The organism is Schaalia sp. HMT-172 (assembly GCF_030644365.1).
GTDB lineage: Bacteria > Actinomycetota > Actinomycetes > Actinomycetales > Actinomycetaceae > Pauljensenia.
On the sequence record NZ_CP130058.1, the window covers coordinates 2,246,796 to 2,477,481 of the forward strand.

Annotated in this window: 184 protein-coding genes, 4 tRNA genes, 5 pseudogenes, 1 CRISPR repeat array and 1 riboswitch (2 of these 195 only partly in view); of the genes and pseudogenes, 73 read left to right on the forward strand and 120 right to left on the reverse strand. The window is 66.5% G+C overall.

Annotation, left to right across the window (positions count from 1 at the left end; genetic code table 11):
- Positions 1-8,394: a CRISPR direct-repeat array (repeat unit 28 nt; unit sequence GGCTCATCCCCGCTCACGCGGGGAAAAC); it begins 173 nt to the left of the window's first position.
- Positions 8,395-8,415: 21 nt separating this feature from the next.
- Genes cas2e through QU663_RS09465 form a run of 8 tightly spaced genes read right to left on the reverse strand, consistent with a single transcriptional unit; the run spans position 8,416 to position 17,553 of the window.
- Positions 8,416-8,817 (reverse strand): type I-E CRISPR-associated endoribonuclease Cas2e, encoded by a 402-nt coding sequence (gene cas2e, locus QU663_RS09430; RefSeq protein ID WP_021610636.1) that lies wholly within the window; start codon positions 8,815-8,817, stop codon positions 8,416-8,418.
- Entirely contained in the window at positions 8,814-9,776 is a 963-nt protein-coding gene (gene cas1e, locus QU663_RS09435) for a type I-E CRISPR-associated endonuclease Cas1e (RefSeq protein ID WP_021610635.1), read from the reverse strand. The genes cas2e and cas1e overlap by 4 nt, the downstream gene beginning before the upstream one ends.
- Positions 9,773-10,522, reverse strand: coding sequence for a type I-E CRISPR-associated protein Cas6/Cse3/CasE (gene cas6e, locus QU663_RS09440; RefSeq protein ID WP_021610634.1), 750 nt, complete (start codon positions 10,520-10,522; stop codon positions 9,773-9,775). The genes cas1e and cas6e overlap by 4 nt, the downstream gene beginning before the upstream one ends.
- Entirely contained in the window at positions 10,522-11,250 is a 729-nt protein-coding gene (gene cas5e / locus QU663_RS09445; protein WP_021610633.1) for a type I-E CRISPR-associated protein Cas5/CasD, read from the reverse strand. Before cas5e ends, cas6e begins: the two co-directional genes overlap by 1 nt.
- Positions 11,247-12,371 (reverse strand): type I-E CRISPR-associated protein Cas7/Cse4/CasC, encoded by a 1,125-nt coding sequence (cas7e, locus tag QU663_RS09450; protein ID WP_021610632.1) that lies wholly within the window; start codon positions 12,369-12,371, stop codon positions 11,247-11,249. The genes cas5e and cas7e overlap by 4 nt, the downstream gene beginning before the upstream one ends.
- Before the next feature lie 48 nt (positions 12,372-12,419).
- Positions 12,420-13,070: a type I-E CRISPR-associated protein Cse2/CasB gene (gene casB, locus QU663_RS09455; protein WP_232210892.1), complete on the reverse strand. Its 651-nt coding sequence runs from the start codon at positions 13,068-13,070 to the stop codon at positions 12,420-12,422.
- Positions 13,067-14,737 (reverse strand): type I-E CRISPR-associated protein Cse1/CasA, encoded by a 1,671-nt coding sequence (casA, locus tag QU663_RS09460; protein ID WP_021610630.1) that lies wholly within the window; start codon positions 14,735-14,737, stop codon positions 13,067-13,069. Before casA ends, casB begins: the two co-directional genes overlap by 4 nt.
- Entirely contained in the window at positions 14,734-17,553 is a 2,820-nt protein-coding gene (locus QU663_RS09465) for a CRISPR-associated helicase/endonuclease Cas3 (protein WP_021610629.1), read from the reverse strand. Before QU663_RS09465 ends, casA begins: the two co-directional genes overlap by 4 nt.
- Before the next feature lie 570 nt (positions 17,554-18,123).
- Between QU663_RS09465 and QU663_RS09470 the strand changes: the two genes are divergently transcribed.
- From QU663_RS09470 to QU663_RS09485, 4 genes are all read left to right on the forward strand, one after another.
- A complete protein-coding gene (locus tag QU663_RS09470; RefSeq protein WP_021610628.1) occupies positions 18,124-19,485 on the forward strand; it encodes a hypothetical protein in 1,362 nt (453 codons plus the stop codon).
- Between the two features lie 106 nt (positions 19,486-19,591).
- Positions 19,592-20,080, forward strand: coding sequence for a phage holin family protein (locus QU663_RS09475; RefSeq protein WP_021610627.1), 489 nt, complete (start codon positions 19,592-19,594; stop codon positions 20,078-20,080).
- Positions 20,077-20,517 carry a DUF3618 domain-containing protein gene (locus tag QU663_RS09480; RefSeq protein WP_021610626.1) on the forward strand — a complete coding sequence of 147 codons (441 nt, stop codon included), beginning with the start codon at positions 20,077-20,079 and terminating at the stop codon, positions 20,515-20,517. Before QU663_RS09475 ends, QU663_RS09480 begins: the two co-directional genes overlap by 4 nt.
- 293 nt (positions 20,518-20,810) lie before the next feature.
- Positions 20,811-21,089, forward strand: coding sequence for a DUF3073 domain-containing protein (locus tag QU663_RS09485; protein ID WP_021610625.1), 279 nt, complete (start codon positions 20,811-20,813; stop codon positions 21,087-21,089).
- A gap of 160 nt (positions 21,090-21,249) precedes the next feature.
- Here the strand turns inward: QU663_RS09485 and purM are convergent, their stop codons facing one another.
- A complete protein-coding gene (purM, locus tag QU663_RS09490; protein WP_021610624.1) occupies positions 21,250-22,410 on the reverse strand; it encodes a phosphoribosylformylglycinamidine cyclo-ligase in 1,161 nt (386 codons plus the stop codon).
- Between the two features lie 100 nt (positions 22,411-22,510).
- A complete protein-coding gene (gene purF, locus QU663_RS09495) occupies positions 22,511-24,079 on the reverse strand; it encodes an amidophosphoribosyltransferase (protein ID WP_034479989.1) in 1,569 nt (522 codons plus the stop codon).
- A 175-nt stretch (positions 24,080-24,254) separates the two neighbouring features.
- On the opposite strand from purF, the gene QU663_RS09500 reads away from it, so the two are divergent.
- Positions 24,255-26,771 carry a (Fe-S)-binding protein gene (locus QU663_RS09500; RefSeq protein WP_304990563.1) on the forward strand — a complete coding sequence of 839 codons (2,517 nt, stop codon included), beginning with the start codon at positions 24,255-24,257 and terminating at the stop codon, positions 26,769-26,771.
- Between the two features lie 109 nt (positions 26,772-26,880).
- On the opposite strand, the gene QU663_RS09505 is transcribed toward QU663_RS09500, so the two are convergent.
- The 5 genes from QU663_RS09505 to QU663_RS09525 form a co-directional block, all read right to left on the reverse strand.
- The gene (locus QU663_RS09505; RefSeq protein ID WP_021611900.1) at positions 26,881-27,093 is read right to left on the reverse strand and encodes a molybdopterin-binding protein; all 213 of its coding nucleotides are present in this window, start codon (positions 27,091-27,093) and stop codon (positions 26,881-26,883) included.
- 76 nt (positions 27,094-27,169) lie between these two features.
- Positions 27,170-28,822, reverse strand: a complete 1,653-nt coding sequence (locus QU663_RS09510; protein ID WP_296494227.1) for a hypothetical protein — start codon at positions 28,820-28,822, stop codon at positions 27,170-27,172.
- A gap of 46 nt (positions 28,823-28,868) precedes the next feature.
- Positions 28,869-29,450 carry a dCTP deaminase gene (gene dcd, locus QU663_RS09515; protein WP_021611349.1) on the reverse strand — a complete coding sequence of 194 codons (582 nt, stop codon included), beginning with the start codon at positions 29,448-29,450 and terminating at the stop codon, positions 28,869-28,871.
- Positions 29,451-29,494: 44 nt separating this feature from the next.
- On the reverse strand, positions 29,495-30,094 hold the full coding sequence (locus tag QU663_RS09520) for a TM2 domain-containing protein (protein ID WP_021611348.1): 600 nt from the start codon (positions 30,092-30,094) through the stop codon (positions 29,495-29,497).
- Positions 30,095-31,020: 926 nt separating this feature from the next.
- A complete protein-coding gene (locus QU663_RS09525; protein ID WP_021610727.1) occupies positions 31,021-31,392 on the reverse strand; it encodes an NINE protein in 372 nt (123 codons plus the stop codon).
- 164 nt (positions 31,393-31,556) lie between these two features.
- Here QU663_RS09525 and QU663_RS09530 point away from each other — a divergent pair, with 164 nt between their 5' ends.
- On the forward strand, positions 31,557-32,480 hold the full coding sequence (locus tag QU663_RS09530; protein WP_034480116.1) for a base excision DNA repair protein: 924 nt from the start codon (positions 31,557-31,559) through the stop codon (positions 32,478-32,480).
- Between the two features lie 119 nt (positions 32,481-32,599).
- Here QU663_RS09530 and QU663_RS09535 read toward each other — a convergent pair whose 3' ends face one another.
- From QU663_RS09535 to QU663_RS09545, 3 genes are read right to left on the reverse strand one after another with little or no spacing between them, the layout of a single operon-like run.
- A complete protein-coding gene (locus tag QU663_RS09535; protein ID WP_021610729.1) occupies positions 32,600-33,928 on the reverse strand; it encodes an ABC transporter permease in 1,329 nt (442 codons plus the stop codon).
- Positions 33,925-34,809, reverse strand: coding sequence for an ABC transporter ATP-binding protein (locus tag QU663_RS09540; RefSeq protein ID WP_021610730.1), 885 nt, complete (start codon positions 34,807-34,809; stop codon positions 33,925-33,927). The genes QU663_RS09535 and QU663_RS09540 overlap by 4 nt, the downstream gene beginning before the upstream one ends.
- Positions 34,806-35,882, reverse strand: coding sequence for an efflux RND transporter periplasmic adaptor subunit (locus QU663_RS09545; protein WP_021610731.1), 1,077 nt, complete (start codon positions 35,880-35,882; stop codon positions 34,806-34,808). The genes QU663_RS09540 and QU663_RS09545 overlap by 4 nt, the downstream gene beginning before the upstream one ends.
- A gap of 164 nt (positions 35,883-36,046) precedes the next feature.
- On the opposite strand from QU663_RS09545, the gene QU663_RS09550 reads away from it, so the two are divergent.
- Entirely contained in the window at positions 36,047-36,655 is a 609-nt protein-coding gene (locus QU663_RS09550; protein ID WP_021610732.1) for a GNAT family N-acetyltransferase, read from the forward strand.
- A 582-nt stretch (positions 36,656-37,237) separates the two neighbouring features.
- Here the strand turns inward: QU663_RS09550 and trxA are convergent.
- The 3 genes from trxA to QU663_RS09565 all read right to left on the reverse strand — a co-directional run bounded on the left by trxA (position 37,238) and on the right by QU663_RS09565 (position 38,968).
- On the reverse strand, positions 37,238-37,606 hold the full coding sequence (gene trxA / locus QU663_RS09555; RefSeq protein WP_021610734.1) for a thioredoxin: 369 nt from the start codon (positions 37,604-37,606) through the stop codon (positions 37,238-37,240).
- Between the two features lie 94 nt (positions 37,607-37,700).
- A complete protein-coding gene (locus QU663_RS09560; RefSeq protein ID WP_021610735.1) occupies positions 37,701-38,339 on the reverse strand; it encodes a TetR/AcrR family transcriptional regulator in 639 nt (212 codons plus the stop codon).
- Between the two features lie 209 nt (positions 38,340-38,548).
- On the reverse strand, positions 38,549-38,968 hold the full coding sequence (locus QU663_RS09565) for a (deoxy)nucleoside triphosphate pyrophosphohydrolase (protein ID WP_021610736.1): 420 nt from the start codon (positions 38,966-38,968) through the stop codon (positions 38,549-38,551).
- A gap of 263 nt (positions 38,969-39,231) precedes the next feature.
- Here QU663_RS09565 and QU663_RS09570 point away from each other — a divergent pair.
- A tRNA-Gly gene (locus QU663_RS09570) sits at positions 39,232-39,305 on the forward strand.
- A gap of 517 nt (positions 39,306-39,822) precedes the next feature.
- Here QU663_RS09570 and QU663_RS09575 read toward each other — a convergent pair.
- From QU663_RS09575 to QU663_RS09630, 12 genes and pseudogenes are all read right to left on the reverse strand, one after another.
- Positions 39,823-40,869 (reverse strand): aspartate-semialdehyde dehydrogenase, encoded by a 1,047-nt coding sequence (locus QU663_RS09575; protein ID WP_021611712.1) that lies wholly within the window; start codon positions 40,867-40,869, stop codon positions 39,823-39,825.
- Positions 40,870-41,013: 144 nt separating this feature from the next.
- The gene (locus tag QU663_RS09580) at positions 41,014-42,330 is read right to left on the reverse strand and encodes an aspartate kinase (protein ID WP_021611711.1); all 1,317 of its coding nucleotides are present in this window, start codon (positions 42,328-42,330) and stop codon (positions 41,014-41,016) included.
- 269 nt (positions 42,331-42,599) lie between these two features.
- Positions 42,600-44,197 (reverse strand): annotated as a pseudogene (locus tag QU663_RS09585) (sensor histidine kinase).
- Positions 44,194-44,904 (reverse strand): response regulator transcription factor, encoded by a 711-nt coding sequence (locus QU663_RS09590; RefSeq protein WP_021611708.1) that lies wholly within the window; start codon positions 44,902-44,904, stop codon positions 44,194-44,196. The pseudogene QU663_RS09585 and the gene QU663_RS09590 overlap by 4 nt, the downstream one beginning before the upstream one ends.
- A gap of 213 nt (positions 44,905-45,117) precedes the next feature.
- Positions 45,118-45,711: a recombination mediator RecR gene (gene recR / locus QU663_RS09595; protein ID WP_021611706.1), complete on the reverse strand. Its 594-nt coding sequence runs from the start codon at positions 45,709-45,711 to the stop codon at positions 45,118-45,120.
- A 1-nt stretch (position 45,712) separates the two neighbouring features.
- Positions 45,713-48,814, reverse strand: a complete 3,102-nt coding sequence (locus QU663_RS09600; RefSeq protein ID WP_304990564.1) for a DNA polymerase III subunit gamma and tau — start codon at positions 48,812-48,814, stop codon at positions 45,713-45,715.
- Positions 48,815-49,005: 191 nt separating this feature from the next.
- On the reverse strand, positions 49,006-56,442 hold the full coding sequence (locus tag QU663_RS09605; RefSeq protein WP_034481258.1) for an SdrD B-like domain-containing protein: 7,437 nt from the start codon (positions 56,440-56,442) through the stop codon (positions 49,006-49,008).
- A gap of 437 nt (positions 56,443-56,879) precedes the next feature.
- Complete coding sequence (locus QU663_RS09610) at positions 56,880-57,563, reverse strand: ABC transporter ATP-binding protein (protein ID WP_021611836.1); 684 nt, start codon at positions 57,561-57,563, stop codon at positions 56,880-56,882.
- A 1-nt stretch (position 57,564) separates the two neighbouring features.
- Entirely contained in the window at positions 57,565-58,770 is a 1,206-nt protein-coding gene (locus QU663_RS09615) for an ABC transporter permease (RefSeq protein WP_021611835.1), read from the reverse strand.
- A gap of 22 nt (positions 58,771-58,792) precedes the next feature.
- Complete coding sequence (locus QU663_RS09620; RefSeq protein WP_021611834.1) at positions 58,793-59,983, reverse strand: FtsX-like permease family protein; 1,191 nt, start codon at positions 59,981-59,983, stop codon at positions 58,793-58,795.
- The gene (locus QU663_RS09625; protein ID WP_021611833.1) at positions 59,980-60,828 is read right to left on the reverse strand and encodes a DUF6273 domain-containing protein; all 849 of its coding nucleotides are present in this window, start codon (positions 60,826-60,828) and stop codon (positions 59,980-59,982) included. Before QU663_RS09625 ends, QU663_RS09620 begins: the two co-directional genes overlap by 4 nt.
- A gap of 40 nt (positions 60,829-60,868) precedes the next feature.
- The gene (locus QU663_RS09630) at positions 60,869-61,285 is read right to left on the reverse strand and encodes a DUF4418 family protein (protein ID WP_009059432.1); all 417 of its coding nucleotides are present in this window, start codon (positions 61,283-61,285) and stop codon (positions 60,869-60,871) included.
- A gap of 230 nt (positions 61,286-61,515) precedes the next feature.
- On the opposite strand from QU663_RS09630, the gene QU663_RS09635 reads away from it, so the two are divergent.
- Complete coding sequence (locus tag QU663_RS09635) at positions 61,516-62,955, forward strand: L,D-transpeptidase (protein ID WP_304990565.1); 1,440 nt, start codon at positions 61,516-61,518, stop codon at positions 62,953-62,955.
- 1,626 nt (positions 62,956-64,581) lie between these two features.
- On the opposite strand, the gene QU663_RS09640 is transcribed toward QU663_RS09635, so the two are convergent.
- From QU663_RS09640 to QU663_RS09650, 3 genes are all read right to left on the reverse strand, one after another.
- Positions 64,582-64,671, reverse strand: a tRNA-Ser gene (locus tag QU663_RS09640).
- Positions 64,672-64,750: 79 nt separating this feature from the next.
- Positions 64,751-64,837: transfer RNA gene (locus QU663_RS09645), tRNA-Ser, on the reverse strand.
- A 422-nt stretch (positions 64,838-65,259) separates the two neighbouring features.
- Positions 65,260-66,600 carry an AGE family epimerase/isomerase gene (locus QU663_RS09650; RefSeq protein WP_009057309.1) on the reverse strand — a complete coding sequence of 447 codons (1,341 nt, stop codon included), beginning with the start codon at positions 66,598-66,600 and terminating at the stop codon, positions 65,260-65,262.
- A 249-nt stretch (positions 66,601-66,849) separates the two neighbouring features.
- Here QU663_RS09650 and pgm point away from each other — a divergent pair, with 249 nt between their 5' ends.
- Positions 66,850-68,526 carry a phosphoglucomutase (alpha-D-glucose-1,6-bisphosphate-dependent) gene (pgm, locus tag QU663_RS09655; protein ID WP_021612531.1) on the forward strand — a complete coding sequence of 559 codons (1,677 nt, stop codon included), beginning with the start codon at positions 66,850-66,852 and terminating at the stop codon, positions 68,524-68,526.
- A 422-nt stretch (positions 68,527-68,948) separates the two neighbouring features.
- Here the strand turns inward: pgm and QU663_RS09660 are convergent, their stop codons facing one another.
- The 12 genes from QU663_RS09660 to QU663_RS09715 form a co-directional block, all read right to left on the reverse strand.
- Positions 68,949-69,467 (reverse strand): DUF6301 family protein, encoded by a 519-nt coding sequence (locus QU663_RS09660; RefSeq protein ID WP_304990566.1) that lies wholly within the window; start codon positions 69,465-69,467, stop codon positions 68,949-68,951.
- A gap of 335 nt (positions 69,468-69,802) precedes the next feature.
- Positions 69,803-70,321, reverse strand: a complete 519-nt coding sequence (locus tag QU663_RS09665; RefSeq protein ID WP_304990567.1) for a DUF6301 family protein — start codon at positions 70,319-70,321, stop codon at positions 69,803-69,805.
- 285 nt (positions 70,322-70,606) lie between these two features.
- Complete coding sequence (locus QU663_RS09670) at positions 70,607-71,125, reverse strand: DUF6301 family protein (protein WP_304990568.1); 519 nt, start codon at positions 71,123-71,125, stop codon at positions 70,607-70,609.
- 307 nt (positions 71,126-71,432) lie between these two features.
- Positions 71,433-71,951 (reverse strand): DUF6301 family protein, encoded by a 519-nt coding sequence (locus tag QU663_RS09675; protein WP_304990569.1) that lies wholly within the window; start codon positions 71,949-71,951, stop codon positions 71,433-71,435.
- 217 nt (positions 71,952-72,168) lie between these two features.
- A complete protein-coding gene (locus tag QU663_RS09680) occupies positions 72,169-72,687 on the reverse strand; it encodes a DUF6301 family protein (protein ID WP_304990570.1) in 519 nt (172 codons plus the stop codon).
- A gap of 224 nt (positions 72,688-72,911) precedes the next feature.
- Entirely contained in the window at positions 72,912-73,430 is a 519-nt protein-coding gene (locus QU663_RS09685) for a DUF6301 family protein (protein WP_304990571.1), read from the reverse strand.
- 285 nt (positions 73,431-73,715) lie between these two features.
- Positions 73,716-74,234, reverse strand: coding sequence for a DUF6301 family protein (locus QU663_RS09690; RefSeq protein WP_304990572.1), 519 nt, complete (start codon positions 74,232-74,234; stop codon positions 73,716-73,718).
- Positions 74,235-74,541: 307 nt separating this feature from the next.
- Positions 74,542-75,060: a DUF6301 family protein gene (locus tag QU663_RS09695; RefSeq protein WP_304990573.1), complete on the reverse strand. Its 519-nt coding sequence runs from the start codon at positions 75,058-75,060 to the stop codon at positions 74,542-74,544.
- A gap of 224 nt (positions 75,061-75,284) precedes the next feature.
- On the reverse strand, positions 75,285-75,803 hold the full coding sequence (locus QU663_RS09700; protein ID WP_304990574.1) for a DUF6301 family protein: 519 nt from the start codon (positions 75,801-75,803) through the stop codon (positions 75,285-75,287).
- A 9-nt stretch (positions 75,804-75,812) separates the two neighbouring features.
- Entirely contained in the window at positions 75,813-77,372 is a 1,560-nt protein-coding gene (locus tag QU663_RS09705) for a hypothetical protein (protein ID WP_156912146.1), read from the reverse strand.
- Positions 77,373-77,443: 71 nt separating this feature from the next.
- Complete coding sequence (locus QU663_RS09710) at positions 77,444-77,755, reverse strand: hypothetical protein (RefSeq protein ID WP_034482004.1); 312 nt, start codon at positions 77,753-77,755, stop codon at positions 77,444-77,446.
- A complete protein-coding gene (locus tag QU663_RS09715) occupies positions 77,752-78,195 on the reverse strand; it encodes a hypothetical protein (RefSeq protein WP_034482001.1) in 444 nt (147 codons plus the stop codon). The genes QU663_RS09710 and QU663_RS09715 overlap by 4 nt, the downstream gene beginning before the upstream one ends.
- A 240-nt stretch (positions 78,196-78,435) precedes the next feature.
- Here QU663_RS09715 and QU663_RS09720 point away from each other — a divergent pair, with 240 nt between their 5' ends.
- From QU663_RS09720 to QU663_RS09735, 4 genes are all read left to right on the forward strand, one after another.
- Positions 78,436-79,773, forward strand: a complete 1,338-nt coding sequence (locus QU663_RS09720; protein WP_021612526.1) for a hypothetical protein — start codon at positions 78,436-78,438, stop codon at positions 79,771-79,773.
- Positions 79,770-81,068: a hypothetical protein gene (locus tag QU663_RS09725; RefSeq protein WP_021612525.1), complete on the forward strand. Its 1,299-nt coding sequence runs from the start codon at positions 79,770-79,772 to the stop codon at positions 81,066-81,068. The genes QU663_RS09720 and QU663_RS09725 overlap by 4 nt, the downstream gene beginning before the upstream one ends.
- The gene (locus QU663_RS09730; RefSeq protein ID WP_021612524.1) at positions 81,061-82,593 is read left to right on the forward strand and encodes a multicopper oxidase domain-containing protein; all 1,533 of its coding nucleotides are present in this window, start codon (positions 81,061-81,063) and stop codon (positions 82,591-82,593) included. Before QU663_RS09725 ends, QU663_RS09730 begins: the two co-directional genes overlap by 8 nt.
- A gap of 142 nt (positions 82,594-82,735) precedes the next feature.
- The gene (locus tag QU663_RS09735; protein WP_021612523.1) at positions 82,736-83,953 is read left to right on the forward strand and encodes an MFS transporter; all 1,218 of its coding nucleotides are present in this window, start codon (positions 82,736-82,738) and stop codon (positions 83,951-83,953) included.
- Between the two features lie 148 nt (positions 83,954-84,101).
- Here the strand turns inward: QU663_RS09735 and QU663_RS09740 are convergent, their stop codons facing one another.
- On the reverse strand, positions 84,102-85,142 hold the full coding sequence (locus QU663_RS09740) for a hypothetical protein (protein ID WP_021612522.1): 1,041 nt from the start codon (positions 85,140-85,142) through the stop codon (positions 84,102-84,104).
- 158 nt (positions 85,143-85,300) lie between these two features.
- Between QU663_RS09740 and QU663_RS09745 the strand changes: the two genes are divergently transcribed.
- A complete protein-coding gene (locus tag QU663_RS09745) occupies positions 85,301-86,548 on the forward strand; it encodes an App1 family protein (protein ID WP_021612521.1) in 1,248 nt (415 codons plus the stop codon).
- An 837-nt stretch (positions 86,549-87,385) separates the two neighbouring features.
- On the opposite strand, the gene QU663_RS09750 is transcribed toward QU663_RS09745, so the two are convergent.
- Entirely contained in the window at positions 87,386-87,619 is a 234-nt protein-coding gene (locus tag QU663_RS09750; protein WP_370465116.1) for an integrase core domain-containing protein, read from the reverse strand.
- 87 nt (positions 87,620-87,706) lie between these two features.
- On the opposite strand from QU663_RS09750, the gene QU663_RS09755 reads away from it, so the two are divergent.
- The gene (locus QU663_RS09755; protein ID WP_304990554.1) at positions 87,707-89,056 is read left to right on the forward strand and encodes an IS256 family transposase; all 1,350 of its coding nucleotides are present in this window, start codon (positions 87,707-87,709) and stop codon (positions 89,054-89,056) included.
- On the opposite strand, the gene QU663_RS09760 is transcribed toward QU663_RS09755, so the two are convergent.
- The 9 genes from QU663_RS09760 to QU663_RS09790 all read right to left on the reverse strand — a co-directional run bounded on the left by QU663_RS09760 (position 89,040) and on the right by QU663_RS09790 (position 98,225).
- Positions 89,040-89,420, reverse strand: coding sequence for a DDE-type integrase/transposase/recombinase (locus QU663_RS09760; protein ID WP_304990575.1), 381 nt, complete (start codon positions 89,418-89,420; stop codon positions 89,040-89,042). The genes QU663_RS09755 and QU663_RS09760 overlap by 17 nt on opposite strands.
- Entirely contained in the window at positions 89,386-89,625 is a 240-nt protein-coding gene (locus QU663_RS10630; protein WP_370465164.1) for a transposase, read from the reverse strand. The genes QU663_RS09760 and QU663_RS10630 overlap by 35 nt, the downstream gene beginning before the upstream one ends.
- A gap of 152 nt (positions 89,626-89,777) precedes the next feature.
- A complete protein-coding gene (locus tag QU663_RS10635) occupies positions 89,778-90,167 on the reverse strand; it encodes a transposase (RefSeq protein ID WP_370465117.1) in 390 nt (129 codons plus the stop codon).
- A gap of 707 nt (positions 90,168-90,874) precedes the next feature.
- The gene (locus QU663_RS09765) at positions 90,875-91,480 is read right to left on the reverse strand and encodes a LytR C-terminal domain-containing protein (protein ID WP_198010227.1); all 606 of its coding nucleotides are present in this window, start codon (positions 91,478-91,480) and stop codon (positions 90,875-90,877) included.
- Between the two features lie 219 nt (positions 91,481-91,699).
- Complete coding sequence (locus QU663_RS09770) at positions 91,700-92,923, reverse strand: hypothetical protein (protein WP_021612246.1); 1,224 nt, start codon at positions 92,921-92,923, stop codon at positions 91,700-91,702.
- Between the two features lie 117 nt (positions 92,924-93,040).
- On the reverse strand, positions 93,041-93,904 hold the full coding sequence (locus tag QU663_RS09775) for an anaerobic ribonucleoside-triphosphate reductase activating protein (RefSeq protein ID WP_084437433.1): 864 nt from the start codon (positions 93,902-93,904) through the stop codon (positions 93,041-93,043).
- The gene (locus QU663_RS09780; protein ID WP_021612244.1) at positions 93,855-95,720 is read right to left on the reverse strand and encodes a ribonucleoside triphosphate reductase; all 1,866 of its coding nucleotides are present in this window, start codon (positions 95,718-95,720) and stop codon (positions 93,855-93,857) included. The genes QU663_RS09775 and QU663_RS09780 overlap by 50 nt, the downstream gene beginning before the upstream one ends.
- Positions 95,721-96,427: 707 nt before the next feature.
- Positions 96,428-96,940 (reverse strand): DoxX family membrane protein, encoded by a 513-nt coding sequence (locus QU663_RS09785; RefSeq protein ID WP_021612241.1) that lies wholly within the window; start codon positions 96,938-96,940, stop codon positions 96,428-96,430.
- Between the two features lie 193 nt (positions 96,941-97,133).
- The gene (locus tag QU663_RS09790) at positions 97,134-98,225 is read right to left on the reverse strand and encodes a phosphatase PAP2 family protein (protein ID WP_021612240.1); all 1,092 of its coding nucleotides are present in this window, start codon (positions 98,223-98,225) and stop codon (positions 97,134-97,136) included.
- Positions 98,226-98,514: 289 nt separating this feature from the next.
- Between QU663_RS09790 and QU663_RS09795 the strand changes: the two genes are divergently transcribed.
- The 3 genes from QU663_RS09795 (at position 98,515) to QU663_RS09805 (ending at position 102,231) form a co-directional block, all read left to right on the forward strand.
- Positions 98,515-98,973: a YbjN domain-containing protein gene (locus QU663_RS09795; RefSeq protein ID WP_009056464.1), complete on the forward strand. Its 459-nt coding sequence runs from the start codon at positions 98,515-98,517 to the stop codon at positions 98,971-98,973.
- Positions 98,970-99,458: a YbjN domain-containing protein gene (locus tag QU663_RS09800; protein ID WP_021612238.1), complete on the forward strand. Its 489-nt coding sequence runs from the start codon at positions 98,970-98,972 to the stop codon at positions 99,456-99,458. Before QU663_RS09795 ends, QU663_RS09800 begins: the two co-directional genes overlap by 4 nt.
- Before the next feature lie 190 nt (positions 99,459-99,648).
- Complete coding sequence (locus QU663_RS09805; protein ID WP_304990707.1) at positions 99,649-102,231, forward strand: DEAD/DEAH box helicase; 2,583 nt, start codon at positions 99,649-99,651, stop codon at positions 102,229-102,231.
- Positions 102,232-103,837: 1,606 nt separating this feature from the next.
- Here QU663_RS09805 and QU663_RS09810 read toward each other — a convergent pair.
- The 3 genes from QU663_RS09810 to QU663_RS09820 are packed head-to-tail and all read right to left on the reverse strand — an operon-like array spanning position 103,838 to position 104,834.
- On the reverse strand, positions 103,838-104,227 hold the full coding sequence (locus tag QU663_RS09810; RefSeq protein ID WP_021611505.1) for an Rv3654c family TadE-like protein: 390 nt from the start codon (positions 104,225-104,227) through the stop codon (positions 103,838-103,840).
- On the reverse strand, positions 104,224-104,562 hold the full coding sequence (locus QU663_RS09815; RefSeq protein WP_009058359.1) for a TadE/TadG family type IV pilus assembly protein: 339 nt from the start codon (positions 104,560-104,562) through the stop codon (positions 104,224-104,226). The genes QU663_RS09810 and QU663_RS09815 overlap by 4 nt, the downstream gene beginning before the upstream one ends.
- A complete protein-coding gene (locus QU663_RS09820) occupies positions 104,559-104,834 on the reverse strand; it encodes a DUF4244 domain-containing protein (protein WP_021611506.1) in 276 nt (91 codons plus the stop codon). Before QU663_RS09820 ends, QU663_RS09815 begins: the two co-directional genes overlap by 4 nt.
- Positions 104,835-105,165: 331 nt before the next feature.
- On the opposite strand from QU663_RS09820, the gene QU663_RS09825 reads away from it, so the two are divergent.
- Positions 105,166-105,537 carry a YbaB/EbfC family nucleoid-associated protein gene (locus QU663_RS09825; protein ID WP_009058367.1) on the forward strand — a complete coding sequence of 124 codons (372 nt, stop codon included), beginning with the start codon at positions 105,166-105,168 and terminating at the stop codon, positions 105,535-105,537.
- A 16-nt stretch (positions 105,538-105,553) separates the two neighbouring features.
- Here QU663_RS09825 and QU663_RS09830 read toward each other — a convergent pair whose 3' ends face one another.
- The 3 genes from QU663_RS09830 to QU663_RS09840 are packed head-to-tail and all read right to left on the reverse strand — an operon-like array spanning position 105,554 to position 109,030.
- Positions 105,554-106,849: a type II secretion system F family protein gene (locus QU663_RS09830; RefSeq protein WP_021611507.1), complete on the reverse strand. Its 1,296-nt coding sequence runs from the start codon at positions 106,847-106,849 to the stop codon at positions 105,554-105,556.
- On the reverse strand, positions 106,846-107,958 hold the full coding sequence (locus QU663_RS09835) for a TadA family conjugal transfer-associated ATPase (RefSeq protein ID WP_296494754.1): 1,113 nt from the start codon (positions 107,956-107,958) through the stop codon (positions 106,846-106,848). The genes QU663_RS09830 and QU663_RS09835 overlap by 4 nt, the downstream gene beginning before the upstream one ends.
- Positions 107,951-109,030 carry a hypothetical protein gene (locus QU663_RS09840; RefSeq protein ID WP_296494753.1) on the reverse strand — a complete coding sequence of 360 codons (1,080 nt, stop codon included), beginning with the start codon at positions 109,028-109,030 and terminating at the stop codon, positions 107,951-107,953. Before QU663_RS09840 ends, QU663_RS09835 begins: the two co-directional genes overlap by 8 nt.
- Before the next feature lie 142 nt (positions 109,031-109,172).
- Between QU663_RS09840 and QU663_RS09845 the strand changes: the two genes are divergently transcribed.
- Complete coding sequence (locus QU663_RS09845) at positions 109,173-109,943, forward strand: HAD family phosphatase (RefSeq protein ID WP_021611995.1); 771 nt, start codon at positions 109,173-109,175, stop codon at positions 109,941-109,943.
- A 4-nt stretch (positions 109,944-109,947) separates the two neighbouring features.
- Here the strand turns inward: QU663_RS09845 and QU663_RS09850 are convergent, their stop codons facing one another.
- Positions 109,948-110,784 carry a hypothetical protein gene (locus QU663_RS09850; protein ID WP_021611996.1) on the reverse strand — a complete coding sequence of 279 codons (837 nt, stop codon included), beginning with the start codon at positions 110,782-110,784 and terminating at the stop codon, positions 109,948-109,950.
- A 17-nt stretch (positions 110,785-110,801) separates the two neighbouring features.
- On the opposite strand from QU663_RS09850, the gene QU663_RS09855 reads away from it, so the two are divergent.
- The 4 genes from QU663_RS09855 (at position 110,802) to QU663_RS09870 (ending at position 115,573) form a co-directional block, all read left to right on the forward strand.
- Positions 110,802-111,731, forward strand: a complete 930-nt coding sequence (locus QU663_RS09855; protein WP_021611997.1) for a hypothetical protein — start codon at positions 110,802-110,804, stop codon at positions 111,729-111,731.
- Between the two features lie 54 nt (positions 111,732-111,785).
- The gene (locus QU663_RS09860; RefSeq protein WP_021611998.1) at positions 111,786-113,807 is read left to right on the forward strand and encodes a hypothetical protein; all 2,022 of its coding nucleotides are present in this window, start codon (positions 111,786-111,788) and stop codon (positions 113,805-113,807) included.
- Positions 113,804-114,709: an alpha/beta fold hydrolase gene (locus QU663_RS09865; RefSeq protein ID WP_021611999.1), complete on the forward strand. Its 906-nt coding sequence runs from the start codon at positions 113,804-113,806 to the stop codon at positions 114,707-114,709. The genes QU663_RS09860 and QU663_RS09865 overlap by 4 nt, the downstream gene beginning before the upstream one ends.
- A gap of 180 nt (positions 114,710-114,889) precedes the next feature.
- Positions 114,890-115,573 (forward strand): Crp/Fnr family transcriptional regulator, encoded by a 684-nt coding sequence (locus tag QU663_RS09870; protein ID WP_003791132.1) that lies wholly within the window; start codon positions 114,890-114,892, stop codon positions 115,571-115,573.
- Between the two features lie 149 nt (positions 115,574-115,722).
- Here the strand turns inward: QU663_RS09870 and QU663_RS09875 are convergent, their stop codons facing one another.
- On the reverse strand, positions 115,723-115,902 hold the full coding sequence (locus tag QU663_RS09875) for a DUF4177 domain-containing protein (RefSeq protein WP_009057918.1): 180 nt from the start codon (positions 115,900-115,902) through the stop codon (positions 115,723-115,725).
- Positions 115,899-116,258, reverse strand: coding sequence for a WhiB family transcriptional regulator (locus tag QU663_RS09880; protein WP_009057922.1), 360 nt, complete (start codon positions 116,256-116,258; stop codon positions 115,899-115,901). Before QU663_RS09880 ends, QU663_RS09875 begins: the two co-directional genes overlap by 4 nt.
- A gap of 169 nt (positions 116,259-116,427) precedes the next feature.
- Here QU663_RS09880 and QU663_RS09885 point away from each other — a divergent pair, with 169 nt between their 5' ends.
- The 4 genes from QU663_RS09885 (at position 116,428) to QU663_RS09900 (ending at position 121,605) form a co-directional block, all read left to right on the forward strand.
- Positions 116,428-118,533, forward strand: a complete 2,106-nt coding sequence (locus QU663_RS09885; protein WP_021612001.1) for a transglycosylase domain-containing protein — start codon at positions 116,428-116,430, stop codon at positions 118,531-118,533.
- A gap of 1 nt (position 118,534) precedes the next feature.
- The gene (locus QU663_RS09890; protein WP_021612002.1) at positions 118,535-119,503 is read left to right on the forward strand and encodes a metallophosphoesterase; all 969 of its coding nucleotides are present in this window, start codon (positions 118,535-118,537) and stop codon (positions 119,501-119,503) included.
- A gap of 105 nt (positions 119,504-119,608) precedes the next feature.
- Positions 119,609-119,682 (forward strand) — tRNA-Pro (locus QU663_RS09895).
- Positions 119,683-121,191: 1,509 nt separating this feature from the next.
- Complete coding sequence (locus tag QU663_RS09900; RefSeq protein ID WP_021612007.1) at positions 121,192-121,605, forward strand: hypothetical protein; 414 nt, start codon at positions 121,192-121,194, stop codon at positions 121,603-121,605.
- 130 nt (positions 121,606-121,735) lie between these two features.
- On the opposite strand, the gene QU663_RS09905 is transcribed toward QU663_RS09900, so the two are convergent.
- The gene (locus QU663_RS09905; protein ID WP_021612008.1) at positions 121,736-122,719 is read right to left on the reverse strand and encodes a bile acid:sodium symporter family protein; all 984 of its coding nucleotides are present in this window, start codon (positions 122,717-122,719) and stop codon (positions 121,736-121,738) included.
- Positions 122,720-122,940: 221 nt separating this feature from the next.
- Here QU663_RS09905 and QU663_RS09910 point away from each other — a divergent pair, with 221 nt between their 5' ends.
- Positions 122,941-123,723, forward strand: a complete 783-nt coding sequence (locus QU663_RS09910) for a YwiC-like family protein (protein ID WP_021612009.1) — start codon at positions 122,941-122,943, stop codon at positions 123,721-123,723.
- Between the two features lie 118 nt (positions 123,724-123,841).
- Here the strand turns inward: QU663_RS09910 and hisC are convergent, their stop codons facing one another.
- A complete protein-coding gene (gene hisC, locus QU663_RS09915) occupies positions 123,842-124,906 on the reverse strand; it encodes a histidinol-phosphate transaminase (RefSeq protein ID WP_021612010.1) in 1,065 nt (354 codons plus the stop codon).
- A gap of 65 nt (positions 124,907-124,971) precedes the next feature.
- On the opposite strand from hisC, the gene QU663_RS09920 reads away from it, so the two are divergent.
- Positions 124,972-125,358, forward strand: a complete 387-nt coding sequence (locus QU663_RS09920) for a phage holin family protein (RefSeq protein WP_021612011.1) — start codon at positions 124,972-124,974, stop codon at positions 125,356-125,358.
- A gap of 28 nt (positions 125,359-125,386) precedes the next feature.
- Here QU663_RS09920 and QU663_RS09925 read toward each other — a convergent pair whose 3' ends face one another.
- Both QU663_RS09925 and QU663_RS09930 read right to left on the reverse strand, forming a co-directional pair.
- Positions 125,387-127,069 (reverse strand): alpha/beta hydrolase, encoded by a 1,683-nt coding sequence (locus tag QU663_RS09925; protein ID WP_021612012.1) that lies wholly within the window; start codon positions 127,067-127,069, stop codon positions 125,387-125,389.
- Positions 127,063-127,368 (reverse strand): hypothetical protein, encoded by a 306-nt coding sequence (locus QU663_RS09930; RefSeq protein WP_021612013.1) that lies wholly within the window; start codon positions 127,366-127,368, stop codon positions 127,063-127,065. Before QU663_RS09930 ends, QU663_RS09925 begins: the two co-directional genes overlap by 7 nt.
- A gap of 260 nt (positions 127,369-127,628) precedes the next feature.
- Between QU663_RS09930 and QU663_RS09935 the strand changes: the two genes are divergently transcribed.
- Entirely contained in the window at positions 127,629-128,918 is a 1,290-nt protein-coding gene (locus tag QU663_RS09935; protein ID WP_009056964.1) for a DNA cytosine methyltransferase, read from the forward strand.
- A gap of 157 nt (positions 128,919-129,075) precedes the next feature.
- Here QU663_RS09935 and QU663_RS09940 read toward each other — a convergent pair whose 3' ends face one another.
- Positions 129,076-130,404 carry an ISL3 family transposase gene (locus QU663_RS09940; protein WP_304990531.1) on the reverse strand — a complete coding sequence of 443 codons (1,329 nt, stop codon included), beginning with the start codon at positions 130,402-130,404 and terminating at the stop codon, positions 129,076-129,078.
- 197 nt (positions 130,405-130,601) lie between these two features.
- On the opposite strand from QU663_RS09940, the gene QU663_RS09945 reads away from it, so the two are divergent.
- Positions 130,602-131,180 carry a hypothetical protein gene (locus QU663_RS09945; RefSeq protein ID WP_021610711.1) on the forward strand — a complete coding sequence of 193 codons (579 nt, stop codon included), beginning with the start codon at positions 130,602-130,604 and terminating at the stop codon, positions 131,178-131,180.
- Positions 131,181-131,270: 90 nt separating this feature from the next.
- Entirely contained in the window at positions 131,271-132,728 is a 1,458-nt protein-coding gene (purB, locus tag QU663_RS09950; RefSeq protein WP_021610710.1) for an adenylosuccinate lyase, read from the forward strand.
- An 88-nt stretch (positions 132,729-132,816) separates the two neighbouring features.
- On the opposite strand, the gene QU663_RS09955 is transcribed toward purB, so the two are convergent.
- The 6 genes from QU663_RS09955 to QU663_RS09980 all read right to left on the reverse strand — a co-directional run bounded on the left by QU663_RS09955 (position 132,817) and on the right by QU663_RS09980 (position 138,464).
- The gene (locus QU663_RS09955; RefSeq protein ID WP_021610709.1) at positions 132,817-133,497 is read right to left on the reverse strand and encodes a DUF4853 domain-containing protein; all 681 of its coding nucleotides are present in this window, start codon (positions 133,495-133,497) and stop codon (positions 132,817-132,819) included.
- Positions 133,494-134,168 carry a DUF4853 domain-containing protein gene (locus QU663_RS09960; protein ID WP_021610708.1) on the reverse strand — a complete coding sequence of 225 codons (675 nt, stop codon included), beginning with the start codon at positions 134,166-134,168 and terminating at the stop codon, positions 133,494-133,496. Before QU663_RS09960 ends, QU663_RS09955 begins: the two co-directional genes overlap by 4 nt.
- Entirely contained in the window at positions 134,165-135,847 is a 1,683-nt protein-coding gene (locus QU663_RS09965; protein ID WP_021610707.1) for an alpha/beta hydrolase, read from the reverse strand. Before QU663_RS09965 ends, QU663_RS09960 begins: the two co-directional genes overlap by 4 nt.
- Positions 135,847-136,197: a hypothetical protein gene (locus QU663_RS09970; protein WP_021610706.1), complete on the reverse strand. Its 351-nt coding sequence runs from the start codon at positions 136,195-136,197 to the stop codon at positions 135,847-135,849. The genes QU663_RS09965 and QU663_RS09970 overlap by 1 nt, the downstream gene beginning before the upstream one ends.
- Before the next feature lie 132 nt (positions 136,198-136,329).
- The gene (locus QU663_RS09975) at positions 136,330-136,986 is read right to left on the reverse strand and encodes a hypothetical protein (RefSeq protein WP_021610705.1); all 657 of its coding nucleotides are present in this window, start codon (positions 136,984-136,986) and stop codon (positions 136,330-136,332) included.
- On the reverse strand, positions 136,983-138,464 hold the full coding sequence (locus QU663_RS09980) for a hypothetical protein (RefSeq protein WP_021610704.1): 1,482 nt from the start codon (positions 138,462-138,464) through the stop codon (positions 136,983-136,985). The genes QU663_RS09975 and QU663_RS09980 overlap by 4 nt, the downstream gene beginning before the upstream one ends.
- Before the next feature lie 419 nt (positions 138,465-138,883).
- On the opposite strand from QU663_RS09980, the gene QU663_RS09985 reads away from it, so the two are divergent.
- From QU663_RS09985 to QU663_RS10005, 5 genes are all read left to right on the forward strand, one after another.
- Entirely contained in the window at positions 138,884-140,908 is a 2,025-nt protein-coding gene (locus QU663_RS09985; protein ID WP_365977994.1) for a copper-translocating P-type ATPase, read from the forward strand.
- Between the two features lie 81 nt (positions 140,909-140,989).
- Positions 140,990-141,217, forward strand: coding sequence for a hypothetical protein (locus tag QU663_RS09990; RefSeq protein ID WP_021611991.1), 228 nt, complete (start codon positions 140,990-140,992; stop codon positions 141,215-141,217).
- A 178-nt stretch (positions 141,218-141,395) separates the two neighbouring features.
- Positions 141,396-141,686, forward strand: coding sequence for a metal-sensitive transcriptional regulator (locus QU663_RS09995; protein WP_009054594.1), 291 nt, complete (start codon positions 141,396-141,398; stop codon positions 141,684-141,686).
- A 15-nt stretch (positions 141,687-141,701) separates the two neighbouring features.
- A complete protein-coding gene (locus QU663_RS10000) occupies positions 141,702-141,947 on the forward strand; it encodes a heavy-metal-associated domain-containing protein (RefSeq protein WP_009058929.1) in 246 nt (81 codons plus the stop codon).
- A gap of 85 nt (positions 141,948-142,032) precedes the next feature.
- Entirely contained in the window at positions 142,033-144,609 is a 2,577-nt protein-coding gene (locus QU663_RS10005; RefSeq protein ID WP_304990578.1) for a heavy metal translocating P-type ATPase, read from the forward strand.
- Between the two features lie 708 nt (positions 144,610-145,317).
- Here QU663_RS10005 and QU663_RS10010 read toward each other — a convergent pair.
- The 4 genes from QU663_RS10010 to QU663_RS10025 form a co-directional block, all read right to left on the reverse strand.
- Positions 145,318-146,865 (reverse strand): DUF2079 domain-containing protein, encoded by a 1,548-nt coding sequence (locus QU663_RS10010; protein ID WP_021611850.1) that lies wholly within the window; start codon positions 146,863-146,865, stop codon positions 145,318-145,320.
- Positions 146,862-147,710 carry a glycosyltransferase gene (locus QU663_RS10015; protein WP_034481273.1) on the reverse strand — a complete coding sequence of 283 codons (849 nt, stop codon included), beginning with the start codon at positions 147,708-147,710 and terminating at the stop codon, positions 146,862-146,864. The genes QU663_RS10010 and QU663_RS10015 overlap by 4 nt, the downstream gene beginning before the upstream one ends.
- 91 nt (positions 147,711-147,801) lie before the next feature.
- Complete coding sequence (locus QU663_RS10020) at positions 147,802-148,683, reverse strand: DUF5926 family protein (protein ID WP_021611852.1); 882 nt, start codon at positions 148,681-148,683, stop codon at positions 147,802-147,804.
- Positions 148,684-148,966: 283 nt separating this feature from the next.
- On the reverse strand, positions 148,967-150,565 hold the full coding sequence (locus QU663_RS10025; protein ID WP_021611327.1) for a xylulokinase: 1,599 nt from the start codon (positions 150,563-150,565) through the stop codon (positions 148,967-148,969).
- Positions 150,566-150,820: 255 nt separating this feature from the next.
- Here QU663_RS10025 and QU663_RS10030 point away from each other — a divergent pair, with 255 nt between their 5' ends.
- Complete coding sequence (locus QU663_RS10030) at positions 150,821-151,063, forward strand: ribbon-helix-helix protein, CopG family (protein ID WP_021611326.1); 243 nt, start codon at positions 150,821-150,823, stop codon at positions 151,061-151,063.
- Positions 151,047-151,310: a type II toxin-antitoxin system RelE/ParE family toxin gene (locus tag QU663_RS10035; RefSeq protein ID WP_021611325.1), complete on the forward strand. Its 264-nt coding sequence runs from the start codon at positions 151,047-151,049 to the stop codon at positions 151,308-151,310. The genes QU663_RS10030 and QU663_RS10035 overlap by 17 nt, the downstream gene beginning before the upstream one ends.
- Here the strand turns inward: QU663_RS10035 and QU663_RS10040 are convergent.
- Complete coding sequence (locus QU663_RS10040) at positions 151,276-151,455, reverse strand: hypothetical protein (RefSeq protein ID WP_021611324.1); 180 nt, start codon at positions 151,453-151,455, stop codon at positions 151,276-151,278. The genes QU663_RS10035 and QU663_RS10040 overlap by 35 nt on opposite strands.
- A gap of 173 nt (positions 151,456-151,628) precedes the next feature.
- Here QU663_RS10040 and QU663_RS10045 point away from each other — a divergent pair, with 173 nt between their 5' ends.
- The 3 genes from QU663_RS10045 to QU663_RS10055 all read left to right on the forward strand — a co-directional run bounded on the left by QU663_RS10045 (position 151,629) and on the right by QU663_RS10055 (position 153,805).
- A complete protein-coding gene (locus tag QU663_RS10045) occupies positions 151,629-151,931 on the forward strand; it encodes a hypothetical protein (protein ID WP_021611323.1) in 303 nt (100 codons plus the stop codon).
- Between the two features lie 15 nt (positions 151,932-151,946).
- Entirely contained in the window at positions 151,947-153,299 is a 1,353-nt protein-coding gene (locus QU663_RS10050) for a C2 family cysteine protease (RefSeq protein WP_021611322.1), read from the forward strand.
- A gap of 173 nt (positions 153,300-153,472) precedes the next feature.
- Positions 153,473-153,805: a hypothetical protein gene (locus tag QU663_RS10055; protein ID WP_021611320.1), complete on the forward strand. Its 333-nt coding sequence runs from the start codon at positions 153,473-153,475 to the stop codon at positions 153,803-153,805.
- Positions 153,806-153,859: 54 nt separating this feature from the next.
- Here QU663_RS10055 and QU663_RS10060 read toward each other — a convergent pair whose 3' ends face one another.
- Complete coding sequence (locus QU663_RS10060; protein WP_021611319.1) at positions 153,860-154,471, reverse strand: TetR/AcrR family transcriptional regulator; 612 nt, start codon at positions 154,469-154,471, stop codon at positions 153,860-153,862.
- Positions 154,472-154,598: 127 nt separating this feature from the next.
- On the opposite strand from QU663_RS10060, the gene QU663_RS10065 reads away from it, so the two are divergent.
- Positions 154,599-155,783, forward strand: coding sequence for an alpha/beta fold hydrolase (locus tag QU663_RS10065; protein WP_021611318.1), 1,185 nt, complete (start codon positions 154,599-154,601; stop codon positions 155,781-155,783).
- On the opposite strand, the gene QU663_RS10070 is transcribed toward QU663_RS10065, so the two are convergent.
- Positions 155,740-156,657 carry an HAD family hydrolase gene (locus QU663_RS10070; protein WP_021611317.1) on the reverse strand — a complete coding sequence of 306 codons (918 nt, stop codon included), beginning with the start codon at positions 156,655-156,657 and terminating at the stop codon, positions 155,740-155,742. The two genes, QU663_RS10065 and QU663_RS10070, sit on opposite strands and share 44 nt — an antisense overlap.
- Complete coding sequence (serS, locus tag QU663_RS10075) at positions 156,654-157,931, reverse strand: serine--tRNA ligase (RefSeq protein ID WP_021611316.1); 1,278 nt, start codon at positions 157,929-157,931, stop codon at positions 156,654-156,656. Before serS ends, QU663_RS10070 begins: the two co-directional genes overlap by 4 nt.
- A gap of 256 nt (positions 157,932-158,187) precedes the next feature.
- Between serS and QU663_RS10080 the strand changes: the two genes are divergently transcribed.
- A complete protein-coding gene (locus tag QU663_RS10080) occupies positions 158,188-159,507 on the forward strand; it encodes a diacylglycerol kinase family protein (protein WP_034480710.1) in 1,320 nt (439 codons plus the stop codon).
- A 69-nt stretch (positions 159,508-159,576) separates the two neighbouring features.
- On the opposite strand, the gene pheA is transcribed toward QU663_RS10080, so the two are convergent.
- From pheA to QU663_RS10095, 3 genes are all read right to left on the reverse strand, one after another.
- On the reverse strand, positions 159,577-160,584 hold the full coding sequence (gene pheA / locus QU663_RS10085) for a prephenate dehydratase (protein ID WP_021611523.1): 1,008 nt from the start codon (positions 160,582-160,584) through the stop codon (positions 159,577-159,579).
- A gap of 138 nt (positions 160,585-160,722) precedes the next feature.
- Entirely contained in the window at positions 160,723-163,014 is a 2,292-nt protein-coding gene (locus QU663_RS10090) for a DUF6541 family protein (RefSeq protein ID WP_021611522.1), read from the reverse strand.
- Between the two features lie 3 nt (positions 163,015-163,017).
- Positions 163,018-163,644, reverse strand: a complete 627-nt coding sequence (locus tag QU663_RS10095) for a DedA family protein (RefSeq protein ID WP_021611521.1) — start codon at positions 163,642-163,644, stop codon at positions 163,018-163,020.
- 113 nt (positions 163,645-163,757) lie between these two features.
- Here QU663_RS10095 and QU663_RS10100 point away from each other — a divergent pair, with 113 nt between their 5' ends.
- Positions 163,758-167,081, forward strand: a complete 3,324-nt coding sequence (locus tag QU663_RS10100) for a lysylphosphatidylglycerol synthase transmembrane domain-containing protein (RefSeq protein WP_304990579.1) — start codon at positions 163,758-163,760, stop codon at positions 167,079-167,081.
- A gap of 275 nt (positions 167,082-167,356) precedes the next feature.
- On the opposite strand, the gene QU663_RS10105 is transcribed toward QU663_RS10100, so the two are convergent.
- From QU663_RS10105 to QU663_RS10135, 7 genes are all read right to left on the reverse strand, one after another.
- Complete coding sequence (locus QU663_RS10105; RefSeq protein ID WP_304990580.1) at positions 167,357-168,727, reverse strand: Fic family protein; 1,371 nt, start codon at positions 168,725-168,727, stop codon at positions 167,357-167,359.
- Positions 168,728-168,866: 139 nt separating this feature from the next.
- The gene (locus QU663_RS10110) at positions 168,867-169,352 is read right to left on the reverse strand and encodes a hypothetical protein (RefSeq protein WP_304990581.1); all 486 of its coding nucleotides are present in this window, start codon (positions 169,350-169,352) and stop codon (positions 168,867-168,869) included.
- 182 nt (positions 169,353-169,534) lie between these two features.
- Positions 169,535-173,353, reverse strand: coding sequence for a S8 family serine peptidase (locus QU663_RS10115; RefSeq protein ID WP_304990582.1), 3,819 nt, complete (start codon positions 173,351-173,353; stop codon positions 169,535-169,537).
- A gap of 230 nt (positions 173,354-173,583) precedes the next feature.
- Positions 173,584-177,429 (reverse strand): S8 family serine peptidase, encoded by a 3,846-nt coding sequence (locus QU663_RS10120; RefSeq protein WP_304990583.1) that lies wholly within the window; start codon positions 177,427-177,429, stop codon positions 173,584-173,586.
- Positions 177,430-177,639: 210 nt separating this feature from the next.
- A complete protein-coding gene (locus QU663_RS10125) occupies positions 177,640-181,449 on the reverse strand; it encodes a S8 family serine peptidase (protein ID WP_304990584.1) in 3,810 nt (1,269 codons plus the stop codon).
- Positions 181,450-181,665: 216 nt separating this feature from the next.
- Positions 181,666-183,558 (reverse strand): N-acetylmuramoyl-L-alanine amidase family protein, encoded by a 1,893-nt coding sequence (locus QU663_RS10130; protein WP_304990585.1) that lies wholly within the window; start codon positions 183,556-183,558, stop codon positions 181,666-181,668.
- Between the two features lie 699 nt (positions 183,559-184,257).
- Positions 184,258-185,988, reverse strand: a complete 1,731-nt coding sequence (locus QU663_RS10135) for an alpha/beta-hydrolase family protein (RefSeq protein ID WP_021611385.1) — start codon at positions 185,986-185,988, stop codon at positions 184,258-184,260.
- A gap of 116 nt (positions 185,989-186,104) precedes the next feature.
- Between QU663_RS10135 and QU663_RS10140 the strand changes: the two genes are divergently transcribed.
- From QU663_RS10140 to QU663_RS10165, 6 genes are all read left to right on the forward strand, one after another.
- A complete protein-coding gene (locus tag QU663_RS10140; protein ID WP_021611386.1) occupies positions 186,105-187,022 on the forward strand; it encodes a hypothetical protein in 918 nt (305 codons plus the stop codon).
- Positions 187,023-187,155: 133 nt separating this feature from the next.
- Positions 187,156-187,560: a hypothetical protein gene (locus QU663_RS10145; RefSeq protein WP_021611387.1), complete on the forward strand. Its 405-nt coding sequence runs from the start codon at positions 187,156-187,158 to the stop codon at positions 187,558-187,560.
- Entirely contained in the window at positions 187,561-187,899 is a 339-nt protein-coding gene (locus QU663_RS10150) for a type VII secretion target (RefSeq protein WP_021611388.1), read from the forward strand. It abuts the gene before it with no gap.
- Positions 187,889-189,115: an HNH/ENDO VII family nuclease gene (locus QU663_RS10155; RefSeq protein WP_021611389.1), complete on the forward strand. Its 1,227-nt coding sequence runs from the start codon at positions 187,889-187,891 to the stop codon at positions 189,113-189,115. The genes QU663_RS10150 and QU663_RS10155 overlap by 11 nt, the downstream gene beginning before the upstream one ends.
- 15 nt (positions 189,116-189,130) lie before the next feature.
- Positions 189,131-189,685 (forward strand): hypothetical protein, encoded by a 555-nt coding sequence (locus tag QU663_RS10160; RefSeq protein ID WP_021611390.1) that lies wholly within the window; start codon positions 189,131-189,133, stop codon positions 189,683-189,685.
- The gene (locus QU663_RS10165; RefSeq protein ID WP_009056381.1) at positions 189,682-190,011 is read left to right on the forward strand and encodes a DUF2185 domain-containing protein; all 330 of its coding nucleotides are present in this window, start codon (positions 189,682-189,684) and stop codon (positions 190,009-190,011) included. The genes QU663_RS10160 and QU663_RS10165 overlap by 4 nt, the downstream gene beginning before the upstream one ends.
- Before the next feature lie 13 nt (positions 190,012-190,024).
- Here the strand turns inward: QU663_RS10165 and QU663_RS10170 are convergent, their stop codons facing one another.
- The 4 genes from QU663_RS10170 to QU663_RS10185 form a co-directional block, all read right to left on the reverse strand.
- Positions 190,025-190,798: a class I SAM-dependent methyltransferase gene (locus QU663_RS10170; protein ID WP_021611391.1), complete on the reverse strand. Its 774-nt coding sequence runs from the start codon at positions 190,796-190,798 to the stop codon at positions 190,025-190,027.
- Between the two features lie 78 nt (positions 190,799-190,876).
- Positions 190,877-192,379, reverse strand: a complete 1,503-nt coding sequence (locus QU663_RS10175; RefSeq protein ID WP_034480769.1) for a phosphatidylserine/phosphatidylglycerophosphate/cardiolipin synthase family protein — start codon at positions 192,377-192,379, stop codon at positions 190,877-190,879.
- Between the two features lie 4 nt (positions 192,380-192,383).
- Positions 192,384-193,007 (reverse strand): hypothetical protein, encoded by a 624-nt coding sequence (locus QU663_RS10180; protein WP_021611393.1) that lies wholly within the window; start codon positions 193,005-193,007, stop codon positions 192,384-192,386.
- Between the two features lie 7 nt (positions 193,008-193,014).
- The gene (locus tag QU663_RS10185) at positions 193,015-193,785 is read right to left on the reverse strand and encodes a BglII/BstYI family type II restriction endonuclease (RefSeq protein ID WP_021611394.1); all 771 of its coding nucleotides are present in this window, start codon (positions 193,783-193,785) and stop codon (positions 193,015-193,017) included.
- Positions 193,786-193,893: 108 nt separating this feature from the next.
- On the opposite strand from QU663_RS10185, the gene QU663_RS10190 reads away from it, so the two are divergent.
- Positions 193,894-194,745: an MT-A70 family methyltransferase gene (locus QU663_RS10190; RefSeq protein ID WP_021611395.1), complete on the forward strand. Its 852-nt coding sequence runs from the start codon at positions 193,894-193,896 to the stop codon at positions 194,743-194,745.
- A gap of 22 nt (positions 194,746-194,767) precedes the next feature.
- Here QU663_RS10190 and QU663_RS10195 read toward each other — a convergent pair whose 3' ends face one another.
- From QU663_RS10195 to QU663_RS10205, 3 genes are all read right to left on the reverse strand, one after another.
- Positions 194,768-197,305 carry an ATP-binding cassette domain-containing protein gene (locus QU663_RS10195; RefSeq protein WP_304990708.1) on the reverse strand — a complete coding sequence of 846 codons (2,538 nt, stop codon included), beginning with the start codon at positions 197,303-197,305 and terminating at the stop codon, positions 194,768-194,770.
- Positions 197,306-197,315: 10 nt separating this feature from the next.
- Positions 197,316-197,915 carry an ECF transporter S component gene (locus QU663_RS10200; RefSeq protein ID WP_021611378.1) on the reverse strand — a complete coding sequence of 200 codons (600 nt, stop codon included), beginning with the start codon at positions 197,913-197,915 and terminating at the stop codon, positions 197,316-197,318.
- Positions 197,916-197,945: 30 nt separating this feature from the next.
- Positions 197,946-198,047, reverse strand: a riboswitch (TPP riboswitch).
- 28 nt (positions 198,048-198,075) lie between these two features.
- Positions 198,076-199,548, reverse strand: a complete 1,473-nt coding sequence (locus QU663_RS10205) for an amino acid permease (protein ID WP_021611377.1) — start codon at positions 199,546-199,548, stop codon at positions 198,076-198,078.
- A 195-nt stretch (positions 199,549-199,743) separates the two neighbouring features.
- On the opposite strand from QU663_RS10205, the gene QU663_RS10210 reads away from it, so the two are divergent.
- Positions 199,744-200,439, forward strand: a complete 696-nt coding sequence (locus QU663_RS10210; protein ID WP_269500593.1) for a DUF2218 domain-containing protein — start codon at positions 199,744-199,746, stop codon at positions 200,437-200,439.
- A gap of 834 nt (positions 200,440-201,273) precedes the next feature.
- On the opposite strand, the gene QU663_RS10215 is transcribed toward QU663_RS10210, so the two are convergent.
- The 3 genes from QU663_RS10215 to QU663_RS10225 form a co-directional block, all read right to left on the reverse strand.
- Positions 201,274-201,753, reverse strand: coding sequence for a hypothetical protein (locus QU663_RS10215; protein ID WP_021611372.1), 480 nt, complete (start codon positions 201,751-201,753; stop codon positions 201,274-201,276).
- A 235-nt stretch (positions 201,754-201,988) separates the two neighbouring features.
- Positions 201,989-202,579, reverse strand: coding sequence for a DUF2249 domain-containing protein (locus QU663_RS10220; protein ID WP_304990586.1), 591 nt, complete (start codon positions 202,577-202,579; stop codon positions 201,989-201,991).
- A gap of 82 nt (positions 202,580-202,661) precedes the next feature.
- Positions 202,662-203,117: a RidA family protein gene (locus QU663_RS10225; protein ID WP_003791248.1), complete on the reverse strand. Its 456-nt coding sequence runs from the start codon at positions 203,115-203,117 to the stop codon at positions 202,662-202,664.
- 175 nt (positions 203,118-203,292) lie between these two features.
- Here QU663_RS10225 and QU663_RS10230 point away from each other — a divergent pair, with 175 nt between their 5' ends.
- The 7 genes from QU663_RS10230 (at position 203,293) to QU663_RS10260 (ending at position 207,971) form a co-directional block, all read left to right on the forward strand.
- The gene (locus QU663_RS10230) at positions 203,293-203,598 is read left to right on the forward strand and encodes a hypothetical protein (RefSeq protein ID WP_021611428.1); all 306 of its coding nucleotides are present in this window, start codon (positions 203,293-203,295) and stop codon (positions 203,596-203,598) included.
- A gap of 10 nt (positions 203,599-203,608) precedes the next feature.
- The gene (locus tag QU663_RS10235) at positions 203,609-204,943 is read left to right on the forward strand and encodes a hypothetical protein (protein ID WP_021611429.1); all 1,335 of its coding nucleotides are present in this window, start codon (positions 203,609-203,611) and stop codon (positions 204,941-204,943) included.
- 171 nt (positions 204,944-205,114) lie between these two features.
- Complete coding sequence (locus QU663_RS10240; protein WP_021611430.1) at positions 205,115-205,438, forward strand: hypothetical protein; 324 nt, start codon at positions 205,115-205,117, stop codon at positions 205,436-205,438.
- 3 nt (positions 205,439-205,441) lie between these two features.
- A complete protein-coding gene (locus QU663_RS10245) occupies positions 205,442-205,927 on the forward strand; it encodes a hypothetical protein (RefSeq protein ID WP_198010212.1) in 486 nt (161 codons plus the stop codon).
- A 5-nt stretch (positions 205,928-205,932) separates the two neighbouring features.
- Positions 205,933-206,418: a hypothetical protein gene (locus tag QU663_RS10250; RefSeq protein ID WP_021611432.1), complete on the forward strand. Its 486-nt coding sequence runs from the start codon at positions 205,933-205,935 to the stop codon at positions 206,416-206,418.
- A 180-nt stretch (positions 206,419-206,598) separates the two neighbouring features.
- Entirely contained in the window at positions 206,599-207,111 is a 513-nt protein-coding gene (locus QU663_RS10255; protein WP_021610620.1) for a helix-turn-helix domain-containing protein, read from the forward strand.
- 32 nt (positions 207,112-207,143) lie between these two features.
- The gene (locus QU663_RS10260) at positions 207,144-207,971 is read left to right on the forward strand and encodes an IS3 family transposase (protein WP_021610621.1); all 828 of its coding nucleotides are present in this window, start codon (positions 207,144-207,146) and stop codon (positions 207,969-207,971) included.
- A 190-nt stretch (positions 207,972-208,161) separates the two neighbouring features.
- Here QU663_RS10260 and QU663_RS10265 read toward each other — a convergent pair whose 3' ends face one another.
- From QU663_RS10265 to QU663_RS10275, 3 genes are all read right to left on the reverse strand, one after another.
- Positions 208,162-210,015, reverse strand: a complete 1,854-nt coding sequence (locus QU663_RS10265) for a carbohydrate-binding domain-containing protein (RefSeq protein ID WP_021612405.1) — start codon at positions 210,013-210,015, stop codon at positions 208,162-208,164.
- A gap of 94 nt (positions 210,016-210,109) precedes the next feature.
- Positions 210,110-210,931, reverse strand: a complete 822-nt coding sequence (locus tag QU663_RS10270; protein ID WP_021612406.1) for a polyphosphate polymerase domain-containing protein — start codon at positions 210,929-210,931, stop codon at positions 210,110-210,112.
- Positions 210,932-211,027: 96 nt separating this feature from the next.
- Complete coding sequence (locus QU663_RS10275) at positions 211,028-211,570, reverse strand: DUF4956 domain-containing protein (RefSeq protein ID WP_021612407.1); 543 nt, start codon at positions 211,568-211,570, stop codon at positions 211,028-211,030.
- Positions 211,571-211,720: 150 nt separating this feature from the next.
- On the opposite strand from QU663_RS10275, the gene QU663_RS10280 reads away from it, so the two are divergent.
- From QU663_RS10280 to QU663_RS10315, 8 genes and pseudogenes are all read left to right on the forward strand, one after another.
- The gene (locus QU663_RS10280) at positions 211,721-213,325 is read left to right on the forward strand and encodes an MFS transporter (RefSeq protein WP_034481865.1); all 1,605 of its coding nucleotides are present in this window, start codon (positions 211,721-211,723) and stop codon (positions 213,323-213,325) included.
- Between the two features lie 681 nt (positions 213,326-214,006).
- Positions 214,007-214,912 carry an SDR family oxidoreductase gene (locus tag QU663_RS10285; protein ID WP_021612410.1) on the forward strand — a complete coding sequence of 302 codons (906 nt, stop codon included), beginning with the start codon at positions 214,007-214,009 and terminating at the stop codon, positions 214,910-214,912.
- Positions 214,913-215,179: 267 nt separating this feature from the next.
- Positions 215,180-215,431, forward strand: a complete 252-nt coding sequence (locus QU663_RS10290; protein WP_232210945.1) for a hypothetical protein — start codon at positions 215,180-215,182, stop codon at positions 215,429-215,431.
- Between the two features lie 42 nt (positions 215,432-215,473).
- Positions 215,474-215,806: pseudogene (locus QU663_RS10295) on the forward strand (transposase); the annotation flags it as partial.
- 72 nt (positions 215,807-215,878) lie between these two features.
- Positions 215,879-216,190, forward strand: coding sequence for a transposase (locus QU663_RS10300; RefSeq protein ID WP_304990588.1), 312 nt, complete (start codon positions 215,879-215,881; stop codon positions 216,188-216,190).
- Positions 216,190-217,056 carry an IS3 family transposase gene (locus QU663_RS10305; RefSeq protein WP_304990589.1) on the forward strand — a complete coding sequence of 289 codons (867 nt, stop codon included), beginning with the start codon at positions 216,190-216,192 and terminating at the stop codon, positions 217,054-217,056. The genes QU663_RS10300 and QU663_RS10305 overlap by 1 nt, the downstream gene beginning before the upstream one ends.
- A 30-nt stretch (positions 217,057-217,086) precedes the next feature.
- A pseudogene (locus tag QU663_RS10310) lies at positions 217,087-218,103 on the forward strand (IS256 family transposase); the annotation flags it as partial.
- A 145-nt stretch (positions 218,104-218,248) separates the two neighbouring features.
- Complete coding sequence (locus QU663_RS10315) at positions 218,249-218,635, forward strand: hypothetical protein (RefSeq protein ID WP_232210919.1); 387 nt, start codon at positions 218,249-218,251, stop codon at positions 218,633-218,635.
- 334 nt (positions 218,636-218,969) lie between these two features.
- On the opposite strand, the pseudogene QU663_RS10320 reads toward QU663_RS10315, so the two are convergent.
- A pseudogene (locus QU663_RS10320) lies at positions 218,970-219,888 on the reverse strand (methionine adenosyltransferase domain-containing protein); the annotation flags it as partial.
- Positions 219,889-219,972: 84 nt separating this feature from the next.
- The gene (locus QU663_RS10325) at positions 219,973-220,545 is read right to left on the reverse strand and encodes a hypothetical protein (RefSeq protein WP_021611481.1); all 573 of its coding nucleotides are present in this window, start codon (positions 220,543-220,545) and stop codon (positions 219,973-219,975) included.
- Between the two features lie 61 nt (positions 220,546-220,606).
- On the opposite strand from QU663_RS10325, the gene QU663_RS10330 reads away from it, so the two are divergent.
- Both QU663_RS10330 and QU663_RS10335 read left to right on the forward strand, forming a co-directional pair.
- A complete protein-coding gene (locus tag QU663_RS10330) occupies positions 220,607-221,398 on the forward strand; it encodes a hypothetical protein (protein ID WP_084437398.1) in 792 nt (263 codons plus the stop codon).
- Positions 221,399-221,493: 95 nt separating this feature from the next.
- Positions 221,494-222,016 (forward strand): annotated as a pseudogene (locus QU663_RS10335) (ISL3 family transposase); the annotation flags it as partial.
- 509 nt (positions 222,017-222,525) lie between these two features.
- On the opposite strand, the gene QU663_RS10340 reads toward QU663_RS10335, so the two are convergent.
- The 8 genes from QU663_RS10340 to QU663_RS10375 form a co-directional block, all read right to left on the reverse strand.
- Positions 222,526-223,089 carry an RpiB/LacA/LacB family sugar-phosphate isomerase gene (locus QU663_RS10340; RefSeq protein ID WP_021611486.1) on the reverse strand — a complete coding sequence of 188 codons (564 nt, stop codon included), beginning with the start codon at positions 223,087-223,089 and terminating at the stop codon, positions 222,526-222,528.
- Entirely contained in the window at positions 223,076-224,122 is a 1,047-nt protein-coding gene (locus QU663_RS10345; RefSeq protein ID WP_021611487.1) for an ABC transporter permease, read from the reverse strand. The genes QU663_RS10340 and QU663_RS10345 overlap by 14 nt, the downstream gene beginning before the upstream one ends.
- Before the next feature lie 9 nt (positions 224,123-224,131).
- Positions 224,132-225,133, reverse strand: a complete 1,002-nt coding sequence (locus tag QU663_RS10350; RefSeq protein WP_021611488.1) for an ABC transporter permease — start codon at positions 225,131-225,133, stop codon at positions 224,132-224,134.
- The gene (locus tag QU663_RS10355) at positions 225,133-226,659 is read right to left on the reverse strand and encodes a sugar ABC transporter ATP-binding protein (protein WP_021611489.1); all 1,527 of its coding nucleotides are present in this window, start codon (positions 226,657-226,659) and stop codon (positions 225,133-225,135) included. Before QU663_RS10355 ends, QU663_RS10350 begins: the two co-directional genes overlap by 1 nt.
- 172 nt (positions 226,660-226,831) lie before the next feature.
- Positions 226,832-227,878 carry an autoinducer 2 ABC transporter substrate-binding protein gene (locus QU663_RS10360; protein WP_021611491.1) on the reverse strand — a complete coding sequence of 349 codons (1,047 nt, stop codon included), beginning with the start codon at positions 227,876-227,878 and terminating at the stop codon, positions 226,832-226,834.
- 485 nt (positions 227,879-228,363) lie between these two features.
- The gene (locus QU663_RS10365) at positions 228,364-228,876 is read right to left on the reverse strand and encodes a hypothetical protein (protein ID WP_021611493.1); all 513 of its coding nucleotides are present in this window, start codon (positions 228,874-228,876) and stop codon (positions 228,364-228,366) included.
- Between the two features lie 408 nt (positions 228,877-229,284).
- Positions 229,285-230,013: an IS3 family transposase gene (locus QU663_RS10370; protein WP_304990590.1), complete on the reverse strand. Its 729-nt coding sequence runs from the start codon at positions 230,011-230,013 to the stop codon at positions 229,285-229,287.
- Positions 230,014-230,036: 23 nt separating this feature from the next.
- Positions 230,037-230,318, reverse strand: a complete 282-nt coding sequence (locus QU663_RS10375; RefSeq protein ID WP_034480883.1) for a transposase — start codon at positions 230,316-230,318, stop codon at positions 230,037-230,039.
- On the opposite strand from QU663_RS10375, the gene QU663_RS10380 reads away from it, so the two are divergent.
- On the forward strand, positions 230,317-230,686 hold the 5' portion of the coding sequence (locus QU663_RS10380; protein ID WP_021611496.1) for a hypothetical protein. It continues 41 nt past the right edge of the window; only the first 370 of its 411 coding nucleotides appear in the window; it begins with the start codon at positions 230,317-230,319; its stop codon lies off the right edge, out of view. The two genes, QU663_RS10375 and QU663_RS10380, sit on opposite strands and share 2 nt — an antisense overlap.

The window sequence follows — 230,686 nt, forward strand, 5'->3', positions numbered from 1 at the left end:
GCCGCCGACAGGCTCATCCCCGCGCGGGCGGGGAAAACTCTCCTTCACACAATACACGCGCCACAACGGCGCACTCATCCCCGCGCGGGCGGGGAAAACAACGCCGCGTAGACGAGTCCGCGGACTGGGAAGGGCTCATCCCCGCGCGGGCGGGGAAAACACTTTGGCATGAGCATCACCGGATATGCCCGCGGGCTCATCCCCGCGCGAGCGGGGAAAACGCGTAAGCATCCCAGAACGTAGGCTCTTTCGACGGCTCATCCCCGCGCGGGCGGGGAAAACGTGATGTCCCATGCGGCGACGTTTAGGCGCTGAGGCTCATCCCCGCGTAGGCGGGGAAAACAACGGTCGGTGAACACGTACCAGGCGTACACGGGGCTCATCCCCGCGCGGGCGGGGAAAACGCCACCTCGCGCGCGGCGCGCGCCGTGACTTTCGGCTCATCCCCCGCGGGCGGGGAAAACTATTGGCCGACGGGAGGGCAGGACCATGCGACCGGCTCATCCCCGCGCGGGCGGGGAAAACGCGTAGACGGTGTCGATGATGAAATTCACCGGCGGCTCATCCCCGCGCGGGCGGGGAAAACACACCCTCCCCGACGGCGTCCTGCGCTGTCACCGGCTCATCCCCGCGTAGGCGGGGAAAACGACGCAGAGCGGCAAATCATGAACCTCCAGGACGGCTCATCCCCGCGTAGGCGGGGAAAACGTTTTTAAACGCCCGAGGCTATTTTACTATTTCGGCTCATCCCCGCGTAGGCGGGGAAAACCACTATCGACCCCGGCCCGAAGATTCAGCACGAGGCTCATCCCCACGGGGACGGGGAAAACCTTATGGCCATGCCACCCAACCGCGCGTGGCTGGGCTCATCCCCGCACGGGCGGGGAAAACTTCGGGATTGGTGGGGTACTAGTGCCCGGCTGGGGCTCATCCCCGCGCGGGCGGGGAAAACAGCCTCGACGGCCTGGTCGTTGACCTCGCCACCGGCTCATCCCCGCGTAGGCGGGGAAAACGGACAGGCGATCGAGTACACCGTCGCGCACCAGGGCTCATCCCCGCGTAGGCGGGGAAAACCCGGGACCGAAGTCGCCCGCCCCGTCCTCGACCGGCTCATCCCCGCATAGGCGGGGAAAACTTGATGAATCCCTGGATGAGGTTCTTACCGGCGGGCTCATCCCCGCGTAGGCGGGGAAAACGGTCGGCATGAGGGGGTCACCTTCCTGCGCCGGGCTCATCCCCGCGTAGGCGGGGAAAACTCGAGCGTCTGCCCGTTCTTCTCCACGGCGGCGGGCTCATCCCCGCGTAGGCGGGGAAAACCAGGCTCACGCCGTAACGCTCGATCGGGTCACGGGCTCATCCCCGCGTAGGCGGGGAAAACCAAAGGCCGACTACCCTACGCGGCGGTCAGACAGGCTCATCCCCGCGTAGGCGGGGAAAACCCCTGACCCCTCGCGCGTCTGCGTCGGCGTTGAGGCTCATCCCCGCTCACGCGGGGAAAACCCTCGCCGTCATCGCGTCCGGCCCCGGCACAGAGGCTCATCCCCGCGTAGGCGGGGAAAACTCGCCCGAAACGAGCGACAAGGAAGTGGTCACCGGCTCATCCCCGCGTAGGCGGGGAAAACGAAGGGGTTAGTGCGCGCGATGTTGCCGACTACGGCTCATCCCCGCGTAGGCGGGGAAAACTCGCCTGGAAGACGGTCACGGGCACTATGAGCCGGCTCATCCCCGCTCACGCGGGGAAAACTGGTGGGGGCCTTCTTCACTTTTCGGCGCGATCGGCTCATCCCCGCTCACGCGGGGAAAACTCTCCACGTGCGTGATCTCTCCCCGGTTAACAGGGCTCATCCCCGCTCACGCGGGGAAAACTCCGACTGGGAGACAATCGACGGGCGAGCCGGGGGCTCATCCCCGCTCACGCGGGGAAAACGGCGAGGCACTCGAGGCAGCAGCGGGGGAGTTCGGCTCATCCCCGCTCACGCGGGGAAAACCCTCACGCTCGGGAAGGTCACCACGAAGAAGCGGGCTCATCCCCGCTCACGCGGGGAAAACGGCGAGGCACTCGAGGCAGCAGCGGGGGAGTTCGGCTCATCCCCGCTCACGCGGGGAAAACCCTCACGCTCGGGAAGGTCACCACGAAGAAGCGGGCTCATCCCCGCTCACGCGGGGAAAACGCGGCGCCCGTGACCATCGCCGGGTTCAGGCCGGGCTCATCCCCGCTCACGCGGGGAAAACAGCTCGCGGATCTCCAGGAGCGCGTTCTTCCCGGGCTCATCCCCGCTCACGCGGGGAAAACACGGTCACGTCGGTGAGGTCAACCTTACCGTCGGGCTCATCCCCGCTCACGCGGGGAAAACGAGGCGTTCGGGGACGTTGGCGATGACGGGGAGGGCTCATCCCCGCTCACGCGGGGAAAACTGACCGGAGTCCCACCCATTGTACGAGTATTGGGGCTCATCCCCGCTCACGCGGGGAAAACCTGCACCCGATTTCTGGCGACCTTCGGTTCACGGGCTCATCCCCGCTCACGCGGGGAAAACCTCAGCGGTGGGCGTGTCTGGCCGTTCGGGCGCGGCTCATCCCCGCTCACGCGGGGAAAACCTAGCGGGCCGTTTCTACCGCTGGAACCAAGGGGGCTCATCCCCGCTCACGCGGGGAAAACTCACTGTAGAAGTCCTCGTAGCGCAGCCTGTCCGGCTCATCCCCGCTCACGCGGGGAAAACTACTGCCACATCTCGCGCCCACGTGGTGAGCCGGGCTCATCCCCGCTCACGCGGGGAAAACGGCGGCGCGCAGGAGGGCGCGCATCCGGGTCAGGGCTCATCCCCGCTCACGCGGGGAAAACTCCTCGATGGCGGCCTGTGCGCCCTGCAGGGCGGGCTCATCCCCGCTCACGCGGGGAAAACGGCGACTCGGATTATGCTCCCTTGCGACGGGTAGGCTCATCCCCGCTCACGCGGGGAAAACGCGGGGATGCGCCAGCCTGCGCGGCCTTTTTCGGGCTCATCCCCGCTCACGCGGGGAAAACTTCGTATTTCGCAGATGTCCGAAAAGCTGGGCAGGCTCATCCCCGCTCACGCGGGGAAAACACCTTCTACCGGGGGACTAGGTTGGCCCCCCCGGGGCTCATCCCCGCTCACGCGGGGAAAACGCTGGACGGTTTCTCACACTCGCCGCAAAGCGGGCTCATCCCCGCTCACGCGGGGAAAACGCGGGGATGCGCCAGCCTGCGCGGCCTTTTTCGGGCTCATCCCCGCTCACGCGGGGAAAACTTCGTATTTCGCAGATGTCCGAAAAGCTGGGCAGGCTCATCCCCGCTCACGCGGGGAAAACGCCGCCCTGGATGAGGAGGGCGCGGGCGTCGAGGGCTCATCCCCGCTCACGCGGGGAAAACCGGGAGATACAGTCCCCCGCTCGCCGAACACTGGGCTCATCCCCGCTCACGCGGGGAAAACAAGGCGGGCGAGCAGTTGTGGATTGACTACAGCGGCTCATCCCCGCTCACGCGGGGAAAACGGATTGGGCCGAGGCCGAGCGGGTCGCCAACGGGGCTCATCCCCGCTCACGCGGGGAAAACGGGATGCTTTCGCGCCAGGCGTCGGTGATCCAGGGCTCATCCCCGCTCACGCGGGGAAAACGGGTTAGATGTATTCGACGTATGGTGCTTGTCCGGCTCATCCCCGCTCACGCGGGGAAAACTCCTTCCATGCTCCGATGTGCACGGGTCCATGCGGCTCATCCCCGCTCACGCGGGGAAAACTTCGGCAGTGACCGAGGCAACAAAACCCACGTGGGCTCATCCCCGCTCACGCGGGGAAAACTGCTCACACTTATTTTACTGACCGAACGTAAAGGGCTCATCCCCGCTCACGCGGGGAAAACTCTAAAACTCTCTCTATACCCCTTCTAGACCCCGGCTCATCCCCGCTCACGCGGGGAAAACTCGCCCGAAACCTCTGACAAGGACGTCGTCACCGGCTCATCCCCGCTCACGCGGGGAAAACCGCGTCTTGCGAGGCGTGGTGTTGTCCGTCGGGGGCTCATCCCCGCTCACGCGGGGAAAACTAGAGGAAACCGGCGCTGATCTGGCTCAGGCGGGGCTCATCCCCGCTCACGCGGGGAAAACCAGGATGCGGTTTTGGCGATCAGGCGCGCGGCCGGCTCATCCCCGCTCACGCGGGGAAAACTCGGGCATGGTCGTGGTGCCAATGGTCACCAGCGGCTCATCCCCGCTCACGCGGGGAAAACCGCGTCTTGCGAGGCGTGGTGTTGTCCGCCGGGGGCTCATCCCCGCTCACGCGGGGAAAACACGGCGTATATGCGGGACGGCCACCCCGAAATGGGCTCATCCCCGCTCACGCGGGGAAAACTTACGCAGCTCGATCTCCAGATTGAGCAGATCGGGCTCATCCCCGCTCACGCGGGGAAAACTGATCGCTGTCCACTCGCACGACGCGTGCGACCGGCTCATCCCCGCTCACGCGGGGAAAACATAAATGATGCGTTGCAGGCTTTGCTTGATGAGGGCTCATCCCCGCTCACGCGGGGAAAACCGCGACGGCGTAATTGACCGCCTGTCCATCGGAGGCTCATCCCCGCTCACGCGGGGAAAACTTGGTGATCTGGAGGATGTCCACACGCGAGTGCGGCTCATCCCCGCTCACGCGGGGAAAACTCGCGCGCGCCCTGCACCTGGAGGCGGATCGCGGGCTCATCCCCGCTCACGCGGGGAAAACACGGCGTATATGCGGGACGGCCACCCCGAAATGGGCTCATCCCCGCTCACGCGGGGAAAACATCGTCTGGGTATCGGGTGCCATACTCTTTTCCGGCTCATCCCCGCTCACGCGGGGAAAACCATCCTGGCGGGTATAATGCGAGCAACGACCCCGGCTCATCCCCGCTCACGCGGGGAAAACCGGAAGTCAGGCTTGCCGACGGCGTTCCAGTACGGCTCATCCCCGCTCACGCGGGGAAAACGTCACAGCCTTAGACGGGTCGCCCTTCACCCTCGGCTCATCCCCGCTCACGCGGGGAAAACCCCGCCAGGCCTGGACTGCTCAGGCCTGGTGTAGGCTCATCCCCGCTCACGCGGGGAAAACCAGGCCGCCCCATGAGCGGACCACCGGCTCCGAGGCTCATCCCCGCTCACGCGGGGAAAACGTGTTCGGCTGCGGCAGATCGACGATCATGCCCGGCTCATCCCCGCTCACGCGGGGAAAACTTACGGCGCAGCTCCGACAGCGCCCAGGAGAACGGCTCATCCCCGCTCACGCGGGGAAAACCCCGTCAATGCAGGCGTGGCTTACGCTGCCTGCGGCTCATCCCCGCTCACGCGGGGAAAACGTTATCGAACGCGGTGAGCGCGTGACGTGACAGGGCTCATCCCCGCTCACGCGGGGAAAACCTATCCGAGCAGTCGGCGCGCGTATCTGCCGCGGGCTCATCCCCGCTCACGCGGGGAAAACGTTCAGGGCTACCTTGCGTCTCATTTCTTGATCGGCTCATCCCCGCTCACGCGGGGAAAACAGCGAGCGCGCTAGGTAGGAAGCGAGCTTAGAGGGCTCATCCCCGCTCACGCGGGGAAAACGCGTTCGACAGCGGTCAGGTCGGCCTCCCATGCGGCTCATCCCCGCTCACGCGGGGAAAACGCGTTCGACAGCGGTCAGGTCGGCCTCCCATGCGGCTCATCCCCGCTCACGCGGGGAAAACCGTCACAACTCCAAGATTCTGCCCCGACGCGTGGGCTCATCCCCGCTCACGCGGGGAAAACCCAGGGCGGAGATCCAGCGGTCGGGAGGACAGGGGCTCATCCCCGCTCACGCGGGGAAAACAACGTCGTCGTTCGGTTCGCCCACAACGCCCAGGGCTCATCCCCGCTCACGCGGGGAAAACAACGCACGCCGCGGCATGAGATACCGCGGCTCGGGCTCATCCCCGCTCACGCGGGGAAAACATCGCGGAAGTTGCCCGTGAACGCCGCGTTTTGGGCTCATCCCCGCTCACGCGGGGAAAACCCTTCGGTGGCCTGCTCATTCACGGCAAGCGTGGGCTCATCCCCGCTCACGCGGGGAAAACCGCCGCCAAGCTCGCCGTCGCCAAGGCCGCGACGGCTCATCCCCGCTCACGCGGGGAAAACACGGGGGAGATCGAAGACGCCGTGCGCGAAGCCGGCTCATCCCCGCTCACGCGGGGAAAACCTGTAGAACGCCTCCGTGATCGCCGCCCACGCCGGCTCATCCCCGCTCACGCGGGGAAAACTGCACGCCAGGGACGAGCGTCCCGGTCACCCAGGGCTCATCCCCGCTCACGCGGGGAAAACATCGTCGTGTCAGCGCCGATCATTATCAGGCAGGGCTCATCCCCGCTCACGCGGGGAAAACGCCTGACGGAGAGCCTGCTCCCCCTGGTGCACCGGCTCATCCCCGCTCACGCGGGGAAAACCGTCCTCGGAATGGACTACATTTCGCAGCCATGGGCTCATCCCCGCTCACGCGGGGAAAACGTTCATTCCCGCGTCACCCCACACGCTCACGCCGGCTCATCCCCGCTCACGCGGGGAAAACCCGGTGTCGAAAGCAAAGCCCGTGACCTGCTTCGGCTCATCCCCGCTCACGCGGGGAAAACGTCCTGTTCGCGCTGCGTCATCCTAGCGGGCCGGGCTCATCCCCGCTCACGCGGGGAAAACTTCAGCTTGCCGTGGTGCTGCTCAGCACCGTACGGCTCATCCCCGCTCACGCGGGGAAAACGGGCGCGGCGCTCCCCTGGTCCAGGCCTGGCGGGGCTCATCCCCGCTCACGCGGGGAAAACGGCGGCCTAGGGTGGTCGCCACGTCGGTCACAGGGCTCATCCCCGCTCACGCGGGGAAAACTCACCCCACACGAGGGTACGGACAGCCTGTCCGGGCTCATCCCCGCTCACGCGGGGAAAACGCTCATGCTGAGCTCATCATTGGCTGCCATGCCGGCTCATCCCCGCTCACGCGGGGAAAACGGCGGCCTGTCGCCGTGGAACAGCAGCTGCGAGGGCTCATCCCCGCTCACGCGGGGAAAACGAGGTCCCCACACACCCCGAGGATGAGTCGATGGGCTCATCCCCGCTCACGCGGGGAAAACCGCTATCAATGTCATCCAGAATACCCATTGTCGGGCTCATCCCCGCTCACGCGGGGAAAACGACTTCCCGGCCTGTCGGTGGTATACACGCGCGGGCTCATCCCCGCTCACGCGGGGAAAACGCGTTCGACAGTGGCCAGATCGGACTCCCATCCGGCTCATCCCCGCTCACGCGGGGAAAACCCGTTTGTGGGGTCGCGTGGAGCGCGCGTTCTAGGCTCATCCCCGCTCACGCGGGGAAAACCGCGATGAAGGAAGGCGTGGGAGCGTCCGCGCGGGCTCATCCCCGCTCACGCGGGGAAAACTCGGCAATCATGCCAGTGAGCGTGCCGAGGCTGGGCTCATCCCCGCTCACGCGGGGAAAACCAGAACGGGGACGACACAACGCCGCCCAGGAAGGGCTCATCCCCGCTCACGCGGGGAAAACAGCCGTATGAGTGAGGCCGAGCAGGACAGGGTGGGCTCATCCCCGCTCACGCGGGGAAAACCTAACAACTTCAATCTAACTCAGGGCACCTGCAGGCTCATCCCCGCTCACGCGGGGAAAACCTGCGAGCGCAGCCGGCGCGCAAATTCGCGCTGGGCTCATCCCCGCTCACGCGGGGAAAACATGCTACGCAGGAAGTCGCCCGCGTACATGGCCGGCTCATCCCCGCTCACGCGGGGAAAACCTTCAGCGGAACGCTGAAGCTCCACTGCGACAGGGCTCATCCCCGCTCACGCGGGGAAAACACTACCTGACGCTGCCTGCACGTCCGGTCAATGGGCTCATCCCCGCTCACGCGGGGAAAACGGCCCTGCTCAAAAACGGCGCATATACCGGGAAGGCTCATCCCCGCTCACGCGGGGAAAACTGGACAAGGTGCGCGGCCATCAGGGCCACGGCGGGCTCATCCCCGCTCACGCGGGGAAAACGGTGTCGGCGACGCCGAGGGCGACTACCCGATCAGGCTCATCCCCGCTCACGCGGGGAAAACGAAGGCTGGGAGGCCGGCGGCGGCGCTATCACCGGCTCATCCCCGCTCACGCGGGGAAAACATGGGCGTGGTTGCTGAGGGCGCGTCCGCCGCGGGCTCATCCCCGCTCACGCGGGGAAAACATGGGTGTGGTCGCTGAGGGCGCGTCCGCTGCCGGCTCATCCCCGCTCACGCGGGGAAAACACGAAGAAGGCGGACCGGTCGAAGATTCACCGCGGCTCATCCCCGCTCACGCGGGGAAAACCTCGTCCGTCCAAGCCGCTGCCCCGCCCATGCGGGCTCATCCCCGCTCACGCGGGGAAAACACTCTCTGACCTGCGCTTTTATCAAGCGGATCGGTCAGATCTTGGAAAGCCTTGAGCTTTGCGCCTCTTCTGGAAGTTACTCATTGATGGACGCTTACGCAACTGACGCGCCGCAGGATCAGGCTCGGAATACTGGCCTCGCCCTTCCGAGTAGTAGGGCCGCATCATGAGGGTCAGTCCGTCAAAATCGACGGGCTTCCATGGATCGCCCCAGGTCAAAAAGGCAAGACCCTGCTCGTTGCGCGCCCGATAGACCAGGACCGCCCGCCCTGTCTTCATGTTCTCTGTGACAATCTCCCACAGACGCTCGCGCACACGGGCACTGAGAGTCCCAACGAAAACACCGGGAGAAATCTCCATGAGCCACCGCGTCACGTGACCCCGCAGGCCCTCGGGAACCGCAGATAAGACGAGAACGATCACGAGAAGTCGCCCTCTTCGTAGGACACACCCGCCGCGACTGTCCCTTCATGGTCATCCCACAGGCGTAGGTCGTCCACGATGAGGTCCTCGTCGTCTTCAACGTCCAAGGCCCCGGACACCGACAGAAGATTCTTTATGTCGGCAACGCACCGCTCCAGGAGCCGAAACTCCCGAACTGCGTCACGGACAGCCTTTCGCGCAGCACTACCCACAGCCTCGTCTGTGGGCGATGCTGCCACATCGAAGGCGATGGGAATAGTGAGATCAGCCTTGTACAGGTCAGCAATGTCGTACACGAACGAACGGTAGGTCCCGTTGTGTATGAACCCCAGCCCCGGGCTACACCCCAGCGCAACAATCACAGCATGAACAACCCCGTATATCGCATAGTTTGCCGCAGACAACGCCTGGTTCACGACCGACCCGTCCTCGAAGTTGTCCGGGTCGTACTCGCGTCTATCCCAGGGCACACCCGTGCGCTGGGAGTGTTCACGGTACAGGCGGCGCACGCGGGCACCCTCGCGTCCGCGCAACTGCTGAAGACTCAGCTTCGACACGTCCTCGCCCGCAAAACGCATCAAGTACATATTGCGAGCAACGGTCAGCCGCATCGACGGATCGCTCACTGCGCGAGCCTGCGCCTCCAGCAACCGTGAGGAGCGCGAGGGCGGGGTGCCGTGCGCGTAGTACCGCACCCCGTTCTCACCCACCCACACGATGGTCGATCCACTCTCTGACAGCACCGATACCGCCGAGTGCGTGATCCGCACCCCGGGTCCCAGCAACAGCACCGACAACGCCGCTGCTGGGACGTGGGCGATTCCGTGCCCGTCGGCCACGGTGATCGCGTTCGAGTCCCGGTTAATCGTGCACCGCTCGACATACAGGAATGTCAAACGGTCCCGAACGCGCACCAAGTCCTTCGGGTCAGGGGGCCTCGCCCCGGGGATCGGTCTCATGACCGGGCGAGTGTCAGCAGTCCGCAGCCGTACGCTTTCCCTCGTCCTATCCCATGGACGAGGCCGTGGCGCAGTGCATCCGGATCCGTTACCTCGAGCACGCCCTCGAAAGTCGCGACAGCGAGCGTCACTCGCGCGCCCTGCCGCTTGAACTCGGCAATGCTACGTTCAACCCCATTAATCAAGAGGTTCGCCCCGTCGACGCGGCGACCATCCCGATCCTCTAGGACGGGCAGATCCCCACCGTACTCGGCAGAAGTCAACACACGGAATCCGAGTCGCTCAGAGCGATCCAGCACCCACTGCGTCTGCTGATCCTGGGTCACGTGAGCGAGGACCCTCTTGCGTCCCCGCGCATTGACCTGACTCGCCTCACGGAACGTCGGATTCACACAGAGACGGAACCCCCACCTCTGGCCGGCCTCAAGCCGATCGAGGAAATCACCCATGTCGCGGACGAGCACTCCACCATCGGTTGAGTATCCGGCTTCCTCGACGATGTGCGAGGGATCCGGGGGAACCGGGCTCGAGATGAAGAGCGCACACGAGGGGCTCCCCTGCCGAGAAGGACCACTTCTCGCGAATGGAGGACGATCCAGGCGCCACAGCACGCGAGGCATCCCAGCACCCTCCAAGGCGCCCGGCGGGAAACAATTCATGACGGCCGCATGCAGAACCTGACGGCTCCGCATGAGCTGCCGAGCACCCCTGCGGTGCGGGTTGAGGTAGATGCGTGTCAGATACATCAGAGCACCTCCATCGGGTCATGGACGAGGCCGGGGCCGGCGTTCGGCCGCGCCTCCACGTACTGCGGGTTTTCCAGATCGACGCGCGCCTCCTCGACAGTTCGCAGAGTGTAGGTACGGCGTTCGGAGTCAAAGCTGATCGGCACGTCCTGGATGGTGTGCTCGAACGAGACACCCACGTCGGAAGGGATAATCCCCTGATCGGCAACGACGCGGACGGACACGTACTGCTCGTAGCGCTGCTTCTTTTGGTAGTACGCCGAGGCCATCCACGGTGTTTCCCGCACGGCTTCCCATGCCTCCCCTCGACGCACGGCGAGGCGCAAGGGCATGGTTGGCGGACACGAGCGACGACCGAGGTACAGAGGGAACACCGGTCGGAGGATCGCCTGCGACAACCCCTCGATCACGTCATCCGGTCCCTCAACGAAGGCGCCGAACGTCGCATCCGCCCAATAGAAGCGGTCGGAAAGAGGCATCGATGTATCACCCCGATGCGCCGTATGAAAGTCGCGGAGCAACTGCCCCGGCTGGTCGACCCGCACGGCGAAACGAAGCTCGGCCAGGTCCTCGATCGGATCGCTGCGCCTGCGTCCCTGCGCCGCCGCGAGCAGACCAACCAGCGCGCTTTTCGTGGGAAAAGCCTCCGTCGACCTGCGCGTGAATCGACTGGATGAGCCCCACGACTGCATGGGGCCAGCCAGTCGCAAGACGAGTACCGAACTCATCGCTCGCCTCGCACAGCGTCCACCGTCGCGCTGCCCAGATCGACCAGGCGAACCTGGGCACCCAGTGCGGAGAAGGCCTCGCCCCGAGGCGTGGTCCACGTGGCGAGAGAGGCGACGGGCTCAAGACCGGTGAGGTCGCGCAGCTTGGACTCGAACTCGACGAAACGCTTGACGGCAGGCTCGGCGAAACCGCGCTGCCCCGCGACGATCGGGTCTTCGAAGGCGCCCGCCATGTTGATCGGCTGATCGTTGCGCACCTGAACCAGGACAGCGTCCGGCAAAGTACGGTTCGCGAACGTCGTAATCTTTCCTGTCGGCATCGACCGAACAAAACTATCCACGAAGAGCTCAATGGCACGATCCGCAACCGCATCGTCTCCCAGATTTTCGCGAAGCATACCAACGTTGATCGTCGCGTAGCGGTACACCGTCGCAGACGCGAACTCGATCGTGCCGATCATTCCCGCACCCTCGTCGGCCTCATCGTTGCGCTTTTTCTCGTCGTCGACGGCCGTGTAGTAGTCGTACTCGTGCTCAACCGCGCCGACACCAATCGCGTGGGCAACCTGGCACGCGGCATCCACGTTCAGAGCATTCGGTTCGGCGACCATACGGCCGAACAGAGCAATATCGATAGAGTGATCCGTATTCACGAGGCTACGCGGCTTCAGCTCCTTGAACGCTGCCGCAGGATCATCCTCGTGAGCAACCGAAATCAACGCATCTGCGACGTGCTCGATCTGCTTGGCCGACAGGAACACGAGGAATCCGGCTTCCTCCAGCTCCTTGTCGCTCTTATTCTTGTTCGGCTTAGCAAGCTTGAAACCGATGGCCTTCAGCCCCATCTCGGCGAGGTCGACAGACTGCGAGTCGAGGTCCGGACGCTTATCGACGATTGAACGCGCAACTAGCTCGACAATCTTCTTCGTGCGCACACCGTAATTTCCATCGGCGATCTTTCCCTCGAAGTCCTCACGCGTCGCACGCTTGATGGCCTGCGAGGACATGCGCATACGCTGGACTCCGCCGAAGGTGGCGGTCTTCGGAGCACCCGTATCATCACGGTTCGGGTTCGAGGGAGGGAGGGTCTGCAGAACGTGGATATCAACGAAGACGGACATTGTTATTCCTTTCACAAATGAAGCTTGTTTGATTGCGGCGCCTCGACGTCACTCGTCAGAGGCAGAGTCGGTCTGGATAGTTTCAGCGGGACGAGCAAACTGACGCCCCCAGTTGCGCATGACGGACGTGCGATGACGCGGGTCCTGCCACGTGTAAAGATCGGCTGCCAGCTGCGCGTAATCACAGGGGATCTCGGCAGCCTCGAGCTGAGAGACGAGCGAACGCAGATGCACGAGAAGCCCCTCGAAGGTAGGGGCCTGAACAGCCGCGGAAAAACGCCGATAGATTGGGGTCTCCTCGGCCCGCTTATCGCCGCTTTGTCCCTCAGCCACGACTCGGATCGCGGAAGCGAAGCTGCGCGGACGATCCGACGTGTCGTGCATCGGCCTCGTATTCGATCCCTGGTGAAGCGCCCAGAGAGTAAGAGCACCATGGACAGCCTTCTCGCCTCTGGTCGGCTCGTCGCCCAGATAGCCGGGGCGGCCATCGAGCGTGAGGTCCCACAGCTCGGGCACCGTTCCAGCTTCTCGTGAAAGCGCTCCCCTCAGCTGCGCGCGAAGTGCGCGTGCCGACGGAGTCTCCTTCCAGAGTCGATTCACGATCAACCCACCGACGCGGCCATACACCGCGCTGCGCGTCGACAGACCTTTCACACCGCCATCCGGAGGGGTCTCCGGAGCAGCATCATTGCTGGTCATTTCGTTCCTTCCTGATTGGTTTTCTGTAACGGGAGATGCTTGTTGAGCGCCGCCCGGAAGTAGTTTTCGGCGATTCCAACGTTCATGTAACCTCTGCCGGTATCCCGGCCGATGATTGCCGACGACGACGCGCCCCTCACGAGCACCGCCTGAACGTCCGTAGCGTGCTGACGCAGCGTGCACTCCCACCGACGCCCGGCGTCCCGCGCGCTTTCGCGGCCATCAACCTGGGTCAGCCACGTCCTGAAATCGGTGTCGACTGCGCTGAAGAAGAGTTCCTTGGCACGGTCTCGGGCCCCGTCACCGGCACCCTCTCCGCTCTCGCCCGCCGCACGCGCGAGATTCGCCGCAAGATTCCCCACGTCTCTGGCAATCTCTTCGGTCAGGCGCACCTGTCGGTCGATTTCGGCTGACAGATCCTCGTGTTCAACTCGCATGACAGCGACCGACAGCGTCAGCTCATCCGAGTAGATATCTTCGAATGTCGCTTCCTGCGGCCCGTAGGTGACGCCAACAGCCTGAATCCGCATCACCTTGGGATAGGCGGTCTCGATCGAGGCGTTGTCGAGCTGGTAGTGGAAGGAAAGCGTCGCCGAGGGGAGGAACTCTTGTTTCGGCTGCTTGTCCACGCCCTGCACGGTCGTCACGGTGGGAAGGGTTCCGGGCAGATTGCGCCAGAGCGCGCGGCCCGCCTCGTATTTACGAGGCATGTAGACGTCCTGCTTGAACTTCTTGGACTGCGGTGTCGAGTAACGCCACAAACTCTGCGGCTCATAACGATGCATCTGCTGCGGCGCTAGTTTGTCTCCCTGAGCAAGGACGACTCCCGTGACACCCTCGCGGTTCCCCACGAGCCTGACGCGGCGCGAATGCCACGTGAGCAGGCGCGGAATGCTGATGTCTCGGGGGGTGCCTGACGGATCGAGCAGCGAGTAGTCTCCGCGCACCGCGCTCTCCGCTTCGGAGACCTCCCAGCTGCATGCTCCCCACTCGGTTGAGCTTTCAACGCCACGCAATTGTGCGGCATCGGTGGGAACCAAATTCAGGACCAGCGTCTCGTCCAGATCCTTGCCCTTGAGCCACACGAGTCCAAGGTGACCGCACCACGATGGGCCGATCGGATAGCCTTTCCCTCCCTTGACTTGAGAATCACCGACTGCACCTGAACGGATGCCCGACGGATCATACGCCTGCGCGTGAACCAGCCAGCGAGCAGCTTCCGACGGGGGAATACACGCGAGAGCACACCCATGTCGAGTGGTGAAAAACTGCTCGCCGTTGGGAACGTCCGCAATCAGTTTTTCAAGCCCGGACACCGCTTCCTTCGCGGTCCGCAAATCCGCAACCTGCATGAAGGGGAAACGACCGCCGAACAGGAAGAAGCGGTCTCTCCACCGTTCGAGATACTCGATCATCTGTTCCGTCGGAGCGCCTTCGTCCCACTGCCTGACCCAGTCGCGTGCATCGCGCGGTGGCGCCACACGATACGCGATGGCCAAAACGAGTCGCTGGATCGCGATGCTCTGCGTCGGTAGCTCACACGCGAGATCGGCAATCTCTGTCGTGCGCCGAAGAAGCTCCAGCAGCCCGACGTCGGCGATGGTCCCGTCGAGGAGCCGGACGGGTATCCACGGCTCGTCGAGCAGGTTGTACTCAGGGTTCTTCATTGACCCTGCACCTCCATTCCTTTTTCTGTGGAGTATGTGAATGTGTGTCCGCACAGGTCGCGCGTGAGGCGCTCCCCGCCGGGGGTTTTGTACATCGCGAGGATCAGTTCTCCCGCCAGGAACGGGTGCTCGCGACACGCCCATTCCGCCGTAATGGGATCATCCCAGATGGCACCTGCAACTGCGTCCACCGCCTGGTCGACGCTCTGCCCGCGAGCGCGCAACGCCCACGGCGGCAGGGAGATACTCCACGAGCAGATGTCGGCGATGCGCCCTCGAGCGTTGTATTCGCCGACCTCAAGTTCTTCATCGTCGGTGGCCCCTCCGGTGAGGGGTGGCGGCACCGGGACGTTGCCCAGCTCGGGATCAATCGCGACGACGAGGACGGGTATCTGGTCTTCGCCGTCTCGCACCGCGGCGCGAGCTGCGGCAACTCCCGGTCCCTTGGTCTCCTCCCCCGTGGCGGCGTTTCCTTGGAGCTTCTCTTCGAGCTCGGGTGCCTGCCATCGTGGAAGATTCGCGCCGTCGAGGCACCACGTGCTCGCCCGCATCCGCGATTGCGCGGTGTTGCGTTCTCGTTCGTCGAGCGCGGTGTCGAAAGCATCGGCCCATTGAGCGAGTCCAACGGCTTCTGCGTCGGAGTAGGCCAGCGCGGTGAGCTGCGCGTAGTCGATGGGTTCACGGACCGTGATCTCGCCACGATCCGAGAGGATTCCGAGGGTTCGCAGGACCGCATGTCGCGAGTAGACATGATCTGTCCCGGTGGAGTAGGCCCACGGCACAGCAAAAAGGTCCTCCACCAGCACCAGGCATCGGGCTTCGTGCAACCCCGCGGGACGATCCGCCCGCTCGTGACGGTGCAGGCGCCCAATGCGTTGCAGGATCAGGTCCATGGGAGCGGGGTCGGTGAGCATGAGGTCGAAATCGACGTCGAGGCTCTGCTCAATCACCTGTGTTGCAACGACGACGTGACGCTGGGGACGCTGTGTGGCCCCCTTTCCAAAGAGTTCGAGCATCCGGCGGTCACGCGCCGCACGCTCAGCTGCCAGGAAGCGCGAGTGCAGCAGGGTCGTCTGCTCGCGCCCAAACACGGCCTTCACCGCGTCATAGGTCTCCTGCGCCTCGCGTACGGTATTGCGAATAACGACAGCGCATCCGCCATCAGCTAGCTCGCGGTCCAGCATCTGCGCGATCTCCCGGGCAGAGCCCATCGATATCGGCACGATCCGCTTGGGGACCTCTGCCTCGCCGTCAATCTCGTGGACGTGCACGCCCGTAGCTGACACCGTCGAGATGACCGGATATCCGATCATGCCCTCGACCAACTGAGCGCCTTCGCCCGATGAGCCACGGCCTCGTCGATAGGCGTCCAGAAGCGCGCGGCGACGCGCGGGCGGCAGGGTCGCGGACAGCAGGACGACGGGGATCTCGTACATGCCGAGCCACGTGAGGGCGGCTTCCAGGTAGGTCTCCATGTACTCGTCGGCGGCGTGCACCTCGTCGATGACGACCACCTTGCCCATGAGTCCGAGATGGCGCACCAGCACGTGGCGCGACTTGAGAGCCGCGAGTAATACCTGGTCGATCGTGCCGACCACGACGGGCGACAGCGTCGAGCGCCAGCGTTGGCCCATCCACCGGCTCGCGTGAAGGCCCTGGTCCTCCTCGTCGTCGTGCACTTCGAGGGGGCTCTGACCACTCTCGAGCAGACGCATGAAAGACTCGTTCAAGCTGTTCTTCCCATGCGCCAGCTGGATGCCCAGCCGCTGCGGCTCATCGCCCAGGATGCTCGTGAGCCAGCTCGTCACGCGCTCGAACATGGCGTTGGTCGTGGCCTGCGTGGGCAGAGCGACGAACACGCCTTGCAATCCCCGGGCGCGCATCAGCACCTCTGCGGCGGCAAAGGCCAGCTCGGTCTTTCCTGAGCCGGGCGGTGCCTCAACGATCATGAGATCCGGGTCTTCGGTAGAGGCGATCTCCACGGCGTTGCGCTGGGCACAGGTCGGCCGGTACGAGGTCGGCCACCCGAAGCGGTGACGGTAGAAGTCTGCGATTGGCTCCTCGAGAGTGGCGGGTAGACGCATGGGGGCAGGAAACGCTGCTCGCTTCCATCCGCGCTCTGCCCGTTTACACTGTTGCCCGGCATCCAGCTCCGGGTAAAACCGAATCGCGCATTCCTCATCTCCCTTGTCGGGGCGGGGGCGCAGCGGAAAGTAGTCCTCATTTGAGGCGAGCCAGTCCGCGATGACGAGCGCCGAGGCATAGGCGGAGGCGACGGCAATGGGGAGCTCGGGCAGCGCAGTTCCTGGCACCTCGAGCGGAAAGCCGCTGCGCCTCGCCATCCACCGAAGAATCTCCGCGCGAGCCTGCCCCCATCGAGGGTCGTCCTGCTCCGACCCCTCTTGTGTCCTGTATTGCTGGCGCGCGACGTTGACCGCACCCGCATCCGGGTAACGCCCGTGGTGAATTCCTACGAGGACCGCCCAATGAACGGCGCGCGCAGCGTCGCCTCCGCCGCGTACAATTGCCTCCTGAAACGCGAACTGACTGACGAGGCCGTGGGGCAAAAATTTGCGTTCCGGATAATCTGCCTTTCGCATAATGCCGAACCCCTGGGCGCGAATGAAAGGTGCGAGCTCCGCTGACTGACACGCAAATTGGGGGCTCACCTTACCGACGTCATGGCTCCCCGCCAGGAACACGAAGGTCGCCCGCGCCTTCGCCTGGTCCCCTTCCCACACGGAGGCCATGAGTCTGCGGTGGTGTTCACTCACATACTCATCGAAGAGGTATCCGGCGACGTCTGCGGCGTCCATGAGGTGCTGAACAACAGACAACCAGGCGGACGCGCCGCTCCCTGTCTTGGCCCAAAAGCACCGGGCAAGGTCGGACAGATCCGAAGCCGTGAGGGCAGGCTGCGCGGCAGGAAAAACAGGCGGCGTCACAACAGGGCGAGGGATACTCGCCTTGCCATCTACTTTCTTTCGGGCCATCACTCCACCTCGAGTTGATTTCGCTTCCTACGCAACCAAAACACGCTACGATGAGTGAGTCTGGTTACTCTGAAATTGTTGAGCCCGGCAGCCCCGACGGGGCAGCCATCACCCCGAGGGGTTGATAGGTACACGATAACATTAAAATTTGACTTATGCAACGCATGTTCAGCATAACGTCTCCACTGCGCGAAGGAAAGAGCCCAAACATAGAAAAATCCCCGCTTTCGCGGGGAAAACGTCCTCCTGATGCATCGCATAGGTTCATCCCTATACAGGGAACACGGCAGCCACAGCCACCACACACACTCGCAGGACCTCACAAACGTATCACCCACCCAACCCCCGCGCGCCTTGACGGCACAATCGGCATGATCCTGAAAGAATGGGGGTATGTCGAACGAGTCGCGTGAAAACCTGCAGGGTACGGATGGCCAGGACGTGGCCGACCTGACGGCCACCACCGGGCAGACCGTCAAGGAGCCGGCCACCACCGGGCAGGCCATCTCGGAACCGGCCGCCGCCGCGGTCGACGCTGCCGTCGAGGGGGCCACGGCCTCGTCTGTGGGCGACGCCCCGGCGCAACAGGCGCAACAGCTGCAGCAACAGCAACAGCAGGCGCCCCAGCCCACGCAGGGCGAGGTCGTCATCGCGCCGCTGCCCGCGCACCTGCCCACCACCGAGCCCCGCCCCTGGTACCGGTCGCGCCGCTCCTTCGCCGCGAAGGGCCACGGCGGCAAGGTCCTGGTCGCCGGCCTGGGCCTGACCTACACGGACAGTGTCACGGGCGCGGTCCTCCTGGCCGACGTCGACATGGGCTTCCGTGCGCGCACGCTCAGCGCGATCCTGGACGCGACGGGCCGCCGCGCGCGCGCCCTCTTCCTCATCCTCGCGGGCCTCGAAGAGCCTCACGCCGGCCGCATCGTCGCCGCACCCTCGCGCTCGTGGGCGGCGCGCCTCGCCGGCCGCATCGGCTCGGTCGCCCTGATCCGCACGGATACACCCCTCGACAACGCGCTGACGATCCGCCAGAACATCCTCGCTCCCCTGTCGGCCACGGGCTCCGTCGCCGACTGGGACAACCTCGTGGGCGCCCTCCAGGTGACGGGCCTCGCCCAGCGCGTGGACCTGCACCCCTCCGAGCTGACGGAATGGGAACGCTTCAAGGCCCTCATCGCCCGCTCCATCGTCTCCGGCGCCGACGTCTTCCTCATCGAGGATCCCGTCTCGCTGCCCGCTGACGCGCGCGCCGAGCTCGAACCCCTCCTGCGCTCCCTGGCCAACGCGGGCTGCGCGGTCGTCGTCTCGACCCCCTCCGTCGAGCTCGCCGCCTCCACGGACCGTGCGATTCTCCTCACGAACGGCCGCGTCGCCCTCGACGCTCCCGGCCCCTCGCAGGCGATCATCACCGCCTCCCTGGAGGCCAACCCCGAGGACCCCAAGGCCCTCCTCGGCCCGATCCCCGCGGCCACCCCCTCCCCCTTCGACGAGGTCGTGGCTGGCTCCTCCGCGCCCACCCCCACCCCGGGCCCGACCTTCGCTGACCCCGCGGCCGACGAGACCGCCCTCATGGCGCCGATCTCCACGGACACAGCCCAGGCCTCGGACCAGGAACGCGCCGACGCCGCCGCGCGCGACATCCCCACGGTCGACGCCGACGACCCGGCGCTCGCCGAGCCGGAGGTCTCCGACCTGGTCGTGCGCGCCCGCAAGATCCTCTCCGACCTGCCCGGCTCGATCGCCCCCAAGGAGTAACGCGACGAGTAGCGCACGGGTCACTGCGAGCCGCCTTTCTTCGTGAGAGACTAGGTTTATCAGGCGAGGCGACGCCTCGTTACCCCCCGCACGCGCAGGAGCCCCTATGACCCAGTCGATCCCCCAGCCCGGGCAGTACCCTCCGCCCGCCGCACCCGAGCAGGCCGCGCCCGGCGCGCGCCACACTCCGCAGCACGCGGCGCCCGCCCCCGAGGCGCGCCCCACCATCGGCACCCTTATCGCGTCCGTCACCGGCCAGCTGTCGGGCATCCTGCGCGACGAGATCGAGCTCAACAAGTCGAAGGCCCGCTCCTTCGCGAAGAAGAGCGGTAAGGGCGCGGGCCTCCTCGCGACGGCCGCCGTGTTCGCCCTGTTCCTCCTGGGCTGGTCGCTCCACACGGTCGAGGTCCTCCTCGCCCTGGTGCTCCCCGCGTGGGCCGCGTCGCTGATCGTCGTTGGCATCCTCCTCGTGATCGTGCTTGTGCTGGCGCTCGCCGGCAAGAGCTCCCTCCAGAGCGCGCAGAAGCACCGCCCGGACCCGGCCGCCTCCGTCGCCGCCACCAAGGAAGCCATCGAGAAGGGACTGGGCAAGTGAGCAACTCTGTCGACCCGCGCAACGTGACCGTCGGCGATTCCGCCGCCGCCAAGCCCTCCGGCCCGCGCACCGAAGAGCAGATCGCCGCTGACCTCGAGCGTCAGCGCGCCGAGCTGGCCGCCACCATCGACGAGCTCTACAAGCGCGTGCAGCCCGCGGCACTCGCCCAGGAAGCGAAGGACGAGGCCACCGCCCGCTTCGCGGCCATCAAGGAGTCCGCGTCGCTGGCCCTGCAGGACGCGGCCGGCGGCAACACGGACGCCCTGAAGAAGGTCGGCATCGTGGCCCTGTCCACGGTCGGCGCCCTCACCGTCATCGTCCTTCTCGCCACGCGCAAGTCCCGCCGCGCGCGCCGCCAGGCCCGCCGCATCGGCCGTGAAGCGGCCGCTCAGACGCTCGCCGCCCTGGCCGCCGCCGACCAGGCCACGGAGGCCTGACGCCAGCGCCTTACCTTCCGTTCCCCTCGCCCGGGCGTCGCGCCCGCGCGGGGGGAACGCGCGTATCCGCCCTCGCCCGCAATCCGTAACGGCGTTCACATCATCGCCCGCTGCGAGCGCAATTCCGCGCCCCTGCACGCCTGAGCGGCGTTCCCCTTTCTCCGCTGTGCGCGCAAAACACGGTCCAAGGTGAGGTCAAGGCCCGTCTTTAGCTATGATGGTCCCACGAAACATTTTGAACACCCAGGGAACCGCTTCACGCGGACCCGAACGACGCGGAGGGGGTCGACGCCATGGGGCGCGGCCGTCAAAAGGCTAAGCAGATGAAAGTCGCTCGGAAGCTGAAGTACTTCAGCCCCGACACCGACCTACACGCACTCCAGCGAGAGCTGGCGGATGAGGACTCGTACACGGCGAATGACGCGGTGGACGAGCCCGAAGAGGACGATGCAATCGACGACGACCTCTACTCGAAATACGCCGACTTCGCCGAGATGCCCGCAGAAGACGACGACATCGATCCGAAGCAGCTCGATGAGTCCTTCTGGACGGGCAGTTCCTCCACCAAGTAACGGCTCAGCCACACGGCGGACCGGCCACCGGTCCGCCGCTTTGGCGCGCCCGCAACGCGTTTTCTGATCCCCACTCGCGCACCCGCGCACGCGAGAAGGGGTCGGGGCCCGCAGGCCGCGACCCCTTCTCGTACAGTCAGTAGACGCCAGGCGCGCCCGCTCAGCCCACGCGGTACTCGCCGTGCAGCAGCACGGCGCCCGCCTGAACGCCCTTCGTGCCGGAGATGAGTCGCACGCCGGAGGAGTCAGCGCCCAGGTCAGTGACCGACCCGAAGCCGGCCACGGTACCGTCGGCGCCGACCGACGTGACGGAGCCCAGGACCCACGCGGCCACCCCGGCCTCGTTGATCGCGGACAGGACCTCGGAGGCGACGGACTCGGAGACGACGGCGACCATGCCGACGCCCAGGTTCAGGGAGTCCTCCATGCCCACCCAGGTGACGTCGCCGCCGCGGCGCACCCAGTCGAACACGGCGGGAACGGTCCACGTCGAGCGATCGACGGTCGCCACCGCGCCGACGGGCAGGACGCGCGACAGGTTCGCGGCCAGGCCGCCGCCGGTCACGTGCGAGTAGGCGTGAATCCCCTCGACGCCGAAGCGCTCGACCAGGTCCAGGCACAGGCGCGTGTACAGGCGCGTGGGCTCCAGGAGCTCCTCGCCGAGGGTGCGGCCGAACTCGGCCACGTGAGACTCCAGCGAGGCGCCCACGCGGGCCACGACCGAGCGCACCAGCGAGTAGCCGTTGGAATGCAGGCCCGATGACGCCATGGCGATGACGACGTCGCCGCCCGTCACGCGCTCGGGCCCCAGCAGCTTGGAGGCGTCCACGACGCCGGTCGCCGCACCCGCAATGTCGTAGTCGTCGGGCTCCATGACGCCCGGATGCTCGGCGGTCTCGCCGCCGATCAGGGGCGTGCCCGTGGCCTCGCAGGCCCGCGCGATGCCGGTGACGATCGCGGCGATGCGCTCGGGGACGACGTGCCCGCAGGCGATGTAGTCGGTCATGAGGACCGGGCGCGCGCCGATCACGACGATGTCGTCGACGACCATGCCCACCAGGTCCTGGCCGATCGTGTCGTGCACGTCCATGGCCTGCGCGATCGCGATCTTCGTGCCCACGCCGTCCGTGGAGGTCGCGAGCAGCGGCCTCTCCATGCCCAGCAGCGCGGAGGCGTCGACCATGCCGGCGAATCCGCCGGTCGCGCCCAGGACGGTCGAGTCGTGGGTGGCGGCCACGGCGCTCTTCATCAGCTCGACGGCGCGGTCGCCCGCCGCCGTGTCGACGCCAGCGGTCGCGTAGTCCAGGGGGGTATCGGTCATGGGTGGTGCCTTTCGCAGGTGGCGCTCGACGAGGCCGGGTCTGGGTGATCGGAGAAGGGGAAACGCCCGCGGCGCAGGGGGTGCGTCGCGGGCGTGGGGGTTAGCAGGGGGTGGCGTCGGGGGTGCCGGGCACGGGAGTCCCGGCGGGGATCGTCTCGGGGTACTCGCCGGTGAAGCAGCCCAGGCACAGGGAATTGCCCTGTCCGGTGGCCGCGACCATCCCGTCGATCGACAGGTAGGCCAGCGAGTCCGCCCCGAGGTGCGCTCGCACCTGCTCAACGTCCATGGAGGACGCGATGAGCTCCGCGCGCGTCGGGAAATCGATGCCGAAGAAACACGGCCACAGCACCGGCGGGGACGAGATGCGGATGTGCACCTCGGCGGCCCCGGCCTCGCGCAGCATCTTGACGAGCGCGCGCTGCGTGTTGCCGCGCACGATGGAGTCGTCGATGACGATGAGGCGCTTTCCTTCGATGACCTCGCGCAGGGGGTTGAGCTTGAGGCGGATACCGAGCTGGCGCAGGGACTGCGTGGGTTCGATGAAGGTGCGCCCAACGTAGGCGTTCTTCACGAGGCCCTGCGCGAAGGGGATGCCGGCCTCCTGTGCGTAGCCGATGGCGGCGGGCGTGCCCGAGTCGGGGGTCGGCATCACCAGGTCCGCGTTGATGGGGTTTTCCCGCGCGAGAGCGGCCCCCATCTCGTGGCGCGCGGCCACGATGCGGCGCCCGCCGATCGTCGTGTCGGGGCGCGCCAGGTACACGTACTCGAAAACGCAGGTGTTGGCGCGGCGCACCGCGAAGCGGCGCGAGTGCACGCCCGAGGCGTCGATCGAGATGAGCTCGCCGGGTTCGACCTCGCGCACGACGGTCGCGCCGCACAGGTCGAGGGCGGCGGTCTCGGAGGCGATAACCCAGCCAGAAGCCAGGCGCCCCAGCACGAGCGGACGGTAGCCGTGCGGGTCGCGCGCCGCGTACAGCGTGTTCTCGTCCATGAAGACCAGGGAGAACGCGCCCTTGATGCGCGGAAGCACCTTCAGGGCGGCGCCGACGAGGGGAGCGGGCTCGGGATCGGTGACCGACGAGGCCGGGGCGGCCTCGTGCCGGTCCGCGTCACCGGGCGTGACGGCGGGGCTCGCGATGAAGGGGGCGGGCCCGGGGATCCGGTCGGCCATGCCGAGGAGGGCGGTCACGAGGGAGGTGTCAGTGGAGGCTCCGCGCTCAAAATCCTCGCCGTCGTCGGCGATGTCTGAGGCCAGCTCGCGCAGCTCCGTGGTGTTCGTCAGGTTGCCGTTGTGGGCCAGGGCGAGCGTGCCCGTGGGGGTGGGGCCCAGCGTCGGCTGGGCGTTGCGCCACACGTCCGCGCCGGTTGTCGCGTAGCGCACGTGCCCCAGGGCGATGTGACCACGCAGGCCCTGGAGGGACTGCTCAGAGAACACCTTGGAGACCAGCCCCTGGTCCTTATAGACGAGGATCTGCTTGCCATTCGAAGTGGCGATACCAGCGCTCTGCTGGCCTCGGTGTTGCAAGGCATAGAGGGAGAAGTAGGTCAGGCGGGAAACGTCCTCGCCCGGGGCCCATACCCCGAAGACGCCGCAGTGATCGTGCGGGTGATCGTCTCCGAAGAGTTCCTGATCGGACAGTGTCATGTCTGGCTGCGAGACGGGAAGCACTCTCTCACTCTGGCATACTTTTCCGCCGTTGGTGGCGCGTATCCACGTTGTAATGAGCACATCTGCACCGCTGAGCAGGTGAATCGGCGCGCAATTGCGCACGCTTTGCCTGCGGATTCGGTCGCCTCGTGGCCGGGATGACACAATGGAGTACAGCAAAACCAGAGGAGGAAACGTGGCCAATCCGACGCTGAGCGCCATCATGTGGGGCTTCGCCCTGCTGATCAGCGCCCTGGCCCTCGTCTCGTTCGGGCGAGGCCTGACGCACATGTGGCGTACCGTCGCAGCGGGAACACCGGATCCGGGGCGCCTGACGCCCGTCGGCAAACGAGCGTGGGGCGTCATCTCCGCGGCCCTCACCCACCGCGAATTCAAGGGGCGCCCGTGGATCAAGGCGGCCCACTGGCTCGTCATGGTCTCCTTCCCGATTCTGTTCCTCACGCTGGTCACGGGTTACGCCCAGCTGCGCGTCCAGACCTTCACGCTCCCCCTCCTCGGCCACTTCGCGCCGTGGGAGTGGCTGACCGAGGTCTTCGCGTGGGGCGGCCTGGCCGGCATCATCGGCCTCATGGTCGTGCGCCAGCGCGCGGGGCGCGGCACGGCCGCTGAGGCAGCCCTCTCCAACGACGACCCCGACGGCGCGGCCGCCGCGGCCGACCCGGAAGGCACCCCGCCCTCGTCCCTGACCCGCCCCCACCCGCGCGACTCTTCCCCGCGCGGCCTCGCTTCCCGGTTCCTGGGCTCAACCCGCTGGCAGGCGCTCTTCGTCGAGTGGGTCATCTTCATCGTGTGCGCGTGCGTCGTGGCCCTGCGCGGCCTCGAATACGCGCTCTTCAGCGTCACTCCCGGCCTCGAGGCCCACGCCTCCGCCCTGCATTTCCCCCTCACCGCCTGGCTCGGCGCGCTCTTCGCGGCGGCCACCTCCTCCTCGGCCACCGCGCTGGCCAACGCGATCGTCCTAGTCAGCGCCCTCAAGGTCATCACCTCCATGACCTGGCTGACGGTCATCGGCATCCAGACCGGCATGGGCGTCGCCTGGCACCGCTTCGTCGCAATCCTCAACCTGTACACGCGCCGAAACGCCGACGGCACCAAGTCCCTGGGCCCAGCCGACCACATGCTCATCGACGGAAAGCCCGTCACCAGCGAGGACGACTTCGATGACCTGCCCGAGGACACGGTCCTCGGCGTGGGCACAATCGACGACTTCTCGTGGAAGGCCCGCCTGGACCTGTACGCCTGCACCGAATGCGGCCGCTGCCAGGAGCTGTGCCCCGCGTGGAACACCCAGAAGCCCCTCTCCCCTAAGCTCCTCATCATGGGCCTGCGCGACCACATGGAGTCCGCCTCCAACGTGCAGATCGTCGAGCAGGAGGAGGGCCACCAGAAGCTGGAAGACGGCGAGGTCCTCCTCGACAAGGGCGTGCCTGCCTCGCCGCACTCCTTCGACCTGGTCTCCGCCCTGTCCCTGTCGGGCGCGACCGGCCCCGAAGGCGTCTCCGCGGTCACCGCCCCCCTGGTCCCCGAGGTCGTCTCCGAAGAGGTCCTGTGGGACTGCACGAACTGCGGCGCCTGCGTCGAACAGTGCCCCGTCGACATCGAGCACATCGACCACATCCTCGACCTGCGCCGCCACCAGGTCCTCATGGAGGGCGCGTTCCCCCGCGAGCTGGGCCGCGCCTTCCGCGGCATGGAATCCAAGGCGAACCCCTACAACCAGCCGGCCCGCAAGCGCATGGACTGGGCGAAGAAGCTGGACTTCGACATCCCCGTCGTCGGCGAGGACATCGAGGACGCCTCGCAGGTCGACTACCTGTTCTGGGTGGGCTGCGCGGGCGCCTACGACGACACCGCGAAGAAGACCAGTGCCGCCGTCGCCGAGCTGCTGCACACGGCGGGCGTGTCCTTCGCGGTCCTCGGCTCGGGCGAGTCCTGCGCGGGCGACCCTGCCCGCCGCGCCGGCAACGAGGCGCTCTTCCAGATGCTGGCCGCCCAGGTGATCGACACGCTCAAGGAAGCCAAGCCCCAGAAGATCGTCGTCTCCTGCGCTCACTGCTTCAACACGATCGCAGGTGAGTACCCCGAGCTGGGCGGCTCCTTCGACGTCGTCCACCACACGCAGCTCCTCAACCGCCTGGTGCGCGACGGCCTGCTCACGCCGATGGCCCCCGCGTCCACGGACTCCACTGCCCCCACGGGCGAGGACACCACGGACGAGGCCGGGGCCGGGTCCACGGACGGCGTGCCCCAGGCCGGTGCACCCCTGAAGGTCACCTACCACGACGCGTGCTTCCTGGGCCGCCACAACCGCGTCTACGAGCCGCCACGCGAGCTCGTCGGCTCCCTGCCGAACGTGGAGCTCGTCGAAATGCCGCGCAACCGCGACCGCGCGATGTGCTGCGGCGCGGGCGGCGCGCACGCCTGGTTCGAGGAGACCCGCGGGACCCGCATCGCGGACGCCCGTATCGTCGAGGCCGCGTCCACGGGCGCGGACGTCGTCGCGACTGCCTGCCCCTTCTGCTCCCAGATGCTCGGCTCCGCCTCGGGCACGTCCGCCGGCTTCGTCTCGGCCGACGCCACCGACCCAGGCTCCGCAAGCACCGACGCCACCATGGCCTCGCCCGGCGGCAAGCTCCCGGAGGTCCGAGACGTGGCCGTCATGCTGCTGGAGGCCGTCAAGCGCGGGCAGTAACGCACGCGCACGGCACGCACCCCTACAGTGTGCACCGCACGCACACACAGCAGACAAGAGGGCGGCCCCGCGGGAGAACCTGCGGGGCCGCCCCTTCGTCTAAAGAAAATCAGTCCTCGACGCCGACGATAACGTTGGAGGCCTTGATGACGGCGACGGCCTTGGAGCCGACGGTCAGGCCGAGCTCCTCGATGGCGGCGTTCGTGATCGACGAGGAGATGACCAGGCCGGGGGCGACCTCGATCTTGACAATGCCGTTCACGGCGCCCTCGGAGACCTCAACGACGGTGCCGGGGAGCTGGTTGCGTGCGGAGAGCTTCATGGTGTGCCCTTTCCTTCGTATGGATGTGAGAACACAGCCACACTAGCGGGTAACACGCGCTTCGTCTACGGCTGGCCTATTCCCCGTCTCCAGGGGAGATTTCCTCCAGGCCGACGAGGAAGCCGTCCTCGTCGATGACGTTGCCGCCTACGAGGGTCGCGATCATGCCGGCCGCCTTCTCCACATCCTGCGTGGAACGCAGGCGCTCGAGGCGCGCGGTGCGGCTCATCGTGCCCGCTCCGGGCGTCGGCGCCGTCCCAGGCAGCCAGCGCACCTGGTACTCGATGATGGCCCCGGCCGTCCACGGCTCCCAGCGCAGCACACGCGGGGGCGTGGGAACCGCGTGGACCTCGATCATCATGTCCGAACGGTTGCCGATTGGGCTCATCAGCGCGTAACCGTCAACGACCTGCGGCTTATCGCGCTGGGCTTCGAGCTCCTCGCGAGCCTTGGCGATCTTCGAGGCGATATCCTTGCGGACCGGCCCCAGCTCAGCCTTCAGCTTCTCGATGTGGGCGGCCTGCGCGGGGCTCAGCGCCGGGGCCTTCGGGGCCTCGGGAACGATGTCGCGCGCGTCCTTCATCTGCTCGAAACCGGCTCGTTCACGCATGGCCTGCAGCAGGTCCTCGGGGTTGATCCAGCGCGGCGAATACACCGTCAGGTTGACCGCCGAGTCCGCGTCGGGGACCATCACGTAGCCGCTACCCGCGATGCGCATGCCGCCCGCCAGTCGGCGCGCCATGCGGTGGAGGGCCTCGAGCACGCGGTACTCCAACCCGATGGGCATACCCTCGGGGAAGGCCTTCGCCCACTCCCCCATCACCGCGTTGGCCTGCTGCTTGGCGCGAGCCACCGGGCACCGCAGGATCCATGCGTTGGTCAGCGTCGACGGGGTTCCGAGGTCGGCGCGGGTCGGCTGATCCAGCGACCACGGGCCCACGAGTTCAGCCTCTGAGGACAGGCGCAGACGCCCCGGGGCGATCCAGCCGGCCTCGTCCCACATGGAGATCGCGAGGGCCTCCAGCTCGGCCGGGTCCACCGCCTCCGACACGAGGAACAGGTGGTGTTCCCTGGCCTCGTTCAGGTCGATGACGCCAGCCGGCTCACTCACCTCGATCGCGGCCGCAATCGGGACGGCGGCCTCGGCGCTGGTGATCTCGCCGTCGGCCGCGACCTGGAAGGCGGGGTCTGTCGTCGTCATCCCACCCAGCGACACATTCGTCTGCGTGAGCGGATTCCCGGTCGTCGCGGCGGTGAGCATCGGGTCCGCGAAGCTGTGGTGCGCGCTCGCCATGCGTTCCTTGAGGGAGCGCCTCACCGGCGAGGCCTGGGGAGCCTCGTCCCTGTTGGTGACCTGGTCTGCGCGCGGGGTCATGCCCGGCAGCGCGACGCCCGTGATGACTCCGGTACGCACCGCCGAGGAGGACTGGTCCCCCGTGCTCTCCTGCGCGGGGCGCTCCGACCGTGCCGGCGCGGGCACGCCAAAAGCGGGCGTCGGCGCGGGGGGCTCGGCGAGCGGCGGCGCGGCGGACACGGGAGCCTGAGTGGGCTCGGGCGCGGGGGGCTCGGCGAGCGGCAATCGGTCGGCGGACACGGGAGCCTGAGTGGGCTCCGGCGCGGGCGGCTGGGCGAGCGGCGGCGCGGCGGACACTGGAGTCTGAGTGGGCTCGGGCGCGGGCGGGAAACTCGGGTCGGCTGACGCGGCGCGGGCGGCGCGCTCGGCGCGCATGCGTTCGAGCCTGGAGGGAGGCGGAGGAGGATAGAGCGCCATCATGTCACCGTTCGATGCGCGTGCGCGTGAAGCGCTCGTGGGTGCGCGACGGCGTCGGACCGCGCTGCCCCTGATAGTGAGAGCCGAGTCCCTGCGAACCGTAGGGATGCTCGGCCGGGGAAGACAAGTCGAAGAAGCACAGCTGCCCGATCTTCATCCCCGGGTAGAGCAAGATCGGCATCGTCGCCGTGTTCGACAGCTCGAGGGTCACGTGCCCGGAGAAGCCGGGGTCGATAAAGCCCGCGGTGGAGTGGGTGAGCAGGCCGAGGCGCCCGAGCGATGACTTGCCCTCCAGACGTGCCGCAATGTCGTCTCCGAGGGTGACGAGCTCGTAGGTGGCGCCCAGGACGAATTCGCCGGGGTGCAGAACGAAGGGCTGGTCCGGGCCGACGTCGACCTGGTGCGTCAGGTCCGACTGATCCGCCGCCGGGTCGATCACCGGGTAGCGGTGGTTATCGAAGAGGCGAAACAGGCGATCCAGCCTCACGTCGATACTGGCCGGCTGGACCAGATCACGGTCCAGCGGATCGAGGCGGATTCGCCCGGAGTCCAGGGAGGCGTTGATGTCGCGGTCACTGAGCAGCATGACACGATTGTCGCATACTCAGCGCCGCGACAACAGCCTCAGAGTCAGACGAGGGGCTGGCCCGATGCGTCGCAGCCGTAGGAGCCGGAACGCATGAGGATCATGATGAACTCGATGAGTGCCCAGATGGCGGTGATGGGCAGGCCGATGATGATAACGGACAGAATCAGCTGGATCAGGCCGCGGCTGTTGTAGCCCAGGTAGAAGTTGTGGATACCCAGCGGGCCCACGAAGAACGCCAGAAGCAGGGCAAAGATCCACTGCTTGGGCGGGTTCGCGTAGGCCTGCTGACCGTAGGCGGGCTGGCCGTAGGCGGGCTGGCCGAAGCCTGCCGACCCGTAGGCGGACTGCTCGGAGGAGGGCTGAGCGCCCGGCGCGCCGCCGAAGGGGGCCTGATTCGCGGCCGGCTGCTCAGGGCCAGGGAAGGACTGGGCACCTGCGGCGTCGTAGGCGGTGCCGTAGGTGGTGGAGCCCGGGGTGGCGGTGGCCTCGTCGAAGTCGGGGGCCGAGGACTGGGGGAAGCTGGGCGCCTCAGGCGCGGGAACCTCGGGGGCAGGAATCTGTTCCGCGGGGGCGGAGAAGTCCGAGGCCGGGGCCGACTCCTTCGGATCAAAGGGGGTGGCCTGGGGATCGGGCATCGTCATGACTGAGCCTTTCAATTGTCGTGGGGGCCTGGCGGCCGTACCGCTACAGCCTACCGCTACCAAGCGTCCGATCGTTATCCGCGACCACCCCGAGGCACCCCTGATTGGTCCCGGAGGTGAATTCTCGGCACACCGAGCGTCGGCGCCTGGGACCGAAGGCCGGGTATGGGACATGTCGCGGCGCTGGGGCCCCGCGACGCCTACGCAGCCGTCATCGATGGGGTGTGGGCGCCGCCGCCGAGAACGAATGGGCCCCGTCATGGATGGGGGGTTTTGCACCATTAGAAGCCCCCTGCCGGCGTGTCGCGGCCCTAATGCTGCAATTCCCCCCATGCAGCGTCGCAGGGAGCCACTGGCGCGCGCTGGGGCGGCATGCTCCAAACAATTTCGCATGCAATTCGCTTACCTGAATATTCAACGAAGCCCACAAACGTTGCAATTCCAACGATGTGAATTCAAGGCGCACCCAAGCCTCGGGGGAATTGCATGCGAAATTAAGGGAGCACACCAGGCAGAGAGCCACGCGGCACCGCTGGCGACGATGCTGGCACTGCCGACCGGCAGTTACCCACCCGCGACAACCTGAACACACGACGACTCACGCCCACCCCGAAACACCCGGCCCGGAAGCTACCACCAACGACAACGAAGCCCACGACGGCATAACGCCCGCACCGGGACCTGCCGTCAGCTACCCCCAACAACAACCTGAGCAAACGATGGTAACCACCGGCCGGGCACTGTCGGCCGACGGTCACCCGCGACGCCCCCAGACAACGCGACACCCCCAGACCCCGCAACGCCCGGGACACTGCGACGCGGACACGCAACACCGGACACCGCGACACCAAAAAGGTGCGGGGCCCGGCAACAAGCCGGGCCCCGCACCGCGAGACTATGCGTCAGGACAGACGCTCGTGCTCACCTCAGACGGTGGGAACGCCGTTGGCGTCCGCCGCATAGATCCACTTGCCCATGAAGGACATGATCATGCAGGCAATGAGGAACGCCGAGTAGCCGAGCATGACCAGCAGCACAACGCCGAAGAGGACGGCGGAATCAGAGGCGGCGGCGGCCATGTAAATGATGTTGAGGACGATGGAGGCGACGACCTTGATGATGCCCATCTGCTTGTGGCCAAGGTAGAAGTCGCCGGCGCCGAAGCCGCCGAGGAAGAAGTTGAGAAGACCCACGGTCGTGCGGGACTTGCCCTGGACGGGGGCGTTGAAGCCGGGCTGGCCATAACCGGGCTGCTGGCCGTAGGGCTGCTGGCCGTAGGGCTGCTGAGGAGCGGACATGATGTCTCCTGTTGTCGATGGAATCCCAGAAAGGGTTTTCTGAAAACACGGTCAGACTAGCGGACCTTCGGCTTTTGTACAACATACGTGCGCTTTTATGCCGCACATCACATATTTCACCGCTGAGAACACACATTGTATGTAACCTTCCCTACACTGACAGGGTGTTCACAAATCCAACGGCCGAGGCCTCGAAGGTACTCCTCCACGACCTTCCCCGCTGGTTCGCATCCAATAAGCGCGACCTGCCGATGCGACACGACGACGTGTCCGATTGGGGAACCCTCGTCTTCGAGATCATGAGTCAGCAGACGCCAGTCACCCGCGTCCAGCCGATCTGGCTCGAATGGATGCGCAGATGGCCCACGCCCGCCGACCTGGCCGCCGCCTCCTCCGCAGACATCCTTGTGGCCTGGGCAAACCTGGGCTATCCGTCGCGAGCGCTGCGCCTCAAAAACTGTGCGGGCACCATCGTCGAGAAACACGACGGCCAGGTGCCCCTTACTATGAAGGAACTCACCCTCCTCCCGGGCGTCGGCACCTACACCGCCAGCGCGCTCCTCGCGTTCCGGCACGGAATCCGAGTCCCCGTCCTCGACACGAACGTTCGCCGCGTGCTGGTCAGATTTCTGGACGGACGCGAGTTCCCACCCCACTCGACCCCCTCAAAGGCGGAGACGGCGCGCGCCGACGCGCTCCTGCCCGAAGACGGAGCGCACGCGGCAGAGGTGAGCATGGCGCTCATGGAATTCGGCGCCCTCGTGTGTACCCAGCTCTCTCCCCACTGCGAGGAATGCCTCATGCGCGCGCAATGCGCGTGGGCGGCGGCCGGCTTCCCGAAGGACGAGAAGCGCCCCACGCCTCAGCCCTACACCGGAACCGACCGCCAGGCTCGCGGCCGCATCATGAAGGCCCTGCGCGCGGCACACTTTGAAGGCGGCGAGGGCCTGACCAAGCGGCGCGTCCTCGACGCCGCGCGCCTGGACGGTGGCGACCGCTACCAGCCGACCCGCGTCTACCGTGCCCTCCTCAAAGAGGGAATGATCGCCTACGACGAGGACACGAGGCGCGTGACGCTGCCCCGCTGACCCGGGGACGAGGCCGGGGCCCCACAGAGGCGCCCTGGCCCGTGAGCGCACCCGGGGACGAGGCCGGGGCCCCACAGAGGCCCACTGACCCGTGAGCGCGCCCGGGCCTCGGCGCTGAGCTAGTACCTGATCGCGTCGATGGGTTTGATGCGCACGGCGGCGAGCGCGGGGATGATGCCACATAGCGCGCCGATGCTGGAGGAGATGGCGACGCCGGCGATGGCGGCTCCGGCTGGGAAGGCAGGTGTGTCGCTCAGCGCGATCCCCATGGTTTCAAGCGGCAGGAAGCGCACGACGACGACCGCGATGCCCACGCCGATGACGCCGGCGGCGAAGGTGGCGACCACGGATTCCATGAAGACAGCGAAGAAGACGCGCTTAGCGGATGCGCCGACGGCCCGGCGGATACCGATTTCACGCACGCGCTGACGCACGGTGACGATCGCGACGTTGAGCAGGCCCAGGGCGCCCAGGAACACGATGATGCCGCCGATGATCATGATGACGCGGGAGATGGTACCCAGCTGTTCCTCGCCGATGTCCTCGTGCTCGCCGCCCGTGACGGTGACGCGCCAGCCGTCGCCGAGGATGGAGGCCAGGGCTCGAGGGAGGACGCTGCGCGCCTGGTCGGCGTCGTCGGGGCCCACCCACGCGATCATGGAGGGCGTTCCCATCTGGGGCAGCGTGGCGCGCGCGGCGTCGTAGTGCACGTACATGGTGGGCATATCGAAGCGGCTGGAACTCTTGGTGACGCCGACGACGCGCACGGCGGTCCCATCGGTGGTGTGCAGGACGATGGGGACCTGGTCGATGGGGGCGCGTCCGAGCTGGTTCCACAGGACTTCGGAGATGACGACGGGGGTCAGACGTTGCTCGGCGTCGCTGGGCGCGACCCACCGGCCAGCGAGCATGTGGGTGCGGAAGATGACCTGGTAGGCGGGGTCGACGGCCTGGATGGTGACGTCGTTAAACATGTCGTCGGTGCGCACGACCGGGTAGCCGCGGAATTGACCGCTGCTCCGCGCCTGGCTGACCTCGGTGATTTCGCCGCCGCTGCTGGACAGACGCGACCAGTAGCGGATGTCGTGACGGTTGGCCAGCGTCGCCATGGCCTCGCCGACGGGGTCGGTGTCGTCGGGGCGCGCCACGCTCGACGAGGCCGGGGCGCCCCCGGCGCCCGAGGCCTGGGTTGGCCCGGCCCCGGCGGGCGTCCCCTGGCTTGCGGCGGAGTTTTCGGGGGCGAGGCGCAGCGTGACGGAGCGCCCCTCGTAGAGCTCGGCCATTTCGCGGGAGGACTGAAGGATCAGGTCGCCCAGGGCGATGACGACCGTCATGGCGGCCACGGCGGCGACGACGCCGACGAGGGAGAGGACGACGCGGGCCTTCTGCACCTTGACCTCGCCCCACGCCTCGATGAGGGCGCCCAGGATCTGGCTGATGGCGTTCACTGGTCCCCCTCCTCGTGCGGGGTCGGCGGCGCCGGGACCGGCACGCTTTCCGGATCGTCTTGGGCGGGCGGTGCCGGGGGCTCCGTCACGACCGGTTCCCCACCCACGTGCTCGGCCACGGCCTCGTGACCCGCCTGCTCAGCCCCGGCCTCGTCGCCCGAGCGCCCGGACTCCGCGCGCTGCGCGAGAGCGGAAGGTTCGTCGACCTCGTGCAGGACGCCGTCGTAGAGTTCGTAGGCGCGCGAGGCGCGGGCGGCGACAGCCATATCGTGGGTGATGACGATGAGCGCCGAGTTGGATTCGCGGGCGACCTCCTCCAGGAGCGCCATGACGACGCGCCCCGTGTCCGGGTCGAGGGCGCCCGTCGGCTCGTCGGCGAGGATGACGCGCGGGCGGCGCACGAGCGCACGCGCGATCGCGATGCGCTGCTGCTCGCCGCCGCTCATTTCGCCCGGATAGGAGTCCGCGCGATCCGCCAGTCCCACACGCTCGAGCATGTCGAGGGCGATGGAGCGCCTGCGCAGCAACTGCGTGCCGGCGGCGTACAGGAGGGGGACCTCAACGTTTTCGGCGGCCGTCCGGGCGGCGAAAATGTTGAATTGCTGGAAGACGAAGCCGAAGTCTTCTCCGCGCATGCGAGCGCGGCGCCCTTCGCCCAGGCGCGTCGTGTCGACGCCGTCCAGCTCATAGCTGCCCGATGTGGGCGTATCCAGCAGGCCGATGATGTTGAGCATCGTGGATTTGCCCGTGCCCGATCGGCCCACGATCGACACGTGCTCGCCCGCCGCGACGTCCAGGTTGACGCCGCGCAGAATGTGCAAGTCCTCCCCGTCAGGCAGGGTGACCGTGCGGGTCACGTCCCGCAGGCACACGAGACTCATCGCGTCGACCCGTCGCCAGAGTCGCCGGTGTCCATCGCGCCGCCGGGGCCCACGCCGTAGGGGCCGGTGGGATCCTGATTGTCCTTTGTCGAGGCCGGGGTGAACTCGAGGATCTCCTCGCCCTCTGTCAGACCTTCCTTGATCTCGACCATCTTTCCGTCGGTGAGGCCAAGAGTGACCGAGCGTTTCTCCGGGTTAGCAGGGTCGGAGGTGGGCAGGTAGACGGTGCCCGACTGGTAGCGGCCTTCGACTGCGGAGACCGGCACGGCGAGGACGCCCGTGGCCGAGCCCGTCGTCATCTCCAGAGTCACCTGCAGGCCGGTGAACACCGTCTGATCAGACGGGATCGCGCAGCGTGCCTTCAGGTCGGTGGAAGCGGACGTGGAGGAGTCGGCGTTCCCCGCGTTCTTCGGGTCCTGCGTCTTGCCGCTCGGGGTCACGAGCTTGACGCCCGTACATTCGAAGGGCGCCGGACCGTTCTTAATGGTGACGGTCGCCGTCGACGGGGCCTCCTGGAGGCGGTACATCTGGTCTGCACTCAGGGGCGCGATGGCCGAGAAGGTCGAAGGGGACACCGAGGCGACCGTGTCTCCGATCGCGAACTGTTGGCCCACAAGAACACCCGTCGACAGGGTGCCATCCCCGGGGGCCACGACCGTCTCGAACTTGTAGGTCGGCTCCGCGGTCTCCACGCTCACGTTGCCTTCCTCGTCGGTCACCTGCCGCGTTTCGCCCGGAATCTCCTTGCGGATCTGGAGGAGGGCGTCACCCTTGGAAACCTTGTCGCCGTCGTTGGCGAAGGTGCGCACGACGATTCCGTCGAGCGTCGCGCGAGCATTCACCGGCTCGTCGGCCTGGATGGTGCCCGTCAGGGTCACCGTGTTGGTGATGTCCGCACGCCCGACGGGGATTGTCATCTGCCCGAAGGAGCCGCCCGGCTCCATGCCATCGTTAGTCTGCTCCTCCTGCGTGGCAGGGAAGAATGCGAACTTCACGAGGGAAACCGCGATAACGACCCACGCGAGGACTTTCACGATGTCGAGCACCTGCGCGGTGCGGGTCTTGTGTGCCACGTGCGTCTCCTTCGATGAGCGTTGATCGCCCCATCATATGGTGCGCCTCGTTTATGCAGCAACGCTATCCCCGTCTTTTCAGGGATTTCTCAGGGTCTGTCCCGCCGGCTGGGCGTCACACGCCCTCGCCCCTACGATGGAAGACGACCCGACGAAAGGCTGCCATGATCCGCCGCGCCACACCCGCAGACGCCGAGGCTCTCTCCGCCCTCTCGCGCACCTGCTTCACGCAGACCTTCGGTCATCTCTACGACCCTGCAGACCTTGCGGCCTTCCTCGACGAGGCCTACGCACCCGATGTCCTACGCGCCGAGCTCACAGACCCGGACCGGGCGACGTGGCTGCTTGTCGAGGGCTCACCCGACGAGGCCGTGGCAGCGTCCGGGACACCCTCCCCCGCCGACCATCCGCGCGCGCCACAACCGGGCGACGAGACCACGGCCTCGTCCGCCTGTCGCGAGCCGATCGGCTACGTCACCGCCTGCCCCGCACTCCTGCCCCACCCCGACGTGGCGCCCGGCGACGGGGAGATTCAGCGTCTTTACATTCTGCGCGGCCACCAGGGCGGCGGACGCGGAACGGTGCTGCTGCGCACCGCGCTGGAGTGGCTCGAGCGCGACGGACCACGCACGCTGTGGATCGGCGTGTGGAGCGAAAACTACGGGGCGCAGCGCTTCTATGCGCGGCACGGATTCGAGGTCGTCGGCGAGTATTCCTTCATGGTCGGCGACCACGCGGACCGCGAGTTCATTACCCGCCGCCCGAGTCGCTAGAAAACCCGGCCACGGCCAAGCACGCCCCGCCCGAAAGTCGACCAAGCACCGGCCACGGCCAAGCACGCCCCGCCCGAAAGTCGACCAAGCACCGGCCACGGCCAAGCACGCCCTCAGCTCAGAACGGCGCCGCGGGGCGCACAAGCCCGTGTCCACTCACGCGATAACACCAGTTACACAGAAATGTCGCATGCAATTCCCATGTAAACCTTTTGAAATTTGAAATGTGATCGTTGAAATTCCGCGGTTTTCTCAATACCTAACAAAAGTGAGGATATCCAAATTACCTGCGACTTTTGGAAAAATACAGCATGGGGATCGGCACGGGCGCGGGCGCTCCCCCGGGACGCGCACCAGAGACTCACATCGGCGCGCCAACTACATTGGGAGCCCGACACCCCCGCTGTTGCCCGCTGCGATCGGAGCCGTGCCCAAAGTGCAGACCACCTCGGCGAATAATGCCAAAAAAGGGGCGATTTGGGCGAAGTGGACTGCACTTTGAGCACACACAAGGGTTATAGGACATAACAATGGGCCCCGAGGCTCGCGCCTCGGGGCCCACCAGCGATTGCGCTGACGCGATCACTCCGCCTTATCGGCCTCGGCGATCTTCGCGCGCACGTCATCCATGTCGAGGTTCTGAATCTGAGAGATCAGATCCTCCAAGGCAGACAGCGGCAGGGCGCCGGACTGGCGGAACACCGCGATGCCATCGCGGAAGGCCATCAGCGTCGGGATCGACGTGATCTGCGCGGCCATCGCGAGCTGCTGCTGATCATCCGTGTCGATCTTGCCGAAAACGACGTCCGGGTACTTCTCGGAAGCCTCTTCGAAGACGGGGCCGAACTGACGGCACGGACCACACCAGGTCGCCCAGAAGTCGACCAGGACGATGTCATTGCCGGACACAGTCTGCTCGAAGTTCTCCTGCGTCAGAGTAACGGTAGCCATGTTTCTCCTTATGTCGCCGACGCGCGCGTCGGCCGGTCAGTCGGGGCCGGACTGCCCCTGCGTTCTGTCTGATTCAACGGGCAAGGCCCCCGCCCTATTCCCCGGAAGGAAGCGCGGAAGCGGTGACGTGTCGCACGTTCTCCTCGGAGGCGCCCAGGCCTCGCAAGATGAAGGTCTCCACCAGGGCCAACGCCGACTCGCGGTGCGCCTCATCGTTCGGGAGGCGCTGGCCCGCCAACGTCGCGTGGATCAGATGCACCGCGCCGAGCGTATTCTGCTGCGCGATCAGCGAACGGTCCATGGCCTCGTCGAGAATACCGATGAGGACCTCACCCACCATGCCCGCATGATCGGTGAGATGCGAGGCACCAGCGCCCGACATCTGCCGGCGCAGCCCCATACCCGCCTTCACGTGGTAGCGGCTCGTCATCTGCAGGTGCGAGCGGATGTAGAGGCGCAGGCGCATGAGCGGGTCAGGCTCGGCGGCCAGGCGCTCAGTCAGGACCCGCGTGAACTCCTCCGTCACCTGACGCATGTAGGCCAGGAGCAGCACCTCCTTGTCCCCGAAGTGGTTGTAGACCGCTGTGCGGCCCACTCCGGCGCGCTCAGCGATCTGACTCATCGTGATGGATTCGAAGGATTGCTCGGCCATGAGGGAGCCAAGCGCCTCAAACAGGCGCGAGCGGGTGATCTCGCGGTGAGAGGCGAGGGACTCGCCAATAATCTTCGGCATGCGCTTATTCTGACATTACGCCCCCATGTGTCGTCAAATGGTGGCGGGCGTCGTTCTCGCGGTGAGGAAGCAACGCGGGCTGTGCCAGACACCCCCTCAGCGCGCCCGACACAGCTCACGCGCGCCGGTTCGGCCACCAGCTCCGAGCGCTCGTTCCCACCTACTGCGGCCACCTGCTTCGGCCGCCAGCTCCACCGCCTCGCAACACGTCACCGGCCGCAGCGGGCGACCACGGCCTCGACGATGGGCAGGTCCGCGCCAATCCACGGCAGCGTCGCCAACTCGGCGATGGGCACCCAGCGGGCCTCCACGTGCGAGGCACCCGCGCGCGGGGACAGCGAGCCGGGCGCCACCTCGGCGAGCCACACGCCCATGACGCGCCCTCCCAGGATCGGCCACCACTGACCATTCTCGGGGCACACGCGTTCGCCGATGATGAGGCGGGCGCCGAGCTCTTCGGCGATCTCACGTTTAAGTGCAGCGACCGCGTCCTCACCCTCTTCGATCTTGCCGCCGGGCAGCTCGAACTGGCCGCGCAGCTCCTGCGGGTACGCGCGCGAGCAGGCGAGCAGCTCGGTGGGGCGCTCCAGGGAGTCGACGATGGCTGCGGCCACCACGGGACGAGGCATGGGTCCTCCAATCGGTCGGGCTCCCTTCAGTGTATCCGCGGCCGGGGCGTCGGGACGGCGGCTGGAGCGGCGGAGGGCGGCGGAGGGCGGCGGAGGGCGGCGGCGGGAGCGGCGGTAGCGGCGGAAGCAGTGGGGGCGGCGGTAGTGGCGGAAGTTTGGAGGGGCACTGCGGATACGTCGGCGCGCGGGTCGGGCGCGCCGGTTGCGCGCCCATCGGCCATGAGGCTATGATCGACGGGTCGATTCCTTCGGGACGATGAATTGCGGGCGTAGTTCATCGGTAGAATGGAAGCTTCCCAAGCTTCAGAGGCGGGTTCGATTCCCGTCGCCCGCTCCACCGCCTGGCCGCGTGCCGGGCGGTTTTGTTATGCCTCCGCGGCGAGCGCACATGCGGATGCGGATGCGGATAGGCTATCGCCACGCGGATAGGTTATGGCGATGTGGATAGGTTATGGCGATGTGGATAGGTTAATAAGCTATCCGGATGCTCATCAACTATCCGTGAAGCAACAACCTATCCGCGCACACAGGCAAGGGCGAACGCACACAAGGGCACAACGGAGCCACCGGCTTCACCCCCGCACAAGTCGCACGTAATTCGATTGCCTGAACTTTCAATAAAGTCTCAAAACGTTGCAATTCCAACGATCACACGTCAGCTCTTGAAATGCTCGCAGGGGAATTACGTGCGACATTTCAGGGGAACTACAGCGTCAGGCCACGCAAACGCGCGGCAGCCCAACGGGCCGCCGCGCGTTCACGCAACTAGTTCACACACTCAACACAGTCGAGAGCTGGGGGCACTCAACACGGTCGAGAGTGCAAGCACTCAGCACAGTCGAGAGGTCGAGCACTCAGCGCAGTCGAGCGGCCACGACCTCGGCGACCTGGACAGCATTCAGGGCGGCGCCCTTGCGCAGGTTGTCGCCGGAGACGACGAGCACAAGCCCGCGGTTGCCCTCGACCGCCTGGTCCTGGCGAATGCGGCCCACGAGGACCTCGTCGCGGCCGGCGGCCTCGAGCGGGGTCGGAACGTCGACGACGCGCACGCCGGGGGCGTTCGCCAGGAGGGCGCGCGCCTGGTCGGGCGTGATGTCGCCGGCGAACTCGGCGTGGATGGTCAGGGTGTGGCCCGTGTAGACGGGGACGCGCACGCACGTGCCGGACACGGCCAGGTCGGGGATGTGCAGGATACGGCGCGACTCGTTGCGCAGCTTCTGCTCCTCGTCGGTCTCCTCGCTTCCGTCATCGACGATCGAGCCGGCGAGCGGCACGACGTCGAAGGCGATGGGCGCGACGTACACGCCGGGCTCGGGCAGGGTGACGGCGCGGCCGTCCAGGGCCAGCGCTGCCAGGTCTTGAGCGGCGCCGGCCTCGATCTGGCCGGTCAGTTCGGCGACGCCCGCGCGACCCGACCCGGAGACGGCCTGGTAGGAGGAGACGAAGAGACGCGTCAGACCACCCGCAGCGTCCACGAGGGGCTTGAGGACGGGCATAGCCGCCATGGTCGTGCAGTTGGGGTTCGCGATGATGCCCTTGGGGCGGTTGTCGACGTCGTCGGGGTTGACCTCGGACACGACAAGCGGCACCTCGGGGTCCTTGCGCCACGCGGAGGAGTTGTCGACAACGACCGCGCCGGCGGCCGCGAACTTGGGGGCGTACTCGCGCGAGGCGGTGGCACCCGCGGAGAACACGGCAATGTCGATGCCGGAGTAGTCGGCCGTCGCCACGTCCTCGACGACGATGTCCTGCCCCTTCCACGGCAGGGTGGTGCCGGCCGAGCGCGCGGACGAGAAGAAACGAATCGTCTCAACCGGGAAACCCCGCTCCTCCAGCAGGGTGCGCATGACTCGGCCGACCTGGCCGGTGGCGCCGACGACGGCGACATTGAATCCACTCATGGTGTTCTCCTTGTGTTGGTGCGTGCGCCCATACGACGGGGCGGACGCTGGGTAAAATCTATGGGGACGAGGCCGGGGCGCCCTCTCGGGACCACCGGACCCGCGCGGACAAACGGAGCCGACCCGGGCCTCGTCGATGAACGATCAGCGGCCGGTGCCGCCGTAGACGACGGCCTCGGTTTCGGAGGCGTCGAGGCCGAACGCGGTGTGGACGGCCTTCACGGCGCGGTCGAGGTCCTCGAGGCGGGTGACGACGGAGATGCGGATTTCGGAGGTGGAGATCAGGTCGATGTTGATGCCCGCATCGGACAGGGCGGAGAAGAGGCGCGCGGAGACGCCGGGGTTGGTGCGCATGCCGACGCCGACGAGGCTGAGCTTGCCGATGTTCGGGTTGTAGCGCAGCTCGTTGAATCCGATTTCGTCGCGGTGGGCCTCGAGGGCGTCGAGGGCCTTCTGGGCGTCGCCTTCGGGCAGGGTGAAGGTGATGTTGGCCTTCGTGGGGTCGGAGATCGGCAGGTTCTGGACGATCATGTCAATGTTGGCGCCGACCTCGGCGACGACGGCGAAGACGCGGGCGGCGACGCCGGGGCTGTTGGGGACGTCGGTGACGGTAATCTTGTCCTGCGAGCGGTCGTGAGCGATGCCGGAGATGACGGGCTTTTCCATGGCGTTTTCCTCTGGGGACTTGAGGGCGGCGTCGGGCACGAGGCCCTTGAGTTCGGGGTTTGCGGGGGCGTCGGAGATCCAGGTGCCGTTCTTCTCGGAGAACGAGGAGCGCACGTGCAGGGGCACCCCGTAGCGGCGCGCGAATTCAACGGCGCGCAGGTGGAGGATTTTGGCGCCGTGCGCAGCCATTTCCAGGGTTTCTTCCTGGGTGAGGGTACGCAGGCGGTGGGCCTTGGGGACGATGCGCGGGTCGGCGGAGAAGAGGCCGTCGACGTCCGTGTAGATTTCGCACACGTCGGCGTGGAGGGCGGCGGCGAGGGCGACGGCGGTCGTGTCGGAGCCGCCTCGGCCGAGGGTGGTCACGTCGTCGTCTTTGGAGATGCCCTGGAAGCCGGCGACGATGGCGACCTGTCCGTCCTTGACGGCGCGGGCGACGCGCTCGGGGACCATGCCGATGATTTGGGCGGCGCCGAAGTGGCTGTCGGTCTTGATGCCCGCCTGGGCGCCCGTGTAGGCGCGTGCTTCGACGCCGAGTTCGTTGACGGCCATCGCCAGCAGGGCCATGGAGATGCGTTCGCCGGCGGACAGGAGGATGTCCATCTCGCGCTCGGGCGGGTTGTCGGTGAGTGCTGCGGCCGAGTCGAGGAGGTCGTCGGTCGTGTCGCCCATCGCCGATACGACGACGACGACGCGGTGTCCGGCGTTGTGCGTGTCCACGATGCGCTGGGCGACGCGCTTCATGGCCTCGGTGTCGGCGACGGAAGAACCGCCGTACTTTTGCACGATCAGTGCCACTGGACCCTCATTTCTGTCTGTACGTGCTGGTCTGCACGCATTCGGGCAGCATACGCCACCGTGTCAATCCTACGGCGCTCCCGCGATCACGCTGGGAACTTCCGCTATATGAACGGGTGATCTGGGGTGACATTGAACGCGCAGCTGCGAGCAGGCCCACACAACGCGCGAGGCCGGGGATGGCCAAGGGGGCCGCTCACGCCCCGCCGCGCGCTCGTCGGGCGTCCGAGGCCGAGGCGCGTCCGGCACCGTCGGCCTGCCCGCCCTCATCACGCCGCCGGCAGCATCACCTCGATGACGGTCCCCTTCTCGCTGTCGGCCAGGCGCACCGCCCCGCCCATCGCGCGAGCCAGCGACTCGACGATCGACATGCCCAAGCCCGAGGAGCCGCGCCCGTCTCGCGTGCGCGAGGAGTCGCCGCGCACGAAACGGTCAACACGCGGTCGCGAATCGCCGGCGGGATACCGGGCCCGTCGTCCGCGACGCGGATCGTCACCATCGACGAGGCCGGGGCGCCCTCCGCTTTCCCCTGCCCCTTCGCGCGGCCGCGGGCGCGCACGCAAGCGGCCACGGCCTCGTCGTCGCTCCGGGTCAGCGAGACGACGACGCGGGTTCCCGCGGGCGTGTGTACGCGGGCGTTGGCGAGGAGGTTCGTGAGGATCTGGCGCAGCGCGGCCTCGTCGCCGAGGACGAGAATGTCCGCGGCGTTGCCGAGCTCCCACGCGTGGTCGGGGGCGACCACGTGCGCGTCGGACAGGGCGTCCAGTATCAGCGGGATAACGTCGATTGTGTCCCGTTTGAGCGTTCTGTTTCCGTCCAGGCGCGCCAGGGTCAGCATCTCCTCCACGAGGGACGCCATGCGCGCCCCCTCCGAGGAGATGCGCTCGAGGGCCTGGGTGCGGGAGGCCTCGTCAATGTCGCGGCGCGCGAGCTGCGCGTACCCCTGCACGGAGGCGAGCGGCGTGCGCAGCTCGTGCGAGGCGTCTGCGACGAATTGACGCAGCTTCGCTTCGCTGCGGGCGCGGCGCTCCATGCCGTCTTCGACCGCGTCGATCATCGAGTTGAGGGCGCCCGCGACGTCGGCGACCTCCACGGGGCCCGAGGTCGCCTCCTCGCCGACGCGCGTCAGATTCGCCGACTCATCGGCGAGGTCGCGGCTCGCGATGTCCGCGGCCGCCGCGCGCACCACGCCGAGGGGACGCAGCTCGCGACGCACCCACACGCGACCGACCACCCCCGCGGCGAGCGCGACGACCAGGGATGCCCCCACCTCGACGGCGACAAGCATGATGACGACGTCGTCGACGCTGTCCGTCTGCACGCCGACCAGGACGGTCTTGTCCTCGACCACGCGGGCGGTGACGCGGAACGAGCCCATCCCTTGAAGGCGCACGGTGTGCGGCACACCATCGGTGGGCACATGCGCCAGGATCTCCAACGCGCGCTCATCCAGGTACTTCACAGAGAAGTTGGAGACGACCGCACCGGCCGACTCACCGTCCTCACTCACGTACTGGAGGGTGCCCTCCGCGATTCCGGAACCTCCGAACCCGGGCCCCGTGGGACCGCCGGGGACGACCGGCCCGCCGGGGCGCGGCGCCCCAGAGGGCTGTGCGGGCGGGCGGGCGGCGGCGTCGTCGGCGCTCTCCCCGTACTCCTCGTCCTCGCCATCCTCCGGCGCGTCATCGACATCGAGGTGCTTGCTTGCCTGATCGGCGAGGCGGTGCAGCTCGGAGTCCACGTTGGCCAGCATCCAGGAGCGCATGACCAGGGTGGAGGCCGCCACCATGACGACGAGGGCCAGGGCGACGCACGCGGCGAGCGCGCGGGACAGGCGCCCGGCCAGGGAGGGGCGGCGGCGCGTCACTGGGGTTCCCGCATGATGTAGCCGGCGCCGCGCACGGTGCGGATGAGGGCGGGGCGGTCGGCGTCGATCTTCTTGCGCAGGTAGGAGATGTAGAGTTCCACGACGTTGACTTGGCCGCCGAAGTCGTAGCTCCACACGGCGTCGAGGATCTTCTGCTTGGAGAGTACGATCCCGGCGTTTTCCATGAGATACCGGAGCAATTCGAACTCCGTGTTCGTTAACGTGATGTTTTCCCCGCCACGACTGACATCGTGCGACTCGACGTCGAGGGTGAGGGCGGCGACCGTCAGCACGGTCGAGGCCGCCTGCTGGGTGCGTCCCGCTCGGCGCAGGAGTGCCTCGACGCGGGCCGCGACCTCGTCCAGGTCGAAGGGCTTGGTCACGTAGTCGTCCGCTCCAGCTCGCAGGCCCTGCACGCGATCGGCGACCGCGTCGCGGGCGGTGAGGAAGAGGACGGGCAGCTCGGGGTCGCGGGCGCGCAGGCGCTCCAGCGTCTCGAGGCCGTCCATGCGCGGCATCTGCACGTCGAGGATGACGACGTCCGGCTGGAAGCTCGCCGCCTTGGCGAGCGCGTCAAGCCCGTCCTTCGCGGTGTCCGTCTCCCAGCCCTCGTGGCGCAGGGCCTGCGAGAGCAGGTCCGCCAGCATCGCCTCGTCGTCGACGACGAGCACTCGGGGCGCGCCGCCGCTCGTGTGGGTCGCCATCATGGCCTCCTCGTGTGTCGGAGTGTTTCCCCTCGATTGTGTCACACGTGCGTCACCGCGCGAGGAACGCGCGCCCCATGAGGCGACAAACAGCGCAGGTCGCTTGCACTGGTGCGACAACAACACCTCAGGTCCCCGGTCCCAGGGAAGACAACGCACGCACCCGGAAAACGGGCAGTACGAACGCGGCGCAACCACGGCCTCGTCGATGAAGGCTCAGAGGCGGCGGCGCCCTTCGAGCGCGCGACCCAGCGTCACCGAGTCCGCGTACTCCAGGTCACCGCCCATGGGCAGGCCCATGGCCAGGCGCGAGGTTTCCACCCCCATCGTGGAGAGCATGCGCGCCAGGTACGCGGCCGTCGCCTCGCCCTCGACGTTCGGGTTGGTCGCCAGGATGACCTCGGTGACCGTGCCATCCGCGAGGCGGCTCATGAGCGAGGCGATGTTCAGCTGGTCCGGCCCCACCCCGTGGATCGGGTCGATGACGCCGCCGAGCACGTGGTAACGCCCCCGGAAGACGCGCGCGGCCTCGATCGCCTGAATGTCCTTGGGCTCCTGGACCACGCAAATCGCGCTGGGGTCGCGGCGCACGTCGCGGCAGATCGAGCATTCGTCCTCTTCCGTGAGGTTGCCGCAGATGTCGCAGTGGCGCACGCGCCCACGCACGGCGTTGATCGCGTCGACGAGGCGCGCGACCTCGTCGGGCTCCGCATCCAGGACGTGCATCGCCATGCGCTGCGCGGACTTCGGACCGATACCCGGCAGCTGTCCGAACTGGTCGATAAGGTCGGCCAGAGCGCCGTCGTACATGTCAGTATCCTCCCTCGGTCATTTTCTCTTCAATGACGCGTCCACCGAGGATCTCCAGGACCGCTGCCAAGCCGATCGTCTGCGAGTTTTCGATGTTGTCGTCGTCGATGCTGGCGCTGTCGTCGTCGGCCGCGTGCGTGCGGGTCGATGCGACGGCAGCCTGGTGCTGGGCCTTCTCGCGCAGGGCGGCCTCGGCGGCGGCGCGGCCTGTGAGCGGCTCGTCGGGCGCGGGGCCGGCGGCGCACGGGGGTTGCGGGTCGCCGAATCCGGGCGCGGAGGCCTGCGCGGGCTCAGGGGCTGCCGCCAGCCAGGCCGGCGCCTGCGCGGGGGTGCTCGGAGCCGCGCTGATCGGGGTCACGTCGGCGGAGGCGGCGGACTCGCGCGGGGTCCACGAGTCGGCACCGTCATCAAAGTTCACGGACGCGCCCCCAGAAATGACGACCGGGTCGCCCCAGCCCGTCGGTGTCGACGGCGTGTACGAGGCGGGCTCGATGGGCGCATCGTCAAAGACGGGGGACGAGGCCTGGGTGGCTTCCTCGTCTGTCGTCCCCTCGGGCGCGTCGGCGGGCTCCGGGTCGCCCGGGTAGGTGAAGACCGTGAAGGATCGCTTGCGCGGCGCCGCGTCGCCTCCCGGGGACGAGGCCTGGGCGGTCACGTCGGGGGCGGCCGCGAGCGCTCGGGCCGCCCTCTCGGGAAGGACGGGACCGTCTGGGTGGGCGGGTGCCTCCTGCCGGGCGGGAGCCTCCCACTGGCGCGGGGCTGCGGGCGCGTCGTCCTGCTCGCGGCGACGGGGTGTCACGGCCGCGGGCTCGGGCCAGGCGTTGTCTTCCTCCGGCTCGGCCTGCGGCGCGGGAGCGGAGTGTGCAACCGGCGCGGGCTCGGGCCAGGTGTTGTCTTCCACCGGCTCGGCCTGCGCCGCGCGAGCGGACTGCGCGACCTGCGCGGGCTCGGGCCAACCGTCCTCCTCCGAAGAGGGCGCGGGCGCCGTCACGGGCTGGGCCGGACGCGCGGGCTCGGGCCAGCCGTCCTGCTCGGGTGCCGGCTCGTGGTGGGGTGCCGCCTGCGCGGCGGCCTCGTCAAAAGGGGGCGGCTCCGAGACCCACCCACCGGGCTGGCGCGATTGTCCGCCGGCGCGAGAAGCCTGCGCGGAGGGGCCTGTCGTCGCGGGTCCGCCCGAGGCCTGCCCGACCTGCGCGAACACGGTGACAGTCAGGCCCGTGACCTCTCTGATGGCCTTTTCGACGTCCGCGGCGCGGGGCCCGCGCGTGAAGGCGTTGACCATCGCCTCGACGGGGAAGAGGAGGACCACCTGGGAGCCGTCGACGGCCCCCAACTGGGCGTTACCGCCAACCATCGACCACGTCACGCGGCTGATGGACGACAGGCGCTCGACGACCTCGTTCCAGCGGCCACGCAGCATGTCGGCGTCGCGGCCTGACGCTGGAGCTTCGGCGGGAGCGGAAGACTCAGTGCGAGCGGGGGCCTCGGTGCGCTGCGGCGCGGCGGCTTCGGGGCTCCGCTGAACGCGGGCGGCGGCACGGGAATCGGCCTGCGCGGGCGCGCTCTCGCGCGCAGGAGCCTCGGCGCGGCTCTGCTCGGCCTCACGACGAGGTTCGGGCTGCGTGTTCCCCTTCGTGGCCTCGACGCCAGGCTGCTGGGCGACCACGCGGCGCGGTGCCTCCTGGGGCTCGGCCTGCGCTGGAGCGGCATTCGACTCAGGGGCAGTGGGCTTGCGAGCGGACCAGTCGGGACCACTGCCCCACGCGGGCACGCCCTGCGCGGCGGGCGCGGGCGAGGACGACGCGGGGGCGGGCGCCTGCCCGGAGGGAGCCGAGGCCTGGGTGCGTTCCTGCTTCTTGCGGGCCAGGGCCTCGCGCGCCTCGCGGGCGCCGAAACGGCCCGAGGATGCCTCGGGCGTCGACGCGGGGGACGCCTGGCGCGGCGCTCCCCCACCGGCCATACCGACCGTGCCCTGCACGGGGCCGGGGGCGGGTGCGGCGGTGGGAGTCGGCACGAGGATGCGGCCGACGAGAAGCTCGAGCTGCAGGCGAGGCGAGGTCGCGCCCGTCATGGCGCGCAGGGCCTCGTCGGTCAGGTCCGCGGCGCGGGAGAGGCCGTGCGGACCCCAGTTCTGCGCCTGGCGCTGCATGCGCTCGAACTGGTCGTGCGGGGTGTCCGCCAGGACGTCGCGCGCGCCGTCACCGGCCACCGCGATGATGAGGAGGTCGCGCAGTCGCTGAAGCAGGTCCTCGACGAAGCGACGCGGGTCATGGCCGGATTCGACCATGCGTTCGACGACGCGGAAGGCCGCGGCGCCGTCGCCACCCGCGAGGGCGTCGACGGATTCATCCAGCAGGGCGGAGTCCGTGTACCCAAGCAGCGCTACCGCCGTCTGGTAGGTGACCTGCCCGTCGATCGCGCCAGCCATCAGCTGGTCGAGCACCGACAGGGTGTCGCGCACCGATCCGCCGCCCGCGCGCATGACGAGGGTCAGGACGCCCTCGCCAACGCCGACGTGTTCCTCAGCGCACAGACTCGTCAGGTAGGGGCCCAACACGTCCGGCGGCACCAGACGGAACGGATAGTGGTGGGTGCGCGAGCGGATCGTGCCGATGACGCGCTCGGGTTCCGTCGTCGCGAAGACGAACTTGACGTGCTCGGGCGGCTCCTCGACGAGCTTGAGCAGCGCGTTGAAGCCCTGGTTCGTGACCATGTGGGCCTCGTCGATGATGAAAATCTTGTAGCGGTCGCGCACCGGCGCGAAAGTGGCGCGCTCACGCAGGTCACGCGCATCGTCGACGCCGCCGTGCGAGGCCGCGTCGATCTCGACGACGTCAAGCGAGCCAGGCCCACCGGTGGCGAGCTCGCGGCACGATTCGCACTGGCCGCACGGCGTGTCCGTGGGGCCCTGCGCGCAGTTCAGGCAGCGCGCCAGGATGCGCGCCGAGGTGGTCTTACCACATCCGCGCGGCCCCGAGAACAGGTACGCGTGCGTCACGCGATTCGCGCGCAGCGCCGCCTTGAGCGGCTCCGTCACGTGTTCCTGGCCGATCACCTGGTCGAAGGTGTCGGGGCGATACCGGCGATACAGAGCTGTGGTCACCCTCCAAGCCTAGTTGCTCCCACCCTCATCTGCGTCCCACGCCGCGCGTTCCACAGCGTCGGGAGGCGGGCGTGTGGCCGTGATAGGAGTCGTCTCATCGACGAGGCCGGGGCCGGGTAGTGCGCAGGGGGCGCGGGACCTGTGTTGGTCTCGCGCCCCCTGCTGGATGGGGTAGCCCCCGTGTGCGGTGGTTAGGCGTCCTGACGGCGGCGCTTGGCGCCGATGGCCAGGGCTCCGGCGATAGCGGCCAAGGCCGCCATGCCACCGATGATGGTGGCGTCCGTGCCGGTGCGTGCCAGGCCTCGGTTGGTGAGCACCTGGTGCGCCTGGGAGGGGGTGGGGGCGGGGATGAGGGTGAGCGGGAAGTCCGCGTCCACATATTCCTCGCCTTCACTCACGCTCACGCTCATCGAGGTGGTCGCAGCCGCATAGCCGGACGGGGCCTCGATGGAGACGGTGTAGGTGCCCGGGATGAGGCCTGCGAAACGGTAGTTGCCATTGGCGTCGGTGGTGGTGCGAGCCACCTCCACGCCGTTGGCGTCGGTGAGGATCACGGTCACGTTCGCGATGCCGGGCTCGCCGTCGTCACTGCCGTTGGCGTTGACGTCGTCCCAGACGTGGTCCCCGATGCTGGCGGGGGCAACCAGACCGAAGTCCACGCCCTGCACCGACGCGTCAGAGATGGTGACCGATGCCTGGGTGGCGCCCCGACCGGTGTATGCCTGCGTGGGCAGCAGCCCCGCCAGATCACCCTTATCGGGATCCACAATCACGACGCGGTACGAGCCGCGACCCAGGCCCACGAACTGGTAGGCACCGTTCTCGTCGGTCACCGCGGTCATGGGCTGACCGTCGGCGCCCAGCACCGGGGTGCCGTCCTCGTTTAGCAGCGCGACCGTGACGCCCTTGAAGCGCTGCTCGTCATCGCCCTTGGAGTAGGACGCGTCCGAGTCACGGTAAATCGTGCCACCCAGGTTGTACCCGCCCTTGAACGAGGCCGAGGACTCGTTATTGGTCGGGTCATCGCCTGCCTGATCCTGGTGAGTAATACGAGCAACGTTGGTCACCAGCGTGCCCGCGCCCTCACCGGTGATATCCACCGTGATCGTGATCGTCTTGACATCACCCTTGGCCAGGGTCGCATCGGACAGATCCCACACGCCCGTCGCCGAGTCGTAGGAGCCATCACCCTGCGCGGACACGAACGCAACGCCAGCGGGAAGCTGATCGCTAGCCATCACACCCGTCGCCGCGCCCGGCCCGTTATTGGTCAGCGTCAGCGTGTAGGTCACGCGCTGACCCGGGGTGAACTCGAAGGACTCCTGAGCCTCCTCATCCGGATCGGTGATCGCCTTGAGGATCGCGGTGTCAGCCGAGACGCCGAAACCCCAATCCTGGTCGAGATTCTGGTTCTTCTCACCCGACAGCGTCACCGACACGTTCAGGTTGAAGGCCGCTGCCAGCTTGTCCTTGTCAGCCTTCGCCTCCGCGGATACGACCTTCTTGGCCGCCACGTCACCGGACGGGGCGTGGGTCAGCACATCGAGCAGGGGCTCGGCAGCCAGCAGCGACTCAGGGTCAACACTCACCTTGTAGTCGCCGGGCAGCAGGTTCTCGAACTTGTACTTGCCATCCGCATCGGTCGTGGTCTCGTAGGTGCGGGTGATTCCACCCGGGCCGGTCCAGGTCAAAGCAACCTTCACACCGGGCAGTACCTTGTCTCCAGCGTCGGGGGCATTGCCACCGTTCTGGTTGACATCGAGGAACAGCTGATCACCAATCACACCGGTGCCAACGGCACCGAAGTCAATCGTGTCATCCGTCTGTCCCTGAGCCAGGGTGACCGAGGCCGTAGCTCCGTTGGAGTCGAGAGCGCGGTCGGTTCCGGCATCCGAGGTTGTTGCCTCGTAGCCGGCGGGCGCCTGGAAGGACACCTTGTAGCCGCCGGGCAGCAGGTTCTCGAAGGAGTACTTGCCATTCGCGTCCGTGGTGACGGCGGCAACCGGGTTGCCCGAGGCATCGGTCACGGCGGAGCCGTCCTCGTAGGTCAGGGTAACCGTCACGCCGGGCAGAGCCGGTTCGTCGGCATCCTGAATGCCATCGCGGTTGACGTCCATCCAGGTGTAGTCACCCAGCGAAGCGGGCTTGACGAAGCCGAAGTTCACGTCGATGACCGAACCGGTCGCCTCAGCGATCCTCACGTCCGCACTCGTCTTGTAGCGGCCCGTGTAGGCCTCGGTGGGCTTGGTGCCCGCCAGCGGGCCGGAGGTCGGGTCGACGACGCTGACCGTGTACTCGCCCAGCGGCAGGCCACTGAAGGAGTACTTGCCCGCGGCGTCGGTCACGGCCGTGACCGGGTTGCCATCCTTGTCCAGGACGGGGGTGCCGTCCTTCTTCAGGAGCGCAACGGTCACGCCCGCGTACGGGCTCTCACCGTTATCGGAGCTAAACGAGGCATTGGCATCGTTGTAGAGCTTGCCGGCGATCGTGTAGCCGGCGGTCAGCGGCACGGACGAGGTGTTGTCCGGCGTCTTGTCGCCGATCTGATCCTGCTTCTCGATCGTGGCCGTGTTGGTGACGACCGAACCGGCGGCGGAAGCGTCGATGGTGACAGTGATGCGCAGCGTGCGCGTCGCGTCCTTCTCGATCACCTCTGAGCTCAGATCCCACCTGCCAGAAGCAGCATCGTAAGAACCATCGCCCTGTGCGGACACGAAGGTCACGCCGGAGGGGAGCTTATCCTGCGCGATGACGCCGGTGGCGGGGCTCGGGCCCTCGTTCGTGAGCGTCAGCGTGTAGGTGACGGACGTACCCGGAGTGAAGCCGCCCGCCGGAACCTCGGTCGGATCCGCGATTGCCTTCACGATCGCCGTATTGGCGACGCCGGTGAACGCCCAATCCTGGTCGTTGTTCGTCATCGCTCCGGGGTTCAGCGTCACCTTCGAAGTGAGCGACAGCTCCTGGCCCACCACAGCCGTCAGGTTGCCCGACGGGGCGTGGGTCTGAGCGGTGCACTCGGGGCAGACGGTAGCCAGGGAGGTCTTGTCGACCGTGACCACGTAATCGCCGGGAGCCAGGTCCTTGAACGAGTAGTGTCCGTCGGCGTCCGTCACCGTGGTCAGCGTCTTCTCCACGCCGGCAGGCGTCGTGTAGGTCAGCGTCACGGTCACGCCGGCCAGCGGCTTGTCCGGGCCCGAGGGCGCGGAGCCACCGTTGTTGTCGACGTCCCAGAACAGGGTGTCACCGATCGTGCCATCGGCGACGAGGCCGAAGTCGACGGTCTCGTCGTTCTGGCCCTGGGCGAGCGTCACGGAGCTGTCGGCACCGTTGGAGTCCTTCTCACCATCCGCAGCCGCGTAGCTCTTGGTCGCGGAGTAACCTGCGGGAGCCGTGAAGATAACCTTGTAGTTCTCCTCGCCCGCGTTCGCGACGATCCGATCAACGTTCGGCATCAGGTTCGTGAACTCGTACTTGCCGTTGGCATCCGTGGTCACAGGCTTGACGGGGTTGCCGTCCAGGTCGATGACTGGGTTGCCGGCACCGTCCGTCAGAGTGACGGTGACGCCGGCGACGCCGACCTCATCCGCATCCTGAATGCCATCCTTGTTGGCGTCGAACCACACGAAGTTACCCACCGAGGCAGGCTTCACGAACGCGAAGTCGACCTTCGTCGCATTGGGAGCGGCGGTCGTCAGCTCGATTGCGGTCGGCGTGACGAGCTTGCCCTTGCCGGCCTCGCTGCGCTTGGTCGACGAGCCGTAGCCGTAGGTCTGCTTGTAGTCGGCCAGGTTCACGTCGGTTCCGTCAACCTTCGCCTCACCCGCAACGACCTCGACCTTGTACGAGCCCAGCGGCAGACGGGTGAAGGTGTAGTTGCCATCGGCGTCGGTCTTCGTGGTGATGTCGGCGCCGGACGAGTCCTTCACCGGGTTCCCGTCGGCGTCGAGCAGACGGACCGTCACGCCTTCGAAGGGACTATCGAGGACGGGCGAATCGTTGAACCAGGTCGCGTCCTTATCGTTGTAGATGGTGCCCGAGATGGTGCCGCCCACCTTGAAGGTTGCGCTGTCCTTGTTGTTGTCCGGGTTGGAGTCGATCTGGTCGAACTTACCCAGCGTCGCCGTGTTCGTGATGGTCGAACCCTCGGTCGAGGGCTTGACCTTCACGAGGACGTACAGCGTCTCGGTACCACCAACGTTGAGGTTGGTGTCGAGAATGCCGGACTCCATCGCACTCCAGGTACCGGCGGCCGCGTCGTAGTTGGCGGTCGCGTACACCGGGCCGGTGCAGGGGTTCGTCGCACCGTCCTGGCAGACGCGCGTCTCGGAAGACACGTACTCCACACCAGAAGGCAGAGCGTCAGCAACATTCATGCCCGAGGCGACCGCCGGGCCCTTGGCCTTCAGATTCACCTTGTACAGCATGTAGTCACCCGGCATGATGACATCATCGGACTCAACCGTCTCGATGACGCCGTTTGCGTCACGAACCGGCTCATCACCGTTCATCTTCGCCCGAGCAACCGTCTTGGTGAGCTCCACATCGGAGGACACGTTAATGCCAACCTTGGGGGCCTCGTTCGGTAGCAGGTAGGACACCTTGCCGTTCTGCATGGAACCACCGGACATGGCCACGGAGTTCCAGGCGATCAGGTTGGCGTTGACCGGGGAGGTCATGGTCGCGATGAAGCGGATCTTCTCGCCCGGCTCGATGTCGCGGTTCATGACCAGACGGAAGCCGGTGATCTTGGTCAGGTCGGCAGGAGCGTCGCCCCACGCGTCGGGGGTACAGCCGGCGGGGGCGTCGTTCATGGCGCCACCGGCGGAGAGGACCTCACCGCGGCAGGGGTTGGGAACCGTCGAGTACTGGACCGTGATGTCCGAGGCCGGAACAGCCGTGACCTCGGGATCGCGACCCGGCTTCTCCTTCACCGACTCGAACGCCCACGTCGTGGAGTTCAGGTTCGGCTTCCAGTGTGAGCCACGAGCCTGCGAGGAGGCGGGGCCGACACCCACGTCACCCACGTAGGGCAGGATGTCGTAGGCGACAACCTTCGTCAGCGGGGTGTTACCCGAGTTGGAGATCGTGAAACGGTAGGCGCCGTCGGCACCCGGATCGATCTCAGCGATCTCGCCGGCCGGAACGAAGTCGGCGTTCTTGTTGCCCTTGACTTCCTTCTCGATATTCATCGACGGGGTCGTCGCAACGTTGAAGTCCGTCGCTGCGTTACAGATGTAGTCGGTGGTCGAGCCGTTCTTGTTCACGTCGAAGGTGTCGACCGCGCGGCTACCGATGCAGTAGTTGGTGTTGCGCAGGCTCTTATCCTCGGTGGTCGCCTTCGCGCCGTCGCCGGGCATGAACGCCATGGCCTCGTTCGTGTTTTTACCAGCCGGAGCGGTCGCGAGCACGTTGACATCGAAGGTCGAGTACAGGCTGCCCTCGACCGGGTCCGGAACGTTCCAGCGGATGAGGGTACGGCCGGAGCCGTTGAAGTTCTTCTCGACCTCGACCGTGACCTTGCTCAGGTCGTAGGGGGTGCCGTCGGGGTTCTTCAGCGTGGAGCGCTTCTCAGGAACAATCTTGGAGGCATCGTCCACGTCAAAGCCCTCGGGGAGGAGGTCCACGATCGTGAACGGAGTGGGCGTGCCGCCCTCGGACTTCGCCTTAGCGGTGCCGTTGATGAAGAACTGTGCGGGCTTACCCACGACCACGGGGTTGGTGCGAACGACCTTGTATGCCTGCACGGAGGGAAACTCGTCGCGCACGCGCATCCACGAGCAGAGCTCGTCGCTCGAGGTGACGACGGTGCCGGTGTCCTTGTCGGTCACAGTGCCGGTGGCACAGTTCTGGAAGCGCACGTAGTCCGGGGAGGCTACGTAGCTGTAGTACTTCTCCGGAGGCAGCACGGGGTTGTAGTGCGAGGCGAAGTCCGCGGGCTCCGTGGTCGGAAGGTCCGCGGGAGCCGTACCGTGCAGCCACGCCTGGGGGCTGGTCTGCGGGGCAGCGTCGGTGTCGATGGTGAAGCGGGTGATCCACTCGCCGTCGGGCAGGGTCAGGCCGGTCGTCTTCGTGTAGTTGACGGTCTCGTGGTTGCCCTTGTTGGTCCAGTACTCGAGGGTCCAACCGCCATTCTCCTCGTAGCCGGACTTGGAAAAGACAGTGAAGCGATAGGGGCTCACCATGGTGGGCTTATCGCACGAATCGCCGGCGGCCTTGGCGTCCTGGGTGGACCAGGTGCACGGCAGGGTGTCTTCCCAGCGGAAGTGAAGAGTGGTGTTACCCGAGTTGATACCGGCGAAACGCCACGGGTAGAGACCGCCGCGAACCTGGTACTGGTAGTCGTTGCCCGTCTTCATGATGCGGCCACCGACCTTACGCTCAGCAAAGCCGTGCGTAATCTCGGAGCTCTTGGAGAGCTTGGTCTTCGGGTCGTTCATGACATCGGCGGAGATGGTCGCCTTGTTGGTGACCGTGTCGTCGAGCGTGACCGTGCCCTCGGGGTACTTCACGGTGACGGTGGACTCGATCGGGTTCTGCCAGAACCACTTGTCGTAGGACCAGGTGACGGTGTGGGTCGCCGGATCGTACACGCCGCCGTCGGAGGCCGTGACGAAGACGGCCTTGGCGGGCAGCGGGTCCACGACCTTGATGTTCTCGACGCCCACGAAGCCGAGGCCGTTCAGACCGCCCTTCAGCGTGGAGCCGTTCCAGCGGATACCGACCTTGTTGGGGTTGTCCTGGTCGATCTGCTGATAGCCGTAGCGCAGCTTGTAGGTCGCCTCGCCGCCGACGGCGGGGAAGTTCGCCTTGTTGGTGGGACCACTCTTTTCGATCGCGATGTCGGTATCGGCGGTCCAGGTGGTGGTCAGCTCATTCTCGAGGGTTTCAGCATTCTGCGCGCTGAAGGTCACCTTCTGGGTGGTCGTCGAGTTGTTCGGCGCATCGAAGTAGTCGTAGTGCCAGGTGACCTGGATACGGTCGGACGTGCCGGCGGGCAGCGGATCCTTCAGCTTGAAGATGTAGCGCTGCACGCGCGTGCCGTCCGGGGTCTTCTCGGTCGAGCTCGTGGTCCTGGCGACGCTGTTACCGGTGACGGGGGTGACCGTGTAACCACGCTCGACGAGCTTGAGGCCGTCCGGCGTGATGGGGCCGGGCAGCGTCAGCTCGATTTCCGCGCCCTTACAGGGCGTGGTCACCGAGGAGCAGGAGAAGTTAATCGTCGTGTTCTGATCGTCGTGGCTGCGCAGGGTCGGTTCATCGTTGACGACGTTCAGAGCCAGGGTCGCCTGGTCATCCGCGACTGCGCGGGCGCGGCGCGTGCGGGGCTGATCCTCGGGCGCGGCCTCCGCGGCGGGATCCTCGCCGCTGGCCGCGGCGTCACCGGCCTCGGCATCAGTGGCGGTGGTGTCCGCCCCTGCTTCGGCGGCGGGCGCGGCGGCGGCCTCAGACTCGGACGAGGCCGTGGCAGCTTCCTGGGAGCTTGCTACGTCGGGCGATTGCGTGCTTTCGTCGGCGGCGCTGGCTCGCATGGCGAGGGGTGTCAGCGACGTGACGAGAAGCGAGAGAGCGGCCAGGCTGGCAGCACCCGCAACGCCCAAACGGGCGCGGAACGGACGCAGTCGAGACATCGACTTCTCCTTCTATCGTCAGAATGTGGACAGGACTTGTGTCCCAGCCTAGTGAAAGAGGAGATAGTTCCACTATGTCTGACAGTTATTGCCTCAACCACAACTACACCGTTGTATTTCGTTGAGATTCCGGGCATTACGGCAATATAACAACTTCTCTGAACTCTTGGTCAGTGCCGAAAAACGCCAGCCCTCATCCATTTATCGGATAATCATGGAGACGTCGACCACCGAGTGCGCAAATTATGACCACTAGTGCCGAAACCGGAGGGAGGATTTACCACGATTTGAGTGTCACAACTCACATGCGGGGATGTCGTCGGCTGAACACACGACGTCGCCCCTCTATCGATGCCCTTGACTGATCGTTGGGTTGATTATCTGCGGGCGCACCCAGACGGCGCAGGGGACTCGCCCCCGCCCCGGCCTCGTCCCCGCTAGGACTCATCCTCGCAGGTCAGGCGCCCCGCTTCCATCGCGAAGGTGCGGTCGGCGTAGCGGCGCGCCTCCGATTCGTGGGTGACGATGAGGACACCCGCTCCCCCTTCGGCCGCCTCGCGCAAGAGACGCAGGACGCCGGCCGCGTTCTGCGCATCCAACCCGGCCGTCGGCTCGTCCGCCAGGACGACGCTCGGGGTCATGAGGAGCGCTCGGGCCACGGCGACGCGACGCAGCTCGCCGCCGGAAAGCTCGTTGGGGTGCGCGTCCGCCAGATCGGACAGACCCACGGACGCCAGGAGCTCCTCGGCGCGCTTCGTCGAGTGCTCTCCCCCGGCGTACAGCACGGACGGCAGCAGGACATTCTCCAGGACGGTCAGGCTGCGCAGCGCCGTGTGCCCCTGCGGGATCAGGCCGATGCGCTCGTTGCGCAGTCGGGAGCGTTCCTCGTCGCGCATCGCATACAGATCCTGGCCACCCAGGCTGACGGTCCCCGCGGTGGGCGCAAGCATCCCGGCGAGCATGGTCAACAGCGTGCTCTTGCCGCTGCCGGAGTGCCCGGTGACAACGGTGAGCTGCCCCTCCTCCAGCGCAAGGTCAACCGGATGGACTGCCGTGAACAGGCGCGTCCCCTTGCGGGCGCGAGGAAATTCCTTGGTGAGGGAGGTCGCTTCGATGAGCATGTCACTCGCCTTCCTTGAGTAGGGCGCTGGCGTCCGCCGTATGCAGGGCGCGCAACGCTATCCACGTTGATACGAGGGCGACAACTCCCATCGACGCCAACGCCCCCACGGCCAGGCCCGCGATCACCGGGAGCGAGGGGACCAGGAAGCCGACGCCAATGGTCTGACGCACGAGGCCGGAGAAGGAGGCGATGAGGACCCCCGACACGACGACGCCCACGGCGGCCCCCGCGGCGTTCACGGTGACGGCCTCGAGGGCGACGACGCGCGAGATGAGCCCCCTGTGGGCGCCCAGGGCGATGAGCGTCCCGAATTCGCGCTTCCGCTCGACGATCATCATGACGAAGACGAGGGTAATCATCACCAGCCCGATGCCCCACACGGCCGCGATCAGGGCGCTCACCGTGCGGGAGGTGGCCTCGAGGGAGGCGGCGATGCCGCTGACCATCGTGGTCGAGGTCGTCACCGAGACCCCGGGCACGCGCGCCTGAATGTCGGCCGCGACGGCGTCCACGTCGCTCCCGGGTGCGACCCTCACCATGACCGAGGAGATGATGTGGTCGGTGTCGAGGCTCGTGTACTTGTTCAGCCCTTTTTCCAGCGAGGAATCGATGAGGACGCGCGCCGTGTCGAAGGTCGTGTACACGGCGTTGTCGAGGCTGGAGCCGGTGGCATCGAATTGGGCGACGACGCGCAGCTTGTTGCCGAAGAGCGAGAAGTTCTCGGGGTCGGCCACGCCGACGTTTGCTCCGACGATGACCTCCATGTCGCCGAGCTCGACGTTCCCCGCGGTGTCGGAAATCCACGGCTGAATGGTGACGTCGGTAGCCGGGTCGAAGGCGATGACCTGGTAGCGGCCCGAGCAGCACGAGGCGCGGGCGGTGGCGAGGAAGAGCTGGGCCGAGGCGGACTCGACGCCGTCGACGGCGGCGACCTCGTCGCGCACCCCCTCGTCCATGTAGAAGTAGGAGGGCTCGGCGCTGACCAGGAACGCCTGCGCATCGAAGTCGTCGGCGTCCGCCGGAGTGACCACGATGTCGGCTCCGAGGCGCGACTCGACGGTGTGCAGACCCCGGTCGATCCCGGTCACGAGCATGGTCCCGCCGAACACCACCATGGTCATGAGCGCGGAGAAGAGGACGAGGGTCCCCGATCGCACCGGGTACCCGCGCAGGTTCATCCACGGCAGTCGCGAAAGCGACAACATGCTATTCCTCCTGTCGCGGCGCCTAGATGGGCGCCAACTTCTGTCCCTGGACGGCGGCGGCGACCCGCGCGAGCGCGAGGCGGGTTCCGGCCACACCGAAGGCTACCAGCAGGGCGACCGTGAGCCCGGCGAGGGGCGCAGACCGAGCCGGCGTCGTCAACGCCGCGAGCGCGCTGGCGTCGCCGAGCAGGGGTACGGCGGCGGCTCCGACGACGACGCCGGCGAGGGCGCCCGCCGCGTGAAGAATCAGGGATTCGGCCGTCATGACTCGCGCAATCGTCTTCGCCGACGCCCCAATCGAGCGCCACACGTACAGCTCGTGTCGACGCTCGTTCATGAGCGTGGCCTGGGCGACCATCAGGGCGGCCAGCAGGACACCCCAGGTGATGCCGAGCACGCCGAGGAGCGCGCTGCGGTGGGCGCGCACGTCCGAGGCCGTGGCTGAGACGGCCGCCTCAGAGCGGACGGCGGTCACTTTGCGCACGTACAGGTTGATCCACTCCGTGACGCTATCGACCTGCCGGGAGTCGGCGACGTGCACGAGGGCGACCGTGTAGTCGCGGTCCGGCGCCAGGGAGGCGTAGGTGTCCACACCCGATTCGACCGACGCGGCGATGACCTGCGTGAGCGTGTCCATGCTGACGAAGACGGCGTGATCCCAGTCGGTGCCGGTGGCCTCCAGGTGTGCGCCCACGGGCCACTGCTTCCCGAAGAGTGTCACCTCGCCCGCCGGGGTCTGCGCGGCGGCGGCTCCGACCGTGACGGCGCCCTCGGGCGCATACTTTCCTTCTCCCTCGGCGATCCACGGCGACACGACGAAGTCGGTCGCGGGGTCGTAGCCGATGATCCACTGGGTCGTCCCGTCGGGCTGCGTCTGGGAGATGGCCAGCTGGTAGGTGACGGCGGCGATCTCCTCGTTGGCGTCCATGCGCGCCAGGGTCGCGCGCGGCTGGTCGCATTGGGCGGGGGTTCCGAGCATGCTCAGTGCCCGCTTGTCCACGATGTTCAGGCAGGAGGTCGGGTACACGACGAGGTCGGCGCCGAGTCGGCGCTCGGCGAGGCTGAGCTGGGCGCTCATGCCGTCGAGGGCGACGAGGCCGCCGAACACGCACGCCGCCTGGGCGAGCGCGAGGACCAGGATGATCGCGGCGCGCACGGGATGTGCCAGGACGTTCTTGAGGGGAACCCGGCGCAGCATGAGGGAGCCCGTCATCGCCCGTCCCCACCGACCTCGGACAGGTCGATCCACAGCGCGGGCCGAGCCCCGTACAGGACGTCGACATTCGCGCCGCTGGCGACCGGCGTGCCGGCCGCGTCAACGAATTGCGCGGCGAAGCCGTAGGTTCCTGGCGAGCGCAGCCACCAGTCGGCCGTCCCGTCCTCGGTGACGGTCAGGGCGCCCGAGGCCGCGTATTCGCTCGCGAGAGCCTCGCCGATGTCGGAGCGGTTGGCGCTGCCGGAGAGGTAGACGACGCTTTCCTGCTCGCTGAGCGCGAAGACGCGGTCCTGCGTGGGCGCGCCTCCCGGGGCGCCGGTGACGGACTGGTCGGCGTTGTCGTTGAGGACGGAGGGGATGATTCCCCGCTGGGCGGGCGTGAAGGCGGCGTCGAAGAAGTCGTCGTTCATCCACGCGCGCAGGTCGCTGTCCGCCCACGTCACGTCCTGGAACGGAACGTGGTTGTACTGGCGTCCTTCGAGGACGTCGGCGCTGAGCAGCAGGAGCCGGTCGTCGAAACGCTCCAACACGATCCACCGGATCGACTCCGGGCCGTTGGAGGCGTCTCCGTCCTGTTCGAAGGAGCCGAAAGAGACGACGTCCCCCTTGGTGGCCCCGCGGTAGGGGAGCGCCGGGTCCTCCTCGACGAGGCCCGCCGCGCGTTCTCGTGCGTCCGCGTAGTCCCCGAGGCCGACGAAAAGCCCGTATGCCCCCGAAGCGTCCCCGGACTCAGCCAGGCGCAGAGCCTGCGCGTAGCGCTGTGAACGCTGGTGGTAATGGAACAGGATGCCGAGGGTCACCGCGAGGAGAACCGCCGTGAGTACGACGGTTCCCTTCTTCATCGTTGCCCTGCTCAGGCGCACGCGTGTCACCTGCCGGGCGTCAGGCCTGGGAGGCCTTGTCCTTCTTGAGCGTGTTCACGACGGCGGCGACGCCGCCGCCCGCGACGAGGACGCTCATGATGCGCACGAAGGGCTGGAACACCGTGTGACAGCGCATCGTCTTCATCATGCACAGCGGGCAGATGACGCCGGGGATGAAAAAGACGACGACGGCGCCGACGAGGCAGAGGACCTGGAGGGCGAGGCGCACGCCCTTGTTCTTGATGAAAGCCGCCGTCCCGAAGAACACGGCGAGGCCGGCGGCGCTGGCCGCGACGGAGTTTTGGCACTGATGGCAGTGCATCCAGGTTCCGTCCGGCCTGGGTTCACACGCAGAAAAGACGGTGACGCCTCCCGCCAGGAGCGCGGCGCTCAGGGCAGCGGGCACGAGGGGGATGACGAGGTCCTTCTTGGACACGGTATTCATTCCTTACGGGCGGGCAAGTATTGACAAGCTTTATAAAAGTATCATAAGCCTAATTTACTGTGGAACACAAGGGTTTCCCCTCCCTCCAGGCTCCCGGACGCGACGCACGCACTCCCTCCTGCATGCGCGCGCGACGGCTCCCCACGCGCGGTCCAAAACAACCACTCTGCCTCCCCCACAGCGCCTAAGATTGAGGCATTCCCCACCAACGAGGTGTCACCATGAACAGGATCAGCATCCGCCTTCTCCACTGCCTCGGCGCGTCGATAACCGCGCTCGCGTGCGTCACCCTCTCCCCCCTCGCCGCCGCTGCAACAGACGCCACGGCCGCAGACAGCACCGTCGTCACGGCACCCTCCGGCGAGGCACCGACCACCCCGGCCTCGCCGGCCTCGCCCGAGGCATCCCTGGCCTCGTCGAGCACCACCCCGACCACCCCGGCCTCGCCCCAGGCGTCCCCGGCCTCGTCGAACGACGACCCTGCACCCGCCACGCCCTCCCCCACCCCGACCCCCGAGCCGAGCGCCACCCCAACCGAGCCTGCGCCGCCCGTCACCGGCCACTGGGTACGCCAGGCGGCCGGATGGCGCTACGAGTTCTCCGACGGCACCTGGCTCAAGGGCGGCGTCCACGCGGTGGGAGCCACGCGATACGCCTTCACCGACGACGGATACGTGCCGGTGGGCTGGTACCGCAGCCCAGAGGGCACCTGGTACGCCTCCACCGAGGACGGCGTGCGCACCGGCTGGTACCACGACGGCGCCGCCTGGTACTTCCTTGACGGCGACGGTTCCATGGCCACCGGATGGCGTCTGTCCGGGGGCGCCTGGTACTACCTCGACCCCACGCGAGGCGGCGCCATGGCCACCGGCTGGGCCAAAGACGCCAACACCTGGTACTACATGGACGCCTCCGGGGCGATGAAGTCCTCGACCTGGGTGCGTGAGGGAGCCTGGTACTACCTGACGGGCAGCGGAGCCATGGCCACCGGATGGTTTATCGCCGACGGATCCTGGTATTACGCGGACGGCAGCGGCGCCATGGCCACCGGGTGGCTCAACGACTCCGGCACCTGGTACTACCTGAACCCCTCGGGCGCGATGGGCACCGGGTGGATTCAGGAGGGATCGAGCTGGTACTACCTGAACCCGAACGCCGGCGGCGCCATGGCCACCGGCTGGGCCGCAGTCGGCGGCGCATGGAACTACTTCGACCGCTGGAAGGGCTTCTGGGTGTCCGGCCGCGCCGACTTCGAAGCCGACTGGAACTACGCGAAGACCCTCTACAGCCCCACCAACTACCTGGTCGTCGTCGACACCGGCGCCCCGCACTGCATGACCTTCTACTGGGCGGAAGGCACCTGGCAGCCGCTCACGGACATGCCGTGCTCCGTCGGCAAGGCATCGACCCCCACGGTCACCGGCACCTTCACCATCAAGAACCGCGGCTCCTCTTTCGGGCACGGATACACGGCGTACTGGTGGACCCAGTTCTACGGCGACTACCTCTTCCACTCCGTCCTCTACTACGAGGGAAGCTACACGGTGAAAGACGGGACACTCGGCGGCCACGTCTCCCACGGGTGCGTGCGCCTGCGCTACGAGGACGCCAAGTGGCTACACGACACGATCCCATCGGGGACCTACGTGACGCTCTACTGACGGCCTGGTGGCGGCCCGCTGGGGGACTGGCGCGCCGCCGAGGGACTGGCGCGATGCCGGGGAACTGGTGCACCGCCCGCCGATGGTCCGCGACGAGCTGCGTTGCCATGTCGGCGCGCTGCCGGGGAACTGGTGCGCCGCCGGGGAACTGGTGCGCCGCCGGGGAACTGGCGCGCCGCCGGGGAACTGGTGTGCCGCCGGGGTACTGGCGCGCTGCCCGCCGATGTCGTGCAGGCTTACCGATGCGGCCCGGCCTCGCACGGAAAGAGGGCACCGCAGGACGCAGGCAGGAACATCACCGGCTCTTCGCATGTGAGGGTGTAGGGGTGTTGGGTAGGGTTCGGCATATCGTGGCCGGGTAGGGGTCAAGGTCTTCCGATGATGGAGGTTCCGACACCGTCCATCTGAAAGACCTCGACATGCCCACTACTACCTCTGATCGCCCTGACCTGAGCGCGTTCACGCGCCTGGATGGCTTGGGGTTGGAGGTGACGGGCCATCGCATTGAGCCAGCACCTGACCGGGCAGTCCTGCACCAGTGAGGGAGCAGGACACCAGGGGTAATGGTGGGGGTTTTGCACCATTAGAAGCATCCCGCCGGCGTGTCGCCGGCGTGTCGCGGCTCTAATGCTGCAATTCCCCCCGTTTGGTGGCGGTGTCATTGGAAAGCAGGCCGCGCCCGGGCCCGCTCGCGCTCTCTGACCCTTCCGGAGAGCGTCACATCTTTGACGATGGGGGGTTTTGCACCATTAGAAGCCTCCCCTCGGCGTGTCGCCGGCGTGTCGCGGCTCTAATGCTGCAATTCCCCCCGTTTGGTGGCGCCCTCGACGTGGGCCGAGCTCGACCGTGCACCTCTCACAGCGCAATTCCTTCCGTTTGGTGGCGGTGTCATTGGAAAGCAGGCCGCGCCCGGGCCCGCTCGCGCTCACTGACCCTTCCGGAGAGCGTCGCATCTTTGACGATGGGGGGTTTTGCACCATTAGAAGCATCCCGCCGGCGTGTCGCCGGCGTGTCGCGGCTCTAATGCTGCAATTCCCCCCGTTTGGTGGCGGTGAGGTCGAGGTTCGGGGCGGTGAGGTCACGGTTCGGGGCGGCATGGCGCCCAAACCGCAGACCACCTCGGCGAAAAACGCCAACAATGGGGTGTCGTGGGCGAGGTGGTCTACGTTTTGGGCAAAACTGTCTCCGACACGGTGTGTTGTTCGCACGTAGGCCCCTGAACCTGCATGTCAGCCTCTTGGTGTGCACGTAAACCTCTGGACATGCGCGTGGGCGGCGCTGCCCACGTGCATCTCATCGGGCCCTCGCGCGAGGTGTCGGGCCCACGTGCGCGGTGAGGAGCGCGGGCAATTAGCGAGCCTTGGCGAACTGCGCCCCTGACACTGAGTGCCCTTACCCGGCCAATTGTTCGCCCGCCCATCAGGCACGTGAAGGCATTCACGCCCCTCGATGAACCATCCGCCTTCAACACCGACTTTCCCGTACCAAAAAGCCAAAAAGTCACCACATAGCCAACACGTTTTGTCCTATAACCGAAACGCGGACCGACCCGGGCGCCCGGACCCGCGCAGGCGGCACGGGCACGCACAAAGCCCCGGGATTCCAGTGGAATCCCGGGGCTGGGAGCGGAGACGGCGGGATTTGAACCCGCGAGGGGCTATGCACCCCTACCTCCTTAGCAGGGAGGCGCACTCGACCGGACTATGCGACGTCTCCAGTGCCGACTACTCTAGGCTATTTTCGCCGCGAGCGCGAACCGCACCCGCCGCAAGCGCCCAAGAGGCGGTCGGCTCGGCGGAGGGCGAGGGATTCGAACCCCCGGTGCCATTGCTGACACAACGGTTTTCAAGACCGTCTCTTTCGGCCACTCAGACAGCCCTCCAGACCCGCCTCATCCTACAGGAACGGGCGGCGCAATGCCGACAGCGCGGACACAGGCGCCGCGAAGCCTACGACAGAAAGTGAACACACAGACAAGCGGGCGGCGCCTCCGTGGGATCGAGCTAGGACATGCCGCGCGCACGCGAGGGGTGAACCCCAGGCACCCAAAACACGCCCACACCGCCCGCGCGAGGAGTGAACCCGACTGCGCAGGCCGTCGCAACGATGTGCTTCATGTGTCGCCCGCACGCGAGGGGTGAACCCCAGGCACCCAAAACACGCCCACACCGCCCGCGCGAGGCACCGGTACCCGGACACAGCAGTCTCAACCAACGACGCGCACACACCACGTGTGCGCAAGGGGGCGGGCCCGGGGCACTCGCCCCGGGCCTGCCCCCCCCTGTCACAGCGACGACAGCCCTGTCAGCCTCGCAGGCCGAAGAAGTTCCAGGACTTCTTGTCGGGCGCCGGCTCCTCGGGGTGGTCGAGGAGACCGCGCGAGAGAGCGGGGGCCGTCGGCGGCCACAGGGGCACGCGGATGGCGAGCATCGCCTGGATCGCGTGGTAGACGTCCCAGCGCGAGGACTTGGCGGGCTGGACGCTCTCGTTGTTGGGGCCGAGGCGGCGAATCCAGCGTCCGGGCTGGGTGATCAGGTAGTCGTGGATGTAGTCGACGAAGGAGCGGTAGCAGTGCTCGAAGTGCTCGACCTCGTCGAGGCGGTGCCCATCATCCAGCATGGCGCGGCGCACGGCGACGGCCGCGCACACGCCCTCACACACGACCCACTGCTGGTGCTCGTCCTCGCCGGGCACGGGATCGCCCTGGTCGTTGACGCCGGTCGAGAAGCCGGGGGCGCCGCCGGTGCGACGCCAGCCGTCGACGCGGGCGCGTTCGAACAGCTCGGTGCCCATCTCGAGCAGGTAGTCGGGCACGTCCCAGCCCATGGAGCGCAGGCCGGCGCGCACCTGCAGGGTGAAGCGCGCGAGCTGCATGGAGTGCCCGGTGACGTAGCCTTCGTGGTAGCGGCGCCCGTCGTTGCAGAGCTTTCCGGCCTCGAGGCTGGGCTGCCATTCTTCGTCGTAGTACTCGGGGATGCGCCAGTTGTTCTTGGAGGCGACCTTGTACGCGAAGGCCGTCATTTTTTCGGCGCGGTCGAGCCATTCGGGCTCGGTCGTGGCCTCGGCGGCGGCCATGTAGGCCTCGATCGTGTGGATGAGCGTGCCGAGCGCGTGCACGGGTGCGGGCTCGGTGAAGGCCTCATCGTACTGGTCCCACACGAGGCCGTAGTCGTCGATCCAGTAGTCCTTCTGCTCTTGGAGCATGGTTTCGAGGAGCTCGTGCGCGCCGGGCCGGTTCGCGACGGTCGCGGCGGCCACGCCGAGCAGCGCGTACACGGTGTGGTACTGGGACTTCACGCGCGACGCCTCGTCCCAGGGGACGCCGTGGCCCTCCTCGTCGGGTTCGGCCTTGATCTGGTACCACATGCCGCCGTTGACGGGGTCCGTGAAGTACGTGGTCAGCGACTTGACGGCGTGATCGGCGTAGCGGCGCGTGCCGGGCAGGCCCATGAGCGCACCGAGGGAGAAGATGTAGGCCATGCGTCCGGTGACGGCCAGGTCGATGGATCGGCTCAGGTCCGGTTTGCCGTCGGCGTCCAGGTGCGCGAAGCCGGTGGGCACGATTGCACCCTCGGCTTCCTCGATGAGCGCCTGCATGTTGGCGCTGAGCCAACGGTTATGTTCGATGGAATCAAACCATCCCACGATGTTCCTCCTGCCAAAACAGCCACGGTCTGCGGTGACCGACCTCTCATAGGATAGTCGCTTGTGTCCTCGTTTGGGAATACGTGCTGCCCTGTGAGTCATATTCGGGGACGAGGCCGGGGCGCAATATGCGCTGACCTGCGGTTTTGTGCCCGCTCGACCACGGCCTCGGACGGGAGGAAACGATGAGTTGTATCACGGCGTGGACGGCGCTTCACACGAGGGGACGTTACGTGCAACACTGTGTTCATGCATGATCGAGCTGGCACACGTGCCCTTCCAGAAGACCTCATCAACGTCGACGATGTCATCTCCGCCTACTACGACATCGTCCCTGACCCGACCGACGTGGGACAGCGCGTCGCGTTCGGAACGTCGGGCCACCGCGGCGCTTCGCTGGACGGTAAGTTCAACGAGGCGCACATCATCGCCATCACCGCGGCGATCATCGAGTACCGCGCGTCGCAGGGCATCAACGGTCCGCTGTTCATCGGCCGTGACACGCACGCCCTGAGCGAGCCCGCGTGGCGTACCGCCCTGGAGGTCCTCGCGGCCGCCGGCATCGACACGCGCATTGACTCGCGCGGCTCCTACACGCCGACCCCCGCCGTGTCTGTCGCGATCCTGGGCGCGAACGGCGCGCCGGCGAATCTGCGCACCGAGGGCAACGGCCTGGCCGACGGTATCGTCGTGACCCCCAGCCACAACCCGCCGCGCGACGGCGGCTTCAAGTACAACCCGCCTCACGGCGGCCCCGCGGACACGGACGCGACCGGTTGGATCGCGGCGCGCGCGAACGAGCTGCTGGATTCGGGCGAGTGGAAGAATGTTCCGCGCGTCACCGGCTCCGAGCTGCTGCACGACCCGAACATTAAGCCCTTCGATTACCTGGAGTTCTACGTCTCGCAGCTGGACCAGGTTGTCGACATTGAGGCGATCCGCAACGCGGGCGTGCGCATCGGCGCCGACCCGCTGGGCGGCGCGTCCATCGACTACTGGGCGGCCATCGGCGAGCGTTACGGCCTGGATCTGACGGTCGTCAACCCCGAGGTGGACCCGGCGTGGCCGTTCATGACGCTGGACTGGGATGGCAAGATCCGCATGGACTGCTCGTCACCCTACGCGATGGCATCTCTGCGTCAGGCCATGACCCCCGACGCCGAGGGCAACACCCCCTACGACATCGCGACCGGCAACGACGCGGATTCGGATCGCCACGGCATCGTCACCCCCGACGGCCTGATGAACCCGAACCACTTCCTGGCTGTGGCTATCGAGTACCTGTTCACGCACCGTCCCGGCTGGAGCGAGGATGCGGCCGTGGGTAAGACCCTCGTGTCTTCCGCGCTGATCGACCGCGTCGTGGCCGCCATGGGCCGCAAGCTGATCGAGGTGCCGGTGGGCTTCAAGTACTTCGTGCCCGGCCTGCTGTCCGGCACCGTGGGCTTTGGCGGCGAGGAGAGCGCGGGAGCGTCCTTCCTGCGTAAGGACGGCACCGTGTGGTCGACCGATAAGGATGGCATCATCCTGGCGCTGCTGGCCTCGGAGATCCTGGCCGTGACCGGTAAGACCCCGTCGCAGCTGCATAGGGAGCAGGTGGAGCGCTTCGGCGCCTCCGCCTACGCTCGTATCGACGCGGCCGCATCCCGCGAGGAGAAGGCGAAGCTCGCGGCCCTGTCCCCTGAGGACGTGACCGCGACCGAGCTGGCCGGCGACCCGATCGTCGCGAAGCTGGTGCGCGCGCCCGGTAACGACGCGCCGATCGGCGGCCTGAAGGTGACGACGGAGTCCGCGTGGTTCGCGGCTCGCCCGTCGGGCACCGAGGACGTGTACAAGATCTACGCGGAGTCCTTCAAGGGTGCCGAGCACTTGGCGCAGGTCCAGGAGGCCGCCAAGCAGGTCGTGTCCGACGCCCTGAACGGCTGATTCTTTGACAATGCCCGCTCACGCGGGTTGTTGGGGGCGGCGCTCGCATGAGCGCCGCCCCCGTTGTCATGTCACGCCGACGCCATCGCTAACGGTCACGCCTGGGCCCACGCGATCACAGCGGAAGCGCGACGAGGCGTGAGCATACACGGCCTGTTAAACTGACGGGTAGGACAAGGGCTGACATGGGCCTTCCACTTTCGGGTGGTTGGTGACCGCGAAACCCGGTGATCAAGTGCCCAAGGACTAATAGCCTTCGCGGCGGCAGACTGATACTGCGTCCTGCAAACCCCCTTCCCTGTGGGTTGGGGGTTTCGTACTGTCTGTTGACGCGGCCCTACGCTGCTAGTCGCTTAACAACCCGGTGCGCAGCGGTAACGCCGAGGCCAGGCGAGCCCGGGCGCCGAGACCACCCGCCGGTACTACTCGTCCTCCGAGATATACCCCTTGGCGACCAGACGCGCATACTCACTCTCAATAAACATCTCCTCAGGAGACTCAACAACACAACTCACGTGAGCGATCGTGCCCCCCACACTCACGCCAACCCCCTGAGACGTCACAAAACTCGAGCGGTAATAACCATTTCTATTCTTGCGCCGCTTGGGCTTCCCATACCGACTCTTCAGAATGTCGCAGAAGTGCCGATAAATCTCCAAGGCATCCTTCAGTGAATCCCCCCAAGCCTCCTCCGGCGCAATATCAGTGATCAGAAAGTCAAAAGAACCAATCAAACCCTGCCGACTGGTGAAGCTAGCGGAAAGCTCATCAGGCACGACATCAGAGGTGAAAACATTCGGCTTGTTCTCCGAGGGTGTCCATCCGAAGCGGTCGCGTAGGGCGTAGCCGTCTTCGGCGGTTTTGGGCCAGGGTGAGTCCACCCAGGCCTGGAGGATCTCGAGGAAACGATCATCGGACAACACGGTGAACTCAAAGGACATGATCCTCCTCTAGTGGCCCTTGATGGCCTGGTCGACACCAACAACACGCACGCCGCTCACGCACAGGATGGATCACAACCAGCCCCAACAGCAACCCCACAGAAACCCAAGCCCGCACCGTATGCCCGAGGACGGCAGAACTCAGCATCAAGCCAGCACGCCGCCACACCCCAGCAGTAAGACCGAGGGGCCCCAAGCCCGACAGCGAGACCAAGGACAGCAGGACTCCGTATCAAGCCAGCAGGCGGCCGCGCCCCCGCATCACCGAGGCCAGCCACACCCCGGCAGTAAGCCCGAGGCCAGGCGAGCCCGGGCGCCGAGACCACCCGCCGGTACTACTCGTCCTCCGAGATATACCCCTTGGCGACCAGACGCGCATACTCACTCGCAATAAACATCTCCTCAGGAGACTCAACAATGCAGCTGACCAGAGCATCATTGCCGCCCACCTTCACTCCCACTCCCTGCGGGGTAACAAAAGTAGAACGATAACGCTCCTTCTTACTGGTACGCTGCTTCGCCTTCCCATACCGGCGCGTCAAAATCTCACAGAAATGCCGATAAATCACCTTCGCCGGCTCCAACGAATACCCCCAAGCCTCCTCCGGCGCAATATCAGTGATCAGAAAGTCAAAAGAACCAATCAAACCCTGCCGACTGGTGAAGCTAGCGGAAAGCTCATCAGGCACGACATCAGAGGTGAAAACATTCGGCTTGTTCTCCGAGGGTGTCCATCCGAAGCGGTCGCGTAGGGCGTAGCCGTCTTCGACGGTCTTGGGCCAGGGCGAATCCACCCACGCCTCAAGAATCTCGAGGAAACGATCATCGGACAACACGGTAAACTCAAAGGACATGATCCTCCTCTAGTGACCCTTGATGACCTGGCCGACACCAACAACACGCACGCCGGACACGCACAGGATGGATCACAACCAGCCCCAACAGTAACCCCTCAGGAACCCAAGCCCCCGCAGCACAACCAAGGACGACAACACCCCGGCAGTAAGCCCAAGGGTCCCCAAGCCCGACAGCGAGACCAAGCCAGCAGGCGGCCGCGCCCCCGCACCACCGAGGCCAACCACAACCCCGCAGTAAGCCCGAGGCCAGGCGCGCCCGGGCGCCGCGACTACTCGCCGGTACTACTCGTCCTCCGAGATATACCCCTTGGCGACCAAACGCGCATACTCGCTCTCAATAAACATCTCCTCAGGAGACTTAATGACACAACTCACGTGAGCGATGGTGCCCCCCACACTCACGCCAACACCCTGAGACGTCACAAAGTTCGAACGGTAATGACCATTTCTATTCTTCCGACCCTTGGGCTTGCCGTACCGGCTCTTCAGAATGTCGCAGAAGTGCCGGTAAATCACCAGGGCATCCTCCAGCGAATCCCCCCGAGCCTCCTCAGGCGCAATATCAGTGAGGAGAAAACGAAACGTTCCGATTGAGCCACTCCCTTTTGTGAAGTAACAAGGAAACCCTATTGGGTGAACGTCAGAAGTAAAGACGTTGGGCTTCGCTTCCTTCTGTGTCCATCCGAAGCGGTCGCGCAGGGCGTAGCCGTCTTCGGCGGTTTTGGGCCAGGGTGAGTCCACCCAGGCCTCAAGAATCTCGATGAAACGATCATCGGACAACACGGTAAACTTAAAGGACATGATCCTCCTCTAGTGGCCCTTGATGGCCTGGACGACACCAACAACACGCACGCCGCTCACGCACAGGATGGATCACAACCAGCCCCAACAGCAACCCCACAGAAACCCAAGCCCCCGCACCACAACCAAGGACGACAACGCCCCGGCAGTAAGCCCAAGGGTCCCCAAGCCCGACAGCAGGGCCGAGGACGGTAGGACTCCGCATCAAGCCAGCAGGCGGCCGCGCCCCCGCACCACCGAGGCCAGCCACACCCCGGCAGTAAGCCCGAGGCCAGGCGCGCCCGGGCGCCGAGACCACCCGCCGCGACTACTCGTCCTCCGAGATATACCCCTTGGCGACCAAACGCGCATACTCGCTCTCAATAAACATCAACTCAGGAGACTTAATGTAGCAGTCAATGAGAGACCGATTACCACCAATACTGATACCAACACCGCGGGAAGTAACATACATCGAACGATAGTAACCTCCCCTGTTCCTGCGCTGCTTGGGCTTACCGTACCGGCTCTTCAGAATGTCGCAAAAATGCCGATAAATCACCAGGGCATCCTCCAGCGAATCCCCCCGAGCCTCCTCCGGTGCAATATCGGTGATCGGTACACGCATTGACCTGATGTTTCCACCGCTGACAGAGAAGCTCGAGGATAGTTCGTCGGGACGAACATCCGAAGTAAACAAACTCGGCTTATCCTCCGCAGGCACCCACCCGAAGCGGTCGCGTAGGGCGTAGCCGTCTTCGGCGGTTTTGGGCCAGGGTGAGTCCACCCACGCCTCAAGAATCTCGATGAAACGATCATCGGACAACACGGTGAACTCAAAGGACATGATCCTCCTTCACAGGGCCTTGATGGCCTGGTCGACACCAACAACACGCACGCCGCTCACGCACAGGATGGAACACAACCAGCCCCAACAGCAACCCCACAGAAACCCCACCGTATGCCCGAGGACAGCAGAACTCAGCATCGAGCCAGCGCGCCGCCACATCCCGACAGTAAGCCCAAGGACAGCCGCACCTGGATGCCGGTTCTACCCGCCGATACTACTCGTCCTCCGAGATATACCCCTTGGCGACCAGACGCGCATACTCACTCGCAATAAACATCTCCTCAGGAGACTCAACAACACAACTCACGTGAGCGATCGTGCCCCCCACACTCACACCAACACCCTGAGACGTCACAAAATTCGAACGGTAATAACCATTTCTATTCTTGCGCCGCTTGGGCTTGCCGTACCGGCTCTTCAGAATGTCACAAAAATGCCGATAAATCACCAGGGCATCCTCCAACGAATCCCCCCGAGCCTCCTCCGGAGCAATGTCAGTTATAGGAAAGGTCAATGAATTAATCGAGTCATTTGTCGCTGTAAAGTAAGCTGACGGCTCATCTGGCTCAACATCTGAGGTGAATAGCGCCGGATCTTGAGAATCTGCTGTCCATCCCAGGTGGTCTCGTAGGGCGTAGCCGTCTTCGGCGGTTTTGGGCCAGGGTGAGTCCACCCACGCCTCAAGAATCTCGATGAAACGATCATCGGACAACACGGTGAACTCAAAGGACATGATCCTCCTTCACAGGGCCTTGATGGCCTGGTCGACACCAACAACACGCACGCCGCTCACACACAGGATGGATCACAACCAGCCCCAGCAGCAACCCCACAGAAACCCAAGCCCCCACCGTATGCCCGAGGACGGCAGAACTCAGCATCAAGCCATCGCGCCGCCACACCCCGGCAGTAAGCCCGAGGCCAGCCGCACCCGGGCGTCAAGACCACCCGCCGGTACTACTCGTCCTCCGAGATGTACCCCTTGGCGACCAGACGCGCATACTCACTCTCAATAAACATCTCCTCAGGAGACTCAACAACACAACTCACGTGAGCGATCGTGCCCCCCACACTCACGCCAACCCCCTGAGACGTCACAAAACTCGAGCGGTAATAACCATTTCTATTCTTGCGCCGCTTGGGCTTCCCATACCGACTCTTCAGAATGTCGCAGAAATGCCGATAAATCTCCAAGGCATCCTTCAGTGAATCCCCCCGAGCCTCCTCAGGCGCAATATCAGTGATCGGAAAGTCAAAAGAACCAATCACACCCTGCCGACTGGTGAAGCTAGCGGAAAGCTCATCAGGCACGACATCAGAGGTGAAAACATTCAGCTTGTTCTCCGAGGGTGTCCATCCGAAGCGGTCGCGTAGGGCGTAGCCGTCTTCGACGGTCTTGGGCCAGGGCGAATCCACCCACGCCTCAAGAATCTCGAGGAAACGATCATCGGACAACACGGTGAACTCAAAGGACATGATCCTCCTCTAGTGACCCTTGATGACCTGGCCGACACCAACAACACGCACGCCGGACACGCACAGGATGGATCACAACCAGCCCCAACAGTAACCCCTCAGGAACCCAAGCCCCCGCAGCACAACCAAGGACGACAACACCCCGGCAGTAAGCCCAAGGGTCCCCAAGCCCGACAGCGAGACCAAGCCAGCAGGCGGCCGCGCCCCCGCACCACCGAGGCCAACCACAACCCCGCAGTAAGCCCGAGGCCAGGCGCGCCCGGGCGCCGCGACTACTCGCCGGTACTACTCGTCCTCCGAGATATACCCCTTGGCGACCAAACGCGCATACTCGCTCTCAATAAACATCTCCTCAGGAGACTTAATGACACAACTCACGTGAGCGATGGTGCCCCCCACACTCACGCCAACACCCTGAGACGTCACAAAGTTCGAACGGTAATGACCATTTCTATTCTTCCGACCCTTGGGCTTGCCGTACCGGCTCTTCAGAATGTCGCAGAAGTGCCGGTAAATCACCAGGGCATCCTCCAGCGAATCCCCCCGAACCTCCTCAGGCGCAATATCAGTAACAGGGATCCTGAGAGACTTGATCTTGCCATCGCGCGCAGTGAAATACGAGGAAGACTCATGAGGGCGCACGTCGGAGGTAAACAACGCTGGCTCTCTATAATCTGGCGTCCATCCGAAGCGGTCTCGTAGGGCGTATCCTTCTTCGGCGGTTTTGGGCCAGGGTGAGTCCACCCAGGCCTGGAGGATCTCGATGAAACGATCATCGGACAACACGGTAAACTTAAAGGACATGATCCTCCTCTAGTGGCCCTTGATGGCCTGGACGACACCAACAACACGCACGCCGCTCACGCACAGGATGGATCACAACCAGCCCCAACAGCAACCCCACAGAAACCCAAGCCCCCGCACCACAACCAAGGACGACAACGCCCCGGCAGTAAGCCCAAGGGTCCCCAAGCCCGACAGCAGGGCCGAGGACGGTAGGACTCCGCATCAAGCCAGCAGGCGGCCGCGCCCCCGCACCACCGAGGCCAGCCACACCCCGGCAGTAAGCCCGAGGCCAGGCGCGCCCGGGCGCCGAGACCACCCGCCGCGACTACTCGTCCTCCGAGATGTACCCCTTGGCGACCAGACGCGCATACTCGCTGGCAATAAACATCTCCTCAGGAGACTCAACAATGCAGCTGACCAGCGCATCATTACCGCCCACCTTCACGCCCACACCCTGCGGGGTAATAAAAGTAGAACGATAACGCTCCTTCTTACTGCTACGCTGCTTCGCCTTCCCATACCGGCGCGTCAAAATCTCACAGAAATGCCGATAAATCACCTTCGCCGGCTCCAACGAATACCCCCAAGCCTCCTCCGGCGCAATATCAGTGATCGGTACACGCATAGACCTGATGTTTCCACCGCTGACAGAGAAGCTCGAGGATAGTTCGTCGGGACGAACATCCGAAGTAAACAAACTCGGCTTATCCTCCGCAGGCACCCACCCGAAGCGGTCGCGTAGGGCGTAGCCATCTTCAGCAGTCTTAGGCCAAGGCGAATCCACCCACGCCTGGAGGATCTCGATGAAACGATCATCGGACAACACGGTGAACTCAAAGGACATGATCCTCCTTCACAGGGCCTTGATGGCCTGGTCGACACCAACAACACGCACACCGCTCACGCACAGGATGGATCACAACCAGCCCCAGCAGCAACCCCACAGGAACCCAAGCCCCCACCGTATGCCCAAGGACGGCAGGACTCCGCATCAAGCCAGCAGGCGGCCGCGCCCCGGTAGTAAGCCCGAGGCCAGGCGCGCCCGGGCGCCGCGACTACTCGCCGGTACTACTCGTCCTCCGAGATATACCCCTTGGCGACCAAACGCGCATACTCACTCTCAATAAACATCTCCTCAGGAGACTTAATGTAGCACTCAACGAAGGAACGACATCCCCCCGGATTAATACCCACCCCCTGCGGAGAAATATACAGAGCGTCATAAAACCCGTTCCTATTCTTGCGCTGCTTGGGCTTGCCGTATCGGCTCTTCAGAATGTCGCAGAAGTGCCGGTAAATCACCAGGGCATCCTTCAGTGAATCCCCCCGAGCCTCCTCAGGCGCAATATCAGTAATTAGAAAGTTAAATGAATTTACAACTCCCTGTCGACTGCTAAAGCTAGACGAAAGCTCGTGAGGTTGAATATCGGAAGTAAACAAACTTGGCTTATCTTCTTTGGGTACCCAGCCGAAGTGGTCGCGCAACTGGTAGCCGTCTTCGATGGTTTTGGGCCAGGGTGAGTCCACCCACGCCTCAAGAATCTCGATGAAACGATCATCGGACAACACGGTGAACTCAAAGGACATGATCCTCCTTCACAGGGCCTTGATGGCCTGGTCGATGCGGGCGATGTGGGCTGGGTCCAGCTCAATCGGGTTGGTCTTAAAGACTATTCTCCCAGCGTTCCCACTGCGGGCAATCGCGACGTCGGAAAACACCTGCACACGCCCATCCTTGATGGCCTCCCACAACGCCGGGTTCTCACGCATCTTCTGATGAAAATCCGTGTCCCGGGCCAGGCGATCCCCCACGTAGGCAGCCGAACCCTGCTCAACCTTGACCCCGTCAACCTCGTAGGTCCCGATCTTGGCGCTCGTGCCACCCTTGCACTCCCCCACATGCAACTCCCCAGGCCGATACCCGATCGTATCCACGTGACCGCGACCGGTGCCCGGACCACCGACGCCGCCGCCCTGAACGATCCCCATCTGATCCCACTTAGCCTCCAGGGCCGCGTGCCCCATCTCCTCCGCGGAACGAGCCTCAGCCACACGCGCAGCAGTCAAATCTGTTGCTGTGTTATTGAGATCATCCAAGGTCGCCTTATCCACGCCCTGCTCTCGCAGATGTCTAATGCTCTCATTGCGTCGTTTGACCGTCATGTGCGAGCGCGGGTTACGCGGCTTGTGCCGGTCAACGAAGTGCTCATCGAGAGCGCTCTTGTGCGGGGCGAGCTTATCGTCGAGCTCGTGCTCCAACGACACGCGGTTCGCGCGCGCCTGCACGCGACGGGCGTTCGCCTGGCGCAGGTGCGAAGCGGCCTCACCCCCGCGCGGCGTCGCGCGAGGGCTGCGACCACCCACCCAGGCCTCGTAATCCACCAGATCATCAAACTTGCGCCGACTCCTGCGAGTGATCCCCGCGACGGGGCTAAACATTGCCCTCATCGAATCGAGCTTGCCCGACAACTCGGAGGTCATATGCGTCAAATTGTGCGCCGAATTCGTCAACGACGTGATCTTCGGCATCACATTGGCGCTATACGCCGTCACCTTCGCCGAAATCTGCGCCACCACCACCGGGGTCGCCAACCCAATCGAACACACCTCCTCCAAGATCGCCTGGGTCAGCTGGCCAATAATGTCGCTCAACGTCGACACGACAATACCGTGCACCACCCCCACAACCTCAGCCAAAACCCCCAACGCAGTACTCATCGCCGAGGTCGCACTGGCCCCCGCACGCAACGCATCAATCGTCTGCGCGCAACGCACACGCGCAGCCTCAACCATCTGCCCCGAGCCGCCCACCAGCAACGACGCCACATCAGACTCCAACGAGTCAGCCTGAGCACTCATCGCCTCGGCCGTATTCGTCCACGTCTGCGCATGAGCCCGCACCTGATCCGCGCTGCCCGCCAGCTCATCCATCCACTGCTTGAAAGGCTCAAAATGCTCAATCAAATACCCCGCGCCCCACGACACCAACGTCGCAATCGGATTCATCAACCCCGAAGCAACATCAGCCACGGCACCAACCGTCGACAGCCCAGCACCCAACCACGAACCCTGCGCCAACGACGAATTCAACGACTCAATATCCTCCAACAACCCAGCACCCTGCCACGTCGTGGTCGTATCCACACGCGAGGCCACCAGATCACCAACACGCAACCCACCAGTAGGAGCAGGCGTCCCACCACGCCCGCCCTCCAACGTATCCTCACTCATAGCCCCACCGCCTCAATCAGACCCGCCGACTCCAACTCGGCGCGCTCAAACTCCGCCGCCGCATCACGCAACACCTGCGCAGTGCCACGCGCATGCACACCAGCCTCGCTCAACATCTCATGCGCCGACCGAGTAAACACATCCAACACGGGAGACACAATCGCCCCCACCAACAACCCCAGCCCATCCGCAGGCGGCGCAACATTCAACGCGCCAATACCCACCCCCACGGCATCGCTCACAGCATCCACACGGCCAGCCAAACGCACCACGTCCGGCACGACCACACTCAACACGTCACCACTCACAGCGACCCCCTCCCATAGGTGTTGCCCACCCGCCGACCCCGACGCAGCACCCCGCCACGCACAACCGGCCCACGCTCCTCCTCACGACTGCGAGCCGACCCATACTGCTCCACCAACGCGCGAGCCTCCCGAGACTCCTCCCCATACGCATCCGCCGCCACATCCGCCAGCTTCGCCCCACGATCAGCAACCGCCTCCTCGTAAGCACTCACAAACCGAGGATCAACCACGTCATCCACACGAACCTCGACCACGCGCCCAGCAGCATCCACGCTCACACACACGCTCCCCGACGAGTCACGCCCCCACCCGCGAACCTCCTGAGAACCCTCCAAAAAAGCCCGCGCCGCCGCACCCGCACGCTGGGCGGCAACACGCGCAACACCGAGGGCCTCCAACTGCGCTTCCACACGAGCATCCACGCCCGACATCTCAACCATGCACACCAGGCTAGCCCCCCCCAAAATCTGTCAAACGTTCAGACCAGCGAATTTGCAACAGAAACACCCCCACGTACCGACGATTTACAGCGGTCCACGGCCCAGCAAAGGGCCCAGTTGGCACGCGGGGAACATTTTCACGGCGATTACCCGTAGAAGTATGGGGCGCGGGCCGCTACCGTGGTGATAGTTCGACTCGTCGGCTCGCCGACACCGCCCGCCGACACCAGGAGCACCCACATGAGCGAGGCATCCCGCCGACCCGCACACGACGCGGAACCGGATGCGCCAGCCCAGGCCTCGTCGATAACGACAACGAGGCCTCCCATCCCCCGGCTGCCCGTCGGACGCCTCGTCTTCCTGCTCCTGGCCGGCGTCGCGCTCCTCTCGGGACTGGACGCCTCACTTGTGCGCCTGGGGGCCCTGGCACCCGTGGCCTCGACGAGCCTGGGGACCGTGCACGGACTCCTCATGATCTACGGGTTCCTGGGCACCGCGATCTGCCTGGAGCGCGCGGTTGCCCTCCAGTCCGACGGGCGACGCCCGTGGGCCTACGCCGCCCCCCTGCTCACCGGCGCGGGCGGCATCAGCGCGGTCGTCATCTCCCTGAACGAGGCCGCGCGCACCACCCTCGCGAGCCTTCCGATCCCCCGCTATCTGGCCGCCCACCTGAGCGGCTTCGCGCCCGAGCGCATGATGCCCGGCTTCCTCATCACCCTCGGCATGGCGCTGCTGACGGCCATCTACTGCTACGTGTGGGCGCGCCGGCAGGCCACCCACGCGGTCCTCATCCAGCTGATGGGCGCTCTCATTGGCCTGGGCGGCATCCTCCTGTGGTGGCGAGGTCTGGAGACGCCGCGCGCGGTGCCGTGGTGGCTGGCGTTCCTGATCGTCACGATCGTCGGCGAGCGCGTCGAGCTCGCGCGACTCGCCTTCGCGTCCGGCTCCACGGAGCGGCGCATCACCGCCGAAAGCGCCGCCCTCATGGTGGGCCTGACGGTCGCCCTCTACTCGCCCGCGATCGGATACCCGCTGATCGGCCTGAGCCTGGGTGTCCTCATGGCAGACACCGCGTGGCACGACGTCGCGCGCGGCACCGTGCGCATGAGCGGCCTGCCGCGCCTGGCGGCCGTGTGCATGCTGAGCGGCTACGCGTGGGCGCTCGTGCCCGCACTCATGTGGGTGATCGCCCCTCCCGCCTTCGACGGATACGGCTACGACGCCGGCGTCCACGCGATCACGATCGGTTTCGTCGTCTCCATGCTGCTGGCACACGCGCCCGTCATCATCCCGGCGGTCGCCCGGCGCGAGGTCCCCTACCACGTCGCCATGTGGGTCCCCTTCGCGTTCCTGCAGCTCTCCCTCCTCGTCCGTCTCCTCGCGGGCGCGCGCGAGGCCCCCTACCCGTGGCGCCTGGGCGGCACTCTGGGGGTCGTGGGCGTGCTCCTGTTCGTGGGCACGACGCTGACGGTGACGATTCGCCGGGCGCGCGCGGCCTCGCGCGAGATCGGGCCCGGGGACGAGGCCGGGGCCAGGCCTGCGGCTCCCGCGTCCCCGGGCGGACGGGAGGCCCGATGACCAAGCCCCGCGTTCCCCGCACCGACCGCGCGACCACGATCTGGATGTGCACGGCGGCCGGCGCCGCGGCGGTCATGATCGTCGCGCGCGGATTCATCCCGCAGAACCTGTGGACGATGATCCACCTCGTCACGCTGGGTGTCCTGTCCAACGGGATCTTCCAGTGGTCCTGGTACTTTACGCGGGCGCTCGCCCACCTGGCACCAGACGATCGGCGGGCCGGGCGCGACAATACCGTGCGCATCGCAGCCTTCAACGCCTCCCTGCTGCTGCTCATCGGCGGCATGTGGTCTGGAGTGTGGCACGCAACCGTCACGGGCGCGACCGTCGTCGGCGTGGTCGCCGCATGGCACGGGTGGGCGCTGCTCACCGCCTCCCGCGAGCGCCTGGCCTCCCGCTTCGCCGTCATCATCCGGTACTACATCGCGGCGGCGTTCTTCCTGGTGGTCGGTGCGGCGCTGGCCGGTTTCGTCACGGCGGCCATGTTCGACGCGGACGCTCCCGCATGGCTGGCCGAGGCCCGCGATCGGCTGACGGTCGCCCACGCGCTGGCGGGGGTCGCCGGATGGGTGGGCCTGACGATGGGTGGCACCCTGGTGACGCTCGGGCCGACCGCGATGCGCACGCGCATGGATCCGCGGGCCGTGTCCTTCGCGACGAGTGCGCTGCCCCTGTGGGTGGGGGCGCTCCTCGTCGCGGGCGCGGGAGTCCTGGCCGGGTCGATGCGCGTTGCCTCCGTGGGGTTGTTGGTCGTCGTGGGCGCGGCGGCGCTGGGCGTGGGGGTTCCGCTCCTTCGCGCGGCGCTGAAGAAGGGCCCGGCCGAGTACGGTGCGTGGTCCCTCACGCTGGGTGCCGCCTGGATTCTCGTCGCGGGCGCGGGGGCGTCCCTGCGCGCCTTCGAGGCCGTGGACGCGACCGGCCTGCGCGCCGCGTTCCTGCCGTGGCTGCCGATCCTCGGCGCGGCCGGCGTGGGTCAGCTCTTCGTTGGCGCTCTCACCTACCTGATGCCCGTCGTCATCGGCGGCGGCCCGTCCGCGGTGCGCGTCGGGGTCGGCGTGCTCGAGGCCGGGGCTCCGATCCGGGAGGCGGCTCGCAACGTGGCCGCAGTGTTCGCCCTTGCTGTCGCGTCCCTGGGAGGCATCCCCGCCGAACGCCTTACCACCGCCGCGTGGGTGGTCCTGCTGGCCACCTACGTCGTCGACATTGTCCTCATGGCCCGCTGCGGGCGCTCCCAGGCGCGCGCCAAGCGCGCCGCCGCTTCATCCCCCACCACACAAGGAGGCCGCCGTGGCTGACCTGAACCTGTCTGCGTCACCGTCGCCGGGAGGCAAGAACCCGAAGGCGTCCGCCCCGAAGGGCGCCGCGTCGAAGGAAACGCCGAAGCTGCGCATGAGCCCGGCGGGCGACCACTCGCCCGTGAGCCGCACGGCGGGCGCGATCATCGGCGTTGTCTCCGTCGTGGCGCTCGCGCTGGCGATCTTCCTGTCTAACCCCACCGCGCCAACGACGCAGGGCACGGGCGCGGGGACGGGAACCACGGCCTCGTCCGTGACGCCGACCGGGCACACGACCCGCGTGTCGGTGGGCGTCGAGGGCATGGCCTTCACACCCAACCACATTGAGGTCCCGGTCGGCGACCGCCTCATCATTGACTTCACGAACTCGGGGGACCAGCGCCACGACCTGGTGTTCGAGACGGGCGTGACCTCCGGGTCTCTGGCGACCGGCGAGACGAAGGAACTGGACCTCGGCGTCATCTCCGGGGACGTCGAGGGCTGGTGCTCCCTGCCCGGACACCGCGAGATGGGTATGACCCTGCACGTGCAGGCCACGGGCGTATCCTCGGGTACCTCGTCCTCCGGCGCCTCCTCCTCGGCGGGGGCCTCGGCCTCGGGCGGCCACGCGGGCCACGACCACGGCCAGGATGCCGCCGCGGGACCCGCTACCCCGACCGAGCTGACGGACTACGCGGCGACGATCACCCCGCGCGACCCGGTCCTGCCGCCCGCCACAAGCGAGACCGAGCGCCACTACACGTTCACGGTCACCGAGCAGACCGTCAACGTCACGAGCTCGCTGACCCGCCAGACGTGGACCTTCAACGGGGACGCGCCCGGCCCGATCCTGCGCGGACACATCGGCGACACCTTCCATATCACGCTGGTCAACAACGGGACGATGAGCCACTCGCTGGACTTCCACGCGGGCCTCGTCTCCCCCGACCAGGTCATGCGCTCGATCGAACCCGGGCAGACCCTCGAGTACACCTTCGTCGCGAAGAACGCGGGCATCTGGCTCTACCACTGCTCGACCGCGCCCATGTCCATGCACATCGCGAACGGCATGTTCGGCGCCGTCATCATCGACCCGACCGACCTGGGTACGGTCGACCGCGAGTACGTGATGGTCGCCTCCGAGCTCTACCTGGGCGCGGACGGGCAGAGCGCGGACGCCTCCCTCCTGTCGGCCCTGGCGCCCAACGCGATGGCCTTCAACGGCGTGCCCTTCCAGTACAAGGCGCACCCCATCCAGATCAAGACCAACGAGCGCGTGCGCGTGTGGGTCATGGACGCGGGCCCGAACCTGGCGACAACCTTCCACGTCGTGGGCACCCAGTTCGACACCGTGTGGCGCGAGGGCGCCTACGTCATCCGCGGCGGCGGGAGCGGCGGCGGTTGGGGACAGGTCCTGACCCTGGGCGCCGCCGAGGGCGGCTTCGTCGAGTTCACGCCGCTCGAGGCCGGCCACTACTCCTTCGTCAACCACGCGCTCTCCCTGGCGGAAAAAGGCCAGGTTGGCGTCTTCGAGGTGAGCGACTGAGCCTGTCCCCGTTTCCCGGCCACGGCCTCGTCCACGCTCGACGAGGCCGTGGCTGCGTCCCGCTCTCGCGCGCGGTCAGGGGGTTAGCTACACCCCATCACGACCGGCATTGGCGCCCTCCGACCGACGATAGAATAGGGGGATGCTGGGTACCTATCTCGACATTTTGCGTTACCGTCAGGCCTGGAAGTTTTCCGCTGCCGGGCTGATTCTGCGCCTCCCTATGTCGATGGTGGGTTTGTCCACGATCCTGTTGGTGCGCGCCGAGTACGGCAACTACACGCTGGCCGGTGCCGTTGCCGCGGTCAACATCATCGTCATGGCGCTCTGCGCGCCCATCCTCGCCCGCCGCGTCGACCGCTACGGGCAGCTGCGCGTCATGGGGCCCGCGTGGATCATCTCCACCGTGTCGATGTGCGCGCTGGTGGCCGCCACCCTCATGCATGCACCCGAGTGGCTGCTGTTCATCCCGGCGGCCCTCGCGGGCGCCACGTGGGGCGCTCCGGGCGCGCTCGTGCGCTCACGCTGGACCACGATCCTGAACAAGCCCGGCCAGTTGACGACCGCCTACGCCCTCGAGTCGGCGGTCGACGAGTTCGTCTACATCGTGGGGCCCGTGCTCTCCACGGTCCTGGGCACGGCCCTGCACCCGGCGACCGGCTTGGCGATCTCCATCGTGAGCCTGGCGGTGGGCGGCGCGCTCTTCCTGTCTCGCCGTTCCTCCGAGCCCGCGACGATCCCCTACGACCCGCACGCCCCGCGCGAGTCCGTCATCCGCAAGCCCGTCGTCCTCGTCATGGCTGCCACCTACATTGGCATGGGCATGACCTTCGGCGCGATGGAGGTCTCGATGGTCAGCTTCACCGAGGAGCTGGGCGCTCCCGCGCTCGGCGGCATCCTCCTGGCACTCTTTTCGATCGGTTCACTGACCGCGGCCCTGTTCTACGGGGCGCGCACGTGGAGGCGCCCCACCTGGCAGCTCTTCGCGATCGGCGTCATCGCGATGGCGATCGGCATGAGCCTGTTCCCCGTCGCCTTCAACATCTGGACGATGGCCGCCGTCATCCTTGTCACGGGCCTGACCTGCGCCCCGACGATGACGAACGTCAACGTCATCATTCAGCAGTCCGTGTCCGCTGCGAAGCTCACCGAGGGCCTGACCTGGATGTCAACCTCGATCAACCTGGGCACCTCGCTGGGCACGGCGATCGCCGGGCCCGCGATCGACGCGATCGGCGCACGCGGCGGCCTCTTCACCATGGCGGGTGCCGGGTGGGCGATGGTCGCCCTCATGCTCATCGGCCTGCCCGCCCTGCGTAAGAATACGGCCGCCCCGACGCCCGAGCTCCCCCTCGACTGAGCGGGCCCTGCGCGGCCGCGCGCGTGGCACCCGAGGCACCCCGGCCTCGTCGAGCTACTGTCCGTTAGGAGAACTCCACGCGCGTCTGCCCCTGGTTCGAGGCGCATATCGGCGACGTAGGTCATGCTGGAGTAGGTGGGGCGAACACTCAGCTCGTCACCTTGTATGTGATGGTGACAGGATCACGGTAATGGAGCACATACACCCATGTCACGGTGACATTCTCGTCAGTGCCATCTGGGAATGACACGGTTACGTTAACCCAGTTATTCTCGAGAGCGGCCCTGGTGAACTCGAAGCGCACATCATCCCTCATCGAGATCGTGACACCGTCCTCGCCCTTGCCGCGCAGCCTCGAGTCGCACACCCAGGAATCTTCGCCTCGCAAGCACTGCCGAATCATGCTCTCGATGTCCGCATGCACCTCGTCGTAGTCCTCGGGGGTTGCAACGACACGAATACCGAAATCGTCACCGAGCGCCACGGTCACATGGTCGAAGTCGCCGGAGTCGATCAGAGTATCATCGCTCCCCCACAGCTCCTGGTACCAGCGCTCCGACATCTTCGTCAGATGAATATCGTAGAGCCCGGGGTATCCACTGATCGTCACGGACGCGCACGGGTAGGGCCGTCCATTTCCCCCGGTAGGAGCGTCATAGACGGACTGTTCCCCGACCGTCAGCGAGGAGATGGCTTTATCAAGCGTCGCCCTCGTGCGCACCATGAGCGGAGTCTCAATGACCCACGCCCCCATCTGCCGCTTGTCAGAAGCGGAAACGTATCCTCTGGCTTGTGCCACTGAAAACACGCCTGTCTGTTCTGATCCCGCCACCGTGTAACGGACCGTCACCATGTAGTCACTGTTGTGCTCCTTCTCCAATGACAGGTCGATGAGCTGCGGGTATTCAATGGGCTGTGCCATCGACGCGTCTAACGTGCAGTGCAGATCCGAACAGCCCGGGAAGGCCGGACGCGCATACTCCTCAGCCTCCTCGTATTTCCCCTCAAAGACCAGCTGGACGTACCGCTGCGCCGCTTCCTCGGCCGAGGCCTTCTCCCACGCCGGCTTGCCAACGAACCAGCAAGCCATACCGGCGCCCACCACGAGCACGAGCACGAGTAACACCAGCCGGCGTATGACCCTCGGCCGCCGCGCGGCTGCCCCACCCCAGAGCTCTTCCTGCGTCATTGTTTCTCCTTCGTGCTCTCTCGACGACGAGGCCCACACCTCAGTGGACAGGCGCACAACCGACTCGCGGCACTCCTTTTGACTGTGCGGTCAGACTACCACAGGGCGCCTGCGGCTCCGTCGCTCCGGAGCTTGCGCTTCCCCGGTGGGTTGGCCCTATGATTACCCTGATGTTGCTTCGACCTCCTCTCATCGACGACGAGTCCCCCTCACTCGCCCTGGCACTGACCGCCGGCGCGGGTGAATTCGCGTCGACCCTGCTGGTCGCGGCCATGTCGAAAGGCTGGTTCTACCCCGGCGTCGTCGGCTTTGGCGGCATCGGCTCCCAGCGCAGCGCCCGCATCCTCGGCCGCGTCCTCATGGCCCGCGGTGACGAGTCGCGCACGTGGCTGCAAAACCGCCGCGGGTGGCGCCAGTTCTTTAACGCGCAGGTCCCCCGCCAGCCCGTCCTCGTCACCGTCGGCAACGCCCGCAGGCTCGCCTTCGCCGACCGCGGCGGCTTCGTCGACATGACAGTGCTCGGCCACGGCCTCGAACCCGGCTGGCACAACGCCACCATCCAGGTCCTGCACGCGGGCGACGTGCGAGCCCTCGGCCTCTCCGAAGAAACGGCCACCAAGCTCGCCACCACGCTGCGCACCGCGACCCCCTTGCCGGCCCCGGCCTCGGCGATGTACGAGCGCCCCCGCAAGGGCCGCATCCGCGCCGGGCGCCCTGCCCGCGTGCGCCTGCGCATCGTCTCCGACGACGAACACTTCGGCGTCGTCTCCGACATCGACGACACCGTCATGGTCTCCATGCTGCCGCGCCTCGTGTCGGCCGCGCGGCACGCCTTCCTCGATCGGGTCTCCTCGCGCGAGGCCGTCCCGGGCATGGCGGAACTGCTGACGACGCTCACGACCTCGTCGGCGACCTCAGAGGGGGTGCCAGAAGGCACACACGCCCCCATCATGTACCTGTCGACCGGCGCGTGGAACGTCGTACCCACGGTCCGCTCATTCCTGGAGCGCACCGGCTACCCGGCGGGCGGCTTCCTCATGACGGACTTTGGCCCGTCGAACACCGGGTGGTTCCGCTCGGGCCCCGAGCACAAGCGCCGCGAACTGCGCCGCCTGGCGCGCATGTTCCCGCACGTGCGGTGGCTCCTGGTCGGCGACGACGGCCAGCGTGACCCCGAGATTTACGCGGAGTTCGCGCGCGAATTCCCCCAGGCGGTCGCGGGTATCGCGATTCGTTCCCTCTCCGAGATCGAACAGTTCATGGCCCACGGCACCTTCGAGGCGATGGTCCCCGACGCGCTGTGGACGGTCCCCGAGTCCATCCCCGTCTGGTACGGCTCTAACGGCCACGCCCTCCTCGAGAACATTCGAGGCCGGGGCACCGCCGGGCCGCTCTCCTCTTTCTGAGGCTCCCTCAACGAGGCCGGGGCACCCTCCCCGACCCGCCGTCCTCCTACTGACGCCCCTCGACGAGGCCGGGGCACCCTCCCCGGGTCGGCGCAGCGGAAGCAGGCCACTTCGTGCGCAGACAGGACAGCGATTATGGACATAACGTGTCGGTCGCGACACGGTCCCAGGCGTCGTCGAGGGCGGTGTCGTCAGGCTAGCCTGCTCGCACCGCCGCTCCTCAGACAGGATGCGCCCCATCGGGAACATTGCAGCTGATCGGGGGCATTCAACCCGTGCGGGAGCATGACCCCAGGGGTAATGGTGGGGGTTTTGCACCATTAGAAGCATCCTGTCGGCGTGTCGCCGGCGTGTCGCGGCTCTAATGCTGCAATTCCCCCCACGCGACGGCCGGTGGCATGGGTGTGGTGGCCCGTACCATCGGTGCGACGGCGGGCGGCGGGTGCGTGGCGCCCACATCGCAGACCACCTCGGCGAAAAATGGCTGACATTGGCTTAATGGGTGAGATGTTCTGTGATGCGGGCAACTCCGGCACGCAGTTCACCCCTGCGGCCCCTCCGCGCCAGGGCGGATGGGGGGTTTTGCACCATTAGAAGCATCCTGTCGGCGTGTCGCCGGCGTGTCGCGGCTCTAATGGTGCAATTCCCCCCGTTTGGTGGCGCCCTCGACATGGGGCGAGCTCGACCGTGCGCCTCTTATGCCGCAATTCCCCCGTTTGGTGGCGGTGAGGCCGCGGTTCGGGGCAGTGTGGCGCCCAAAGTGCAGACCACCTCGGCGAAAAACGCCGAAATTAGGTTGTCGTAGGCGAGGCGGCCTGCGTTATGGACACAACGGTGTCAAGTCCTGGGTTTTGTGGAGGCTTGTTGAGGCCGCTTCCTTCGTGTTGTTGTGTGTTGGTTTTCTGCTTGTTGTGGTGTGATGCCGCCCAGGGCGAGGTGGGGGCGGCGGGTGTTGTACCAGTGGACCCAGGCAGCGGTTTCGCGTTCGACCTCGCGCCGATCGCGCCAGGGGCCGGCGTAGCCGGGGCGCGCCTCGCTGTAGATGAGTTCTGCTTTGTACAAGGAGTTCAAGGCTTCGGCCAGGGCGTTATCGTAGGAGTCACCGGTGGGCGTGTTTAATTGTCTGTGTATCCGTCTTTTGTTTGAAAGGATTGATGCATGATGAATGATGATGATGTTGTTGTGGCTCGCGCTAGTGGGCGTGAGACGGTGGAGGAGCTTCGTCGCTCGGGGGCGTTGGATGCGTTGTTTGAGCGTCTTGATGCTGGCGAGGTCGAGATGACGGGTAGCGAGGGCTTGTTGCCGGCGTTGCTTAAGGAGGCGTTGGAGCGCGGGTTGGCCGCGGAGCTGACCGAGCACTTGGGGTATGAGAAGGGCCAGGCCAGTGGGCAGGCGCGCTCGAACACGAGGAACGGCACGACGAAGAAGACCGTGATGTCGGAGGTGGGAGCCTTCGAGATCGAGGTTCCCCGGGACCGGGCGGGCTCGTTCACCCCGCGCCTGGTGCGTAAAGGACAGCGGCGCCTTGATGGTTTGGATTCGATGATTATCAGCTTGTATGCCGGGGGGATGACGGTACGCGATATCCGCCATCACCTGGCCTCCACCCTGGGCGTGGAGGTGGGCGCTGGGACGATTTCTACGATCACTGACGCGGTGTGCGAGGCCGTCTTGGAGTGGCAGCACCGCCCCTTAGAAGCGTTCTACCCGGTGATCTACCTGGATGCGATCCGCATCAAAGTCCGATGCGATCACAGGGTGGAGAACCGGGCCGCTCACCTGGCGGTCGGAGTGGACATGGAGGGGGTCAAGCACGTGCTGGGCATCTGGGTCCAAGCCGATGAAGGCGCCTCCTTTTGGGCCCACGTGTGCGCCGAGCTGGCCAACCGAGGCCTACGCGATGTCCTGATCGTGTGCTGCGACGGACTTACTGGCCTGCCTGAAGCCATCGAAGCGACCTGGCCCCAGTCCATGGTCCAAACCTGCGTCGTTCACTTAATCCGCGCCTCCATGCGTTTCGTGTCCTACAAGGACCGCAAGAGCGTCGCCGCGGCTCTCAAGGCCGTGTACAGCGCGCCCAACGAGGAAACCGCCCGAGGGGCGCTGGAGGACTTCGCGGCCAGCGACCTGGGAGCGCGCTACCCCCAAACGGTTGCCACCTGGCAGCGCGCCTGGCAGCGCTTCACGCCGTTCTTGGCGTTCCCGCCCATGCTGCGCCGCGTCGTGTACACCACCAACGCTATCGAGTCCTTGAACTACCAGCTACGCAAAATCACCAAGAACCGCGGGCATTTCCCCAGCGAAGAAGCCGCCGTCAAACTCTTGTGGCTCGCCATCTGCAACATCGAAGACAAAAGAGCCGCCCAGCGCCTCACAGACGCTGGCAAACCCCCCAACAAACGAACAGGACACACCCGCCTCATCGAAGGACACACCACCACCAACTGGAAACAAGCCCTCGCCCAACTCACCACCGCCTACCCCGACCGAATCACCCCCTACCTCTAACCCCCATACACAGAAAAATTGACAGGCTCTCACCGGTCGAACCCACCGACGCCACTGCCTGGCAACGGGCGAGAGCTTGCCCGTAGCGCACGTCGCGGTATTGGACGCCTCGGTCGGAGTGGTGCACGAGCCCACGAGTGTCTATTTCATCGCGGCGACGTTGGTAGATCGCCATGTTCAACGCGTCCAGGGCCACGTCGGTATGCAGCGAGGAGGCGACTTTCCAGCCCAAGGTTTTACGCGAGCACACGTCGGTGACGAAGGAGACGTAGACCCAGCCAGCCTGGGCTGGCACGTAGGTGATGTCCGAGACCCACAACTCGTTGAGATCATGGGCCCCTAAATGCCGATTGACCAGGTCCAAGGGGCATGCATGGCGCGGTGCTGAGGCTGACATGGCGGGTCCGACGCCGACTCACGCCACGAATGCCCATACGCCGCATCAGTCTCTCGACCGTGCACCGCGCCACATATCCCACGCCCAACTCGTGAGTGTTGAGGAAGGCATGCATTTTACACACCCCGAACACACAGCAGTTCTCCTTCCACACCTGCCTCATCACACGCATCAGCGCCTCGTCGCGCACGCTGCGCGCCGACAAGGCACGAGTCCGGGCAGCGTAATAGGCGCTGGGAGCAACCCGCACCCCTAACTGGGTTAAAGCAGCGCAGATCGGCCGGGCTCCCCACCGATGCCGGTTGGCCTCAATGAAATCGTAGACTAGCGTCCGAGGCGACCTGGCTCCGCCCCGAAAAAAGCCGACGCCGCCTTCAAAATTTCGTTGGCCCGCCGTAGCTCACGGTTCTCAGCTTCCAGCGCCCGGATATGGGCCTCTTGATCACTGATCTCGCCACGCTCATTGCGCCCGCCCTGCTCCACGGCGCGCACCCACGTAGGCAGCGCCTCAGGATTGATCCCCAACTGGCCGCTAATGCGCTTAATAGCACCCCTACACCGCCCGGGATCAGCACGAGCCTCCAACGCCATACGCGTCGCACGCTCACGCAACTCCATCGAATACTGACGCTGACCAGACATCCCAAACCTCCAATCCGGCCTAAGACACTCTCCACAATACCCGGGACAGCTCAACGGCGTCCGGCCTCGCATGGAGCTCGCACGCGAACCCGCTATTGCGTGCGCCAACCGGCTATATCGCACGTAAACCCGCTATTCCGTGTCTGGGCAGGGCTGCCCACGCTCGCACTAGCGGGTCAGCGTGCGAATTAGCGGGCCCACGTGCGCGCGGGTGCACTAGGGTAAGCCGCCCGGCGGTCAGGCGGCGGCGAAGCGGGCCCACGTGCGCGTTGCGAGCGCACATCCTCGGAGCAGTTTCGCATGCAATTCGATTGAGTGAACTTTCAACAGCATCCACAAACGTTGCAATTCCAACGATGCGAATGTGTAACTCGACACAGGGGCGGGGGAATTGCATGCGACATTCGCGGAAAGCACACCCAACGGGAGTCACGCAATGCCACCGGCAGCGCAGTCAGTGGCGCAGCCGATGACACAGCCGGTGGCGTATCAGAAGCTTGGCATGGTGGACACCGTCGGCGCTGGCGAACTGCCCCCTGACACCGAGTGTCCACATGACACCGAGTGTCCGCACCCGGCCAAGCATTCGCCCAGACGTTAACCCGCACATCAGGTACGTGAGGGTATTCACACCCCTCGATGACACAACCACCTCCAACGCCGACTTTCCCGCACCAACAAGCCAAAAAAGCGCAACAAAACCAACACGTTGCGTCCTTTAACCCTAGGAAGGCCGCCCCGAGGGGCGGCCTTCCTAGGGTGACGGCACGTCGGTCGGCTCACGACCCCGACATGGGGCGGCACTTGGCGGGCTGTTCGATCGGGTCGGTGGACTTCAGGACGCGTTGGACGTCCTCCGCACTCATCGTGTCGTCGTAGAAAGTGCCCAGCTCGACCTTCACGTCGGAACCCGTCGCGTCGGTGAGACGCACGTGGGCGCCGGGGAAGAAGCGGGCGACCGAGTAGGCGTTATCGACGCCGGCCGGACCGGCGGTGATGCGCACCTTGCCCGTGTACTCGACGTCCGCGGTCTCGGGCTCCTGCGTCTGGAAGCCTGCGGTCGTGAGCATGTCCGTGGCCTTCGAGGCCAGGCCCTGGTGCTGGGTGGTGTTGATGACCGCGACCGACACCGTCGAGGGGGTCACGGGCTTCGAGTTCGCTGTCGGGCAGGGAATGTCGCCGGTTTCGGCGTACTTGACCTTCACGGAGAAGTCGTTCCCGAAGGGAACCGGCACGATCCCGGTAAACACGAGGGCGGCGATCACCGCGACCACTAGCAGCGCGCCGCCAACCAAGGCGAACGTCAAGTTCTGACGCTGCTGGCGCTCGCGCAGGAAACGCTGACGCGGGGTGAGGGCAGGGCGGGGCGCGTTCGGAGTACTCACAGTGTCCAGCCTATCGAATGGGAGGGGCCCGCGGCCAGACAACGCCCCGTCAGGAGCGTTACATCTGCGCCACGACCGACCCGCGACACAGTGAGGCCATCGTTCGTGCGGGCCCTCGGCGGCCCGACGCGCCCACTCAGGCCCGCCCAAGCCTCGTCTGCACAGACGACACGGGCGGGCTCCAAGGATTCCCCTCGGAGCCCGCCCGCACGTCTCAGCCTACTGGTTCCACGCGAAGTCGGTGGGGCTGATCTCGCCGTTCGTACCGGTCATCCAACCCGCGCGGGACAGGGCGAAAGACTTGCCCGACTTCGTGTTCCAGCAGGTCACGCCGTCCTCGGTGGAGCGGCACGCGTAGTCGCCGTTCGTGGCGGCGGTCGTGTACTCCAGCTTGGGGCCACCCGAAGGCATCGACGCCGCACACGACTGGGTCGCCTCCGTCTTCGTGGCCGTCAGCGTGCCGACCTTGCTGCCGGAGCAGGAGGCGTAACCCTCCTCCTCCCAGTCCGAGTCGGCGATGCCGCAGGTAACGCCATCGGCACTGAAGGAACACTTGATGTTGCCCGACGGCGCCATGAAACTATCCATCTTCGTGGCGCCTGCGGGGGCCGGGAACTTCACGGGCTCATCCGTCGTGGCGCTCGGCGACGGCTTGGACGTCGCACTCGACGAGGAGGTGGCCGGATCCGACCCGCCCGCTGGCCCCTCGTACCCGCGCGTAAACACGAAGATCACGAAGCCAAGAAGGACCAACGCGACCACTGCGAGGATGCCCAGGACGATACCCATGATCGGGACGGGGCGACGTTCGCGCGTGACGGGCACGACCTGCTGCTGGGCCGTGGACTGCACCTGGTAGGAGGCGCCGGCACTGGGGTACGCCTGCGGCGTGGACTGGGCGCTGGCGGGCGTGCCCGACGCGCTGGGGTAGGCCTGCGGCGTGCTCGGGTACACGGCGGTCGCCTCGGGATCCTGAGCGGCATTTCCGCCCATGATCGAGTGGCGCTGCACCTGGGCGACCACCTGCTCGCGCGCACCCACCTTCGGGACCGGCGCGTTCGAGCCGACGACCGCGGAGTAGGGGGTCGTGCGCTCAACCTGCGAGTAGGAGTTCACGCCACCCTGGCCGAGCACATACATGCCGGACTCGGAGGTGCGAATCGAGGAACCGGCGACCGCGCCGGACACGTCACCGTGCATGACGAGGTAGCCGTTGGAGTCAATGTAGCCGTCGTAGTCGTCGCGGGCCTCGAGGGCCGCGTTGACCTGCGGGTCATTGAACTGGTGCAGCCAGTCGAGCAGCCCTCGATAGGCGTGCGGGTGCGCGGCGACAACCGGGCGCAGCTCGGGGTAGCGATACGCCAGTTGGCGCAGCGCTTCGGCGTCGGTCGACGGATCCTGTGCTGCCGCCGCAGGATCGTCGAAATGCAGCTCTTCTGCCATCGGTGCTCCAGACTTCATCGGTCACGCGGTTGTTACACAATACCGCGCTCACACGTCACAGGTGAAACCTTGCGCTATTTTCTTCCCACTATTCGGCGCTGTCACTTGACAAAGCCCCTAGGAGCCCCCACGAAACACGAAACTGTCAAAATTGAGGCTCTCAATGTCCGCCGCGAGCGCGCGCACCTGATCGTCCCATCCGGCGCGCGAGGCATCAAAACCTTCCGGGGTACCGAATTCTCGCGCCTGTTGGAGCGCGAAGGACCGCACCCCCATCTCGCGCGCCCGCGCCGCCACCTCGAAGCCGTCGCCAGGCCCATCCGGATAGACGGTCAGTCGCGCCTCGTGGTCCACCTCGAGATGAGACAGGACGATGCCCAGCGACTCCCACGCCCGCTCGCCGGAGCCCGCGCGCCCGGCCACCGCCTCGTAGTTGCCCCGGGTCGCCTTCACGTCGATGCCCACCCAATCGACGAGGCCCGCTCCCAGCAGCTCCGCCAGGCGGCGCGGGTAGGGGCCGGCGGTGTGCAGGCCGACGCCGAAGCCGAGCTCGCGCACTCGAGCCATCCCCGCCCCGAGCGCGACCTGACGGGTCGCCTCGCCGCCAGAGAACACGACCCCGTCCAGGAGGCCGCGCCTGCGCGCCAGCAGGTCCTCGAGCGCGCTCCACGCGACCACGCCCGGGATGCGCGGGTCGATGATCGCGCTGTTATGGCAGTACGGGCACGCCCACGGGCAGCCCTGCAGGAACAGGGATGCCGCGAACTTGCCGGGCCAGTCCACGCTCGACATGGGGACGAGGCCCGCGATCTGCAGGTCGTCCGGCGTCCACTCGCGGTCGGCCCGCCCCCGGGCGAGGCCGGGGACACCCAGGCTCAGCGTGCCCTCCCGGGTCGCCCCGGCCTCGTACTGCGGGGGACGAGCGCTCACGTCAGCGGCCCCCCGCGGGAGGGAAGGCGCTGACGAGCTCACCGTGCGCATCCGCGGCGCTCTCGGAGAACATCTGACGCTCGTGGTACTCGCCCTTCTTGCCGATGTTGAAGGACTGGACCGGGCGGAAGTAGCCCATGACGCGCGTCCACACCTCGCAGGCCTGCGGCTCCGCGTGAGGGTGGGCGGCCGCGCACTTCTCGCACGTGAAGTGCTCGCCAGCCAGGTAGCCGTGGACCGGGCAGATCGAGAAGGTCGGCGTGATCGTAATGTAGGGGACCTTGAAGGCCGTGAGCGAGCGGCGCACCATCTCTTTGCAGGCCTCGCCCGACGAGACGCGCTCGCCCATGTACAGGTGCAGGACCGTGCCGCCCGTGTACTTGCCCTGCAGGACCTCCTGATCCTCGAGGGCCTGGAACGGATCATCCGTGTAGCCCACGGGCAGCTGCGAGGAGTTCGTGTAGTAGGGCTCGTCGGGCGTGCCCGCCTGGATGATGTCGGCGAAGCGCTTGCGGTCCTCCTTCGCGAAGCGGTACGTCGTGCCCTCCGCGGGGGTCGCCTCCAGGTTGTACATGTGGCCGGTGGCCTCCTGGAGCTGGACCATGCGCTCGCGCACGCGATCCAGGATGCGCACGCACATGTCGAAGCCGCGCGGGTCCGTCAGGTCGTAGGCGTCGTCACTGAAGTTGCGCACCATCTCGTTCATACCGTTGACGCCGATCGTCGAGAAATGGTTATCGAGCGTACCCAGGTAGCGCTGCGAGTAGGGGAAGAGGCCGTGGTCCATGTGGTACTGGATGGTCTCGCGCTTGATTTCGAGGGACTTCGAGGCCAGGTCGATGAGCTCGTCCATGCGCGCGACGAGGCCCTCCTCATCCCCCTTGTACAGGTAGCCGAGGCGCGCCATGTTGAGCGTGACCACGCCGATCGAGCCGGTGAGCTCCGCCGAGCCGAAGAGGCCGTTGCCGCGCTTGAGGAGCTCGCGCAGGTCCAGTTGGAGGCGGCAGCACATCGAGCGGATCATGTGCGGGTCCAGGTCGGAGTTGATGAAGTTCTGGAAGTAGGGCAGGCCGTACTTCGCGGTCATATCGAAGAGCGCGTCGACATTCTCGCCCTCCCAATCGAAGTCGGGCGTGATGTTGTAGGTCGGGATCGGGAACGTGAAGACTCGCCCGTCCGCGTCGCCGCCCATCATGACCTCGATGAACGCGCGGTTGATGAGGTCCATTTCCCGCTGGAGCTCGCCGTAGGTGAAGTCGACGACCTCGTCGCCGATGAGGGGGTGCTCGTCGGCCAGGTCGTCCGGGCACGTCCAGTCGAAGGTGAGGTTCGTGAAGGGGCACTGGCTTCCCCAGCGCGAGGGCACGTTCAGGTTGTAGATAAGCTCCTGCATGCACTGAACGATATTCTCGTACTCCATGTCGTCCAGGCGCACGAAGGGCGCCATGTAGGTGTCGAAGGAGGAGAACGCCTGGGCGCCCGCCCACTCGTTTTGGAGGGTGCCGAGGAAGTTGACGATCTGGCCGCACGCCGAGGAGAAGTGGCGCGGCGGGGCCGAGGCGATCGCGCCGCCCACACCGTTGAAGCCCTCCTGGATGAGGCGCTTGAGGGACCAGCCCGCGCAGTATCCGGCGAACATGTCGAGGTCATGGATGTGGTAGTCGCCCTCGCGGTGCGGGGCGCCGATCTCGGGCGTGTAGACGTGTTCGAGCCAGTAGTTGGCGACGATCTTGCCCGCCGAGTTCAGGATCAGGCCGCCGAGCGAATACCCCTGGTTCGCGTTGGCATTGACTCGCCAGTCGGAGCGGTCGAGGTACTCCTGCACGGTAGCGATGGCGTCGACGTCGTAGCGGGGTGCGCTAGTCATGTTCCTGGTCCTGTCTTTTCTGCGTTTCCGCATGTTTGCTCTGGGCGCTTGTTGTTCATCTCGGTGCCGCGGACCCTGCACTCCTGTGGGCGCCGGTGCTGTTCGGACGCATGATCGACACGTCGTGAACATTCCACCCTCGTGAGGCGAGGCCGTGGCACTGTGGGTGGTGGTGGTGTCCTCCGCCCGGTGCGAGCCTCCACTAGATGTAGGGCATGGCCACCATGAAACACTAGATCTAGTATTTCCGACGAACAGTCACCACAATATCTAGTGTCATTCGAGTGACATATGCTCATCTCGCGAGTCGCCCTGTTTCCCTCGCCACGCGCGCACTTTTTCAGAAACTTTCGGGGACCAACGTCCCATTGCGCAGCCACACCCCAACCTCACCCCGACCACACCCCGAAAATTTCGCATGCAATTCAATTACTTTAACCTTCAACATCCCCTACAAACGTTGCAATTCCAACGATCGCAATTCAACATTTGAAATAGACCCAGGGGAATTGCATGCGAGATTGTTGGGAAACCACGGCACAACGACCGTCGATGCCACACCGTAGCCGCTACACTGTCGACGCCGCTACACTGTCGACACCGCAGCCGAACCGGTCCGAGTCCGGGGGGCTTGCCGGGTAGTAGCCACCACGAAGCGCGGAGGCCGCGACCGGAGAACCCGGCCACGGCCTCGTCGATCGTGCGGATCAGATAAGGAAAGGCAGCTTCTTCACCAGCCCAAGGCCCTTCCACCACGAACCCAGGCCGAGCGTATCGCCCGCGCTCGTCAGCGGAATCAAGATCAGCACGAGCGCGTACACCAGATGCTCGTTCACCACCGGATTGAGCGACCCCCACACCCACGGAGCCACGGCCGCGTACATGAAACCCAGCATGACGACGCCCGCGACCGCCGCGAGGCGCGTGCCGATACCGAGGACGAGGGCCACCCCGATACCGAGCAGGCCCACCATGAACAGCCAATCCATCGCGGGCACGGCGAGAGACTCGAAGAAGGAGGCCAGCGGCTTACCGGTCGTCGCGCCCGTCAGGTAGCTCTGCGCGGGCGTGCCGCCGTTGATCCACGCGCGAGAGGGGCCGGTCGAGTAGTGCAGGCCGAACGTCTTATCCAGGAACGACCAGAGGAACACGAAACCCACCGCGAGACGCAGCAGACCCAGGACAACACGCGCGGGCTTGGACGTGACGGGGGAGGCCATGGCACTGCTTTCGTCAGGGGAAGGCTGTCCCTCCCATTATCCCCTTATCCCAGCCGCAACCACAATGTCGCACGTAATTTCCGTCGAGTCAGTTTTCGACCGTCCCACAAACGTTGCAATACCAACGATGCAATTTCACAATTGAAAATAGTCGCGGGGGAATTACGTGCGACATTGCTGGGAAACCCCGCCCCTACTCACCCGCGAGGCGGTCGACCTCGTGGATGATGAGGCCGCAGATGCCGCTCACCCACGCGATGGCGGCGACACCCAGCACGCGCGAACGCCACGGCCGAATCAGGAGGAAATGCTCAAAGCCATAGCCGGACCCGGGGGACGCGGCGGACATGCTGAAGCCCCACATGGCGGCCAGCGTGGCGAGGACCGCGACGCCGAGAAGGCCCAGGCACACCCACACCATCGCGCGCTGGATCGACGCCCCATGCCTCGGCCGTCGCTCGATCGGCGACAGGGCGAGGGCCCACGCGCCCGCGATGAGCGCGGCAGTGATGACGTCGGAGGGCCGGTGCCATCCCTCCATCATGACGGACACACCCATGAGCGAGGTCCACGCCCACCCGATCCAGGCCGCCGGGCTGCGGAACCACTGGGGTGCGACCACGATGAGCGCCAACGACAGCGTCACCGCGACGGTCGTGTGGCCGGAGGGCAGGGAGTTCCCGGCGCCGGTCGTCACCCCCAGGTTGGGCCGGGTCAGAATGTAGTCCTTGAGGATCTGGGTCGCGATGTTGGCGCCGACGACGGCGCCGAGGGCGCGCCCGGCCAGCGTAGGCCGACGCCTCGCGGCCGCGACGAGGGCGACGATGACGCCGACGACTCCCATGACGGGGACGGACACGATACCGGTGATGAGCGTCGAAAAGCCCTCGAACTGGCTGGCCGATCGCATCATGCCTTCCATGAGGATCGTGTCGATCACCTGACCGTAGGGGGTGGTCAGCGCGACATGACTGATGAGCCCCGTCGCCAGCAGGCAGATCGCCACGCCGGCCAGGCGGCGGGCGAGCTTGAGCCGATACCACCCGTCGGAGCTCAGGCGACGAGGCGTGGGAGCGTCAGCGGCCTCGGCCTCGCGAGGCGCAGGGTCGGCTGTGCGCGCACGGGCGGGGCGACCCTTGACTGGAGCGCCGTCCTGCCCAGCATCACGCTCGTCGGAGTCTGCGCGCGCGCCTGAGCGAGCGCGGGGGCGAGCGGGACGCGAGCTCTTCGTGTAGGACTCGTCGACGCTCGGGTCGGAGGGCAGGGCGGAATTGGGGTCGTCCATGTGTTCCTCCGTTCGTGTCGATGCGTCTACTGCATACCCACTGTAGTGGAGTGTGGCGCGCCTTCGCGGATTGGGCGTGCATGCTGACGGGTTGGAGACGCGGATCTACAACTGGAAAGGCCGCTTCGGGGGCGCACAGGCCCCGATGCGAGCCTCGCCACCCACTCGGGGAGCGCTCGGAAGGCGCTCAGGGTGAGCTCAGGGTGGGCTCAGGGTGGGCGAGCGCGTGACGGAGGCCTCGATTAGAGTGGGGGTGTCCGATTGTGTACGTTTAACGCGGGAGTTGTCAGTGGCCTCTTCTTCACCTGTCAGCACCGACCGTATTCGTGATTTGCTGCGCTCCCGGGACGTGCGTTTCGGCGACTACAACGAGGGCGAACTGGCCTACCTGACGCCCAACGCCGCTTTTTTCTGGAACGCGACGAATCCTCAGATCCTGCAGCTGCGCGCCCAATGGCGAGGGATCGCGCGCACGCCGGAGCAGTTCGGTGAGCTCGCGCGCGAGGTCGCAGCCTGCAACGCGACCCGCACGGGCCCCAAGGCTTACCTGGCCCCGCTGGAGGACGGCGCGCAGTACGGACTGATCGCCGAATGCAACATCGTCGTACTGTCCGGCCTCACCCAGGCGCAGCTCGACCATTTCTTCGAAACGTCGATGGCAATGATCATGGGATTCTTCGCGGACCTTGAGGTGACGCTGCCCGGGTTCGTGGATTGGGATGGACAGAGCCAGGAGGCGGCGCAGTGAACGTTCCTTTTGTGGTGCCCGAGGACGATACGACGCCCTACCCCGCGAACTTCGAGCGCGTTACGGCCGCCATTCGCGCGATGGGCTACGCCCTCGACGTGATCGAGCCGGGACGCGCGGGCGGGGCGATCTTCGACCGCATACCCTTCCTGGTGTCCTTCGATACGGCGGGGCGCTTCCTGTCGATTCGGGCCCTGTGGGAGCCGGATGTTCCGGCCGCCAGCGCGGAGCACGCGATGTTCGCGACCGCCGACAACTGGAATCGCGAGAAGTACTTCCCGACGGTGTACACGGCGACCACCCCGGAAGGCACGCTCGGCGTCTACGCGGACTTCGTGGTCGACACGGAGGCGGGCCTGTCCAACGACCAGCTGCGCGACGCTATTTCGTCGGGCATTTCGACGGGTATCGCCGCGATGGAGTACGTGAAGGAGTCGGCGTCCGAGGCGCTGGGGTGGGTGAACCCGGACGCGGATGAGCGCTGAGTGCTCTGCCTCTCCCGACCCGGACGAGGCCGGGGCGGGCACACGCGGGCACGCGCGCTTCGCCCCTCGCACGGGGTCGTCCGCGTTGCCTCGGGATGAGGCACCCGATCACGCGCCGTCGGGCGACGTGAGCGCGCCCACGTCGCCTTCTTCTCCTTCCCCCACCGACCTGCTGGACGTCTTAGAGCGCCTGAGTTCCGGGGACGACCGCCTGGTCGGCCACGTGACGCTCCCGGGGCGCCCGGAAAGAATCGCGGATTGGCCGCAGTGGGTCTGCCCTGCGCTCATGGACGCGTGGGCGCGCCGGGGCGTGGAGCGCCCGTGGTTCCACCAGCGCGAGGCCATGGACGCCCTGCGCGAGGGCCGCGACGTCGTGCTCGCGACAGGGACCGGCTCGGGCAAGTCGCTGGCCGCGTGGACTCCGATCCTCTCCGACCTGGTCGAGGCCGAGGATTCGTCGCGCATTTCCGCGATCCACCGCCGCCCGTCTGCCCTGTACCTGGCCCCCACGAAGGCCCTGGCCGCGGATCAGCTGGCCTCGCTCATGTCGCTGCTGGGCCAGGACGTAACCCCCGAGGACGCACAGGGGGACGGGGACCCGGAAGGCGGCCCCGGCCTCGTCGATGAGCGGCTGCGCCGCGTGCGCGCGACGACCGTGGACGGGGACACGCCCCGCGAGGCCAAGGAGTGGGCGCGTGCGGGCGCCGACCTGATCCTGTCGAACCCGGATTTCCTGCACTACGTGATGCTTCCGTCGCACCAGCGCTGGTCGCGTTTCCTGGCGTCGCTGCGCCTCATCGTCATCGACGAGGCCCACCACTGGCGCGGCGTCACCGGCTCGCACATCGCGCTGGTCGTGCGCCGGCTGCTGCGCGTCGCCCACCACCTGGGCGCGGATCCGCGCGTCGTCATGCTCAGCGCGACGGTGCGCGACGCGGCATCCGTGGGGCGCGCGCTCACGGGGCGCGACGCGGTCGCCATCACCGAGGACGGCTCGCCGGCCGGCGCCCACGAGCTGGTCCTGTGGCAGGGCGCCATCATGGCCGACGAGTCCGAGGTCGACATTTCCTCGTTCCTGGCCGCTCTCGACGCGCCGCCGGGCACCGCCACCCTCAAGGTCCCGATCGTGCGGCGCAGCGCCGGTGTCGAGGCCGCGAACCTGGCCGCCGCCTTCGTCGAGGAGGGGGCGCGCCTCCTCGCCTTCGTGCGCTCGCGCGCGGGGGCCGAGGCCGTGGCCGCCCAGGTGCGCGACCGCCTGTCGTCGCGGGGTTCCGCGAATGCGGGCCGGGTGGGCGCATATCGCGGCGGATACCTGCCCGAGGAGCGGCGCGCCCTCGAGGAGGCGCTGCGCACCGGCGCGGTGCGGGCGCTCGCCACGACGTCGGCTCTCGAGATGGGCCTGGACATCTCGGGGCTGGACGCGACGATCACGGTTGGCTGGCCGGGCACGCGCGCGTCCCTGCGCCAGCAGATCGGCCGAGCCGGGCGCGCGGGCGCGCCCGGAACCTCCGTGCTCATCGCCTCCGACAACCCCCTCGACGCGTACCTCGTGCGCCACCCGGAACACATCCTCGGCGAGGTCGAAGCCAGCGTCATCGACCCCTCCAACCCGTGGGTGCTGGCACCGCACATCGCCGCCGCGGCAGCAGAAATACCGATCACGCCGTCCGACATCACCTACTTTGGCGCGGAACTGAGCGGCGTTGCCCTGCGGCTCGTCGCCGACGGGTACCTCAAACGCAGGCCCGCCGGATACTTCTGGGACGCCACCCGGCCCGAACGCCCCTCCGACCTCACCGACCTGCGCGGCGCCGCCGGCGATGTCCAGATCGTCGACGCGGCCACCGGCACCGTCGTCGGCACCATCGACCAGGCCTCCGCCGACGCCCACGTCTTCCCCGGCGCCATCTACATCCACCAGGGGCGCACCTTCCACGTCCTCGCCCTCAGCCCCCTCACCACGCCCACCGCACCCGCCGCCCAAGGGTGGCCGCGCACCCTCCTCCCCGATGCCGGGGGCGGCTCCCAGGGAGCGGACCACCTTGGGGGCGGGCGGCGGGAGGGGGCCCAGGCCTCGTCGATCGTCATTCCACCAGCACGGGCGGGCGACGCGCGCGTCGCCCTGGTCGAGGAGGTGCGCACTCCCCTGCGCACGCGCTCGGCGACCCACACGAGCGTCGAGGTGTGCGCCATCGAGCAGACCTACATGTGCGAGGATGGCACGGTCACGTGGTATCACGGGCCGACGAACGTGTCGACGCGGGTCACCGACTACGACCTGCTGCGCCTGCCCGGACTCGAGTTCATCCGCAACATCGAGCTGTTCCTGCCCACGCACACGCTGCCCACGAAGTCCACGTGGTTCACCCTCACCCCCGCGGCGCTGGCCGCGATGGGGATCAACGCCGCGGACCTAGCGGGCACCCTGCACGCGACCGAGCACGCGATGATCGGGATCCTGCCCCTCGTCGCGACCTGCGACCGCTGGGACCTGGGCGGCCTGTCCACCGAGCTGCACGACGACACGGGCGCTCCCACCGTCTTCATTCACGACGCGTTCCGGGGCGGCGCCGGGCACGTGCTCGCCGGCTTCAACAGCGCGCGGTCGTGGGTGGCCGCCACGCTCGAGGCCGTCTCCTCCTGCGACTGCGAGTCCGGGTGCCCGCGCTGCGTGCAGTCGCCCAAGTGCGGCAATGGGAACGAACCCCTGTCCAAGCAGGGGGCCATCACGCTGCTCGCCTACCTGCTGGACCGCGCGCCCGGGAACGGATGACTCGACCGACTGACGGAACGACTCGAAGCTGTCTACTGGACCGCGCGCCCGGGAACGGATGGGGTCGGCATCACAGCACGCAGGCCAGGCGGCACCGCAAGGAGAAAGAGCCCGGGCCAGATGGGGGTTTTGCACCATTAGGAGCCTTGCTTCGGCGTGTCGCCGGCGTGTCGCACCTCTAATGGTGCAATTCCCCCCGTTTGCTGGCTGTGAGGTCGCGGTTCGGGGTGACGTGGCGCCCACAGTGCATACCACCTCGATGAAAAATGGCTGACATGGGCTTGATGGGCCAGACGACATGTGATGCGGGCAACTCCAACACGGATTTTACCCCTGCGACCCCTCCGCGCCGGTGGGGTCTTCGCTGCTGATGTTGTTCGGTGCGTTGCCCTGATGCCCAGCTATGGCTATCAACCCGTAGTTTCGCACGTAATTCCCCTGCGATTAGTTCAAATGTTGAATCCACATCGCTGGAATTGCAACGTTTTCAGGTGATCTCGAAAAATGACCGAGGGGAAATTACGTGCGAAATTTGTCTGGAGGTTGTCGGGTCGCCGCCCGCGGGTGCCGTGGCTAGGCCCGTGTCTCGAAGCGCGCCCGTGGCCTCCGGCCCTCCGCCCTCTGCGCCTGGGTGTATGTCGGGCTGACGATGGGGGTTTTGCACCATTAGAAGCCTCCCCTCGGCGTGTCGCCGGCGTGTCGCGCCTCTATTGGTGCAATTCCCCCCCGTTTGGTGGCGCCCTCGACGTAGGCCGAGCTCGACCGTGCACCTCTCACAGCGCAATTCCCCCCATTTGGTGGCGGTCCGCGCGTGGCTTTGGTTGGTGTGGCGCCCAAAGTGCAGACCACCTCGGCGAAAAACGCTGACAATCGGGTGTTGTGGGCGAGGTGGTCTGCGATGTGGGCACAACGGCGCCTGGCCTCGCATGCTGCTCGCGCGCGAACCCCCGAACATGCACAGTAACCCGTCAATGCGCAGCTAAACCCTATTGGTGGCATGGTGGGCAGGGCGCCCAGGCCACCACCCATCGGGTTAACGTGCACATGAAGGGACCCAGGCCGCCACCGGCCGTGCCCAAGCCGCCACCTCACGGGTGAGCATGCGAGTGAAAGGGGCTCACGCGCGCACGATGCGTTCACACAAACACAAGAGGGCCCCACAGCTCGCAGGCGTCCCGACGCTCTCTCTATTCCCAGGGAGACGACAGAGGCGCGACCCCGAAGGATCGCGCCTCTCGTTACGGACGGTGGCCGCGCCATCGGCGCTGACAAGTCGACCATCCAGCAACACGTTTTGTCCAACCTCCACGTTGGCTCCCAACCAACTAAAACACCGACTTTCCCGCACCAGAAAGCCAAAAGGTCACCACAAAACCAACACGTTTTGTCCTATAACCCCCACCTCGCCGACCACCCCCACATACTCGAAGGGGCCGGCCCTGAGGCCGACCCCTTCGAGTATCCCATCAACACAGTGCAAGTCTCCCGATGCGCTCCCTTTCCCGGATCGCCCCGGTGGGCGATTCCTTTAGCTTGATGACTCTTACTGTAGGAGCACTTCCTGAGGGCACCATTGAACGAAGCTGATAGTTTCCTGGGAGTTTTTTCAGGTGACGCTTCCAGCCCGCGCTCGCGCGCGAAGCGTCGCCCTCACTCCCATGATGACAACAGCCTCGCTCAGGACCACCCGACAGTCGCTGCCCCGCACCTCGCAGGTCTCGATGTCGGTGCCGTTGGCCTGCGCGACTGAGGCGGCGGCCGAGCAAGGCCGATCCCCGACGTCCTCCCAGCGTGCGGTCACGGAGCGCTCGGCCCCGGCGAGCGCCGCCAGGTCCGCCACGGCCTGAAGGCGCACCGAGGCGGTGCGGGCGGCGCCGATGCCCGCCAGGAGCACCGACAGGGTCAGGGCCAGGGCGATGAGGCCGAGGCAGTTGATCGTCCCCGACCCCTCCTCGCTCCCGCCGTTCCCCCGTCGCGCGTGCCGCTCCCCTCTCACGACAGGTCCTCCTCGTCGATTGTTGTGACCGTGCAGTGCGCCTGCCCGCCGACCCATCCGGCGGCACCCCCATAGGGGGCGGTGCCACTGACGGTCACGAGGCCGTCCCCGCGCGTGACCGTGTAGGACCCCGACGGGAACGAGGCCGTGGCAACGCCCCAAGGATCGGCCTCGCCAATGGAGGCGGCCCTGGCTCCTTCACGCACGGCCTGACACAGGGACGATCCGGTCATCCCGGCCTGGCCGGCGGCCACGAGGACGCCGATGACCAGGGTGACGGCGACGAAGCACACGGCGTGTTCGACGGTGACGTATCCTCTCTCGTCGCGTGTCATCGCGTGTTGAGCGCCTCCTGGATGAGGGATTCGAGGGCCGCTCTCACAGCGTCGGACTTGAGGATCACGATGAGCAGGCCGGCGAATCCTGCGGCGGCGATGGTGCCGATCGCGTATTCGACTGTGGTCGCGCCCTCCTCCGGGTCCCTCTGTGCGCAGGGGTCGCTTCGATCCGGGTCGGCGCGAAGGTGTTGGGAGGCGTCGCGGATCGTCCCCATGGCGGCGAGTTGCGCCCTGGTCACGGCGCAGTCGAGTCGGTCGATAATCTTCATTGATCTGTCCTTTCGTCGTGCGCGCGCTCGCGCGCAGGGCCAGTGTGCGCGTGAGATTCCCTCGCATTCCACCTGGATTAAAGCCCCTGTGGATAGAGGCAACGCGACGCGAGTGCCTGTGGATACAGAAAGGGGACGCGCAGACAACACGCGCCCGACTCTCCACGAGGAGGTCGGGTGGGAGCGAGCAGGGGACGCGCAGACAACACGCGCCCGGCTGGGTGACGCGCGCCGGGCCGGTCTCATTCACGCTCCCGCGCAGACAAGGCCGCGCGCGGGCGGCTACAGTATCACCGTTAGTTGCCGGAATCCTGCGGACAGAGAGCCAGCCATGAACCCCGAAGAAACCTATTCTGCGATCGAAAACCTCCTCAACGAGTGGCAGAGCCAGGCTGAACAGAAGGCAATCGACAGCCAGAAGCTGGTCGATGACATCGCGCAGGTGGAGGTCGTCGCCGAGTCCCAGGACCGCTGCGTGCGCGTCGTCGTCGATTCCAACGGTGCGCTCACCGACCTCACCCTGTCCGAGGACATGTACGACTACGAGCCCGGTGAGCTCGCGGGCACGATCCTGGATCTGTTCACGCAGGCGAGAAGCGACGTGGCCGATCAGGTCCGTGACCTGACGAGTGCAGCCTGGGGTGCCGACAGCCCCGACGTCGAGGCCACGATGCGCTCTTACCGCAGCCCGAACCGCGGCTGATCGACAGGCGACGACCCTATCCCCCGATTCCACCCATGAGGTGAGCGAGGAGGGGCGCGATCCCGAGGGCCAGGAAGGCCGGTAGGAGGAAGACCCCGAGCGGGCCGACCAGCCGGACGCTGAGTTCCTCGGCCTTGGTTCTCGCCTCGACGAGGCGCGTGCGCCGCTCCCAGGCGGCGCTTCGGGCGAGCATCCCCTCGGGATCTGTCCCGCATGTCCACGAGGCCTCGAGCGCCTCGCCCAGGGGCCTCGCCCAGGTCGGCGCGTCCTCCCACGCCTCCTCCCACGAGGCCCCCACGCGCAGGGCGCGGGCCGTCCAGGCGAGTTCCTCGTGCGAGCACGCCTCGGCGAGGGCCGCCAGCGCGCGCGGAATGGAAGCGCCGCACGCGAGCGCGGAGGCGACGAGGTCGCATGCGAGGGCACCGTCGGCGGACACCGCACCGCTCCCCGTGGGCGGCCCGGATGCCTCGGAGCGTCGGCAGCGCTCCAGGATTCTGCGACACGAGGCGATGCCCGCACCCCACGCGGCCACGCCGACCGCGGCACAGACGCTGCCCGGCCCGCCTCCCGTGTAGAAAGCCCAGGGTGACGCCCCGAGCGCCAGGGCAGCCCCCACCCCGACGAGCGGGAGCGCCGCGAGGACGCGCGCGGACATGAGCGGTCCGGCGGAGGCGACGCGACGTGCTTCTTCCACGGCTTGGGCGTCGTCGATCGCGTCCCCGATGGCGTCGAGGACGTCGGCCAGGGGCGCGCCGAGGCCGCTGCTGAATCGGCAGGCCACGATGATGGAGGCTGCGCCGACACGCGCGGCCGCTTCCCCCGGCGAATTCCCGCCCGCCAGCATCGCGCGCCACCGCGTCGGCCGCGTCGCCCACTCGTCGAGGATGGGCGGGTAGGCGGCGTCGACGCCGCCCGAGTCTGTAGCTCCGATCCTGTCCATCGCGTGCGCCCAGGCAGCCGACGTGGGGGCTCCCGCACGGAGCCTGGTGGTCACCTCGGCGACGAGGAGGGCGAGCTCGCGCACCCGCGGCGGCCCCTGGGCGCGCCCCCGGTGGCGACCCGACCCCTCCCACCACCGCATCGGGCTCGACGGTCCGGGAGGAGCGACTCCTCCACGGGGAGGCGTGCGGCCCGAGCCCGCCCAGGCTCGCACGATGCGGCGCTCTCGCCTCCCGCGCACGACGGACGCGACGCACCCGACCAGCAGGCACGTCCCGCAGGCCGCGAGCGCGAGGCCGACGGCGAGCCACGCCAGGCGTTGGATTCCCGCTCCGGCAGCCACGTCAACGCCCCCGAGGAAACCCGCCGTCATAGCCCGGCCCTCCCGGCGAGTGTTGCCCAGGCCTGGTGCTCGGTGACGCTCCCATCCGCGCCGACGCTGAGCGCTGGCTCGCACGACAGGGAGCCGCGTTCGCGCGTGATGACGCCGACCTCGGCCACCCATCGGTGCCCGGATGTGTCTCGGCGCATGTGGAGGACGGCGTCAAGGGCGCTGGCGGCTTGCGCGGCGAGCGCTGTCTCGCTCATGCCCGCGAGCGCGCCGAGGGCCGCGAGCCGCGCGGGGACGTCGCGCGCGCTGTTGGCGTGAAGGGTCGCCCATCCGCCGTCGTGCCCGGTGTTGAGGGCGGTGAGGACGTCGCGTACTTCGGGCCCGCGGCATTCCCCGAGGATGAGTCGGTCGGGGCGCATGCGCATGGCCGCTCGCACGAGGTCGGTCAGGGTGACGGCGCCTCGTCCTTCGACGTTGGGGGCGCGCTCGATGAGGTGGACGCAGTGGGGGTGGGCGGGGGCTATTTCGGGAACTTCTTCGATGCAGACGATGCGTTCGCTGTCGGATACGAGGGCGAGGGCGGCGCTCAGGAGCGTCGTCTTGCCGGAGCCGGTCGCCCCGGAGACGAGGACGTTGGCACGGGCGGCGATGAGGGCCCGCACGAGGGCGCCCACGGGTGGGGGCAGCGTGCCGCGCTCCTCGAGGTCGGCGACCCCGAGGCGCCGGGTCCCGAGCACGCGCAGGGAGAGGAGGGTCCCGGACCCTGAGATGGGCGCGAGGACCGCGTGTACTCGCACTCCGCCGGGGAGTGTCCCGTCGGCGATGGGGCTCGCGTCGTCGAGTCGGACCCCGCACGCGCTCGCCATGCGGATGGCGCACCTGCGGGCCTCCGCCTCGCAGCTGATGCCGACGTCCGTGCGCACGAGGCCGGAGCCGCGCTCGACCCACGCGCGCCCGCCGTTGATGAGGATGTCGGTGACTCCGGGGGCGTCGACGAGTGCCGCTAGGGCCGGCGTCATGCCGCGTTGGCGGGCCCGCAGTTCCTCGAGGGAGGCGGCGGCCTCGGCGGCGCCGCACCCGGGGCGCGCGGCGCGCGAGACGGCTCGGGCGGGAGGGTCTCCCCTCGCGAAGAAGTGCAGCGCGCTAGGCATGGTCTCTCCCTCCGGACAGTGCTCCCGGGCGCTCGGGCGATGCGAGGAGGGCGAGCGAACCCGGGCGGTCGGGCGACGCGAATGGGTCGTCGCCGTCCGCGGGCTCGATGGTGGCGAGGGCCCGGCGCAGCGCGCGCAGGTCGCGGCCGGCGCGCGTGGGGGCGCGTAGGATGGGGGCGGGTGCGCACGCGCTCAGGCCGGGGCTTCGGGCCGAGCTGTGCGAGGCGACGAGGGTGAGCGCGGGGACCGGTGGCGGGGCGGCGCTCAGGGAGGCGGCCATCGCGGCGGCCCCCTCCAGGTCGGCGTGGGTGAGGAGGACGAGGGCGTCGGCGCGGATGACCTGGGCGAGGCGTGCGGAGCGTTCGTCCCACCGGCCGGCGTCGACGATGAGGGGAGCCCCGAGGCTCCGGCACGCCGCGACCACGCGCGGGTCGTCCGCTCTGGCTGCTCCTCGTCCGTCCCCGACGAGGGCGCTCACGCCGTCAATCCGGGGCAGGTGGTCGCGCAGGGCGGGCAGGTAGGAGTCCTCCGAGGCGTCCAGGTCCGCCCACCGCACTCCCGGCAGACAGTGATCGCGCGCGCGTGCGAAGCCGGGCACCGACCCGGAGGCGTCCACGACCACCGGTTCGCGCGATCGGCCATCCTGCCGCGTCGTTCTCGGGATGGAGCGAGGCCGAGGGATCATTCGCGCGAGGAGAGCGCGCCACCGCCGCTCACGCGCGGAACGCGCGAGGAGGCGCACGACGCGCGTCGTTCCCAGCCCTCCGGCGATCCCGGCCACCACCCACACGGCGTCGTCCCGCCGCTGGCGCCAGGAGGCCTCGGCGATGAGGGAGACGACGAGCGCGCTGTCCCCGGGCAGGCTCACCTGTCCCCCGCCGCCCACGCGCACGCAGGGCACGAGCGCGGGAACGGGAGCTCCAGGCGCGGCGAGGACGAGGGAGGCGCGCGAGGGGTCCTCGCACAGGCGCGCTCCCGCCACGGTGACGGTCTCGCGCGCGTAGTCGGCGTCGGGCGAGGTCAGGCCCACGAGGGCGACGAGGCCCGGGCCGGGTGCGGCGTGAGGGTTCATTCCTCCACGGTGCGCGCTGGCGGCACGCGCGTCTACCCGCACGCGCGCCCCTGTGGACAACGCAGATGCGAAATGACACCCTGTGCACAGAAGGGTCCGACGGCGGACCCCTGTGGATAATCTCGACGCTGGAGTGAACGCGATGGCACGTGCGGCCTTTTTTGACTTGGATAAGACGATCCTCGACACCTCGTCAAACGTGGCGCTGTCGGGGCCCTTCATCGAGGCCGGCCTGATGACTCGGCGCACCGCGATCGCCTCCGTGCTGGTCCAGCTGCCCTACCTGCTGGCGGGCGCGGACGAGTCGCGCATGGAGCAGATGGCCGAGGCGATGGGGCGCATGGGGCGAGGCTGGAACGCGGCGTTCCTGGAGGCGACGGTCGAGGACGCGCTGGAGCGCACGATCGCGCCGGTGTGTTACGCGCAGGCTCTCCGGCGCATCGCCTACCACAAGAGCATCGGCGACGTCGTGGTGATCGCGTCGGCGTCGGTGGAGGAGGTGGTGCGTCCGATCGCGACGATGCTGGGCGCGGACGAGGTCTTGGCCTCCAAGGCGGCCGTGGACGACGACGGGTGTTTCACGGGGGAGGTCATCCACTTCAACCAGGCGCAGGGCAAAGCGGACGCCTGCGCACAGTTGGCTCGCATGCGCGGCTGGGATCTGTCGCAGTGTTCGGCGTACTCGGACTCGGTGTCGGACGCCCCGCTCCTGCGCCTGGTCGGTCACCCCTACGCGGTCAATCCGGACCGGGCGCTGCGCGAGATGGCTGAGCGCGAGGGCTGGCCGACGCTGACCTTCTCGTCGACCGTTCGCGTGCTGCCCCGCCGGGTGCCCACGCCCGCGAAGGTCGCCGTTCCCTTCGTGGTCGGCGTCGCGGTGGGCGCGGCGGCGTGCGCGCTGGCGCGCCGCTGACCGGCTAGGAGAGCCTGCCCGCCTGCACGTGGCGGGCCACGTCCCGCCCGACCTGTGCGCCGTAGACGACGCCCCGGCAGTAGTGGGTGATCCACCGGGCCAGGCCGGCCTCGTCGGCACTCACCCACCCCGCGAGGGAACGCCCCGCACGCGCCGGATCGAGCGCATCGTAGGCGCCCGGCACGCACACGCCGGTCGGGTCAACGCCGCGCGTGACGAGGACCCAGCGGGCCAGGCCCGCGCCCACGGCCGACGAGGCCGGGGAAAAGACGCGCCGGAAACGGAAGTGGGCGGTCAGGGCGGCGGCGACAGCCAGGGCGGGCGCGTCGCAGCGCGCATACTCGAGGGCCGGGGCCAGCAGGGTGGGGTCCGTCGGGGTGGCCACCTGGCCGGGCACGGTGAGGCCGGCGGCGAGCAGGCCGGAGCAGGCGTCCCTGTGCAGCCCGGCGATGAGGGCAGGCAGGGGCGTGGGCGCGACGCGCACACCCCCCTGGGAGCGCGTGTTGAGGGCGGGGAATCCCGAGGCCAGCCTCCATTGGGAGCGCCAGATCCCCAGCGCCAGGGCCGCTCCGGGGTCCGAGGCCGTCCCTCCCTCGTCCGCCATCGACAGGGCGCGCACGTCGTCGACGGTGGTGCGCGCGCCCTCGACGATGGCCAGGGCAGCCGCCTCGCGCACGGCGGCCTCCGCGCGGGCCTCCTCCCATCCGCGACGCAGCCCCTCACAGAAACGCAGCTCGGCCAGGGCGGCGTGAGCCTCGTCCATGGTGGAGGCGACGTCGGGGCGCGCACAGGCGGCGCGCAGCACGGCGGGGGCGGGGTCGACGAGGGCTTCGATACTCACGCCTCTACACTAGGGGCATGACGCTTTTGCAGCATCGAAACTTCTCCGCGCGCCTGCGCTCCGGCCTGTTCGCGTTCATTTTTGCGCCCATCGCGCTGGTGTTCCTGGGATCGTCGATGGTCGACGTGCAGGCGCTCGCCGCCGTCGGGCAGCCGCTGGCCTCGGTCGAAGGCCTCATCGGCATGGCGCTCGCGTCGCTGCTGCTGGCCCTGATCGCCCTGAACTGCGAGGAATCCAGCGCGGGCATGGTCGTGACCTTCGTGTGGTCGCTCGCGGTGGGAGTTACCCAGTTCATGGGCATTGCACGCATCCCCTTCCTGATGAAGTCCTCAGTGGAGCCGCGCGATATGGCCGCGGGCGTCGTGTGGGGGCTCTACCCCCTGTGCATGTCGCTGATGCTGGGCGCGTGTGCGCTGACGATCAAGTCGGTGCGGATGCGCGCCGGTCAGGACACGCGTATGCCGCTCGCCCGGGTGCACCGCCACGCCTTCGGTACGACGGTCGCGGTCCCGGCGGCCATCGCGGTGGGTGTGTTGATGGTGGGGGCCGCCCCCTCGGACACGACGAACGTGGCGGCGATGGGCCTGGAAGGGGTGTTGGAGGGGCACTTGATGGGGCACGGCCTGGCCTTGGGGGCCGCGCTCGCGCTGGCGCTGCTGGTGGTGGGCGCCCGCTGGTCGATCACCGGCACGCAGCTGGCGACGTGGCTCATCCTGGTCCTGCCCGCCTTCGTCGCGGTGCCGGTGTGGGCGTCGCTGACGGGGAACGTGATCGTGCCGGGTTCGTCCCTGTTGACGAAGGTCTCGCTCGCCTGTCCGACCCTGGCGGCGCTGGGCATGGCGACGGGATGCGCGTCGATGGGCGTCCTGTGGGCGCGCGTGCGGGCGCTCAAGACGCTGGAGGCCAACGAGGAGGCGACTCACAATGAGGGGCCTGCCGAGGACTAATGAGCGCGTTCGGGCGCATGAAACGTAATATGTGGGCAGATATAAGGAGGAAGCATGTCCGAGAACGAGATTGACGTCGAGCGCGACCGCGCCGAGGACGAGCGCGACAACGTGGTGTTGACCGGTGAGGAGATCGAGCTGCCGGGCGAAGGCTCCGACGCCTCGGCCATCATCGGCGAGTCCAGCGAGCCCATTCACACGGGCGAGATCGAGTCCGTCGCGATCGGTAGTCTGAAGGCCCGCGTGCCCGCGACGGCGCCCCTGAAGCCCGCCATCGAGGACAAGATTTCCACGGGCGAGCTACCCGTCGTCTCCGCTCCCGCGGGTGACCTCCCGGCCGTCTCCCCCACGGACCAGGCCGGGGCACCCTCCGGGGCCGAGGACGCGCCCGCGGATGCGTCCTCCGACGCCCCCGAGGCGGATGGCTCCGCGCAGCGCGAGGGCGCCACGTCCGAAGCCGACGCCGCTCACTCCGAGGCCGACGCCGCTTCCTCGGACGAGGCCGCCGCAGCAGGCGACGCGACGGAGGAGGCCCCGGTCGAGCAGGGCACCGAGGCTCCCGCACAGGAGGCCCCCAGCGACGAACCAGCCGATGCCCCCGCCGAGGCCTCGTCGACCGAGCGCGCTGAGGCCGCACCGAGCGAGGACGCCGACGAGGCGGAGTCCGACGAGCCGAGCGCCCCCGTGGCCGAAGAAGCCCCGGCCGAAGAAACCCCGGCCGAAGAAGCCGCCGCGCAGGGCGAGGACGCGACGGACGACGAGCCCGAGCAGGTCGGCGAGCCCGCCGAGGAGGCAAGCGACGCGCCCGAGCAGGTCGGCGAGCCCGCCGAGGAGCGGGAGCCCGCCCGCTCCCCCGTCATGACGCCCGCGCAGGCCGCGGCCGCCCTGGGACTGAACCTCGATTCCGTGCGCGAGCCCCGCGAAGAGACCGCCGACGAGACGGCCGATGCCCCGCAGGATGCTCCCACCGACAACGTCGAGGAAACGCCCGTCGACAACGCCGAGGAGCACGCGGACGAGGCGACGACAGCGGAGGGCACCGAGGCCTCGAAGGACGCCGAGGAGCCCGTCTCCGCGGTCGGCGGCGCCGCGGCGGAAGCAACCCACACCCTGGCGTCGCGCCGCTCCATGATCTTCGGTGACGAGGAACCCGTCTCTCCCTCGATCCCCGCGCTGAGCCCCACCGAGCAGCAGGCCAGCGCGTCGAGCGCCCAGGAACCCGTCGAGCGCGACACGGCCTCGGACGAGGACACGACCAAGGACTCAGTGACCGCCCTCGTCGACGGCCCCACCAAGCAGCTGCCCACACAGGCGACCTCGTACTCCTTCGCGGATCAGGACCAGGCCGAGGCCGAACGCCCGCGCCGCCGCTCCCTGCTGGGCGCCGACGATGACGAGCGCGACGCCGCCACCCTGGCCGCGATCGCCTCCGCCAATCGCGACCGCTCCGAGAACACGAAGGAGCCCGCCGGGCTGGACGACGAGCTCTTCTCTGCCGCGCCGGTCATCACCGAGATGCCCTCGCGCCGTGGAGCCCACTTCCTGTCCCTCGTGCTCTTCCTCGTCCTCACGCCGTTCGGCTGGTACCTGGCTTCCGACGCCGGCGCACGCATGACGCTGGCCGACGCCGCCCCCATGTACACGGGCGTCGCCTCGATCCTGGCGCTCGGCGAACTCCTCGGAGCGATCATCGTCGCCGTGATCCTGTTTGCCACCGCGCGCCGCTCCTCCCTGGGCGCGTGGATCATGGGCGTGGCCACCCTGATCGTCGGCCTGCCGTGGGTGCTCGCCCCCGGCATCACGGCCTCGACCCTGCTGGCTTCGCTGAACGCCCTGAGCGCCTCCAGCTCCCTCGGCGCGAATCTCTCGCACCACCTGCAGGCGTCCGGCTACTCCGGTCGTTTCGCGATCCTGGGCATCGTCCTCATGGGCGTGGGCTACCTCTCCCACTCCGCGCGCCGCACCGGCCGCGCCGAGGAGGCCCTGCGCACCTCGATTGAGGCCGTCAACCCGGCCGGCGCTTTCTATTCCAAGCGCGCACGCAAGAAGGCAGCGAAGGACCTGAGCAGCAAGTGAAGACCCTGATTCCCGCCAGCGCGATCGAGCTCGAAGGTCCGTGGACCCATCGGCACGTGAGCGCTGGGGGCGCCGCATTCCACGTCGCCGACATGGGCCAGGACATGGACCATGCGCTGGTACTCCTGCACGGTTTCCCCGAGCACTGGTGGTCCTGGCGTGAGGTCCTGCCCCTCCTGGCCGAGTCGACCTCGCGCGTGTTTGCCCTCGATTTGCGAGGCTTTGGGACCTCCGACCTGACGCGCGGGGACTGCGACGTGACCCAGCTGGCCACCGACGTCATCGGGGTCGTGCGTGCGCTCGGCGTCGCCTCGTTCTCCGTGGCCGGCCTCGGCGTCGGGGGGACCGTCGCGTGGATGATCGGTGCGCTCGCGCCGCTCGAGTTGCGCTCGGTCGCCGTCCTGTCAGCGCCGCATCCGCTGGGCATCCAGCCCGTCATCGGGCGCGCCCCCTGGGCGGGTGGCCGCGTCCTTCAGGGCCGTCTCGCGCTGCCCACGGGACGCGAGCGCGCCCTGCGTTCCGGGTCGCTCGTGACGACCGTGTACCGCGCGTGGGCGTCTCCCGCTAACGTGGACGCCCTCGTGTCACAGTCGGGCACCTACCGGGCGGCCCTGCGCCGCCCCTTCGCCGCGCACACGGCCCTGCGGGGGTTCCACGCGACCCGGTCGCTGTCTCGCGAGGTTCGCCGCACCCTGTCGGAGCCGCTGCGGGTGCCCGTCCTGTCGCTTGTCGGCCGAGACGACGGCGCATGGTCCGCACTCGATCACGCCGCCGACGCGCAGTTTGTCGACGCTCCCCTGACCCAGATTGTCATTCGCGAGGCCGGGCACTTCCTGCCCGAGGAGGCACCCGCGGCGGTCGCGCAGGCCCTGGCGCAGCACGTCGGAACGCACGCCCAGTAGCCCATTTTCATTAGACAGGTCACACAAATCAGTAAATGAAACATGTTTCACCTGATAGATAGGGCATAATAGTGTGATACGCGGTACCTCCTAGTGAGCGGTGTAACGCATGGGACTCGCCGCGCAGTCCAAATCGGAACGCCCGAGCAACTCGGGCACGAGCGGAAGGAGCTCCGCACCATGATCGGTGACGGAAACTTCATCAGCCAGGTGCCGCTGTTCGGTGGCCTTGATGATGCACAGCAGGTGTCCCTCCAGCAGAAGATGGGTCATACGACCCTGCGTCGCGGTGAGACCCTCTTCGACGAGGGCGATCTCGGCGATCGCCTCTACATCGTGACCGAGGGCAAGGTCAAGCTCGGCCACACGTCGAGCGACGGCCGCGAGTCCCTCCTCGCCGTCCTCGGCCCGGGCGAGATCATCGGCGAGCTCACGCTCTTCGATCCGGGCCCGCGTTCGACCACTGCGACCGCCGTCTCCCCGGCGTCGCTCCTCTACCTCGAGCACGAGGACCTCATGCACGTGCTCGACACTAACCCCACGCTGGCCAAGCACATGCTGCGCGCCCTCGCGCAGCGCCTGCGCCGCACCAACGAATCCCTCTCCGACCTCGTCTTCTCCGACGTCCCCGGCCGCGTCGCCAAGGCCCTCCTGGACCTCGCCGACCGCTTCGGCACCGCGACCGACAAGGGCGTCCACGTCCCCCACGACCTCACGCAGGAAGAACTGGCCCAGCTGGTGGGCGCCTCGCGCGAGACCGTGAACAAGTCCCTCGCCGACTTCGTGTCGCGAGGCTGGATCCGCCTGGAGGGTCGCGCCGTCACCCTCCTCGACGTCGATCGCCTGGCGCGCCGCGCCCGCTGACCTCAGCTCACGGGTTGGGCCCGACACCGCGCGGTGTCGGGCCCAACCTCTTTGTTTCCTGACGCGAACGAGGCCGTGGCCCCATGCGCTTTGCGCGCGTGCCGACCACGGCCTCGTTCATGCTGTTCTCTGCGCGCAGATTCCGCGCGTCAGTTCTGAACGGCGGAAGCTTCCTCAATCGGACGCTTGAGGTAGGCCACCAGGTTCTCGGAGCCCGTGGGGCCCGGGATCACCTGGACGAGTTCCCACCCGTCGGCGCCCCACTGGTCGAGGATTGCTTTCGTCGCGTGCGTGAGCAGCGGAATCGTGGAGTATTCCCATTTAGTCATGAGCCCATCCTACCCGCCATCTGGGGGCGCACAAAGGGCAACACCTTCGGAACGTGGGCACTGCGCAGCTCCCGGGCCAACGGGTCATCCGAAGAACGCAGCCACTCCAGCCAATCCTCCGCGTGGGGATAGTGGCGCAAAATCGCGCGCCGCTCCCGCTCGGTCAGGCCACCCCACACGCCGTAGTTCGCTTCGGACTCCAGGGCATCGGCGAGACATTCGAGGCGCACCTCGCACTCGTAGCAGCGCAGGCGAATCTGACGCTGGGATGCACCCTGAACGAAGAGCGCATCCGGTTCGATGGACGCGCACAAAGCACGTGCGACCCAACTCTGGTCGTCGCCGTGGGTTGACATCGTGAATCTCCACTCCACTGTACTACGAGCCCTATCATGTGACGATACACACATACCTTTGTGGGCGCAAACGGTGCGACCTCGTATGAGGCGGCGACGGGTGACCGATCAGGCAATTCTCACGCGTTGCCAGACTCCAGATGTCCCCGGCGGCACGTAAGCTAGAACCATGTCGCACTCTCATTCACGCGCCGTCCGGCCGACCCAGCTGTTCGCCCTCCTGCTGGCGTTCCTGAGCGTCTCCTCGCTCATGGGCGTCGTCGGGGCGGGCATGCTCGTCCCCATCGCCGGACCCACCGCGCTGGTCGCGAAGTCGGTCCCCTCCGTGTTTAACGAGCTGCCCGGCGACCTTCAGACGGTGGCACCCGCCGAGGAATCACAGCTTCTCGACTCCTCCGGCGGCGTGATCGCACACTTCTACGACAAGCAGCGCATCGTCGTTCCCAGCGCGAATATCGCCGACGTCATGAAGAAGGCGATCATCGCGATCGAGGACAAGCGCTTCTACGAGCACAACGGCGTGGATGCTACCGGCATCGCGCGAGCGCTCGTGACAAACCTGGGCGATTCAGGCCGCCAGGGCGCCTCGACGATCACCCAGCAGTACGTGCGTAACTCTCTGGCCGAGCGCGGCTACCTCGAAGGCGATGCCGACCAGGTCAGCGCCGCCACCGAGCAGACAACCGAGCGTAAGCTCCGCGAGATCAAGTACGCGATGGCCCTGGAAAAAACCCAGTCCAAGGACGAGATCCTCACGGGCTACCTGAACATCGCTCCCTTCGGCCCCATCACCTACGGCGTCGAAGCCGCCTCGCAGCGCTACTTCTCCAAGTCAGCCTCCGAACTGGACTACCTGGAGGCCGCACTCCTCGCCGGCCTCGTTCAGTCTCCCGTCCAGTACGACCCGCTCACCCACCCCGAAGCCGCCCAGGAACGCCGAGACACGGTCCTGGCGACCATGCTGGATCAGGGCGTCATCACGCAGGAAGAGTACGACAAAGGCATCGCGACGTCGGTCGACTCGATGCTGCACCCGACCGTGTCCTCCGAAGGCTGCTCCGGCGCCGAGTCCTCCAAGGCGTATTTCTGCGACTACGTCCTCGCCCAGTTCCTGGAAGACCCGACGTTTGGCGCCACGCGCGTCGAGCGCGAACGCCTGCTCAAGACCCAGGGCATCACGATCCGCACCACGATGGATCCCGCGATGCAGGACGCCGCCTACTCCTCGTTGACGAACACGATCCCCGTGGGCGGCGCCTCCGGCCTGAACGACGCCCTGGTCTCCCTGGACCCGCGCTCGGGTCGCGTCCTGTCGATGGCTCAGAACACGACCTACGGCATCGAGGCGGGCGAGACGATGTCGAACTACTCGGCCGACGGCAACTTCCAGGTCGGCTCGACCTTCAAGGTCTTCACCCTGCTCCAGTGGTTCAAGGAGGGCCACTCCGCCTACGAGACGGTCGGTTCGGCGAACACCTTCTACCCGAACGGCGCCTTCAAGTGCGACGGCCGCCCCATCACGACCGAGGGCTACCAGGTCAACGACCTCGCGGGTAAGACCGGCACCATGAACGTCGTGCGCGCCACCGGCCAGTCCGTCAACCAGGCCTTCGTGAACATGGCGTCCCGCGTCGACTTCTGCTCGATCTTCGACACGGCCTACGACATGGGCATCACCGAGGACGGCGAGGTTCCCTCCCCCTACCCGGCCAACATCCTCGGCTCCGTGTCCGCCTCACCGCTCCAGATGGCGTCCGTGTTCGCGGCGATCGCAAACTCCGGCCAGCAGTGCACGCCGCAGTCCATCGAGTCCGTGACTGACCGCGACGAGAACGTCCTCAAGGAGTTTTCCGCGGACTGCAAGGAGGTCATCTCCCCCGACGTCGCCAACAAGACAGCGGCCCTGCTGACCGCGTCCGCCGGCCAGTACTACACATCCACGCGCCTGGGCGACGGGCGCCCCTTCGCCGCGAAGTCGGGCACCACCGACGGCCACGCCAACACGTGGCTGACGGGCTTCACCCCCTCCGTCGTGACCTCCGCGTGGGTGGGCCACGGCGAGAATTCCTCCCAGGAAGTCGGCGCCGTGACCATCAACGGGCACTACTACGGCGAGATTTACGGTGAAACCTTCGTCGGCCAGAACATCTGGGCGCCTTACATGACGCAGATCCTGGCGGGCACCCCCGTCGAGGCCGTCTCGAACGCGAACATCGGGGCGAGCACTCCGCGCACCTCGACTCCTACGCCGTCTCCCACCAGCAGCGGGCACTGACATGGCGTCGACGCTCATGGAGGCCGCGCCCTCGTCCCGCCGACCAGGCCGTGGCCTCCTGCGCACTGCGGGTGCGCTGGTCGGGGGGCTGGGGCTCGCCGGGGTCGCTGCGGGCGGGGCCGCGCTGGCCTGGGGATCGATTGAGCGCACGATGCCGGTGCTGCGGCGCTACCAGGTTCCGGTTCGTGCTCGCGTTCCCGAGGTGACGATCCTCCAGATCGCGGACCTGCACCTGTTCGCGGGGCAGGAGTTCCTGCTCCGTTTCCTCTCCGATGTCGCTTCCTCCGAGCGTTTCGACATGGTCGTAGCCACGGGGGATAATTTCGGCTCGACCGAGGCCCTCGACATGGTGATGGACGCCTATCGGCCCTTCCTGTCGTATCCGGGCGCGTTCGTTCTGGGTTCGAACGACTACTACTCTCCGATCCCCAAGCGCTGGAGCCGCTACCTGTCGCGCTCCAAGCCGCACCCCGCTCGCGTCGTTCCCGACCTGCCGTACCTGCCGATGGTGCGCGAGTTGGTTCGCGCCGGGTGGCTGGATCTGTCAAATGCCGCCGGGACCCTCGCCGTTCCCGGCGGGACGGTGTCACTGCTGGGGACCGACGACGCGCACATTCACCGCGACCGCTTGGGCGCCCCGGCCTCGTCGTGGGGGCAGGCCGGCGTCTTACATCTGGGCGTCACGCACGCGCCTTACACGCGCGTCGTGTCCGCGCTCGCCTCGGCTGGCTCGGACCTGATCCTGGCGGGCCATACGCACGGCGGTCAGATCGGCATCCCGGGCGGCGGCGCGATCATCACGAACTGCGACATCGCGCGCCGCTACGCGAAGGGTTTGAATCGCTGGGAGGCCCCCGACGGCTCCCAGTCTTGGTTGCATGTATCCGCCGGCCTGGGCACCTCCCCCTACGCGAAGATTCGTATAGCAACGCGCCCCGAGGCATCGATCATTCACGTCCACCCGGCGTAGCCAGCACCCACACGCCCCGGTTATTGCGGCGTGGCCCACACTTCCGCTGCTCTGTTCATCTCGGTTTGGGATTATCGGCGAGGTGAGGCTATACTCGAACGGCACCGGGGTGTGGCGCAGCTTGGTAGCGCGCTTCGTTCGGGACGAAGAGGCCGTGGGTTCAAATCCCGCCACCCCGACGGTGAGTCGCCGGGACCGTTTGGTCCCGGCGACTTTTGTTATACCGGGCCGAGGCGCCTCTCGGCGGGCCGGGTGTCGGTGGCGAGGGCGTGGCCACTGTACGCATCGAGAGGCGCGATCCTTCGGGGTTCCGCCTCTGTCGTTTCCCTGGGCACAGAGAGAGCATCCGTCACCAGGCCGACCGTGACCACAGGCCCCGGTCGTCTCCCTGGGCATATTGAGAGCGTCGGGACGCCTGCGAGTCGTCAGGCCCTCGTGTGTTTCTGTGAACGCGTCCTGTGCACGTGAGCCCTTTCACGCGCATGCTCACCCGTGAGGTGGCGGCCTGGATCCGGCGGGTGGCGGCCTGGGCTCCTTCATGCGCGCGTTAACCCGTGAGGTGGCTACCTGGGTCCCTTCATGCGCGCGTTAACCCGTGAGGTGGCAGCCTGGGCTCCTTCATGCGCACGTTAACCCGTGAGGTGGAGCATGGGCACCCCTGCCCATGCTCCACTAGTAGGGCCCAGCTGCGCATGAAGGGGTTAACACTGCCAGCACAGGGGCCCAGCTGCCACCCCTGGCCCACATGATCAGTTGCCACCGCAACACGATCCGCTCGCGCGAAGCAACTTGGCCACTTGCTCACACGCTCACACCCACCCGGGCCCTCTCGCCCGCCCGTGGGCGGCAAGGACTTGCCGGACAACGAGCCAACGCGCCGAGCGCTACCAGCGCGCACGGGCGAAGCGGGCGGCCGAAGCGGGCGGCATCGAGACAACCGCCAGACAAATGTCGCACGTAATTTATTGCGGTCATTTTTCGAGATGCCTCAAAAACGTTGAAATCCCAACGATGCACATTCGATGTGTGAATGAGTCATCGATGAATTACGTGCGAAATTACTGGTTGACAGCCATAGCTGGGCACCAGGGCAACGCACCCAACAACACCAGCCGCGAAGACCCCACCGGCGCGGAGGGGTCGCAGGGGTAAACTCCGTGTCGGAGTTGCCCGCATCACAGGCCGTCTGGCCCATCAAGCCCATGTCAGCCATTTTTCACCGAGGTGGTCTGCACTGTGGGCGCCACGCCACCCCGAACTGCGTCCTCACCGCCAGCAAACGGGGGGAATTGCAGCATTAGAGCCGCGACACGCCGGCGACACGCCGACAGGAGGCTCCTAATGCTGCAAAACCCCCATCCACCCGCAGGCATACCACCGCCGCGGTCCCCCAAATCCCCGCCGCGGCGCGGCGGCAGGAACAGAATCGGCGGCAGGACCGGCATCGTCGGCGTCTCCATCGGGTTCCGAACCCCAAACCACCCGGGTCGCTGGGCACCCGGTCGGCGCCCACTCGCACGAAGAACCGCGCATGAACCTCCACGCATAACGCCAACGCGCATGCCGCCCCGACGCTTAGCGCGACAGTGAGCCTTCGGTGTGTTGAATCACCCCATGTCCCTCACGCTCACGTTTTAAAGACGATAGACTTTCGGCGTACCCATCACCTACGTTCTAGGAGTACCCCCATGAAGCGTCGCATTGTCGCAGCCGTTCTCGTCGCCCTCTTCCCCCTCGGCATGGCCGCCTGTGGCTCCCAGTCCAAGGCCGATGCCTGCAAGGAGATTGAGAAGGCTATGAACGAGGCCGCCGAGGCCATGGTCTCCGCTGCCCAGGACATGACCAGCAACTCCAATGCCCAGGCTTCCTACAACTCGATCGCGGAAGCCTACGAGGCTGCCTCCAAGAAGATCACCAACAAGGAGATTAAGACCTCCGTGGATCAGGTGGCGCAGGATTGGCGCAAGGTCGGCGAGAATGCCTCCGCCGTTGCCAACATGGACCTTTCCAAGATGAACGAGTACATGCAGGCCGTCGAGGATATGTCGGCGCACCAGGATGCTCTCTTCGAGACCTGCGGCTTCTCCCAGGCAGGCAAGTGAGCCATCTCTGACACCGTCAGCTCGCAGTGGGAGGGACGACCCGATGGGTCGTCCCTCCCTTGTGTCACGCCGCGAGTGGCCCCGACGGCGCGGATGCAGACTCACCCGAGTCGGCCATGGCCTCGTGACGTCAGGCGCGGCCGCCGTTCTTCCAGCGGCGGAAGAACATCGCCAGCAGCGCGCCGGACAGGTTGTGCCACACCGAGAACACGGCTGCCGGGAGCGCGGTTTCCGGGGTGGCGGCGAAGTGGGTCTTCGCGAGGGTCGCCGCGAGCGCCGAGTTCTGCATGCCAACCTCGATCGCGGTCGTGCGCGCAGCCTTGTCGGAACCGCGCCCCACGCGCCCGGCCAGGTAGCCGAACAGATAGCCCAGCAGGTTGTGACAGATGACCACCGCGATGATGAGGGCGCCCGACGTGAGGATCTTGTCGACCGAGCCCGAGACGACGACGACCAGCACGTAGCAGATACCCAGCACGGAGATCCAGGGCAGAAGCGGCAGGATCTTCTCCACGAACTTGCCGGCGAGGAAGCGGACGATGAAGCCGCCCAGCACGGGGGCGAGGACCATCAGCAGGATGTTCTTGGCCATTGCCGCGCCATCAACCGGCATGCGCGAACCCACCAGCCAGGCGGTGAGCAGCGGCGTCATGAGGGGTGCGAGCAGCGTCGAGATCGAGGTCATGGTGACCGACAGGGCGACGTCCGCCTTTGCCAGATAGGAGATCACGTTCGAGGCCGTACCGCCGGGGGCACAGCCGACGAGGATGACGCCGACGGCGACCGCGTCGGGGAGGCGGAACACGTAGCACAGGGCCCAGCCGACGAGGGGCATGATCAGGTACTGGGCGACAACACCCACAAGCACGGGCAGCGGACGCTTCACGATGAGCCCGAAGTCGGGCAGCGTCAGGGTCAGGCCCATGCCGAACATGATGACGCCGAGGGCCCAGTTGACGCCGGGGGCCAGCGGCTTAAAGGTCGCAGGCGTGACCATCGCGATGGCGAAGGCCGCCAGAATCAGCAGCGGAAATACCGTAACGGCGATGCGAGCGCTGCGATCCTCTGAGGACAGAGTCGGAGATTGAGTTGTAACTGCGTCTGATGTGGACATGCCCCCATCGTTCACCGATCGTTGAAATTTTCCCTTCCGCATCTCACGTTGTGATCGGCTCAGTATTGAGCCTCACAGGACTACTTCACTAAGCTAAGGCTATGCACAGTGCAGCGCTGCAGACTCAGAACGCATCCGGGCGCCCCACGGGTGGCGGACCCGGCCGCACGTCGGGGCGACCCCAGGGGCGCCCGAAGCCGCGTCACCATAAGAACCCCCGCATGCGCGAGCTTGCCCGCAACGGCTGGCTCTCCGACCAGCACGGCGCATGGACGATGATGGCCTTCCCTCCACTGCTCGGCTGGGCGCTATCCTTCACCTTCTCGTGGCTGGTCATCCTCATGCTCCTCGCGTGGGCGATGGCATTCCAGATGTTCTCGGCCGTGTGCCTGTGGGTCAAGACCCCCGCGAAGCGCCGCAGCCGCATCGTGCCCGCGATCATCACCTACGGCGTCCTCGCGGCCGTTCCCGGCATCACGCTGCTCGCGATGCGTCCCCAGCTGCTGTGGTGGGCCATCGCCTTCGCGCCGCTGGCCTCGTCCGCGATCTACCTGGTGTGGCAGGGGCGTGAGCGTTCCCTGGGCGCCCGAGCCGCCTCGATCCTGGCGGGCTCCATCATGGGACCCGTCGCTTTTTCGCTGGCGACCGCGGAGGGCTCGCCGGCATCAGTGACACTCCACGCGTGGGCGACGTGCGTCGCGTTCGGCCTGCACTACATCGCTACGGTTCCGCTGGTGCGCTCGATGATCCGAGGCCGGAAGGACCCGCGCTGGGCGGTGGGCTCGACACTGCTGCACGCGGCGTTCACGCTCGTCGCGGCCGTGGCGTGGTGGTTCGGTGCGCTGGCGATCTGGCCTGTCATCATGTGGGCGTTCCTGACGGTTCGCGCGTGGGTGATGCCGACGATCAGTCGAAGGCGGGCGCGTCCGCTCTCGCCCAAGCTCATCGGATTCAGCGAGCTCGGCTGGTCAGTTCTCCTCATCGTTTCCCTGTTGGTCCCGTAGGCTCACCCTCCCCAGATGCCGCCCGCGCAAGCCGCCGCCCGCGCAAGCCACCGCCCGCGCGAGGCGCCCGCGCACCCCGTAGGCCGTCGTCCGCGCCGCCGCCCGCGCGGTGATCCTGCTATTGGGTGATGCCTTCGGCGCGCGCGAAGTCGGCGGCCACGGATAGGAACCGGTCGTTTTGTTCGCGCGAGCCCACGGACACGCGCACGCCTTCGCGGAACGGGCGCACGATGAGGCCGACGCGGGCGCAGGCATCGACGAGGCCGTAGACGCTCCCGCGCAGCAGGTAGAAGTTCGCCTGGGTGTCCGGGATGTCGTATCCGAGTTCGCGAAGGGCGGGGACGATGCGCTCGCGTTCGGCGACGATCTCTGCGACCGCGCGCTGGACAGCCTCGGCGTCCGCGAGGGAGGCGAGGGCCGCGGCCAGCGCGAGGGAGTTGACGCCGAAGGGCACGAGGAGGGACGAAATGGCGCCGGTCACCTCGGGGTCTGCGATGGCGTAGCCGACGCGCACGCCGGCCAGCGCGTGGGCCTTGGAGAAGGTGCGCATGACGACGACGTTGGGGTGCTCCTCGATGAGGGGAACCGCGCTGCGCACGCCGGGCTTGGTCGCGAAGTCGATGTAGGCCTCGTCGACGATGATCATGACGTCGTCGGGGGCGTCCGCCACGAAGGAGGCGATCTCCTCGTAGGTGAGGGCCGGGCCGGTCGGGTTGTTCGGAGAGCAGAGGATGACGGCGACGGTGTCGGGCGTGATCGCTTCGCGCATCGCGACGAGGTCGTGGCTGCCGTCCGGGAGGAGCTCCACGGGCACGGGGTCGGCGCCCACGGTTGGAACGGCGATCGGGTAGGACTCGAAGGAACGCCACGGGTAGACGACCTGGGTGCCGGGTTGGCAGACGGCGGACAGCGCGGCCACGAGGATTGCCGAGGAGCCGGTGCCGACGCACACCTGGTCGGCGCCGACCCCGAAGCGCTGTCCGAGCGCCTCGCGCAGGGGCGCGGCCGTCAGGTCGGGGTACCGGTTGATTGTGTCGAGCTCGCGGGCAATCGCCTCCAGGACGGCGGGGCTGGGCGGGGTCGGCATTTCGTTGGACGAGATTTTGACGGCGTCGGGCGCTGACTTGCTGGGCTTGTAGCGGGGCAGGGAGAGGACGGCGGGCCGGAAGCGCAGGTTGCTCATGTGTGTAGTCCTAGCCCATGGGGGTGCGCCGTGCAAGCAACGTCCCACTGCGCAAGAATGAACAAATGGATTTCATTGCTCGACTCGTTGCCACGATGGCCGGCCTGTGGGTGACGACGCTCCTGGTCCCGTCGATCTCCGTCACGTCGACGACGGCATCAGGAACCGTGATTGCCCTCGCCGTCATCGCTTTTGTGTTCACGCTGGTCAACTCGATCATTAAGCCCGTTGTCAAGACGCTGGCTTTCCCCCTATACCTCCTGACCTTCGGCCTGTTTGCCCTGGTGACGAACTCGCTGCTCTTCGCGCTGACGGGGTGGCTGTCCACGTCGCTGGGTATTCCCATGACGACGGGCGGCTTCTGGTCGTGCCTGGCGGGCGCCGTTATCACGTCGGTGGTTGCCTCCCTCGTGTCGGGCGTGCTGCGCGACAAGAAAGACAAGCGCGACTAGGTCGGACCTCCCTCCTCTTCGGGGCGCATCACTTGTCGGTGATGCGCCTCGTTTGGTAGTGGTGGACGGTGGTTTGTGTGCGTTCGGTCAGCCCGAGCGCCTGGGTGCGGCGGGCCTCGGCGGCCGCGAGTGCCCCGAGGCCCGGGTCGGTCGAGGTCTTGGCGGCGTTCAGGGAGCTGCGGATCTCTTCGACGTAGACGGGGGCGGAGTGTGAGCAGGGGACGGGGTCGGTCCCATCGCAGGTGGCCTGGTAGTCGTGGAACATGACAGTGGTGATGTTGTCTCCTTGCGTGGCGTAGCCGTCGAGGCCGGGGACGATGTCGCCAGAGTTTTCGTAGGAGAGAACGGGGACGTCGGTCGGGGCGATGGTGGCTGTCGGGGATCCGGCGGTGACGACGGAGACGACGTTGTAGCGGGAGCGCACGTCCGGGTCGGCGGCCAGTTGGGCGGCCATGATACCTCCTTGGGAGTGCCCGGCGAATTCGACGGCTTCGCCGGGTGCGATGCCCGCGTCCTTCATCGCCTCCTGGATGGCATAGAACTGGTCGGATGACATGCCGCCGACGCCCTGGAGGTTGGTGAGCATGTCCTGCGGCCCCTTCTGCCCGACGGCAAACGATTGGGTGCCGCGGATGTCGACGGTCCACGAGCGCGTCTGCGTCCCGTCCTCTCCCATCGTGACGTGCTCCTCGATGGCGATCTCGCCGTTGTTGGCGTCGCCACCGTGCATGTCAACGATGTGTTCGATGAGGTCGGCGCTGGTCGGCGCCCCCTCGTAGTGGGTGTCGGGCGCCGCATCCGGCATCGACTCCTGCGTCTCAGCCGTTCGCTGCCGAAGCTCACCTGGCCATTTCTTCAGGCCGATTCCGCCGTAGTGGACGCGCATGTCTCCGCTGGCTGACTTGACCACGACCCCGTAGCTCGCGCCGTTCTCCCGCCGACAACCGGTCCACCACGCGGCGGCGAGTGCTGCTACGCCTGAGGCCGGGGCCGTTGACGTGGAGTTGAGGTCCTGGCTGACGCCGAAGCCGAAGAATGACAGGCTACGCGCAACGTCCCTGAATACGGGTACCGAGTTGACGTCCAGGGCGAATCGGCCGAGGTCGCGCTGGAAGCGGGCGCCCGACATGTCGTCCTTGTGCACGTAGAACAGGAGGCCGTCGATACCAGTGTTGATCAGATCCCTGTTTCCCACAAACGATGCCGCGGAAGGGTTGAGTACCGTTGGCAGCCAGGGAAGCCCCAGGTCATGTGCCGCGTCCTGCTGCCCATGAAAGACGGCGCTCGACGCCGCGCCCGCGACGCCTCCCGTGGCATAGAACCTGGCCATGCCGATCGGGGTGAGTTGCGGTCCCATCGGGCTGCCGGGGACGGCCTCCCACAGCGACGCTCCCGCCTCCGCGTCCCCGTAGGTCAGGGATGCGTCCTGGAGCTTCCACAGCAGCTCGTCGATGTGGGATTCGAGGGCGTCCAGCGCGGCCAGCGCCCCGCGGATCGCGTCGGCGAGGGCTGTGCCGGCCTGCGGGTTGGCGGGAGTGGTCGCCTCCGCCTCCCATAGGGCCGTGGTGAGGGCGCCCCGGGCGGGTTGGATGATCAACAGCTTTTTGTATGTCAGTATCGTGTGTTCGGCGCACAGCTCGTTGACGTCGACGCTGAAGGGGCCGGAGACGACGGACACGTCGCGATGGGGATCGAAGGGCATGGTCACCATCTCCCCGACAGGGCCATGTCGATGCCGATCTTGCATGAGGTCGACATGGCGCGCTGTGCGGCGGCCAGCGTCTTGGCGCATTCCGATTCGAATGAGGGGACCAGGTCCAGGGCCTGAGAGATCTCGTCGAGGACCGTGTGGGCCTGGGCGACGGCCTCGTCGCGCCTGGCCCGGTATCCATCTCCTGCGGTCCCCGTCCACTGGGGGCACGAGGCATCCGCGAGCACTGCGCGCAGGTCGTCGACGAGGCCGTGGGCGGAGTTGAGGGGCCCGGCGGGCCCGAGCGCATCGATGAGCATGGGGACTCCCTTCGTTGGAAGCGTTGTCGTGACAATCAAGACGCTACGCGCGAGGCCGTGGCTGGTTCTACCCGCACGGACAGCCCTGTGGATAGCGGGCGACACGAACTACCCCCTGTGGATAGACGCCGCCCGCGTTGGTCTGTGGATAAAGCGAAGTCGCCCCCCGGACGGTATCGGGCACTCCCCCGTTAGCGAACGTGAACAACTCTCTATCGAGGTGAACCACTGATGAAGGTGCACCGTTGTAGCATCGATGCATGCCACTCGACTACACACGACCGCTCGCCGTAGACCTTTTTGCAGGAGCAGGAGGACTATCTCTCGGCCTCGAACAAGCCGGATACGAAATCGCGGCCGCAGTCGAGTATGATCCCATTCACGCAGCGGTCCACGAGTACAACTTCCCGTACGGAAAGACCTTCGCTCGAGATGTTACAGGCATCACCGGCGCTGAGATTCGCATCAAATCCGAGATCGGAGACAGGGAGATTGCTCTGGTTGCCGGCGGCCCGCCATGCCAAGGGATATCCCTCATTGGCCGCCGCGCTATCGATGATCCTCGAAACGCACTGTTGAAAGAATATGTACGTTTGGTTCTCGAACTGCAGCCCCGTCATTTCCTCATGGAAAACGTCGCGGGTCTGACTGTCGGCAAGCACCGTCACCTGCTCACAGAAGTTATCGACCTTCTGTCTGATGGGGGGTATCAGGTACTCACCCCTTATCGCGTTTTGCAGGCAGCGGACTACGGTACGCCACAATCACGTAAGCGCCTCATCCTTTTGGGCGCCCGCGAGGACGTGCCTCTACCGCACTATCCAGAACCGCTTTTCACACCTCGACCTATTCGGAACAAGCCTCTCCCGAGCGATCCTGTGCTGCCCTTTGGCCCCTCCGTCAATGACGCGCTCTCGGATATTCCCGACGCTCACTCGATCAACGAGCTCCTCGAAGGAGACACCACGTCCGACGTTGTTTACAACACACCTTCGGACTACGCGGCAGAGCTGCGCGGCATAACAACTGCTGCGGACGATTACTCGCACCCTCGCCGCTTTGACCATTCCGTGTTGACCTCATCGAATCGGACGAACCACACAAGCACATCAATTGAACGTTTCAATGCGACGACACCGGGTGATGTTGAGCCCGTCTCACGTTTCCTTCGGCTAAACCCCGAGGGAATCTGCAACACGCTGCGCGCAGGAACTGCGTCTGATCGTGGGGCTTTCACCGCACCTCGGCCGATTCATCCGACGTACCCTCGCGTCATCACTGTCCGAGAAGCGGCACGTCTTCACGGATATCCCGACTGGTTCCGGTTCCACGTCACGAAGTGGAATGGTTTCCGCGAGATCGGCAATTCGGTGCCCGCACGGCTTGGACGCGCCCTCGGCGCTGCCCTCCTACAGGCGGACAATGTCACCCCCACGCGTGGCGGGATCATCGACTTGGGCGCCCCCCAACTATTGTCTATGAACGCCAGCGAAGCAGAAAAGTACTACGGGATCAAAGAACGTGTCATCCCTCAACGCGATAGGAAATAGCTGATGGTCAAAGAAGCCTCATCAGATCTGTATTCACTCATCTTGGAAAGGATCTTTTTCAAACATTTTCACGACGGCACAACATCTATTTGGAGGAGAGAGGAGCTCCTTGAGGCAGCGAAAGAACTCGATGTTCGAGCACCCAAAAACCGGCTCTTCAGAGTTGAGTGTGGGTGGAGGCGTCTAGGCCTCCTGCGATGAGGAGCATTCGGAGTTGGTAGTTGGTGGGGTTGCGGTAGCCTCTGGCGGTGCGTCTGCCTAGTTCGATGATTCCGTTGATTGCTTCAGTCGGGCCGTTGCTGGCTCCGCCGGTATCGAAGTAGGCCAAGAAGGCATCCTTCCACGTGCGTAGGGTCCGACCCAGGCGAGCGATTTCGGGGATGGGACACCTTGGTAGGCGCTCAATAAGGCGTGTGGCCAGGTGTCGGCCTTGGGCGGGTGTGGCTTGGTGGAAGACCTCGCGGACTTGCTGGGTGAGCAGGTAGGCGACTTCAACACTGATATGCGCCTCATCTGCCACGAAGGCCTCACGGAGTCGTTCCTTTTGACGCTTCGTGAGCCGATCACGCGAGGCACGCAAAAGATTGCGGATCTGATAGAGGGGATCCCCCTTGCGTCCGCGGTGACCCAGGGTGTCTTGCTGGACGCGGCGGCGTACCTCATCGAGAGCGTCGCCAGCGAGCTTGACGATATGGAAGGCGTCCAGCACGCTGGTTGCGTCTTGGAGCTGGTCATCGATGGCGTTCTTATATCCCTGGAAGGGATCCAGCGTCGCGATTCGCACTCCCGTGCGGAAGTCTTCGCCGCGCTCGGCCAGCCAGTTCTTGTACACGGTGCCAGACCTTCCCGGGACCAGGTCCAACAAGCGGGCCGTGGGATGATCCTCCCCTCGCGTCAGGTCCACGATGCCGGTGAGCTCACGGGGGCCCCGTCGGCGTCGGTCCTGGTGATGCCATACGTGCTCGTCAACCCCCAATACCTGCACCCCTGCGAAGCGGGCGGGGTCCTCAGATGCGGCTTGCAGACGCGGCTTGATATGGGACCACACGGTGTTCCACGTGGTTCCTAACTGGCGGGCCAGGCCAGCGATAGTGGCTCCCTCGAAGCGCAACTGTCGGATCGCCCAGCGGATCGCCCGCACACCCAGACGCGCCCGAGGTGCGCACATCGAGTGGTTCTGCTCGCTAAAGGTCGCGATCTGGCAGGTGGTTTCGCGGCATATCCAGCGTCGCTTAAACCACCGGATCCGTACTGGAACCCCTGCCCAGGGCGCGTCGATCACCTCCACCACCACACGCCCGTGACCTTGAGCAATCACCCCACAACCCGGGCACCCCGCCAGCTGGTTGCACGACTCAACATCGAGCACCAGAGCATCTGGGGTGCGAGCCACGCTCATCAGATGGAAGCCCTCCAAACCGACGAGCAGATCACACCGATCACAACGATCAAGCGACACAGAGCAGCAGCAGGTAGGGTGAGACATTGTCGAGGTCCTTTGAAGATCGCGGGGGTTGAAGTCCGCTCATCATCAAGGACCTCGACCTCTACCCGCAACCCCCGACCAACACCCGGTCACCCACACTCAACTCGGAAGAGCCCAAAAACCTCGGAGATCTCGTCTATGCTTTCCGCTATCGCCGAACACTCCCTGAGAGCATACGCACGGTAGCACCGGAGGGCATGCAGTGGATTATTCGTGGAAAAGGACGAGCTGAGTACCAGTTCGAGCTCGTAAAACAACAGGTTCGAATCATTCCGAATCTTTCTCTCGCCCGCATCAAGATTCCGGACGCGACTCCTCAGATTATTCGCTCCTCTGCACTCGGTGATGAGCAGGCACTGCTCGCCCTGGTTCGTTACAACCGTCTCATTGATATCTTCTTGGGTATCACCACCTACTCCCTCCAAAACCACTTACGCACAACAGCACCGGGTATTGGGCAAGTAGAAATTGATGAGATCTATGTTGGCGTCGACGGCGGCGGCAGACAGTACATTTTGCCGGTCCAGGCAAAGGGAGGCAAGGATGAAATTGGCGTGACACAGGCGGAACAAGACCTCGCGGTGTGCGCTGACAGGTGGCCATCCATGATCGCTCGCCCGATTGCTGCGCAGTTTGCGGATGACGGATTGATTGCGTTGTTTGAACTCGCACTCCAGGACGGTGAGCTTCGGGTCAGGCGTGAGGAACACTATGAACTCGTCCCAGCGGATGCAATTTCGCCTGCGGACCTGCAATCGTACCGACTGAACCCCTAACCCGGCCCCGGCCTCGTGCGTTACCCACGCCACGAACCGCCGCGCGGACTCAGCGTCCCGAAGGCCCACCGTTCTGGGAAGATAGGGGGTATGAGCGACACGATGACACTGTTCTCCACTGCCCACGGCTATTCGGACTTGGCGGGCGGGGGTGAGCCGCTCAGCCCGCTGGACGGGCGCTACCGCGCGGTGGCCGCGCCGCTGGCGAACTACCTGTCCGAGGCGGGCCTGAATCGCGCGCGCGTGCACGTCGAGATCGAGTGGCTGATTTTCCTGCTCGACAACTCGGTCCTGCCGGGCGCGCCGACGCTGACAAGCGCCGAGCGCGACTACCTGCGCGCGCTGCCCCGCGATTTCGGAGCCGAGCACATCAAGCGCCTGGGCGAGTTCGAGGCCGTCACCCGCCACGACGTCAAGGCCGTCGAATACCTGATCGGCGAATACCTGGAGGCCGCCTCCGGCAAGCTGGGCGAGGGGACGACGCTGCCGTCCCTGCGCGAGGTCGTCCACATCTTCTGCACCTCCGAGGACATCAACAACCTGGCGTACGCGCTGACGATTAAGGCGGCGACCGAGCAGGTGTGGCTGCCGTCTATCCGCGCGCTCCTGGATCGCCTGCGTGGCCTCGCCGAGGCCGGGGCGGCCATCCCGATGCTGGCGCACACGCACGGACAGCCGGCGACCCCCGTGACGATCGGCAAGGAGATGGCGGTGTTCGCGCACCGCCTGTCGCGCCAGATCAAGCGCGTCGAGGCCACGGAGTACCTGGGCAAGATCAACGGCGCGACGGGCACGTGGGCCGCGCACGTCGTGTCGGTGCCGGGCGCGGATTGGCCGACGTTGGCTCGCTCTTTCGTGGAGGGCCTGGGCCTGACGTGGAACCCGCTGACGACGCAGATCGAGTCGCACGACTGGCAGGCGGAGCTGTACTCGGACGTGGCGCGCGCGGGCCGTATCGCCCACAACCTGGCGACGGATGCGTGGACGTACATTTCGATGGATTACTTCCACCAGAACCTGGCGGCGCAGGGGTCGACGGGTTCGTCGACGATGCCGCACAAGGTGAACCCGATTCGCTTCGAGAACGCGGAGGCGAACCTGGAGGTGTCGAACGCGCTGTTGGATTCCCTGGGTGCGACGCTGGTGACCAGCCGCATGCAGCGCGACCTGACGGATTCGACGACGCAGCGCAACGTGGGCGTCGCGTTCGGTCACGCGGTGTTGGCCTACGACAACCTGGTGCGCGGCCTGGATGGTATCGAGATCAACGCGGCTCGTATGGCCCGCGATCTGGATGCGAATTGGGCGGTGCTGGGCGAGGCCGTCCAGCAGGCGATGCGCGCCGCCGCGATCGCGGGCGCGACCGGCATGGCGAACCCGTACGAGCGCCTCAAGGAGCTGACGCGCGGCCACGAGGTGGGCGAGCGCGACATGCGTGAGTTCATCGCGGGCTTGGGTCTGCCCGCCGAGGTGGAGGAGCGCCTCCTTGCGCTGACCCCCGCGACCTACGTCGGCTTGTCCGAGCGCCTGGCGCGCTGGGAGGCCTGAGCTCTCTTCGCGAAGGGCGGCGGGTGCGCGGGTTCGCGCCTCGCCGCCCTTCCCGTTTCTTCGCCTCCCGACGAGGCCGGGGCGGGGGTTACGAACCCGACTGGGCACCGCTCTGGGGCCCGGACTGGGGGTCGGCTTGGACACCAAGGGTGAGCGTGGGGACCGGGTGCAGGTCCGGGTTCGTGTTGTCGCTGACCGTCACGGGCACGCCCGGGAACGCCTCCTCCACGGAGGGTAGGACGAACTGACCGGGATCATTCAGGGGCTTATCCGTCGGCAAACACGCGGAGCGCGACCTCACGGCGATAAAGTCCTCCGAAAACTTGAACTCGACCATGCCGCCATAGTTGTCTATCAGGCGAATATCCCGAGTAGCATCCCTGTCGATTTGCTTGTCAACCTGCACGGTCGTCGACCAATCGGGCTTGTTTTCTGTCACCAGTTTCTCGAGTTGCTCAAAGGACATCGACGGAGCCACCGTGGTGTAGCCAACCACCCGATACCCCTGGGTATCACCACTGCCACACACTTGCACATACGGCAGGCCCATCACTGTCAACTCTCCACCGGCCTCGGCGGCCACCTGACCGGCAATCTGCGAAACCTTCGGCATCTCCTCATCAACGTACTCGTCAAGGCTCTGACGGTCGCGGAAGGGCACGCTGCCGCCGAACCACATCAACGTCAGCCGGCAGACAACGAGCACCGCCACCACCACGACGCACCACGCACCCACGCGTGCCGGAGTCCACTTCTTCGTCATGCTCATTCTCCCGACTGAGTTCCCGACTGCGGGCGCAACCCAGGATTCTCGTCGCCGTTGTCGTCGAATGCCTGCACGATTGTCAGATTCGGAAACATCTCTTCGGGGCTAGGCAGCGGATAGGACGAGAGCGGGACGTCCGGATCGAGAGGCTGGGATGGGAGCATACACCCCGAGTACAAACTAATGACAATGCTGTCCTTAGCCTCGTGATGATAGAAACTCAGCTTATTCCCGTAGCCATCCCCGACAGTAACAGTGCGAGAGTTAAGTTTATCTCTGCGTACCGGATCCCACGAATAGCCGAAGCCGTTACGCTGCGCACCCTCAACGACCATCCGGCGCAAATCCTCGTAATCGATCGCAGGAATAACCATCATCATCCAGTCGATATCCATGTCGGTCGTGTCCGTCGTCAAGCAACCGTCGATTCGATTCTTGCCGCTGACTCCTAGCACGCCACCGGACTCGACGACAACCTCCTCGATGATGCCAAGATACCGGGGCAGGGTATCCCTGATGTGAACCTCCGTCGTCTGCCCCTCGGAGATCGGGATACTCCCGCTGCCGCGCCCAAAATACAGTCCAGCATCATCCGACAGCCCCGGCACACACGCTGCCAGCAGGCAGAGCACCGACAGGGCAGGCAGACAGGACAGCACCTTCTTCCTCATCATCGCTCCTTGACGTCCGCGATGACCTTGCCGAGGTCGTTCAGCACGAGATTCTCTTCACCAGCCCTAGGCTCAACGAAATACATTGAGTGGTGTCCATACGGGTTACCGAAATAGTTGGGATTATATCCCTCAGCTCCACTTACGTCTCCGGACAAATGCCCGATTCCCTCCAGCTGCTCCGGGTTACGCCCGAAGTCCTCGTCTGGGCCCATTCCCCTTACCCAGTCGAGATGATCGATTGCGGACACCCAGACATGATCCTTGTCGACGCCAAGGGTTCCGACGGATGCAACGCCCGCGCCGGGTGAGCCCGTATACGCGAAGTCGTCCACAACGTCCTTACCGATGCTACGCATCGCGATGCCCGCAGTCGTCGACCCGTACGAATGTGGAATGATGCTCTGATGTACATCCATCCCCCGCTCGCTGCGCCAGGAGCGGATGCCCGTCGCGAAATTCCTCAGAGGATCCGCGCCCTCTCGGGCAAGGGTTGCCGTCGTGGTTCTTGCATCAGGCCCACTCTGTGGGGCGTGGTAGTTCATCCAGGCGATGGTCGCGACCTTACTCGGATCGATATTCCCTTGCCGAGCTGCCGCTCGCCTTAGATTCTGCGCATATGTCACATTGTCAGCCGAAGAGTCACGACAGTTGGTCGTTCGCCCGGGAACGAGTGTCGCGACGTGATCAGCGTTATCCACATCCCCAATCGCAAGTGCGGCGCGAACGTTCTCACCCGGTTTGCCCGGCTGCAGGGCAACTAGCGTCACTTCCGGGTCTCTCATCTGCTCACGAAGAGCCCTGAGATCGTCCACTCGATCCTGGGCATCATTCTTCTTCCGGATGAGGTCATCGAGATGCTTCGGACTTCCCACACTCGTTTTGGTCGCATTGTTAAGCGCTTCTTCTGCTTCCGCAAGGTCTCGCTCAGCTTGCCCCAGCAATCCAGCCCCCGGCATGTGTTGCCCCGACGCGTCCTTGGGCCCCAGCAGCACAAGCTCATTGGCCCTTGCTCGCGAGGCCATATCGATGCCGTCCAGGTTTCCGTACTTTTCCGGATCCTTGTTGATGAGCGCCTCGCGCTCGGACTCCGACAGGAGCGCCCACCACACGGAGACCTCCTCGGGGCTCCACGAGGGGTCGGCGTCGTTTGCCAGGCCCGCGGACTCCGAGTGGCGCCCCTCGGCCAGGACATACTGGCCGTCGGCCAACGCCTGATAGCGTGGCCCCACCGTTTCCTCGGCTTCCGTCGCCAGTTTCACTGCCTTTGAAACACAGTCACGCAAATCATCGTATTTCAAGACCTCACTAAGGCTGGGCTTCTCCCGAGTAGCCCCGCGATTTTCGACATTGCCGTCCTCTGGGATTTGATAGTTCAGCTCCGCCGCAACCTCATGAGCCGATTCACGAATAGCCACCACCCGGCTCACGTACCCGTGCAGCTCCGCGGTCGCCAGCGCGTATTCAGTGAGTTCGTTGAGGCGCGAGTCAAGCTTGTCCTGGATCTCGGAGAGTCGCTGGCGCATCCGGTCGGGCGCCTCGCCCTGAGAACGGATGTCTTTCGCGGCGTGCTCGAGTTCGGCGATGATCTCACGCGCCTCGCGCACCTCGGCCTCGATGAGGTCCTCGGCCTCCTCCACGTAGCTGAGCTTCCAGCTCTGAATGTCCGCCCAGGTTGCCACTACTGTTCCTCCCTCATGCACAGCAGGTCATCCATCGTCATCGCCGGGCTGCCGTGGTCGGTGTGCTGGAAGCTCACCGCCGCTTTGTTTTCGGTTGCGTTGTAGGCGTTGATCGAGTCGTTCACGGACTGGGAGAAATCGTCCAGCTCGCGCGTCAGCGCGATGACCGCCTCGTCGATCGTCTCGCCGGCGCTGCGCCCCTGTCCTGCGAGCGGGCTTCCGCCGACTGCAGAGGAGATGTAGTCGCCCGCCGTCGCGACGGTCACCGACTGCACTCTGCTGGACAGATCTCTCGTTCGGTCGCACAGGACTTCGAGGTCCCCCTCTTCGATGACAAGATCGCCGGCCATGATGCTCCTTCGCCATCACTTCTGTGCTGTTAAGCCAGACCCTACCAAACGGACACAAGGCGAACAACAGCGCCCCCAAGGGGTGGGACACCCCATTCCACCCTGGGAACGAGGCCTGGGCTCACGGTCCGGTCACGGCCTCCAGGCGGGGTCACACTCGGGCGCACCGTAGCGATCGTAAAGCTCGTCAGGGCGCGCGATCTCGTCGGCGAAGCCGAGGGCGGTCATATCGATGACCGCGTCAGTCTGAGCGCCGGGCGCCGCCAGGCTTTCCTCGTCGTTGTCGTCCGTGCGCGCGACGAGGATGCGGGCGCGCACGCTGACCGGCGCCATTTCGTCGTTATTCCAGGTCGCGCGGGTGACCTCGTCGAGCGCCAACGTCGCCGCCACGGGGTCGGTCAGCGCATCCTGGGCGGGCAGGACCACGTCGATGGACACGAGACAGGGTCGCCCGAATCCCTCGCCGACCTCCACGTTGACGACGCGGTGTTGACCGGAACTGGCGTCATTGACACAGGCCTCGTCCGTGGTCCTCTCCGGGAAGCGCGCGTCGAGCGCGGCTGTCACGAGGTCCACGAAGCGCTGCGTGCGCCCGGTGCCGCGCGTGGAGGACAGGGCGCGCCACGCGATGCCCGCGCCCAGGGCACCCACGCCGAGCGCGCCGATCATGAGGGGCCCGGCGATCTGCGGGAGACGGCCGCGCAGGCCCGAGGAGGCCGCCTTGTTGACGGGGGTCGAGACGCGCATCCATCGGCGCACCTCGCGCAGGGGGGCGTGTGGGTCGTTCATGACCTGTCCTTTCTGAAGGGAACGAGCGCCGACAGGGCGCCGAACACCGACGGGCGGCGGCGCTTGGGGCGTGCAACGCGGGGCAGGCGGGGGGCCGTGACCGCATAGTCGATCGGGTAGGTGGCGGGTTCGTAGGAGCCCCCGCGTTCAAGCGCGGCGACCGTGTCCCACGCGGCGTCGGCGGTGGGGGTCAGGATGTCCTGCCAAATCTCGTAGTGCATGACGCGCGTGGCCTCGCCCGGGGTGGGCAGGAAATCCTGGAGTGCCGCCATCGACGAGGCCAGCCTGCCCCACGGGGTCACGCGGACCTTGCGCTCGAGGAGACGCACGGTCTCCGTGTAGGTCGAGGAGGAGTGCGCGTAGTAGAGGGGGCGGATCCGAGGCCTCACGAGGCTGCGCCCGACGGTGACGCGCCGGTCGGGGGCTCGGTCGGGCGAGCCGTCGAGGCTTGGCATGACGTCCTGGTCGTGGTAGACGGCCACGGTCACGACGTCGGGGCGCACGCGGATGCGGCGATTCGGGCCGCCCGTGGACAGGATGCCCGCGACGTTCACCCCGGCCTCGTGCGGAGGGACCGAGGCGAGGGCGGCGGCGACGATGCCGCCCTGGGAGTGGCCGCAGATGAGGACGGGCTCGCGCGCCCACCGATCGGCGGGCACTCCGTCGCGTTCCATGGCGGCGTGCAGGGCGCGCACGACGCCGACGCTCATCGAGGCCTCCAGGCCGAGCATGAGGCGAATGTTGGTCTCCACGTCGGCGGGGTTGTTCGTGGAGCGCCAGGTCATGGACTCGGTGCCGACCAGGGAGAGGAGCCAGCGGCGCGCCTCGCCGTCCCCGACGCGGGTGATCTTGACGGCGGGGCCGATCGTGCGCGACCAGTAGAGCTCGTCGATGTCGGCGCACATATCGGACAGGACCGCGGGCGCGTCGACGCGGCGAATCTGCGCCTCGGGGTGGCCGGGCAGCGGGTCCTGGAAGGCCGGGTCGGCATCGGAGTCGCGCAGGAGAGCGACGTGGACCGCGCCGCCGCGCAGGGCACCCACGGCGGTGCCGATCGTCAGCATGCCGGTCATGAGGGCGTCGTACCCGCGCCTGGGGATGAGGGGCAACATGCGGGCCATGCGCCCGTCCTTGTCCGCGCCGACGGCGACGATCGCGCGCGCCCAGGCACGACCAACGGTCGCAGTGCGCCGCGCGACGTGTGAGAGGGAGCGGATGAGGAGCGTATCGAGGCCGGGGTTATCGAAGAAGATGCGCTGCGATTGTTCGCTGATCGCGGTGCCCATGTCGTCGGAGAGGGAACGTGCGCGGGCGCGAACGTCCTCGGGCAGCGCGGGGATTTCGGCGAGGGCACCGACGGCGACCGTGGCCGCAAGGGCGGGGACAATGGGGGCGATTTTGAGGCGCAGGTAGAAGCCGGGGTAGGCCTGGGGGACGCGGCGGATCGCGCGGTAGCGCCGACGCGGGCGTCGCTTCATGTCCCCTCCTTACCTGTGTGCTCCCTCCACCCTACGGCGGGCCGGGGCTGGGTGCGCCGCATTGGGGGATGCGTGTCGCCACCGCCACAGCGCTCGTTGACGACACCCCCTTGACACCCATACCCCCTAGGGGTATCATCTGCACCATCTTATCCTGATCGTTTTTACCCATCATCTCGACCCCGACCGGGTTGAGCGAAAGGAACGTCATGAGCACTCCCCACCATTCCGGTGATCACCACGGCGATCACCCCGCTCCGGAAACAGACCACACCCACCACCCGGATCATGCCAGCCACGAACATCACGCAGATGCCGACACCCACGGCCAGGCGATGCACCACGGTCACCCGCACTCCGTCCTGGACGAAGACCACCAGGTTCATGGTCACGGCGAACACGCCGGGCACAGCACCGCAATGTTTCGGGAACGCTTCTGGTGGTCACTGATTCTGTCCATTCCCGTCGTTATTTTCAGCCCCATGGTCGCCCACCTGCTCGGCTACCCCCTCCCGGCATTCCCCGGATCCACCTGGGTTCCCCCGGTACTGGACACGATTATCTTCGTCTACGGCGGAACGCCTTTCCTCAAGGGCGGATGGAAGGAAGTGAAATCCCGCCAACCCGGGATGATGCTCCTGATTGCCATGGCCATCACCGTGGCGTTTGTCGCCTCCTGGGTCACCACTCTGGGGCTGGGCGGTTTTGACCTGGACTTCTGGTGGGAGCTGGCCCTGCTGGTGACCATCATGCTGCTGGGCCACTGGCTGGAGATGCGCGCTCTCGGGGGTGCGTCCTCCGCGCTTGACGCGCTGGCTGCCCTGTTGCCGGATGAGGCCGAGAAAGTCATCGATGGGACCACCCGCACCGTGGACATCTCCGAGCTGGTCGTCGGCGACGTCGTGCTGGTGAGGGCCGGTGCCCGGGTGCCGGCCGACGGAACCATCCTCGAGGGAGCCGCCGAATTCGATGAGGGGATGATCACCGGCGAATCCCGTCCCGTCTTCCGCGACACCGGTGACAGGGTGGTCGCCGGTACCGTGGCCACCGACAACACCGTCCGCGTCCGGGTGGAGGCTACCGGCGGGGACACCGCCTTGGCCGGGATCCAACGCATGGTTGCCGACGCACAGGAGTCCTCCTCCCGGGCCCAGGCCCTCGCGGATCGGGCGGCGGCGTTGTTGTTCTGGTTCGCGCTGATCTCTGCTCTGATCACCGCGGTGGTGTGGACCGCCATCGGCAGCCCGGACGATGCTGTGGTGCGCACGGTCACGGTGCTGGTCATCGCCTGCCCGCACGCCTTGGGCCTGGCGATTCCGCTGGTCATTGCGATCTCCACCGAGCGGGCCGCGAAATCCGGGGTGCTCATCAAGGACCGGATGGCGCTCGAGCGGATGCGCACCATCGACGTGGTGCTCTTCGATAAAACCGGCACCCTGACCGAGGGCGCGCACGCGGTCACCGGTGTCGCGGCAACTGTCGGCGTCACCGAGGGCGAGCTGCTGGCCCTGGCCGCCGCCGCGGAGGCCGACAGCGAGCACCCCGTGGCCCGCGCCATCGTGGCGGCCGCGGCCGCCCATCCCGAGGCCTCTCGTCGGCAAATCCGTGCAACTGGTTTCAGCGCCGCCTCCGGCCGGGGGGTCCGGGCCACTGTCGATGGCGCTGAGATCCTCGTGGGCGGGCCGAACATGCTGCGCGAGTTCAACCTCACCACCCCGGCCGAGCTCACCGACACCACCAGCGCCTGGACCGGGCGTGGGGCCGGTGTGCTCCATATTGTCCGCGACGGTCAGATTATCGGTGCGGTGGCCGTCGAGGACAAGATCCGCCCCGAATCCCGCGCCGCTGTGAAAGCCCTGCAGGACCGCGGGGTGAAGGTCGCGATGATCACCGGTGACGCGCAGCAGGTGGCCCATGCGGTTGGCCAGGACCTGGGGATTGATGAGATCTTCGCCGAGGTCCTGCCCCAGGACAAGGACACCAAGGTCACCCAGTTACAGGAGCGTGGCCTGAGCGTGGCCATGGTCGGCGACGGTGTCAACGACGCCCCGGCCCTGGCCCGCGCCGAGGTCGGTGTCGCCATCGGGGCCGGCACGGATGTGGCGATGGAATCCGCCGGAGTGGTCCTGGCCAGTGACGATCCCCGGGCAATATTGTCGATGATTGAGCTCTCGCAGGCCAGCTACCGCAAGATGATCCAGAACCTCATCTGGGCGTCCGGTTACAACATCTTGGCCGTGCCCCTGGCCGCCGGCGTGCTCGCCTCTAGCGGCATTCTGCTTCCCCCGGCCGCTGCTGCGGTGTTGATGTCGCTGTCGACGATTGTGGTGGCGCTTAACGCTCAGCTGCTGCGCCGGATTGATCTGGACCCGGCCCGCCTGGCTCCCACCAGTCCGAAGGAGGAACACACCACGCCTACTCCGGCATCCACCGCCGTCCACTGATCCACCACTTCTCTCCACTGCCCCCATATGACCCTGAAAGGCTCCACATGAAGCGCACCCTATGTTCTTTCCGCTCTCGCCGTGGCCTCCACCCTGGCGCTGGCCGCCTGCAGTAAGGCCACCGAGTCAGGCAACACCGACGCCACCACCTCGGCCGCCAGCACTGCGACGACTACCGCTGAGACGACCGAGACCATGATGGCGACGACTGAGGCGGACGGGGAGATCTCCGCCGATTACAACGACGCGGACATCATGTTTGCCCAGATGATGATCCCCCCATTACCAGCAGGCCGTGGAGATGAGTGAGATGCTCCTGGCCAAGGAGGGTATCCCCGCCCAGGTCGTGGAGTTTACCCAGGGGGTTATTGTGAACTGCGGGCCGGGACTGGGCGCGCCGCATTGGGGGATGCGTGTCGCCACCCCCACATCGCTCGTTGACGACACCCCCTTGACACCCATACCCCCTAGGGGTACACTCAGTCTCATGAGCAACGAGCACGGCTACCACGGCAACACCGAGAATCACCTCGCGCGCCTGCGCCGCATCGAGGGCCAGGTCCGCGGCCTGCAGCGCATGATCTCGCAGGGCGATTACTGCATCGACATCCTCACGCAGGTCTCGGCCGTGCAGTCCGCGCTCGACTCCGTCGCGGTTAACCTGCTCAAAGACCACATGAACCACTGCGTCGTCACGGCGGCGCGCGAATCCGACGAGGCCGCGCAGGCCAAAGTCGACGAGGCGGCCGCGGCTATCGCGCGCCTCATCAAGTCCTAATAACAAGGAGAAACCATGACCACCGAGATCGATCGCACCATCGAACTGTCCGTCGACGGCATGACCTGCGGCCACTGCGTGATGAGCGTCAAAGAAGAGCTGGGCGAGATCCCCGGCGTCAAGAACGTCGACGTCATCCTCAACTCGGGCGCCACCTCCAAGGTGACCGTCCTGACCGACACCCCCCTGGACGACGCGGCGCTGAGCGACGCGGTGTCCGAGGCCGGCTTCACATTGACCGGCATCTCGCGCGACTTCTGAGGACTTCCACGCCTCACCGACGAGGCCGGGACACCTTCCCCGGCCTCGTTTCCTTTCGCCCGATACATACCCCCGGAGGGTACCTATGTCCACTGATTCCATGACGCACGACCACACAGCTACCGCCTCTTCGCACGGGGCATCCCAGGCCTCGGCCCCCACCCCCCAGGTGGGCGAGGGCACCCGCACCCACGCCGCCGACCTGCGCCGCCGCCTCATCATCTCCGCGCCCCTCGGCATCCTCGCGATGCTCCTGTCGATGGTTCCCGCGTGGCAGTTCACGGGGTGGCAGTGGGTCGTCGCGGCAGCCTCGATCCCGGTGGTCACGTGGGGGGCGTGGCCCTTCCACCGGGCGGCCTTCGCGGCCGGGCGCCACGGGTCGACGACGATGGACACGCTCGTCTCCCTCGGCGTCATCTCCTCCACGCTGTGGAGCTGGTGGGCCCTCCTGTGGGGCGGCGCCGGAATGCTCGGGATGCGCATGCAGATGAGCCTGATCCCGCGCGCGGCGCACGCCGGCCACGCGGAGATCTACTTCGAGGGCGCATGCATGATCGTCGTGTTCCTGCTGACGGGCCGCTACCTGGAGGCACGCGCACGCTACCGCGCGGGCGACGCGCTGCGGTCGCTGCTGCGCATGGGCGCCAAGGAGGCGACGCTCGTGACCGTCGACCCCGCGACCGGCGAGCGCAGCGAACAGGTCGTGCCCGCCTCGTCCCTGCAGGTCGGGGACCTCTTTGCGGTGCGCCCGGGCGAGAAGGTGGCGACCGACGGCATCATCGTCGAGGGCTCCTCCGCCCTGGACACCTCGCTCCTCACGGGCGAATCCGTGCCCGTGGACGCCGCCCCCGGCGACGCCGTGACGGGCGCGACCGTCAACACGTGGGGCTCCCTGCTGGTGCGCGCCACCCGCGTCGGATCCGACACGACGCTCGCGCAGATCGGGCGCATGGTCGCCGAGGCCCAGGCCGGCAAGGCCCCCGTCCAGCGCCTCGCGGACCAGATCTCCGGCGTGTTCGTGCCGATCGTCATCGTCGTTTCCCTGCTGACCCTCGCGGGGTGGCTGCTCGCGGGCGGCGGCGTACAGGCCGCGTTCACGGCGGCCGTCGCCGTTCTGGTCGTCGCGTGCCCGTGCGCACTCGGCCTGGCCACACCCACCGCGATCCTCGTCGGGTCGGGGCGCGCCTCGCAGCTCGGCATCCTCATCAAGAACGCGGAAATCCTCGAACAGACGCGCTCAATCGACACCATGCTCCTGGACAAGACGGGCACCGTCACCACGGGCGTCATGTCCCTCGAGTCCGTCGCGGTCGCTCCCGACGCGGGCGGCTCCCCTGAGGTGGACGAGGCCTCGGCCCTGTCCCTGGCCGCCTCCGTCGAATCCCTCTCCGAACACCCCGTCGCCCGCGCGATCACGTCGGGCGCATCCTCCCGAGGTGTCTCTCTCGTCCCGGTGACCGCGTTCGCGAACCAGCCCGGACTCGGCGTCGTCGGCATCACCGCCCAGGGCGGCGTGCTAGTCGGCCGCCCGTCGTGGCTCGCATCCCTGGGCATCGACGTGCCCGCTTCTCTCCTCGACGCCGTCCGCGGGGCCGAGGCCTCGGGCGCCTCCGCCGTCGTCGCGGCGCTCGCTCCGGGCCTGGGCGCCTCGGCAACCTCGTCCCCGGCCGTCGCTGCCTCGCCCGAGGCGCATGCGCCCGTCACGCTCCCCGGCCCCAACGCGGATCTGCCCCTCGCGACGCTCACCATGAGCGTGGGCGGCATGACCTGCGCGTCCTGTGTGCGCCGCGTCGAACGCAAGCTCGGCAAACTCGACGGCGTCAAAGCCGAGGTCAACCTGGCCACGGAATCCGCGCGCATCACGCTCACCACCCCGCACACCGACGAGGAACTCGAGGCCGTCGTGAATGCTGCCGGCTACTCCGGCACAGTCACCTCCCGTTCTGAGGCCACGACCGCCGATGGCGCACCCGCGGCTGGCGACAGCGCGACCGGGGATACCGGTACCCCCACCCAGCCCGGCACCACCCCGGGCGCGGGCGAGAGCGAGGGGGCCACGGCCTCGTCCCTGGTGATTCCCGAGCGCGTCGAGGGCAGCGCGATCGCCGCTCTCGTCGTGCGCGACACGGTCAAGGAGTCGTCGGCTGATGCGATTGCTCAGCTGCGCGAGCTCGGCATCGAGCCGATCCTCCTGACAGGCGACAACGAGGCTGCGGCCCGACACGTCGCGGATCAGGTCGGAATCAACCGCGTCATCGCGGGCGTCCTGCCCGACGGCAAGCGCGACACGGTCGCCTCCCTTCAGGCCGAGGGCCGCACGGTCGCGATGGTGGGCGACGGCGTGAACGACGCGGCCGCCCTCGCGCAGGCGAGCACGAAGGGCCTGGGCATCGCGATGGGCTCGGGCACGGACGTGGCGATCGAGGTCGCGGACATGACGCTCATGAACTCGTCTCTGACCTCGGCGGCGACCGCGATCCGCGTCTCGCGCCGCACCCTGCGCATCATCAAGGAAAACCTGTTCTGGGCGTTCTTCTACAACGTGTTGATGGTGCCGCTGGCGATCGCGGGGCTGCTCTCCCCCATGCTGGCCAGCGCCGCGATGGCCTGCTCGTCCGTGTTCGTGGTCCTCAACTCGCTGCGACTGCGCACGGCGAAGTAGCCGCACGCGCGGCATCAGTGCCGCGTGGCCGGGCGTCCGGCTGCGTGGCACTTTCGGCCCCTACCCCATCGGTGCTCGCCACCTGCAATGCGGGCGCGGCCTCACCCCGTGCCCCTCACTGTCAACAGTTCATACCGCGCACCCTCGACGATGCGCACAGGCCCACTCTCTAGTCCCAGCCACACACAGCACCTTGACCAGCAAATCCGAACACGATTGTCGGCTAGTACACACGTTTCATTCATGCGCTGAGCTTGTGCCACATCAGCGTCTTTCCACTCAGCGTTCAACCGTTGAACGAAGCGTCTACCTGCGTTCATCGAGGAGCATCCACATGTCCGATTCACCGCCGACAAAGGGCGACCAGGAACTCGCCGTACGCGACTGGCTCAACCGGGCCAGCGAGGAACAGGATGGCCAAGATAACCAGCATCTCTACAGACGTTGCCAGTCCTACATTCTGAACATCTTGCAAGTGCTGGATCCAAAGAGACTTCAGCAAAGATCGCAACGGCAATTGGCATGTTGCTGACCGAGCAATGGATGATCTTGATTAACCCGGGGAAATGAGGAGGATCGTGGGTCTAAGCAACTGAGTCGAAACAAACTGGACGAGGCCCCGGAGACATCCATGAGCTCCACACACGTGTAGTTCTGTCGATCCGCATGGCTTACGCCGAGCTTCACCGCTGCGCGGCACCTGCCGCATTACGAGGTGCGGCGGGCGACGCGGAAGCCCTGTTTGGCGTAGACGGTCTCGTAAGAGTGGCCGGGGTGCGCGGCGGACGCCCACGACTCGGCGTCGACCTGCTGGCCGCCCCACGCGTAGGAGCGCACATCGATGACGACATACTCCGGAGGGGTATCCATGGTGCCGCTCGTCCCCACCCAGTAGACCTCGCGCCCGGGCACCAGCCGGGCCAGCAGCGTCGTGTCGGTTTCGACGCTCGCCCCCTCGGGGACGGCGTCGAGCGCGCCTTGGGCGGCCGCCATGCGCGGGTCCTCCGTGAGAGTGGGCAACTGCCACAGGGGCAGCGCCGAGGCCGTGATCGCCAGAGACAGCGCGGGCACGCAGGCCACCGCCCACGCGGCCGCGCGCCGGCGTCGCGTCGCCGAGGCCGTGGCAACGTGATCGGTGCGCAGATCGTTGAGCGCATCCTCTCCCACAGCCTCCGCCAGCGCCGAGGCGGACGCCGAACGAGAGGCGCGCTCCGGCGCGAGCCACCGGTTGATCACGTCAAGCAGGGAACAGGCGGCGATGGGAACCAGCACGGCGTTGTAGTGCCACGAGTCCCACACGTAGTAGGTATCGACGGAGCCCGCGAATCGCCAGGCGAGCGTCGGCAGGACGAGCGCGAACCAGGGCGAGCTCGCGCCGACGAAGCCGGCCCCCGCGAGAAGAACGAGGAGCGTCGCAAGCTTGACAGGGGGGGTCGTCAGGATGTCCCACAGGGAGGGGACCTCGTGCGCGGTGGTCGAACCGCCCATCGGCGTGCCCGCCCCGGTCGCGGACCCGTCGAGGGAGTAGGCCCACGTGCCCGCGGGATTCATGGCGGGCAGCAACAGCTTCACCGTCACCACAAACGCGACGATACCGAACAGCGCGTATGCCAGGCCCCGCAGGACCGCGGGCCGACCCTCGCCGCGCCTACGCCACGTGATCGCCAGGCCAGCCATGAAAACCGTGAGACCCAAGTCCTCCTTGACGAGGACCAGCGGAGCCAGCCACGCCATGCATGCGCCCCACCGCCGCTCCACGAAGGCGACGCCCCCGAGCGCCAACAGCGGAACCGCCACGCAGACCTCGTGAAACTGCGCACCGACTGCGCCCTGCAGCCCCCAGCCCAGCCCGTAGACGAGCCCGACGAGGAGCGCGCCACCTCGACCGAGGAGGCGCTGCGCCAAGCGCGCGACCGGCACGACCGACGCGGCGATCAACACGTCCTGGACGACGAGAAGCGTGAGCGCCGAGGGGAAGAGCCGATACACCGGCCCCAGCAGCGCCAGGATCGGATGGAAATGATCGCCCAGCAGGTTGTAGCCCGGCCCCTTGATGGGGACGATGGGCGCCTCGAAGCGCGAGTACGCTTGGACGGCCTCGGCGAAGATCCCCAGGTCCCAGGAGGGCACGACGAGCGCGCGCCACTGGGCCACAGAATAGACGACGTAGAGCGCTCCTACGGCGCACGCAATGACGGTGGGCAGCCACCAGGTCGCAACGACGCGCCCTACGGCTAATCGATCCGGGCGCTTCACCCGACCATCTCCGTCCGGCGCCCTCCGGGAGAGTCGGCCGCGTCCGCCTCATCGCGCGACGAGGCCGGGGCCGGGTAGGGCACGCCGATCCCCTGCTCGTGGTCGGCTCGGCGCTTCGATCGAGCGTCAGAGTGGAAGACCTGGCTGACGGTGGCTCGCACCGCGTCGAACATGCGCGCCGGGCGATTCAGGGAGCCCAGCGATCGGTCCGCGCCCGAGTGCGTGAAGTTGCAGGGGACCTCCATGACGGACAATCCTGCGCGCAGGACGCTGATCGTCATCGCGGCCTCGAGCGCGTAGCGTCCCGCGAAGGGCATGGCCGCGTCGATGGCCTCGCGCGTCAGGCACCGCTGGTAGCTCAGGGGGTAGTGGCAGTACCAGCCGGTCTTGCGGCGGATGAGGCGGCGCACCACGGCGGGGCCGTAGCCCGAGTACTCGCGGCCGGTGGCCGGGACGGCGATCGCCATGTCGACCTGTCGGGCGAAGACGGCCTCGACCAGGGCGGTGGCCTCGACGGCGGAGTCGCCCAGGTCGGGCGAGAGGAGAAGGATGTGGCGGGGCGGCCCGTCGGGGCGGTCGCGCATGGCGGCCACCTTCACGCCGGTCTCGATGGCCGAGGCGCGCCCACGCTCGACGGAGTGGCGCACGACGACGGCGCCCGCGGCTCTGGCGGCCCGCCCGGTGTCGTCGGTGGAGCCATCGTCGACGACAATGAGAAGGTCAACGCCGGGTATAGCGCGGCACGCGCGCACGGTGGCGGCGACGGCGCGGCCGACATTGTGTGCAGCGATGACGGCGGCGACGCGCTGCGGGTGGGATCCTCGCGATCCGCTTGGATAGTTCACGACTAACAGTCTACGGGCGGCGTGGGCACTCTCGCGCCCCGCCGCCCGTAATGTGAGCGACAAGTCTGCCTAAACGGTAGGTAAAAACTCGTCAGCGGATCGTCACGGCGCGGGACACGAGGCCCTGGCGCGCGCGGCGCTCCTTATCATCCAGACGCTCGGTGACCTTCAGGGCCTCGGCGAGGGCCTCGGCGAGGGCCTGCGTGCCGGGCGCGACGTCGGCCGCGCTGGCGCGCTCGGGCAGCTCGAAGACCGGGACGATGAGGCCGCACGCGCGGAAGGAGCCCACGTAGCGCGAGCCCTCACCGACGTTAGCCTCGCCGCGCGCGGCCAGGCGGGCCAGCGCGTCGAAGAGCTTGGCCTCGTCGTTGTCCGTCAGGAAACGCACGAAGTTACGGTTCATCTCGCACCAGTACGCGCCGGGGACGCCGGGCACAGGCTCGGTCGGGATGATCTCGTCGCGGTTCTGCTCGAGCGCGCGGCGCGTCTGGTCGTCGATCTCCTCGGCGGGGTCGAACCAGAAGGAGAAGTCCTCCTCGAGCTTCATGTCCGTGAAGCTGTCGAGGTCGAGGATGTCCTGGAGACGCTCGGACGGCTCGCGCACGTCGATCGAGATGACGCCCTCGTCGCCCGCCTCCTTCGCGGCGATCGCCGCGAGCAGCGCGGCGCCCGCGTCGTGGCTCAGATCCGCAGAGTTCGAGCGGGTCTGCAGCGCGACGAGGATGCGGCCGTCGGGGCGCACCATCGCGGGGTGCCCCTCGGGCAGGAGGGTGACGAAGTCGAATTCGACGGCGCCGTGGTCGGCGTCGGTGCGTGCGGTCAGCGTCGCCGCCGGGATGAGCTCGCGCATAGCGACCAGCTCGATCTCCTTCGGCAGGCCCTCGTAGGGGCGCGCGACGAAGGGGATCGGCGGGCGATACGCCTTGAGCTTGGCGGGATCGGTGACCTTCTTACGGCGGCTAGCTTTACCCATGGGAGTAATCGTAGCGGGTTTCGCCGACGAGGCCGGGGCTGGGCGAGCCGGTCCCCTCACCCCACCCTCCCCACACTCCGTCCCACCCTCCCCACACTCCGTCCCGCCCTCCCCCAAAGTCGCATGCAATTTGGCTCCCCTACTTTTTATTAGGTATCTAGAATTGCCTGGAATTTCAACGATCTGATTTCAATGTTTGAAATAGCTCGCGTGGAATTGCATGCGACATTTTGGGGTAAGCATCCGCGGAGGCGGCGGGTACCGTCAGCGGCCGCGGGCCTCGTCAGCAGCCCCGGGCGATGACCTCCACGCCGGGCAGGGACGCGCGGTAGGCGTCGAGGAAACGCTCGTACCCGGCCACGCCCTCGGCGGTGGGCTCGAGGGTCGCCACCGAGGCGCCCGCGAAGACGCGCTCAGAGAGGTACTCCGGCAGCGCGAGGCCAGCCTCGCCCCCCGCGAGGATACCGCGGTAGCGCGCGAGGACCGCGATGCCCCACGCGCCACCCTCGCCCGCGGTGTCACCAACTGAGACTGGGATGTTCAGCGAGTCGGCGAGGATCTGCTGGGCGACACCCGGGGTCTTGAACAGGCCGCCGTGGGCGAAGAGCGAGTCGAGGCGCACCCCCTCCTCGCGCAGGATGTCGACGCCGATGCGCACGGCCGCGAAGATGCTCATGAGCTGGGCGCGTACGGCGTTGGCGAGGCTCGCGCGCGCCTCGGCGGTGTGCGTGAAGACCGGCTGCGCGGCCTCCTGGCCAACGAGCGGCTCGGCGGACAGCGTGTTGTAGGCCATGACGCCGCCCGCGTCGACCTCGCCGGTCAGCGCGTGGTTGTAGAGCGCGTCGTAGATCGCGGGGACGCTCACGTCGGCGCCGACGAGGCGCGCGAAGTCCGCGAACCAGCCCACCCACGCGTCAATCTCGGACGCGCCGTTGTTCGAGTGAACCATGGCGACAGGCGAGCCGTCGGGCGTCGTCACCATGTCGATCTCGGTGTGCAGCTGCGCGAGGGAGCGCTCGAGGACAGCCATCAGGAAGACGGAGGTACCGCACGAGATGTTGCCGGTACGCTGGGCGATCGCGTTGGTCGCGATCATGCCGGTGCCCGCGTCGCCCTCCGGCGGGCACAGCGCGATGCCGGGCCGCAGCGTTCCGGTCGGGTCAATGAGGGCCGCGCCCTCGGGGGTCAGTATGCCTGCGTCCTCGCCGGCGCTCAGCACAGTCGGGAGGATGTCGCGCAGACGCCACGGGACCAGGCCCTCGACCATGGCCTCGTACTGATCAAGGTAGGACTCGACGTAGGTTCCCGTAGTCGAGTCAATCGGGAACATGCCCGAGGCGTCGCCGACGCCCAGGACGTGGCGGCCCGTCAGCTGATGATGGACCCACCCGGCCAGCGTCGTCAGGCGAGCAACGCGCGGCGCGTGCTCCTCGGAGTCGAGGACCGCCTGGTGCAGGTGCGCGATCGACCAGCGCAGGGGGATGTTGAAGCCGAAGAGGCGGGTGAGCTCGTCCGCGGCGCGACCCGTGTTGGTGTTGCGCCACGTGCGGAAGGGCGCGAGCAGGTTGTCGTCCGCGTCGAAGGCGAGGTAGCCGTGCATCATCGCGGAGATGCCGATCAAGCCGTAGGACGTGGGGGTGACGTCGTAGCGCTCGCGCACGTCAGCGACCAGGGAGGCGTAGGCGCTTTGCAGGCCGGCGACGACCTCGTCGAGGCGATAGGACCACAGGCCGCCCTCCAGGTGGTTCTCCCACCCGTGGCCGCCGGTGGCGAGCACCTGGTGGTCGGGTCCGATGAGGACGGCCTTGATGCGGGTCGAGCCAAACTCGATGCCGAGCGCGGTGTCGGCGGCGGCGATGGCGACGCGGGGGTCGGTGCTCATGGGTGCTCCTAGGGTCTTCATTGACGAGGCCGGGGCCTGGAATGCGCTAACGGTAACACTTTCGCGCACGCTAGGATAGCGACCTTTCGCCCTTTATCGGACACTCTGTTCGCTATTCGTCTCTTGATCCCAGATTATCAGGCGTTGATAGCATTTTGACGACCATGTCATTCCCGACTCATCGAGCATCACATACTCTTCCAACTATTTCCAAAGAGAGATAGACTACGCGTAGTCACTATTTGAGGAGGACACATGTCTACGGCACGGGTTGCACGCTCCGTCAAGCTCGATCCCGAGATCGACGCCCGCCTCACAGCCCTCGCTGAGCGGACGGGACGAACGAAGTCGTTCTACATGAATCGCGCCATCGAGTCAGCGCTCGAAGAGATCGAGCTGGCCTACTCACTACAGGCGGAACTCGAGGACATTCGCAGCGGCCGAGCCACATCAGTGAGCCTCGACGAGGCGGTGACGACCCTTGGCCTGGAGGGCTGAGCTGTCGCCGCGCGCACTGAAACAGCTCAGCAAGCTCGATAAGCCGACCGCAAGACGCATCATCGACTATCTCCGCGAAATCGCGAGTGGCGAGGATCCCCACTCGCAAGGGAAGGAACTGACCGGCAACCTCGCTGGCTTCTGGCGATACCGTGTCGGCAACTATCGGATTATTGCTTCTATCGAAGATGACGAGCTATTGATCCTCGCCATCACCATCGATCACAGGTCTCAGATCTACCGCTGAGATACTGAGCGCCGAAGCCTGCGATGACGAGCTCGCGGGCGCGGTCGATGGCGGCCAGTTCCTTCTCACTCAGCGCCTTGGCGGCGCTGCGACGGATGAAGGTCAGGACGACGGAGGCGTAGACGTCCGAGGCCAGGGGGAGCACCTCGTCGTCGACGCGTCCGCGCGCCCAATCGGTAAATACCGAACAGCACGTCCAGCAGTACGCGTGCGGACCCCCTGCTATCGCCGAGGCTCCAACCTGAGCTTGAAAGCGATTCGCACCGCGTGATAGCCTTCCCGAACACAGCGACAACGGCACGCGATGATAGGGAGATTATGTCCACGGACCTTCAGATCAACCCTGACGACATCACGAAGGCTGCGAACGTCCTGGACGCAATCGGCGAGGCCACCGACGGCATCCAAGTGCCACCGTCTCCCAGCCCCAGCGCACTCGGAGGCCTAGCCATGAGCGCTGGGAATGCCCGATTTGTGCGAGGCGTGGATGTTCGACGCGAACGCATCCGGCAATGGCACGCCATGACCTCAGAAGCACTCAATGACACGAGTCGACACAGCGTCGATCAGGACGCCGCCTGGGCGTCGGCGTTTACACGCGACATCGCGATCCCCCTGTGACAGCAAGGACCCCCAATGACTAACTTTGTGTCGTGGATCAACGATGTGCCCGGTCAGTCAGGAGCGATTTTTGCTGCGGCGGCTGCCTGGAAGCAGGTAGGACAGCAGATCGCTTCAGCCGCCGACGATATTTACGCCGTTGATGACGCACTCTCCTCATGGGTCGGATTCGCGAGGGCCAGCTTTCATAGGTCATCTAAGCGCACCTATCACAGGTATCTGAACCTGGGAGAGGGCATCATCGACGGCGCTTCCGTCCTCGAGAAGCAAGGCTGGACAGTAGACTCAGGGCAGCGCTATATCGAACAGCTCCGCTACCACGCCGAGAAACTTGACCAAGAGTTTGCCAAGACCCCTGCCGCACTCCGGCCCCTCGTCTACCAGGAGCTGTGCGTGCAGGCAGCTGCCCTCGCCTTCGCCGCCTACGCTAAGATTATCGAGGTCAAACAGGCGACCGAGCAGCACGGCCAGGAACTCGCTCAGACGTTCCACGATGAACCCATCACTGTCGATCAGTCCGGAAATCCAACCGAGACCGGTCAGCGCGCGCATTTCACTGACACGCAGATTGACCAGATCAATGCCGATCTTAACGACCTACTCAACGGTTCCTTCGACTTCTCAGGAATGAAGCAAGGCAATATCGGTGATTGCTACTACCTCTCTTCACTGATGGGACTTGCTCAATCACCCGAGGGACAGGAACTCCTCGCGTCACTGATCGAACCCCACTACGATGCGTCTAAAACACACATTGACGGCTACTACGTCACTATCTTTAACGATCCCGCCGATCCAACCCGCTCTGGCACACAACGGATCCTCGTCCACGACTACTACCTCAATGGCGTCACGCAGAACGGCCAAGTCACGGTCTATTCGCTCATGGAAGCAGCCTATGGGCAAGCTCATGGCGGAGGTGCGAACGACTCAGGACAACCGCATTACGGCATGTCCGGAGGCTGGAGCGAAAAGGCTCTCCACACGCTGACACAGCACACCGGATACACCCTTCGTTCCGATGAAGGATCACCTGATTACACGCCCAGCGAGCGCGCCCGCATCCAAGCGGCGAGTAGCCAGCACCTCCCCATCATCGCTGAATCAGCCACGAGCCTCGAACAGTACGACAACCAGCGAATGGCGACGGTAACCGTGACCACGAGCAACGGAACGACCGCTGACATCAGGCTCTACCAGTCACACGCGTATACCGTTACCGCTTCCGACGAGAACGGTATCACCCTGTGCAATCCGCATGGGACGAATCCCGGAACACAGGGGGAAAGCCAACCCGCCACCTTTACAATGTCGTGGGAGGATTACGAACGGTACTTTGGCGCCACCACAATTGGCCGAACATCATGAAGCATTATCTGCCCGTCGTAGCGGCATTCGCCCTTGCCAGCTGCACCCCGGTTGTTCCTACCCCGACTCCAACGGCCAGCCCTACCACGGCCTCGCCAACGCCCACCGCCACGGGAACGGCATCCCCTCTTCCCACACCCGCACCCACACTCACGCCCACGAAGGATAGAACCATGGCGCCATGCGCAGGAGAAGTAGTATCGGTCGACGAAGTCGCAGTTTTCCGGCCGCACCCGGATAAGCCGGAGCCTTCCTACGTGTGGACCGGGTTTCGCATCGTAGACGGCGTCATGACCGCAACCGTCGTCGGAGGCTACGACGCGACGGAGTACCCAGACGGCTACGTGAACGCCGTCGATGTCACCGTCGGAGAAACACTGGAGCTGCCGCACGCGGGCAGGGCCACCCTCCTCGACGTGATGCCGGCCAGTGCTCCGGGAGCACACGGCACCGTCACCTTCTGCTGGGAGCCTTCCCCGGAACTCCTGTCGACTCCGTCGGCGTGACGTCGGGGCGTCGTCTCACCCCACTCACGCACATCGCCTGGGCGGCAACGGCGCTCACTGCCCCACCGGAGCCGCGCCGAAGCCCGCGATGAAGAGCTCACGCGCGCGGTCGATCGCTGCCAGCTCCTTGTCCGTCAGCGGCTTCGTGGCGCTGCGACGGATGAAGGTGAGGACGACGGACGCGTAGACGTCCGCGGCCAGTGGAAGCACCTCGTCGTCCACGCGACCACGGGCCCAATCGGTAAATACCGAACAGCACGTGCGATACAGCTGCTCATGCAGGTCGCCGTCACCTCCCACGCGGATCGCCAGCAGGGTTGTCAGGGCCTGCCCATTGCGCGCGTACACGTCGGCAAGGTGGCGGGCGATGGCGCGGGCGTCGCGTCCCTCGCCGAACCACAGGCCCTCGAGGGCAGGGGCGATCTCTTCGAGGAGGAAGGACACGACCTCGGCCAGGAGGGCGTCCTTGTCGGTGTAGTGGTCGTAGAAGGTCGTGCGCGACACCATCGAGGCGGAGCAGATGTCGGTGACGCTCACATGCGCGTAGGGCTTTGCCTGGCACGCCTTGATGAGGCCCGAGCGGATCGCCCGACGCGTCTTCCGGATGCGCAGATCCAGGTTGTGCTCGGCCTCGCGCCCGTGCTTATCCGCACTCCGCAGGAACATGTCTCTCCGATCAGTTTTCCTTTATTAATGGGCTTATCCTACGCATAGCGTTCGCGTCGTCCAGTATCCAACACACCGTTTGTTATTGTACGGTCCGCCCTAGCTGTGAAGGCGATAGCGTCGAGTTATGTTCACCGAGTACACCGGCAATCGCCAATTCGACCTGCAGCTCAACCGGACCTTCGCACCGATCCTTGATCGCCCCGGAATGGACAAGGTCGCAGCCACCACGCTCCCCCACCTGCGCACAACAAAGAAGATCACGGCGTTGGCCCAGCACCTCGCCGATCGCTTCGAGTCGCAAGGGGATGCGGATGCCGCGTGGCGCCTCTACGAGCTCGCGGCCTTCTACCTGGGCGCCGGCGACCCGCGCAAGGGGCGCTTCATCGGCGCCATGTCAGCCGCCTTCGACGAGGCCCACCGAGGCCTCGCGCTCACCCGTCACGCGGTGCCCTATCGCGGCAGGGAGCTCACCGCGATGCGTTGGGAAGCGGACCCGGCGGACCGCGTGCAAGCCCCCGAGGGCACCCCGCGCACGGTCATCATGATGAACGGCTTCGACGGGTACGCCGAGGAGATCATCGACTTCGCGTCCCACTTCCCGGCCCGCCCCTTCGACATCATCGCCTTCGACGGGCCCGGCCAGGGGCACACGGTGCTGACGGGCATGCCCCTCGAGCCCGAGTGGGAGCACCCGACGGAGGCGGTCTTGGATTACTTCGGGGTGACCAGCGCGGCCGCCCTCGGCGTGTCCTTCGGCGGTTACCTGGTGATGCGTGCGGCCGCCCACTGCCCGCGCATCAGCCACGTGATCGCCTTCGACATGATGTATCGGCTCCTGGACGGCCTGACGCTGCCACTGCCTCGTCCCCTGCGCCCCATCGCGGACGCAGTCATCGGGAACCCGAGGCCCGAGTGGCTCATCGACACCGCGCTGGGGATGGCCTCACGACTCAGCGCGGATCTGGCGTGGAAGCTCCAGCAGGCGCGGCACCTCACGGGACTGCACCGGCCCAGCCAGGTATTGCACGCGTTCGGCGAGTACACGATGGAACCTTTCGAGGGGCGCATCACCCAGCCGTGCCTGGTCCTGGCCGGGGACGCCGACCAGTACGTGCCCTTCGAGCGCCTGGGCGATGTGCGCCGAGCGTTGCGCAGTGCGGAGTCCCTGGAGGTACGCGCGTTCCGTCGCGCGCAGGACCCGGACATGGCGCAGCACTGCCAGATCGGAGACCTTGACCGCGCCTTCGCGATGATGGGCGACTGGCTCAGCGGCCGGCAACCCCGCAGCGGCGCAGAAGAGCGTGCATGACGGCGGCGGCGCCGTCGTTTTCGACGGCGGCCGTCACGTGATCGGCGTGGGCGCGCACTTCCTCGGAGGCGCCCCCCATGGCGACGCCGAAGGCCGCCCACTCGATCATCGCGATGTCGTTCGTGCCGTCCCCCACGGCGACGGTCCCGGCCGCGGGAACCCCCACTCGCGCCCGCAGCGACTCCAGCCCGGTTGCCTTGGTCACGCCGAGCGGCTCAATGTCCGCCCAGGACGTCCAGCCGACGAACACCTCGTGGGTGCGCGACACGTCCAGGGAGGCCAGGATCCGATCGAACTCCTCGCGATCCATGTCGGCGGCGCGCACGACGATCTTCGGAGTGGGCGTGGAGGCCAGCTCCTCCATCGACACGATGCGGTGATCGCTGCCCTCGATCTCGTTGTTCGGGAAGGGAGCGGACAGCAGAATATCGGGGTGCGGCATCGACGCGAACACCGAGCCGGGCACGGCCGAGGCGATCTCCTCTAGGATCGGGCCGGGCACGAAGGTGTGCTCCTCGACGATCTCGCACGTCCCGCCGCTCACGCGCACGAGGGTCGCGCCGTTGTTACACAGCGCCCACCCGTCCGTGAACTCCAGGGCATCGAGAACGGGAATCACGCCCTCGAGCGCGCGACCTGACGCGATGAGCACGTGGGCGCCCGCGTCGGCGAGGCCGTGGATCCCCTCCAGGACGCGCGGCGTCGCCCCCGCGGGGGTGAGGATCGTGCCGTCGATGTCGAGCGCAACCAGGACCTGGCCCGCCGACGTCGGAAAGTCGGCGGGCAGGGCGGCCGAGGCCTCGTCGAGGAGCTCCTCGAAGGGGCGGGCCGCCTCCCCGGTGGAGGGGACCGTCAGGAAGCGCTCTTGGCTCATCGAGCGACCGGGGTCAGGACCTCGAGTCCGCCCAGGTAGGGGCGCAGCGCCTCGGGCACGTAGATCGAGCCGTCCGCCTGCTGATGATTCTCGAGGAAGGCGACGATCCAGCGGGTCGTGGCCAGCGTGCCGTTGAGCGTGGCGACCGCGGTCATGCCGCCCTCGCGACGCTCGCGAATGCCGAGGCGGCGCGCCTGGAACGTCGTGCAGTTAGAAGTCGAGGTGACCTCCATGTAGCGCTCCTGAGTGGGAAGCCACGCCTCGCAGTCGAACTTGCGGGCGGCGGAGGTGCCCAGGTCGCCGGCGGCCGTGTCGATGACGCGGTAGGGCAGCTCGACCTTGGCGAGCATCTCCTCTTCCCAGGCGAGGAAGCGCTGGTGCTCCTCCGCAGCGTCCTCGGGGCGGCAGTAGCTGAACATCTCGGCCTTGTTGAACTGGTGGACGCGGATGATGCCGCGCGTGTCCTTGCCCGCGGAGCCGGCCTCGCGGCGGTAGCAGGTGGACCAGCCCATGTAGCGCTTAGGGCCGGCGCTCAGGTCGAGGATCTCGTCGGCGTGGTAGCCGGCGAGGGCCACCTCGGACGTGCCCGTCAGGTACAGGTCGTCGGCGGGCAGGTAGTAGATTTCGTCGGAGTGCTCGTTGAGGAAGCCGGTGCCGCCCATGATCTGCGGGGTGACCAGGGTCGGGGTCATCATCGGCACGAAGCCGTTGGCGAGCGCCTGGTCCATGGCCATCGTCATGATGGCCAGCTCGAGGCGGGCGCCGATGCCCTTGAGGTAGTAGAAGCGCGCGCCGGACACCTTCGCGCCGCGCTTAGTGTCGATCGCGTCCAGGCCCTCGCCGAGCGCGAGGTGGTCCTGGGGCTCGAAGCCCTCGGCCGCGAAGTCGCGGGGGGCGGGGCCCTCGTGGCGTAGGACCACGAAGTCGTCCTCGCCGCCGACGGGCACGCCGTCGACGATCAGGTTGGGCAGGAGGCGGGCCAGGCGGTCGGCCTCGGCGTCGGCGGCGTTCGCGGCGGCCTCGGCGGCCTTGACCTGCTCGGCGAGCTCCTTGGCCTTGGCCAGGATCGCCGGCCGCTCCTCCTTGGAGGCGCGTCCCACGGACTTGGAGACCTCCTTTTGGGCGGCGCGCAGCGTCTCGAAGGACTGCAGGGCCTCGCGGCGGGCGGCGTCGGCCTCGATGATCTCATCGACGAGGCCGGGGTCGGCTCCGCGGGCACGCTGGGAGGCGCGGGCGGGTTCGGGGTTGTCACGCAGGGCACGCACATCAATCATGCGTCCCATCCTATGCCAGGTGGGCGCGCCGTGTCCCCTACCACCCCGACTGTGAATTCAACACAACAGGTCAGGGTTATGCACAAACTACACCGGCGAGAGTTCTCAAAAGCCTGAAAGTTATCCACCTTTGGTGCATAACCGTGTGGATAACACGACGACAAGCACGCGTCAGCACGACTCTTATGACACGGAGTACAACGAAAAGCCACTGAACACCTCATCCACAGGCCGACCGCAGGCTAGGCTTGTGCACATGGACGGAATATACTGGGCACTCGCAGCCTCCGCCGGAGCCGGAGCGATCGGAGTCGCGCGTCTGGCAACCGCCCTCACCCGCCGGCATCGCCGCCGCCGCGCCCTCGAGGTCCCCGCATCGGTGGACGACCCGACGCGAGGACGGCCGCGTCCCTGGATCATCATGAACCCCTCCAAGCACGAGGACCCCCAGGCCTTCAAGGATCGCCTCAACCGCAAGGCCAAGGAACTGGGCATCGACCACGTGCACTGGCGCGAGACCACGCGCGAGGACCCGGGCACCGGGCAGGCCGTTCTCGCCCTCGAGGAAGGGGCCTCCGTCGTCATCGCCGCGGGCGGAGACGGAACCGTGCGCGCCGTCGCCGCCGGCATGGCCGGATCCGGCGTGCGCATGGGCATCATCCCCGTGGGCACCGGCAACGTCCTGGCCGGCAACCTGTCCATCCCCGAGGATCCCGAAGCGGCCCTCGCCATCGCGCTCGACCGCAACCACCGCGCCGTCGACCTCGCGTGGGTGCGCGTCGAAGACGCCACACAGAAGACGGATCAGCCAGCCGAGGGCGGCCTGCGCCTCGCCGCGCGCGCCGCGCTACACCCCGAGGCGACTCTTCAGGACGGGGCTACCCCGGCCTCGTCGATCGAGCCGCGAGCGGACGAGTATGCCTGCCTCGTCGTGGCAGGCATGGGCTACGACGGCGAGACGATGGCCGACACCGACCCTGAGCTGAAGAAGCGCATCGGGTGGATCGCCTACGTGTGGGCGGGCCTGGGCGCGATGGGCGCCCCGCGCATGAAGGCACGCTTGACCCTGCGCTCGCCCGTGGCCCCCACCCCCGACCCGCTCGGCGTCAGCGATCAGCTGGCGGGCACGACCCTGGACGAGGCCGGGGGTGCTCGCGCTGAAGCCCCGCACTCGCCCGCGGACGAGATCACCCGCGTCGAGGCCCGCTCGGTCATGTTCGCGAACGCGGGCGAGATGAAGATGCTGGTCCTCGCGCCCGACGCGGAGCTGTCCGACGGCCTCGTCGACGTCATCGCGGTCGACGCGCACGCCGGCCTGCTCGGCTGGGCGGACGTCACCTGGAAGATGCTCGGACAGCTCATCGGCCTGCGCCCGATCAACCTGCCGGTCTCGACCGGCACGGTCGCATTCCGTCAGGCGAAGGGCGCCTCCGTCACGGCCGAGGAGCCGCAGGTGTGCCAGGTCGACGGCGACGCGATCGGCCTGGCCCACACAATGCACGTTCGCATGCAGGCGGGCGCGCTGGACGTGGCCGTCCCGGCCGAGCGCACGTGGATGGAGCTGCTGCCCGGCTGAGCCCGAGCCCTCGCGAGGCCCGCCAAGCCGGGCCCGCGGGCGCCAGCAGGGGGCGTCAGCAGGGCGGCGTCAGGCCAGGGGCCACGACGGGGCCCTGCCCGCCGCCTCGCCCGTGCCGTCTCCCCCGCGCAGCAGGTCCGCGACCCACGCGCGACCCGCGCGGAAGGCCTCGTCCGTCGTGCCGGGGATGACCTGCGCGCGCACGCCGTCGACGCGCGGGTAGGAGCCCATGAAACGCACCTCCGGCGAATAGCGGTGCAGGCCCACGAGGGCCGCCTGGACGCGCTCCTCGCGAATGTGGCCGACGATGTCGATGCTGAACGTGTAGTTGCCGAGGCCATCCCCGCTGGGTCGCGACTCGATGCGCGACAGGTCGACGCCGCGCGCCGAGAACTGTTCGAGGAGGGTCAGCAGAGCGCCCGACTCGTTGACGGGCAGGGCCACCTGGATGGTCGTCTTGTCCGCGCCGGTGGGAGGTGGGACGGCGCCGGGGCGCGCCACCAGGACGAAGCGCGTGACCGCGCCCGGGTTGTCGGCGACGTCCTGGTAGAGGGCCTCGAGGCCGTAGGTGTTGACGGAGACCGCGTTACACAGGGCAGCATCGAAGGAGGCGTCCCCGTCCGAGAGGAGCTCGGCGGCCGCCGCCGTCGACGTGGCGGGCACGTGGATAGCACCCGGGAAGGTCTCCTCGACCCAGCCGCGGCACTGCGCCCACGCGTGGGGGTGCGTACCGATGCGGCGGATGTCCTCGGCGCGCGTACCCGGCAGGACGGCGAGCTGGAAGACGACGTGCACGTGCATCTCGGCGACGATGACGAGGGGGTCGCCGTGCGAGAGGGAATCCAGCGTCGCGTTAACGCCGCCCTCGATGGAGTTTTCGATCGGGACGACGGCCCGGTCGGCCTCGCCGCGGCGCACCGCCGCGAGCGCCTGGGGGGCGCTCGTCATGGGCAGGAGGACGGCTCCGGCGGGGGCGACCTGGTGGACGGCCTGTTCGGTAAAGGTGCCGAAGGGGCCGAGGAAGGCGATGCGAAGCTTGTCACCGAGGGGCGCGGGGCCGGGAATGTTCGTCGTCATGGTGTCAAGGGTATCGACACGCCCCGGGGCCCGGCACTCGCACGGGCGCGCCAGCTGCGCATTGTGGCCTATCGCGCGGGGTAGGGGGATGCGGGCGCGCCCGAATCCCCCACGCGCCTCGTCTTGACAGGCGCGCTGCTACTCCTGGCGGGACTTGATGCCGTCGGCGAATGCGTCGTGGCCGCCGCCCGGGGTGACGTCGCCGCAGGCAGTGATCTTCCACAGCTTCGCGGTGCCGCCCGCGTCGACCAGTTCGAAGCCCGTGGAGGTGTCGACCCCGTATAGGCCGGGGCTGCGCGAGGAGCGCATGAAGTTGTAGTAGGCGCCGTCTTCTTCCTCGTAGAAGTGGGTGATGCCGAGCTCGCGCACGACCTCGCACACCTCGGGGTCGGTGGCGATGTCGTGGAAGCGCTGGGTGAGGACCCGCTGGGAGGCGACATCCTCGTTAGCGGTGGTGAGCTGCGGGAAGACGGCCTTGCGGCTCGCGAGCAGCTCGGAGTATGCGGCTCCCGCGATCGGGTCGCCGAGAATGAGGGCGTCGGGCGCGGTCGTGTACTTCATGCGCCTGAGCATGGCGAGTTCGCCCTTGGTGGCCATGCCGGGCTTGCCCAAGCGCGCGGGGTCGTAGACGGAGGCGACCGCGGAGTTGCGTGCGTCGATCGCGCCGAAGCCGGACAGGATGAGGATGAGGGCGCCGACCCCGACCTGGATGGGCCAGCGGGGCGCCTCGACGTCGGTGTCGACGCCGCGGTCTTGGAGGATGCGGCGCAGCGAGGAGGTCCACGCCGCGTGGATGACGTGGACGATGGCGGCGAAGCCGACGGCCATGAGGACGGTCAGCGCGATGTCTTCGACGCCCATGATGCGTCGGGCGTCCTTGTACCAGGGGGCCAGCAGGTAGGTGCGTAGCGCGGAGTTGGGCGCGTATGCGAGCCCGGTGAGGGCGGCAAGGATGAGGTAGGAGACAAGCGGCCACGCGGGCATGGGCGCGGCCTTCTCTTCGGTCGAGACGGGGCGCGCCGAGGCCCGGGTGCCCTCGTCCTCGCCGGTGACCTCGCCGCTGGCCTCGTCGGTGTCCTCGGAAAGCCCCGCCTGGGCGGCGGCGCGCGCGAGGGGGTCGCGGCGGCGCAGGAGCGTGTCGAGGTGCGCGGTCACCGCGATGCCCGCGATGAGGAGAACCGTCTGGAGGAAGGCCCACTGGGCGGTGGCGGCGGTGCTGGCGAAGGGAGGGTAGGGCACGAAGGCGTGCGCGAAGGCCTCGCCCCAGCTACTTCCGGCTCGCGGGTACTTGCTCATCGCCTGAATCTTGGGGGAGGCGAGGGCGATGAGGGGAAGTGCGACGACGGCGAGGCCGACGGCCGCCCAGACGATGGCGAGGAGTTGGCCGCGCCCGTCGCGCCCGAGGGCGGCGCGCGCGAAGGACGCGATGGACGCCAGGAGGGGCGCCACGAGGAAGGCGAGGAGGGAGAAGGCGGCGCTCGGGTGGACTCCGACGAGGCCGAGGCACCCGATGGCGAGGAACACTCCCTGCGGGATGCGGCGGGCGAAGGAGCGCAAGCCCTCCCCGTCGCTCAGGTCCGACGCGAAGCGTCGGCCGGCGACGATGGCGGCGGCGGCGAGGCCGGGAACGAGGACCGTGCCCGTCGCGTTGGGCCACTGGTTGTACATGGTGAGCGCGTCGGCGGGCATGTTCAGGAGCGTGCCGGCAATGACCGGGGCGGCGAGGAGCGCGCTGCGCGACGCGGTGAGCACGGAGACGAGGGCGGCCAGGCCGATGACCCACACGGCCATGAGGGCCAGGGAGGAGACGTTGGCGGTCTGGACGACCGAGTCGTAGCGGGCGAAGAGCGCGACGAAGGCGTGCCAGCCCGTCGGATAGTAGACGCGGCGTCCCCCGTAGAGCTCGTGGAGTCCGCCAAAGGGGCTGGCATCCTTGCCGTAGAGGATCGCGTGGACGCCGTTCTGGTGGAAGGTCGGGTCCCACTGCTGGACCGGGTTGGCGGGGTCGGCTCCCCTGATGAGCGGCCACGCGGCCAGGAGGAATCCGACGAGGACCGCGCCCCACGTGGCGGCGCGGATCGCGGCCTGCGCGGCGCCGATGGGGGCGCGCACGCCCAGGGCCTGACGGAACGGCACGCCGTTGAGTGCAAATCCGCCGTTCGTCCGGTGGAAGTAGCTCAGTGCCCAGGTGAGCGCGCCGCCGAGGGTACTAAGTCCGAGGACGGGCATGACCGTGGAGGGCTCCCACTCGATGTCGAAGGCCGGGTAGGCGACGGAGAGGAAGGTGATCAGGCCGAAGGTAAACGCGGGCGCGGCGCCGATCGCGACGAGCGACGAGCGCGAGCCGGCCCGCAGCCACATGAAGCCTGGCAGCACCAGGGCGACCATCATGGCCAGCAGGGTCGGGACCAGCATCCACCAGGCCAGCATGGCTTACTCCTTGTCGGCGCCGGCGCGACGCTTGCCGACCATCTCGATGATGACGGGCAGGACGGAGGCCAGGATGATGACGGCCAGGATGAGCGTCAGGTTGTCGTGCACGAAGGGCACGTTGCCCAGGAGCGCACCCACCAGGATGAAGCCCGCGCCCCAGATGACGGATCCGAGCGTGTTAAACAGCACGAACTTCGGGTAGGGGTAGCGGGCCATGCCGGCGGCGAGCGGAATGAAGGTGCGCACGAAGGGGATGAAGCGCCCGATGACGAGGGAGCGACCGCCGTAGTTCGTGAAGTAGTGCTCCGCCTTCTCCAGGTGCTCGGTCTTGAGGATGCGGGCGTTCGGCTTGAAGAAGCGGCGCCCCCACTTGGCGCCCAGGAAGTAGCCGATTTGCGCGCCGACGAAGGCGGCGACGACGACCATGAGGATCAGGGTCGGCAGGTGCAGGCCCAGGCGGTCATGCAGCAGGCCGGCCGTGAACAGCAGGGATTCGCCGGGCAGCACGGGGAAAAGCACGCCGGATTCGATGAGGACGATGAGCATCGTTCCCCACAGGACCCACGGCCCCATGGCGACAAGCAGAGTCTCAGGATTCTTAAACCACTCGATAACAGTGCTCAGCATCGACGGATCCGATGCTGCCGCGAGTGTAGACCAGGTCACGATAGGGCCCTTTTCTGCCGGGAATGTGTCTCCCTAACCCTACCTTTGTTGACCGCGAATATAGGATGGTCAGCATGAGGAAGCGCAAGGAGTCACACGACGGCACGCCGGTCGTCGATACGAACATCCTATTCGTCCCCTCCTCGGCCGAGGACCCGTCCGCGCTCGGGGTCGAGGGTCTGATGGGCATGATCGACGAGGCCGGGGCCGCGACAACCCCTGCCCCGCCGCCGGAAGTCCCCATGTCCGAGGCCCGCACCGAGGTCTTGGACGCCGTCGTCATCCCCTCGACGACGCAGCCCGTCGTGATGCCCCCCAGCTTTCCTCCCATCCTCACCACGCATCCGGGTCCCGCCCCGGCCTCGCCGATTCACCCCGCCGCCGCCCCAGCCTCGCCGATGCCGCCGCTCGACGCGCCGGGGAATCTCACTCCCCCTCCCCCGCCCGCTCCCGCGACGCCCGAGCCCCCGCTTCCCTCCGCCGCTCCCGAGGTCGGCGCCCCTCTCGCCCCCGCAGCGCCTCTCGCCCCCGCAGCGCCTCTCGCCCCCGCAGCGCCTCTCGCCCCCGCAGCCTCTCTCGCCCCCGCAGCCCCTCTCGCCCCCGCAGCGCCTCTCCCCCCCGAGGCGCCGAGCGAGCCGATGTTCGCAGCGGACGCGGTTCAGGAGAATGTCCCGGCCGACGCGCCCGTGCCCGCCGATCCTCCCGCGCCGAGCAACGACGCGATCACCGATATGACCGAAACCACAGACTCGGCCACTCATGCGACCGAGGCCCCACGCGAGGAACGCGAATCCGACGCTGAGGACACGCCCACCGCCGAAGAGTCCAGCGACGAGGCCGCGGTCTCTGCCGCCGTCATCCACGCCAAGAGCGGTGAGGTCGCCCTGCCGGTCCCCGCGCGCAGGCTCCGCCTCCCGCGCCCCGCCTACATCGCCGACCGCATGTTCACTCTCCGGCGCCGACGCGAGGACGCCGTCGACGTCGTCATCGCCCTCCTCGCGATCGTCGGCATCTGGACGATCGGCACGGTGGCCAGCGCCACGACGCACGGCGTCACCATGGACGTCCTGCAATTCCAGCTCGTCCGCAAGATTCTGATCCTGCCCGTCAACCTGGTCGAAGGCCTCATCATCCTGATCACGCCGATCCTCGTGATCGTCTCCCTCGCCTTACGTAGGCGCCTCCAGGCGATCATCCAGGCCCTCGTCACGAGCGTGATCGCGGCGGTCGGCGGATGGACCATCATCGTGCTGACAGGCCTCCTTCCCGCCTACCTGACCGCTCCCCTGAGCGTGGACCGCGCGATCGCCACGCAGGGCCACCAAACCGGCTTCGCTATCGCGATCAACCTGGTCATCGTCACCCTGTGCGCCCTCTTCACCTCCGCAGGCGAGGCCCAGTCGATGAAGGCCATCAAGTGGGGGTGGACGGGCCTGTGGATCATCCTGGTCCTGGGCGTCCTGCGCTCCTCGATGACCCTGCCCGTCGCGTTCATCTCCGTGTTCATCGGCCGCGCGTTCGGCTCCGGCTCGCGCTGGGTCATGGGATTCGACGACCAGCGGGCCAAGGGCGCCGCCCTCGTGGAGGCCCTCCTCGGTATCGGCATCACCCCTTCGCGCATCGTGCGCACCGACCTGGACACGTCGACCGAGCCCCTGTCCACGTGGGCGGTCGCGGAGAACGCCCGCGGGCGCCTCACCCAGATGCCCGCCGACCTGGGCGACATGGGCGTCACCGTCACGCGGCGCCCCGACCCCGACCACCACCGCCACTACCAGGTGTGGAGCGACACCGGGCTGGCCTATGAGCTCATCGTCATGGATCCGGGCCAGGAGCTGACGGGCACCCTCCTCGAGATGTGGAACAACCTGCGGCTGCGCGGCATCAGCAGGTGGGTGTCGCCCTCGCTCAAGGCGCAGGCGGAGCGCTCGTCGTTCACGACGCTGCAGGCCCTGCGCGCCGGCGTCTTCACCCAGGAGCCCATCGCCATCGCCTCGGCGAACGACTCCATCATCATGGTCCTGTCCGCCCTCCCGCCGACGACGCCGCTCACGGAGCTGGGCGAGCAGGCCTCGGACGAGGTCCTGGACCGCGCGTGGGAGCAGCTGCACTACGCGCACACCCGCGGCATTTCGCACCGCGCCCTCACGCCCGAGGCCGTCGTCGTCGATGCCTCCAACGACGTGTGGCTTCTCGACTGGGATTCCGGCGAGGTGGCGACCACCGAGCTGAACCAGTCGATTGATATCGCCCAGATGCTGGTCCTCACTGCCCTGGCCGTGGGTCCCGAGCGCGCCCTCGAGGCGGGACGCCGCTGCGTCGGCGAGGACACACTGATCGCGTGCGCGCCCGTCATCCAGAAGCCCGTCCTGCCTGCCTCGATCAACCAGCGCCTGCGCCGCTCCGACCTGCTGGGCGAGCTGCGCGCCGCCCTCGTGGGCGACTCCGAGGCTGAGACCGCGCCGACGGCCGACCTGCAGCGCTTCCGCCCGCGCACGATCTTCACGATCGCGGTGGCCTTCATCGCGGTCTTCATCGTCGTTTCCTCGCTGAACTTCAGCGACCTTGTCTCCACCGTCACCAGCGCGAACCCGTGGTGGATGGCGGCGTCCGCGGTGCTCGCGTGCCTCATTTGGGTGGGCTCCGCGGTGCCGCTCATCGCATTGTCTCCCGAGAAGCTGCCCTTCAAGGACACGCTGATCGCACAGGTTGCTGCCTCGATCATCACGATCGTCGCGCCCGCGGGCGTGGGGCCTGCAGCCCTGAACCTGCGCTACCTGCGCAAGCGCCGCGTCCCCACGGCGATGGCCGTGACGACGGTGACGCTCATGCAGATTTCGCAGGCGCTCATCACGATCATCCTGCTGATCCTTGTCATGGTCAGCGCGGGCTCGTCCCTGTCCGTGTCCGTCCCCTACGGCACGATCCTCGCGATCGTCGCGCTCGTCATGGTCGCTGTCGGCGTCATCGTCGCCGTGCCGAAGGTGCGCCGCTGGATCTGGGCGAAGATTCAGCCGACCTACCAGCAGGTCTACCCGCGCCTCCTGTGGATCGTCGGGCAGCCTCGACGCCTGGCGGCCGTGGTCGGCGGCAACCTGCTCATGAACATCGGCTACGTGGGCGCCTTCTGGACCGCGATGGTGGCCATGGGCGGTTCCCTGAACTTCTCGACGGTCGCCATCACCTACCTGACGGCGAACGCGGCGGGGTCCTTCATCCCGTCGCCGGGCGGTATCGGTACGGTCGAGACGGCCCTCACCTCGGGCTTGACGGTCGCTGGCGTGTCGTCGTCCGTCGCGATCGCGACCGCCCTGCTGTACCGTCTCGTCACCTTCTACGGGCGGATCCCCTTCGGGTGGCTCGCCATGAAGTACATGGAGAAGAAGGATCTGATCTGAGGCGTACCCATCCTGTGCCTCGGCCCTGGGGATGCTCACGGGGCTCGCTCCTCCTTGCGCGCGCCGCGGGGCGCTCAGATGTGTACCGCGAGTTGGCTGCGCGTCACTCTGGACGAGGCCGAGGCTGGGTCATACGCGACATCAGGGCACGAGTGTACCCCACTTCTAGTTCCTTCTAATTTGAATCAAATTTGAAGCAACTGGACGTTTCGTCGCACCGCAAGATTCTCGTCCCCATCTCAGTCATAACGACCGTGGCGCTTATGACACTCGCACTACGCGTCGGTGCCCCGGACTCGGCGCGCCAGATCTGGAACCGCGTACCACTCGAAACTCCGGCCACGCTTGACACGCATCAGGTATCCCCCATCCTCAAGGCCACGCAGGTCGGCGTGCGCCGTCTGCAGCGTCACCCTGTATTTGTCCGCGTGCGCGGCTGCTGTCACGGTCATAGCGGAGTGCTTTAACGCTTCCTCAATGACCCCAATCTGTCGATTATTGAGCTCGGTGAGCCTCAGGAGATGCTTAACCTCTTCCATCTCCTTGGACTTTCTCGCCAGATACTCATGCAGCTCACGAATTGCTCGACACATGACCTCGGCGTGCCAGATGAGGAAGTAGGTGAGGTCCCCTTCATCCTGCTCAACCTCAAGGAAAGAGCGGGCATACTGCGCGGGCGCCCTGCGCAGAAGCCTCGAGACAGGCACGAAGTCCATGAGGAAGAAGCCCTCACGAAGCATGACCCACTGGGCGATGACGCGGGCTGTGCGCCCGTTCCCATCGACGAAGTAATGGTCGTAGCCCATCATGAAATGAACGACGAGCGCCCTCACGAGGGGCGGCACATATTGCGACGCGTACTCCCCCACGCCATTGGCGAAGTCGCACAGACGCTGGAGCCGTTCGGGCAACTCCTCGGCCGGCGGCGGAACATGCAGCAGTTGCTCATCGCCTTCACTTCCATAGATACGAATTCGCTCCTCACCCTGGCGCTGCAGGCACCCTGCATCCTCCACCTCGTCGAGCGTTCCATCCGTGACGATACGATGAACCCCACAGATGAATTCAGGAGTGAGCTCCTCACCCAGGTGCTCACGCACGAATTCGAGGGCAAGGAAATTGTTCAGAATCATCCGCTCCGAGCGAGTGCGCGGATCCTTCTTTTCTCGGAGCATCTTTTTCGCGTCACGCCGCGTCGTCGACGCCCCCTCCATCTGCGAGGAGGTGATCGCTTCTTCATACAGGGAGTTGATCAGGTACCTATCCCTCATCCCCTGCGTCGCCACCTCTCCGGGCAGCTCCACCTGACCGCGCGCCTGCGCCGTAATCTCCTCATTCAACCGCAAGAAGCGATCTGGGAGATTAAAGGTCAGGCGCGTCCCATCCTTCATGATGAAGGGAGTGGTCCGGGCCGATGAAGCGCGCGCAGTACGCACGGCGTACCACCACTCCTCACGCGTCAGTCCCTCTGGCACCGGCTCGGCACGGAAGTAATACTCCCACGGGCGATACTCTGGATCATCCAGTCCGCCAGCGAGGGCACGAAGAACGGAGAAATGCCGCTCATCATCCGCGTTCGCCAAACTGGCAATGACGCGTTCGCGCAGCTCGCCAAGCCGATAGGGCGGAGGGACGGGAGCCTTCATAACTACTCCGTTCACACAAATGTCAAATTACTTCTAATTTTATCTTAATTTGAAGCAAGTAGAAACACAGGCGCATCAGGTCGTAGGATTCCACGTTGGCAGAACGGCGCTCACCCCCGCCTCGCCCGCCGCCGCGGCGCTACTGCACTCGCATCTCACCCTCGATCGCTGCCAGCTTCACGCCGCTCACGGCCCGGATCGCATCCAGCGACCCGGCGGGCGCGCGCAGCGCGTAGCCCTGGAAGACATTGCGATACTCGCGTTCCACGGTCACGGAGGCGCCCGGAAAAATACCGGCAACGGCCTCGTTGATCGAGGCGAGCGTGGCCTCGCGGTCCGCCCCCTCCTGAAGGTGCACGACGATGACGACGAGCCGCGCCGGATCGTCGTCGCGACTCGGCGCGCCCGAGGCCCCCTCTCCGCTCTGCCCGCCCTTCGGGGTCAGCGCGGTGTCGGCGTCGCCCGCGGACAGGGACGAGGCCGTGGCCCCCGGGGCGGACTGGGGAACCCCGGCGCCCGGGCCGGACTCGCCGGCGGAGGGCGGCGTCGACGCGCCGGAGGAACAACCCGCGATCGCGAGCGCGCACGCGCCCGCCAGGAGGACGGCTGGCTTCTTCAAGGACATGAGCACTCCTCACCCGGCCACCGCGGATGCGGCGGCCTGCTGATATCTCCAACATAGCGCAGCGCCTCCCTCGCCGGGGCACGACGGCCTTCCCTACTCGCGGAGCATACGTGTGGGCCCGGGACGCTCGCGGTGAGCGGTCCCGGGCCCAGGCCTCGTGAGTCAGAAGCAACCGGCCAGCGTTAACGCTGCCAGACTCCCGACTCGTCGAAGGTGTAGACGCGACCATTGATCGTGTGCGTGCCGGTGAACATGGCGCCGTCAGGTCCCAGGTAGTACCAGGAACCGCCCAGGTTCACCCAGCCGGTCACCATCGCGCCCGAGGCGTTCAGGTAGTACCAGGAGCCGCCATCGTTCACCCAGCCGATCGCCATGACCCCGTTGGCGTGCAGGTAATACCAGGAGCCGCCGTTGGCCAGCCAGCCGGTAGCCATGACCTTCGTAGCGGGGTCGAGGTAGTACCAGTAGCCACCATCGCGCACCCAGCCGCCCACGAGGGCGCCCTCGGAGTCGGCGTACACCCACTCGCCGTTGGCGCGCTGGAGGAAGCCGGTCATCATGTAGCCGGACGGCCCGAACTGGTAGTCCACGCCATTAATCGTGAACCAGCCGGCCTTCAGGTAGTCGGTCCCGTTCGCGCACACGTACCACCAGCCCACGGCATCCTTGGCCCAGTGACCGCCCTCGGGGTTGGTGCACGGCAGCGTGACGCCGGGGTTATCGGTCGGCAGGTCCACCACGCGAGCCTCAGAGTGGTTGAGCCCGTAGTCCCACGCCAGCAGATACGGGTGGGCGATGACGGAGCCGGTGCCGCCCTGGTCGGTCCATGCCTGAGAGATGTCGGACATGGGGATCTCGAACTCGTAGCGGTACCTGCCGTCGTCGCCCTTGACACCGTCGGTGTCAGAGAAGACGTGGCGGTAGAACCACAGGCCGTCGGCCGGGTCGTGCAGGTCGATGCCGGCCACGGGCTTGTTGTCGGTGACCGTGACGAGCAGGCGGGCGTTGCCGCCCTCCTCCGTGTACTCCAGGTTGGCGACCTCGGGGGCGGTCGTGTCGATGCTGAAGTTGTACGAGATCGACTGCTCGGCCTGCGAGGGGCCGTCGTTGTGCGCAGAGAGCGTCAGCGTGTAGTCGCCGTCGGGCAGGTTCTTGTACGCGTCGGAGCGCAGGTCCAGGGTCGTGGGTTCGTGGCCGTCCTCGACCCAGGTCATCTTGCCGGTGCTGGGGTTGACGCCGGACTTCCAGGCCTGGTGTGTCACATACGAGGCGACGGATTCACCGGCGGCGTTCGCGTACACGGTGTTGAGCGTGTGGACGCTGCGCAGGGTGCCGGTGCGCGGTTCGAGGACCGTGGGAGCGCCCGAGGCCTCGGCGCGGGAGAGGACGTAGCGGTCAGCCTTGGGCGTACCGGTGCGCGCGTCGGCCTTGACCAGGGGGTTGTATCCCAGCTGCTGGCCCGTGGTGCCGTTGTAGATGCCCGAGGCCAGGGTGTGCGCTCCCCCGTCGGAGGCGAGGGCGTCGAAGATGGGGGCCTTGCCCCAGTTGCCGTAGAAGCCCATGTAGGGCACGGTCAGGTCGGGCTGACCATCGGTCTTCGAGGTGAGGCGCACGAAGCCGTCGAGGAACGTGCCGTTGGGCGCATTCTGCGCGACGTAGGAGTCGAAGGCGGCGCCGGGCTTGACGTCCACGCCCACGGTGGCCTCACCCGAGGCGGGGACGGTGATGGTCGCACCTTCGCCGGTGCCGCTGACGGCCGCTCCGGAGTAGGCGATGTCCACGCCCTTGCCTCGCCAGTCGGAGGAGTGGCCGGTGAAGAACCCATCCTCAACGATCTCGGAGAGCGCCTGCGTGTTCAGGGCGTAGGTGGCCTCGACGCCGGAGAGGTTGTGGAGGGTGACGTCGAAGTGCCATCCCTTGGTCCCATCCCCCAGGTCGGCCTTGGGTCGAGAGGACTCGGGGGCGCCCTTCACGGTCGGGTACACGGACGAGGTCGTGGCAGCCAGGACGTTCGTCAAACCAGAGCCCTGCTTGCGCGGGGAGTAGGGGGCGCCAGTGTCCTGGAGCGGGTCGGCGATGGGAGCGGCCGTGCCCATGATGAGGTTCTGGACGACGTCAACCTTCTCACGTGCACTCATCGAGGCGAAGAGCGGATCATTCTGGACGCGCTGCAGGACGACCGCGCTCACGCCCGCCATCTGCGGGGTCGCCATCGACGTGCCGGACATGAACTCGTAGGTACCGCCGGGCACGGAGGAGTAGATGTTGCCGCCGGGTGCGGCGACCTCGGGCTTGAGTCGCAGGTCGGGGGTGACGCCCCACGAGGAGAAGCTCGACATGGAGTACTTCGAGCTGGGGGGTACGACCTTGCCGGGGGCGACGCTCAGGTGGTGGTCGGCGGCGGCCAGCATGGCCTCGCCGTCCGCCTGCGAAATGAATGCGGCGGGCACGCTGTCCGTCTTCAGGCTCATGACGACGAGGGAGTCACCGGGAACGTTGTTGTAGACGATGAAGCCGGCGGGCTTGGAGCCTGCGATGTTGTCGAACTTGGTCTGGAAGGTGAGGGAGCCTCGCTTGACCAGCACGATCTTTCCGGCCAGGCCTTCGGGGTACTTGGCCTTGAGGGCCGCGCCATCCTCGGCCGAACCGATGCCGCCGTCGACATATTCGAAGGGGCCGCCGGTCAGGTCGGACAGGTCGGGCATCTTCTGACCGTCAGCGCCACCGGCCCGCTGGTAGGGAATGTCGCGGTCGCCGACGGTGAACGCGCTGTGCGCCAGCGAGTTATCGACCGAGGCGACGGAGACCACGGAGGAGTAGGTCGCTGGCTCGCACTGGGTGGAGGAGTCCGGGTCGGACGCGAAGGGCAGGTTTTTGCCGGAGGTATTGCCGTATCCGGCCGTGTAGTGGTTGCCGGCTGCCGCGTTGACGGTCACGCCCACGTCCTGCAGGCTCTTGAAGACGGTCGCGTAGACCGAGTCGGCCTCGTTGTCCATGCCTCCGAGCTGGCCGAGCGACAGGTTGATGACGTCGGGGTGCAGGATCACCATGTCGTCGAGTGCGGCGAGCAGCCCGGAATCGGTGATGTCGCCCTCGACGCTGCGCGCGACCTTGGCGACGATGATCTGCGCGTCGGGCGCGATGCCCACGATTTCACCCGCGTTGGCCGCGGCGATGCCGGCGACGTGCGTGCCGTGCGATCCGGCTTGTCCGGTCGGCGAGGCGTCCGGGTCGTTATCCGCGTAGTCGTAGGCGAAGGGGAACTTCTCCGACACGTAGGTGCCGGTCTTGCCGTCGCCCAGCTGGGGGGTCAGGGACGCCACCTTGTCCGCCGAGAGCTCGGGGGTCCCGTGCAGGGCGCCCGCGAACGCCGGATGCGTCATGTCCACGCCCGTGTCGATGACGGCGATGACCTTCCCGTCGCCCTTCTGGGTGATCTGGTCGGCGTGCATCATCAGCTGGGCGCTGAGGTTGGCGGGGTCCTGGGTTGAGGTACGGGCGGAGTTCGTGGCTCCCTCGCCAGCGACCTGGTCGTCGGCATCCTCGACGCGGGTCTCGCGATCACGGAAGGCGGCCTTGACGCCGCTCGCCGCGCGGATCGCGTCGAGAGAGCCGGCGGGGGCGCTCAGCGCGAAACCCTGGAGGGCGTTGTCGTACTCGCGTTCCACCTGGGCGGAGGTTCCGGGGAAGGCGCCGGCCACGGCCTCGTTGATGGAGGCGAGGGAGGCCGCGCGATCTGCACCGTCATTGAGCTGGACGATGATGCTCACGACGGCGGCCGAGTCGGCCTCGTCGCTCGCCTGGGCCTGATCGGCCTGGCTGGTCTGCCCGCTCTTCGAGGTCAGCGCGGTGTCGATGTCGCCCACGGGCAGGGACGAGGCCGTGGCCCCCTGGGTACCCTGGGCGGGAGTCGGCGGCGCTGCGAGGGACGCCGGACCGGTGACGGCCAGCGCGCAGGCACCGACGAGCGCGAGAAGCGCCGTTGGTTTCTTCATTGTCATGTGCGTAACTCCAATGTGTCGACAGTGGCCGTCCCTGGGGGCGGAAGGGCTCCGCCGTGTCGGCCGCCACACCCAACATACCTCACGCGGGCCATGTGACAAACTTTGTCCCACATTGGGAAACAATTGACAATTATTTTACCGACAAACTATGAAGAGGCCCGGGAGCGTCACCATCGCAACGCTCCCGGGCCTCGACAATCAGTCCGTCCGGGTCTGAGGCGATCAGGTCACCCGACCCACGCACCGTTCGTGTCAAAGGTGTAGACGCGTCCGTTGATCGTGTGCGTGCCCGTCAGCATCGCTCCCGAGGGTGACAGATAGTACCAGGAGTCGCCCACCTTCACCCAGCCGGTGGCCATCGCCCCGGAGGCCTTCAGGTAGTACCAGGAACCATCCACCTGCACCCAGCCGATCGCCATGACCCCGTTGGCGTGCAGGTAATACCAGGACCCACCGTCGGACAGCCAGCCGGTGGCCACGACCTTCGTCGCGGGATCCATGTAGTACCAGTAGGGGCCACCATAGGCGCCGTCGCGCACCCAGCCGCCCACGAGGGCACCCTCAGAGTCGGCGTACACCCACTCGCCGTTGGCGCGATGGAGGAAACCGGTCACCATGTAGCCGGTGGGGCCGAACTGGTAGTCCACGCCATTGATCGTGAACCAGCCGCCCTTGAGGTAGTCGGTGCCGCCCGCGCACTGGTACCACCAGCCGATGGAGTCACGCACCCAGTGGCCACCCTCGGGGTTGGTGCAGGGCGCGACGACGCCCGGGTTGTCGGTGTGCAGGTCAACAGTGACGGCCTCGGAGTGGTTGAGGCCGTAGTCCCACGCGAGGATGTACGGGTGAGAGATGAGTTCCTCGGTGGAACCCTGCTCCTGCCAGCCCAGGGCGATGTCACCCAGGGACACGGACATGTACACGTGGTACCTGCCGTCGGCTCCCAACTGGTCGCTATCGTTATCGGCGACGTAGCGGTAGAACCACATGCCGGAGCGCGGGTCGTGCATGGTGACGCCGGCGATGGGCGAATCGTCGCTCACGTCAATGCTGACGTCGGGGCCACCGAAGTCGCCCTCATGGTACACGACCCCTTCCACGACCGGGGGCGTCGTATCGACGCGGAAGTCGTAGGAGATGGACTGCTCGGTGGGCGAGGGCCCGTCGTTGTGCGCGGCGATCGTCAGCTTGTAGTTACCGTCGGGCAGGTCCTTGAACTCGTCGGACGTCAGGTCCAGGAACCTCGGTGCATGCTCCTGCTCCACCGGGCTGATCACTCCGGAGGAGGGGTTCAGCATCGACTTCCAGTTCTGATGGGACTCGTAGGAGGCGACGACCTCGCCGGCCTCGTTGGTGTAGGTGGTCGTCATCGTGTGGACGCTGCGCAGCGTTCCCGTCTTGGGGTAGATGGCGTTGGGAGCATAGAGCGCGTCGGAGCGGGAGATGACGTACTTGGAGGCGTTGGGGCGCCCGCTGCGCTCGCTATCCTTCGCCAGGGGGTTGTAGCCGAGGATGTTTCCGCCGTCGGTGGCACCGATCGACGAGGCCAGGATGTGTCCGTCGCCATCGGAGGCAAGAGAATCGAAGATCGCGGGCTTGCCCCAGTCACCGTAGAAGCCCAGGTAGGGAACGGTCAGGTCGGCCTGCCCCTGGGTACGCGAGGTGAAGCGCACGAAGCCGTCCAGGAAGGTGCCGGAGGGGGCGTTGTCGGCGACGTAGGAGGCGAACTCGCTACCGGGCGTCACGTCGACGCCGACGGTGGCCTCGCCCGAGGCCGGGACGGTGACGGTCGCGCCCTCATCGGTGCCGCTCACGGCCGCGCCGGAGTAGGAGATCGCCACGCCACGGCCTCGCCAATCGGAGGAGTGGCCGGTGAAGAACCCGCCCTCAACGATCTCGGAGAGCGCCTGCGAGTTCATCTCGTAGGTCGCCGCCACGCCGGAGAGGTTGTGGAGGGTGACGTCGAAGTGCCAGCCCGTCGTGCCGTCGCCGAGGTCCGCCTTGGGGCGGGAGGGATCGGCGGCGCCCACGACGGATGGGTACACGGACGAGGTCGTGGCCGCCAGGACGTTCACCAGGCCCGCTCCCTGCTTGCGCGGGGAGTAGTAGGCGCCGGTGTCCTGGAGCGGGTCAACGACGGGAGCGGCCGTGCCCATGATGAGGTTCTGGACGACGTCAGACTTCTGACGCGCGTCCATCGAGGCGAACAGCGGGTCGGACTGGACGCGCTGCAGGACGACCGCGCTGGCGCCCGTCAGCTGCGGGGTCGCCATCGACGTGCCGGACATGAACCCGTAGGAGTCCTCGGGCAGCGAGGAGTAAATGTTGCCGCCGGGCGCGGTCACCTCGGGCTTGAGGCGCAGGTCCGGGGACACGCCCCACGAGGAGAAGTCTGACATCGAGTAGGGGGCGTTCGACCTGACCGTCAGGCCCTCGACGAGGGTCAGGTGGTGGTCGGCGGAGGCCAGCATGGCCTGCCCGTCCGCCTGGGAGATGAAGGCGGCGGGAACCTCAAGCGTCGTCAGGCTCATGACGCTGAGCGCGTCGCCGGGGACGTTGTTGTAGACAAGGATCGCCGCGGGCTTGAGCGAGGTCAGGTTGTCGATCTTCTCCTGGAAGGTCAGCTGACCGCGCGAGACGAGAACAATCTTCCCGTCCAGGCCCTGCGGGTACTTCGAGCGCAGGGCTGCGACGTCTTCCCGAGTACCGAACCCACCGTCGACGTATTCGTAGTCGCCGGGGGTCATCTCGGCGATCTGAGGAATCTCCCCTCCGCCCTCTCCACGCGCACGCTGATAGGCGATATTCTGACCGGCCGCGGTGAAGGCGTTGACGGACAGGAGGTTGTCGAGCGAGGCCACGGACAGCGTGGGGCTGTACGTGGCGGGCTCAGCCAGGGTCGAGGAGTCGGGGTCGGAGGCGTAGGGCAGGTTCTTACCGGAGGCGTTGCCATATCCGGAGGAGAAGGCGTTACCGGCGGCCACGTCGACGATGATGCCCTTGTCCTGCAGCGTCTCGAAGACGCCCGCGTAGAGGCTGTCGGCCGCGTTATCCATGCCGGCGTCCTGGCCGAGCGACAGGTTCACGACGTCGGGGTGCAGGATCGCCATGTCGTCGAGGGCGGCCAGCAGCGCGGAGTCCAACATGCCGCCGCCGTCCTGTTCGACCTTCGCGACGATGATCTGCGCGTCGGGGGCCACGCCCATGATCTCGCCGGCGTTGGCCGCGGCGATGCCGGCGACGTGCGTCCCGTGAGGCTCCAGGGGCGAGGCGTCGTTATCCTCGTCCGCGTAGTCGTAGGCGAAGGGGAACTTCTCGTTGACGTAGACGCCGTCCTTGCCCCCACCCAGCTGGGGCGTGAGGGCAGCCACCTTGTCCGCCGAGAGCGCGGGCGTCCCAGACAGGGTGCCCGCGAAGGCGGGGTGGGTCATGTCGACGCCCGTGTCGATGATGGCGACGACCTTACCCTGCCCCCTCTGGGACACCTGGTCGGCGTGCATGATGACCTGGGCGCTGAGGTTGTCGGGGTTCTGGTCGGCCAGGCGCGTAGCCTGGAAGCCACCCTCGGCGTCGACTCCCGCCACGTCGCTGACGTGGGTCTCACGGTCGATGAACGCACCCTGAACGCCGCTGGCCGCGCGGATCGCGTCAAGAGAGCCGGCGGGGGCCTTGAGCGCGACACCCGAGAAGGTGTTTGAGTACTCGCGCGTCACTTCGGCGGAGGCGCCCGGAAAAGCCCCGGCCACGGCCTCGTTGATGGAGGCGAGGGAGGCCGCGCGGTCGGCGCCGTCCTGAAGGCGAACGATGATGCCGACGACGCGCGCCGGATCCTCCTCGGAGGGCGCTTGGGACGAAGAGGAGCCCAGCGTTTCGCCGCTCTTCGAGGTCAGCGCGGTGCTCTCGTCGCCCACGGGCAGGACGGGGGCGGCGGGCGTGGGCGCCTGGGGGGAGGCGGGGCCCGGGTCGGCCTGGGGGGCTGGCGCCTGCGGCGACGCGAGGGACGCCGGGGCTGCGATCGCGAGCGCGCACGCGCCAGCGAGCGCGAGCAGCGCCACCGGTTTCTTCGATGTCATCTACGTAACTCCAATGTGTTGACTCAGTGCCGATGGGACAGTGAAGCGAACTTCGACCTATCGGTTATCACACGGTACAACACATGGGACCCTTCCGGCACGGGCCACCAATGGGCGGAAAGGAACCACCGACGAGGCCGGGGCCCGGGATCGCTCGCGAATGAACGTTCCCGGGCCCAGGCCTCGTGAGTCAGAAGCAACCGGCCGGCGTTAGCGCTGCCAGGCTCCCGACTCGTCGAAGACGTAGGTACGACCGTTGATAACTTGCGTTCCGGTCAGCATCGCGCCGGACGGGGCCAGGTAATACCAGGTACCCCTGTCCTTGACCCACCCGGTCGCCATCCGTCCGGAGGCGTTCAGGTAGTACCAGGTACCGCCGTCCTCGACCCAGCCGATCGCCATCGCGCCGGAGGCCGTCAGGTAGTACCAGGAGCCACCCTGAGCCAGCCAGCCTGTGGCCATGACCTTCGTGGCGGGGTCGAGGAAGTACCACTGACCGCCGTCGCGCACCCAGCCGCTCACGAGGGCGCCCTCGGAATCGGCGTACACCCACTCCCCGCTGGCACGCTTGAGGAAACCGGTCATCATGTAGCCGGACGGCCCGAACTGGTAGTCGCGGCCGTTGATGGTGAACCAGCCGGCCTTCAGGTACGTCTGGCCGTCGGCGCACACGTACCACCAGCCCACGGCATCCTTGGCCCAGTGACCGCCCTCGGGGCTCACGCACGGGCTGGGCGTGCCCGGGTTGCCGCTCGGCAGGTTGATCGGGAAGACCTCGGAGGGGTTCAAGCCGTAATCCCACGCGAGGATGTACGGGTTGGCGATGACGTCGCCCGTGCCGCCCTGATCGGTCCACGCCTGCTGGATCACGCTCATCGGAATCTCCACGTGGTACGTGTAGCGACCGTCGGCGCCGACGCTGCCCTCGTCCTCGGTGAAGACGTGGCGGTAGAACCACAGGCCGTCGGCCGGATCGTGCAGGTCGACCGCCGCCAGCGGCGAGTCATCGGTGACGTCGAAGGTGACGACGAAGCCCTCATCCTTTCCGGAGTAGACCAGCTCGGAAATGACGGGCGCCGCGGTGTCGAGAAGGAAATCGTAGGAGATCGACTGCTCGGTGCGCGACGGGCCGTCGCCCTGCGCAGCGATCGTCAGCTTGTACGCGCCGTCGGGCATGCGCGCGAACTTCTCCGCGTTTGCGTCGAAGGCCGTGGAGTCATGGTAGGCCTCGACCCACGTGTTCTGCTCGGTGCTGGTCAGGTAGATGGACTTCCAGTTCCGGTGGTTGGTCACCGAGAAGACTGTCTCCCCGGCCTCGTTCGTGTAGGTGCTGGTGAGCGCGTGGACGCTGCGCAGCGTGCCCGTGCGGGGTTCGAGGACCGTCGGGGCGCCCGAGGCCGCGGACCGCGAGATCACGTAGCGCTGCGGGTTGGGCTTTCCAGTGCGGTCGGCCACCTTGATGAGGGGGTTGTACCCGAGGGAGTCCCCGGTGGAACCGTTGACGATCTCCGAGGCCCGGGTGTGCGCCCCGCCCGTCGAGGCGAGCGCGTCGAAGATGGGGGCCTTGCCCCAGTCGCCGTAGAAGCCCAGGTAGGGCACGGCCAGGTCGGGCTGACCATCGGTCTTCGACGCGAAGCGCACGAAGCCGTCCAGGAACGTGCCGTTGGGCGTGTTGTCCGCGACGTAGGAGGCGAACACCGAGCCGGGCATGACGTCGACGCCGACGGTGGCCTCGTCTAAGGCCGGCACCGTGACAGTCGCGCCCTCAGCCGAGGCCGATGCCGCGCCGGAGTACGTGACCTCCACGCCACGGCCTCGCCAATCCGAGGAGTGCTCCGTGAAGAACCCGCCGTCAACGATCTCAGACAGGGCTTGGGAGCTCAGCTCGTAGGTCGCGGGCGCCGCGCCGAGGTTGCGGAGCGTGACGTCGAAGTGCCAGCCCGTCGTGCCATCCCCCAGGTCCGCCTTGGGGCGGGAGGGCTCGGCGGCGCCCGCCACGGTCGGGTACACGGACGAGGTCGTGGCAGCCAGGGCGTCGACGAGGCCCGCACCCTGCTTGCGCGGGGAGTACAGGGCCCCCGAGGTCTGGGCCGCGTCTGTCAGGGGGCGCGCGGTTCCCATGATGAGGTTCTGGACGACGTCAGCCTTGTCGCGAGCGCTCATCGAGGCGAAGAGCGGGTCGGACTGGACGCGCTGCAGGACGATCGCGCTGATGCCCGCCATCTGCGGGGTCGCCATCGACGTGCCCGACGTCTGCTCGTACGCACCGTTCGGTATAGCAGAGAAAACGTTGCCACCGGGCGCCGCGATCTCCGGCTTGAGGCGCAGGTCGGGGGATACGCCCCACGATGAGAACTCCGAGGCCTCGTATGTGGTGGACTGGGGCAGGACCTGGCCCTCGGCGATGGTCAGGTGATGGTCGGAGGCAGCCAGCATGGCCTGCCCGTCCGCCTGGGAGATGAACGCGGCGGGCACGTCCTGGGTCGTCAGATTCATGATGATGAGCGAGCCGACCGAGACGTTGTTGTAGACGATGACGCCCGCCGGGTGCAGGTCGTAGAGGTTCTCGACCTTCTTCTGGTAGGTCATCTTGCCGCGCGAGACGAGCGCGATCTTACCGGACAGCCCGTTCGGGAACTTCTCCTTCAGGGCGGCAACATCCTCCTCGGAGGCGAAGCCGGCGTCCACGTACTCGTAGGTGCCGGCAGGCAAGTCGGAGAAGTAGGCGACCTTCTCGCCGTTCATGCCGCGCGAACGCTGGTAGCCGATATCCATGCCGGCGGCCGTGAAGGCGTTCCGGATGAGCGCGTTCTCGACGGAGCCTACGGCCACGACCGAGGGGTAGGTGGCGGGCTCGTCCATCACGGAGGTGTCGGGGTCGGAGGCGTAGGGCAGGCCCTTGCCGGAGTTGTTGCCGTATCCGGTCGAGAAGGCGTTGCCCGCGGCCGCGTTGACGGTAATCCCCTCCTCCTGGAGCTTCTTGTACACGGTGTCGTAGACCGAGTCGGCCTCGTTGTCCATGCCGGCCGTCCACCCCAGCGACAGGTTAATGACGTCGGGGTGCAGGACGACCATGTCGTCGAGCGCGGCCAGCAGCGACGAGTCCAACAGGGCGTCGTCCTCGCTGCGCGTCACCTTGCCGACGATAATCTGCGCGTCCGGGGCGGTGCCAACGATCTTGTCGGCGTTGCCGGCGGCGATGCCGGCGACGTGCGTGCCATGGAATCCGGAGCCGCCCTCGCGCGGGGCGGCATCTACATCGTCATCCGCGTAGTCGTAGGCGAAGGGGAACTTCTCGGACATGTACTGGCCGGACTTTCCGGCCCCCAGGTGAGGCACCAGCGCCTGCACCTGATCCTCGGACAGGGCGACGTTGTCGGGCATAGCCCCCGTGAACGCCGGGTGAGTCATGTCGACGCCCGTGTCGATGACCGCGATGACCTTCCCCTCGCCCTTCTGCGTGACCTGGTCGGTGCGCATCATGAGCTGGGCGCTCAGATTCGCCGGGTCCTGCCCCTCCACCTGGGAAGCCCTGGTGCCACCTTCGGCATCCATGGCCGCCACGTCGCTGACGCGCCCCTCGCGCTCCAGGAACGCCGCCCGCACGCCGCTCGACGCCCGGATCGCGTCCAGGGAACCGGCGGGCGCGCGCAGCGCGAACCCGACCAGGGCGTTGTCGTACTCGCGCTGCACCTGCACCTGCGCTCCCGGGAACGCCCCGGCCACGGCCTCGTTGATCGAGGCGAGGGAGGCGGCGGCATCCGCCCCGTCCTCAAGCTGGACGATGATGCCGACGACGCGCGCCGGGTCCCGATCGGTGTCCGATTCCGCGTCGTGGCTCTGGCCGCTCTTCGAGGTCAGCGCCGTGTCGAGGTCTCCGACGGGCAGGGACGAGGCAGCGGTCTTTGTCGCGGGTCTCTCTCCCGAGACCAGGGGCGAGGCCACGGACGCGGGGCCCGTGACGGCGAGCGCGCACGCGCCGACAAACGCCAGGAGGACAGCTGGTTTCTTCATTGACATAAGCCTTCTCCAATGTGTTGACAGACGGCTCCTGTCAGCGTGTGGCACTCCCACGCCGCAGCCGCCTGACCTAAAGCTACCGGAAAAGACCACGATGACAAGCCATCACCCATTGTCGAAAGACTTAAGCCCGCCTGAAGTGTCCAACACGACGGGGCCCGGGAACGCCTCAATCGTTGCGTTCCCGGGCCCCGGGGTGCGAGCGGGGAGATCAGATCACCAGATCCACACGCCGTGCTCGTCGAAGTAGCGCGGCGTCGAGCCGATGGTCAGGTGTCCCGTGGCCATCGCACCGTTGCCCTGGAGGTAGTACCAGGTGCCACCCAGGTTGAGCCATCCGGTGTACATGGAGCCCGAGGGGTTCATGAAGTACCAGGTGCCGTCCACCTTCACCCAACCGGTGCGCATCGCGCCGTCGGTGCCCAGGTAGTACCAGGAGTCGCCGATGTACTGCCAGCCGGTCGACATGGCGCCGTTACCCTGGAGGAAGAACCAGGTGCCGCCCAGGTTCAGCCATCCGGTGCGCATGGCGCCCGAGGGGTTCATGAAGTACCAGGTGCCGTCCACCTTCACCCAACCGGTGCGCATCGCGCCGTCGGTGCCCAGGTAGTACCAGGAACCGCCAACGGCCTGCCAGCCGGAGAGCTGGGCACCAGAGCCGTCGTGGAAGTACCAGGTGCCCGCGTCGTTCACCCAACCAGTGCGCATGTAGCCGCTGGCGTCGAAGCGGTAGGTGCGGCCGTCGATCATCATCGCCTTGCTGGCGGGGTACGAGCCGTCAGCGTTGCGGTACCACCAGCCGACCGAGTCCTGCATCCAGGAACCCGTGGGAGTGGGCTGCGGCTGGGGCTGCGGGTCCGGCTGGGGCTGCGGGTCCGGCTGCGGCTGGGGCTGGGGCTGCGGGTCCGGCTGAGGCTGCGGATCGGGCTGAGGCTGCGGGTCCGGCTGGGGCTGGGGGTCCGGCTGAGGCTGCGGATCGGGCTGGGGCTGGGGGTCCGGCTGGGGCTGGGGGTCCGGCTGGGGCTGGGGGTCCGGCTGAGGCTGCGGGTCCGGCTGGGGCTGGGGGTCCGGCTGAGGCTCGACCCACGGGGCCGGCGCCGTCGCGTCCTGCTTCACAGACTTAACAACGGCGATCGTCGTCGCCGTTGCCTCGGTTCCGTCGGGCAGGGTGGCGGTCAGGTTCACCTGATCCCAGTCAGCAACGTTGCTGCCGGTAATCGTCGCGCTCTTGCCGTCCTCGGCAGCCTTCAGGATGACCGCACCGCCGTACTCCAGGCCCCAGGTCAGGGTCGCGTCCTTGAACTTCTTGGGCAGCAGCGGCTTGAGGGTGACGGTCTCGCCCTCCTCCATGTCCACGCGCAGGTGGTCGACGGCGATCTCGTCCTCGCCCAACTCGGTGGCACAGACGTTGACGGTGGCCATCACCGGGTCGAAGACCATCGGATCCATGTAGTCGGAGACGGCTCGGACGTCCGAGCAGCCCTCCTTCAGGGCAGTCACGAGGCCCGACTCTTCATCGACGTTCAGGACGTCGATGTCATCGCCGGACCAATTGATCTTCGTCATGTTGGCGTTCTCGGGCTGGTGCGTGACGCCGATGTTCGTCTGCTGACCGACAGTCATGTTGAGCTGACCCGACTCGATACCGAAGTCGAGGGAGGTCATGGCGACGGGCTCGATCGCGACGTCGGCACGCTTCGAGGGCTTTCCGTCGCTCCCCCACGCAACGAGCTTCACGGTCGCGGGCAAGGCCTCCGTGTGGCCAGCCTTCGTCCAGGCCGCCTGGATGTCGGAGAACTTGATCTCAAAGCTGTAGTGGTGAACGCCGTCGGCGGTGACGTTGCCGGGGAAGTCGACAACGCGACGATAGAAGATGGCGTCGGTGGCCGGGTCGCGCAGGTCGATGCTGGACAGGCCCGGGTTGTCCTCGACCTTGAAGCTGACGGAACCGCCGAGCCCCTCACTGATGGTCGTAACCTGAGAAATCATGGGGCCGTACATGTCGGGGTCGGGCGCCGCAAACGCGGGGGCTCCGAAGGCTGCACCGGACGCCACTACCGCGCCGGTCGCCAGGGTCGCCAGGAACGCCCTGTAAGTTAACTGGGACATACTCACTCCAATGTTGATCCAACGAACCATGCCAGGTGGTTAGGCTTAGCGGCTCGTAGGACGAACGGTACTGCGCAATTGAATACCTAGCAACGCATTACTGACTTACCATCACACAACTACAAGTGAATACGCGGGTTCTTTAGCGCAACCTAAGCCTATTTTTCAGCCGTTTCACAGCAGGAAACTTACCACTGCACATATGTTCGTTAGGATGCGCACATTTTCCCAGCAGATAACCCCTTAAATTCCTGAAAGAATCAAGCCTAGGGTGAACTATTGACACGGTCAACAGGCGCGCGAGCTACGCACCAACACGAAGGAGCCCCTAACCCGCGTCAAACCCCTCCGCGCACCCCTCCGACGCGCCACCCGCGCAACACCCGCGCAACGCCCTCGCGCAACACCCTCGCGCAACACCCTCGCGCAACACCCCTCCACAACTCGCATGCAATTCCCCGAGGCGCCGACCTGGACAGGCCTCACAAACCGCGTGATTCCGCCATTGTGGATTCAAAGTTTGAAAGGTTGACAGGGAAATTGCATGCGAGATTGTGGGGGAACCATCGCCGCAACGCAGGAGGGCAGGGCGCAGCAGTTCCGCGCCCCCGCCGGCGCAGCTCCGCGCGCAGGCGCCGACGGCCCCTTCTGCCGGTCGGACAGCTCCAGGTTCGCGCGCAGACCCTTAAAGACCAGCCCCTACTGCCGGTCGGACAGCTCCAGGTTCGCGCGCACGACGATGCCGATGCGCGTCACCATCTGCTCGTCGACCCAGGACCCATCGAGCGCGTCCAGGCGCGGGTGCGCGCCCTCCTCGCCGGGCATGCGATCGAAGCCCAGGATCGCCCGCCACAGGGGGATGAGTTCCTCGTGGTACGTGTGCCCGTGCCCGCCGGGGGCAGTGCCCGCGACGGGCAGGTCCGCGAGCACCTGAATGTAGGTGACGAAGCGCGTGAACTCGACGTTGCGGGACACGTCGCGCCCGGCGCGCTCGCGCAGCCAATCCGGCTGCGTCCAGATCAGCTTGTTGTTCCACCATACGACCGGATCGGAGGGGTGCTGGGCGTAGACGATGCGGGGGAACCCCCACGGCCCGAGCTCGCGCCCGTACAGGTCGGTGCGCAGGTCGGAGGGCTCGTTGGCGAAGCGCACGCGGCGCGCGTTGTGGACGACGGGGGCGACCTCGGGGCTGCCCTTGTGGCGCGCGGCCGTCAGGGCCCTGTGCATCGGCGTGAAGGCGGGGGTCCCCACCCACAAGGCACCGTCCACCTGGGCCAGCGCCTCCTCGACCGAGGAGAAGACGGACTGCGACGCGAAGGCCCCCAGCGACTCGCCGCACACGAACAGCGCGGGGCGGTCGGCCTCGTCCATGGAGTCCAGCTCGGCGCGCACCGCGCGAAAGAGCGCCGCCGAGGCGTCCTGCGCGGGCTCGAGGCCGGTGAGCCAGTTCAGCACCGAGGGCACGTAGGAGTACTGCAACGAGGCCGTGGCACAGTTGCCGCGCGTGAGGAACTCGAGGGGTTGGACCTGCCATTCGTCGACCCACCCGGAGCCGGTTGACGCGGCGAGGAGGATGACGGCGCGGTCGAAGGCGCCCGTGCGCCGAAGCTCGGCGACGACCGTGGCCGCGGCCGCCTCGATGCCCGCCCCGCCGGTGGGCATGCCGGCGTAGACACGGATCGGCTCCATGGCCTCGCCGCCGCTCACCTGCGCGATGTCGAGTCGCGAGGGGCCGCGCCCGAGGAACACGCGCCCCTGGCCGCCCACCGACTCCCAGGTGACGGGCGAGGCCGGGGACGCCGAGCGCTCGGGCACGAAGGGTTTGTAGATGCCTCGCGCGGTGCGCAGGTTCATGCGTTCGGCGTGGCGGCGGAAGAAGCCGATGCCTCCGCGCAGGATGACGTTCGACGTCAGGAAGAAGACGATGGCGCACAGGATGGCGACGCCGACCACGAAGGCGGCGGGGCGAGGCATGTAATCGCCCAGGGCCGCGATCAGCAGGCGCCCCACGCGGTTGAGCCCGCCGAGGATTGCCAGGAGCGTCCAGGACACGACGACCGTGCCCGCGGTTCCCAGGATGTACTCCCCGAAGGTCTCCCCCGGCATGTTGACGAGGGCCGCGGCCTTGCGCGCGCGCCGATAGGACTGGATGACGGCGTAGAGCCACCAGACGGCGAAGAGGGCGCCGGCGGCCACGCGGAAGCCGATCTCGACGGGTTCAGAGGCCCGAATCGTCAAGCCCGTGGCGGTGAAAATGCGCGCGCCGACGTTCTGCACGAGGACGCCGGCGACGTAGCCGCCGGTGACCAGGACGCCCGAGGCGACCGCGTGCCACGCCCACGAACGCGCCATGAGCGAGGGGGACACGCTCACCGCGTACATGGCGAGCGCAGCGATCACTCCCAGAAACGACAAACCCATGATGCCCATTGTGCCAGGCGCGCTGGCCCGGTTCAGGAGGGGACGAGGCCGGGGCCGCTGGGTTGGGTGCTCTGATAGTGTTAGTGGACTCGCGCCGCAGCGAATGACATGGTCACCGGGAGGGCATGATGACAACGAGGACGATGACGGGGCGCGCCCGACGGGCCGCCCGCTGGGCCGCCTGCGCGGCCACCGTTGCGCTGTGCGTGGTGGGCGTTGTCGCCCCCACCCCTGCGATGGCGGCGATCCCCACGCCGGCAGTGTCGCTGACCGAGCGTCCCGAGATGCCCATCGTGCCCGACGTGCCCATCGAGGTCTGGATCGATGTGCGTCCCACGGCCATCGAGGATGCTTCCGGCGACTACATCTCAGCCCAAGAACTGAGCATGTCCTTCTTAGGCGGCTTTTTTGATGATGGCACCCGCCTCTGGAAAGAGGACTGCATCGCCTTGACGAACACCCTGCTGACGGGTCGTTCGAAGGAGTTCGAGGCGAAGGTCAGCTGGGTCGGCGAACGCTGCGACGTCTCTCTGAAATACTCAGGGGAGTCCCGCCACGTCTTCTACTCCCTGGACGACGCGGGCACCATGCAGGTCCGCGTTCCCATGGGCCTCGTCAACCGTATACTGTCCGCCCTCGGCGAGACCACTGTCACGCAATTGAGAATCCACTTCGACAGTATCAATAACGCCCACTGCAACGGCGATCCGACCCGTAAGGAGGAAAACGAGTTCCTCGTCTACAGCAACTCCACGACGTGCGAGTGGGACACCCGGGACGGCGCGACGATCCCCTTGACCGATGACCCCCTCATTGAGGGGGAGGTCGACAATACCTTCTTCACCATCCTCAACGGAACGGTCGGCCCGTTCATGGACCCAGCCGTGCCCATCGACCCCCTGACGATTCCAACCCCGGCCGCGCCCGAGCTGAGCGAGGGAGGCACTGACCGGGGAGTGGTCATCGGGGTGAGCGCCTCTGTTATCGTCCTGCTCCTCATTGGCGGAGCATCCTTCATCTGGGCGCTACGCTCTCGGCGCTAGGGGATGCGGCGGCCTATCCGCGTCCGCTCAGCGGGCGTTACGATGGCTCTCACGGGCCACGATCTCGCCGTATTCTTGCCACCAGGTTAACGGTTCACGTAGAATAGTTGGTGTCTAGGTGTGGAAGGTGACTATGCCGCTGTTCGAGGATGATCCCGACCTGATCCGCCGCCAGGAGCGTCAGGTTCGCGAGCAGGCCGAGCGTGCCCGCGTCATGCGCCAGCAGATCGAGGCCGTCCAAGGAGTGGGCAACTCTCCAGACAGCAGCGTCGAGGTGGTCGTCGACTCCGGCGGAACGCTCCTCGGCATCGGCATCGAGGGCGTGTCCAACGAGGTGTGCGAGGCGATCATAGCCGCCTACGCGGCCGCCCGACGCGACGCTGGCGAGCAGGTCATCAGCGCCTCCCAGGCTGCCTTTGGCGAGAACTACGCGGGCATTGAGCGCATGCGCTCGCTGTATGGGGTGCCCGACCCGGATGAGCCGGAGGAGCCGGAGGACGAAGCCCCGCACCTGTGGACTCACGCACGGAGGCCCTGAGTGTCGGATACTTTCTCAGTTGATCCCGCGGCCCTGATCGCCCACGCCAGGCGACTCGCCTCCTATCAGAGCGACCTCGAGCAGGCCTCCGACGCGCTGCGCCAGACCTCCGCCTCCAGCGGTGCCTTCGGGATGATGGTCGGCCCCTTCATCGCTCCTCTTTTCCAGCTCGTCGAGGCGGGCGAGCAGCTCGCGATCGGCGGGGCGGGCTTCGCCCTCGATAAGCTCTCACAGTCCCTGGTCGCCAGCGCCCGCAGCTTCGAGGCGCGCGAGGCCTCCTCGTCGGCCTCCCTGAGCCAGGCCGGCTCGGGTCTGGACGGAGGGTACCGTGGCAACTGACGGCACCAATCCCCTGGTCGCACAGCGTCAGGACACCACGTCGACCCTGTCGGGGGCCGGCGTCTTCGATGACATCGAACAGCTCAGCGAGGCGATCGACAATAAGTCGTGGGTCAGTGGCACCCTGGCGGGCGTCGCGCTGGGCGTCGACACGATTGCCTACGTGTCTGATCCTCTGGCCACTCTCATGGCGTGGGGCATCGGGTGGGTGTTCGACCATATTCAGCCCTTCAAGGATTGGCTGCTCCAGCTCGCCGGAGACGCGGACCAGCTGCGCGCGAACGGGCAGACGTGGAAGAACGTCGCCGCGACCTTGAAGGCCGCGGCGGACAACATCGAGAGCGACGTTCGTTCCTCCTTCCCCGACGGGTCCTTCACGGGAAGCACCGCGACCGCGTATTTCGCCGCATCGGGCGCCACGACCAAGGGCATCGCCATGACGGGGACGCTCTCGGGAGCGGTCGGCACCGCCTACGACGTGTGCGCGGTGATCATCCAATTCGTCCACGACTTCGTGCGCGACGCGATCAGCCAGGTCGTCGCCTCCATCCTGTCCTACGCGGTCGAGCTGGTCGCGTCCTTCGGGACCGCCTTCCCCCTCGTCATGGAGCAGATTTCCACCAAGGTCGCCTCCTTGATGAGCGGCGTCTCCAAGCGCATTTCGGCCCTGAAGGAATCGCTGTCGAACCTGGGCGCCAAGCTGACCAACGCCGATCAGCTCCTGAAGTCGCTCAAAGAATGGCTCCATAAGCTCACCCACTCGGACGTGCCGAAGGCCGACGTGGACGCTCCGGCAGCGCCGAAGGCCTCGACCGACGCGCCAAACCCGCACTTGGGCGATCCGGCGCACAACTACGGCACGTTTGTGGACGACGACGGGATCCCGCACGTTGACCCCAGCGATCCGCGCCCGTACCTGAACCCGAAGAATAGACCCTCATTCCGCAAGGGGATTGTGGACAAGGTCAGAGATGAATTCACCGATGCCGACGGCGTTTTGCATGACTGGCGCGGCAAACCTGTCGATTGGCAGCCGGGCCAGCCCCGAGCGGGCATCTGGGACATGGGGCATAAGCCCGGTCACAAGTACAGTGACGTATGGAGATCGTATGTCAATGGCGAGATGACGCCACAGCAATTTCTCGATTGGTATAATGAACCAAAGAACTATCGAGTCGAGTTTTCATCGAGAAACAGGGCTCATATCGATGAATAGCGGGTGGAATCTCTGATGACGTCTATCTTTGCGGTCGCACACAGGGGAACCTTCGATCAATTCAACGAGTTGTTTTCCGACGGGGACGAAAAGCGTGTGCGGTGGGGCAAGAGCCTCTTCATCGAGGCGCTCAGCAACACCGATCCCGCGCAGCGCTACCCGATGTGCGACTTCCTGCTAGACCGCGATTGCGTTCTCGATGCCGGCACCACGGACGGAACGAACCCGTTCCACATTCTCTTCGCGCAAGGCGCGCGCGACGTTGACCGGGACGTCGCGCTATGCCGCCGCCTCATGGATCGAGGCGTAGCGCTCGGTCAAGCGGACAAGAACGGGTGCATCCCCCTGGTCCACCTGATCTCCACGCAGGAGTACTCCGACGAGGAGCTCACCCCCCTGTACGACCTCGTCTTCGCCTCCCCCGATCCCGGTTTCGACATCGAGCTGACGGGCTCGCACGATACCATGTACGACGTCGCTCGACGCTGGCCCCATCGCCAGGCACTGGCCGATCGCATCGCACGCTACCTGGAGGCCAGGAGCGAGAGACACACGGAGGAACACGCATGACCACGTTCATCGAAAACGCCGGAGCGGCCATCGTCTCGCGCAAGATCGTCGAGCGGACGGGCAACATCAAGTGGTTGACCCGCGAGACGCCCTTCGCGCCGCAGGACTCCGGATGGCGCGTCCTGTCAGACCGCGACACCGAGGAGTACCTGTCGAATCCCGCGAACATGACAGTGGTCGACTTCAACGAGCTGTGCGCCCTCGAACCGGCCTGCATCGGCATCTACCTCCTGCCGGTTGGCTCCGACATTCAGCTCGTCGTCGAGCCCGACGGCCGCCGCCGCTGGTTCGACAACAAGACCGAGCGCGAGATCACCTTCGACTAGGAAGCGGCCAGCCTCACGCGTCCTCGCGCTCGGCGCGCCACACGAGGGTCGTGTAGGGGATGGCGACCTCCTCCCCCGCCGCGTGGCCCAGGTGCTCGTAGAGGTACCAGCGCAGGTTCGCCTGCATGCGAGCTTTCCCCTCCCCCGACGAGCGAATGTAGGAGGACCGGGTCGTCCCCAGGGTGAGAATCTGCTCGGGCGTCATGATGTCCTCCCACGCGACCTGAGTCAGGCGCATGGGTGCGAAGCCGCCGCCTGGCGTGGGCGGACGGTCGGGCCGGTGAACGTCCCCCGAACGCATGATGCGCGTGAGCCTGTGCACCCACGGGACACAGACGTCCATCTGGTTCCACACGATCCCCAGCGCGCCCCCGGGCGCCAGGATGCGGGCGACCTCCACCCCCGCGCGCTCGGAGTTCACCCAGTGCCAGGACTGGGCAAACACCGCGATATCGAACGCACCATCCGGTAATCCAGTATCCTCGGCGACGCCGTCGTGCCACGTCACGCCCGGCATGAACGAGGCCTGGGCGCGCATCGCCTCCGAGGGCTCCACCGCCTCCACGATGGCCCCCGCACGCGCCAGGAGCTCGCTCATCTTGCCGGTGCCGGCGCCGATGTCGGCGACGCGCAGGGGCTGGCGAGCGGCCGCGCCACCCCGCACGGGCGCGGCACCCAGCAGCGCCGCCACGGCCTCGTCCGGGTAGGCGGGTCGCACTGAGTCGTAGGCGCCGCCCTCGCCGACGAACGGGTTCACCTCGAGTGAGGCGGACACTGTGTTCGACATCGTCTCATGATCCCCGTTTTGCTGCCGCGCAGGAGGAGTATGTGCGCGCCCCGGCCACGGCCTCGTCCCCCGAGGCGCTCACAGGAGCGAGCTCCACAGTCGGCACACGTTGTCGACGTAGTGCACGTGCCACGGCTGACCCCGCCACTCCTCGTAGGTCAGCTCGCGCGAGCGCTCACGGTTACGTTCGTCATTACCGTGCAGCAGCTCGACCAGGCGCGCGTCATCGGCGACGAGCGTGATCTCGTAGTTGAGGCCGAAGGAGCGCACATCCATGTTCGACGATCCGATGGCGCACAGGCTGCCGTCGACGACCACGTACTTGGAATGCAGCATCGTGGGCTTGCGGTACAGGTGGATGCGCACACCCGCCTTGAGGAGCATCCCGTAATACGAACGCTGAGCGTGCCCGACCAGGAATTGGTCGAATTGCTCGGACAGGAAGAGCTCGACCTCGACGCCGGACAGGGCGGCGTTCGTCAGCGCGGCGATGAGCGCCTCGTCGGGGATGAAGTAGGGGCTCGCGATGGACACGTGAGAGCGCGCCGATGACACCATGTGCACGAAGGCCCGCAGGTTGGGTTCGTCTCGGAACGCCGGGCCCGAGGGGATGATCTGCATCGACGAGGCCGGGGCCTCCTCGGGCGCTTCCTCCTCGCGCGCGGTGGGTGGGGTGAGGTCGGCGGGGGTGAGAACCTCCCTGCTGGCGTAGTACCAGTCGAGGGCAAAGACGGCCTCGATCTGGGTGACGATGGGGCCGGTGAGGCTCACGCTGGTGTCGTCGTAGGTGATGCCGGCTTTCTGGAATGAGGGCGTGTCGTAGTCGGGGGCCACCAGGTTGTGGGATCCGATGTAGGCCTCGCGCCCGTCGACGACCAGGATCTTGCGGTGGTTGCGCAGGTCGGGGCGGCGGATGTGCCCGCGCAGGGGCGCGAAGGGCAGCATCTCGTGCCAGAGGATCCCCATGTCGTCGAGGCGACGCCGAAAGGCTTTGTGACCGGGGATCGTGCGCAGCCCGTGGTGGTCGACGAGGAGACGGACGGTGACGCCGCGGGCCTTCGCGCGTTCGAGGGCCTCGTAGAAGGGGGCGGTGTACTCGTCCCACGACGTCTGGAAGTAGAGCGCGTTGACGTGGTGGGTTGCCCGGTCGATGCTGGCGGCCATCTGCCGGAAGGTCTCGGCCGTGTCGTTGTGGAGCGCGACGACGTGCCCGCAGGAGTCGGGGAAGCCGCTCAGGGCGCCGGTCAGGCGCATGAGCGCGGCCGCATCGCCGTCGTTTCCGCCGGGCGCATCGTAGGTGGTCGGCTCGGGCCTGGCGGAGCCTGCGAGGATGGTGTCGACGAGGGCGCTGGCCTCGGGGTCGTCATCGAGGCGGCGCCCCATGGCCCACCAAGATCCGAAGATGATGTAGAGGGGGACGCCGAGGAGGGGCCACAGGAAGATGAGAAGCAGCCACGCGGTGGAGGTGGAGGCTCGGCGGCGTTTCGGAACGACGCCAAGCGCCACGATACGGATGGCGAAATCGACGGCCCCGAACAGGAGCCACGCCCACATCGGAGGTTCGGGGGGCGGCGTAAACATGTGCCTAGTCTATCGAGCGGCCCCGATCCTGCATGGCCCAGCGCTGCCAGTGTGGCGCGTAGGTCGCGCCGTCGCGGGCGAGCGCCCGCCTGCGCCGCTCGGCCTCGCCGGGGTCGGCGATCCACACCGACAGGTCGGCGTCGGCGTCCCAGGCGCCGCAGCCCTCGATGATCGTGGGGGCCAGGGGGACTTCAACGGCGAGACCGCTTGTGTTGGTCTCCCAGTCCCAGGTGACGTAGGACGAGGCTCGGCCTTCCCGCAGGTCGGCGGCGATTCGACGGGCGACCTCGGCGCCCTGGGCGAGGCCGTCCCAGCCCGGGTACCAGTCGTCGAGGTGGAGGACCTGCCAGCCGGGCAGGAGGCGCGCGAGGGCGGCGGCCAGCGTGGACTTGCCGGAGCCGGAGTAGCCGTCGATGGTGACGACGGGGACGCCACGCGGCGCGTGGGCATCGGGCACGTCGACGCCCGCGCGCCTGTCGATCGACGAGGCCGGGGTCCCCTCCCCCGAGAGCGCGAGCAGGCGCGGGGCGAGGTCGCGGGCCGCCTCGTCGGGAGCGAGGGACACGGGCACGGTGACCCTCGCTCCCCCGCCCGGCGCCACTGCGAGGGGCACGGCTTGGCCGCTCATCGCATCCTCACTGGAGGACAGGGGTGGCCGACCCATACGGGGTGCCGTCCCACGTGCGCTCGCTGACTGCGATGACGGCCACCGGGCATGTGCCGGCCTCTCCGCGATCGACGCGCGGTTTTGCTTTGTCCAGGCTCGTCACGGTCGTCGTGGTGAGGTCGCACGGTAGGGCCAATTCCTGCTGGCGATCGTCCCTCTTCTTTTCGGGACAGCGCGTTGCAGCGTTGACCTCGTCCACGCAGGCGCCGCGATAGTCCGCCCATAAGCCCAACGCAAGATCAAGGAGTGATGGACGGTCTTTCGTGATGATGACTGCCCCGTCGATGAGGCCGTCCTCGTACCAGGCGCGATAGGCGGCGAGGTCGCGGTCGAGATTCCCATCTTTCGCGTTCCACTCCACGTCGACTAGGACGCGGCCTTTGCGATTGTCCACCCAATAGGACGGGATCTCGGCGACGGGGAGGATTTCAGAAGCGAGGCCTTTTCTGCGATAGTCGATGCGTCCCTCGCGCCGAACGACGTACTTGCATTCGGCCCATCCCCGATCCCGCAGCGCCCTATTGAGGCGATCCGCCATCTCGGAGTTATTCTTACCTCTTTGGAGAAGGAGGTTCGCCGAAAAGCTAAAATCATCCAATACCTCGATAATATCCATCCACTCATCGCGGGCGACAGCGGCGAGGACACCGCACGCATTTCTCACTTCGAAAAACGAATACCTGTCGCGGATGCTCGGGAGAACAATATCCGGGTTATCGTACGACGCTGTCTGGATCATTTCGTCATCGTAACACGGCCACCGGCGGCATCTGTCGCATGGGCGACACCACGCAACACGCCTCAATTTAGATCTATATTTAGATCTAAATGGTACTACCATGGGAGCATGACAGACGAGCCCTACGCCCCCCTCCCCACCGTCGCGGGCGGATTTTCGACGGTCCTGTCCGACCCGCCGTGGAGATTCCAGAACCGGACAGGCAAAGTCGCACCCGAACACAAGCGCCTCGGCCGCTACGGCACGATGCCCCTCGACGCCATCAAGGACCTGCCCGTCGCCGACGTCGCAGCACCCAACGCACACCTGTACCTGTGGGTCCCTAACGCCCTCCTCCCGGAGGGACTCGACGTCATGACCGCATGGGGATTCCGCTACGTCTCCAACATCGTCTGGGCGAAACGACGCAAGGACGGCGGACCCGACGGGCGCGGCGTCGGCTTCTATTTCCGTAACGTCACGGAGCTGCTCCTGTTCGGCGTCCGCGGCAAAATGCGCACGCTCGCCCCCGGGCGCCGCCAGGTCAACATGATCGAGACCCGCAAGCGCGAACACTCCCGAAAGCCCGACGAGCAATACGAGCTGATCGAAGCCTGCTCGCCCGGCCCCTACCTCGAGATGTTCGCACGCTACCCGCGACCCGGCTGGTCCGTCTGGGGAAACGAAGCAGACGAAAGCATCGAACCGCAGGGCCGCGTCTACAGCGGATACGCCGGCGGACAGATCGAGCGTCCACTCACCGCCCTCCCGACGCTCGAATCCCACCAGCGCCTCCCGCACGACTCCGAGCTCGCGGTCAGCGCGCAGCTGCGCCGCCAGTACGAAGAGGGCGCCTCGATCAGCGACCTCGCCGCACAGCACGGCTACTCGATCGCGCGGGTGCGCCGCTACCTCGCGCTCGCCAACACCCCGTTGAGGCAGCGCGGGGCACGCCCCCAGGCGGCGAGCACAGGCGACTAGGTCGCGGAGCGCCCATCGCCGTTCATCGGCCCACCAGCGCGAAGGTCCCAGCCATCACGCTGACCGTCAGCGCGATGGCGGGAACGGCGATGGCGACCGCCATGAGGGCCGCGTCGGCGGCGCGCAGGCGCGAGGGGCGCGCCCACGTGCGCCTGCCAGCAGCGCCGAAGCCCCTCGCCTCCATGGTGGTCGCGAGCTTGCCGGAGCGACGCAGCGCGAAGACCAGCAGCGAGAAGGAGCCGCGCAGGAAGGAACGGATGCGCGAGGCGTCGCCCACGCCTCGGGCGCGTCGGGCCCGCTCCAGGGCCTTCCAGTCGGCGGCCATCAACGAGGTCATGCGCGCGCCCGCGAGCGCGGCCAGGACCGGCCGGGCGGGCAGGTGCAGGATCTGCGCGAGGCCGTCGCCCATGTCGGTCGGGTCGATGCGGTCGAGCAGGGCGATCGCGGGGACGACGAGCGCGCACATGCGCAAGCCGATGCCCGAGGCCAGCCACATCGAGTGCTCGGAGATCGCCGCAGGCCCGAAAGACCAGTAGACGTGCCCGCCGGGTGAGGCGTAGAGCAGCATCGAGAGGGCGCCGAGGGGCGCGGCCAGCGCCAGCGGCGTGGCCTTCAGGAAGAAGCTGCGCGCCGACACGCCCGACAGGGGCACGAGGGCCAGCTCGAGGGCGAGGGCCACGCCCGCGCTCACGGGGTCGATGGTGATGAGCAGCGGCGTGGTCGCCACCAGGAGGGCAAGCACGCGGGCGACGGGGTTGGTGCGGGCCAGGAGGCCACGCCGGCGCGCTCGGGCGGAGGCGGCCTGTGCGTCACACTGTCCGCCACTCTGAACGTCGCTCGCGTGAGCGGGGACCACATTCGTCGCAGGCTGTGCGCCCTCATCGTGAGCGCTACCGGAAGGCCCGGCCCCGGCCTCGTCCGCGCTATCGCCAGGTTCCGACCCGACACTCGTGCGGGACGCGCAACCAGAGGAGGCCTCGTCAAGTGGGGAGGCGAGCGCGGACTCGGCGGAATCGCGCGGCACTCCCCCGCCTCGGGTCCCAAGCAACCCCAGGTCGACGACGCGCTGGCCCATCGCGGCCACGAACGCGGGGTCGTGCGTGATCGACACCAGGGTGACGCCGCGCGCGAGGGCGGCGCGCAGGAGGCGCACGAGGCCCAGCCACGTGCCGCGGTCCTGCCCGAAGGTCGGCTCGTCGAGGATGAGCAGCTCGGGGGCGCTGATGAGCGCGGTCGCCACCGACAGGCGGCGCTTCTCGCCGCCCGACAGCGTCATGGGGTTGGCGCGAGCGAGCCTGGTCAGGCCCAGGGCCTCCATGTGTTCCTCGACGAGGGGGGCGATCTCCTCCTCGGTCATGCCGACGGCGCGCGGGCCGATGGCGAGTTCCTCTGCGACGGTGGAGGCCAGGAACTGGTACTCGGGCTCCTGGAAGACCATGGACATGCGGCCCAGGAGCTGCTTGCTGCTCCACTCGTGGGGGTCGCCTGCCGTGCCGTCGGAGGTCTGGACCTCGACGGTGCCCGCGATGGGCGGCAGGAGGCCAGCCAACGTCAGCGCGAAGGTCGACTTTCCGGCGCCGTTAGCGCCAACGATGCAGGTGGACACGCCACGCTCGAGCGTCAGGTCGATGCCGGACCGCACGGGGGAGGCCTTATCGTAGCCGATCGAAAGGTCGGTGACGCGGGCGATGGGGGAATCCTCGGACGAGGCCGGGGCAACCTCGGGCGCGGGGCCGACCTCGGCGGCGACGTCGTCGCCGGGAAGCCAGATGCCGCGCTCGCGCAGGGCGTCGCCCTGCTGCTCAAGGACCTCTCTCAGGGGGCCGTCGGCGGCGATGCGACCGTCGGCCACCACGATGACGCGGTCCACGAGGGGCGCCCACACGTCCACGCGATGCTCGACGACCACCATCGTCGCGCCCGTACGCTCCACGACGGCCTCGACGGCGGCACGCACCTCGGCGATGCCGCTCGGATCCAGGTTCGCGGTTGGCTCGTCCAGGAGCAGCAGGCCCGGGCCCATCGCGAGAATCGACGCGAGCGCCAGGCGCTGCTTCTGCCCGCCCGACAGCTCCGTCGTCGAATGATCAAGGGGCGCGTCCAGGCCCACCGCGCCGAGGGACTCCTCCACGCGAGGCCATATCTCCTCGCGGGGAACCCCCAGGTTCTCCATGCCGAAGGCCACGTCGTCACCCACGCGGGCCAGGACCACCTGGGCCTCGGGGTCCTGCATGAGGAGGCCCACGCGGCCCCTCGCCTCGGCCGGAGCGACGCCGTCGACGGTGAGCGTGCCGGTGGCCTCGCCCTCCTCGGCGCCACCCAGCAGGCCCGCCAGGCCGCCCATGAGCGTCGACTTGCCGGAGCCGGACGGGCCGAGCACCAGCACGCGCTCGCCCGGCGCGATATCGAGATCAACGCCCGACAGCGCGGCGTTCTTGCGCCCGGCGTGACGCCATCCCCATCCGCGCGCGTGCACGCGCGCGCCCGCCCCCTCACCCGCCGGCACCTGGCCATCCGGGGAGGACACGGGGCGGGGGGAGGCGGAGTGGGCCTCGTTCATGGAGCGGGAATCAGACAAGCTCGCGCGCTCCTCGGCCCGAGGCGAAACGATCCAGGGCGCCCGTCTTTGCCAGCGCGTTCGTCAGCGCCCACGCAAGAACTCCGGCGAGGACGATGCCCGAGAGCGCGCCGCACGCCAGGTAGATGGCGTTGTAGGGCACGCCCTTCGCGAGGTTGCCCTCCGTGAAGAGCTCAAGGAACCACTCGCAGGCGAAGGACAGCCCACCAGCGGCGGCAGCGACCCACACGTTGAAGCGACGGTAAGCAAGAAGCACAAACACGATCTCGGCGCCGAGGCCCTGCGCGAGGCCCGAGTACAGCGTCTCCACCGCCCACTGCGAGCCCAGGCCCATGGAGACGGTCGCCGCCACCAGCTCCACGAAGAGCGCAGCACCCGGCTTGCGGATGACGTAGCCGCCGAGCGTGCCGCCCAGCAGCCAGATGCCCGTCGCAAGCCCGTCCAGGCCGGGGGTTATGGCCTTGAGGCCCTCCAAAGCGGCATTACCCACCTGGTTCCAAACAGCAAAAATAAGGCCGCACGCGACGCCCAGGACGGCGGCGGTGACGATGTCGATGACCCTCCAGCGGAGGGACCGAGCGGTGGTAGCCATGCGAGAATACTCCCTTCGTGTTGCACGGCGGCCACGAGGGAAGAGCCTTCCTACGCCGGTATGATCCGGATCAGGTTCTACGGTCGGGGGTGGTCCCCTCTCAGCTCGCGTCGAGCTCCCGTGGCACGCTAGTGAGCATAGTCACTTAGTATTCATCGCGCTACTCGTGCAGGTGAGGGCCCTGATGGGGCCCCTCGCCCGTCCCCCCATCGCCCAGGACTCCGCGCGCCGCGCGACGCAGCAGGAAGTGGCGGTTCGCGAAGGCCGCGCCCACGATGAACGCGATCCACACCAGGGAATAGACGAGGCCGGGGCGGGTATCGTCCCACATCGCCAGGATGACGCCCATGGCCCCCATGAACGCCAGGACCACCCACGCGCCGACGGCACCGCCGGGCGACTTGAAGTGCGATTCCTTGTGCAGGTGGGGGCGCTTACGCAGGTACACCAGGTAGGACACGACGATGACGACCCACACGCCCATGAAGAGGGTGGCCGAGACCGAGGTCACCAGCGTAAAGGCCGCGGAGATCGAGCCGCCCGTCGCCATGATGATGATAGCCGTCAGCAGGCACACGCATGACAAGAACAGGGCGTTGAGGGGCACGTGATGCTTCGAGAGGCGCGCGAAGATGCTGGGCGCCTGCTCCTGGCGGGCCAGGCCGTAGAGCATGCGCGAGGTGGAGTAGATGCCCGAGTTCGCGCTGGACGCTGCCGAGGAGAGCACGACGAGGTTGACGATCGTGGCCGCCGCGCCCAGGCCAGTCAGGGAGAACATCGTGACGAAAGGCGAGCGCTCGGGGCTCACCTGGTCCCAGGGGGTCACCATCATGATGGCCGCAAGGGCCGCCACGTAGAAGAGCATGATGCGCACGGGAATGGAGTTGACGGCCTTGGGGAGAGTGGTGTCCGGGTCGTCGGTTTCCGCGACCGTCGTGCCGACCATTTCGATGCCGATGAAGGCGAAGAGCGCGATCTGGAAGCCACCCAGGAAGCCGGTGAATCCGTTGGGGAAGAAGCCGCCGTGGCTCCACAGGTTCGAGACTGCGGCGGCGGTTCCCTCCTCGTCGATCGTGCCCATGGCGACCATAGCGAAACCGACGATGACCAGGGCGATGATCGCGATGATCTTGACGAGCGCGAACCAAAACTCCGTCTCACCGAAGGCCTTGACCGTCATCGCGTTGAGGGCGAAGAGCAGCAGGGTCGTGGCGGTGATGGGGATCCACGCAGGCAGGCTCGGCCACCAGAAGTGCGTATAGCCGGTGATCGCGATCATGTCCGCGACGCCGGTGACGACCCAGCACGCCCAGTACGTCCACCCCGTCACGAAGCCCGCCCACGGGCCGATCAGGTCGCGCGCGATGTCCGCGAAGGTCGCGTACTTGCGATCGGAGAGCAGCAGCTCGCCGAGCGTGCGCATGAACAGGAACAGGACCGCGCCGATGATCATGTAGACCAGCAGGATCGAGGGGCCCGCGACGGAGATCGTCTTGCCCGAGCCCATGAACAGGCCCGTACCGATCGCACCGCCGATGGCGATCAGCTGAATATGGCGATTCTTCAGGTTTCGCTGGAGCTTTTCGCCGCCCTCCTGACGGGGCTCGTCGTGCACGACTGGCTCGCTGCTCATTCGTTTTCCTTTCCGCCGGTTGCCGCCCGCGGGCGGCGCTTTGCGCGGTCTTTGCGCGCGCGCGGAGCGCGCTTGACCCTCCAACGCTACCGCAATAGCCCGCCCACGTCCGAATCCAGGTGTCACATAGCACGCCTCGAGCGCTTTTCAAGCCGCCGCTGCGCACGAAGCGACCAAGCACGTTAGGTTAGCCTTATGACATCAGAGAGCAGCTCCTCCCTCGACGAGGCCTCAACCGCCCACTCCCCCACGGCCACCTCGGGCGCTCCCGCCCACTCCACTGAAACCACCTCCAGCAGCCCCACCACGCCCGCGCCCGTCGACGCGACACCAGAGGAGCCCGCCATGGTCGGCACCCTGGGCGCTGCCGACGCCCTCGACACTGCCGGCACCTTCGACGCTGCCGCGCACGTCCACACCATCACCAGCAACCCCACCACGCCCGCGCCCGTCGACACGACACCAGAGGAGCCCGCCACGGCCTCGTTCCCCCTGGCCTCCACGGCTATCGTGCCCACGCAGCGCGCGGCGCGTTACGGCAAGCAGCTCGTGAGCCACATGGCGCACAAGGTGACGGGCGCGTGGGACGAAGAAACGGCCAGCGGCTACCTGCTGTTCGACCGCGAGGGGCCGGTGCTGGGGCGCTTCGACGTGATCGCGTCACCGTCGGATCTTCGGCTTGAGCTGCGCACGACCCCCGAGCGCGCTGCTCACCTCGAGCATGTCGCGGGCATTCACCTGGCGCGATTCGGCGCGCGCGACGGCCTGGCCATCGCGTGGGAGCGCACCGACGGCTCCGAGGGCACCACTCAGGGGCCGCTGACCCCGGCCGACATTGAGGCCCACGCGCGCGAGCGCGCCAAGAAGGCGGCGCGAGAGGCGGGCCAGTAGAGCGGCGGCCTGCGGCACCTGAGCGCGGCGGAGTAGGCCGGTCGCGGCGTAGGTCCGGCGTCGCCGCACGCACAGTGGAGTTAACGCGGCATACCCCATCAATTCCGCACGTAATTCCCTGGCGACCACACTTTGTAGCACCCCAAAGCCGCAGAATTCCAACGTTCTGACTAGAAAGTTGAAGCACCCACAGGGGAATTACGTGCGACTTTGAAAAGGGATGCAACATCAAGGGACGTCGCACCTCTTACTGGGACCCTGTGCGACGTCGCTCCAGGCGCTGCACCCGTTATGTAGCGCTGCACCTCTTACGTGGCGCTGCACCTGATCAGAACGGGTGCATTGCCTACAGATCGGGTGCACGACACACCCTCAAGAATCTCGCATGCAATTCCCCCGGCGGCTTCCCTTCACACACCTCAGAAACCTTGGAATTCCAACGATTTAATGTCACAATCTGAAACGCCCACGAGGGAATTGCATGCGACTTGTGGGAACGCAGGGCACCTGCGCGTATCCGACAGAACACATGCGCAAAGCCGCCACCGGCCGATCCGCCAGCGGCCGCACACCACGAACAACCAAGCCAGCCCCGCACACCGCCGCCCAGCACACCGCCACACCAACAAACAACCCCCGCAGCCGTGAGACTGCGGGGGTGCACAGTCTGGCAACGCGCTCACTACGAGTCATTCGCCGGCGAAATGCTGCGACGATGGACCGTCAACGACACCCGCACAGGCCGAAACGACGGACCATCAACAATGCCGGCGAAATACCGCGACGACGAAACCTCAACGGCATCAGCAGATGCCGGCACGGGGGCTCAGAAGTTCAGCGGCCCTCGAGGTAGTTCTTGGCCGCGACCAGGACCTGCTCCCACATGCCGATCGCGTCCTCGTACGCCTGGCGGGCCTCGGCCTCGTCGTCGGAGACGGATGCCAGGCCGGACTCCTCGACGTGGATGGCGACGCCGCCGCGCTCCTCGGAGAGGGAGACCTCGACGCGGGTCGCGTACTCGTCGGGCAGCTCGTCGTCGGCGAGCGGGTACCAGCGGAAGGCGACGACGTCCATGGGGTCCTCGTCGGCCTTCTCGATCAGCCAGTCGCCGGCGTCCGGGTCGCTCACGTGGTAGAGGCCATCGTCGCCGCGGCTCACCTCGTGGTCGCCCAGGGGGCCGTCGTTGACCCACCAGCCCGGCTCCGACACGAGCGCCCACGCGGCCTCGATGTCGCAGTCCACGACCACGTCGGTCTCGACGCGGTCCATGTCGTCCTCACCGTCGGCGTCAGAAGTCATGTCAAAGAAGCTCATGTCTCAACGGTACCGGCTCGCGCGCTCGCAGGCACGCGAATGGACGCCCGAAGAAGCACGCGCACAGGCACATCAACACTCGGTCGCGAGGCGTCGGTACCCCGCGGTCGTCGCGCGCACGACGAGCCGCGCGTCACACGCCCTCAACCCCGCGGTCTTCGTTCGCATACGACGAGGCCGTGGCAGGCCCACCGGAGATGGCGGGGCGGCCACGGCCTCGTGCGTAGGGGGGCGCTCAGGCGAGGCGCGTGATGCGGTAGCGCCAGTCGACGGGGCCTGCCTCGAGGGTTTCGACGCGGTAGTGCTGCGTCGAGTCCTGCAGGTGCGCGAACAGCGGCTCGGGCTGGTGGGGCGCGCAGATCTGGAGGTTTTCGCCGACGGGCAGGTTGTCGACCGCCGCGAAGAGGACCGCGTGGCGCACGACGCGGGGGATGGAGTGGATGACGAGCTCGTCCGCGCCGGGGCGGTGGATGACGCCGGCGCCGCCCGCGTGAACCTTGCCGTGTCCGCCGCCGTGGCCTCCGCAGCCGCAGCCGCCCGCCGTGGAGGTGATGGGCTCGGCGGCCATCTCGTGGGGGCGCTCGGCGGGGGCCTCGGCGGCCTGGGCGGCAGCGCCGTGGCCGTGACCATGGCCGTGTCCGCCACCGTGGCCACCGCAGCCACAGCCGCCCTGCTCGGGGGCCTGCTCGGCGCCGGGGGCCTCGGCGGGAGCGGCCTGCTCGGCGCGCGCCTTCTTACCCTCGCCACCACAGCCGCAACCGCAGCCGCCGTCCTCGGAAGGGACCGTGTTGGCGTCGACCAGCTTGAACATCTGACGATCAGTCATGTCTTTTCCTTATCCTCCGGCCCGCAGGGCCATTTCGGTAAACCTCATACAGTGTAGGCGCGCCTCAGCCGCGCCCGCGCGTTCACTTAATGAGGAACTCGGCCTCGACCTCGACGCTGACGTTGAGGGGCAGGGCGGCGACGCCGACGGCGCTGCGCGCGTGCTGGCTGCCGAAAATCTCGCCGAAGAGCTCGGAGGCGCCGTTGATGACGCCGGCCTGACCGTAGAAGTCGGGGCGCGAGGACACGAAGCCAACGACCTTGACGACGCCCGCGAGGTTGTCGATGCCGCCCGCAACGGAGGCCGCCGCGGCCAGGGCGTTGAGGGCGCACACGCGCGCCGCGTCCTTGGCGTCCTCGGGGTCCGCGCCGTCCTCGCCGACCGCGCCGATGCACACGGGCTCGCCGTTCACGACGGGGATCTGGCCGGAGGTGCGCACGACGCCGCGGTCGATGACGGCGGGCACGTAGGCGGCGACGGGGGTGGCGACGGCGGGCAGTTCTAGGCCGAGTTCAGCGAGTTTTTCGGAGGGGAGCATAGGGGTCCTTTCGTTGTCATTGACGAGGCCGGGGCTGGTCCGTTGATCCCAGTGTAGTTGGGCGCCTCGAAGGGATGGCAGGCGGGCGCACGGGGCAGGGGGTGGGCATTCTTGACTTCCTGTGCGCTGTCTCATAGGGTGTGAGGAAGACTTGCCGACCGGTAGAGGAGGGACCGTGCCTGATTTTTCCATCAATGAGGAGCAGATCAAGGCCGTCGCAAAAAAACTGAACGACGTCGTGGACAGCTTCGCAGCGGACAAGGCCATTGGTCTGTTAGGCATAAGCATTGGGGGATTCGGTTCTCTCTCACTCACGCTCACGTACACGGATTTCATGACCAAGATTGGGAAACGCCGCACGACTATCGAGACATGGCATGCGTCGACCGATACTGCGCTGCATGACACGGCAAAGCAGAGCAAGCAGAACGATCAGCAATGGGCCGCATTGTTCCGCTCGGACCTCAACCAGCCACTGTAAGGAAGCCATCGTGACCGGATACTTTGAGTCACTGATCAACGACGTCCCCGGAAACGCCGATTTTCTCACCTCGCTCGCCGCCGAGTGGGATACCTACGGCAACCACTGCGACGGCCTCGCCGACGACGTGATGTCCTCGGCACACCTGGCACCCGAGTGGGCAGGTAGGGCGCGCGAGGACTTCGACAAATCACTCGAGCGCCAGCGGAACCGGTACATCAACTTGGGGGGTGATTGCACGACGGCATCCTCGGCGATCAGCGTCTATGCGGGGGCGGTACGCGCGGGGCAGAAATACATCGAGAACCTGCGGTATCAAGCGTCAAAGCTCGACGAAGAGGTGGACAATGCTCCTATCCCCCTGGCGGCCAGAGTGGAAAACATGCCCGCAGCCAGCGTCCTCGTTTTAGAGGCGTTCATTCGAATCGAGTCCGTCAAGCGGGCCGCCGACAGGTGCGCGCAGGACCTCGCGCGCATCGTTCACATCGAGCCCGTCCAGGTTAACGACAAGAACCCCACGGAAGTCGGGCAGATGAGACAGCTGTCGGCCGACGAGAACGCCCAGATCCAGAAGGACCTTGACGCACTCAAGAACGGGACGTTCAACTGGGAGGGAATGAAACAGGGGCAGATCGGCGACTGCTACTTCCTGGCCTCCATGGCCGCCTTGGCCCAAACCCCGGAGGGGCAAAGAAGACTTGCTTCCATGATTAAGCCCCACTACGACGAGCACGGCAACGTCGATGGCTACCTCGTTCGACTCCCAGACGACCCCGCTCACCCCAACGCCTCACCGGGGCGTGAGGTCTTCGTGCACAGCAAGTACATTCACGGCGCCACCCAAGGGGGGCGCGTGGGCGTCTACTCCATCCTGGAAGCCGCGTGGGGACAAAACCACCCAGGAGGCACAAACAGCGAAGGGAACAAGCGGCCAGGCATAGGTGGTGGTATGCCGGCCGACTCTTTCAAGGTTATGACGGGGGAATCTGCTACCACACTGGAGTCAGACGGAAGCGAAGGCAGCTACGATCTTATCGATCGAATTAGAATAGTCGCCGCCTCGAAACTACAACAACCCATGGTGGCCAGCACAATCAACACTGACGCCACCTACACACAAGGCATGGCCTCAGTTAATGCGACGGTCAATGGGCAACCCACTCAAATCGACCTCTACGAAGGGCATGCGTACACCATTGTTTCCGCCAACACAAATGGGGTAACCCTGTGCAATCCACACGGCTTCAACCCCAAAACAGGGGGTGGAAACGCGCCCGCCACCTTCACTCTGTCCTGGGACGACTATGAGAAGTACTACGGCAACACCGCAATCGGAGAGCTATAGGCCATGCGCAAGGCTTTCCCACTCCTAAGCACCGTCGTGTCCACCTGCATGGCGGCAGGTGTCCTGCTCACGGCGTGCCTCCCGACGCCCCACACGCCAGATCCGACTCCCTCACCAACCATCACCACCGCGAGCCCGACGCCCGCGCCGTCACCTACGAGGAGCACCCCCATGCAAGCCTGCAACGGATACATCACCACCGTGGACGAAACCGCACAATTCGCCCCCGGAAAGAACCCAAACGAGCCGACCTTCGTCATCTCCAAGGTCGGTATCGAGAACGGCGCCATGTACGCCGCGATCGTCGGCGGGTGGGACGCCGGCTACCCCGGCTGGATCAAAGGCCGCCTCCTCGTCGGCGAGCCGAAGCACGTCCCAACCATCGGCACATTCACCCTCCTCGACATCACGACCGCACAGGCCGTCTACGGCCACGGCTCGGCCACCTTCTGCTTCGAACCCGACCCCGACTTCGAAGTCTCCAGCACGATCTGACCCATGAGATACACGCTCCGCCAGCCCGCGCACGCGGCCGCCGCCTGCGCGGGCCTGGCCCTGCTCCTCGGCGCCTGCGCGCCCACCACTCCCTTCGCCCACCCGACACCCACACCCACGTCCTCGTCCCCGACGCCCGCGCCGTCACCCACGAGGAGCACACCCATGCCAGAGTGCAACGGATGGATCACCACCGTCGACGAAACCGCACAATTCGCCCCCGGAAAGAGCCGGAACGAGCCAACCTTCGTTATATCCGACGTTGGCATCGAAAACGGTGCCATGTACGCTTATATCATCGGCGGGTGGGCCGACGGCTACCCCGGCTGGATCGACGACAGCCTCTACGTCGGCGAGCCGAAGCACGTCCCAACCATCGGCACATTCACCCTCCTTGACATCACGACCGCACAGGCCGTCTACGGCCACGGCTCGGCCACCTTCTGCTTCGAACCCGACCCCGACTTCAAAGTCTCCAGCACGATCTAACACCCATGAGATACACGCTCCGCCAGCCCCTGTACACCGTCGCGGCAACTTGCGTCGGTCTGTCCCTGCTCCTCGGCGCCTGCGCGCCCACCACGCATCAGGCGGATCCCACACCGACCAGCACGTCAACCAGCACACCGACCGCAACGGACGGATGCCCCGGATATCTCCTCAAGGCTCAGGAGGAGGCTCTCGTGCGTCCGCGCGCCGCAAACACCGACCCGGCGTACTATTTCTACTCTTCGCCAGATGACCGGAACCAGAAGCGCACGTCTCTCAAAGGTGGAAATGGGCAAGGGCCTTACTCGTGGGTCAATAAAGATCTCTCCATCGGCCAATCTGCCGTCGTCGACGGCGTCGGTACCTTTACCCTGCTCGCTATCACACCTGGCGCCCGCGAGTACAACCCCCGGTTCATCACATTCTGCTTCGACCCAGACCCCAGCCTCGACCTCAACGAGGAAGAGATGAAGAAATTCTCAGCACGCTAGGCGCAGCCACAGACGCGGGCTGTATTCCCTCCCATCGACGAGGCCGGGGCCAGGCGCCGGCAATCGGAGCGGAGTGGGCGGTGCTTCCCGTTGTGGACATGGCTGTGCCCCGCGTGCCGACTGAACTGCCTCCCGTTTCTTGGACATCGAAATTGAAGTCCAGGGAATGGGAGGCTTTTCATGTCTGTGGATCTGCGGTTGAGGCATGATCGTTTGCTTCGGGAGCAGGCGGTGGAGATGTTTGAGAGGGGATTTGGCTATCGTTTGACCGCCAAGAGGCTGGGTGTGCCTGCTGAGGCCGTGCGACACTGGCAGAAGACGTACCGCGCAATTGGGAAGGATGGGCTTCTTGCCATGGAAGTAAAGCGGACCAAATACGACTATGAGACCAAGGTCGCCGCAGCCAGGGCCGTGGTTGATGACGGGATGAGTAAACCTGAGGCGATGGTGCGCTTCGGTATTGCGAGCGCGACACCGCTGAAGAATTGGTGCAGGCTGTACCGTGAGGGCGGCGCGCAGGCCCTCATGCCTAAGCCTAAGGGCAGGCCAAAGGGATCAGTACGGGCAGTGCCACCAACGCGTGAGGAGGAACTCGCCGAGCGCGTGCGTAAGCTCGAGGCACAGGTGGCGTACCTAAAAAAATCGATTGCCCTGAAGGCGCAGAGGCGCTCCCAAACCGGGACAAAGCCCTAGCGGTCGCCGAGCTTTCAGGGCGTGGACACGCGGTGGGTGATCTCCTCGAGGCCGCCGGTCTTGCCAGGTCGAGCTACTACTACGCGCTGGCTCACCCCCAGCAGCCAACCAGGGCGTATCTGCGGCCCAAGGTCGCCCAGATCTTTTCGCGAACCCCCAACGGGTGCGGTCACAGGCAGGTAGCCATGTGCCTGCGCGCTGAGGCAGGAGAGCGCATCGCCGACAAGACGGTCTTGAAGATGATGCGTGAGATGGGGCTGCGCTGCGGCATACGCCGCGAGACGAACTACCACAGGTACAACTCCTACAAGGGGGACGTGGGGCAAAGCTTCGACAACATCATCGGCCGCGACTTCACAGCCGATGGGCCCTGGCAGAAAATGGGTACCGATGTCACCGAGTTCAAGCTCTCCTTCGGTAAGGCCTACCTCGCTCCGGTCTACGATTTTGCCAGCAAAGAGATCGTGGCCCACTCCATCTCTATGTGCCCCAACCTCGCCCAGCAACAAGAGATGCTCCAGATGCTCATGGACGCCAAACCAGCAGGGGTCGAGCCGATCTTGCACTCGGACATGGGATGGCAGTACCAGCACGGAACCTACATCAGTGCGCTTGCCGAGAACGGTTTCATCCAGAGCATGTCACGCAAAGGCAACTGCATCGACAACGGTGCCACCGAGCAGGTTTTTGGGCACATCAAGGACGAGTTCTTTCGCGGCCAAGACTGGCAGACCTTCGAGAGCTTCAAAGCCGACCTCGACGCCTACATCACGCACTGGAACACAACAAGACGCCAAGTAAAGCTCAAGGGCCTGACCCCGGCAGAATACCGGGATCAGGCCCTACGGGAAGCCGCATAACGGCTACCATTTAAAGCGTCCAAGTTTCGGGGCGCAGTTCAGACAAACACGCGGGGCACAGTTATGGGGGCGTCAGTTGTCACTGACTGCTGTCGGCCCTCCGATTCTCAGGTCCGGCCCGTAGGCCGGCGCCTCAGCGCCTGCCTTTCCGACCGCCCGCCGGGGGGCTGGTCGCTGATCGGAGGAGCCGTCAGTTCTGGGGTGCGGCCGGGGGCTGGCCACCCTGTCCCGGACCGCCCGCCGGGGGCTGTCCGCCCATCCCCATGCCGCCCTCGCCGGCGGTCGCCGAGGTCTCGGTGCCGTCGACGCTCACCGTGTAGGTGGAGCCGTTGGCCATGCCAGAGGTCGAGTAGATGACGTTTCCGAAGGCCTTGAGCGAGGTGTAGGTGCCCAGGACCGAACCGTTGGCGTCGGTGATCGTCACCGTCGACCCGGCGGATCCGGTCGCGGAGGCGGAGATCCAGCCCTGGCCGTCGGTCGTGGTCGGCGTCTCCACCATCTCGCCCGTCGCGAAGGCGATGACCGTGCCGCCCGTGATGCTCATGGCGCCGTTGGAGTCGAGGCTGCTGTTCGCGCCGGAGGCCGGGCCGTAGACCGTGGTCGTGCCGCCGCTGATGGTCAGCGAGCCGTTGGAGTCGATGCCGTCGCCGTTCGCGTTGACGGTCACGGTGCCACCACTAATGGTGAGCTGCTCGCCGGTGTCCTCCATCGAGCCGCCGCCCATGCCGCCGGGGCCCATCTGCTGGGTGGTGGTCGTGGTGGTCGTATCCTCGGTGGTCTCCGCGGTGGCGGCCAGGCCGGCCTCGACCGTGATCGAGCCCGAGGCGTTGATGCCGTCGTCCGTGGAGGTCAGGTCGATCGTGCCGCCCGCGATCGTGATGAGGCCACCCTCGAGCGCCTCGTTCGACTGGGTGACGGTCACGTTCGCGCCGTCCAGGACGGCAGCGACCTCGGTGTGCACGCCATCGTCGCCGGAGGCGGCGGTGATCGTGCCGGAGCTCAGGCGCAACGCGCCGTCGGAGTGGATGGCGTCGTCCCCGGAGTCGATGGTGGTGGTGCCACCGTCGACGATGACGTACGTGCCGACCTTGATGCCCTTGGCCGAGCCGGAGGCGGGTTCGCCGGCCGATGCGCCGCCGCCCGAGGTGATCGACAGGGTGCCGCCGGTGACGATCGCGTCGGTGTACGCGTCGATGCCGTCGCCTCCCGAGGTCAGGGTGACGGTGCCGTCCACAATGGACACGTAGCCCTTGGTGTCGTCATTGTCCTGGTCGGACTTGAGGGCGTCGCCGCCGGAGTTCACGGTGACGGTGCCGCCGGCGATCGTCAGGGAGTCCTTGCCGCGCAGGCCGTCATCCGAGGCGGTCGCGTTGATCGTGCCGCTCAGGACGTACAGGTCGTCCTTGGAGGTGATCGCGTCCGAGGCGCCGGAGGTCACGGTGAGCGTGCCCGACCCGGTGATCGTCAGATCCATGTCGGCGTAGATGGCCGCGTTCGCATCCTCCGTGCCGGTGTAGGTGCCGTCCGTGACCGTCGAGGTGCCCTGAAGAGACAGGACGAGGTCGTCACCGCTGGTCGCCTCGATCGCGGCGCCCGTGGACGAGGTGATGGTCGCGTTGTCGAGAATCAGGACGACCCGATCCTCAGCCCCGGCGGCCACGACGACCTTGCCGGTGAAGGAGCCGCTGAGCTTGTAGACGCCGGCCTTGGAGATGGTCAGCACGCCGTCGCTCACGCTCACGGCGTCGGACGAGGAGGAGGCGGTCGTTCCGCTGAGCGTCACGTCGAAGGCGTCCGAGGCCTTCCAGTCGCTGTCCTTCACGTAGGAGGCCTTCGCGTTCGAGGCCAGCGCGTCGGCCGCGGTGGGCGGCGCGGTCGTGTCGCCGTTGGTTCCGGCGGCCGCGACGGCAGTGGTCGCGCTCGTCGCGCCACCACCGGAGGACGCAGCGCCCGAGGCCCCGCAGGCTCCCAGCGCCAGCGTTCCGACGAGGGCGATCGCGCCGATCGTCCGGGCGGGGGTCATGATCTTCTTCAGGGCTTTCATGTGTATGTCTCTTTCATGCAATTTAGGCTTATGTTTCTTATGCTCAGCGCTTACGTGTCGCGCGATTTCGACGACTGCGCGCCTATGACGTCGCTCAGGCGGCCATCGCGAGGGGCGCTTCGCGCGCGAGCTCGGGGGCCTCCACGTACTCGGGAAAGTACCGGAGCAGCGTGCGGTGCCACTTGTTCGCGGGCAGGTCGTGCATGGCGGCCATCGCGGTCCCGTACTTGGAAATCTTGACTGGTCGCACGCCGCCCTCCCACAAGAGGTGGTCGACGACGGACGGGGTCGCACCCGACTTCGTTTCGATGATGACCAGGTCGGGGCGTGCGACCTCAGTGCCGTCCGTGCGCAGCGAGCGCCACGTCAAGTCCGTGTCCACCGTCGCGCGGCCCGCTCCGTCGGGCAGGAGCAGGGTGTTGCGCTCGTAGGATCCGGCCAGGACCGGCTCGAGGGCAGGCACCAGGTGCGCGTAGCCCGTGTGCTCAACCTTGCCCGCGACCCACGAACGGCGCTCGCCCGCGAGAGGCGCCCCGGCCTCGTCCCAAGAGATCGACATGCGCTTCTTAACCGTCACGCCGCGCGGGCCGCGGGTCTTGACCTCCAGGAAGGAGGCGCCGGTGGACAGGTAGGTGCGGGCGCGGACCTTGAAGCGGCGGCGGCGCTTGAGCGCGGTCAGCAGGTACGAATCCATGTCGGGGGTGTCGTAGTAGGTGGAGGCGTAGCCCTGGGACACCTGGCCGGCGATCTGGAGGACCCGGGTTTCCTCGGGGAGGCGGCTCAGGACCGACGAGGCCGTGGCCGCGTCCAGCGCGTACTTGCGGTCCACGCGGGTCAGCATCGCGGCGCGTTCATTCAGTTCGTCGAGGCCAATCGTCTCGAGGTCTGCGAGAGTCGCGTTCAGGGTGGCGTTCATGAGTCGTGTCCTTAGTAGAGGCGGTCTGCGGGGCTGTGGCGGCGAGGCCGAGTCTGCTGTCAGGGCCGGGGGCGAAGCCGGGGGCGGGCAGGCGGGTCAGGCGACCTTCGAGCGGACGTCGACGAGCGTCAGGTCGTTCACGAGGTCGAGCTTGACGACGTTGACCGAGGCGACGGACGCGCCGAGGCGCTGCTCGAGGGCCGCCTTCAGCTCGTCGGGGTCCGCGATCGCGCGGTCCAGCTGGACGGTCTGCGAGGTGTAGCGGCCGAAAATCAGCTTCGAGTCGCCGAAGGCGAGGGCCACGAGGATCAGGGCGATCAGGCCGCCCAGGAGCGGGGTCACCGCCGACGACATGCCCGTCAGGAGGCCGAGGGCCAGTGACGCGAAGTAGTAGGCGATCTCCGTCTGCGAGATCTGATCGGACCTCAGGCGGATGATCGAGAGGACACCGAAGAGACCCAGGCCCAGGCCCGCGCTCACGGTCGAGTTCGCGAGGATGATCGTGACGGCGAGGACGCCGACATTCACACCGAGGAAAGCTGCGACCAGGTCGGCGCGGCGGTGCCGTGGGAAGTACAGGCCGAACACGAGGGCGGCCATGGCGACCAGGTCAATGGCGATGAGAATCAGGGCGGTCATTGGTGTCTCCTTTTGTCGATGCACCTATTTCCCCACGCGACCCTATGAACAACCTATGAACGCCTCATTCGTCCCTTATGACTTTCCTGGGATAATCCTGAATGCCAGACACTCGGGCGCAACGGCGCTCACTGTCGCACAATGGAACCCATGAGCACCCGACCTGGGGCCATCGGCGCCCCCACCGACCGAGAACTGCGCACACTCACGGAGGAAACCCCGGCCTCGGGCCCGGCGCGCTCCGTGAAACTCCTCGCCGCCATCGCGACTTTCGGCTCCCTGCTGTTCGGCTACGACACGGGCGTCATCGCGGGCGCCCTGCCGTACATGTACATGCCGAGCGTGGCCGGCGGACTCGGGATCAACGAGTTCGAGGAGGGCCTGGTCGGCGGCGTCCTCGCCATCGGCGCCGCGATCGGGGCGATCGGTGCCGGGCGCCTGTCGGACCGCAACGGGCGGCGGCACAACATCCTGCTGCTCGCCGTCGTGTTCATCGTCGGCACGATCGGATGCACCGTCGCGCCCAACATCTGGGTGCTGTACCTGTTCCGTTTCGTTCTCGGCCTGGCGGTCGGTGGCGCCTCGGCGACCGTGCCGATCTACCTGTCGGAGTCCGCGCCCACGCGCATGCGCGGCGCCCTGGTGGCGCTCGACCAGTTCATGATCGTGTTCGGCCAGCTCCTCGCCTACTCGATGAACGCGGCGCTCTCCCACGCGCACGGCGGGCCGCGCGTCCTCGTGAGCGCCGACCCGTCGGGCACGCTCACGCCCGGGCAGTGGTACTCGTGGGACGAGGCCTCCCGCGTCGCGACCGCCGTCATCACCGCGGGCGACGGGTCGGCGTGGCGGTGGATGCTGGTGCTCGCCACGATCCCCGCTGTGCTCCTGTGGGTCGGGATGCGCCTCATGCCCGAGTCGGGCCGCTGGTACGCGTCAAAAGCTCGTTATTACGAGGCCGTGGGCGCCCTCAAGCGCATCCGTGACCCCCGCCGCGACGACGTGGCCGCCGAGATCAGCGAGATCGTCGCGCTGCACGCCACCGAGGCCAGCCAGGGTCATTGGACGCTGCGGCGCACCGCGTCGGTCGCGTGGACCCGGAGGCTCCTGTTCATCGGCATCGGCCTGGCGTGTTTCGACCAGCTGACGGGCATCAACACCGCCATGTACTACCTGCCGAAGATCCTGGCGGCCGCCGGCTTCAGCTCCGCCGATTCGATCACCCTCAACGTCATCACGGGGGCCGTCGCGTGCGTGGGCGCCGCCTTCGGCCTGTATCTCGTGTCCAGGCTTGCTCGACGCCACGTCGGCATCTACCAGGAGACGGGCGTCACCGTTTCCCTGTTCGCCCTCGCTCTTATCTTCGGGCTCGGCATCGGCCCCTACACGCTGGCCGACGGGAGCATTTCGCCCGACATTCCTTCTTATTTGCCGTGGCTGGTCCTCGTCCTCGTGTCCCTGTTCGTGTTCGCCAAGCAGTCCGGCACCGTTAACTGGGTGCTGGTTTCCGAGATCTTCCCCGCGCGCATCCGCGGCGTCGCCCAGGGCTTCGCCGTGGGCTGCGGCTGGATCATGAACGCCATCGTCACGTGGCTCTTCCCCATCATGATCGGCCACTTGGGCGCCACGTGGACCTATCTGACGTTCGGCGTCATCAACGTCGTTGCCCTGTGCTTCTACCTGTTCATCGTGCCCGAGACACGAGGCGTCTCCCTCGAACAGTTCGAGCACGACTTCTCGCGGCGCTACGGGGTGTAGCCGCTTCCCTGCGTGGGCCCGGGGCCAGGCCTCTCTGCCCGGCTGGCCGCAAGCCCGCTTCTCCTACGCCTGAGGCCCGCGCGGGGCCTGCCCACTTCTCCTACGCCTGAGGCCCGGCTGGCCGCAGGCCTGCTTCTCCTACGCCTGAGGCCCGCGCGGCGCCTGCCCGCTTCTCCTGCGCCCGGGGCCCGGCTGGCCGCAGTCCTGCTTCTCCTACGCCTGAGGCCCGCGCGGGGCCTGCCCGCCCGCGAGATCGCCACACGCGAGCCTTCGGCTCGGAGTGATCGATCTCGAAGCCCGGCCAGGCCCTGCAGGCCCCGCGCAGGCCTCGACACACCACACACCCGCACACCCGCCGACTCCCACAGTCACCCGCATGGTTCCCCACAAATGTCGCATGCAATTCCCCAACACGTTATTCAAACTTTGAAATCGGACTGTTGCAATTCCAACGTTTTCAGGGCATATCGAAAACTGACCGAGGAGAATTGCATGCGACTTTTCAGGGAGGAGAGTACGCGCCAGCGAACGCGCATCAGCTATCTCCCCACATCCAGGGGCCGCCCCGCATCCAGGGGCCGCCCCGAATCCGGCGCTCGCCCCTGACAGTCCCGGTACGCTCGCGGCTCAAAGCGCGTGTGGCGTGCGCATAGACAACACTGGCAGTGGCACACTAGCCGCATGACGAAGACCCCCACTCCCTGCACCCAGACGAACGAGCCGACCCAGGCCTCGTCCGCGCCCCTCGCGGTCACCGGCGCGTCCGGGAACGTCGGCGGCGTGGTCGCCCGGCTCCTCTCCGAGCGCGGCCTGCCGCTACGCCTGCTCGCGAACACGCCGTCGCGCGCGCCCAAGCTGCCCGGCGCGCACGCCGTCCAGTGCTCATACGAGGACACCCCGGCCTCGCGCGAGGCCCTCACGGGCGTTGACGTTCTCTTCATGGTGTCCGCGCCCGAGAGCGAGGACCGCCTGTCCAAGCACCTCGCCTTCGTCGACGCGGCGGCCGCCTCCGGAGTGCGCCACATCGTGTACCTGTCGTTTATGAACGCGGCGGCGGACGCGACGTTCACGCTGGCGCGCACGCACTTCCACACGGAGGAGCACATCAAGGCGTCGGGCATGACGTACACGTTCTTGCGCGATAACTTCTACGCAGACTTTTTCGTGGAGCTGCCCGACGAGGAGGGCCGCATCCTCGGGCCCGCGGGCGACGGGCGAGTCGGCGTGATCGCGCGCGAGGACGCGGGGCGCGTGGCCGCCGGGATCCTGGCCGATCCGGGGCGCTATGAGAATCAGACCCTCGACGTGACGGGCCCCGAAGCCCTGACCCTTGAGGAGATCACGCAGATCCTCACCCGCGTGAGGGGGCGCCCCGTCACTTACGTGCGCGAAACCGTTGAGGAGGCCTACGACTCGCGCAAGAAGTGGCCGGCCGCCCAGTGGGAGTACGACTCGTGGGTGTCGACCTACACGTCGATCGCCCGCGGCGAGATGGACGTCGTGTCCACGACCGTGCGCGACGTGACGGGCCACGACCCACTCACCTTCGAGGAGGTCGCCCGGGCGGCGCTCGCGTCGGGCCGCTGACTGTCGCGGTAAAGGCTTGCTAGGCCCCGGCCTCGTCGTGACGCGCCGTTCGTTTCGACGAGGCCGGGGTCGCTTCATGCGCTCATGCTTGATGCCTCCGTCACACTCCTGGTAGCGTCGGATCATGACCATTGAGCCCTCCTGCACTCTTCGGTTGTAGCATTCCGACGCCCCAGCAGGGTGGTGACCGCGGCTCGCCCTTCCTCATTTTTGGCAAGAAGACCCCACGACAGTTCTCCCCGGGGCGTGGACCTGGTGGCGCGAGACTTGTGGAAGCTCACTACGATCACCATTGTCGTTAACGCCGTCTTGGCGGTGGGCGCCTACTGGGTTTTCTCGTTCATTCGCATCGGCCCACTACAGCTGCTCTTCATCTGGTTCCCCCTGTATCTGTGCGCGGCACTTCCCCACCTCATCGAAAAGAGTGTGCGCCCATTCTGGTCATCGCGCCCCTATTTCGAGGACGGCTCCATCGTTATTCCGGGCAACCACCAGTCCATCGCGCTCGGGCGTGTTTAATTGTCTGTGTATCCGTCTTTTGTTTGAAAGGATTGATGCATGATGAATGATGATGATGTTGTTGTGGCTCGCGCTAGTGGGCGTGAGACGGTGGAGGAGCTTCGTCGCTCGGGGGCGTTGGATGCGTTGTTTGAGCGTCTTGATGCTGGCGAGGTCGAGATGACGGGTAGCGAGGGCTTGTTGCCGGCGTTGCTTAAGGAGGCGTTGGAGCGCGGGTTGGCCGCGGAGCTGACCGAGCACTTGGGGTATGAGAAGGGCCAGGCCAGTGGGCAGGCGCGCTCGAACACGAGGAACGGCACGACGAAGAAGACCGTGATGTCGGAGGTGGGAGCCTTCGAGATCGAGGTTCCCCGGGACCGGGCGGGCTCGTTCACCCTGGGGTTAGGCTTGTGTTGTTGACACTTCGTTAAGCGGGTGTGTGTGCCTGCGGAGAGTGAGGTGCCTGTTATGGGAACTCGTCGTCGTTTTACGCCGGAGTATCGTCGTGATGTTGCGTCTTTGGTGTTGGATACGGGGTCTTCGATCGCGTCTGTGGCCCGGGATTTAGGGCTGGGTGAATCGGTGGTGGGCCGGTGGGTCAAACTCGAGCGCGAGCGGCGCCAGGCCGTGCGTGAGGGTCGTCCTGATCCGCGTGAGATGGAAGCTGAGATCACTGCTTTGCGTCGGAGGGTGCGCGAGCTGGAGAAGGAGAATGAGTTTTTGGGAAAAGCCAGCGCCTTCTTCGCGTCTCGGCACCAAAACACCAGCGCTTTGAACTGATGGACGCGCAGAAGGCTTCCTACTCGATCGCTTTGATGGCTAAGGTTTTAGGGGTCACGCGCGCGGGCTATTACGCGTGGAAAAACCGTGCACCCCAGCGGGGCAAGCGCGCATCGGCGCGTCGGCGTTTGGATGAGGCGGTGGCCTGGGAACACGAGGTGTCGGGCGGCACGTATGGGGCTCCTCGCATCCGCCATGCTCTGGCGCGCGCGGGCGTGGATGTGGGGGTGCGTGCGGTCGCCGCGTCGATGCGCCGCCAGGGCCTGACAGGCCTGAACACGCACCCACGCCCAGCCCGGCGCGGCGGACGGGGACCTGTGGCCCATGAGGACCACTGCGCCCGCCAGTGGGACCAAGGCGCTCTTGATCGCGTATGGATCACGGACTTTACCTACCTGCGCTGCGCCCAAGGCTGGGTCTACCTGTGCGCCGTGCGCGATGCGCACTCGCGTAGAGTGCTCGGATACGCCATGGGCGAGCAGCAAAGCACCGACCTGGTCATCACCGCGCTCGACATGGCCGCCACCACCCGTGGCGGCTTCCCCACAGGGGTCGTGCTCCACGCTGATCGGGGAACACAGTTCACCTCCCAGAAGCTGGCCGCCTACATGCGCGCCGTGAAAGGAAGAGTGTCGATGGGGCGGGCCGGAGTGTGCTGGGATAACGCCATGGCCGAATCCTTTTGGGCCACCCTCAAAACCGAGTACTACTACCGGCGTACCTTCACCACCCGCGACCAGGTCTACACCGGGGTCGCCACCTGGATCGAAGACTTCTACAACCGCCGCCGCATCCACACCAGCCTCGGCGGCAAATCCCCCATCGAATACGAACTACACCAAGCGGCCTGGACAACAGCCGCATAAACAAACCGTCAACAACTTGCGCACAACCCCACCCCGCGCCTGGTGCGTAAAGGACAGCGGCGCCTTGATGGTTTGGATTCGATGATTATCAGCTTGTATGCCGGGGGGATGACGGTACGCGATATCCGCCATCACCTGGCCTCCACCCTGGGCGTGGAGGTGGGCGCTGGGACGATTTCTACGATCACTGACGCGGTGTGCGAGGCCGTCTTGGAGTGGCAGCACCGCCCCTTAGAAGCGTTCTACCCGGTGATCTACCTGGATGCGATCCGCATCAAAGTCCGATGCGATCACAGGGTGGAGAACCGGGCCGCTCACCTGGCGGTCGGAGTGGACATGGAGGGGGTCAAGCACGTGCTGGGCATCTGGGTCCAAGCCGATGAAGGCGCCTCCTTTTGGGCCCACGTGTGCGCCGAGCTGGCCAACCGAGGCCTACGCGATGTCCTGATCGTGTGCTGCGACGGACTTACTGGCCTGCCTGAAGCCATCGAAGCGACCTGGCCCCAGTCCATGGTCCAAACCTGCGTCGTTCACTTAATCCGCGCCTCCATGCGTTTCGTGTCCTACAAGGACCGCAAGAGCGTCGCCGCGGCTCTCAAGGCCGTGTACAGCGCGCCCAACGAGGAAACCGCCCGAGGGGCGCTGGAGGACTTCGCGGCCAGCGACCTGGGAGCGCGCTACCCCCAAACGGTTGCCACCTGGCAGCGCGCCTGGCAGCGCTTCACGCCGTTCTTGGCGTTCCCGCCCATGCTGCGCCGCGTCGTGTACACCACCAACGCTATCGAGTCCTTGAACTACCAGCTACGCAAAATCACCAAGAACCGCGGGCATTTCCCCAGCGAAGAAGCCGCCGTCAAACTCTTGTGGCTCGCCATCTGCAACATCGAAGACAAAAGAGCCGCCCAGCGCCTCACAGACGCTGGCAAACCCCCCAACAAACGAACAGGACACACCCGCCTCATCGAAGGACACACCACCACCAACTGGAAACAAGCCCTCGCCCAACTCACCACCGCCTACCCCGACCGAATCACCCCCTACCTCTAACCCCCATACACAGAAAAATTGACAGGCTCTCGCGCTCATCACGACCGGACTTCTGCTCTACGCCTTCGCGGGCGGCACGATGGACGCGGGTTTCACGACCGGACAGCCCTTCCATGCCGCGATATATGTGTTCGCCGCTGCGTCCATGGCCTTCCTCGAGTGCAGCCGCAATCCCGGCAAGGACCTCGTCATCGCCCTGACTGACAAGCAAAAGACAACTCTGACTCCTGAGGGAATCTCCTTCCACTTCCCGGAGCTACTGTCCGTCGAGGAAGACCCGAACGACCGTGACGTCACCATCCTGTGGACGGATAACGTCACCATCCACACCGTCAGCAGTCCAACAATGATTCTTCACGCAGACCCTGACATATACGACGGACCATGGGGCATCTCGTCCGAGCGCATCGGCATCCCCTACACCGGCCTCGACGCCCTTATGCGGCACTTCAACGAGCACCCCGAGGACCGCCCACTCCTGGCCACACCGGAAGGCGTCGAGCTCGTCAACGACATCCTCGCCGCAGCCTGAGCAACACCAGACCTTCAGCCCGGTCCTCACGATCCGTGAATCCACGGCGAGGCCGAGGGAGTGGAGGTTCCCGGCGAGGGCGCGGCACACCCGCATGGTTCCCCACAAATGTCGCACGTAATTCCCCGCCACGTTATTCAAACTATGAAATCAGACCGTTGCAATTCCAACGTTTTCAGGGCATATCGAAAACTGACCGAGGGAAATTACGTGCGACATTTTAGGGGCGTGCGCGTTTTGCCCGCCACGAGGCCGGGGCTGGCCAGGCGGATGCACGCATAGTCGTGGCCCGGGAACCCCCGGCCACAACACCCCCGTCACACCGGTGGGGGCTCCCCAACGGGAACCGCACCCCCTCACTCACGCGAGCGGCCAGCCCGGCGTCAACGATCGTACGAGCGATCAGGCGAGCCATGTAGGCCGCTGACCGGTCGACCTTGGATGGGTCCTTGCCGGAGAACGCGCCCCCACCATGAGACCCGAGCCCGCCGTAGGTGTCGACCATGAGCTTCCGGCCCGTCAGCCCGGTATCGGCTCGCGGCCCGCCCTCAACGAACCGACCCGACGGATTCACAAGAATTTCGGTGTGCTCGTCTATGGGTAGGTAGGTCTGGCAGGCCGGGCCACAATCAGCGAGCGCACCTCACGCTCCAACACGGCCAGATCCTTGCCCGCCTCATGCTGCACCGAGACCCGACGGTCTCGGCGGTGGCGGGGGTACCGGTGTCGTCATAACGCACACTCACCTGGGCCTTGCCGTCCGGGTTGATCCCGCAGATCGTCCCCTCGACCTGGGCAGTATCGAGACGCTCGCAGGTGCGATGTGCCAGGACGAGCGGGAGCGGGAGGCGTTCAGGGGTCTCGGCGGTGGCGTAACCGTAGACCGTGCCCTGATCGCCAGCCCCCTGCAACGCGAACGCCGAACTATCACCACCGCGTGCCTCCAGCGAGGTGGTGACCCCGGCGTTGATGTCGCTCGATTGGCGGCGCGTCCACACGTAGATCAGGATCCCGAGCGGACTGTATCCGGCACGCGCGAGGGCGGTGCGCACAGACTCCCGGATACGCGGGCGGTGGTTGGTGGTGATTTCGCCGGTGACGATGATCCGCCGACCGGCTGCCATCACCTCCACCGCCACCCGTGCGTCCTTGTTGTCGTAGAGGATGTCGTCGAGGAACTGGTCGACGATCTGATCGGCCAACTTGTCCGGATGACCAGCACACACAGACTCGGCAGTACAAATCGAACACATAAGCACACACGCTTCCACGAATCGGAGGGGAACAAGAAAGCGTCCACCCCACTAGAGAGTGGACGCGAAGATCATGAGGGGCGGTTAGGAGCGGGCGTTGAGCAGCTGCTCCATCACCTCTTCGCCGGGCGTGGTGCCCGCGTAGTCGGTGGTGCAGGTGGCGCGCACGATCTCGTAAATCTCGTACCAATACACATTCGCCTGCTTTCCGAAACTCTGGGACATGGCGACAAACGGTCTGGCGATGGCAGCACCGGTGGTGGGGTGTTTGCCGAGCAGGACGAACTTGGAGATCGCCTGCTCGCACTGCACATACCGGGCAAACGCCTGCGCATACGCCTCAATCAGGCGAGGCGCCACGAAATGGGAACAGCCACGTTGATCGAGCCACTGCCACGTCTCCCGATAGACGAGGTCAGCGCCAAGCGGTTTGCCGTCACTCTGAATCTCCGACAGATAGTCCGATGGTTCGGGCATCGTCTCCCCGGCACGCACCGCACCGTCGCCAATGTCATTACCTGCGACGTCGAAGGGTTCGTTGAGCGGGTCTTCCAGGCGTGTGGCGGGGCGTCCGGCGGCGAGTTTCTCGCCCAGCGGGCCGGGCTTCGCGCCTGCACGCACGCGGCGTCCGCCCCTGTTGGCGCCATCTTTGACCATGGGTCGCCTCCCCGCCGTAGAATCGTCATGATATCGGTACTGAAGTCCATGGGAGGTGTGAGTGGTTGAGTCTTTAAAACTATTCGTTCGGACCTACGTGTATTGGGTAGGGCTCATCCTCGGCTTCGCGATAGTGCCCGGTTCTCTGCTCTTCACTGCTGAAGTCGCCCCGGTGAACACTCCATTGTTGCTTGCACCTTTCGCCGGGCTGCTGCTTTTTGTCATTGATCGGCCATCAACATGGGAGCCACCGCTCTGGCGAGCATTACTGATCCGAGTATTGGGTGCAGGATTTGCAGCCACCATGCTCATCGCGTTTGATGCAGTTGCTTCCACCCACTATGGATCTCAACACTGGAGTGAGACGCTCCTATCTTTCGGTCTCGGTTGGATTGTCTTCACGCTAGTAGCAGGACACATGCTCATGAGCAGCTCCGCCCGATTTGGCACACCTGCTCACACGATCAGGGACGCGATCCGTACCTACACGACATGGATAGGAATCTGCTTCGGGATTTTCTATATCCCCGCCGCGGGACTCTCCGCAGCTGGCACTCTTTTGATGGTTCTTCCGCTTTATGGAACCTTCCTCGCCGGCCTGGTTCTTTTGATAGTTGACCCGCCACGACGATGGCCGCAACCGCGACTGAAGGCACTGTGGATACGACTCTTGTCAAGCGGGGCAGCAGCATTACTACTTGCTGTCACGAACTCGTTCTATTACAGTACTCGCACACACGAGATTCTCGTCATGGACTGGCAGGAAAACCTGGTCTTCTTCATGGGTGCTTGGGCACTTTATTCCGCAGTGGCTGGGGCCAGGTATCTTGGCTCTTCGCATTTGAGGATGTAGGGGTGTTGGGCGGGGTTCGGCGTGTCGTGGTTGTGTAGGGGTCGAGGTCTTCCGATGATGGAGATTCCTACACCGTCCATCCGAAAGACCTCAACATGCCTAATACTATCTTTGATCGTCCCGATCTGAGCGCGTTCACGCGTCTGGATGGCTTGGGGTTGGAGGTGACGGGTCAGCGCATTTGGCCAGACCGTGCAGTGTTGGCGTGCCGCATTGTTGGTGAGGATCGGTGGTGTCGACGCTGCGGGTGCCAGGGCGTGGCTCGTGACACGGTGGTCAGGCGCTTGGCGCATGAACCTTACGGGTGGCGTCCCACGGTTTTGCACGTGAGCGTGCGCCGCTACCGGTGCCCAGAGTGTGCTCACGTGTGGCGCCAAGACATGAGCCAAGCGGCCGATCCGCGCGCCAAGCTCTCGCGTGCAGCGGTGCGCTGAGCACTGACAGGCGTGGTCGTTCATCATGTGACGGTGGCGCGCGTCGCCCAGGCCCTGGGCGTGTCCTGGAAGAGCTGCTAACACTGCTGTCCTGGCCGAAGGGGCGCGCCTGCTGATCAATGATCCAGCACGGTTCGACGGCGTGCGCGTCATTGGCGTGGATGAACACGTGTGGCGCCACACCACAGGGCATCGACCTCGTCAACGAGATCCTCGCCGCAGCCTGAGCGACTCCAGACCTTCAGCCCGGTCCTCACGATCCGCGAATCCACGGCGAGGCTGCGGGAGTAGGGGCGCGAGCCCGGGGAGCGCCCGACGAACCCTGGGAGCACCCGGCGAATGCGCGGCACACCCGCATGGTTCCCCACAAATGTCGCATGCAATTCCCCAACACATTATTCAAACCTTGAAATCTGACCGTTGCAATTCCAACGTTTTCAGGGCATATCGAAAACTGACCAAGGGGAATTGCATGCGACTTTTCTGGGAGGAGCAGCTTCTTTCTGCCGCCGAGGCCGGGACTCCCTCGGCGGATACGCGCGTAGTTGTGGCCCGGGAACCCCTGGCCACAGCCCCTTCACACGGGAGCTCCCGGTTCGCGTTCCCAACGTAGGCGGGTTGCGGCCTCCACGGCCCATTCACACAGGTGGGGCTCCCGTGTGGGAGCCCCACCTGTGTCACATCAACGCAACCTCAGTACGCCAACCCCTTCGGCTGCTCCGCGAGCACTGCGAAGCCCGGGTCGACGACCTCGAAGCCATTGGCTTTGTATGCCTCGTAGTCGAAGTTGTCGCATTCGTCGTACCCGATGCGGTGGTACTCGTAGAAGCCCTCCCAGTCCTCGTACCCTGACCCGAGCGACGACTCGAGGAAGGCGTCGGCCATGGCCATCGCGGTGCGCGGGGCGACGTAGAAGGCGCCCATGGCGAGCAGGTTTGCGTTGTTGGCGGCGGCGCAGCGCCGCGCGGCGGGCACGGATTCACACACGGCGGCGTGGACGCGCGGGCACTTGGAGGCGGCGATGTGGATGCCCATGCCGGTGCCGCAGAAGGCGAGGGCACGCTCGAAGGTGCCTTCGGCGATTTGGGCGCCGAGCGCGAAGCCGACGCGGTGGTACATGGGCGCGGTGTCGGCGTCGGGCGTCAGGTCGGTGATGGTCCAGCCGCGTTCTTCGAGGTGGGCTTTGACGGCTTCCTTGAGGGGGAATCCGGCGAAGTCGGCGCCGACGACGACGTGCTTGTCTTTAACTGTCAGCATGGGAACGTCCTTTCAGGAGTTTGCGCAGTTTGGGGAAGGAGAAGAGGCCCTCGTTCATGCAGATGACGAGCAGCAGGACGCCGCCCCAGATGAGGGGCCTGTAGAAGTTGGAGATGTTGGGGAACATGTTCAGGCCCGAGGAGAGGACCTGGAGCATGAGGATGGACAGGAGGACGCCGCCCAGGCGCCCGGATCCGCCGTTGGGGTTGACGCCGCCGAGGACGACGATGAGGACGGTGAGCAGCGTGTAGGAGGCGCCGTAGTCGGCTTTCGCGGAGTTGTAGTTCGCGAGCATGACGATGCCGGCCATGGCGGCCATGACGCCGGAGAGGACGTAGGTGCGAATCAGGAGGCTGGTGACTTTCAGTCCCGAGAAGCGCGCCGCGGTGTCGTTGGTGCCGAGCATGAGGATCGTCGTGCCGAATCCCGTGAAGGCGACGATGGCGCCGGCGACGGCCGCGCACACTAGGAAGACGACGAGGGGGACGGGGACGAGGCCGGCCACCTTCGCCGTGAAGATCATCCCGAACGCTGCGGGGACTCCGGAGACGGGTTTGCCTTCGGTGAGGATGAGGGCGACGCCGCCGAAGAGTTCGAGGGTGCCCAGGGTGGCGAGGATGGGCGGGATCTTCAGGACCGCGACGAGGATGCCGTTGATGAGTCCGCACACGACCCCGACCACCAGGGCGACGCCCAGCGCGATGAGGACGGCCATGGCCAAGGACGAGGGGGTGACGGCCTCGGCGAGGGTGGCGCGCAGCGTGAGGGCGGCGCAGATCGAGGTGACGTTCGCGATGGCGACGACGGACAGGTCGATGCCGGCGGTGAACATGGTGAACATGACGCCCAGGCTCATGAGGCCGAATTCAGGGAATTGCACGGCCATTGACTGCCAGGTGCGCACGGCGAAGAAGGGGCCGGGGCGCGCGGCGGCGAAGAAGATGAGCAGGAGGACGAAGACGATGACGAGGCGCGTCATGTAGCTGTCTTTTTTGAGGAAAGCGAGGCGCGGGGATGCGAGAAGCGTTGACATGTGGTCCTCCTAGTGTGCGTTGCGGCGGGCGCGCATGACCTGGAGCGCGGAGACGCCGGTTCCCACGATGATGAGCAGGCCCAGGGCGAAGCCCTGCCAGAACGTTGGGATTCCCATGAGGATCATGGAGTTTTGGACGATGACGATGAGCAGCGTGCCGAGCATGACGCCGGTGAGGGAGCCCTTGCCGCCGGTGATGGCGGTGCCGCCCAGGACGACGGCTGCGATGACCATCATTTCCATGCCGAGCAGGTTGGTGGGGTGCATCTGTCCCATGGAGCAGGTGCGGACCATGCCGGCCAGGGCGGCGATGACGCCGACGAGGACGTAGAGCCAGAACTTGGTGGCGCGCACCTTGAAGCCGACGCGGGCGGCGGCGGACTCGTCGCCGCCGATGGCGAAGAGGGCGCGCCCGAACATCGTGTATCGGGTGATGAAGAAGGCGACCGCGACGACCGCGACGAGGATCAGGAAGGACACGGGCATGGAGGACTGCAGGCCGGAGCTTTCGTTGCGGGCGACGAACAGGGACGACAATCCGAAGGCGCGCATAGATTCGGGAATCGTGTTGATCTGCACGGATTTGAGTGCGCCCTGCATGACGCCGTTGAAGACGTTGGCGGTGCCCAGGGTGATGATCAGCGTGGGCACGGTCAGCCGGGAGGTGAAGATGCCGTTGAAGGCGCCCAGGATGGCTCCGAGGGCGGCGGCGATCAGGAACGGCACGATGACGGGCCCGTTCCATCCGTTGTCGACGAGCATCTTCGTGGTCATGTAGACCGCAAGGGAGGCCAGCGCGGGGAAGGACACGTCGATGCCGCCGGAGACGAGGACCAGGTGGGCGGCGACGGCGAAGAGTCCGGGAACCACCATCGCGCCGGCCAGGTCGACGAGGTTGTTGGCCGTGTAGAACTGTCCGGAGCGCGCCTGGATGACGAGGGTGAGCGCGGCGATGACCAGGAACACCCAGAATTCGTTGGCGCGCAGGACTTTCGTGATGAGTCGGGGCATTAGTTTTCTCCCCCTTCAGTGGACGAGGCCGGGGCGTGGTCCTCGGACAGGAGCCGTGTCAGTTCGGCTTCGGTGAGGTTGTCGGGGCTCATGGGCTCGCTCAGGTGTCCGGCGCGCATGATGGCGATTGTCGAGCAGTTGGTGAGTACTTCGGCGATGTCGTCGGAGATGATGATGACTCCCATGCCTTGGGAGGCGAGTTCGCGCAGGATGGAGTGGATCGTGAATTTGGAGCCGATGTCGACGCCGACGGTGGGGCCGTTGAGGATGAGGACGGAGGGTTTGGTGGCGAGCCACTTGGCCAACACGACCTTTTGCTGGTTGCCGCCCGAGAGGGTGTTGACGGCGTTGGCGGGGTCGGGTGTGACGACGTCGAGGCGTTTCACCCACTTTTTTTCTTCGGCGCGGATGGCTTTCTTGTCGATGAATCCCAGGGCTTTGGTGAAGGATTCCATCTCGGAGATCGTGATGTTTTCGCCGATCGAGCGCGAGAGAAACAGGCCTTCGGTGAGGCGGTCTTCGGGCACGTAGGCGATGCCGGCTTCGATCGCGTCGCGCACGCCGTGCAGGGTCACGTCCTGGCCTGCGACGCGGATGCGACCGGAGTCGAGGGGCAGCATCCCGAAGAGGGACATGGCCAGCTCGGTGCGTCCGGAACCCAGCAGGCCGGTGATGCCGAGGATTTCGCCGGGCCGCACGCTCAGGGAGGCGTCGGCGAAAGCGCCGGCAACGGTTGCGCCTTCGACCTGGAGGACCGGGGCCTCGTCGATGTCTCCTCTCTGGTAGCGTTCCTCCGCGAAGTCGCGCCCCGTCATGTGGCGGGCGAAGCTGGCTCGGTCGAGCTTTTCTTTCGGGCAGGTGATGACCTTGTGGCCGCTGCGCAGGATCGTGAAGCGCTCCGCGATTTCGAAGACTTCTTCGAGCTTGTGGGACACGAAGAGGATCGCGATGCCGCGCGATTGGAGGTCGGCGACGATGTCGAAGAGGGCGCGCACTTCTTTCTTGGTGAGGGCGGTCGTGGGCTCGTCCATGATGATGAGCTTCGCGTCGCCCATGAGGGCGCGGCTGATGGCGACGAGCTGCTTGTCGGCGACGGATAGGTTGCCGACAAGTTCGTCGAGGTCCACGTCGAAGCCGATCTTCGCTACGGCCTCGCGCGCGACCTCACGCATGCGGGAACGGTTCACCAGGCGACGCCCGGCCGCGACTTCGCTGCCCAGCGCGATGTTCTCCATGACGGAGAGGTTGGGGAAGATGGAGAAGTCCTGGTAGATGACGCGCACGCCCGCGTCGATGGCAGCGGACGGCGTCAGGCGCGTGAAGTCGCGACCGTCAATCGAGACCGTCCCGTGTTCGGGGGTGTGCACCCCGGAGATCACCTTGATGAGGGTGGATTTGCCCGACCCGTTTTCGCCGGCCAGGCAGTGGATTTCTCCGGGCGCGATCTCCAGGTCGATGTCGACCAGGGCTCGCACGCCTGCGAAGGATTTGCTGACGTGTCGTACCGCCAGCACTGGGGTGTCCATGTGGTGTCCTTTCCAACGTATCCCGCCGCCCGGGGGACGCCCTCACGCGCGCGGTCGCGTGACGCGAGGGGGCGCGCGCGTCACTGCGTGCGCGGGGTGGCCCGGCCACGGCCTCGTCATTGGAGTGGGTGACGAGGCCGTGGCACCCGGGTGGTCGTCGCCTGAGAGCGGGTCAGAAGCCGAGGGAGTCGACGTTGTCCTTGGTGATCTTGAGCCAGCCGGTGCCCTCGAGGACCTTGGTGGAGCCGGGCGAGAAGTGCATGCTTTCGTAGCCTTCGACGCCCAGGTTCACACCGTCTTCGATCTTTTCACCGTTGAGGATCTTCGTGGCCAAGGAGGCCATCGCGTAGCCGGCGTTCGCGGGATCCCACAGGGTCAGGGTGGACACGGATCCGTCCTTGAGGATTTGCGCGTTGGCGGCGGGCATGCCGGTGCCGGCGGTGAAGACCTTGCCTTTCAGGCCGAGTTCGTCGATGGCGCGGGCGGTGCCGGGCGCGTCGAAGGAGGAGGTACCGAGGATGCCCTTGACTTCGGGGTACTTCTTGAGGACTTCCTTGGCGGTCTGGTAGGCGGTTTCACCGTTGTCTTGGGATTCGACGCGGGGCTCGGCTTCGAGCAGCGTCATGTTGGGGTATTTCTCCTTTTGGTGGGCGACGGCGCCGTCTGCCCATTCGTTGTGGGAGGCGTTGGTGACGTGGCCGACCATGGTGGTGTAGACGCCTTCTTCACCCATGGCTTCGGCGAGGTTGTCCATGATGAACGCGCCGTATTCCGTGTTGTTGAAGGCTTCGATGTCGTACATCGTGTTTTGCTGGGAGGCGCCCTCGTGGGTGACGACGACGATGCCTGCGTCCATGGCTTGCTTGAGGACAGGTTCGATGGCGCCGGGGTCGACGGGGACGACGCAGATGGCGTCGACACCTTGGGCGATGAGGTCTTGGATGACTTGAGCCTGCATGGTGGCGTCGGTTTCGGCGGGGCCCTTCTGGAAGACGTTCATGCCCGTGTCAGCGGCGTACTTGTTGACGCCGGTTTCCATGCGGACAAACCAGGGGTTGGTGGCGTCCTTGGGGACGACGGCGATCGTGTAGTTGCCGTCTCCGCCGCCGGTCTTGGTGCCAGATGCGGATTGGGAGGCGTCGTCCATCGTGCAGGCGCCGAGTGCGAGGGCGCATGCGGACACGGTGACGAGCGTTGTTGCTGCGAGGCGGGACTTCATCGGAACTCCTCTGGGTGTGGTCAACATCGGTGTTGGGGTTGTGGTTGTGCGTGCGGCGGCTCCGCTGGGGTGCGGCGGCGCGTGGGGTGGCTGTGCTTCCTTGCTGGCCACTCCCGCGGTGTCGCTTGTGCGGTGCTGCTGCGTGCCGGGCGTTCCCGTCCTTGGGGTCGCGTCGGCGTGCCCCAATCCTAGGACACGCGGGTGGCGGCGTTCACTGTTCGGGTCCGTGTGGGACGAGGCCGTGGCGGGTTTTTGGGGTGTGGTTGCGGCGGTTTTGGGCTGATTTGTCAGACGTATGGCGTCATAGTCCTCACCAAATTGAGATGAACTGAATCCACTGAGTGCGGTCCAGCACTCGCAGAGCAAACCCTCTGCACACCCGTTCAGTGATTCGTATCATATGTGCACGTCTGAGCGGCGACCACGCTGACGCGGGAGGATGTGCAGGGCGTGGGCGTGCACATCCTCCACCAGCACACTAACGACTAGCTCTGCTTGACGGCTTCGACGACCTCGTTCCACTCTCGTTCACTGAGACCCCTCTGGCGTGCCACCATGAAGGCTGCCCTTTGATGCTCCTTCCGATCCACCTCGAGTTCGCTTGGGTTCTTTACCTTGCCATATGCGCCTGCCCCCGACAGAAGAGCTGCGGCCATGGGGATCACTAGCGTGAGATTCATGCTCAACTCGAGTTTCGACCCTTCTGCGGGGCTGAAGACGATCTCCTTGAGAGACGGCTGCCCAAACAACCAATACATGGCGACAGTAATGCCACAACACAGGAGGCACACCATCGCTGCGATTGCTGATGTCTTGAGTCTTGACTTCCGCTCCTTCGACACAATCGAACTGGCCAACAGATACTCTTCGCCGAGTTCAGGCAGCGTCAGGGACGCCAATGTCCGTGTTCCGTTGATCTGATTGAGCGTTCCGTTTAGGTCGCCACCGAACTGAGCGATCTGATTGCCATCTCCCTTGTTGGTGAATTTCTGAGACATCCTGTTCCCTCCTCTGGGCCACACTGTCGACCACCGTGGTCGACAAGCGACACCGTAAGGAGGGGCATGCTCATCTGCGTCCGCCCCAACCAGCAAGGCTCGGAAATGACCACCGCTGCGCGTGCAGTCGCCAAATCGATACGCCACCAATAGGACCGAAACATGCACAGATCAGCCTCCAACATAAGACGCATGAGCACATCGCTCTCACATCAATCGAACAGCAAGTCATCCTGTTTGGGAACTCTAGCTTCGTCAACAGAGTGGTGGCCTGGTCTGGTTTTGTGGACCGGGTGTCGTGAGGGTTGTTGGTTGTTATTGGTTGTGTTGTGCCCATTGGCGCGCGTACTGGTTGGGTGAGAGCCAGCCCAGCGCGCTGTGGGGGTGCTCTTCATTCTAGCGGCGCGACTAGGCGGCGATCAGGGTGCGGGCATGGTCGAGCCCATCGAACATGTTGTCTTCCAAGAGTTCATCACGCATGCGGTTGTGTAAGGACTCCACGAGCCCGCCCAGCCAAGGCTGGCCCGGTGGGATGAATGCTTGGAGCGTGTCGTGCTCGCTGGCCCAGCGCCCCACGGCTGCGGCGATGAATTCAGGCCCGTTATCGGCCCTTAGCACCTGGGGTGCTCCATGTGCCAGGACAGCCAGGTCAAGCATTTCGATCACGTCGGCGGCTCCCATGCGCCGCTCGACGCGGAAAGCCAGGTGCTGGCGCGTGAACTCATCAATGACGTTACAGACCTTAAAGACACGCCCCTTCCAATCCGAATCAAACTGGAAATCAATGGCCCACACCTGCCCAGGAGCACTAGCCCTGACCAGGCGCTGTAGGCGCGGCGCGGTGCGGGGCTTGTGGGCTTTGCGCGGGCACACGCGAAGCCCCTCGGTGCGCCACAAGCGCCGGAACGTATCACGGCCCACGACAATGCCCTCGCTCTTGGCCCGCGCCCAGGCGCGTTGATAGCCCCAGCGTCGATGCGTGGCGGCAAAATCGTTCATCCACTGGCGCACAGGCCCATGATCACGCAGCGTTTTCGCCCCGCCCGCCGCGCGGGTGCGGCAATACGCTGACCGGGACAGCCCGGCAACGCGGCATGCAAGACGCTGAGAAAACCCCTGACCAACCAGGTAGCTCACAGCTTCATGCCTGCGCGCCGGGCTTAGAAGTTTCCCTCCGCGAGCTCTCGCAGCGCTGCCTTTTCCAGCTCGGCTTGGCCTAGCAACTGTTTGAGGCGCGCGTTTTGCTCGCGCAACTCACGCAGTTCCTTGGCCTCACTACGACTCATCGACCCATAACGCTGGCGCCACCGGCACAACGTCGCCTCGCTGATACCCAGCACGCGGCAGGCCTGGGCCGTACTCATGCCCTCACCTCGCAACGCCTCGGCCTTCTCCAGCTTCACGACAATCTGCTCAAGCGTGTGCTTCGAGAACTTCCTCATGGTCATCCATTCTGCCCGGCCACAAACAGCCGGGACTACTCAGAACAACCCTCTCAAAACAAACGGTCCAAAAACCCAGAATCCTCCACGGCGGCATGCGCAAGGCAGAGATCGAACGTCTCAACGAGCAGATCCGAGCACACAAGGCACACATCCTTGCCTGGGAGAATCCGTCTACCTAGACGAAGACACCTACAACCACGCACTGGAAGTCCACGGCACAGTTCAGTGCCTGGAACCCCTGATCAAGACATACGACGAGAAGAACATTCTCAAGAAAGAAAAAGACCAGCTCCTCGAGACCCTGCACACCAAGATGATCGGCTCGATCGCTGCTGATTCCAACGCTGAGATGAACCGAGTCAACG

What these genes read in the sequence shown, in the direction of transcription:
- cas1e (WP_021610635.1), bottom strand. Translation starts at nt 9,776, where the DNA reads ATGAGACCGATCCCCGGGGCGAGGCCCCCTGACCCGAAGGACTTGGTG.
- cas6e (WP_021610634.1), bottom strand. Translation starts at nt 10,522, where the DNA reads ATGTATCTGACACGCATCTACCTCAACCCGCACCGCAGGGGTGCTCGG.
- cas5e (WP_021610633.1), bottom strand. Translation starts at nt 11,250, where the DNA reads ATGAGTTCGGTACTCGTCTTGCGACTGGCTGGCCCCATGCAGTCGTGG.
- cas7e (WP_021610632.1), bottom strand. Translation starts at nt 12,371, where the DNA reads ATGTCCGTCTTCGTTGATATCCACGTTCTGCAGACCCTCCCTCCCTCG.
- casB (WP_232210892.1), bottom strand. Translation starts at nt 13,070, where the DNA reads ATGACCAGCAATGATGCTGCTCCGGAGACCCCTCCGGATGGCGGTGTG.
- casA (WP_021610630.1), bottom strand. Translation starts at nt 14,737, where the DNA reads ATGAAGAACCCTGAGTACAACCTGCTCGACGAGCCGTGGATACCCGTC.
- QU663_RS09465 (WP_021610629.1), bottom strand. Translation starts at nt 17,553, where the DNA reads ATGGACGCCGCAGACGTCGCCGGATACCTCTTCGATGAGTATGTGAGT.
- QU663_RS09470 (WP_021610628.1), top strand. Translation starts at nt 18,124, where the DNA reads ATGTCGAACGAGTCGCGTGAAAACCTGCAGGGTACGGATGGCCAGGAC.
- QU663_RS09475 (WP_021610627.1), top strand. Translation starts at nt 19,592, where the DNA reads ATGACCCAGTCGATCCCCCAGCCCGGGCAGTACCCTCCGCCCGCCGCA.
- QU663_RS09485 (WP_021610625.1), top strand. Translation starts at nt 20,811, where the DNA reads ATGGGGCGCGGCCGTCAAAAGGCTAAGCAGATGAAAGTCGCTCGGAAG.
- purM (WP_021610624.1), bottom strand. Translation starts at nt 22,410, where the DNA reads ATGACCGATACCCCCCTGGACTACGCGACCGCTGGCGTCGACACGGCG.
- QU663_RS09505 (WP_021611900.1), bottom strand. Translation starts at nt 27,093, where the DNA reads ATGAAGCTCTCCGCACGCAACCAGCTCCCCGGCACCGTCGTTGAGGTC.
- QU663_RS09510 (WP_296494227.1), bottom strand. Translation starts at nt 28,822, where the DNA reads ATGCGCGCCGAGCGCGCCGCCCGCGCCGCGTCAGCCGACCCGAGTTTC.
- dcd (WP_021611349.1), bottom strand. Translation starts at nt 29,450, where the DNA reads ATGCTGCTCAGTGACCGCGACATCAACGCCTCCCTGGACTCCGGGCGA.
- QU663_RS09520 (WP_021611348.1), bottom strand. Translation starts at nt 30,094, where the DNA reads ATGACGATGCCCGATCCCCAGGCCACCCCCTTTGATCCGAAGGAGTCG.
- QU663_RS09525 (WP_021610727.1), bottom strand. Translation starts at nt 31,392, where the DNA reads ATGTCCGCTCCTCAGCAGCCCTACGGCCAGCAGCCCTACGGCCAGCAG.
- QU663_RS09540 (WP_021610730.1), bottom strand. Translation starts at nt 34,809, where the DNA reads ATGAGTCTCGTGTGCCTGCGGGACGTGACCCGCACGGTCACCCTGCCT.
- QU663_RS09550 (WP_021610732.1), top strand. Translation starts at nt 36,047, where the DNA reads ATGATCCGCCGCGCCACACCCGCAGACGCCGAGGCTCTCTCCGCCCTC.
- trxA (WP_021610734.1), bottom strand. Translation starts at nt 37,606, where the DNA reads ATGGCTACCGTTACTCTGACGCAGGAGAACTTCGAGCAGACTGTGTCC.
- QU663_RS09560 (WP_021610735.1), bottom strand. Translation starts at nt 38,339, where the DNA reads ATGCCGAAGATTATTGGCGAGTCCCTCGCCTCTCACCGCGAGATCACC.
- QU663_RS09565 (WP_021610736.1), bottom strand. Translation starts at nt 38,968, where the DNA reads ATGCCTCGTCCCGTGGTGGCCGCAGCCATCGTCGACTCCCTGGAGCGC.
- QU663_RS09575 (WP_021611712.1), bottom strand. Translation starts at nt 40,869, where the DNA reads ATGAGTGGATTCAATGTCGCCGTCGTCGGCGCCACCGGCCAGGTCGGC.
- QU663_RS09590 (WP_021611708.1), bottom strand. Translation starts at nt 44,904, where the DNA reads ATGATGGCGACCCACACGAGCGGCGGCGCGCCCCGAGTGCTCGTCGTC.
- recR (WP_021611706.1), bottom strand. Translation starts at nt 45,711, where the DNA reads ATGTACGACGGCGCTCTGGCCGACCTTATCGACCAGTTCGGACAGCTG.
- QU663_RS09605 (WP_034481258.1), bottom strand. Translation starts at nt 56,442, where the DNA reads ATGTCTCGACTGCGTCCGTTCCGCGCCCGTTTGGGCGTTGCGGGTGCT.
- QU663_RS09610 (WP_021611836.1), bottom strand. Translation starts at nt 57,563, where the DNA reads ATGCTCATCGAAGCGACCTCCCTCACCAAGGAATTTCCTCGCGCCCGC.
- QU663_RS09615 (WP_021611835.1), bottom strand. Translation starts at nt 58,770, where the DNA reads ATGTTGTCGCTTTCGCGACTGCCGTGGATGAACCTGCGCGGGTACCCG.
- QU663_RS09620 (WP_021611834.1), bottom strand. Translation starts at nt 59,983, where the DNA reads ATGACGGGCTCCCTCATGCTGCGCCGGGTTCCCCTCAAGAACGTCCTG.
- QU663_RS09625 (WP_021611833.1), bottom strand. Translation starts at nt 60,828, where the DNA reads ATGAAGAAGGGAACCGTCGTACTCACGGCGGTTCTCCTCGCGGTGACC.
- QU663_RS09635 (WP_304990565.1), top strand. Translation starts at nt 61,516, where the DNA reads ATGAACAGGATCAGCATCCGCCTTCTCCACTGCCTCGGCGCGTCGATA.
- pgm (WP_021612531.1), top strand. Translation starts at nt 66,850, where the DNA reads ATGCATGATCGAGCTGGCACACGTGCCCTTCCAGAAGACCTCATCAAC.
- QU663_RS09660 (WP_304990566.1), bottom strand. Translation starts at nt 69,467, where the DNA reads ATGTCCTTTGAGTTCACCGTGTTGTCCGATGATCGTTTCCTCGAGATC.
- QU663_RS09665 (WP_304990567.1), bottom strand. Translation starts at nt 70,321, where the DNA reads ATGTCCTTTGAGTTTACCGTGTTGTCCGATGATCGTTTCCTCGAGATT.
- QU663_RS09670 (WP_304990568.1), bottom strand. Translation starts at nt 71,125, where the DNA reads ATGTCCTTTAAGTTTACCGTGTTGTCCGATGATCGTTTCATCGAGATT.
- QU663_RS09675 (WP_304990569.1), bottom strand. Translation starts at nt 71,951, where the DNA reads ATGTCCTTTGAGTTCACCGTGTTGTCCGATGATCGTTTCATCGAGATT.
- QU663_RS09680 (WP_304990570.1), bottom strand. Translation starts at nt 72,687, where the DNA reads ATGTCCTTTGAGTTCACCGTGTTGTCCGATGATCGTTTCATCGAGATT.
- QU663_RS09685 (WP_304990571.1), bottom strand. Translation starts at nt 73,430, where the DNA reads ATGTCCTTTGAGTTCACCGTGTTGTCCGATGATCGTTTCCTCGAGATT.
- QU663_RS09690 (WP_304990572.1), bottom strand. Translation starts at nt 74,234, where the DNA reads ATGTCCTTTAAGTTTACCGTGTTGTCCGATGATCGTTTCATCGAGATC.
- QU663_RS09695 (WP_304990573.1), bottom strand. Translation starts at nt 75,060, where the DNA reads ATGTCCTTTGAGTTCACCGTGTTGTCCGATGATCGTTTCATCGAGATC.
- QU663_RS09700 (WP_304990574.1), bottom strand. Translation starts at nt 75,803, where the DNA reads ATGTCCTTTGAGTTCACCGTGTTGTCCGATGATCGTTTCATCGAGATT.
- QU663_RS09715 (WP_034482001.1), bottom strand. Translation starts at nt 78,195, where the DNA reads ATGGTTGAGATGTCGGGCGTGGATGCTCGTGTGGAAGCGCAGTTGGAG.
- QU663_RS09720 (WP_021612526.1), top strand. Translation starts at nt 78,436, where the DNA reads ATGAGCGAGGCATCCCGCCGACCCGCACACGACGCGGAACCGGATGCG.
- QU663_RS09725 (WP_021612525.1), top strand. Translation starts at nt 79,770, where the DNA reads ATGACCAAGCCCCGCGTTCCCCGCACCGACCGCGCGACCACGATCTGG.
- QU663_RS09735 (WP_021612523.1), top strand. Translation starts at nt 82,736, where the DNA reads ATGCTGGGTACCTATCTCGACATTTTGCGTTACCGTCAGGCCTGGAAG.
- QU663_RS09740 (WP_021612522.1), bottom strand. Translation starts at nt 85,142, where the DNA reads ATGACGCAGGAAGAGCTCTGGGGTGGGGCAGCCGCGCGGCGGCCGAGG.
- QU663_RS09745 (WP_021612521.1), top strand. Translation starts at nt 85,301, where the DNA reads ATGATTACCCTGATGTTGCTTCGACCTCCTCTCATCGACGACGAGTCC.
- QU663_RS09755 (WP_304990554.1), top strand. Translation starts at nt 87,707, where the DNA reads ATGATGAATGATGATGATGTTGTTGTGGCTCGCGCTAGTGGGCGTGAG.
- QU663_RS10630 (WP_370465164.1), bottom strand. Translation starts at nt 89,625, where the DNA reads ATGCGTGTGATGAGGCAGGTGTGGAAGGAGAACTGCTGTGTGTTCGGG.
- QU663_RS10635 (WP_370465117.1), bottom strand. Translation starts at nt 90,167, where the DNA reads ATGCGAGGCCGGACGCCGTTGAGCTGTCCCGGGTATTGTGGAGAGTGT.
- QU663_RS09770 (WP_021612246.1), bottom strand. Translation starts at nt 92,923, where the DNA reads ATGGCAGAAGAGCTGCATTTCGACGATCCTGCGGCGGCAGCACAGGAT.
- QU663_RS09775 (WP_084437433.1), bottom strand. Translation starts at nt 93,904, where the DNA reads ATGCGCACGGTGAGCTCGTCAGCGCCTTCCCTCCCGCGGGGGGCCGCT.
- QU663_RS09780 (WP_021612244.1), bottom strand. Translation starts at nt 95,720, where the DNA reads ATGACTAGCGCACCCCGCTACGACGTCGACGCCATCGCTACCGTGCAG.
- QU663_RS09785 (WP_021612241.1), bottom strand. Translation starts at nt 96,940, where the DNA reads ATGGCCTCCCCCGTCACGTCCAAGCCCGCGCGTGTTGTCCTGGGTCTG.
- QU663_RS09790 (WP_021612240.1), bottom strand. Translation starts at nt 98,225, where the DNA reads ATGGACGACCCCAATTCCGCCCTGCCCTCCGACCCGAGCGTCGACGAG.
- QU663_RS09815 (WP_009058359.1), bottom strand. Translation starts at nt 104,562, where the DNA reads ATGACACGCGACGAGAGAGGATACGTCACCGTCGAACACGCCGTGTGC.
- QU663_RS09820 (WP_021611506.1), bottom strand. Translation starts at nt 104,834, where the DNA reads ATGAAGATTATCGACCGACTCGACTGCGCCGTGACCAGGGCGCAACTC.
- QU663_RS09825 (WP_009058367.1), top strand. Translation starts at nt 105,166, where the DNA reads ATGAACCCCGAAGAAACCTATTCTGCGATCGAAAACCTCCTCAACGAG.
- QU663_RS09830 (WP_021611507.1), bottom strand. Translation starts at nt 106,849, where the DNA reads ATGACGGCGGGTTTCCTCGGGGGCGTTGACGTGGCTGCCGGAGCGGGA.
- QU663_RS09835 (WP_296494754.1), bottom strand. Translation starts at nt 107,958, where the DNA reads ATGCCTAGCGCGCTGCACTTCTTCGCGAGGGGAGACCCTCCCGCCCGA.
- QU663_RS09840 (WP_296494753.1), bottom strand. Translation starts at nt 109,030, where the DNA reads ATGAACCCTCACGCCGCACCCGGCCCGGGCCTCGTCGCCCTCGTGGGC.
- QU663_RS09845 (WP_021611995.1), top strand. Translation starts at nt 109,173, where the DNA reads ATGGCACGTGCGGCCTTTTTTGACTTGGATAAGACGATCCTCGACACC.
- QU663_RS09855 (WP_021611997.1), top strand. Translation starts at nt 110,802, where the DNA reads ATGACGCTTTTGCAGCATCGAAACTTCTCCGCGCGCCTGCGCTCCGGC.
- QU663_RS09860 (WP_021611998.1), top strand. Translation starts at nt 111,786, where the DNA reads ATGTCCGAGAACGAGATTGACGTCGAGCGCGACCGCGCCGAGGACGAG.
- QU663_RS09870 (WP_003791132.1), top strand. Translation starts at nt 114,890, where the DNA reads ATGATCGGTGACGGAAACTTCATCAGCCAGGTGCCGCTGTTCGGTGGC.
- QU663_RS09875 (WP_009057918.1), bottom strand. Translation starts at nt 115,902, where the DNA reads ATGACTAAATGGGAATACTCCACGATTCCGCTGCTCACGCACGCGACG.
- QU663_RS09880 (WP_009057922.1), bottom strand. Translation starts at nt 116,258, where the DNA reads ATGTCAACCCACGGCGACGACCAGAGTTGGGTCGCACGTGCTTTGTGC.
- QU663_RS09885 (WP_021612001.1), top strand. Translation starts at nt 116,428, where the DNA reads ATGTCGCACTCTCATTCACGCGCCGTCCGGCCGACCCAGCTGTTCGCC.
- QU663_RS09890 (WP_021612002.1), top strand. Translation starts at nt 118,535, where the DNA reads ATGGCGTCGACGCTCATGGAGGCCGCGCCCTCGTCCCGCCGACCAGGC.
- QU663_RS09900 (WP_021612007.1), top strand. Translation starts at nt 121,192, where the DNA reads ATGAAGCGTCGCATTGTCGCAGCCGTTCTCGTCGCCCTCTTCCCCCTC.
- QU663_RS09905 (WP_021612008.1), bottom strand. Translation starts at nt 122,719, where the DNA reads ATGTCCACATCAGACGCAGTTACAACTCAATCTCCGACTCTGTCCTCA.
- QU663_RS09910 (WP_021612009.1), top strand. Translation starts at nt 122,941, where the DNA reads ATGCGCGAGCTTGCCCGCAACGGCTGGCTCTCCGACCAGCACGGCGCA.
- hisC (WP_021612010.1), bottom strand. Translation starts at nt 124,906, where the DNA reads ATGAGCAACCTGCGCTTCCGGCCCGCCGTCCTCTCCCTGCCCCGCTAC.
- QU663_RS09920 (WP_021612011.1), top strand. Translation starts at nt 124,972, where the DNA reads ATGGATTTCATTGCTCGACTCGTTGCCACGATGGCCGGCCTGTGGGTG.
- QU663_RS09925 (WP_021612012.1), bottom strand. Translation starts at nt 127,069, where the DNA reads ATGGTGACCATGCCCTTCGATCCCCATCGCGACGTGTCCGTCGTCTCC.
- QU663_RS09930 (WP_021612013.1), bottom strand. Translation starts at nt 127,368, where the DNA reads ATGCTCATCGATGCGCTCGGGCCCGCCGGGCCCCTCAACTCCGCCCAC.
- QU663_RS09935 (WP_009056964.1), top strand. Translation starts at nt 127,629, where the DNA reads ATGCCACTCGACTACACACGACCGCTCGCCGTAGACCTTTTTGCAGGA.
- QU663_RS09940 (WP_304990531.1), bottom strand. Translation starts at nt 130,404, where the DNA reads ATGTCTCACCCTACCTGCTGCTGCTCTGTGTCGCTTGATCGTTGTGAT.
- QU663_RS09945 (WP_021610711.1), top strand. Translation starts at nt 130,602, where the DNA reads ATGCAGTGGATTATTCGTGGAAAAGGACGAGCTGAGTACCAGTTCGAG.
- purB (WP_021610710.1), top strand. Translation starts at nt 131,271, where the DNA reads ATGAGCGACACGATGACACTGTTCTCCACTGCCCACGGCTATTCGGAC.
- QU663_RS09955 (WP_021610709.1), bottom strand. Translation starts at nt 133,497, where the DNA reads ATGAGCATGACGAAGAAGTGGACTCCGGCACGCGTGGGTGCGTGGTGC.
- QU663_RS09960 (WP_021610708.1), bottom strand. Translation starts at nt 134,168, where the DNA reads ATGATGAGGAAGAAGGTGCTGTCCTGTCTGCCTGCCCTGTCGGTGCTC.
- QU663_RS09970 (WP_021610706.1), bottom strand. Translation starts at nt 136,197, where the DNA reads ATGGCCGGCGATCTTGTCATCGAAGAGGGGGACCTCGAAGTCCTGTGC.
- QU663_RS09975 (WP_021610705.1), bottom strand. Translation starts at nt 136,986, where the DNA reads ATGAACGACCCACACGCCCCCCTGCGCGAGGTGCGCCGATGGATGCGC.
- QU663_RS09980 (WP_021610704.1), bottom strand. Translation starts at nt 138,464, where the DNA reads ATGAAGCGACGCCCGCGTCGGCGCTACCGCGCGATCCGCCGCGTCCCC.
- QU663_RS09985 (WP_365977994.1), top strand. Translation starts at nt 138,884, where the DNA reads ATGTTTCGGGAACGCTTCTGGTGGTCACTGATTCTGTCCATTCCCGTC.
- QU663_RS09995 (WP_009054594.1), top strand. Translation starts at nt 141,396, where the DNA reads ATGAGCAACGAGCACGGCTACCACGGCAACACCGAGAATCACCTCGCG.
- QU663_RS10000 (WP_009058929.1), top strand. Translation starts at nt 141,702, where the DNA reads ATGACCACCGAGATCGATCGCACCATCGAACTGTCCGTCGACGGCATG.
- QU663_RS10005 (WP_304990578.1), top strand. Translation starts at nt 142,033, where the DNA reads ATGTCCACTGATTCCATGACGCACGACCACACAGCTACCGCCTCTTCG.
- QU663_RS10020 (WP_021611852.1), bottom strand. Translation starts at nt 148,683, where the DNA reads ATGGGTAAAGCTAGCCGCCGTAAGAAGGTCACCGATCCCGCCAAGCTC.
- QU663_RS10025 (WP_021611327.1), bottom strand. Translation starts at nt 150,565, where the DNA reads ATGAGCACCGACCCCCGCGTCGCCATCGCCGCCGCCGACACCGCGCTC.
- QU663_RS10030 (WP_021611326.1), top strand. Translation starts at nt 150,821, where the DNA reads ATGTCTACGGCACGGGTTGCACGCTCCGTCAAGCTCGATCCCGAGATC.
- QU663_RS10045 (WP_021611323.1), top strand. Translation starts at nt 151,629, where the DNA reads ATGTCCACGGACCTTCAGATCAACCCTGACGACATCACGAAGGCTGCG.
- QU663_RS10050 (WP_021611322.1), top strand. Translation starts at nt 151,947, where the DNA reads ATGACTAACTTTGTGTCGTGGATCAACGATGTGCCCGGTCAGTCAGGA.
- QU663_RS10055 (WP_021611320.1), top strand. Translation starts at nt 153,473, where the DNA reads ATGGCGCCATGCGCAGGAGAAGTAGTATCGGTCGACGAAGTCGCAGTT.
- QU663_RS10060 (WP_021611319.1), bottom strand. Translation starts at nt 154,471, where the DNA reads ATGTTCCTGCGGAGTGCGGATAAGCACGGGCGCGAGGCCGAGCACAAC.
- QU663_RS10065 (WP_021611318.1), top strand. Translation starts at nt 154,599, where the DNA reads ATGTTCACCGAGTACACCGGCAATCGCCAATTCGACCTGCAGCTCAAC.
- QU663_RS10070 (WP_021611317.1), bottom strand. Translation starts at nt 156,657, where the DNA reads ATGAGCCAAGAGCGCTTCCTGACGGTCCCCTCCACCGGGGAGGCGGCC.
- serS (WP_021611316.1), bottom strand. Translation starts at nt 157,931, where the DNA reads ATGATTGATGTGCGTGCCCTGCGTGACAACCCCGAACCCGCCCGCGCC.
- QU663_RS10080 (WP_034480710.1), top strand. Translation starts at nt 158,188, where the DNA reads ATGGACGGAATATACTGGGCACTCGCAGCCTCCGCCGGAGCCGGAGCG.
- pheA (WP_021611523.1), bottom strand. Translation starts at nt 160,584, where the DNA reads ATGACGACGAACATTCCCGGCCCCGCGCCCCTCGGTGACAAGCTTCGC.
- QU663_RS10090 (WP_021611522.1), bottom strand. Translation starts at nt 163,014, where the DNA reads ATGCTGGCCTGGTGGATGCTGGTCCCGACCCTGCTGGCCATGATGGTC.
- QU663_RS10095 (WP_021611521.1), bottom strand. Translation starts at nt 163,644, where the DNA reads ATGCTGAGCACTGTTATCGAGTGGTTTAAGAATCCTGAGACTCTGCTT.
- QU663_RS10100 (WP_304990579.1), top strand. Translation starts at nt 163,758, where the DNA reads ATGAGGAAGCGCAAGGAGTCACACGACGGCACGCCGGTCGTCGATACG.
- QU663_RS10105 (WP_304990580.1), bottom strand. Translation starts at nt 168,727, where the DNA reads ATGAAGGCTCCCGTCCCTCCGCCCTATCGGCTTGGCGAGCTGCGCGAA.
- QU663_RS10110 (WP_304990581.1), bottom strand. Translation starts at nt 169,352, where the DNA reads ATGTCCTTGAAGAAGCCAGCCGTCCTCCTGGCGGGCGCGTGCGCGCTC.
- QU663_RS10115 (WP_304990582.1), bottom strand. Translation starts at nt 173,353, where the DNA reads ATGACAATGAAGAAACCAACGGCGCTTCTCGCGCTCGTCGGTGCCTGC.
- QU663_RS10120 (WP_304990583.1), bottom strand. Translation starts at nt 177,429, where the DNA reads ATGACATCGAAGAAACCGGTGGCGCTGCTCGCGCTCGCTGGCGCGTGC.
- QU663_RS10125 (WP_304990584.1), bottom strand. Translation starts at nt 181,449, where the DNA reads ATGTCAATGAAGAAACCAGCTGTCCTCCTGGCGTTTGTCGGCGCGTGC.
- QU663_RS10130 (WP_304990585.1), bottom strand. Translation starts at nt 183,558, where the DNA reads ATGTCCCAGTTAACTTACAGGGCGTTCCTGGCGACCCTGGCGACCGGC.
- QU663_RS10135 (WP_021611385.1), bottom strand. Translation starts at nt 185,988, where the DNA reads ATGGGCATCATGGGTTTGTCGTTTCTGGGAGTGATCGCTGCGCTCGCC.
- QU663_RS10140 (WP_021611386.1), top strand. Translation starts at nt 186,105, where the DNA reads ATGATGACAACGAGGACGATGACGGGGCGCGCCCGACGGGCCGCCCGC.
- QU663_RS10145 (WP_021611387.1), top strand. Translation starts at nt 187,156, where the DNA reads ATGCCGCTGTTCGAGGATGATCCCGACCTGATCCGCCGCCAGGAGCGT.
- QU663_RS10160 (WP_021611390.1), top strand. Translation starts at nt 189,131, where the DNA reads ATGACGTCTATCTTTGCGGTCGCACACAGGGGAACCTTCGATCAATTC.
- QU663_RS10165 (WP_009056381.1), top strand. Translation starts at nt 189,682, where the DNA reads ATGACCACGTTCATCGAAAACGCCGGAGCGGCCATCGTCTCGCGCAAG.
- QU663_RS10170 (WP_021611391.1), bottom strand. Translation starts at nt 190,798, where the DNA reads ATGTCGAACACAGTGTCCGCCTCACTCGAGGTGAACCCGTTCGTCGGC.
- QU663_RS10175 (WP_034480769.1), bottom strand. Translation starts at nt 192,379, where the DNA reads ATGTTTACGCCGCCCCCCGAACCTCCGATGTGGGCGTGGCTCCTGTTC.
- QU663_RS10180 (WP_021611393.1), bottom strand. Translation starts at nt 193,007, where the DNA reads ATGAGCGGCCAAGCCGTGCCCCTCGCAGTGGCGCCGGGCGGGGGAGCG.
- QU663_RS10185 (WP_021611394.1), bottom strand. Translation starts at nt 193,785, where the DNA reads ATGATCCAGACAGCGTCGTACGATAACCCGGATATTGTTCTCCCGAGC.
- QU663_RS10190 (WP_021611395.1), top strand. Translation starts at nt 193,894, where the DNA reads ATGACAGACGAGCCCTACGCCCCCCTCCCCACCGTCGCGGGCGGATTT.
- QU663_RS10195 (WP_304990708.1), bottom strand. Translation starts at nt 197,305, where the DNA reads ATGAACGAGGCCCACTCCGCCTCCCCCCGCCCCGTGTCCTCCCCGGAT.
- QU663_RS10200 (WP_021611378.1), bottom strand. Translation starts at nt 197,915, where the DNA reads ATGGCTACCACCGCTCGGTCCCTCCGCTGGAGGGTCATCGACATCGTC.
- QU663_RS10205 (WP_021611377.1), bottom strand. Translation starts at nt 199,548, where the DNA reads ATGAGCAGCGAGCCAGTCGTGCACGACGAGCCCCGTCAGGAGGGCGGC.
- QU663_RS10210 (WP_269500593.1), top strand. Translation starts at nt 199,744, where the DNA reads ATGACATCAGAGAGCAGCTCCTCCCTCGACGAGGCCTCAACCGCCCAC.
- QU663_RS10215 (WP_021611372.1), bottom strand. Translation starts at nt 201,753, where the DNA reads ATGAGCTTCTTTGACATGACTTCTGACGCCGACGGTGAGGACGACATG.
- QU663_RS10220 (WP_304990586.1), bottom strand. Translation starts at nt 202,579, where the DNA reads ATGACTGATCGTCAGATGTTCAAGCTGGTCGACGCCAACACGGTCCCT.
- QU663_RS10225 (WP_003791248.1), bottom strand. Translation starts at nt 203,117, where the DNA reads ATGCTCCCCTCCGAAAAACTCGCTGAACTCGGCCTAGAACTGCCCGCC.
- QU663_RS10240 (WP_021611430.1), top strand. Translation starts at nt 205,115, where the DNA reads ATGCAAGCCTGCAACGGATACATCACCACCGTGGACGAAACCGCACAA.
- QU663_RS10245 (WP_198010212.1), top strand. Translation starts at nt 205,442, where the DNA reads ATGAGATACACGCTCCGCCAGCCCGCGCACGCGGCCGCCGCCTGCGCG.
- QU663_RS10250 (WP_021611432.1), top strand. Translation starts at nt 205,933, where the DNA reads ATGAGATACACGCTCCGCCAGCCCCTGTACACCGTCGCGGCAACTTGC.
- QU663_RS10255 (WP_021610620.1), top strand. Translation starts at nt 206,599, where the DNA reads ATGTCTGTGGATCTGCGGTTGAGGCATGATCGTTTGCTTCGGGAGCAG.
- QU663_RS10265 (WP_021612405.1), bottom strand. Translation starts at nt 210,015, where the DNA reads ATGAAAGCCCTGAAGAAGATCATGACCCCCGCCCGGACGATCGGCGCG.
- QU663_RS10270 (WP_021612406.1), bottom strand. Translation starts at nt 210,931, where the DNA reads ATGAACGCCACCCTGAACGCGACTCTCGCAGACCTCGAGACGATTGGC.
- QU663_RS10275 (WP_021612407.1), bottom strand. Translation starts at nt 211,570, where the DNA reads ATGACCGCCCTGATTCTCATCGCCATTGACCTGGTCGCCATGGCCGCC.
- QU663_RS10280 (WP_034481865.1), top strand. Translation starts at nt 211,721, where the DNA reads ATGAGCACCCGACCTGGGGCCATCGGCGCCCCCACCGACCGAGAACTG.
- QU663_RS10285 (WP_021612410.1), top strand. Translation starts at nt 214,007, where the DNA reads ATGACGAAGACCCCCACTCCCTGCACCCAGACGAACGAGCCGACCCAG.
- QU663_RS10300 (WP_304990588.1), top strand. Translation starts at nt 215,879, where the DNA reads ATGGGAACTCGTCGTCGTTTTACGCCGGAGTATCGTCGTGATGTTGCG.
- QU663_RS10305 (WP_304990589.1), top strand. Translation starts at nt 216,190, where the DNA reads ATGGACGCGCAGAAGGCTTCCTACTCGATCGCTTTGATGGCTAAGGTT.
- QU663_RS10315 (WP_232210919.1), top strand. Translation starts at nt 218,249, where the DNA reads ATGGCCTTCCTCGAGTGCAGCCGCAATCCCGGCAAGGACCTCGTCATC.
- QU663_RS10325 (WP_021611481.1), bottom strand. Translation starts at nt 220,545, where the DNA reads ATGGTCAAAGATGGCGCCAACAGGGGCGGACGCCGCGTGCGTGCAGGC.
- QU663_RS10340 (WP_021611486.1), bottom strand. Translation starts at nt 223,089, where the DNA reads ATGCTGACAGTTAAAGACAAGCACGTCGTCGTCGGCGCCGACTTCGCC.
- QU663_RS10345 (WP_021611487.1), bottom strand. Translation starts at nt 224,122, where the DNA reads ATGTCAACGCTTCTCGCATCCCCGCGCCTCGCTTTCCTCAAAAAAGAC.
- QU663_RS10350 (WP_021611488.1), bottom strand. Translation starts at nt 225,133, where the DNA reads ATGCCCCGACTCATCACGAAAGTCCTGCGCGCCAACGAATTCTGGGTG.
- QU663_RS10355 (WP_021611489.1), bottom strand. Translation starts at nt 226,659, where the DNA reads ATGGACACCCCAGTGCTGGCGGTACGACACGTCAGCAAATCCTTCGCA.
- QU663_RS10360 (WP_021611491.1), bottom strand. Translation starts at nt 227,878, where the DNA reads ATGAAGTCCCGCCTCGCAGCAACAACGCTCGTCACCGTGTCCGCATGC.
- QU663_RS10365 (WP_021611493.1), bottom strand. Translation starts at nt 228,876, where the DNA reads ATGTCTCAGAAATTCACCAACAAGGGAGATGGCAATCAGATCGCTCAG.
- QU663_RS10375 (WP_034480883.1), bottom strand. Translation starts at nt 230,318, where the DNA reads ATGAGGAAGTTCTCGAAGCACACGCTTGAGCAGATTGTCGTGAAGCTG.